The sequence below is a fragment of the Desulfonatronospira thiodismutans ASO3-1 genome, from assembly GCF_000174435.1.
GTDB classification, from domain to species: Bacteria; Desulfobacterota; Desulfovibrionia; order Desulfovibrionales; family Desulfonatronovibrionaceae; genus Desulfonatronospira; species Desulfonatronospira thiodismutans.
Genome location: NZ_ACJN02000004.1, coordinates 115,343 through 345,329, shown reverse-complemented (window position 1 = coordinate 345,329; position 229,987 = coordinate 115,343). Strand labels below are relative to the sequence as shown.

Genomic DNA, 229,987 nt, shown 5'->3' with positions numbered 1-229,987 from the left:
CGGTAAAAAGGTAGGCTGCGTTGCGCCCAACGATGTATTCGGCCAGTTTTTTCTGAGTAAGAAGCGCGTCGGCGGTGATAGTTTTCCCGGAGATTTCTATTTGTTCCAGGATGGGGATAAACATCCCGATTTCGTTTGTCTGCTTCGTTTCTTGGTCATCATCCTCTGCAGGCAGAGCACCTACTTTTTTTGGGTGTGGGTGGTCTTGGATTCATGGCCAACAACACTGGCAATATGGGTTTGCCGGGCATTTTCATCAATGGCGTTTTTCATGGTTTTGCCATCAAAAGCCAGACAAGTGTCTTCGAGGCCTTGATCTTCATTAAAGCGTTGCACAGCCAGGTCTAATTCAACTGGGTCCGCACGGACTAGAACATCACGTATGACGAACTGACTGGGGATAACATATTTTCCATTTTCCTTGCGGCACCGAAACCGTTGCCGGGCCTTTTGTCCCAGTTTGTTGGCCCAGCCATAAATGGCCTTGTAGCCTTTCATTCCGCACAGGGTGGCTGCTGCTGCAATGGACAGAACTGTAGAGATTCGATGACGGCGTCCATGTGTTCTTCGAGGGTCGGTGACAGTTTTGAAGTAATCCGGGAGTGATTCCATCTGTTTAGCATTCATGGTCATTTTGGGTTCTCCTTTTTGATATGCTGGGTTAAGAATGGCACAAGACAACAGTTTTCTGGCGTTGGCTTGAAGCGGCAAGACAAAGATGAGTTTGGGGGATGAAGGTTTGGCACTGTATCCTTGGCCGACTCTTTTAAAGCCTTTGGTCAGTCCAAGCTCTGTCCAGTTTGAGGCGCGGTATACAGTGCCTGTGTAACGTCTGGGATCTACAAAGGTTTCCAGGAGCAGCAGTGGGTGGCCAAAATGTTGTTGCCAATCAAAAGAGATGCGCTTTGCACAAAGCGATAGGATGCGAGATCCCAGGTTTGGCAGATTCCAGCCCGGCAGAATAAGAAAACGAGTGTTGTTGGCCAGAAGCTTCAAGCGGTCAAACCGATGCCGATATTCCCATCCAATCCAACGGTCCCTGGCCGCGCATTTCAAGGCTGCAGCCGAGAATGTAAGCAGGGCAACCCACTGATCAGAGTATGTGGCGACATACCAGAGTGTTTCGCTGATTTTAGGCGAGGCTCCAAGATAGTGATGCTTGGCCATCAAGGACTTGAACAGGCTTTCCTGCTCCCTTTTGATTGGTTGCAGCCTTACGCTGAGCAAATATGAAGGACGGGGCTTTGTGTGCATGGCGAGCCCCTTGTAACAAACTTTCGAGCACTTGTCCAGGATTTGGGGTTAATTCTATAAATTTTTTGAATTTTTTTGTGAGCATAAATTGGCCCTGGCCTTAGCTCAGGATCAGGATCATGCTCGTTGGCAAGAATTAAAATGGGGACAAAGACACCCGATTTCTCTTCGTCATTAAGATACTCCTGCCATTCATCCCCGCCAAGATGCATGCCCGAGAGGAAACCGGCAGCCCAGTCGTTGCCCATGGATCCGTCTTCAGATTCAAGCAGAACAGGATAGAAATACTCGTTTTTTTCCAGCTGACTGACAATGGAGTTCCAGTGCCTGAGGATCAGCCCTGCAAATTTCTGGGCCTGTTCAGACGTTTCAAATTCATGTTCCTCTCCCAGAATATACTGCATATATGTACTGGGCATGACCAGCTCAGGAGAGCAGATCAGCGCCGTCAGGAAACCGTCCATCATTTCAATGTTCATGGCGCTGGGCATACCATCAAGAAGATCTGCAAGTACGTCCAGTTCCTGATCAGAAGGTTTCTTGTAATAAGATTTCAGGGAGTTAATCATTATGAGCTCTCTATGCACATTCCAGTTTTTTATGCGCGCACCCTCTCAAGGATGCAGCAGCAATAGGTAAAAAAAAGCATGTAGCCTTTCCGAGAGTTATCCAGGGGCCTGTAAAGCTTTTCAAGTCTTCAAATGTCAATAAAGAAGTAATAGTACTCAATCAGCATCAGATCTTTTAGACAAGCTTGCTGTTCCAGTATTCAACATAGGCAAGGTAAGCTCTTTTTTCAGTCAGAAAAGGAATATGCTGGTGAACATGAAGTCTGTAGGCAGGGACAGCCTTTACCATCATTATCCTTGCTTTTTCCAGCCGATGGTGACCGTCGATTACAACGTAACGTCCCGGAGATATCTCAGCCAGAATGATGGGCTGGGTGATATCCGCAATGGACACATAATCTTCATTCAGGCTGGATGAAAACAGTGACAGATTTTCAACAGGGATTTCTTCAAGAAGATATTGACCTGGGTTTTGGTTGATATGCTCGAGCATTTTGGTGATATTAAAATGAAAGATGCCGTTTGGATAAATTTCATCTCCATCCTCCGCAGGACATGGAACAAAAGCGCTGTCGACTACCAGTTTCCTGGCCGCATCCATTCGTGATTGATGGGGGATTGTTTCTTGACCCATTGTATGTTCTCCTGATTTTTTTCGTACCCTCACAGGTCGACATCAACTATAAACGCAGCTGGTTAGATCCACAAGAGGGCCAGACATTTCCCGGGCAGTGAACAGCCGGCGCAGTGGTGCGGCTGCGTCTGCCTGGTCCCCGGCCGGCAATGAGGGATACCGCTCGAGAAAACTCTGGATGATCTGCTTTGGAGTAGGGCTGGCGGGTCATTTTAACCCCCGAAACGATAAATGGCCTTATGCATGTTCTTTTTCCAGGTTTTCAAGTTCTGCAAACCGCCGCTGGAACAGAGTTGTCCGCCCTTGCTGACTGCTTTCATCTCATCTTGCTTTGAAGTGTTTGCAGCTTCGTACTTGCTCCATTCTCAATTGCCATATAGTTGCCTGAATCGATTTCTGATATTTTGGAACTGATATATCAGTCTTATCCCAATCAAGGTCAAAAATTTTATTCCAACTTCTTACAATTTTCTGGTGAATTTTTGGGGTTGGATGTGGCTTTGCCTCGAAGTAAGTGGTGCCTTGTTTTTTTATTTCGGCATCGAACTTTTCATCATCAGCCATAGATTCAGGTAGATACCAGTAGTTCAGCACATAGTGCCAGAGTGTAAAGTCGGAAAGCAGGCCTGCATTTTTATCACAGCTAAACTCGATTCTAACGCCCTTCACGTTTTTGGGCAGGTGACCAGCACTGCGAAGGTCGGGCTTCTTTCTATTTGAACTGTCCCATTGATACCAAGCCCATACAGGAAACAAATGTTTACAGGGTGGACTGCCAATACGATCCTTCATCTGCTGCATCATCCAGTGGTAGCTTGAAAGCCAGGATGGTTCAATATAGTCCATTACACCAGTAATGCACCCTTTTTTGTTTAGCTGCTCCCATGCTTCTTCTGTCTGGATGGTCCATAAAATCATAGGACTGTATTGGTTCTCCTGGTTATGTCTTTGATTATAACCCGTCTGAGACATGCAGGCAAGAGATCCCTTTTAATGCCGGCATCGATTTTTCCGGTTCTCCAAAACCTGTTGTTGCTGACCAGGATTCCAGGATTTTCGATTTTTCAACACCGGATAACCACACCTGTTTCTTCAGCCCGGCTTGATTCAAGGCTTTGTTGAAAAGACTCTCAGCCCGGAGTGCCGGGCAATGTGGTCAAAGTCCCGGTCGTTGTGCAGCAGGCAGATATCGTACTCCATGGCAACAGAAGCAATCATGCAGTCCACTGGTTTGCGGATTGTAACCCCCTTCTTGCGAAGGGAGCGGTAGACTTCTGCCGCTCGTAAAAAAGTTGCCTGCCCCATGGGCAGGAAAACAAGCCCGCCAAGGTATTCCCTGGTCTTGATAAAATCTTTGTCAGACCGGATTCCCTGGAGTACTTCCGCCAGAATGATTCCACACAGGGATAGATCTTCTTCCTGCTCTATCAACTCCGAAAGGGTGACCACATGGGGCTGGTCAAGGTCGGCGAAAAAATCTATCCAGACGGTAGTATCCACAAAGACCATCAATCACGCCCTTTCCGCCACTCGTTAAGGTCCCCCTCCCATTGGACAGCACCTTTGAGCTCAAGCAGACGCTTCTGACGGCCACGGCGGCGCAGCTCCTGCAGGGCATAGTCAATGAGGGCACGGCGAGTCCGTATTCCGGTCAGTACTTGACATTCCCGGACCAGCTCCTCGTCAAGCACCACGTTTGTTCTTTTCATGGCCTTACCTCCCAAGTATATACACATAGTAAGCATAATTTCTGTGTATTTCAAGGGGAAACTTGCCACTGCCAGCTGGAAAGAAAGTGCTGTAATCCAGGAAACTTTCTTTATCTTGCCCCGAACTCACGGATCTTTACCCTGTATACAAGGGCCTTGGCTGCATAGTCCAGCAGCTGCCCCCTGATATCTCTGCGGACTCGGGTGTCGCTGCTCCGCTCGACTTCAACCAGGGTGGGAACGTTGTCCTGATCAAGAAAGAGATGGTCAAGAGACCATCCAGGGACTCGTACAGCTTTTCAAGTCTTCAAGTATCAATAAAGAAGTAAGAGCACTCAATCAGTATCAGATTTTTTAGACATACTCCTGAAACCCTGTCACAACAAACAAGAAAAATTTGAGCCATGACGGGGGTTCAGCGCTTGGCACTGTAAATGTTCCGCACTTATTTTTTAAGAAAAAGACTACTGCCCACAGATCACACAGATTGACACAGATATAAGATATTGAAGAGATATATATTTTTTCCTTGCGGGAATAAGAACCCGCAAGGAAAAGGTATCAGCCCTTCGGGCGGGGGAAGATTACTCCCCGGTATCTACCGCGGATGCGGTGGAGACCATGTGCATACCAGGTTCTTCATTCCTGGTATGCACATAAAAGCTCTTTCTTCCATCTGTGCCTGCCACGCGTCTCGCGTGGTACATCTGTGTGATCTGTGGGCAAAAAACTCTTTTCTTCTTTGGGTTGCGGGCATGGCCGCATTAGTCAAGCTTGCTGTTCCAGTATTCAACATAGGCAAGGTAAGCTCTTTTTTCAGTCAGAAAAGGGATATGCTGGTGAACATGAAGTCTGTAGGCAGGGACAGCCTTTACCCTCATTCTACTTGCTCTTTCCAGCCGGTGGTGACCGTCGATTACAACGTAACGTCCCGGAGATATCTCAGCCAGAATGAGGGGCTGGGTGATATCCGCAATGGACACATAATCTTCATTCAGGCTGGATGAAAACAGTGACAGATTTTCAAGAGGGATTTCTTCAAGAAGATATTGACCTGGGTTTTGGTTGATATGCTCGAGCATTTTGGTGATATTAAAATGAAAGATGCCGTTTGGATAAATTTCATCTCCATCCTCCGCAGGACATGGAACAAAAGCGCTGTCGACTACCAGTTTCCTGGCCGCATCCATTCGCGATTGATGGGGGATTGTTTCTTGACCCATTGAATGTTCTCCTGATTTTTTTCGTGCCCTTTACACATCGCGTCAAGCGCGAAATGTAAACTTGAGGGATTCTTCTGGCATATCCGTCTGGTATTTATTATTTTTCAAAAAAAGCTATATAGATCACGAACATGATTACTGCCAGGGCCAGGATCTCGACAAACATGACCTCCTCCTTGAGTACCAGACAGTCCGCAGTGGTCATTTCTGATCATGAAATTCGGATAAGATTGACTGTCCTGCCGTTTATATCAAGACCGGCCCGGATCAGCTTCAGGTCCACATAAGCCAGAAGATTAACCAGGCTCAGCCCTTCCTGAACATGCTTTTTAACCCGTCTCCCCTGAAGAACCTTCCCCTGTGCTTGTTATTTGTAGTTTCCGCTTATGCTTAGAACGATAGCCTGTTTAATACACTCTGGATATGGGCCGTAGCCTCATCAATATCTTCTTGTAAACTTGCCAAGACCAAAACGAATATAAGATAGTGCTTCGTGTATAATCAAGGATTATTTCCAGACCGACCCTGTATCGAATTTACTTTGTTTTTCGGTAAAAATATCTAGCTAAAGCATACTTAACTCTATCCAGGACAAGCATTTTATAGTTTTGATTATTCCAATAATCAACCAGATCAGCCTTCAAGATAAATTTATTTTTTTCTTTATCTAGGATGAACCAGTCATTATTGTTATTACTGAGATAATAAAGAGGCATTCTTGTGATATGTCTTTTTACCGTTTGAAGTGATAATTTTTGAGGATTATCCTGTTTGTTCAACTCATCGTAATCATAAATGTGTTCAGGATGTTGCAGGTAATAATTCAAAAATCCTGATGCAATATCATCAACTTTCCATGATGTACCCTTAAGAGATAGTAATGTCTTCAAGTGTTGCTGGTCTCAGAGACCTGGCTCTGTTTGATCCAGGCCAGCTAAAATTATGCCGGAATCCCTGACAGGTCACAATTGCTGAATCCATTGCCTGTATTCCGGGATCATGTTTACACATCGCGTCAAGCGCGAAATGTAAAGGAGAGCTTTGATCCTTTGAAGCTTAAAAATTAATCATTTTGAATGCTTATGCATAGATCCGGGCAGTACCCAAGACAAAAAATGCCTGCAAGCCTCAAAGTTGACCATTTCCTGAAGTGAAATGCAATGATAACAACATGTTGCTGGTCTCAGAGACCTGGCTCTGTTTGATCCAGGCCAGCTAAAATTATGCCGGAATCCCTGACAGGTCACAATTGCTGAATCCATTGCCTGTATTCCGGGATCATGTTTACACATCGCGTCAAGCGCGAAATGTAAAGGAGAGCTTTGATCCTTTGAAGCTTAAAAACTAATCATCCTGGATGGTTACATATAGATTTGGGCAATATCCAAGGCAAAAAATGCCTGCAAGCCTCAAAGTTGACCATTTCCTGAAGTGAAATGCAATGATAACAACATGTTGCTGGTCTCAGAGACCTGGCTCAATCGCTGTATCCTTGTCTACGACCCGCGATAAGGTCTGACGGACTGCTTCGACATAGGCCTCTGTCAAGGCGGCACCTTGGCTGGTTCCTGATCCGGAAACAGTGACTTCTACTGAGCTATTATCTGCAAAGGCGTTGCTGACATTGAAGAAGGCAAATAAAATGCAGCAAGACAGGCCTGCGCATAGGGAAAGGTATCGCATAACATTCTCCATAAGTATTAATTTGATTCCCTGTTCAGTACGGTACTTTTGCAGGGCAAGTCCATATGCTGTAACTGCTGCCTGATGGTCATTCATTTCCGAAAACAATTCTCCTGCCATTTCAAACTGGACACTGTTCATTTTGAACTTTATGTCATAACTATTTTGGTGATAAAACCCGATTGTGACGGCTTGGCACGGCTTCCTGCCCGGAGGCTTACAGCCCGGAGGGGGACTGTCCCCAATTGAATTTATGTTAAGGTTCAGGCCTACTGGGGCTGATCCAAAGCATGCTCCAGGAGCCTGTCCAGCTGACCGGCAAGGTATAAAGGTAACGACAGAAGGGTGTACTCGTGTTCTGTACTGGATTTTTTCAGGCGAACATGGGCTGTAAACCTGCCCAGAGACGGGGTGTCCATATTAAGCCTGACTCCGAAATCAGATTTTTTTTCATGCAGAAACACATGCAGGGACCTAAGTGTACCCGTCTTTCCAGCCTTGAGTTCCACTGGCAGAACTTGTGATCCGTGCGTAACAAGATAATCTACCTCGGCATTGGCGTTTTTTGCTTCCCTGGCCCAGTAGTAAAGCGCTGGCTCTTCAAAACAGGGCCTCGAGCCCAGCAGTTCCTGTCCGACAAACTGTTCTGCCAGCCCGCCTTCGTAAACGGTCATCAACTCCTCTGGCCGGATCAGCTTCAGCCCGCACATCCGGTTTACAAGCCCCACATCCAGGGCAATGGCCTTGAAAAAATTCCTGTCCTTCTCTGCCTCTAAGGGAACACCATTAGCATTTGTCTTGAATACCAGGCTGATAACCCTGGCCATGGCCAGCAAATGAAAAGCATCCTTTAAAGCTGTGGAACGGACATCCCTGTCCACATGCACATACTTTACCTTGTTGCCTATATTGCCGGGTATGAATTGAAGGATCTTTTGCAGATGATCCTGCTGGATTCGCGAGCCGTATTTTGCAAAATCATGCTGCATGGTGCTCAGGATCGCACTCTGGATGCGCTGGACTTCCACGTAGTCTCTCTGCTTGATCCATGAAGCCACTGCTTCGGGCATCCCTCCTGTGAAAATAAAAGTCCTCATCAGCTCGGTCAGCTTGCCGTGTACGACTGGGCTGAATTGGTCAGGAGGGGTCCAGTTAGTGATAAATTCATGAAGCCGGGCGTTCACGGCCAGCAGGAATTCGCTGAAAGACAAGGGATAAAGGTGCAGGAATTCAACCCTGCCCACAGGCATGGAATATTCAAAATCCCGCAGGACAAAATCAAGCAGAGAGCCAGCCGCGATAACATGCAGTCCGGATAGTTTTTCATAAAAATATCGCAGGCTGTGGATGGCCTCAGGACAGGACTGTATTTCGTCCAGGAACAAAAGCGTCTCCCCGGGGATCACGGGTAGGTCAAAGAACAAAGACAGTTCGCTGATGATTGTCTGCGGGTCTTTTTGCCGGAATACTGATTTGACCTCCTGGTCAAACTCAAAATCAATTTTCAGCAAATTTCTAAAATGATTCTTTGCAAACTGTTCAACAAGATAGGTCTTGCCGGTCTGCCTCGCGCCCCGAAGGATTAAAGGCTTGCGGCTGGACCGGTCCTTCCATTCTACAAGATAATCTTCAGCAGATCTCTTTATGCTCATTATCAGACCCCCCTGCAATCAAGAATGCCTGAAACTTTGAGAAAAGACAACCAAATAATAAACAGCTTAATAACAAAAAAAACCTTGTAAAATTACAAAATATTATTTATAATACTATTGGATTTCAACATAATGTAGGTTTGGCAAACAGAATGCCCGGACTGAAATTAGATCCAGGGGTGACATCATTAATGAGCTTTGTTTCCTGTCTGGGATCATAGCTGGAAGCACCGGATAAGGCTTCAACCTGCTCGTTCCATCATTTAACTCAACTTTCGGAGTACATGTTACATTCTAGCGTGAGTTTATTACGGTTAGTCCCAAAATTAATCGTAACACCTTGTAATATATGTAAATATTAAGGTTAAGATTTGTATACACTGAACGGTATTTTTGATTTCATCGGCAACTCGGCAATTCCCATTGCATCTGCAAGCTCCTTGACATCTGGGTCCATCTCCTCAAGCTGATATGTGGCTCTGTAGCGCCCTTTTGATTTTTGGGTCGGGGCATCGATCAGAGTGGCCAGACGAATCTCGGATAGTTTTTCCAGCAAAGTATGCGGAGACCGAGAAAAGCCGGCATTCTCCCGGGCATGCTTGAAAGCCACCATAACCAGGAGAAAGGCCACCAAACATATGAAACCGTGCACCTCTATCTTTTGATCAGTCCAGTGATATTGAGGTCGCCATGCCATGTGAAACGGGTTCTTCATATTTTTAAACACGTACTCTATATTGGCCTGACCCCAATAAGCTTTGATGATTTCCTCAGTACTCCAGTGATGCCTGTTGGTGATAAGGATGCGGCGTCCAAACCGCCACTTTTTAAGTTCTTCCAAGTGGTCGTAGTCGATCCAATACTGTAGTTCGAATGCATCTTCCTGCAAAAAAGTGAGCTCCCACTCCACGATCCCTTTGGGCACACAGGAGGAAATAAGTGAATCAATCTTTTTCTGGATTCCGGCTTCAGTTCGCTTTTTTCCTTTTTGGGTCGGCATCTTGATGGCTTCTTTTAATTGATCAAGTTCGCTGCAAAGCTTGGAGAGGCCTTGCTCCAGGCCTCTAATTTGACCATCTCGCAGCTTTTCAGAGATGTAGACCACTGCTGTCAGGTCGCTTCCCCAGATTGTTGTGCGCTCCTTGTAGCAGGGAACACTTTTATTCCCTATAAGTATTTCTTGCAGGTTCAGATTGGCTCTTTCAACCAAATGCCTGTGTTGGTGAACAGAAAGCGCTCCGACAAAATAAATGGTCTGGTCTACCTCTTTAAGCATTTTTTTTGAATTGTTCCCTTGATCCAGAACAACGGTAATGTCTTCAAGGGAGCCACTGAGCCTTTTGAGTCTGTCAGAAAACCTTGCGAAATGCTCTTTGAAAACAGTTTTGTCGTTTAAGTTCCCCTGGTATGTCCTGTGGTATATCGGGAGCTGATCCTGGCGTGAGACCAGGAGCAAAAGGCCAAACTGCCTAAGGTCAATTCGTCGCTGCTTGTTTTTTCCTCGCTTAGCCAGTGTGCACCGTTCATTGGTCGAAGCGATGTAAGTGAAGAAATTACTTGTATCATAGAGCAGGGTATCCATGGAAAGCAGGCCATGTTCATAGAGGGTGTCAACGATCTCTTCTTCAATTGCAGGAATGGTTTCTGATGGAAGGGCATCCATCTGATCCCAGAAGTGCTGGCTGTCGATCTTGGCCAAAGACATTCGTAAAAGATACGAGAGGCTGGTACGCTTGGCCCATCCCTTATACCAGTTTCTTTTACTGGTTGGCTGACAGATTCTACCCATGGACGCAAGGACAATAGAACCTCCAACAGTAAACCCATCTCTGATTTGTTTATTTGGCACATGGCGGTTGATAATTTGAACCAGGTCAAGGGATTCTATCAAATTGAGTAAGTAGGCTACCAGTCCATGCGAGTAACTTTTGACCTTGTGCGGCCCTGCCCCTTCTTGAAGCCGCTTCAGGAGGTTTTCAGCAGTGCCGAGATGCTCCAGGACAACAGGGCGTGGTTTTCCGTTGATCCGTCTGGATTCGACTATGGCCCAGTAGTCCCTGCCTCTTGAAGGTTTCTTTTGAATAGTTGCCATTTCAGTGTATACATACACATTGAAAGGCCCATATGTCAACCCCAAATTAAGCATAATTTGTTGAAAATTAAGAATTTTTTATCGAATAGAAAGAAGTCTGTTCGATACATATTTCAGTGTATACATTTTTAATTAAAGCAACATATTGAAAACATTGAAGATGTCCTCGAAAATTGCGCTAAGCGTAATAAACTCACGCTAGCCTACAGTTAAATATCTGAAAAACATAAACATTTAGTATTGAAGTATCCTCTCTCACTGTATATATTGTATTTTGTCATCAACGACTAACAACGGGAGCATTACGAGTTTTTTGAAAACAAAATATGAATAGGGTGAGTTAAGGCTATCTTTGTGTAAAAAGCTATAAATTAAGGCATGGCACGGCTTCCTGCCCGGAGGCTTACAGCCCGGAGGGGGACTGTCCCTGGCTTCGGGACTGTCCCCAATCCTTTTTCTGTCTGATATGCTCGGCTATTCCATATGGGACACTGACACAATTGAGAATATGGTTGAAGAGGGCCAGCCATGACCTTCATCAGATGGAGCTTGATTACTGGAACGATCTCTCAGATGATGAAAAAAAAGAGTGGGAGGTCGAAGAATTTTTCACACTGGAAGATGAGTTTTTCAGGATAAGAGATGAATACATGGAATTCAAAAAAGTCCCTTCCCGCATCCGCCATGCCGACATTCCTTACAGGCCGATTCTGGCATCGCTTTTCAAGAGCATTCGGGATTTTGAGGAAAGATGCAGGCTGCTGGATCTTTTCTATCGCAACTATGATGATTGTGCGAGTAAGTGATAGAAAGACATTGACTTGATTATCAGATATTATTGTCTATGTGTGGACGCTTCGCCTTATATGAACCCTCAGACATCATCCAGGATCATTTCGGACTGGATGATGCTTCCGAGTTGGTCCCGAACTACAACATAGCTCCGGGCACCGGCATCCTGGGCATTGCTTATTATGAAAACTCCCTTGTCCCCATGTTTTTAAAGTGGGGCCTGATTCCGCACTGGTCCAAGGCAAAGCAGACCCAGTACAAAATGATCAATGCCCGGGTCGAGACTGTGTGGGACAAGTCATCGTTCAGGTCAGCCATAAGGTACAGGAGATGTCTGATTCCCGCCTCAGGATTTTATGAATGGAAGAAGACAGATTCAGGCAAGCAACCCTACTTTATTTCAGTTTCCGGCACCAACATATTCGCCATGGCCGGAATCTGGGAAACCTGGGAGGATAAGTCATCAGGTGAGGTTATAGACTCATGCGCCATAGTCACCACTGAGGCTCAGGGAGCAGTCAAAGAAATTCACGACCGGATGCCGGTGACAATAGACAGATCAGGGTATAAGAACTGGCTGGACCCCATGGTCCAGACCAGGGATCAGCTCAAAATCTACCAGCTTGACCATAGCTTGATCACCGTCTGGCCGGTAAGCCCCAAGGTTAACAACCCCAGGAACAATGGGCCTGAACTTATTCAACAGGTTACCCCATAACCAAATGCGTACTCACTTTGACCCGCTTCAGTACCTGGAATACGAACTGCGCCTGGATTTATCTCTTGATTCCCGGGGCAGCATTGTTGTTAAAGGCCTGTGGTCTCTCCATCCTCATCAAAAACAGAAAGCCCAGGCAACTCTGACTACTTACAACAAGCTCCTGCGCCTGCAGCTGAATGCCCCCAGCAGGAAAATGAGGCCATCTGTCCGGAAGCTCCTGGCCCAGGGGAAGATTGAAATCAAGGGTGGGCAGTATGTGAAAAGGGGAGATTTATTGCAAAATCAGATGTGAGCGTAGGCTTCAAGAGAAGGATCTGAGGCCTATGGCAAGTAAATAATCCGCCAAATTAGATGCTCCAACGTACGTTTATATAAACCTGCGCCGCTGAAACCGGGTATTCGGCACAGACAGAGACGGGAATATGAAACACGACAAAACTTTTCGCGGAAACGCATAGAGGTCGGGCCGTCACTGTCAGGCAGGCAATGTTCACAGTCTATGCATGCAAAAGTATTGTTCATGAACTGCTCCTTAAATTTTGTGCTGTTCTTTTTCCCGTGGAACGGTGTCCACTTTGCCCATGTAATATGAACCAAACTTGATCCTCTTCATACCGGCCGTAAAAAGGACGTCCTGTTATTCCAGTCTGTTTCAAGTAAATATGGTTCATCCGGTTCAAGCGTACGTAGCTGGAAAAAGGCTCAACGCAATGCTGACTGCCTACTTAAGGCAAGGCATAAGAAATTATTGTCTCACACCCGCTCGAAGACTCGCTAGAGCCGCAGAGCCCCCAGAGAAGAGAGAAGTCATTTTTTCATTGCCCTGAGCCGGGGCAATGAAAAAGGTTCTCCGCCCCCGGCGGGGAGCTCCTATTCATATCCCCCAACTCGGGGGATATGAATATTAAGCCTCTTCCTCCTGCCTTTTCCTCCTCTGCGATCTCTGCGCCTCTAGGGCTGCTTCCCTCCGGGGCGTAGGCCCTATGGGCCGGAGGCAGCCCGGGCGTGAGATACTCTTTTTCTTTTCGAGGAAGTACGCTTTAGCCGGATGAACCGTAAACATGGCGTATGACACCACTGTAGAACAGCAGTGTCAATTATTAACCTTAATCTTTTATTCCGGGATCATGTTTACACATCGCGTCAAGCGCGAAATGTAAAGGAGAGCTTTGATCCTTTGAAGCTTAAAAATCAATCATTTTGAATGCTTATACATAGATCCGGGCGGTATCCAAGACAAAAAATGCCTGCAAGCCTCAAAGTTGACCATTTCCTGAAGTGAAATGCAATGATAACAACATGTTGCTGGTCTCAGAGACCTGGCTCTGTTTGATCCAGGCCAGCTAAAATTATGCCGGAATCCCTGACAGGTCACAGTTGCTGAATCCATTGCCTGTATTCCGGGATCATGTTTACACATCGCGTCAAGCGCGAAATGTAAAGGAGAGCTTTGATCCTTTGAAGCTTAAAAACTAATCATCCTGGATGGTTACATATAGATTTGGGCAATATCCAAGGCAAAAAATGCCTGCAAGCCTCAAAGTTGACCATTTCCTGAAGTGAAATGCAATGATAACAACATGTTGCTGGTCTCAGAGACCTGGCTCTAACCAGCCAGGCCATAATCCAGCCTTATCCCGGCACTTTATCCCGAACCAGGCCGGGATCCTGAATGTCCCAGGCGACAGAATACAAAGTGGGGTACTACAGGCCATGCAGCAGTAGTGCCTTGTTATCAATGAACTTTTTAATAAAATTTACTGTTAAGTCAGAAAGTCGAGTTTGATCCATCTTCCAGGCTCATGTTTACACATCGCGTCAAACGCGAAATGTAAACTTAAGGGGCTTGTTGAGGCATATCCGTCTGCTATTTATTATTTTTCAAAAAAAGCTATATAGATCACGAACATGATTACTGCCAGGGCCAGGATCTCGACAAACATGATATCCTCCTTGAGTGCCAGGCAGTCCGCAGTGGTCATTTCTAATCAAGAAATCCGGATAAGATTGACTGTCCTGCCGTTTATATCAAGACCGGCCCGGATCAAATTCAGGTCCACATAAGCCAGAAGACTAACCAGGCTCAGCCCTTCCTGAACAATCATGCTTTTAAACCCGTGTCCCCTGAAGAACCTTCCCCTGTGCTTGTTATTTGTAGTTTCCGCTTATGCTTAGAACGATAGCCTGTTTAATACACTCTGGATATGGGCCGTAGCCTCATCAATATCTTCTTGTAAACTTGCCAAGACCAAAACGAATATAAGATAGTGCTTCGTGTATAATCAAGGATTATTTCCAGACCGACCCTGTATCGAATTTACTTTGTTTTTCGGTAAAAATATCTAGCTAAAGCATACTTAACTCTATCCAGGACAAGCATTTTATAGTTTTGATTATTCCAATAATCAACCAGATCAACCTTCAAGATAAATTTATTTTTTTCTTTATCTAGGATGAACCAGTCATTATTGTTATTACTGAGATAATAAAGAGGCATTCTTGTGATATGTCTTTTTACCGTTTGAAGTGATAATTTTTGAGGATTATCCTGCTTGTCCAATTCATCGTAATCATAAATGTGTTCAGGATGTTGCAAGTAATAATTCAAGAATCCTGATGCAATATCATCAATTTTCCATGATGTACCCTTAAGAGATAGTAATGTCTTCAAGACAACCATTTTGTAAGACTTGACGGGGTTAAGATCTTTTTCAAGGTATTCCAAAAATGATTCACCCTGGGTGCTTAATAAGCTATTTTCAGTATTAGATAGATCATCAAAATATTTTTTTGTTTTTATCCAACTACCAAAGTGCTTGATAAATGCATGTGGATCTGCTCTTTGTGGATCAGCATAGAACTCGCATAGCCCTGGTGAAATTAGCCCCAAGTCTTGCACAACTTCGTCATAGAGATCTCGTAGTTGCTCTCCCCTCGGCATGGGTACAATTTCACGCAGTTTGCTGTCCCAGATCCTTTGCACTTCAAGATCAGGAGAAACAGAACAGCCCAGAGGAGGGTTGCTCATACCAGACTTGCTGCCTCGAGTTCTTGCGCTGTCTCGAATATATTCTTCAATTGATGTATATCCGGCTAAGGCCAGTGGAGCCACATGGGCACTTCGATAATTGCCGACAAAATCTATGACCACAAGGTGCTTGTTCACATCTTTGGTCTGCACCTTTCGTAGCCCGCGGCCAATTTGCTGGAGGAAGACTGTAAAAGACTGGGTGGGTCGCAAAAGCAGCACATGACTGAGACTGGGGATATCGACACCTTCATTGAAGATATCCACGCAACATATTACTTTGAGGGGGTCATTTTCTTTCTCAAGTCTTGCTATGACTTTTTCTCTCTGTTCCTGGGAAGAATCACCTACCAGGGCCGTAGCCTCAAAACCATGCTCTTGAGTCAAGCGATTTGCTGTATAATGAGCATGATCCACCGAACTGCAAAATGCCAGGGCCTTTATCTTGCCCTGGTATGGAAGAAATTTTTTGAGATTGTTGGCGATAAGGGCTGTCCTGGTGTCATTGGCCAGGGCCATGGTCAGTTCTTCTTGATCGTAGTCAGTTCTTTTCCAGGCGATCTGGGCATAATCTGTCGGATCATGGACAGCGAAGTACTGAAAAGGGGCCAGCAGTTCCTTATCTATGGCTTGGAACAGCCTCATTTCATATGCAATGTTGTAATCGCATAACCAGAGAACATCCCGTCCATCCATACGCTCGGGAGTGGCTGTAAGCCCTAAAAGGAAATCTGGCTGGAAATAGTCCAGAACTTTGCGATAGGTGTTGGCCATTGCATGGTGGAATTCATCCATCACAATGTAGTCAAACTCCCTGGGATGAAAACGTTTCATATTGCCCTGCCGTCCCAAGGTCTGAATCATGGCAAAAACAGCCTTTGATCCGTACGAAACATCCTTGCTCCGGCCACTGAAGATTTCCAAACCTTCTGGACCAAGCACATGGGAAAAGCTTTCCCTGGCTTTTCTAAGGATGTCTTCTCGGTGGGCAATAAAGAGGCATTTGTCTTTGCCGCTTTGAATAAAGTCAAATGCAGCCAGGTAGGTCTTGCCTACACCGGTGGCTGCAATGACTGCTCCGGACCGGGCTTTTCTTGTTCTAAGTTTCTTAAGCCCTTCCAGAGCCTCACTCTGGGCGACATTGGGCTGTATCGATTCTGGTTCAATTATGGATTGTTTGCTTGTCCCGTATACAGCAGAGCTGTCCGCCAAGACACTCCATTGAGTCGAGCTTTGCCCCTCGTATCCATATGTATCAGGCTTTTCTCTTTCTTGAAAAACATCCCTGTGCCTCTCCCTGTATCCGTCCAGAAAATCATCGGTAATATGTACACATTGATTTTCCCACAGGGAGTCAAACTCCTGAACTATCTTTTCCCATGGAGTCTGATTTTCATAAAAGGGAAGGTTGATCTCGCCGGGTGTGTAATAGTTCCATTCAATGTTATCGGAAAATCCGCCCTGAGATAAGTTTGAAGATCCAATAATTGCCGAGCCTTTGCCTGTTCTGTGCTTGAAGATGTAGGCTTTGACATGAAAATCACGCTGAGGATGTTTATCAAAAGGAATTTCCGAGGGATGAAAAACTTTGACCTTGAGCTCAGGCACATAGTCACGCAGGTGAACCAGATATTCAGGCTTGATGAATCCGTTCATGGTGGACAGGATAACTCTGGCTTCACCTCCCTTGCAGATGAAGCGTTCAAACTCACTGGTCAAAATATTGGTGATTGCTGGGGAGTAAAAGGCCGACGCAATCCAGGCCTTGTCACTTCTTTCCAGTTCTCCACGGAAAAGCTCCAATAAAGAATTTGTATCCAGATGGGTACACACAAAACCAGGACTTTGCTTCAACCTGGCACCGAGAAATTGACCATCAACGCTTTCCAGAAAAAGGCCCTGCTCAAAGCCGCCTCTTTGCTCCCGCCTTTTTTCCAGTTCAGCGAGCAAATCGTCAAAACTGTAGTTTTGCTGCTTGAGAATAGTCAGTGTAATTTCGAGGACATCAGATGACTCTTTGAGCACTGACTCTTTGTCTCCATTAGCAATCGCAGTAAACAGTTCATAAGCCTCTTCTAAAAGCTTCTGGCTTGCAGCCTGGGTCCATTGCTGGCCTGAAAGACTTGATACGGCAGGATGGTGTCCCTTTTCCCGGATGATGCTCGGGATTTTGTCCCTTACAAGCTTATAATAATATATGGGGTGAGAGTTTGAATGGTCCGTCATAAAGATTCTTGCCTTAATCTTCCTGCCTGTGGGGATTTCTTCTTTGCAGCACAAAACTCATCCAGATATCGCTGGATCTAATTTTGGACTCCTGCTCAAAATATTCTAAGCACACCAGGGAGAAGTCACTAAAAGTTTGGAATAGATCATCCTTTTGCCAGAGGTAAAACTCTCTGCCATCTGATCTGATCTCTGTTCCCTGGCCTTTTTTGAGGGTGATCAAAATCGTACCCTGGACTTTCAAGGCCTGGAGCATGTGCTTAAAAACTGTCTTGAACTTTTCATGGGGCACATGTACCAGGGCTCCAACCATCAGCAGGGCATCCTCCTTTAATCCACTGAAGTCAAAACTCTCAAAATCTGCTTCAATAACAGGAAGACCCGTATGCTGCCGGGCCAATTCTGCCAGAGCAGGGGCGCAATCCAAGCCAGTACAGTAAAATCCCTTGTTATGGAGCCATAGCATGTCCCGACCTGTTCCACATCCAATGTCAAGGATGCTTGCCCCTGGTTGAAGATATCTGGTCAAGGGTAGCAGAAAAGACGATGGGTCAATCCCAAAGGTCTGTTCACAATAGTCTTGGGCCTGATTTTGGTAAAAATTGTTTGAAGACATAACGGACACAATAATTAAACTTGAGGCATATTTTTCTTTATCCGCCCAATCTATTATTCTCAAACATCTCCACCGGCATGGGATGCTGTAATTCCCAAACCATCTTGATGGGGCGTTCTCCTTCGTAGCTTATCATCTCCCCCGGACCCAGAAAAGTAAAAGGCATGGTCACGCCAAGGCTTTTCTTCTGTTCCCGGACAAAGAATAGGACAGTGTAGCCTTTTTCCCGGTGATGGATCAGGTTCTGGCCGGTCTGGCCCTGTTGGGTGTTGGTGGATTGGGACTCCCAATGGATGCGCTGTCTGCTGATGGGATAGTCCGAATACATGGTAGTAGGGGAAAATTCGCGCTCGGTCTTTTGAAATGTGAGCAGCAGGGCATAGGTCTTAATTTTTTTTGTATGCAAAATGCCAGTGCCGGTGGGACCTGGTGAGTGCAGGTCCGCCAGGCCAAGCGCAGCATTTATATCCCTGCTGGAATACCTGGCATGAAGCTCCAAAGGGCTTTCAAAGACAAGACCTGGCTGCCTGCCTTCAATCTTTGAGTCACCAGCCGCCCAGGCCAGGATTTCGTCCATGTCAGCCAGGATTGTAGGATTCCTGGACAGCCGAGTGAATGAATCTTCCAGCGAGGACATGTCCAGGTTGCCAGCCTTGTCTGCCCAGATCCTGTAGTGCGTGGAAATGGCTGTATCTCCGGCAGTTGCCAGAGCCTGGGTGATATCATTTTCCTGCAAGTGCAGTAATATTCTTCTCAGCCTGGCTATTTCCCGGGGACCATTTATCTGGGCGATTCTGATCAGCGCATTTTTCAAGCGCTTCAGATCAGGATCACCAGGTATTGCTGACAAATTCGCCTTTGACTTCCAGCCACTCCAGGTCTCTTTGACCAGTAAACGCTCCGGCTCATAATCGTGGTGGCTGATAAAATTGCCAAAGGTCAGCTGCTGTCCGGTTTCGTTTTCAAAACTCTGCATCCTCTCCGGAACTTGCACTGCCAGGTTGCGCAGGTTTTCCCGGATATTTTCCAGGACATATTTACGGGAGACTCGGTCCAGTTGAATGCTGCAGCCAGGCGGCATATGGGGAAAATCCATTTCCACTTCATGGTCTATGGAAAAGCGGTGCCTGGGAAGAAGGGCCTTTAGTTTTGTATCAATGCGATATTTTCTGTGAGCCTGGCCTACAAAGTCCAGCACAGTCAGGCAGTCCTTTCCAGGTGCATGACGCAGACCTCGCCCCAACTGCTGCATGAAAACTGTCAGGCTCTCTGTGGGCCGTAGAAACAGGACCACGTTTAAGTCCGGAACATCCACTCCTTCGCTCAACTTATCCACAGTGAAGAGAAAAGTAAGCTCTCCAGATCTTAGCTGTTCAAGTAGGCTGGCGCATTGATTATTGTCTATTCCGGATACCAGCGCTGCTGAAGGTATGCCGTGCTGGCTGAACATATCAGCCATGTAATGTGCATGCCTGATGGATACGCAAAATCCGACTCCCTTGATCTGAGCTAGCTCTGGTTCGTATCGTTTCAGAGCCTCAAGGACTACATCCAGGCGCTGCCTGGCCTGGACGTGAGCACCGGTATAGATTTTTTCCAGTTTAGCCACGTTATATCTGCCGTGATGCCAGAAACGGTCCTCATTAAGAGAAATGGGATCAGCCACACCAAAGTAGTGAAAAGGACAAAGCAGCTTTTCTTCCAGGGCTTCAGGCAGCCGGATTTCTGAAGTAATGCGGTTGCCGAAGTCAGCCAGAACGTTTTCTCCGTCCATACGTTCCGGAGTTGCGGTCAGGCCCAGGAGAACCTCAGGCTCAAAGTTGTCGAATATTGGCCGGTAACTGGCTGCTGTGCCGTGATGGGCCTCATCAATAATGATAAAGTCATAAAAATCTCTGCCCACCTGCTCCCCAAGCCTTCTGTTGGTGATCATACTCACCGAGCAGAAAAGATGCTTTACCTGTTCAGCCTGGTGCTGACCAACAAGAAGGTCGCCAAAGTTGTGATCCTTAAGTACATTTCTGAAAGTATCCTGGGCCTGTTCCAGGATTTCCTGGCGATGGGCCACAAACAAGAGCTTGACCTGTTTTTGCTTTCTCTGAAAAAAGCGTTGAAAATCAAAGGCCGCGATTACAGTCTTTCCGGTTCCAGTAGCAGCTACGACCAGATTTTGGTGTTGATTATTGACTTTTCTGTCCTGCTCCAGTTCTTCCAGGATACGTTCCTGAAAGGGATGCGGTCTCAGGTCAAAAAACACCCGAGCCCGGGCCTTGGAGGTTCTTGCCCTGCTGATAGCCTCGCGCAGCTGCCCGGGATCATCTGGATCAAAGGGAATAAACTCACGGCTGTTCCAGTAGGTTTCAAATTCTGCAGTAAATTTTTCCAGGATATGCAGCATGTCCTGTTCAGTAACTTTCAGATTCCACTCCAGGCCGCTGGTCATGGCTGCGTGGGACATGTTGGCTGATCCGATGTAGGCCGTGGAAAATCCGGAATCTCGCTTGAAGAAATAAGCCTTGGCATGCAGCCGGGTCCGCTGCGTATCGTAAGAAACACGGGCCTGCACATTGGGCATGCGGGCCAGCCATTCAACAGCCGGGGCATCAGATGCACCCATGTAGGAAGTAGTAATAAGCCGCACAGGCACTCTACGGTCCCGCAGATCTTCAAAAGCAGGCATGAGCAAACGCAGCCCTGACCACTTTATAAAGGAAATCAGAATATCCACCGAATCTGCGGATTTCATCTCGGCCAAAAGTTCGTGGACTAACTGAGGGTCACGAGGGGAACCTGTAAAAAGACTGCTTTCAAATATTGGCGTGTGAGGCCTGGGAATGCCTGACTTTGCATAGTTAGGAGGGGTTATCTCCAAAAGAACTGGCTTTTTACCCGAAACCAGTTGACTTATGTTTACTTGCTGTTCAGTGCCAGCATACAGTTGAGCAAGAATAGCGTTGCAAATCAGAGTTCTCTTGTCTGAGTCGGTTTCTTCACGCAGAACCTGCCTGACCACTTTGGCCACAAGATCCGCATACCTGGCCGGCTGTTCCTCTGTATCTATTTTTCCAAGAACTGTTCGCAGTTCTGGATACTGGTCCAGTATGCTCTGGAGGCGGTTATCCAGCAGGGCGTCATAAATGCCATAAGCAAGCTTGTTGGCCATCAGCTCTTTCTCTCAAGCGTTGCAAGGTATGCATCAAGGACCGGCAGATCAGCCTCGGCCCAGTCCAGGCCGGTAAGCTCGCCCGGTGGAAACCAGGCAGCTTCTGCATGTTCTGCAAGCTTGAATCCGGAGGTCTTTGCCTTGCAGATGAAAGGATAAAGGGTAACAATGAAGTCCGGGTAGTGATGAGTAGCTGGGGACAATTCACCCGCAATGTCAATCTCTAGAGCCAGTTCTTCCCGGATTTCTCTTTTCAGACATTCTCCTGGATCTTCCCCGGCTCTTATCTTGCCCCCAGGAAATTCCCATTTCAGGGGCAGCTGCATTAAAGCGCTGCGCCTGGCCGCCAGGACCAGGCCGTTTCGCTCAATAATCGCGCAGGTTACGTGGATGTGGGGCATGTTTTCACCAGTGTCTTGACTGCCTGGACATCTTTTTTTGAATTTAAGGTTTAATGCAGATCATACAGCCACCCACTGCCGGCAGAGAACCTCCGCCTGTTCCAGGACGGTCTGAGTCGCTTTCTCCTGCTTATCGGGAGGATAACCGTATCTGCGCAGGATCCGTAATGTTTTTCCTGCCTGAGTCGTTCATCATCCAGCACATATCCCTTGATAATGAATTCCTTGAGTGTCTTGGTCGCCCAGACCCGGAACTGGGTGGCCTGATAGCTGTTGACCCTGTACCCCACGGCAATGATGGCGTCGAGGTTGTAATATTCCAGCTTTCGTTTGACGTTGCGGTTGCCCTCCCGACGAACTGTTTCCAAAATGGAAATAGTTGCCTCCCGCTCCAACTCTCCTGAATCGTAGATGTTGCCAAGGTGTTTGCTGATAGCCGGGACTTCAACGTCGAAAAGTTCTGCGATTGCTTTCTGCGTCATCCAGAAACTTTCATCATGGTACAAAACGCCGACTTTCTTGTTGCCTTCCGGGGTGCTGTAAAGGATTATTTCGTTGGTCATACTCCGGACTCCTCAACAAACTTCTCGGCATCCGGGACACGCAGTTTGCCGGAAATGAGTCTGGGAAGGAGGGTGTCGCGGAGGGAAGCGAGGGTGTTTGATATATTTGGCCTGAAAGGAATCAGAGATGTATTTCAAGAAAATCAACCCCAGGACCACGTATTTGTACTCCGAGGCGTCCATATGGCCCCGGAGTTTGTCAGCTGCGGCCCACATCTGGTTTTCAAAGCCGAGGTTGGCACCGTTATTATGCTTGGTAGCCACGTAGTATCTCCTTATTGTTTGGCTGTCCAACCGCTTTACATCACCGGCAACAAAAAGCAGAGCGAGGAACGAGCGGCGCTTATTGCTGTCCGAGTGCATGTGATTGTTATGTTCTTTTGTTTACCAATAAACGGGGGCATTGAATTCCTTAACGCACATGGGACGTTCATTAATAGTTGGAATCGGCTCTACCGTTAAAGATTGGCCAAGCCAGCCAAAAGGCATTGAAAGCTTTAGCGGAGCCTGAATTACATTTTCTGAAAGCGACTGAAACCCCACCTTTGAATAAAAGGATGGATCTCCATATGTGACAGCAACATTAACAGAGCGCTTTTTGAGTTCATTAAGCCCGTAATTGATTAGTGCCTGTCCGATGCCTTTTCCCTGATGTTCAGCGCTTACTGCAACCGGGGCAAGCATGAAAACCTGAATAGGCTTACTAAACTCAAGGCGAGTAAAGAAAATAGAACCGATGAGAATTTCTTTTTCATATACGCCGAAACAGATTATTTCATTATTGTCGAGGTTTGATGCCAACTGTGAAGAAAGGTTACCAAGCAGCTTTCCTTCCTTTTCACCCTCTGATGCGGTGAATACAGAAGTGAACAGCTCTTCTACCTCTTTTTGTTTTGATTTATCCAGAACTCGGTGAATCATGACTTACCTTTTAAGATTTCTGTGCCTATCGCTTTTGGAACATAACATGATAACGGACATGGTATACTTTATTTGCGTTTTTCATATTTAAAAACCGTTTGCCTTAGACCCATGGTTCCTAGCTGAACCCATCTAAAAATCCTGGAGGCTCATGTCCTGAACACCTCTCGCCTGTGCCAGCCCAGGCACTCCTGATCCGGGATGTGTCTCTCATCTGATGGCTTGAAGATCGGCCTGTGATCCAGAGTCATGATGGGGCCGGGGTTGTTGTGTTCCTGCCTGGACAGAGGAGAAATCAGAACTTCATACTCTTTGCCCACACCCATGAATCCCCTGTCGAAGCTCCAGTGACAGAGCCTGCACAGGGCCATGCCGTTGGCTGGACGGTCATCGCTTGTATCCGACCAGGGCCTTATGTGGGCTGCTTCAACTATGGTGTGGCCTTCCGGGGTGAGCATGCGGATGCCGCACAGGGCGCAGCGGTGAGCGTACAGAGTCATGACCGCCTTGCGGAAACCCTGGTCCCTGATATTGGCGGGTTTATCAGAGCCGTAGGGCAGGGTCTTTTCTGCGGCCTTGAGAAGTTTCCGGCTGTATTCATAAGCCTGCTGATTTTCAGATGCTTCCAGCAGAAGCTTTTCCCGGACTTCCGGGGCAAAATACGTATGCAGGACAACAGCCCTGAGTTCTTCCCTGCTTTTGTGTTCGGAAATCAGCTGAAACAGCTCCGGGTCAAGTTCAGCGCCCAAAACCACTGTTTTCAGCCTGGTTATGGAAGATGTGATGCCTTCGTGGACCTGGTTTTCTTTTCCAGGCCCGGGAACCAGGTGCCAGAACCCCTCGCTGCGCATATGAAAGAAGGGATAGGCCATGTTGCACTTGCCGCTGGGAGGACGCACCAGGTCCCAGTACCTGGCAAAGCGTTCAATGAGGTCAAAGCCGGGTTCAATAAATGGGGAAGTCAGTTCGCCCTGGGCGGCCAGGTCCATTACCGACAAAAGCAGAAAGGGCTTGTGCGGGGCGCGGTGGGCAGTGACCTCTGTCCAGCGGCTGCGGTTTGCATCCGTGCGCAGCCGGGCCAGCTTTTGCAGGTAGTCGCTTGTCATGCAGGGCAAAACCTTGTGATTAAGGGGGCTTTCTACAGGTCAGCAGGCCCGTTTCCGCAGAACAAAACTCATCTGGTTATCCATTGTTCTAACCTGTGAAATTAGAACAGAAAATTCAAGAATGATCAAGGGAAAAGTGGTTAAGTTTTAAGTGGTTAAGTTCTATGTGAAAAGCAGGAAACAGGCATGGGCCGAGGGTTAAGGGGCAAGGGGGCAGAGGTCGGAAGTCGGAGATCAGAGGTCTGACGTCGGCAGGCAGCGAAAAAATAACCGGGCTGGGAGCGGGAAACGAGGAAGGATCAACCTCTATAGTCTGGTTGAAGTAGTCTTGTGCGTGGGTATGGTAGAATCGGGTGCTCATAATTCCAATTTGCAATCAAGATGATCTTTATGTTCTCTATTATCAACTCTTTGGCAACGCTTTTCTTATCTGCGAAGATCTGCGCAATCAGCGGCTGATATTCTTTGTCTTCCGTTTGAATCTTATCAGATGCAAGAAGAAAGAAGATTTTCAGCCGCTGATCTCACTGATTTACGCTGATTAAAATCATTTTGAAAGCAGTCTAGAATAAGGACAGGCGAATATTAGTCTGTTTCGTATTCAGTTTGATCTTCCTTGAGGAATCCAATCTTTTTTCCGGGCTGTTGATCTTTATCCAAAAGCTCCTGTATGGCCTGAAACACAACCTGGAACTGTTCATCGTATTTTGATTCCATTTCTTCGATTTTTTGTCTCAAATCTTCATGCGAGGCCAGCATCTGCCTGAGCTGGGTAAAGGCCCGCATGATCTGGATGTTTACTTGAATCGACCGTTTGCTGTTAAGCACTGAAGAAAGCATGGCAACACCCTGCTCTGTAAAAGCCATAGGCGGATACCGTAGTCCCATCTTATCCGAATTGGAGATCACAAATTGTGACCTCCAATTTTTAAACTCTTCCTGAGACAGTTCAAACATGAAATCATCAGGAAACCTTTCGCTGTTTCTTCTTACCGCTTGTTTTAATATCCTGGTCTCAACTCCGTAAAGTTCTGCCAAATCGCGATCCAGCATGACCTTCATTCCACGCAGCATAAAGATCTTTCCGGTAATTGTCTCCATGGGTACAGTGATATCAGTCATCTTGCTGCTCCTCTTTCCTGCCTGGTCTCAAAACAAAATCCATCCAGGTTTCCATTGTTCTAACCTGTGGAATTTGAACAGAAAAATCAATACAGATCAAGCCTGAATCAGTTGTCAGTAGTCGGACATCGGAAATCTGAGGTCGGATGACAGACGTCTTTAACCAGACATCAGATATCAGATGTCAGTTTGACCACGCGAGGCGCGTGGCGGGCGCAGCCAAAGGGAAAAAGAACCCTTTCCGGATGAAAACTATTTAATGGATGCTGGACAGGACAGTCCGGAAAGGACTGGTTGAAAAACCCGAGGGACTGCAGGCCCTGAATTCAGGCCGTTTTTGCTTTGGCAAGATCAAGGATTTTTGCATGAACAGATTCAAGAACAGAGTCTCTAATGAAGGTACTTGCTCCCAGAATCTCAATACCGATAAGTTCTCCTCTGTTATTAAGCTCCGTTGTTATGTTTGGACTGACCTCCACGCTGCCGGCCTCTTCATCATCAGATACAACAAGATGAAGTACGTCATCCTCTTCAAAATATGCCAGACGTGTTTTATTCATAGTCTACGTATCGTTCAGGAGAGTATCTCAGAATATCTTCAACCATGGCAAAATCATAGCCACGGAGTTCAACTCGATATTTCATATATTCGGTCCAGAAAATTTCCAGCGGCTCCACTACCGATCCTCTCATCTGATCAACATATTGATAAATATAGAAGTAACCCTAGTGTCTGTAAATGGTCAATCTTTTTTGCAGGCTGTTAACTCACCAGGCCAACTCCAGGCCCATCAGGCCACCAGGAAGTTTTGTAAATTCGATGGCTGCTTTTCCCCACTGAAATGCCTCTGCCAGATCAGCTTCAGCTTCCGCTCTGACGATCAGTGGTTTCTTCATGATCCTGACCGGGTACGAAGCCGCTCCCTGACTTCAATCCACGGAGACCCGGCTTCAGGATCCAAGTGATACGCTTCCAGCCGGCGATCCAGTTCCTTCTTCTGATCTTCGTTGAGTGGAACAGCCTCCGGGACTGCAGCAATGCTGTCCCATATGTCTTCCACCAGTTGAAGCCGTTCAGCAACGCTGAGTTCAAGAATGTCTGCTGTTATTGTACTCATAGCACCTCCAATCATATTTGATGCTTGTGAAAGCCCTGTTCTCATTTACAGGGGAACGGCCTCAGTCATCTTGCTGCTCCTCATTACCTGTCTGGTCTCAAAACAAGACTCAAGTTATCCATTGTTCTTATCTGCGGAATTTGAACAGAAAAATCAATACAGTTCAAGGGAAAAGTGGTTAAGTTTTATGTGAAAAACAGGCTGCAGGCATGGGTCGAGGGTTAAGGGGCAGAGGTTGGAAGTCGGAGACCAGAGGTCTGACGTCGGCAGGCAGCGAAAAGCTATCCGGGCTGAGGGCGGGAAAAGATGCGTGTGTCCAGTCAAAACTTTGAAGTATTTCTAAGGAACCAGTTGAAGTTTATAAATATCCTTGCGGCAGGCAATCCGTTCACCGACGGATAATGAACCTGTCCAGGTTTACTTATAGTGATACCGGCAAGCCAATATTCTGATTTCCTCTTCTGTGACTTGATATACCAGTCGATGTTCCGTATTAATCCTTCGTGACCAGCAACCTGACAACTCATGTTTCAGCGGCTCTGGTTTGCCAATCCCCTTGAACGGAGTCCGTTTTATATCCTGAATCAGGGCTATAGTCTTTTTAGCCAGCTTTGGATCATTGGAAATAAACCAGGAAAAATCCTCAAATGCGTGGTCGTCAAATACCAAGCGCATCCTGGACCTCTTCCCAGCTTTTGCCGCCTGAGCGACTTCTGGCCTCCAAAAGTCGCTTTTTCATGGTCTCGCTTTGCAATAAATACTCAGTGTCGTCCCTCTCAGGTTCCATCTTTCGGACTTTATCCAGGAGCATTTCCCATTCCTCTATGGAAACAACTACAGCAGTTGGGACTCCTGACTCATTGACAATATATTGAATACTCATCATTAACCTCTTTGAATACTGTTTAAACTCTCACATTGTCTAACGCGGGCCATGCCCCCAACCCATTCAATCACTTTCAATATCCTCCATCAATTCCTTGAATGAACCGGATTTACACTGGCCGGATCTATAGTTTGCCTTTGCTTCGGATACCCTTTTGGCAAGATATTCTCTTCGGGACTCAATGAGCTGCTTTTGTATTAACTCAGCCACATATTCCTGGTCCTCCAGAGGAAGCCCCTGAAAGTCGTCAACAAGAGTTCTGATCACGGCGCCCATATTAAAACCTCACAATTAGTTTATGTTTTCCTCAAAGACCTCAAAACCTGAATATTACCTGCCATAATCTGCGCGGCTGGACAAGAGGGCTGAGGCAAAGGATTGAGTGATCAAGGTTTAAGTTTTAAGTAAAAAGGGTTGCTTATAAAATGGCCAGGCATTAGTCTGAATTATTATTCTGACTCCAAATCAAGGCTACCGCTCTCAAGAATCCGGATATTCATTTCAATTGGTTCCGGATTCTCTTTTTTGCTTCGGGCCAGTCTGTGAATCCGGACGATCCTTCTTTATATTCTATTTCCCTCTCCCGCAGGACATCAGCGTGCCAGGATGGATAAGGAACTGCAACACTGGAAGTCAGGGATGGGCATGAATCAACCTCGTTTGTTCGCTTAAAGCGTGCCGAGCGTCCTGCCCGGCAACAGCAGGGCTGTTGAGCCTGTTTTTGCGGCCCGTTTCCGCAGAACAAAACTCATCCAGGGAGCAGTTGTTCTAACCTTTGGAACTTCAGAAAAATCAAGAATGATCAAGCCTGAATCAGTAACCGGACGTCGGATATCGGATATCGGATATTTGCCCGGTTTCTTTGCCTGCTTCACCTGTAAACCTCCACTGTGCTTACTGCTCAAGCCAGTTTTCATGACGCAAACCATTTATTCTGGCAAAATGCGATGTGTTGTTAGTCACCAGAACAGCACCATGACTCAGGACAGTTGAAGCAATAAGAATATCCAGATCTTCAATGATCTGCCCTTTTTTGCGAAGCCCAGCCTTAATTTTGCCGAAAAAATTTGCTGCATCATCATCAAATCCGAAAACTTTGATTTTAGATGTGAACCTTTGGATATCCATGATATTTTGCTCTACACGCTGCGAGTGGTAAGCGCCGTAGAGGAGTTCAGCCAGAGAAAATATTGCAACCCCAAGCTTTTCAGGCCCAACCTGCTGAATCTTTTTCTTAAGCTGCTCACTTCCTTTCAGCCAGTATATGCAGATGTCCGTGTCCAAAATGTATCTGCTCATAGACTGATATCCCTGGAAGAAGACCTGCGGGTTTCATAGATATCCTTTATAATCTCTTCAGCTGTCCGTTCATCCTTCCAGCTGCCGAAACTGTCCCAGAATTCCAGGTAATCCTCATCTTCCGGCTTATCATGCTGAAGGACTTCCTTCTTTAAAAACTGAATCATTTTAATAATTTTTTGTATTTCAGATTCAGGGAGGTCTTTTATCTCCTGAAGCACGAGTTTTTCATATTCGCTTCTTTGGGTTATCTGCATGTTTTCCTCCTATGGCGAGTCTAAAGTTCTGTAGGTATTCAAGGGGTCATGAGTGGTAGTGCCTGCACCAGCAAAAGATTCTCAAAAACTTTTATATGCTACCAAGATGCGCTTGCAAAAAGTCAGGCAATTAAGAATTCAGGAAGGATCAAACCAATTCTATACTCTTTGCTTTTACTGTTTGTCACGCCTGCGGCGTGATGGAACAGCCAGAATGGCTCCCTATCGAAGATAGGGGGTTCCTGGGGATTCCTGTCACCTGTCTTTTGACTCCTGTCACGCGAAGAAGCCTGACAAGCAAGGACTTTTTGCAGTCGAGTTTACGTATCCAGAATTCAACCAACCTCATCCGGGAATCGGTTTTATTAACCTGCGGAATTTGAACAGAAAAGCAAACCCAGATCAAGCCTGAATCAGTTGACAGTAGTCAGTGGTCAGCGGTCAGTAGTCGGCCGTGGGCTGGCAGCGAAAAGAGATCCGGCCTGGGGCCGGGGAAAAGATGCGTGTATCCAATCAAAGTTTTGAAGCATTTTTAAGGGAACAGCTTATAAATATCCTTGCATGGGCAATTCGTTCACAGATAATGAGTCTATCATTTTTTTCAGTGAAACTCCAATCCTGTACTGGCCAATTTGGATTTTATATTTGCCTGGGTATCCTTTCATATGTTCGAGCAACTCAAGTTCAAAAGGGTTTTCTCCCGCATGAAGCTCTTCAAAGACCAGCTTTTCAGCCCTGGCTTGAACATGGAGAGGGAGCCCGGCAAGCTCTTTCAAAAAGCGTTTCCTGTATTCAACTTTCCACATGCTGCTTCAAGGATTGATAATAATCTTTGGCCTCATTGACTGAAAGCTTTTCCTCATCCGCTGCTTCCTCCATCAACCGGGCAAGTCCATGGTTTTCAATAATCTCTTCCAGGTATTCAAACTCCTGAATTGGGATCTGAATGGCCACCGGATTATGATATTCATCATAAACAATATGCTTTGTTATTTTTAGCATGACATTTTTCTATGATTATTATTTTTGTACAAAATTGTTTCAGCCTCCATGGGCTATGGGGATCTGCAAACCTAAACCGTCCTGATCTCAAAACCTGAATATTACCTGCCATAATCTGCGCGGCTGGACAAGAGGGCTGAGGCAAAGGATTGAGTGATCAAGGTTTAAGTTTTAAGTAAAAAGGGTTGCTTATAAAATGGCCAGGCATTAGTCTGAATTATTATTCTGACTCCAGATCAAGGCTCTATTGAGCAGAGTTCAGTTCCTCACGGAGCACACGGCGTAGAACATCCTCAAGGGGCTGGCCCTGTTGATCAATATATGATCTGAGGGCTTGATTCAACATGGTCTGGTAGTTGCCCCCGCCTTTTTCCTCTACCCTCGACCTGAACCAGTCTACTATATCGCTGTCAAGACGAATGGTTATCCTGACCTTATTTCCGGAGGCAGGTGTAACTGCTCCCCGTTTCCCTTTACTGAAATCATATTGGTCCTTCATAAATTTTCACCTCTTGACGCACTGCCTTTCGTGCGGAAATAATCCTTATCCTGTCTCCACGCCATGCATACACCACGATCAGCACCCGGCCAAAGGCGTCCATGCCCATAGTAACATATCTCTACTCATGGTGATGATATTCCTCAACAGTTAAAGCATTGGGGTCTTCAAAAACAGCGAACGTACCGGCAAATGAAATCCCGTGTCTGGTCTTGTTTGCCAAAGCCTTTAATTCGTCCCATTCAAACATGACGCCTGCTTCTCAATATGTACATTTGTATGCATATGTCAATCTGTTTTATGTCGAACCTGGGTTCTCTCAATGGGAGGGTTATTTCCAAGCTGTAAATCATGGTCTTTGTGTGGGACATCGGGACTACCTTCGCAAAAAAACTTATCCAGGTATCCATTGTTCTAACCTGCGGAATTTGAACAGAAAAACCACTACAGTTCAAGGGAAAAGTGTCTAAGTGTGTACGCTGTGCCTTCAATCACTGACAATACTTAATGGTACCGTCAGACATTTCTTCAACAATTCTGCCGTCCTTGAGATAAACAACCCCAATGCCGGCGGACCAGGCCCTCTCTCTGGCTCTCCTGGCTGCCCGTATTAAAGCGGCTTCAGCGTTTATCATGTCCATGTCCCTCTTTTTTTTGGGCTTCATCTTATCATGCGTTATTTCCATAAGTTATCCCTCATCTATGATTATCGGCCTGTTTCCCGAATTATCAAACAAGGCCCATTCATCTACAATTTTCTTGTATATATTCTCAAAATTTTCCCAGCCCCTGATAAATCTCCTGCGGATAATTGTTCTGGAACATCATGGCCACCCATAATAACCCTGTTTCTTACTCTGACAATTGCCAGCTCAGGTGTTGCCAGCCTGAGATAAAAAAGCTTGACCTTGTACCCGGCAGATCTCCACTCAGGAATATGCCTTGAATAAGAACTTCCGCTTAAAGTTGTTTCAAAAGAAAAACTGCGGGATTTGCGTACATTTTCAAAAATTTCTTCAAGCATCAACCTCCCGGCCTTAAATGCAGCCCTTTCAGGATTAAATGGGGCCAGCCCGGCGGCAATCAGGTCGGAGTTGATGAACGTGAGGCAATTTGCCTCACCGGGAAGAAACTCCTGGGCAAATGTGGTTTTACCTGCACCGTTTGGCCCGGCAATGATTATGATTTTCGACTGGCTCATTTGATTGCATCATTAAGTCTGACATTGGTGCTAAATTATAAACTTAAGCTATAGCTCAAGCGTACATGAACTCATCCATGTGCATGCGGATGAAATCAGAGGATTCAAAGTCAGCTGCAATTACCGGCAGGCCTGAATAGCTGCCTGGCCAGGGCGGTCAGACCGGGAGAACGTTCCAGGCCTGTGCAGTTGAAAGCCGCGCTCTCCCGGCCAGAGCATGTCCCGTTACCCCGGGACTAACGGCCGCGCCTTTCCTGCTCCCAGAATTCACGCGGGGAGATAATCCGCGCTTTCTCATAGCTGCCCGGCACCAGCAGGTCCTGGTCGCCGGTGACAATTGCCTCCACATTTCCTGGTGAAACCAGACCAGGGATCACCAGATCGTCCGGATCGCGGCAGCTTTCCGGATCAACTGCCGAAGGTGTCACGGTTTCTGTATTATTGCGCAGCAATTGCAGGTACTCGGCAACAACAGGAGCAGGGACATTGATTTTGAATCGCAGCTTTTCATCTATTTCCCGCAACAGGCCTTCGCAGATGATGAGCTGATGTTGCTCCAGGCAAAGCTCAAAAACCGCCTCGCAAACCCCGCGGGCGGCTGCAGCCGCGATAATGACGTTGGCATCAAGAACAACCCTCATGACAGGGCCTTGAATACATCCTCATCAGTCAGCAGGCCTTGTGCCTCGGCAAAAGGCAAAATCTTCCCGCGCACAGAGCGAAATTTTTCCACTGCGATATAACGTTTCAGCGATTCCCGGACAATATCGCTGACCGCCCTGTTTTCTGCACGGCTGAGCTGGTCAAGCTCGTTTTTCATGCTTTCCGGCAGGCGAACAGTAAGAGTAGTCATGGCTGGCCCTCCTGTTACCAAAATTCTGTTAATTTGTAAGACAAAGTATTACACCAGGGGGTGCCTGTCAAGGCAAAACAGCCTTGCAGGCCTGCAAAGGTATTCGGTGAGGCGATTGCCGGAGAGGAGGGGAGAGCCTGTCTGCAACCAGGCAGTATCGCTTGCCGTCAGCGGCAGTTATTTCCAAAATGGAAACAACTGGGTCTCCAGGTTCTTATCCATCATGGCCTGTCTGTTCCATTCATTTTTGCTTTTGCAAGGTCAAGGACTTTTGCATGAACAGATTCAAGAATAGAGTCTCTAAAGCGGGCCATGCCCGCAACCCAAGAAATAAAGACTCCTTAACCGCCCGTTCCCACGCCCTGGCGTGGTCACTCAAGACGCAAAGGTCGCAAAGGAAGGCAGGAAGGTTTTTTTCATTTGCCGGGCTTGCGGCAAATGAAAAGGCAGCCTTGTCCAAAACCGTGTCCCGGTTTTGGACAATAGACCTGCTTCGCGTCTATAACTTTGCGTACTTAGCGGCTTTGCGGTTCAAAGGCCTGCCACGCGAAGCGCGTGGTTATTGTTTTTTATGACAGGGTTTCAGGAGTAAGTCTAATGAAGGTGCTTGCTCCCAGAATCTCAATACCGATGAGCTCGCCTCTGTTATTAAGCTCCGCCGTTATGTTTGGAGTGACCTCCACGCTGCCGGCCTCTTCGTCATCAGATACAATCGGTTCAGGAATCTTTTCGTTGTTCTCACTCATATCAGACAAAAGATCTGTTGCAGTCCGCCAGGGATGTGACGAGCAGGCGGCTTCGCCGCACATGGCTGGGTGCTGAGCCTGCCAAATAATGTGTCTGGGCTGTTTAAGCTGAGAAGCGATGACATCTGCACCCAACCCAAACGATTTGCTTCTTCTTGATGTTTAGGGAGGCTGGCCGTCAGGGTAGTAGGATTTTTACCCAGTTTAGGCTTCAGCTTGACAAATAGTCAATCAACCTGTCGGTATGAACTGATGGATTGAATTCATTCCATTCCTTTATGCAAAAATCTATGGATAACAAGCCGCATATACCCGGAAATTCACTAAATGACCCACAAAGCGGGGTTAACTGGGATCTTTGTTCCCAGTCTGTGATTAAATAAGTATATGTCCTTTTGAATTTTGACCAGGATTTTCAATATTCTGAACTTGACTTGTATAGATTTTTCTGCTCAAAAAAATATATGCTTACCATTTGCAGAAACAAAAAAGACATCATCACCTTTCATTGTCAACCCAACCTTTTCTTTAAAATTCATTCATGATCTTTGTCTCCATAGTGCAAAAAACCAATACCTTTATTTTAAAAGGATGAAAAAATGGATAATTTTACAAAGACCGGGGCGAGCGTATCTATCCGAAAAAAGAATCCTTCCATTGATCTGGTCAGTGTAATTGACTATCTTTCGAAGGTACTTGACTATTTTGGCAATTTGACATCTGACAGCAAGGCTGAAAATTTCTTCTCCTGCAAGACCAGAAAAAACAACTCAGGCAAGCAGCAGCCGTCAAGCCTAATAATGAACACTGTTAATATTCTGTCAGGCATTGATAAAGGGAAAAACTTTGCGCAGGAGTTTACACCTTCTGAAAATTCAGGATTAATAAGAGATGTTGATTTATCTCTGAAATCCATTGATACCATTGTTGGAGGGGAGATATATTCAGACAAAGCGCAGGATTTAACAAAATCTGTACTTGGCTTGAAGGGAAAAATAGAAAAGCTCATTGAATCCTGCCTGAAAGATAATAATCTCAATGTGCAGGATTTATATTTTAAAAATGCTCAGGATTATGTAGCTCAGATAAACAGCAGCCTAAAATCACACAAGCTTGACGCAGAAAAAATGAACATGATTTTCAACAAGCTTTCCTTTGCAGATCCAGTAAAGCATAAGCAAAGCGGTCATGCAAAAAAAGTGGCTCGGGTCATTACCGGCATTGAAGAAAAGCAGGCTTCAGGATGGTTGGATGACTTCAAAACTGCTGCTAGAAGAAAGCTTGAGATTATGGAGACAGAGGAAGATGAAATCGAGGATATCATTAACAATATTGATCAGGAAGCTGCGCGGTCCGGGAGTCAAACAGAAAAGTTTTACAATTTTCTTGAAGATGAGGTTCTAGCCAGGGTCAGGCTGGAAGTCAGCTTTGCAATAATGAAAGAAATCAGGGATCACGCTAAGGGCAATAAAGATAGAGACTCAGCCCTGCTGGTCAGATATATTGATAACGCCCTTGAATTAAAAAATAAATATTTGAACACAGAAGATACATTATTGTTTGAGCTTGGCAATTCTGTCCGCATCAATCTTTTTGACAGGACAGTCAACCTATCTGACAAGTTAAGAAATGCCTTGTTTTATAAATGCCTCCCCATATGGCCGCACCCCTCATCTCATTTTTTTGAATCGAGATCATCAGATGGCAACCATCTCCTAAGGGAGGTAGGGTATAGATTTCGTGTTAACGGGATCAACCCGGAGGCCGGGAAAAAAGCCATACTTGCCCGTATAGACAGCATCAAAGATGAACTTTATTTTTCTAAAAATACTTACAATGCAAACCATAAACACAATATAATGGAGTTATTATACCTATCTCTGGTTTTTCCATCTCCCCAGAACTTTCTAAAAATTGATGATGTTATTCTCAAATGTAAATCATTTCTAAATCAAAGTGATGTTAAAATAGATCCAGTTGAAAGGTTAATTAAAAGACTTAATGACTTAGAAGAAGAAGGTACATACTCATCAATCACAAATGCCCTGATCAAAATACTGCAGCAAAAGTCCGGACAGGTACTGAAATCGGCCGAACGTCAGATTGAAGATCTATACATTTGTGTTCAGGAAGATGTAGTGGATTGGGAGAGACTTGCCACATCAGAAGGCGAGGCAACAGATTTTTTTGTCAAGCCTGCCGACTACAATGAAAATGAAAAGATAACCTGGCTGAAAAATATTGAAATTACCACCAAGCCATCGACTGTTGCTGGATTGCTGTTTTCCATTAAAATTAAAACTAGACTTAACGAATTGCTTCTTGTTCAGGATGATCCCAAGACTTATTCCATTTCCGCTCAAAGAAAGCCTGAAGGGCCAATACTGCCTGTTTCAATAATCCCTCACACTCCTACAGACGGAGGCTTATCAGGTACTCCAGTTATGGATGCAGGGGTACCTAAGTGGTGTGACACTGGAGGGATCATTATCCAGGTCGATGATGAAGTTTTTTCTTTGAAGAGCGAAAACCCATCAGAAGCACAGATGCAGTTGAGATCTGCTCTGGTCACTTTATTTGCCGTACTCATGCAGATTACCCTGTGGGTGGTTCGGGAAAAGCTTGCAATCAATTCTGCTGGCCAGCACAAAGAAATGCCCAAAATTTTTATGCTCAGGCTGCAAAAAGAGGGTAAAGGCGGCACTGATAAACCTCCCTCAGGCAGCGAAGCCATCTATGCTGTTTTTAAGGCCCTTGAACTTACACTTGGCCACGAATCAAGCGTTTTCATGCAGGGCCTGGTGCTGGATAAAATAAGTAAATACAGCAATACAGGAGCAAGTTCTGCCATTTTGTCCGGATTTCCCCTGGTCATGAAAACAGATGCAGGCAATGCACAGGTAAGCAATTTCGAGCCTATAGGAATACTCAACTATGCAACCAGACCATGCAACCAATTCGGCGATACAAGTAACTCATTGTTTTTGATGAGTTCCAAGAGTTATACAGCCTTTCTTCAGACAGATCCCTTTCAAGCCATGATACTGGAAGAAGGACCTTCGCGTTTAAATATACTGGGAGAAAGTGAGTTTGATAATCCAAAATATGTTTTTGAGGAAATATCCAGATTAGAGAGAGTTGGCTGCAAAAATATTATTTTGCTTTGGCATCACCATGGAACCTGGCGAATCGGCAGAACCGCTGAACGCCATGCTCCTCATTCCAAGCCTGATTTTATTGAAAGAGCTGCCCAAAGATTTCCTGAACTGACCTTATATCTTTTTCGTAGAGATTTTTTTCCGGCAATACGTATTTCAGGACAAAGCAAACATCCTGAAGCCTTTGAAGTCCAGAGGGCAAGTGATCACAGCAGTTTTCAGGCAAGGAATAAAATCAGCTCAGGCAGGGAAATAATACCTTTTTATACCTTTGCCACTTTGTTTGTGGTGGCAACAGAACAAGAACGCCCTCAGTCAGGATTCTGTACTTATTACTTGGAGTTTGACTCGCGTGTTTCCAGTGTTGAATGGGCTGAAAAAGCAAGGGCTACCATTATTGACTCAGATAGGTCATCAATAATGCGGCCAGCTATCATCACAGCCTTGAGGGGCCTGCACTATCTGCACGCTGAAAAGCCTGTGTCCAACAAAAGTATCCAGCCCAAGCTTTACCCGTATGACTGGATAAACCCCCAAAGCATAGGTGGGCTGGGCGAGATGCATGCCATCAAAGGACCTGGCAAACCTAACGTAATCATATCTTTTCCCGCGGTATTGTCCAGAGTGACATCTGTTTTGAGAAGCACCGCCTAACGGATCATTGAAATGAACCAGTCAATCACAGATACTTCTTCATTATGGGGTCAGGCGTTTGAGATAGCCGTCAAAAGAGGAGTGCTGGCATTTTTAATCAAAGAAGAGCTTCTTTCCCTGTCTCATCAGGAACTGTCAGACTGGCAGAACTGCAGGATCTCCAGCATTAAAAACTCTCTGCTCCAGGAGCTCGGCATTATAGATCAGACCTTGCAGGAACATACTGAACAGGCATTGGCCCATATGTTTATCAATGGCTATGGTTTGGGATGGTCATGCATAAGACAATGGCTGAATACGCTCAAATCCAGCCTGAAAGTGCGTAAAAAAGACAAGTTGACCCTTGACGCCATCTGGTGTCCCCTGGCCCTTCCTGGAAAAAACAGAGATAGCCTTACTGAACATAACGATTCTTTTCAGCAGGTTGGAGTAAATTTTCTGAAATGCTTCAATCTCGACCTGACTGATAATCCCGGAATTCTCGCATGGAAAGGAGGTCCTGCCAGGTCAGACTTTACGCTTATGGTCACAGTAAACAAAAAAGGCAGCATAACCCACAATCTTCTTGTACTTGAATTTTCTTACTTCTGTCCCCAGGCAACCTATGATTATTCTAGAGAAAACGATCATCTTGAAGAGCTTAGCCGCTATGTTGGCATGATGGACAAAAGAGGAGTTTTTTCCAGGGTAACTGCCGAGCTCAGCCAAGGTAAGTTTGACCTTTCACCCACACTTTCAAGCCACCTGGCAGCATTTACCAGCAAGGACAAACCTTTTTACAAGTTGTGCCAGGGAGCATCTTATGTTGACACCACCCTCACATTGTTGAAAAGTCAGAATATCTTTAAAGGACCAGTCAACACCAAAGTTATGGCTGTAACATCAGCAGGCATTGAATCTTTGTCCGCAGAATACCTTGGTGAAACTCATGATTCCCGAACTATGCTGATGAAGCAGCTGGGCAAGACCTACCGAAAGACATCAATAGATAAGTTTTCCACGCAGCAGCAGTCTGACCAAGCATTGAATAAAGAAATCAAAATGGCCTTTAATCAGCTTCTTGCTTCACTGCCGGCGGATTTCAAAAAGCAGTGCAAAAACTTAAACGAGCTCCCCATCCCCGGCCAGAGTATCTGCTATGATTTTCAGGAAAAGCTGGACAGGTTTTATCTGCCCAGCACAATTGTTCATTCACAAGAGGTTGAAGATCTTATTGGCAGCGATGAAAAGACAGATTCTTATTTTATCGAGAGGACGGGAAAAAATGCCAGGGAGATAATTGGCACAGAATTTTCCGGTTTAAGCACAAAAGGTAAAAGTACGCTTAGAGACCTGCATGCTGCAGCTGTAGTATCCGGGCTTAAGGCTGGTAAAAAAGGCCAGGTTAATGTGCTGGCCTTAGAGGGAAACCCAGGCATTGGAAAAACCACAGCAGTCAAAAACTTTCTTACAGACTCAGATCGGCAGGGCTACCTTTTTCTGTACCTTAGCCCAAGAGTGGTCATCAACAAGGATGTCAATGCCAAGTTCAGCAGCGCTGGGCAGGACATTCTGACCATTTCAACAAATGCCAAACTGATAAGCAATGCTGCTTCTGCATACGCCCATTATTACCAGGTTGATGGTGGAGAATCACGTATCAACAGTGTTGCCATAGTAAGAGGTGTAGATGATTTTACTATTCCGGGCAGCTCAACTATATGGATGGCCGGACCGGAAATGGAAGACTATATTGAATCTTACTCAGGGGCTTCCCGCAACAGAAAAACCAGCCTGGATGAGCGAACCGACATGGTCCAGGAAAAACCGGTTCCAGGAGTATTAAGGACAATTGCTACCAGCGCTGGATCGCTGGCCCGGGAAAACCCCGGAATAAACAGAATTGTAATGACCGCAGCCCTGCAAAGCTACAAACAGACTGTCAAAGGCTCAACCATAGACAGCCTTTCCAAAATCTTTGTCAACGACAACCCAAAAAGTGTTCCTGGAAAAGCTGAACGCTTCAAAATGGCCGAAAGATTTCCAAATATTCTGGTCATGCTGGATGAGGTGGCCGGGGATGGATCTGGATCTCTTTTTGTTCATACCATAACAAAGTGGCTGGAAAGGCATTTTATTGATCCTTTTGCCGGAGACACCGAAGGATCACCTTTCACAGTACACCTTATTATTGCGGATGCCAGCCTGGGCAATGAGCTTATCATGGAAAGTCACCTGGCCAACGAAAGCAGAGCTCCGGAAAAGGTACTCATCTCTCCATCCACGGGATCTTATCCATTCAAACCTGCAGTTTCATCCTTTAAAATCGGGGGAAGAACAAGGCAGGTTCTGCACATAATGACCAACAGTTATCCTGCAACCGAGCTTTCCGTCAGGTATCTCTGCAAGCTGCACTATATCCAGCCTGGAGAAAGACCGGATGGAACCCCCATGTCAATTCGGGAAAGAATACGGGATCAGGCGGAAGATTTGCTGCTGAACAGTGCAAAAAATGAAATCATGGCATCTGTGAGAAAAGGGGCAGGACAGACCATTTTTTTTGCTCAGCACAAAGACTTCCTCACCAGAATCAGAGACAGCCTTCTTGAGGAACGCTCGGCTGAAATTTCAGACCAGCTGGAGTTCAAGCCTTGGGAAGTGGCTATTATTGACTCCAGTGTTGAGCCCAGCAAAAGAGAACAAATAATAAAGCCGGAAAACCGGGATAAAGTAAGGGTCTTTCTGATGACCTCATCAGGAGCCCGTGGAGTTTCCTTTCCTCTGGCTACGAGAATTATTGCCGCCATACCGCGTTTTAATATCGAGTCCAGCCTGATGGAATTGGCGCAGCTGATCTACAGGGGAAGAGGGCACCGCACTGATTCTGAAACCGGAAAAGTTATTAATTGCGATGAAGTTCCAAGAGAGCTGGTCATGCTTATTGACGATTTTCTGCCCATAGAAGATATGAAGACTGACATCAGGCTCTGGCTTCGCCGAAGCAGCGATCTCCTGACCCTGATTATAATGCTCCGGGGTACAATCCATACCAGAATTACCGGTGATGCCGGTATGTCACGCAAACGCTTTGCAATAGTTCCTGTGGGGTTGATCGGTCTTTCTGAGCTTTCAACCAGCATGAGTAAGACCGTCCATGATTTCATTACTGAAGGAACCACGTTCAAGCTGCGTGAAAAAACCCTTACAGAGGAAAAAAAGGTGGTGGCAGCAGCAGTAAAAAACGCTGTTGAATTGTTTGGAGGGTATGACTTTCAGCTGAACAATCCTCTAAATGAGCAGAAAAGCTTTTCAGATATGCAGGAGATCAAAGAGTTCATCAGGCAGGCAAAATCAAGTACGGGAAAGCTTATACCAGGCAGCTCTGACAGTATCCCGGTTCTGCCTGATAATATTTATTGTATCGGGCCTTTCTGGCTTGAAAGTTGGTCAAAAGATGACGGCAAATTCATGGAAAGCCAGAGGTTTGAAACTTTTTCAGCAGATTATACCAGAAAAGAAAAAAGCTTTGCTGGCCAGCTTAAACACATCGGCAGTAATAATCGGATTAATACAGATCTCAGACGACATGCCTGGGATATTTACAGGCTGATTGCCAGGCAGAACGAAAGCATACGACTGACCTATTCAAGTCAGAAGAATATCTATTCACGCCATGTCTGGCTAAGCCTCCCCCTGAACTATCCCCAGTTCTGCAGGACCGTTATTGATGGTTCGGAAAGAGCTGTAAATTTAAAATATCCCGAAGAATGGAAAGAGGCCCTTTCCAGGACCATGCCTCATGCCGGGCATTATATCCCCATAATTGCGGAATATGAAACATTTCCATTTGCCATATCCCTTGGCAGCCCTGATCCGGCAAGGCTGGATATAATATTTGATGATCGGTACTTCATGGCCAGTACTGAGCTTAATCTGCTCAATACGCTTTTGCTGAATGATCGAGAATAGCATCTCTCAAGGAGGCAGGCAAAAGGCTTTACTCTACAACCTCCATAAGCCGCTTCATAGAAAAAACCCCATCTACCCCTTTAACCGGAGTAAATTTCCGCTCATCTTTTGACTTAAGCAGGTGCTTGACCTGGTCAAAGACCTCCTGGACAAAGTCTTTGCCGCCGATAATGCCTGAATCAGTAAAATATCTGCAACGGTAGCGAAACCGTTCTGCTCGGCTGACTTTATAGCCCTTCTTCCTGGCCTTCTCCACGATCTTTTTGTCCATGACCTTGCCTTTCCCGGCATCCACAGCACCTGTTTCGTATACGAATTGCCTGTATTTGCGGACTATCTCTGATGGATCAAACTCATTCCATTCCTTCATTCCAAAATCAATGGACAGCAGGCCGTCTTTATTCCCGGTCTGAGTATGGTAGCCAAGAGAACACCAGCGGTAGTCCTCCGGCTTTTTCACAATGCCAGCACGAATAGGATTAAGGTCCACATAAGCCAGAAGGTTAACCAAGCTCAGCCCGTCCTGAACAATCATGGACTTGAATCTATCCCCCCAGAAGAAACCCCTGCGGCCATACTTCTTGTTGAAATACCTGGTAAACCCCTGCTTGATATCCTTTACATAAGCGCCCAGATCGGTCAGTCGTTTGCGGTAGTCTGAAATAAGCAATCCCGTAACCTTAAGCCCATCACCATAATATTTCTGCAGCCTTTCCCTGATCTCATCATCAGTCGGATCAGACTCAGGATATATGCGGATTACCAGATGAAAATGATTTCCTAAAAGTGCGAACCCAAGCACATCCACAAAGTAAAATGCACTGAGCTTTTTGATCAGTCCCAGCAGGAAGTCATTGTCTTTGTCCTTGATGGGCAGGCCCTGCAAAGCTGTTCTGGAAACTATGTGGTAGATAGTGGGCTGTTTGTCTCGAATAAACCTGGCTATTCTCGGCATGGTAAACCTCCTGAAAGTCTTATGCTTGCTGAGTAGGAGATATTTTTAGCAGAGATGATGTCGTTTGTAAATATGAACCTGTCCCTTTGATTTAATGGCTGGCCCTCCTGTTAACAAAATTCTGTTAATTTGTAAGACAAAGTATTACACCAGGGGGTGCCTGTCAAGGCAAAACAGCCTTGCAGGCCTGCAAAGGTATTCGGTGAGGCGATTGCCGGAGAGGTGGGGAGAGCCTGTCTGCAACCAGGCAGTATCGCTTGCCGTCAGCGGCAGTTATTTCCAGAATGGAAACAACTGGGTCTCCAGGTTCTTATCCATCATGGCCTGTCTGTTCCATTCATTTTTGCTTTTGCAAGGTCAAGGACTTTTGCCTGAACAGATTCAAGAATAGAGTCTCTAAAGCGGGCCATGCCCGCAATCCAAGAAATAAAAGAGTTTTTTGACCACGCGCAGCGCGTGGCAGGCATGGATTAACCACGCCAAAGACGCGTGGCAGGCATAGATTAAGAGATTGATTAAGAGAAAAACATTTTTGCCCTGGCCGGAAGCCAGGCCAAAAGGTAATCACTCCAGCACTCACTTTTTTGCGGCACTCATGAATGTCGGAAGAAAGTGAGTGCTGGATGGTAAATTCAGTCAGCGGCATCAGGCCGGTGGCTGATTATCCTAACCATCCTGTTAATCCTGTCTAAGGCCTGCCACGCGAAGCGCGTGGTTATTGTTTTTTATGACAGGGCTTCAGGAGTAAGTCTAAATATCTGTATCCAACTTAAACTTCTCAGTCAATCCGGAGCAAGTCAAAGCCCGGTGGTGCCGGTTCTATTGACTCAGCTTTGAGCTGGCAATACGATTCGGGCTGATACCGGCTTCGGCAGCCTGAACAGCTGACTTTCTGTGGACATAAGGCGGAATCCTCACCATAAACTTTCCACTATACCGCCTGCACGCTATCGATTCAGGAATCTTTCCGCTGTTTTCACCCATATCAGACATAACCTCTGCCACCGTCTTCCTGATACCCTTTAAAGCTTTCTCAGGCGTATCCGCTAACCAGTTCGAGCTCGGAAATTCAGCACATAGTCCAACATATTCATTATCCTCTTCAGACCATGTAACCCTTATTTATATTTATCACTTTTTTGTGCCATGATTGCCCTCCAGTTTTTTGATAGCCCGAAGAACCGTTTAACCTGATATTTGTATTTATATGAATATGTAAAAAATTAGTTTGACATAAAAATAATTCATTAGTAGTAGGCTCTCGAGTGACTTAATACCTTTATTTTTAAAGAAAAAGCTGTCCCTTGCCGAATGCGGTTTGACAAACCATCCAAGGTTTTTGCTTGTGAACCCACTCTCCCGCCCACTGCATTTGGTCTTTCTCGATGTATTCATTTTTTGCTCCGGACTTTTTCCAGAGCTTGATGGAAAGCGCGGTCAGGATAGTCTGCAGGTCCTTGTTCAAAGCCAGCTCTTGAAAGTTCTGCCTGCAGGCTTCAGCAGAAGGTACACGATTAATGCCCATAGCGTTCATAAAGAACTGCAATTATATATAGATTTATCCGTTGTTACAAAATATGTAAATTATTATTGGAGCTTTCAAAGGTATGGAAGATAAAAAGATTAATCTTAACAAGAAAATCGGGCAATTTGTTGACTTACGTCATGCATGTTTTGCCTTAATATTATTTATTTTGTTTTATATTTTAGCTTTATTAGGTCTTATGAGAAATGATATAGTTTTTCTTGATGCAGCTTATAAGGCACTACAGATGATCGTTATGAACGCTGACCTTCATGAAGCTAGGCTTGATATGAATATACCACTGCAAATTTCAAGATTTGCTTTGCCTTTGTTTGCAGCCTTTTCTATTATAGCAGTCTTGTTTAAAATTGCAGGTCAGCAGATATGTTACTTTAGACATTCTATCAGTCCAAGAAAAAATGTTTTTTTAGGTGCTGGTAGGATGGCTTTTGGAATAATACAAAGCTTGGATGAAGATACACCAATAATAGCCATGGACATCAACATTGATAAAAAATATGCTATATCAATCAGAGAAAGGCCCAATTCTATATTGTTGCATGGTGATGCAAGGGATATCAATACTCTTAAGCGGCTAAAGCTGAATAAGGTCGATACTATTTATATATTTACAGGGGACGATAACCTTGATTTAGACATAACGTCCAAGGTTATAAGTCTCATACCAGAAAAACAAAGAGAACGACCAAGATTAATTGTTGATATTGAGGACAAATCATTACGAAGGATAGCTGGCCATATTCCTAATTTTCAAGAGTATCGAGAAAAAGACGGCGGTATAATCTGGTTTAGCGCAAAATCATTAGCAGCTCGAAAATTGCTGATTGAGTACCCGCCAATCACAATCAGTTCCCAGAAATATAAGAAAAAAGTCCACAAAAAAGTCCACATAGGAATCGTTGGACTTGGAGATTTCGCAAAAGAAACAGTTCTTCAGCTCGTGCGGCATTGTGTTTTTTTTGAGGATGCTCCTTTATTAATTAGCTTATTTGACAATGATGAATCACAGTTCCAAAAGTTTATTGCAAGACATCCAGTACTCAACTTTGACCAGGCTGATGCAGCTTACGGAGGACGTTCTCCAATTGCAGACATACTTTTCTACCATTATGATACTAATTCAACGTCACCAGGAATTATTAGAAGGGCATTGAGCGAGAGAGAAGATATCCCTTTTTCACGAATATATGTAACTGGAGACAATGACTACAGTTGTGTAGATGCAAGCTATAGAATTAGTCAATGTTTACAGGTTCTTAGGCAAAACGCTGACGTTGTTTGCTGTTTACCTGAACTGAATAATAACACAATTTTAATAAAATATCATAGCTGGGAAACATATACTAAAATCCATTTTTATCAAATTATGAAAGATATGCTTGGAAGACAAGAGAAATACCCTGGAGAGATATCAGACAACATCGGAATGATGATACATGCTGCTTACGGTGTTATTAACAATAAGAAAGACTCAGAGATTTCTGAAATCGAACTTTCTAAAAAATATAAAGAGTTGAAGAATGAAGAATGGATCAAGCTTACTGACTTTCAGCAATACTCCAGCCGACATTCAGGTGATCATATTTTTGTCAAGCTTCGGGAGATTGGATTCTCTCTGGAGCCTTGTTCAAACGCCAGTACATTACCAAGTAGTGAAGTGAAAATCATTGAGCTTGAAAAAGCGATTGATGAGAATATGGAAAATCTCAAAAAAAATGAACATAAAAGATTCTGCATGGAAAGACTGATTGATGACTGGTTGTTCGACGAAAAAAAAGATAAACCTATGCAGATCAATAATACTATCGTAAAATATGAAAAACTGGATGAGGCAGAACACGATAAAGATGTTGCGATAATTAAAGCTCTGCCACATATAGTCAAAATGTATATAGAAACGAACCAATTCAAATTAGTCCGCCAGCAATAACTCTTGAGCACAAACTAAAATATCGTGATCAGCAAATACAAACTACCCGGATCACCTCTTATTTCCATCGGAGTAACAGGACATAGAGCCCACAGGCTTAATCCAAATATCGAGAGTAAATTCTCAATATTTATAAGCCAGATTCTGGATATCGTACTCAAGAAGCTCTCAACTAGCTGTTTCAATGCTGTTCATACCCAGGATAATCCCCAGATATGCATGGTATCAGCCTTAGCAGAGGGGGCAGATCGTATTTTTGCCAGAGAGGCACTGAAAAACAAACTAAATCTATGCTGTGTCCTACCCTTTAATCGCAATGAATATAAAAAGGATTTCCAGGATCAGACGTCCCTGGATGAATATGCAAAGTTGCTGTCTGAGGCATCCAGTGTAATTGAGCTTGATTACCCAAGAAGTGGAATCCAAGGATATCAAGCTGTTGGCCGAAAGATTGTCGATATGTGCGATTTGATGATTGCACTATGGGACGGTGAACCAGCTCGAGGTCCAGGTGGAACGGCCCATGTTGTTGAAATGACCCTTACAGCAAGCAAGCCAGTACTATGGTTTCCTCTTGTTCAAGAAAGAGGAAGTCGCTTTTTAATGCCAGGCCATAATTCTAAGGAGATGCCCCTTGAAGCCTCACAGGAGGGATGGGAAAATTCTCTTGAGGAATGGCTGATGATTCAAGAGTGATAGTTTCGACTTGATCTGACATTTCCTCTTGGAAAAAAGGCGACATCCCTTTTGATGGTGAAAGTTCTGACTTGAGTTTTAATTCCAATGCGAGCGCAAGACTGAATATGTCTTAATTATGCCGGTTTAAAATTGTTTAATAACTCAACTTTCTGAGTTGCCAATTACCATGATTGTGATCTTTGACAGTACTTCCACCTTTTTCTGCCCACTTTTCGGATATAAGCAGCAATAACGACCATCTACGCCTTCAATCTTTGTGAGACCCCACCTTCTATTTTGTAGCCAAATACCCTTTGGCTTTACGTATCCCACATCTTTTTAGAAATGTTGGTACTTTAAATTCAGAGCAAAATTTCTTGAGACGATTAGAATACTGCGTTTCTTCTTGACCGCAAAAGTTCAATAAATAAATTAACAACCAATGACTTCATTTTTTAAATAATTTATCTTTATGGTATGCATATTTTATAATCTGTAATGTTTATATGCAAAAAAAGAGTTTTAGAATGTACGTATTTTAATCATAGCATTGTGCAAAACAAATTTGAGCCATCTCAACTTTTATTATAAAACAAATTTTCTTGTATTTCTCTAGCTTTTTCATGCTCTCCTAGATTGCTCAAGGTGCCCGCCAAGTTGTTCATAGCAGAAATAGTATCTGGATGTTCATGGCCTAATATTTTGGTAAACCCTTCAATCACCTTTTCCTGTATTTCTCTGGCTTCTTCATACTTGCCCAGTCCTCCCAAAGTATTTGCTAGGTTGTTCCTGGCAGTGATAGTATCTGGATGTTCATGGCCTAACTTTTTGGTAAAACATTCAACCACCCTTTCCTGCATTTCTCTGGCTTTTTCATACTCTCCTAGTTCTCTCAAAGAAGTCGCCAGGTTGTTCCTGGCAGTGATTGTAAATGGATGTTCATGGCCTAATATCCTGGTATAATCCTCAATCACCTTTTCCTGCATTTCTCTGGCTTTTATATGCTCTCCTAATTTTCCCAAAGTGCCTGCCAGGTCGTTCCTGGCAGTGATAGTGTATGGATGTTCATGGCTTAATATCCTGGTACTATCCTCAAGCACTTTTTCATATATTTCTCTAGCTTTTTCCAACTCTCCTAAGTCTACCAAGGTGCCCGCCAGGTTGCCCATGGCAGTGATAGTATCTCGATGGTCGTGGTCTAATATCCTGGTTCTATTTTCAAGCACCTTTTCCTGCATTTCTTTGGCTTTTTCATGCTTTCCTAGGTCTCCCAAGGTACTCGCCAGGAGGGCCATGGCAGTGAGAGTATCTGGATGGTCGTGTCCTAATATCCTGGTACTATCCTCAAGTACCTTTTCCAGCGTTTCTCTGGCTTTTTCATACCTACCCAGTTTCCTGAAAATAGCCGCCAGCTTACGCCTCGCATAAATTGTACCTGGATGGTCGTGGCCAAGCATCAATTTATGCAAATCTAAATTGATATCATTCCATTGTTCAGCTTCAAGCCATCTGCCACTTTCTACAAGCTTGTTTCCTATATGGACTATTAATCTTCTTTTTTCTTCATATTTAAAACTTTCATCGATAATATTTGGAAGCGAATTTTTGTTTTTACTTAGATTCTTAATCTGTACTGGCAGTTCTCTTATAACATAATCTTCAGGAATAATTGACTCACCTTCATACCTCAATACCTCTTTCCAAAGGTATTTGCAAAGCTTGTATTGCCCATCTTCAATCGGCACATAATAGTATCCAGCACGTTTGTCATCGCATATCCATTCCTTCAAGGATTTATGAAATGGGGCGATCGAGTCATTATGCCTTGGAAATAGGCTGCCTAAAGGCTCCAATACCTCCATTTTATCTCGACCTTTCAAACCAAGTATCTCACTGGCGTAGTATTCTGGCAAAGGCTGAGAAGATGCCAGAACTAGTTCAATTACTGGCAAATACTTTTTTTCAAACTCTTCAATTTTAGGAAACTGGCGTGTAAAGTATTGAGTATAAAGACCAGTCATTCCCTGAGGATATGAATCTGAACTTGCAAAATCGATCCATTCGTGGTCAACACCGCGACAAAATTCCCGCAAATAAAGAAAATTGCCTTCTGAAGCAGCAATGATTTTGTCCTCTTGTTCTTTCATCTGTATATTTTTTTTGTTATTTTCAGCCCAAACCCTGAGAAATTTTCTAAGGTCATTAATATTATGATTGTCATCTGCTTCGATCTTTACTTGTTCAATATGGGAAAACCTGCGTATTATTGACGGTTCAGGTCTGCTGGTGACCACCAACCGTATCCAGTCCGGCAGTCTTTGGGCCTGCTCTGATAAGAACTCAACCAGATTGTTTTGACCTTGAGAAACAGCTTCATCAAGAGCATCTATAAGGATGATGCAGGGTTCCCGATTTCCTGATATGGCATAATGCAAAGGATTAACTAAAAGGTTTTCAAAAAGTTCAAAGGCGTTTTGACTATCCAGTTCATCAAGAACAGGAAGCTGAACCAAAAATTTTCGGTAGTCATCCAGTCTGGTAGCTAATTGATATGCAATACTCTGAACCACCTTAGCAGGATCTTTTTTATTGGGCTTATTATGTTCAACAAATTGAGCAGCTACAACATGTACCTTGCCGTAGTGTGACATCCAGGCTGACAAGGCGCTTTTTCCAATTCCAGGCTCACCGGTAATCCAGAAGATCTGCTGGCCCTGATTATTTATACGCCAATCCTCAAGCATTTTAAACAGCCACTCTCGGCCAACAAAACCATCCTTCAACAGTCCCCATATCCGAGCATCTGATAAAACCGGCTTTAATTTTTGCTGAAGTTCTTCAATTTCTCCTGCAAATCGTTGATTGGACTCACTCTCAACTACTCTGACTATCTCATCCAGTTTGCCTTTATACCATTGTTCAAAATCCTTTGGATCACGATCCTTGATTTCTTCCCAATTGCTCATATCCAGCCATTGGACATGACTAACGCTAACAGGAGGCTTTACATCCTTTTCCTTCTCTACCAGGACTGTCTTGACTATCCCACCTTTTGATCCGAGAGCTATACCAAGCTCATCAAGGCAAACTCCAGGATCACGAGTGGAGTGTTGAGACAGAAAAGACAGCATCCAGTCACTTTCCAAAATTCCATCAGTAATACTGCATCTCCAGTCATCGCCAAATTTTATCTCTGAGGTGTCTATCCAGACATCATGCCCTCGATTTTCAAGGTCAGCTTTGATTTTTTCAACCAAAGGTGTGTTTTTATCATGACCATAACTCAAAAAAATTTTCATAAGTCCTCCTTAAAGTTGACTGTAAAGACGCAACTGCATACCTGGGGACTGTCAACAGGCCGTTTGCGGGACCCTTTGAATGGTTCCTGCTCCCCGCCCCCAACCCCCTAACAGGATTGAGCCAACGCATGAACAAGTGCCCGTCCTGAAAAAACAGTTTGATAAACGGCCTGCCGGGCTAACGTTATATGCCTTTTATCCCTTATCAAAACCAGTATCTTTTCCGTAAGCATTCAGGGGGGCTCAGTGGTGGTTCCTGGGACTATGCCTTGGAACTGTTCTCAAGCCGGTTACGACGTCCCCTGAATGCTTACATGTCTGGCACACATGGTAAAGTGCCCGTTAATGCTTGAGCCTTAAGGCAGTGATCATTTCAATTGAAGCACTCCCGGCCTCTGCCTGGTTAAGCAGGGTCCGAGCTGGGTTTTATTTACATATCAGGCTGCTGGACAGAATTAGTGCCTGATCAGGTTAAGCCTGGATTCTATCGCTTTATTCCGGGGGTAGAAATAAGGTTGAAACTCAACGGTCCATTTCATGGCCGACGCAGTTGTCCGACCATATTTTGAGGCTAAGCTTTTGTCCAATGTTTCGAAAAGCTCTGACTCTGTAACTTTGTTCGGTAGAGACTGTGTATTGACGAAGGCAAGAGTCCCACCCAGGACACATATCCAGACAGCCCAGCGGATCAAGGTGTGGATGCGTACCAGCCGGAAAGCAAAATTTGCAGTTTTAACGACGTGGAGCAGGGCTCCAGTCACTGAAAAGAAAAGGGCAAGCGGTGGGACGACCACGGCATACAAGGCCTTTCTGCCCTCTTGAGCATACTTTTTTCCGTCTGCAAAAAACTCTGCTTCGGCTCTGAGCAAGCTGCCATACTCCTCCATCTTTTTTCGTTTAACAGGCTCGTAATATTGCTGCAGAAAACCCTCGTTAGTCAGCTTGTCCGGAAAACCATACTGCTTGATTATGTCGCTTCTGGACCTCATATAACTTACTACAGCCGGCTCACGGATGAACTCATCCCAGGAAAGCCCTGGGTTAACGCTGCCGCCCACCCTTCTCCTAACTTCGCTATCGAACCGGTTTTTTACCACTGAGTCATAATTTCTCTTGAATGCGGAAATAAACCCGTTTCTATCGTAGGGTTTCCAGGAGTTGGATACAGGAACTCCCATTCCCTGTACCTTTTCTCTCACGTGGCTCTCTGCCCGTCTAGGAACATTGTTCGGCTTCCTGCCCGTCTCACTCTCCAGCCTCCTCACATATTCCTCCCATTTCTCCTGGGCTCTTTTATCGGCCATACCCGGGGCCAGGCTCTCATAATATCTTTCGGATGCGTCAGCGTACTCGTTATAAGCGTTTTCCAGATCCCCTATCTTGGGTCGCACCTCATCCAGAAACTCATTTCTTGTGCCCATCTCTTCGCGAACCCTCTGTCTCAACAGGGCGTCTATATTCTCGCTGCTTAAAATGTCCGTTCTGGACAGACCTGAACCATAAAAGGGAAGGAGGGCTATGAAAGATTTGCCCTCTGGTGTCCCCAGGTCCTCTCTGGACAGCTCAATACCGCTAAGTTCAGCCCGGTCTTCCAGCAGCGATGATTGTACTACTCTTAGATGAACCGCCTGCTTTCGCCATTCTGGGTCGGAATTTTTAACGATACTCTCCACCAGGCGTTCCTGGCCGACGTAAGCCCCCCATATTATCAGGGGACCAAAAGAAGCAAAGACAATAACCTTCCCGACAAAACCACCGATCCGCTTTTTATTCATGGTCGGTAGAAGCAGAGTGCCGTAAACAAATAAAAAAACCGCAATGCCGCACAGAATTCTCCCGACATGTTCGATACGATCCAGCTCTGTCGAAGACACACTGGTGCCCATGACATCCAGCAGACTGGCGTTGAAAGCCAGTTCAACGACCAGGTAAACTGAGGTTAGACCCAGTATAACAAGAAGATCCCTCGTAGGCATGGCTGGAGCTTTGTCTGTTCTGGACACTATACTTAATCCCCCAGGTCTATTATCACTCTGCCATCATCTTCAGGCTCTTCCACCGTCCCCTCCGGAGCCATACCTTCCACTCTTTGCATTTCAACAGCCTGGCGTGCTTGCTGCTCATGCTTACCTTTGTCAGCCTCCTGGAAGGCCCTGGCAGCTTGCACCTGGAAGTATTCAAGGTGTTCCCAGTCCATTCTATTGGGGGCAAGGTTCCGCACTCGGCGTTGCTCAATCCCCCAGAATTCACTGTCGTCCAGATCTCTGGCCATAACAGCCAGGATAAGCCTGTCACCGTCATCGTTACGGGTGATAAGCTTCCTCCTGTCTTCTCCTATCTCAACAATATTTCGATGTGCTCTATTTTCGCGGATGCGTACTATCTCTACAACCCATCGACAATCTTCACTATGCCTGCCGATCCCCTCATAAACATAAAAGTCGTCCAGTTTGTACATTTTTGCCCGGTGGATTTCATTTAATTTCAATTCGAGCAGGCCTCTGTCACGTGCTCGACCTATTCTCAGAACGTACTCATCTGAGGCGAAAAGAAATGTATTTTCGGCAAGGATAACCTCTCTGCCATCTTCCATCATCCATTGTTCATGGATTTCGTATCCAAAAAGTTTCGGATCATAATCAGGAAGGAGCTGCCCCGGCCCCGGCGCCTTATATCCAGCAGCGCAACCGGCCAATAAAAAGGCAAACAGTAGATAGACGAGAAAATGTGCTGGTTTCATAATGAGCTCCCTGACAAGTAATTTATATAGATAAACTTACATACTCACGCAGTCGTCAATGGACAGGGCAGGTTGGCTTGTGTCCGGGGAGGACAAGAAAAGAGGGCTGGGTGATGGCTGTAAACAGGCCGGCAAGACAACAGAAAGACGTTTTTCGCATTATAATTTTCCCAGATTGAAAAAATTTCAAAAACAGCCAAACACTCTTGAAGAAACAGAAGAGATACTGATATTTATTATTTCATGGTTGGTTTGTATTCTTATTGAGAGCGCCTATCGCCTCCTTTTTTAAGGCAGACTCGCCAGCCTGCCCCTTTTTTGCTAATCGGCAGACTTCTCACCATCTTTCTTCTCCAGTGAACTGTTAATGGAGAACAAAACAGCGACCATCTCGCACGTCACCCGGATCAGTACCGGCCCTAAAATCATCTGCAAAATGCCAAACAGGACCAACGGACCTGAACCATATGCGGCGTCTGCCCCTTGAACCATAAAAATTTTATTAGTAAGCTAATTAACAATGCGCCAATCACCGCTGTCAGATTCTATAAATCTTACATCTGAGGTTTCGCTGCCAGTTCCGGTAACTCCAGTAGAACCTTCAACTGTTACTGTACAGATATATCCTGTCTGATTTTCTGACTGACTGCATTCGTGTACTTCAATACTATCGACTTCTATTTGAGCATCAGGCATCATTGAAGCTTGTTGATTATACTCTTCATATTTTTCCTCTAAAAGACTTTTTACTTCGCTATCTGAAGGTCCACTTGAACAGCCTGCCAACATAAACACAAAAAATAGTGTTATCATGCTTAAAATAACCTTTGGCATCGATCTTCCTCCTTGAAACAGGTTGTAGATTAAAACAAGAAAATGCTGTAACAGTTTATCCTTTTTCATGTGGCAAGGGGATTGGTTGATCTGGTTCCACCTGTCACAAAAGTGAAAGGTCTAATCATCGGTTGATGATCATGTGGTTTTCGGAGTAGCCCTTTGCTTTCCTTTGTGTTTGCATTTTATCTTTGATAAGAGATGTGCAGAAATATCGTCAACCGAACCGGCAGGCCGGTTTTCAAGCTGATTTCTGCAGGAAGGGCATTTTTTCATGCTGGCTCAATCCTGTTAAGGGTGGGGAGGCTTGACCGGAATCAGGCTGCCCTGAAGAGGCAACCTTGCTTCCCAAGATTTCAATAAATAATAGTTGTGTTTGCTCCGGGGTTCTTAACAATGATGAATCCTGATGTCAAAACAAAATTTTAAGTATATGTAATTTTTTGGGCACGGGTGCATCTTGGCACGTATACAGATGAACTCCTGATTCGTATGGCACTGCGTGCATTTCATTTTACAGGCAGATACCTGGCGCACGTGGTGAAGTGTCTGTTACTGCTTGAGCTATAAGGTGGTGATCATTTTGAACGAACCACCCCCGGCCCCTCCTTAACCAAGGAGGGGAGCAGGCCGTGCTTAACCATTCAGGGGATGCTTCACTGGCGCACGTGGCGAAGTGTCCGTTACCGCCTGAGATTTAAGGTAGTGATCATTTTGAACGAACCACCCCCGACCCCTCCTTAACCAAGGAGGGGAGTAGAATTCTCTGGTGTCTTTGACTGTTCATTCTACTTCCCGCCTCTCCTTGACCTAAGGAGGAGGGGAGTAGACCGTGCCGTACTCATGAGATGACAGACTTGTGTATCAGCAACATGCTGAAACAGTTGATCTTTCTTTTAGTTGACTGCAATAAATGTGTTTTGGCCGGGCTGGCTTTTATTTACATGTCAGGCTGCAGAACTTCCTGCACCACGAGGGGGACGAAGTTCTCATAAAGCGACTGCTGGATTTCGCCCAGGCCGGCGCGTACTGATATGGTTACCCCGCCCTTGAATTCAATGGTTCTGGCAGTAAGAGGGTCTTTGGACAGCTCGGCTTTCACCTGCTTTGCAATTTCAGCAGGTGCCCTGTCCAGGATCTGTTCCAGGTGCTCCTGGTTGAAATCAAGGGACATGGCATGCATCTCGCCTTTGTAGGGCGTATCCGCTATGGTTGTATACCTGCCCCTGCCAAGGACGCTTAAGTGGTCCAGGCGAAAGTCATAAAAATGCTGAACCGTGTTTCTGGAAATTCCGTCATTGACCATTCTCATGCCTAAATCCGGTTTAATGCTCATATTGCCTCCTTTCCGGTTTTTCAGTCGTCTTCTGATACTTCCTGCCATATCCAGGTTATGCTGCCTTCAGGGATGGTTCTGCCGGTATGTGACGACAGGGCGTCATACAGGTTCCACTCCAGGTCGGCAAGGTCGTCGACTTCGGTCATACAGCCCGGGTACTCCTTGATTTTGGCCGCCACGCAGCCATCGCTGTGTGCATACCTTACAGTCAGTACTTCTTTGACTTTGTTGTGCATTGTGTCTTTCTCCTTTCTTGTTCAGTGTCCGGGTCTGGCAGGGCACAGTCGCGGATAACCCCGGTCCGTGGACATCCGCGCCTGTGCCCTGTCTGATGGTTAGTACGCCATTACATGCTTTGTAACTCTGGAGTAGAGCTTATCCGCATTAAAGCCTTTTTTCTTCGATGCCTTTGCCGCCGGGGGTGCAGGGGCCTTGTCCAGCATTTCCTTGCAGCTGTCATGGGCCTTTTGCAGGCAGTCAACATACATTTCGTACCTGCGCTCCGGGAGCTTGAACCTCAAGACTGCTGTCTCGGCCGGGCCAAGATCACTTAAAAGGGGGTTTGTCGCGAAGCACCTGGAGACCCATTCCTGGGTGGCCGGGTCATCGGTCTGCATGATGATCTTGGTTGAGAAGTTGGCCAGCATGGCTCTTACTCTGTACTCCACCTTTGACCTGTACAGGCTGGACATGGTCTGGGTGGCGGCGATATTGATCACCCCGAACTCCCTGGACTTGGAGATCCAGCTGAAATCGTCCATGCTGGAGTTTTCATCAAGGTTTATAATGTCCTGAAACTCATCCATTATGTTGAACACCTTTTCCTGGGTATCTTTTTTGTCCTGTTCGCCGAAGCGGCTGTAAACTGTATTGTAAAACATCTCCTTTACCAGCCTGGCCAGCCTGGTGCCGGGGCTGCCGTATCTGGGTGAAAATCTGAGCACCACAATCTTTTTCTGTTTGAAGATAAGCTCCTCCAGGTCCAGGGGGTCTCCCCTGTCTGCGGAAAGATTGTCCGCCAGGCTGCCCTCGCTGAAGCCGTCCAGGAACTTTCTTGGTACGGCCAGTCTCCATGCAATCTGTTGTTCCATATCCTTATCTTTCTTGTCGTTCTTTATGGATTTTGAAATAAGAATGTTGAATCTGTCTGACTCCACCTCCTGACTGAGTTTTGCATTTCTGTTCCCAGTATCTTGTACCTTTTCCTTCCATAGCTCCCAGATATGCCCTGACAGTTCTTCATCATTGAGCATCATGGACAGCAGGGCCAGGCTGGGGGCAAAGCCCTTTCCGGGCATCGCCCTGTCCAGGTCTCGAAGTACTCTGGCGCACTGTTTGGTAATGCGTGCTCCTTTATGTATCCACTCTGCGTTTCTGCTTTCAGAGAACTGGGTTACAATCATGCTGTCCAGGGTCTCTTCCATCTCCTTGTCTCCAAGGCCTGCAAGAATATTGACGGGAGAGGCGGAATCAAAGGAGCCTATCTCGACAACATCCTTGAGACGTCCGTGAATGTGGGCCAGTTTGCGCACATGGTGGGTAAAGTTATTTTTTATGTCGAATACGAGGCCACCCATCTTCTTTGCCATAAGATTCGACAGAGAAGGCAGAATCACTGAAGATGTCTTGCCGCAGCCGGTATTTCCGAAAACTATCTGGTTGTGTACAGCCTCATCCATGGACACCGAGTCGCCGGAGTCAAAACTCACGACATGATTTGCGACCGCTTTGTTTCCAGCGCCCTTCTTTTTGCTCTGGCCCTGGCCGTTATTGTGAGCTACGAAACCCATCCTGCAGTCATGTTTTTTCTGGCTCATAAAATTCTCCTTTGTATGGTTTCAGGTTTGAACGTATATGCAATATACAATAAACTGCTGATTTTGTCAAGAGGAAATTTGAGGTTGAGTGCCTGTACATCAGAAAGTATATCGTCTTTATTTTTATTATCTTTTTTATTTTTGCGAAATGATCAAAAAACATATTATTATATACTGCAAATCTTGTTTTGACAAAAAAAATCTATGTCTGAATGGATCAACCGAGAATCTCTCTGGAAAATGCAAATACTCCATCTGCTGAAATGCCCAGGCCAGTCACCTGTATGCCGTTTTCCAGTCCGGACCGGTAATAACGGTGGTGGTGGCCGTGAATGATCATCTTTACCCCAAGGTCTGCAGCCAGCTGATCGATTTCCTCGAACCCGTGGCGGTGAGTGGTTGGAGCCTCGTGGCACAATAGGATGTCCGCGTTGCCCTGCTGTCTGAGTGCGTCCATATCCTCCGGAAATATGGTGGTCCAGTGCTTGCGGGGCAGCCAGTGCCTGAACCTGGTCTGGGGCCTTGCGTGTTCCAGGAAGGCCTGCCTGGAGTAGAACCTGGGGGCTTTTTCCTGCCGGGGGTGCCATACTGAGGCCCGGAACACCCCGCCAAGTGCTGCGACTTTGATGCCGGCTATTTCCACTGTCCTGCAGTGCAGGTTCTGCTCCTGCATGCCTAAGTGGTTTACCAGCCACTCTTCGCGGTCTGAATCGTGATTACCCAGGATGTAGTATACAGGGCAGGTGAATCCGCTTTCGGCCACAATCTCCTCCAGGGGCCTCGGCGGGCACTGATCCCCTGCAAAGATCACCGCCCGGGCACCATGTTCTTCGGCGCTTCTGGCTGCATAGTCGAAATAGCCGTGCGGGTCTCCGCAGATAAGGATTTTTGCTTCTTGGGACATAATCTGTTCCTTTAGTGAGCGGCAGAGCCGCCTGTGTGCAACGGAGTTGCCCGTGCCAAAAAATCTTTTCTGGCACTGGAAGCCTTAAGGCTTCACACGGGTGCTCCGCACGCACGGTTTTAAAGAATAAAGAGTTCAAGAGGCGCTACTTCTCCGGCCGTGAGCGGCAGAGCCGCCTGTGTGCAACGGAGTTGCCAGCCTGCCCCGTTGAATAGCTCATGAGCTAGCCCGCAGGGCATTCAACTGGGGTGCCAGAAAGATCTTGTTTGGCACGGGAAGCCTGCAGGCTTCACACTGGTGCTGCGCACACACGGTTTTTAAGAATAAAGGGTTCAGGAGGCGTTGCCTCCTGAATTTTTACCCCAGCCTGTTGCAGATTCAGATGGAGCAGCTGCCGCAAAAGGGGATTACAATTACATAAAGAATGCAGAGCACCAGGACGGTGTTTCTCGTTGTAAAAAGTCTTGACATGCTGTCCTCCCTGCCTCATGAGGCGGCAACAGTCTGGTTCAGGCGGTCAACCTGAACCAGGTTTTAATCGTATAATATCAGGTTTTGCTTGACATTTTAAACGTTATCAAATATAATATAATATTAACTTATGCCGCTGCCGCTCTAGCACTTCTCCCCTTGTCCTGGCTCTGTCGGCCTTCCAGCCCGGCCCTTGTTGTCAATACATGATCGATGATTCCGTATTCCTTTGCTTCTGCCGGTCCCATGAAATAGTCCCTGTCCATGTCGTGTTCCACTGTGGCCATGTCTTTTCCAGTGTGATGGGCCATTATTGCGTTTATTTCCTGTTTGATCCTGATGATCTCCCGGGCATGAATGTCGATGTCAGCTGCCTGTCCCTGAAAGCCTCCAAGGGGCTGATGGATAAGTATCCGGCTGTGGGGCAGGGCATAGCGCATTCCTTTCTGTCCGGCGGCCAGCAGCAGAGCTCCCATGCTGGAGGCCTGACCCATGCACAGGGTTGCTACAGGGGCAGAAATGTACTGGATGGAGTCATATATGGCCATCCCCGCAGTGACTGAACCGCCCGGGGAATTGATGTACAGGTTGATTTCCATTTCCGAGCTTTCCGATTCCAGAAAAAGCAGCTGAGCACAGACAAGGTTGGCCAGCTGATCGTCCACCGGGACCCCGATGAATATAATCCTGTCCTTAAGAAGCCTGGAGAAGATATCGTATGATCTTTCGTTTCTGCCTTCGCTGTGGATTACCATTGGTGTGTATTTCATCTGACCTCCTTTTTGCCGGCAGACGCCTGAACCACCTGCCCGTTAAAGATATTCAAGCCCTTTTCAAAAATGCCCCTGCCAAGTGTAAGAAGTAGTATATTAAATACTGCACGTTTTGTCAAGTAGAAATTTGTTTTTGATTGATGTTTTTTTAAAGTTATTATATCTTTACAAGTGGCAATTGATGTTCATCTCAGGAGGTGATCTCTGGTTTATCGTTTAGCAAAATAATGTGTACTGCAGATTACAGCTTTTGTCAAGCCCTTTTTTAAAAGCGGGGGGTGCTTTAAAAAAGGGGCCGCAGGGAGTCTGTGGGGGCTGTTTGCCCCGGCCGTGAGCGGCAAAGCCGCCCGCTCGCCCCGTGAAACAGACTTTTGTCTCCGCGCAGCGGGTTTCACCGGGGTGTGCAACAGAGTTGCCCGAGCCGGAAAGATCTTCTCTGGCACTGGAAGCCTTCAGGCTTCACACCCGACTAAAATGCGCTTTGCTGTCCTGCAGAATTTTAGCGGGCAGGCGGGTGCTGCGCACACACGGTTTTAAAGAATAATAATTTCATGAGGCTTTATTCCTCCAGCAGTGAGCGGCACGCCCTGAGAAGGTTATGCATTCTGCCTCCTTTTTGTTTTTTGGTGGGGTCCATGAACAACTTTTTTGGCATATGGTTTTTCTTGCCGGGTTCTGTTTGTGCACCTCCTTATGGGTAACTGGAGAGTTAATAGTTATCAGTTAATTGTTAATAGTTGAAGAAAAAGACTTGTGATTTCATGCAGTTACCTGTTAAATGTAATTGGGCAGCTATGTATTATAAAAACATAACAATTCCAGCGTGTTGCGCTAGAACTTTTGACTGTCCAGATGGGTAAGATTGATTATAAGATTAATACTGCCTTTAAAATGTCCTGTGCAGTATACCATAAATTTCAAAAAAGTCAAGAGGAAATTTAATTTTTGTGCAGACTCTGATAATATGCAAAAAGTACTTGACAATGGCCGAAAAAAATGATATTGGATAAACAATGATTTTCTCGCTTTAAGGAATAATATATTGTACTGCACTTTTAAAAAATTCTGCTGTTCCCGGCAATGGGATAATGCCGATGGTCACGCTTCTGACCTTTCTGCAGGCTTACCCCCGGGGCAGTACCCGGGGCGGATACGGACCCCTGAACTGCTGAACAGCAAGACTTCATGGAAAATTAATGCCCAGCGACACAGAACAGACCAGATTGGTAAAGCTTAAGGAAGTAGCCAAGATCACGGCAGGTCTTCCGGCCAGGAAAAAGATGGAAGAAGATCCACAGGGCAACATGCGGGTGATCCGCCCCAAGGACACAGCAGCCTGGAGGCGCGTCAATCATGATGAGTTGATCAGGATCCGCTTTAAGGGAAGAAAGATTGAAAGCTACTTTCTCAAACCTGGAGATATCCTTTTTTTCGGTCGTTCCGGACAGAGCCATTCAGTTGTACTGGAAAGCCCTGTCCCGGAAAATACTGCTGCTGCCCCAAGCTTTATGGTCTTAAGGATCAAGGACGATAAAACCCTTCCTCATTACCTGAACTGGTATCTGAATTCCGACAGGGCCCAGAAATATTTCATGGCTGAGGCCGGGGGTTCTTTCCAGAGGGTTGTAACCAAATCTGTCCTGGAAAACTTAGAAGTGCCTCTTCCAGAGCAAAACGATCAGGAGAGGATTGTCAGAATCTGGTATTTGTGGCTTAAGGAAGAACGTCTTACGCGTCAAAGACTGAAGCACAGGGAAGAGATGGTACAGGTAGGGATAGACGGTATTCTTGGCGGAGGTATGAAATGAGCAGGTATGACGAAATATATAAACTGCTTTCCAATATATACTCCGAGCACGAGAGTCGCCGACTGGGAGCGTTGACCTTCCTTCAGACCCAGACCATGCTGCTCTGGAAACTGCAGGCTGAGAAAAAGAAATATCCCGGCTTTACCCGGCTCCATCAGAACATCTTTCCGCAGGAAAAAAGGAGGGAACCCCGGGAAAAAGAAAGCACTGCAAAACTCATCAACAAATACATGGCTGATTTTGCTGCTGGACCCGGACCTTCAGATTCAGACAGGGAACTTTTCAATCTTGTTTTACAGCATGCACCTTACCAGGAAGCTGATGCAGAGGTCTGGGAAAGAATAATCAAGTTTCTGAACGGTTACAGCCTAAAGGATCTTTTCGATGCTTCTGGACAGGATGCCCGGAGTGATTACTGCCGGGCCTTTAATCTGAAAGGTTACAGCATAGAGGATCTTTTCGATGCTTCTGGACAGGATACCAGGAGTGATTACTGCCGGGCCTTTCAAAAGATCATTGCCGAGTATGGCGATCCGGCCAGGGTTGCTTCATTACCAGTGGATTTAAGCCTGTTCATGTCCAGGGTGTTAAATATCCAGGATAAAGACAGGGTGTTTTTTGCCGGATGCGGGGTTGGTACAGCCCTGCTCAACTGCGTTGCAAATGAACCGGCAAACTATGTGTATGCCCAGGACAGCATTATTACCAATGCCCTGTCAGCCAGGGTTCACCTGGCCCTGTTCGGGTGTGATCATTCAAAAGTACCTGCAAAGAATCTTCTACTCGAACCGGATTTTATCGAGGAAGACAAAAATCTAAAAAAGTTTGACTGTGTAATCAGCCTGCCCCAAATGGGCTCTGTTTCTTCACGGATTGCAGCCAGGCTTAGAAAAGATCCCTTTGGCCGTTTTCCGGAGACTCTGGTTGGCAGGCGCTTTACCCTGGAGCTTGCCCACATGGCGCATACCCTGCATGCAATGAAGCCCAGTGCAGGCAGAGGGGCCATCCTGCTGCCGGCCAGGTTTCTGAGCATTGAAAGTTCTCACCTGATAAGAGCACACATAGTCTCCGTGAACTATGTGGATGCGGTCATAACAATTCCCAGGAGTTATATCCCCAGTCTTACGTTCGACATGGCCGTTCTGGTGCTTAAAATGGACAAGCAGGATGAAAATGTTTTGTTCGTAGACAACAGCAGCTTTAAGCTCGACCCCGATTACCTGATGGACATCCTCCAGAAAAGACAGGATGGGTATAAGGGGTCAATGCTTGTTACAACCACAAAAATCCATGGAAACAAATATAATCTCTATCCCGGCAGGTACAGAAAAGACACCCGAACTTCCAGGCCGGACCTGGAACAGATAAAAGAGCGGATAATCAGCATCGACACAGAACTGAAAGATGTCCAGGACAAGCTGGATAGAGAACTTGCGGAGGTCGGCATGCTATCCGGGCACACATAGCCTGAAGAAACTCTAACGAATACCTTAAGGCTGCGTTTAAAGATATGGGCGGGGCATGCCTTGCTGTGGATCTTTATTCTTCACAACCGTATGTGCGGAGCACCCGCCTGCCCGATAGAATTTCGCAGGTCAGCAAAGCGCATTTTAGCCGGGTGTACGCCTGAAGGCTTCCCGTGCTCAGGAATTTTTTCTGGCACGGGCAACTTCTTGTCTGCTCCTGTGCATTCTGGAATTAGAAGGTGCTGTGCAGCTTGTACATTCCGAATTCCCTGTGTCCCAGGGCTTCGGCCTTGGTCTGTTTGCCGTTTATGACCTCTATAAGTTCCTGAAAAAGCCTTTCACCGGCCTGGGCGATGGATTCCCGGCCGTCGATCACCGGGCTGGCATCAAATTCTATGTTGTCCTTCATGTTTTCATAGGTTGTTTTATTGCCGGTTATCTTGATGACAGGGGCAATGGGTGAGCCTGTAGGGGTGCCCCTGCCGGTGGTGAAGATGACCACCTGGGCTCCGCCGGCTATCATGCCGGTAATGGACTCTATGTCCTGTCCAGGCGTGTCCATGAAATGCAGGCCTTTTTCCCGGGGTATCTGTGCGTAATTCAGGACTCCATTTAAAGGCTGCTTTTTGCCTCCCTTGTATATGCAGCCCAGGGACTTTTCCTCAATGGTGGTCAGCCCGCCTTGAATATTTCCCGGGGTGGGCTGGCCGCCGCGCATGTCAAAGCCCAGGTCCCGGGCTTTCTGCTCACAGCCGGCCACGGTATCAAGGAGTTTTTTCTTTACCTCATCTGATTTGGCGCGCCGGGAAAAAATGTGCTCAGCACCGATGATCTCGGTGGTTTCGGAAAAAATGGTGGTCCCTCCCAGGCTGATGAGCTTGTCCGATACATATCCGGTCACGGGATTGGACACCAGCCCGGAAGTGGCGTCCGAGCCTCCGCATTCCAGGGCCAGGATTATTCTGGACAGGTCTGTCTGTTCCCGGTGCTGGGACTGGGTCTCTTGGATCATGTCCCTGACCAGGCGCAGACCCTTTTCTTCGGTCTTGAGGGTGCCGCCCTGCTCCTGGATGATCAGGTGCTCAACCCTTTTTCGGGAACCGGCAGCGATTTCATCAGCGACCTTTTTAATGGGAACGCCTTCGCAGCCCAGGCCCACCACCAGGACAGCGGCGATATTTGGATTTTTGCCGAGATTTATAAGGGTCTGGGTGGTAAGCTGCATGTCATTGCCAAGCTGGCAGCACCCGTGCTGGTTGGGAAGATAAATGGTGTTCCGGGTCCTCTCGGCGATATGTTTGGCGGTTTCCGAGGCACAGACCACTGTAGGGATGACCGCCACCATGTTTCTGATTCCCACCTGACCGTCTGGACGCATGTATCCCCAGATATTCATAGCTAACCTTCCTTTCTGTCTGTAAAAGTTCCGCGGATGCTGTCTACATTGTGCACGTGGACATGTCCGAACCTGGATATGTCTCTGGTGGCCACCCCGATTACTTCCCCGTACTTGATGATTTGTCCGCCCTGGCTTATGTCGGAAAGGGCGAACTTGTGCCCGAAGGTAACCGGTTCTTTGACTTGAATCTCAAATGTTGAATCATCGTCCTGGACCAATACCTTTTCCCCGACGTCCAGGTCCTTTGTGGCAGTGGCCACATTGTCATCTTTGTTGATCAATACAGCTGAACTCTTCATGGTGTACTCCTGTGGCTGGTGAAAAACTGGTTTATGCTGACCCTTGTCCGGCATGGACAGATGAAACAGCTGCGCCGGGTCAGTGACTTGCCGGGTTGCCGATGCCGGCCGGAAGATGGAAGAAAACCAGCAGCATGTAAAGGGTTGGTCCTGCAGCCCTGTTCCTGAAAGCCACCGGCACAGAAAACAGTTCAGGAGGCGTTATGAGCAATGTTTCCTGAGCATCCGCTCCAGGTCGTCTTTCTGTACCGGCTTGGCCAGGCAGTCATTCATGCCTGCCTCGAGAAACCGCTCCCGGTCACCATCCATGGCGTAAGCGGTTAAAGCTATTATTGGGATCTGGGAATTCGGGGATTCAGGGATTGGGGAATTGAGGGATTCTGGGATTGAAGAATTCTGGGATTCAGGGATCTGGGAATTGAGGGATTCAGGGATGGGCTCTCCTTCCTTTGATCCCAGACCACTGACCTCTGATTTGTGCTCCCTGACTTCTGACCTCTGATCTCTGATCTCTGATTCCTGTCTCCTGTCCCCTGCGGCGCGGATACGCCTTGTGGCCTCCATCCCGTCCATGCCCGGCATCTGAATATCCATGAGAATACAGTCGAAATCCTGGTGGGCAAGCATATCCAGGGCCTTTTGACCGTTCCCGGCCAGGCTTACCTGGTGTCCGGACTTCTGCAGCAGGCGCTTCATGGGCAGCTGGTTGGATGGGTCATCTTCAACCAGGAGAACTCGAAGCCCTTGATTATCCGGGGCTGATTCAGAAGCATCCAGTTGTTGTTCCTTTTCAGGCTGCTCAGGCACCTTAAGGGGCAAAAGAATATTGAAAGTGCTGCCTGCATCCGGCATGCTCTCTACGGTTACCTCTCCGTGCATGAGTTCCACAAGCCTTTTGACTATGGACAGGCCAAGGCCTGCTCCCTGGTATTTGCGGGTGTAGGCGTTCTCGGCCTGGACAAAGGGCTTGAAAAGATCCCCGGCCCTGTGGGGAGTCATGCCTATGCCAGTATCGGATACGGTAAGAAGCACCTGGATATCTCTTTCCCGACGTTTCATCAGATGCCAGTTCACCTGTACCCGGCCCTGCTCGGTGAATTTAAGGGCATTGCCCACCAGGTTGAACAGAATCTGCTGCAGCCTGGTCTCGTCTCCCAGAAGGATTTCAGGCAGTTGCGGATCCAGGCTGTATTCCAGGGCAATATTCTTTTCCCGACAGGTGACCATGAAAAGCTCTGTCACTGAAAAGCAGAGTTTTCTGACATCAAATTCTTCCTGCCTGATCTCCATCTGACCGGCCTCAATCCGGGACAGATCAAGGATATCCGAGAGAAGCCTGGTCAGCCTGCGGGCGGACGTGAGCCCCATCTGCACATACTGCGCCTGCTCCACGTCCAGGCTGGTGGCTTCCAGAAGCTGCATCATTCCCATGATGCCGTTTATGGGAGTGCGAATCTCGTGGCTCATGTTGGCCAGAAATTCAGACTTGGCCCTGTTGGCTGCTTCAGCTTCGTCCCTGGCCTTTACGATTTTCTCCTCGGCGTCTTTCTGCCTTGTAATGTCGCGGACGATACCCACCGCGTGCCACCTGTTCTGCAAAGATACAGCGGACAGGGAAAGGGAAATGGGGAATTCTCTGCCATCCCGGTCAAGGGCGGATAATTCAATTGTTTTGCCTATGGCATCTCCCCTGCCGGTCTGCTGAAAATGCTGGAAGGCTTTCAGGTGTTGCTCATGGTATCTTGCCGGGGCCAGGATATTGTGCAGGTCCTTGCCCACGATTTCTTCCGCGGTATATCCGAAAATTGATTCAGCCATGGGGTTCCAGTAGGCAATTTCACCTTCAGGCCCCATCAGGACAATGGCGTCCTGGGCCGAGTCTGTAATGGCCTGCAGCTGAGCACGGCTTTCCTGCAGGGCATTTTCGGCCTGCTTACGCTCTGTAATATCCATAAGGGACGCAATGCTCTGGGTAGTGCCTGGAATGGTATCTATGCAAAGATAGATGTGATGCTCATGTCCATGTGCATCAATGAAGCGGAATTCGTACTGGCGCGGGGCGGTATAGTCATCCTTGCGTCTGGAAAAATGAAAATGCCTCATCTGCTCCAGGTCCTGGGGGTGGACGAATTCGGTCCAGGATTTTCTGCCTTCAATATCCTGCCTGCAATAGCCGCTTAGTCCTTCAAACCTCGAGTTGGCCAGGGAAATGGTGGTGTCCTCTTCGATTATGACCTGGGCCGTGCCCGTGGTCTCGAATATAGCCCGGTAATACTGCTGAGAACGGCGCAGGGCTTCTTCCAGACGTTTCTGCTCTGTAATGTTGCGTGCATGGACGATGACGCCCTGGATTTGTCCATTTTCGTCCAGGCAGGGGTGGAAAAAGACTGAAAGGCACTCCTGAATGCCAGCCGGAGTATCGAACCATGACTCATAGTGCTCCTCTTTTCCTTCAAGACAGCGGTCCAGTCTGGGCTTGACGATGTTGTCAAACACATGAGCGCCGAGAAGGCTTTCTACGGTGTGGCCGACAATTTCTTTCCTGCTTCCGGCAAAAGTGTCTAAGTATGCCTGATTTACTGCCTGGTAAACGTAATTGCGGTCCACAAAAGACATGGGTTCTTTGACCGTGGAAACTATCGCCTGATACTTGCGCAGGGTTTCCTGGGAGGGCTCATCTTGGGTATGGGCGCTGTGCCCTGTGGAGTGCAGGCTTTTTTTCATGTTTTTCCCCTGCAAGAGGTTGAAAAAATCTAATCCCGGCTTATTCTATATTGTATCAAAATGATTTTAATCAGCGTAGATCAGTTTACCCCGTGAAATCTCTTATTATTTCACTGGGGCGAGATCAGCGGCTAACATCTTTCTTCTTCATGCAACTGATAACATCAAAGGCAAAAAGAGGCGTTGCGGCTTATCATAGCGGGGGCTCTGCAAGCGGTGATCCGCAGTGCCGGACCTGCACCTCCCTGCCTTCCACCCCGCTGAGGGCGACTACTTTCCAGGGAAAGGTCAAAGCGGTGGTAGCCGGTCCATCCGGGGGATGAAGGCTGCACTGCAACCTGATGACATCACTGTCCTGGTGGGTTATTTCCACTTCCATCCGATATCCGCCCGTGGGGCGCTGACCTGCGTAAAAGACGGCGAAAGCCCCGGTCTTTTCAGGCCATTCCGGCCTGGATTCCCGGAGCAGACTCCAGACTTCCTGCCAGTTTTCCCTGTCTCCGGCCATGGCAGCCGGGATTTTTATTTCTGCATAGTGTCCCGACCACTGGTGTGCTATCTCAGCACTAAGTGCATCCTGGCCGTCCTGGCTGCAGGAAATAAGGCCAGAAAGAAGAAAAAGGCTTACGGCCAGCAAGATGCTGCTGTGAAAACCTCCGGGGGAGCTTATTGTCTGCATCATGTGATTTCTGAGCGCTCAACAGTTATCCTTTATTCTCACCACTTAAATAAAGGCTCCAGGGGATTATGTGCAGTTCGGAACTTACTTCTCTGGTGCTGCCCAGCTTCCAGTCAGTGGCCTGCATGCCCTGGGGCAAGAGGGCGTTGATCTCTTTCATCAGGCCCGGGAGGTCGATTACAGGATGTCTGCTGAAAACCTGGGGAAGCCCATAGGTCAGGTTGCATGCCATGCACTTTCCAGATCTCTGCTTGAGCCTGAATTCCATATCCAGCCGATCCCCGGCGTTGCCAGCCAGCATCAGCTGGATGTCGAAAGTGCCCTCCCCGGGATCACCGTACAGGGCCTCAAAAAAATCATCAGCCCTGCTGGGTGGAAATATTTGCTGGAGTACTTCAGGGGTGAGGATTTCTTCCACGCTCTTATTGTTGCTCATGCCCTTCTCCTGTAGGTGTTTTCTGCCATCAGTGCGTTGGCCGCAAATTTTTACTGTTGCGGCTTAAAATATTTTTTTATCAGATGTCAGTATAGTTTAAAAGCCCTTTTTTTGTCTGACACCGGTTTGAAGCGCCTGCAGCAGGGAGAAGGGGACGGCCTCAGGTCCGGGTTCCAATGTCCAGCAAAACTCCGACATTGGCCTTTCTGGATATCACGGGTTCAATCAGTGAGCTTTCAGCAGTCATAACGGTTGTAACTCCTGGTCCATGACCTGCCCGCCTGCAATCGCTGTGGGATATGACTCCAATGGCCAGCCATCCCTGACGGTAGGTGCGTCCGAATCTGTGGTCCTGATCCATCAGGGCCACAAAGTCGCCGAAGCGCAGACTGTCCAGAGCATACTTATCCACTGAATCCCGGTCGCTGGTGATGATGTCACAGTCGCCTTTTGCCGTATGTGCCGCTCCCGTGCCCGATCCGACACAGACAGCCGGGACTATGGCGGTAACCGGCACTTTGATCCCGCTTTTGTCGTTTATTTCAATATCCATGAGCTCCAGCAGATCCGGGTCGAGGTTTTGCAGGGCAATTTCCGGGTAGTCGGTAAGTTGCAGGCCCTGTCCTCTGGCATGGATGCGGATGGTATCCTCGTAGGAAAGCTTTTCTTTAATTTCCCGGGAAAAGTCCAGTATCAGATGTTCTGATCCGCCGTGCTTGCCCATGACAAAACCAGGGGATCCCTTTGCTTCTCCGGAAATTACCGTGGCCCTGTTGCCTATGCAGGAAAACAACTGCAAGGAGTTATTGGGATGCTCTGCAGGCTTGTGGGTATTGCCGGTACAGCTCACCCCTGGTTCCACGTGGTCTCCGGCCCAGCCGAAAGCGCTGTCCCCCACCTGCACGTTCAATGTGATTCCACCGATGGAAGGCAGGATAAAGGGGGAGCCCTCATGGTCCAGTCCCCAGCCTGCCTGAGCTTTGGGTGGGCCGGGTTTGCCCTCCAGCAGAAATTCAATGATATGCTCTTTGTTGGTCGACAACTTGTTTTTTTCTTTATTCATAAAGCTTTCACTGCTCTGGAGAGGTTGGAAGATGACTTAAATCTACTATAGGAAAAGGCGTCACTTATCAAGTCAGTGCAATTGACTCAGGTGGCCGGCTCCCCTGAGGCTGAATTGCTGGAGTGGTTGCCGGGTATTACCTCCAACAGCTCCAGGCGCAGGAGGTTCAGGCAGGCCCAGGAAAGGGCGGTGATACTGGCCTGGCGGTCCGGGTAGCCGCGGGTAAATTCCCTGGCCAGGGTTCTATGTCTGCCTGCCAGGCCCATAAAGACCCTGGTCTGGTCTGCTTCTTTTGCTGCAAAATTTACCAGCCCAAAGTCGGACTCTGCATCCGTCATGATTTCACTGGCCAGTTCCCTGGCGCTGTGCAGCGGATCGACATGTGTGCGGGAAAATCCCTGAAAATCTTCATGGACCACCCTGGCCAGTAAAAGGGCCTTGCTGCCGGCTTCAGTGCCGGTTGCAAGGTGGGCCAGCATCCCTCCGCTGCAGCCTTCCAGTATGGCCAGGGTCTTATTCTGGTCCGCCAGAAGCTGCATGGTCTCCTCCTGGAGTGTGCTGTCCCGGCTGGAAAAGACCCTGTCTCCAAGTCTGTGCTTGACCCAGTTGACCGCATCTTCCATATGCTGACCATAAGTCCGGCCTGCAGGCTGTCTGCAGTAAAGCCTTGCCTGAATCGCAGGAAACTTGAAGCGAAATCCCAGATGAATATCCGGAAAGGAGGACGAAAATCCCTGCAGGGCCTGTGCTGTTTTAGATTCTGATATGCCGAAGCAGGAGATCACCCGGATGGACATGGGCTGCAGCTGTTGAGCCAGGTGTTTTTTAATCCAGGGGGTTACAGACAGATCAAACATCTGTTTCATTTCTGAAGGTACTCCGGGCAGGGCAAAAAGGCAGCAGTTGTGTATATTGAGGCGAAATCCCGGGGCAGTGCCGGCCGGGTTGGGCAGACAAACACTTCCAGCCGGAATGAGGGCCTGTTTGAGATTGGATTCAGGCATGGGCCGCTGCAGCCTGGCAAAATAGTCTTCTATGCTTTGCAGGGCCTGCCTGTTTTGCTCCAGCTCCACGCCGCAGGCCCTTGCTGCGGCCTCGGCGGTGATGTCATCGGGGGTAGGGCCAAGTCCCCCGGTGATAACTGCAATATCCGCCCTCTGGGCAATCTCCTGGATAAGACTTTGCAGTTCCCTGAGATCATCACCCGCACAGGAGATGCGGCCGACCTCAAGTCCTGACTGCAGCAGCTGCCGGGTAATCCAGGCAGCATTGGTATCCACCAGTGAGCCGCTCATGATTTCGTCCCCGGTGGATAATATTTCAGCTCTGATCATGTACGGTGTTCCTTTTAGTAAAGTATTGTCGGTTACCAGTTGTCATCTCACCCATAACCTGTACGTTGCCTTTTTCTGGCACGGGCAGCCTGGTAACCATTCAAGGGGTGCCAGCAATCGCCACCGGGAATAGGGCTGAGGCGTACTCCCCAGCCGTGAGCGGCAGGGCCGCCCGTGTGCAACGAAGTTGCCCGTGCCAAAAAAATCTTCTCTGGCACGGGAAGCCTTCAGGCTTCACACCCGACTAAAATGCGCTTTGCTGTCCTGCGGAATTTTAGCGGGCAGGCAGGTGCTCCGCACACACGGTTTTGAAGAATAAAAAATCCCCAGCAAGGCATTGCCCACATGGTAGACAGGCAAATTGGCATATCTCCCCCCTGAAGAGTTACGCAGCCTGGGCTGGATATCCCAGTGAGCCGGATGGGCTGAAATTACGTATATCCGAGTCTGGATGAATATACCAGTGAAAGCGCCTTTGTAAAGATTATATATTTTAAAATATAAATATTATAATATTTGTTGACATCCATTTTATAAACAGGCAGCCTTGCTTCCACATCGATTGTTTAAGGAAGGGATCTCATACAACCACCCCTGGCCTTAAGAAGTATGGGAGTATGGGAGTAAGGGAGTAAGGGCGTAAGGGCGTAAGGGAGTATGAAAGTATGGGAGTCAAGATATCTTTATACCCACACATGGATACTCCCATACACCCATACTTTCTTCCTAAGGGAGGGGAGCTGCACCGTGGCCTGGATTTACTTGTGTGGTGGGTTTCTGGAATGTTTATAAGGTAGGGATTTCATACAACCACCCCCGACCCCTCCTTGGCTAAGGAGGGGAGCAGCACTGTGGCCTGGATTTACTTGTGTGGTGGGTTTCTGGAATGTTTATAAGGTAGGGATCTCATACAACCACCCCCGGCCCCTCCTTGGCTAAGGAGGGGAGCTGTACCGTGGCCTGGATTTATTTGTGGGGTGGAAGTTTAGTCACGATCCAGACGGAGTGTTTATACAGATGCATGCGTCAGAGTGTTGCCACGCCTCGATCTGCTCCCCTCCTTGGCTAAGGAGGGGAGCTAATAATGAAAGGTCGGTTACAACCACCCCCGGCCTTAAGAAGTATGGGAGTAAGGGCGTATGGGAGTATGGGGGTCAAGATATCTTTACACCCACACATGGATACTCCCATACACCCATACTTTCTTCCTAAGGGAGGGGGAGCTGCACCGTGGCCTGGATTTATTTGGGGGGTGGAAGTTTAGTCACGATCCAGACGGAGTATTTATACAGATGCCTGCGTCAGAGTGTTGCCACGCCTCGATCTGCTCCCCTCCTTGGCTAAGGAGGGGTTGGGGGAGGTTCGATATTTAGCTCCCTTCCTTCCCAGCACTACCCAGGCCAAGCAGGGGAGCTGTACCGTGGCCTGGATTTACTTGGGGTGTGGAAGTTTAGTCACGATCCAGACGGAGTATTTATACAGATGCATGCGTCAGAGTGTTGCCACGCCTCGATCTGCTCCCCTCCTTGGCTAAGGAGGGGTTGGGGGTGGTTCGATATTTAGCTCCCTTCCTTTACTGAGGAGCAGGCCCGGTTGAACATTGCCAGGCACAGAGAAAAGATAGAGTTCTTCCTTTGCGATCATCGCGTCTTTGCGTGAGGAAAAATGGATTGCGGTCATAGCCGCCTTAAACATCAACCGGAAAAAATTATTAAATTAACTATGTTTCAGCATGTAACCAACGAAAAACGTTCAGTTTTTATAATCAACCAGATTCGAAGCAACATTCTTATGGGGCGACTCAAGCCCGGTGATCGGCTGCCGTCGGAACAAAAACTCATGTCCGAGTTCGGGGTCAGCCGGTTCACCTTGAGGGAGGCTTTATCCTCCCTGGAAACAATGGGACTTCTGGAAATCAAAAAAGGCTCGGGAGGCGGGCCGGTGGTCAAGGAAGTGGGCATGGATTTTACCAGGGATGCAATCAGCCATTTTCTTCATTTCCAGAATGTGTCCATAAAAGAGCTTTCCGAGGTGCGAAAGCTCATAGAGCCCTATCTGGCCTCCAAGCTGGTGGAAAAGCTCAGCGACAAGGACCTGGAATACCTGCAGTCCTTAAACGATGCCTGTTCCCGGACTCTGGAGCGGGGCGAGAACATCATCGGCGGGGAGCACGAAATAGATTTTCACGTACATCTGGCCAGGGTATCCGGTAATCCGGTCCTGGTAATGATCCTGGATTTTGTGAACAAGCTCCTTGCAGAGGTCAAGGTGGAGGTCAAGCCCGGCCCGGATTTTTCCCAGCACGTAGTAGATGCTCATCAGCGCATTCTGGACGCCTTGGTGGCCAGGGACGCGGAGAAGGCTGCTCAGGCCATGTATGACCATGTATGCGATGTGGAAAAAGAAATGCTGGGCATCATGGAGTCCCGGTCATGATGGTGCACTCTAAAAAAGTAACCATATAGTCCTGTCAGCACTTCACCGGGCAGTGAGGGATGCTGCACAACCATTTTCTGCAAGCTCAGGAGATAAGTTATGAAAAACTGTACCTTCAGGTCACCCCCGACGATTCATTGTGGAAGCGGTTTTTCCGCCAAGGCAGGACCAGAGGCCCTGCGCAGTGGAGCCACCCGGGTTTTGCTGGTCACGGACAGTACCCTTAAAGAAATGAATGTCATTGCCCCGGCCCTTGATTCTCTGAATGAAGCCGGATTGCAGGTTGTGGTCTTTGACGAGGTGGACGACGAGCCCACCCTGGAGCATGTAGAAAAGGGCCTGGAGCTTTTGCGCCGGCACGGGTGCGATTTTCTCGTGGCCTGCGGAGGCGGCAGCCCCATTGATGCAGCCAAGGCCATTGCCATTGAGGCCGTGAATGAGGGCCGGATATTGGATTATGCCGGGATAGACAAGATTCCCGGCCCCGGTCTGCCGGTCATGGCCATCCCCACTACCGCTGGAAGCGGAAGTGAAGCCACCATGGTAACCATTATCACAGATGCCCGCACTGATGTAAAAATGCTGCTCATCAGCCCCTGGCTGATGCCCCGGGTGGCGGTCATAGATCCCCTGCTTACCCTGAAATGCCCCAGGCACATTACCGCCAGCACCGGCCTGGACGCCCTGACCCACGCCATTGAAGCCTATGTTTCTGTCAAATCCCAGCCCATGAGCGATATGCTGGCCCTGTCCGCAGTGAGGCTCATCAATACATATCTGCCCAGGGCCTGGGCCAATCCGGACGATCTGGAGGCCAGGAGCCAGACTCAACTGGGCTCTCTGCAGGCCGGCATGGCCTTTACCAATTCTTCAGTAGCCCTGGTGCACGGCATGTCCAGGCCCATCGGGGCCAATTTCCACATAGCTCACGGCGTTTCCAATGCCGCCCTGCTGGGTGTGATTACAGATTTTTCACTGCTGGGTGCTCCCCAGCGTTACGCCGCGATCGCTGAGGCCATGGACCAGCCTGTAGCAGGCCTTCCTGTGCACCAGGCGGCCAGGCTTTGTGCAGACAGGACCAAGGAGCTGATAGAACAGCTGAAAATCCCCTCCCTGAGTCAGCTCGGGGTGACCCGGGAGAAACTTGATCCTCTGGTGCACAAGATGACTGATGACGCACTGGCCAGCGGCAGTCCGGGAAACAACCCCAGGAAGGCAACCAGAGATGAGATTGTGGAGCTCTATTATCAGGTGCTTTAGCGGAAGGTAGCGGGAATCTGGATAAGGAAGTGGTTATTTAGAACGAACCACCCCCGGCCCCTCCTTAACCAAGGAGGGGAGTGGTCCGTGCTGCAGGCATAAAATGACAATTTTTTGTGACAGCGACATAGCCGAACCTGCGGGAAACTGGATAAGGAAGTGGTTATTTAGAACGAACCACCCCCGGCCCCTCCTTAACCAAGGAGGGGAGCAGTCCGTGCTGCAGGCATATAATGACAAGTTTTTGTGACAACGACATAGCCGAACCTGCGGGAATCTGGATAAGGAAGTGGTTAATCAGAACGAACCACCCCCGGCCCCTCCTTAACCAAGGAGGGGAGTGGTCCGTGCTGCAGGCATAAAATGACAATTTTTTGTGACAGCGACATAGCCGAACCTGCGGGAAACTGGATAAGGAAGTGGTTATTTAGAACGAACCACCCCCGGCCCCTCCTTAACCAAGGAGGGGAGCAGTCCGTGCTGCAGGCATATAATGACAAGTTTTTGTGACAACGACATAGCCGAACCTGCGGGAATCTGGATAAGGAAGTGGTTATTTAGAACGAACCACCCCCGGCCCCTCCTTAACCAAGGAGGGGAGCAGTCCGTGCTGCAGGCATATAATGACAAGTTTTTGTGACAACGACATAGCCGAACCTGCGGGAATCTGGATAAGGAAGTGGTTAATCAGAACGAACCACCCCCGGCCCCTCCTTAACCAAGGAGGGGAGCAGTCCGTGCCGCAGGCATAAAATGACAAGTCTTTGTGACAGCATGTTTAAAACAACAGATAAAAAATATTGGAGGATTTGATTATGAGTTTGCCGCTTTTGAAAAATTACATCAATGGTGAATGGGAGCAGTCCGGCACCACTGAAACTGGAACAGTATGGAACCCAGCCACAGGAGAGAAGCTGGCCCAGGTGCCATACAGCACTGCTTCCGAGGTGGACAGGGCTGTGCAGGCCGCCAGGGAAGCGTTTCAGGAATGGCGCACCGTGCCTCCCATCAAAAGGGCCAGGTATATGTTTGCCCTGAAAGAGGTGTTTGAGGAAAACTTTGAAGACATTTCAAAGACCCTGGTCCGGGAAATGGGCAAGACCCTGGATGAATCCCGGGGCGAGGTCCGCCGCATGATTGAAAATGTAGAGCACAGCACCGGTGTGACAAGCCTTGCCATGGGGTCCACCCTGGAAGACATCGCCCGGGGCATTGACTGCAGCAGCGAGCGCCAGCCCGTGGGGGTATTCGGGTGCATCCCGCCATTTAATTTTCCAGCCATGGTCCCATGGTGGTTCATGCCTTACGCCCTGGTCACCGGCAACACCTTTGTTCTCAAGCCTTCGGAGCAGGTGCCCATGACCCAGGGACTGATTTTTGAGCTCATGGAGGAAATCGATCTGCCTGAAGGGGTGGTGAACATGGTGAACGGATCTAAAGAAGTGGTCAACGCCATGCTGGACCACCCGGACATCCAGGGGATTTCCTTTGTGGGCTCCACACCCACGGCCAGATACATTTACAAGCGTTGCGGAGAAACCGGCAAAAGAGTGCAGTCCCTGGGCGGGGCCAAGAATGTAATCACTGTGATGCCTGACACCAATATAGACAAGGCCATGCCCTCCATCATCACCTCGTTTTTCGGATGTGCTGGACAGAGGTGCCTCTCTGGTGCGGTTCTGGCCCCTGTGGGAGACATAGCCGATGAATTCCTGGAAAAGTTTGTGGAGCAGGCCCGCAACCTGAAGGTGGGGGACGGCCTTGATTCGGGTACCCAGATGGGCCCCCTGGTATCAGCGGCCCACAAGGAAAGGGTGCTTGGGTATATTGAAAAGGGAATATCAGAAGGGGCGGAGCTGGTCCTGGACGGCAGAAACCCGGCAGTGGAGAACCCCGAAGGGTTTTATGTCGGCCCGACCATTTTCGATAACGTGAGCAAGGACATGACCATTGCCAGGGAGGAGATCTTCGGGCCGGTGGTGTCGGTTCTGCGGGCCGGGTCCCTGCAGGAGACCATTGATTACGCCAACAGTACAGGTCTGGCCAATGCCGCCTGCATATACACCTCCAGCGGTGGGGCTGCAAGGGAATTCAAGTATAAAGTCAAGCCCAGCATGGTGGGCGTCAATGTCGGTATAGCCGCCCCCATGAGCTTTTTTCCTTTCGGCGGCGCAGGCGATTCCATGTTCGGGACCCACAAAGGCCAGGGCCAGGATGTATTCCAGTTCTTTACTGATGCCAAGGTGGTAATCAGCCGCTGGTTCTAAGCAGGCCGCAAGAATCAGGTCATGGCAAAACACGCGTACAAACCCTGAGTCAAGGTGTTATGCGTATTTCAACAGGAGTTTAAAAATGTCCCTGAAAAACTTCGGAGGTGTCCTGGACTATGCCATTGCAATGGAAAAGCAGGACGGCGGATTTATACAGCAGGCCATGAACAATCCGGACATGCAGGATTGTTCCGAGCTGCTGCAGGCCCTGGCAAAAGAAAACCTCAAAAATGCCAAAAACCTGGCCAGGGCAAGACAGGAAAATATCTCCGAGATGATCCTGGAACCTGTCCAGGGTCTGGAAGAAAAGAGTTATCAACTGTCTCAGCCCGATGCAGAAGGTATCAGCAGGCCGGAAATAATGCAGCTTCTGCAGCGGATGGAAGAGCGGGCTCAGCAGTTTTACACGGATGCCGCGGAAAAAATCAGGCCTGTTTCAGATGTGTTCAGTACATTCCAGAAATTGGCCAAAAAAAGAAAGGCCCGGATTGAAAAGCTCAATCCTGTTTTGGAAAACTAAAACCAAGGGGGAGTAAAATGGCAGACTTTTTGTGTCCCGCAGTGAATTTTATCGGCAGGGGTACTGTAAGTGAAATCGGTTCCAGGGCGAAAATGTTCGGAACCAAAGCCCTGATGGTGTGTGATCCGGACCTGGTCAAGATTGCCGGGGGACCGGTGGATACAGTCAAGGCCTCTCTTGAGAGCTTCGGCATCAAGTTTGCTGTATTTGACGGGTTCGAGCCCAACCCCAAGGATACCAATATCGCAGACGGGCTCAAGGTGTACAACTCCGAGTCCTGCGACATGATCGTCACCGTCGGGGGAGGCAGCACCCATGACTGCGGCAAGGGAATCGGCATCGCCGCAACCCATGAAGGGGATCTGTTCGACAACTATGCCGGTATTGAAACCCTGAACAATGAACTGCCTCCAGTTCTGTCTGTGAATACCACTGCCGGCACCGGCAGCGAGGTGACCAGGCACTGCGTAATCACCAACACGGCAAAGAAGGTCAAATTCGTTATTGTCAGCTGGAGGAACCTGCCCAAGGTGTCCATCAACGATCCGGATCTGATGGTGGGCAAGCCGCCGGCACTGACCGCAGCCACAGGAATGGACGCTCTGACCCATGCTGTAGAGTGTTATGTGACCAAGGATCCCAACGAAAACGCCGATGCCCTGGCCCTGCACTCCATAAAGCTCATTGGCAAGTATCTGCGCCGGGCCGTAGCCAACGGACAGGACATGCAGGCCAGGGAAGGTATGGCCTATGCCTCATTGCAGGCGGGCATGGCCTTTAACAATGCCGGGCTGGGCTACGTGCATGCCATGGCCCATCAGCTGGGCGGCCTGCTGGATCTGCCCCACGGCATCGCCAATGCTGTTTTGTTGCCCCATGTGGAAAGGTACAACCTCATGGTCAATCCGGAGAAATTTGCGGAGATTGCTGCAGCCCTTGGCGAAAATACCTGTGGACTGGGACAGATAGAGGCTGCTGAAAAGGCCATTGACGCCATCCAGCGTCTTTCCAGAGACGTGGGAATACCTCAGGGACTGTCGGAACTGGGTGTGAAGGAGTCAGATATCGAGCCCATGGCCAGACAGGCCATGCAGGACGGCAACGCAGGCACCAACCCCCGTGTTGGAACGGTTGAGGATATTATACAGCTGTTTAAAAACGCCATGTAACAGCCGGTCTCCATCCCAAACTGATTTGCGGCAGGGAGAGGATTCCCTGTCCCTGCCGCCTTATCGGAACCATTCAGGGGGGGGTGCCGGATTCACGCCTCTGGCGGGACAGTCCCCGGGCCTTGTGCCAGTAATCAGCACCGAGGACCCCTTGAATGGTTACGCCCCCTGAATGGCTCTCCCGTACTGCCTGCAGCTTTGAGCTGCAATATTCAAGGCCCTGTCAGCGTGTCAATCTTTTCGGGCTGGAAGCTGCCGGAAAGTCTAAAGCTTGTGACCCCGGCCGCGCTCGGAGAATTTTCTTGTCAGATCAACTCTGCGTATGCCTTTCCTGTCTGCGCATTCTCTGCATCTGCCCTGGGTGTAGGCAAGAGCGTCAAAACGGGGGTCATACGAATACTCTTTTTTGCATTCCTTACACACGGTTGTCAGCAGCATAGGTCATTCCTCCTTTTTCACCTGTATGTTGCTCGCCTGCAGGAAGACAAAATTTTGCAGGCGTAGACTTCTGCTTAAAAATCAAATAAAAACAAATGGTTATCTTTTTGTGCATTGTAAAGCATAGCAACAGGAAATTGCAGGCAAGGTGCCGGTAAAGACTGTCATGGTAATTTAACATGCATGTTGTACTGGATGTCAGATGCCACTACTCAATTTTTTGTTTTTATTTGTTTCCATACAGAAAGAAAATAGACATGTTTATCCAAAGTCAAAACTTATGTCTTCTGCTTGTGCTTTCATCAGGATACTGCATTCCAAGGCATGAAAGCCATGAAGATATTTTACAGCGGAAATTTATTATTGAGTTGAAAAAAGATTTAAATACATGCATTTTGCTCACCTTTTCCTGTGCTATAATTTAAACACAAAAGCCGAACTATCCTTAAAGGACAATCCGGCTTAAACCAAATTTTAAACAGCCTGCACTTGTTAATTTTTATAATTTGTGCCTTGTTGAGTTTATGTATAATGAATAAGTTTAAATCAGTCAAGAGAATTTTTTAAAAAAATGTCTGGATTTTAAAAAAAGAGTCAGCATCTAATGTAAAATTAAAATAAAAAGTATATCTGTTGTTTATTCATTTTTAATCTTTGTTTATAATAAACAGTTTTACAGTTTAAGTATAACATGGGACAGTACTCTACAAAATATTGTTTTTCTGATTATATTTTATTATGTCATTATAATACAATGACTGGAATGCCCGTCCGATAATCTTTTTAAAAATATGGTTGAACTTTAATAATCAGTCTATAACAGTTTGTTCTTATAATATATAGTAGTGTGCATTCGTATTGGTAGAAAATATGAATTTTTTTATATGGTCGATTCGACCAAGCTTGCATTGATGTATGCTCAAAGGTTGCTCACCTTATTGCCTGGAGTGAAGGAACTTATGAGTTCAGTGATGACAGGCAGTTATCATAAACTTTGCCATGTCTTATCTGCTTGACCCTTTGCACGATCAGGTTTAAATCGAGATTAGAAAGGATGAGACCTGGTCTGGCATGCAGTACATGATGCAAAAAAAATACAAAATACTTGTGGTGGATGATTCTCCGCTGAACATCCGTATCCTTAGCTCCATTCTAAAGGATGACTACAGGGTCCAGACAGCCCTGCACGGAGACAAAGCCCTGCAGATAATCTTTGGAGACGATCCTCCGGACCTGATACTTCTGGATATCATGATGCCGGGTATTGACGGGTATGAAGTGTGCAGAAGGATCAAGGCCGATCCGGGCACGGCAGGTATCCCGGTGATATTCGTAACCGGCAGATCCGATGTTGAAGATGAAGCTTACGGCCTTTCCCTGGGGGCTGTGGACTACATTACCAAGCCTTTTCATTTTCCCATAATCAAGGCCAGGGTCAAAAATCACCTGGAGCTTTTGCAGGCCAAGCGCTCGGCTCAAGAGGCCCACAGCAGACTGTCCAAAGAACTGCAGGCCATGAGCGACCTGCAGACAAGCATTCTGCCCTCCACGGAATACCACTCTCAAGGTCTTTACGCACGCGGATTTTATCAGCCCTCTGGTCTGGCCGGTGGTGATTATTTTGACTATCTGCCCTTGGGCCATGACGGCCTTCGGTGCGTCATAGCCGATGTTTCCGGGCACGGGGCCAGGGCGGCTTTTCTTATGTCCATGGTCCGCACAGTTTTTCATTTTGATGAGGCTGTCCTCCCCCTGCCGCACCTTCTTGAGGCCCTCAACAGTCAGCTCATGCAGACAGTGGGAGATATGGGCGACTTTGTAACCCTCATGGCCGTGGATATTGATCCCCTGAAGAACAGGCTGGAATATATAAACGCCGGGCACTGTCCGGCATTTCTGCGCGATGGTCAAAGTCTGCATGAGATTGAGCCCACTGCGGCCCTGCTTGGTTTTCACCAGGAAAAGTACAAGAGTCGATTTCTTGAATGCGGCCGGGACTGGGAGCTTTTCATGTATACCGATGGGTTTTACGAGTGCCGGGTGAACGGAAAGGATATTTTCGGGTACGAGGCCTTCAGGGAACTCTGCTTCGGGCTTTTGTCCAGGGATGATTTCCAGGTGCAGGATCTTGCAGGCAGGGTCTCAGCCGCCTCAAAAGGCGTGGTAGGCTTCGAGGATGACTTGACCGGGATATATGTTCAGAGTAAGGGTAAATAAGATTAAACTGAATGACAGCAGCAACAGGATGGCCTGAATGTTTTTTGAGTCCAGAAATATTAATGATATTTTGGTTATAAGGCCAATGGTAGAACGAATTGATGCAGAAAACTCCTCGAGCTTCAAGGGCTGGATGGTAGATTATATTCTGCAGGGCAAAGAGAAAGTAGCCCTGGATTTATCTGAAGTTGAATTTATGGACAGCTCCGGTCTTTCGGCTCTGCTTTCCACTGTGAAGACCATGAAGAACCGAGGCAGGCTGGTGTTTTTCGGTGTAAGACCCAACGTTGGCAAACTGTTTTCCATAACCAGGCTGGACAGGGGGGTCTTTGAGATTCATCCGGATGAGCAAAGCGCGGTAGAGGCATTGAGAAAAGATGAAAATTCATAAAGTTTAGGGCCGGCTATTTCAGGGTAAGGCATGAACCTTGACTTGTTTTCCGCAAAAACCAAGCAGTATACAGGCTTTGCCCTTATGCTGCTTTTTTTGATGCTTGTAACACCCTGGGCCTATATGCACTTCAACCAGGAAGAGGTGTTGTGGCGTAAGGGTCAGCAGTCCTTTGCACAGGGAGATTATGAACAGGCCGCCGCTTATTACAGCCGGGCTCTGGAAAAGGGTAAGATCAGCTACATGCTCTTAGACCGCCTGGGTGATTCCAGCCTTGCAACAGGCAGACCGGACCAGGCCAGGGATGCTTTTGAAGTCTTGCGTCAGAGATATCCTGATGATGCCAGGGTTTTACTCAAGCTGGCCCGGGCCTACTGGTCCATAAACGATTCCGGGCAGGCCCTGGAATTAGTGGACCAGGCCCTGGAACTCAGGTCAGACTGGGAATACGCCCTTTTTTTGAGGGCGCAGATACTCACCAGCCAGGGACGGTTTGAGGAAGCCATCAATATTTATTACCGGATTCTGGGAGAAGAATGATGAAGATATTTATTTTATTTATTTTCAGTGCAGCTGTGTTCTTTTTTGCAGGTTCTGTGCAGGCAGAGGATTCCCCGGGCGATTTTCTCATGCAGCAGGAGAGGGTGTCACCTGAGTTCAAGGATGAGATAGAGGACTGGCAGGCCAGGCTGGAGCTGGCCAGGCTGCTTAGCTACGTGCAGCGCTACGATGAAGCCATAGACCAGTACCACAGGGTGCTGGATGAAAAGCCTGATCTTGTCCAGGCCAGGCTGGAACTGGCCAGAGTCTACTACTGGACGGATGAGATTGACAAAGCCCGGGAAATGTTTGCCTCTGTTCCAGAAGACAAGATAACCGGGGAAGCCCGCCTGGAGCTGGGTGAGATTTATGCCATGCTGGAACAGTATGACCGGGCGGCAGACATTTACCGGGATTACCTGCAGGACAACCCCGGGCAGGACGAGGCGCGGTTCAAGCTGGCCCGGGTGCTCAGCTGGAAGGGTGATTACGAGGCTTCCATCCAGGAGTATGAGCGGGTTCTGGAATCCAGGCCCGGGGACAACCAGGTCAGGCGGCATTACGCCCAGGTACTCATGTGGGCGGAGCGGTATGATGAGGCAATAGAGCAGATGGAGAAGACCCTTGAATCCCGGTAGCCAGGGGATGAAGATCCAGCTGATGCCTGAGCGCTTGCCGGGTGCCGCCTGGAACCCTCCCCTGATCCTTCCCTTTCGCCTGAAAGACGGGCGGCAAGGAAGGGGAACAGGAGAAAAACAGGTCTTTCAAGCCACAGGACAATGTATATTTGACAGATGGCTGGCGCTTGCCGTCTTTGTCATTTTGCTGCTGGGCCTTGTCGGGGCCAAGCCGGCCGAGTCACTGGGATCTTCTAAAGTGGTTCCCGGGGATGCAAGGATATCCCATGAAGAGGCCGGAGAAATGCTCCTGGAGCTCTTGCTGCAAAGCGGTAAAGAAGAGCACCTGTCTAAGGCAGGGCAGGTTCTGGAAAGAATTGAGTCCACTCATCCCGACGGTTCCCTTATGGCCCTTTACCGTATCCGGCTGGAAGCAGCCCTGGGCAACCGCAGCAAAGCCGTGTCACTAACTGAAGAGTTTGTACGTTCTCAAGAATTTGATGCGGACAGATTCATCCAGGTTGCCGATGTCCTGGCTTCCTTAGGCAGGTACAGGATGTGCCGGGAAATATACACCAAGACCCTGGACAGGCTGAAAGGGGAAGAAAAGAGGCGGATCAGGCTTGTCTATTCTGAGCGTTTGCTGCTGTGGGGGGATTATTATTCCGGGGAAGAGATAATCCGGGAGGAGCTGGCGGATAAAAAGCATGATCCGGAGCTGAACCTCAGGCTGGCCAGAAACCTGGTTGCCCAGCAAAGGTTTGAACAGGCCCGCAAGCATCTGCAGAGGATAGTCCACCAGGGACCGGAGAAAAGTCCGGCAGTCTATTTTGAGGCCTGGAGCGAGGCAGTGAATGTCGCTCTGCTGCAGAAGGATTTTGCAGCGGCTGCGCAAGCGGCTGATGATTTTCAGGACTGGTACGCAGGTAGAGAAGATATTCTTCTGCCCGGGGCCAGGGCCTACCTGCAAAAGGGCCGCCTGGAAGATGCCCAGAAGCTCTTTGAAAAAGCCTCCGGGCATGAGAATCTCAAGGTTCAGGCCCTGCCCGGACTGGCCCGGGTGGAGATGAAAAGGGGCAATCCGGACAAGGCGGTTTATTTCCTTGAGAAGGCGGCAGCCCTGGATGAAAACAACCCAGAGCCCTTTATTCTGCTGTCTCAGACCAGGGGGAAACCGCTGCAGGAGCATGTGGAGAAGGTGCTAAAGGAGGAAACCGATCCGGCAGTGCTAACGCACCTGGCCCAGGCACTGGCCGGGCAGGGGGAGTTTGAGCTGGCTGCGGAAGTCTATGACAGCGCACTTGCTCACGATCCTGGATTTTTTGAAGCCGGAGCAGGACTGGCCGAAGTTTACGGGTCCAAGGGCAGATACTCTGCCAGCCTGGAGATCCTGGACATGATGCTGGAGGAATTTCCGGAAAGCTACAAACTGCTGCTGACCCGGGCCAGGGTGCTGGCCTGGTCCAGACAATATGCAGAAAGCCTTGAGGCCTATGATCAGCTTTACACAAAAAACCAGGACAATCATGTCGTGATCCGGGAGGCGGCGCGCACTGCTTACTGGGGCAAAAAAGCTGACACAGGGGACAGGTATTACCAGCTTATAAGCACTCCTGCTGTGGATGAGATGCTTTTACAGAGACTGCAGGATCTGGACACATCACAGAGACAAATCCTGGAGCAGGCAATAGCCGGCTTAGAGCGGGAAGTAAGCGCAGGCTCTGTCTATGCCGGTTTTGAAGGCTTTTTCGACTGGTTCGGACGGCACGGCCGGGATCTCGGCCGGGAGAGCCGCCGGGAGATGGATGAGCTAAGACGCAGCCTGGGCTACAGGTACGTGATTCAGAAACAGGCGGAACTGGAGCGCCAGTCCAAGAAGCTTTTGTGGAATGAGCGCTTTGCCCCGGCCAGGCGGCATCTGCAGAAACTGGTGGAGCATGAACCGGGCAACCAGGAGGCCCGGTTTGACCTGGCCCAGGCCTGCTGCGTCCTTGGCCTGGGGGACGAGGAAGAAAAAGCTTACCAGGAACTGCTGGCAATAGATCCCCTGCACGGACAGGCCTCCAGGGCTCTTGAGAGGCGAAAAAAGCGTTCCAGGCCAGGTTTTTCGGGCAATTACAGTTTCTGGAGCGAAAGGGGCAGGGGGGAGCTGGCCCGCATGGACAGGCACAGGCTGGATATGGGCCTGGATGTACCTTTAAGATCAAGGCACAGCTTTAGAGTAACCGGGCACAGGTATTTCGAGTCGCCCCAAAAACACGCCGGAACAGTCCAGGCCTCGGGAGTCAGCCTGACCGGGGAGATGGTAACCGGACCTCATTTTACCCTGGCCGGAGGGTTGACCTATAAGTCTTACGCGAATGATCTTCAGACCCGGGGCTCTAAGATGGAAAGGGAAAGCATCGACCTGGATGATCTTTTTCTGGGGCATCTGGACATGATGTTCAACCTGGACGATTATGCCCGGCTGACCCTGGGCTACGAAAAAAGGGAGACTGTGGCCAATGCCATAGCCCTGGCCCAGGGGGTATACACCGAGAACTGGGAGGCCGGTCTGGATATTTATCCCCTGCGAAGGCTGGAACTGGGCCTCAGTGCCGGATACCTGGACTACAGCGACGACAACCACGGGGTCGTGTACGGGGTAAGTGCAGGCTACTCCTTTACCGACCACCCCAGGCGCTTCAGGACCATTCTGTCCGGGGAGTACAGGGACACCTCCAGGACATACCAGGGTTGCTCCAATGGGCAGGGTTGCAATATTCAGGCGGATTTCAAACACCCCTACTGGACTCCGGAAGATCACTGGGGCAGTTCTGTTACTTTTGAGTTTACCCATGACCTGGCCAGAGACTTCTTCTGCGGGGCCAGGGATCATTTTTACCAGCTTGAGCTTAGCCTGGGCACGGAAAAGGACAAAAATCATTCCGTTGAGGTCCGGGGAACATGGAGCCGTGAGTTTGAAAACGGGCTGGGCATCAACACCCAGGCCATGTGGCACAATTCCAGGGAGTGGGATGCGGCCTCGCTGGACCTGGGCCTTTTCTACAGGTTTTAAACCCCGGCTTAGCGCCGAAATACCGGGATCATCATGAGCCAGAACAAGACAGCCTTTAAAAACAACCTGCTTCTGGGCGGGATAGTCCTGACCCTGATGTTTATCATTTTATACCTCATGGCCAGGACCTTTACCTTTATAATTGCCGATTATGCCTGGTATGAAAAGTTTTTCGGGCTGCTTCTTCTTCTGGCCCAGGCCTTTATCCTGACCCACGGTTTCGGATATTTCCTGAACCTGTTCAGAGTGATCAATTCAGAGGGAAAAACAGGGTCGGAAAACCACCTTGTTCAGGCCAGCCTGATAGATTATCCACCAGTGGCCATAATTGTTTCCTCTTACCGCGAGCCTCTGCATGTGGTGGAGGATACATTGATCAGCTTTTACAATCTAACTTACCCCAATAAAAAGATCTACTTTCTGGACGACACCCGCTATGACCTGCCGGACTGGAAGCCGGGGGAGGCGGAAAAATACAGGCTTGAGATCGACGATCTGTGCCGCAGGATCGGGGTAAATCTTTTCCGGCGCAGGTGGAGGGGAGCCAAGGCGGGTATGATCAACGACTTCAATGATTTTCTGGACAAAAATCCGCCTGAGGGCTTCGAATTTGTTTCCTATGTCCAGGGGGAGACCATAAAACCTGGAGATGAGAAATACATAATCGTCTTTGATGCGGATCAAAAACCCCTGCCTGATTTCGTTGAGGCCTTAGTTTCCAGGATGGAGGCCAATCCAGCAGTGGCCTTTATTCAGACACCGCAGTACTACAGCAATTTTGAGCACAACCGGGTGTCCAGGGGGGCCGGCCTGCAGCAGGCTGTTTTTTACGAATACATCTGCGAGGGCAAAAGCCAGCAGGACGCCATGTTCTGCTGCGGGACCAATGTCATTTTCAGACGCGAGGCCTTAAGGGACGTGGGCGGCTTTGATGAATCCTCGGTCACTGAGGACTTTGCCACCTCCCTTAAGTTTCACCTGCGGGGCTGGAAATCGGCATATCTGAACAAGGTCAGCGCCTTTGGAGACGGCCCGGAGGACCTGGGAGGGTATTTCAAGCAGCAGTTCCGCTGGGCTTTGGGCACGGTAGGCCTTTTCAGAACCATCCTGTCCAGGCTCTGGAAAAATCCCAGCGAGCTTCCCATATACAAGTGGTGGGAGTACATGCTTTCCGGGACACACTATTTCGTAGGCTGGGTCCTGTTTGTCCTGGTTATTTCACCTATCCTGTTTATCCTGTTCAATATTCCTACCTATTTTGCCCGTCCGGAACTGTACTTCATGTTTTACGTGCCCTATATTCTCATGACATTTACTATGTTTATATGGTCCCTGCGCCAGAGGCACTACAAGGCTTCAGAGATCGTCAGCGGAGTTCTGCTGCAGGCCATCTGCTTTCCGGTGTACATGAAGGCCTCTTTGCTGGCTGTCCTGGGTTACCGGGGCACATTTAAGACTACGCCCAAGGGGCAGAGCCTGTCATTGCCCATGCATGCCCTGTGGCCCCAGGTGGGACTTGCAGCTTTGTGTTTCGTGGCCATTATCTGGGCGGGGATGAGAATATATTACGAACGTGAACTGATTATGGCCCTGTCTGTAACCAGCTTCTGGTGCCTGTATCATTTTCTTATTCTTTCAGCGGCGGTGTACTTTAATCATCCTTTGGAGGAAGGCCTGGAGGAAAGTGTTGAGAACAAGTAAAAAGCTTTTAGCGGTAGTGGTGTTCGCCATGTTCCTGTCTGCCGGGTTTTATGGCTGCAGGGAAGTAAACAACGGGCAACAGTCTGAAAAAGAGCATAAGAGGCAGCTTTATTTCGGCCTGGCTGTAGAGGGCCTGCCTGAACAGCCGCAAGTGTTTCAAGACAAGGAAAACAAGACCGGTCTGCCGGTGAGCATGGTCAATTTCTTTCTGCAATGGCCGCAGGACCCTGAAGAGATGAATTTCCCCGGCAAGACACTGGAGGCGGTGCACAGCTTCGGGGCCATGGCAGTGGTCACCTGGGAACCCATGTATTACGACAGTCATGGACAGGAGCACATGATTGCGGCCGGTGATATCCTGCAGGGAAGATACGACGACTATATCCAGGGCTTTGCCTCCCGCATAAAGGATCTGGAATATCCGGTGATCATCCGCTTTGCCCATGAGATGAATCTGGATCGCTATCACTGGGGAGGAAGCAGGGAAGAATACGGCCCTGAAAGTCCGGAACGCTACCAGGAGATGTTTCAATACGTAGTGAAGCGGTTCAGAGATGAAGATGCTGGAAACGCTCTTTTCGCCTTCTGTCCAAATGCCGGTTCAGTGCCTTCTCCTGAGCAGGGGGCCCACTGGAACAAGGCCAGGAATTATTATCCAGGGGATGACTATGTGGATGTCCTGGGTATGGACGGCTACAACTGGGCCTATACCCGGACCATGGAAGAGCATGGCTGGCAGAGCAGCTGGCGAAGCTTTGAGGAGATATTTGAGCACATATATTCTGAACTTACGTCCATAAGCCCGGAAAAGCCTCTGTTTGTATTTGAGACAGCCTCTCCGGCAGAGGGTGGAGACAGGGATGTATGGGTGCAAAATGCCTTTGAGACCGCCTCCAGGTGGGGCCTGGACGGGATAATATGGTTCCAGGTGGACAAGGAGGAAGACTGGAGGCTTGCAGCCGGTGAAGAATGCAGGTACCCGGGGGAAGTGCGCAGGAAGCTGTTTTCGCCCCTGCCTGACTTTCAGCGCAGGCAGCCTTAGAGGCTGTTCAGGTAGAGCATGACTAAGGTGTTGTAGTTGTTGTAGCTTTTTTTCTCCAGGGTTTTCAGGGCCATGAGGTACATGTTTATGGTTTCGATGCTAAGTACCGAACTGAAAAGGTCCACATAGATTTCCGACTGTACGCTCTGGCGCAACTCGTCAATGTCCAGAATTTCCATGATGTCCTGGTTCCGGCTGTGCAGGGACAGGGCCTTTGAGTAAAGGCTGCTCAGGTAGTCGTGGTTTTTCTGCATGCCGGTTTTGATGTCGTTTATGATCATGCGTCGAAAAAGGGCGTATTCCTCCCTGGAGAATTCGGAGACCCTGGTGAAGTAAGTGGCCAGGTGTTCCAGGTAAATGAGCATGCCTCTTTTGAGCATGGCGATGTCTTTTAAGACCAGAAGCAAGAGACTGGCTTCATCCTCAAAATTTTCCAGCCCGATGACCAGTTCCCTGGTCTCCAGAGAGATGAACACCGGATATGTTTCGGGAAAGCTTTTGTCCAGGGCCACACCACAGACCTGGGCTGCGGCCTGGTCTTCCCAGGTCTCCCAGGCCACGCTGCCCTGGTTTCTGCTCTGTCCCTGGAACTTGTACGGCAGATGCAGGTTTACCCTGTCTCCCCGGTACAGTTTTTCCCGGCTCTGAAGCCAGGAAGGGATGGCGATGCGTACGCCGTTCTGACTGAAATCCTGGATAATATACTGAAAAGGCTGATAGTCCTCTTCCCTGGAACCCAGAAAAGGCAGAATGGCCATCTCCAGGGGCAGTCGTTCCTCGGTGCGCTGTTCAATAGTGCTCATGGGTATCACGTCTTCAAATACAGTATCCGCAAAAACTACATGTGCCGCCGGGCTTCATCCCACAGGGCGCGGGAGCGGGATTCGTCTCCCAGGACGCCCACCCGGATATTTATCTGGGAGCTGTTTGCGGTCAGGTGCTTGACAGTGATCCAGACATTGGTTCCGTCCATGTATTTGCCCTGAATTCTGAATCTGTCGGTGTATTCAGTTTCTTCCTCCAGGCTTATGTTTTTGACTTCCATGGCCTTGAGAGTGGCTTCATGCACGGTGTACATGTCTCTGGCCACTTTTTCCCGTAGCCAGCCTTTGTAGTAGATGGCTGCTCCCCCGCCGGCGGCTCCTCCCAGGGCGAAGAGGCACCCGGAAAGGTTCAGACAGAGAAAAAGGATAAGCAGAAAGTGGATTTTTTGTTTAATGGCGGGCATGGCTCTCTCCGGTTTAAGGTTGACTAAATGTAGCCCCATTCCTTGAGCCTGTTGTAGGCGTGCTGGGCTTTATCCCCCTGATTTACCTGCTGCAGAAAGGCATAGTATTTTTCCGCCGCCTGATTCCTGCGGCCCATGCCTTCATAGCTGTAACCCTGAAAAAACAGGGTGTTGGGATTACCAGGCAGACGCTCCTGATATCTACTGAACTCGGCCAGGGACTGCTCGAATTTCTCCTGCCTGAGCCAGGCCATACCCAGGATATGCATGGCCTGGGGTTCTTCAGGGTAGATCTCCCTGGCTTCCGAGGCATATTTGCGGGCCTGGGAATTGTTGTCCCTGGACAAAAGGTACTTGGACATTTTCAGGTTGGCCACGTAGTCTTCCGGAGCCGCCTGCAGAGCGGATGAATACTTTTCCCCGGCTTCCCCGGGTTTTTTGGCCCGCATGAGGTCGTCGCCTTCCTGCATGTCCTGAACGGCTTGTTTAATCTGTCTAAGCCGGGCCGTATTGTCCATGTAGCGCTCACGATACAGGGGTTTGCTGTTTTTTTGGTAGTCCGTGCGCACACGGTTGACCGCGGTCTGATAACGCTCGCTGCTCATGGGATGAGTGGAAAAAAGCATTTCCAGAGAGCCTCTGTCTTCTCCGGACATGTCCTTGAGCATTTCCATAAGTCCTACAAATCCTTCCGGATTGTAGTCCGCCCGGGCCATGTATTCCAGGCCCAGCTCGTCGGCCTCTCTTTCCTGGTTGCGGCTGTAGCTGGCCAGAAGTGCCCCTGTTCCGATGCCGCCCAGTCCGGCCACTACGTTTTCCCATTGTGGGCCTGCTGCCGCTGCGGCCCCGGTAAAGACCACCTGGGCCAGCATGCCCCTGGTCATTCGCTGGGCGGTATGTCTGGCATTGACATGCCCAAGTTCATGACCGATGAGAGAAGCCAGTTCCGCCTCGTCCTGGAGTTCCAGCAGGATCCCCCTGCTGACCCCGATGGTACCTCCGGGAAAAGCGTAGGCATTGATGTAGGTGGCGTTCAGCGTGTTGAAGGAGTAGGGCATGTCCGGCCTGTGGCTTCTGGATGCCATGTCCCGGCCCACCCCGGAAACGTAGTCCTGAAGATTTTTGTCCTGAACCACCCCGTAGTCGGCTGAAATCTGGTGCGGAGAATTCTCTTTGTCCAGTTCTATCTCCTGGCTTTCGCTCATGAGCATGAACTGGCGCTGTCCGGTAACCGGATGAGTGGCGCAGCCGGTTGCCAGGGACAAAGATCCTATGCCGGCCAGATAGAGAAAGTGCCTGCGGCTCAGGCGCGGGGTTTTGTTTTGAATCCGGCTTATGTTCATGGTTTTTCTGGTCTTTGAGGTTAGAGGTTGTCTGCTGCATGGTCTGCCTGAATTTAACTGGTACACTGTTCAGGTTAAAGTTATATTATTGCGAAATGATTGGCAAGGCAAGGCAAATTTATCAGAAAATGTGATTTGTGTTATAAGCTTCTCAACCTGGCGGGCCCTGAAAAGAGCCTGCGAGAGACTGAAGGGAAATGATCATTTGTAACGAACCACCCCCGGCCCCTCCTTAACCAAGGAGGGGAGTGGTCCGTGCCGCAGGCATAAAATGACAGGTTTTCGTGACAGCGACATAGCCGAACCTGCGGGAATCTGGATAAGGAAGTGGTTAATCAGAACGAACCACCCCCGGCCCCTCCTTAACCAAGGAGGGGAGTGGTCCGTGCCGCAGGCATAAAATGACAGGTTTTCGTGACAGCGACATAGCCGAACCTGCGGGAATCTGGATAAGGAAGTGGTTAATCAGAACGAACCACCCCCGGCCCCTCCTTAACCAAGGAGGGGAGTGGTCCGTGCCGCAGGCATAAAATGACAGGTTTTCGTGACAGCGACATAGCCGAACCTGCGGGAATCTGGATAAGGAAGTGGTTAATCAGAACGAACCACCCCCGGCCCCTCCTTAACCAAGGAGGGGAGTGGTCCGTGCCGCAGGCATAAAATGACAGGTTTTCGTGACAGCGACATAGCCGAACCTGCGGGAATCTGGATAAGGAAGTGGTTAATCAGAACGAACCACCCCCGGCCCCTCCTTAACCAAGGAGGGGAGTGGTCCGTGCCGCAGGCATAAAATGACAAGTTTTCGTGACAGCGACATAGCCGAACCTGCGGGAATCTGGATAAGGAAGTGGTTAATCAGAACGAACCACCCCCGGCCCCTCCTTAACCAAGGAGGGGAGTGGTCCGTGCCGCAGGCATAAAATGACAAGTTTTCGTGACAGCGACATAGCCGAACCTGCGGGAATCTGGATAAGGAAGTGGTTAATCAGAACGAACCACCCCCGGCCCCTCCTTAACCAAGGAGGGGAGTGGTCCGTGCTGCACTCATAAACTGACAACCTTGTGTGACATCAACGTACTTAAATGACTGAGCTGAAATGGTAGTTATCTGTAATATGATTGCCTGTCATGATTTAGGGGGATGTGAGGCGCGGGACAGGGCGGAAGTGTTGCTGACGAAAAATCTTGACATGTGCTGTAGATGGCCGTAATTAGGAAAGATTAATGCACGAAAGGAGAAAGTATGGCCAAAGAGGAATCCATAGAAGTCGAGGGCGTAGTGGAAGAGGCCCTGCCCAATGCCATGTTCAGGATAAAGCTGGACAACGGGCATGAGGTCCTGGGACATATTTCCGGAAAGATGCGCAAATTTTACATCCGTATTCTGCCCGGAGACAGGGTCAAGGTAGAACTGTCCCCGTACGATCTTACCCGCGGCCGCATCACCTACCGTTTCAAATAACCCGCATATGTGCCTGCCGCAGCCCCTGCTTTCTCTATAGCTTAATTGCCAGTAAACATGTCCGAAATTGACCTGCACACACACTCCACGGCTTCTGACGGGACCATGACCCCGTATGAGCTTGTGAGCCACGCCAGGAACATAGGCCTTAAAGCCCTGGCCCTTACTGACCATGATACCACCAAAGGACTTATGCAGGCACTGCAGGCCGGGAATGACCTGGGCCTGGAGGTGGTCCCCGGTTGTGAACTGAGCGTTGAATATCCAGGGCTCATGCATATCCTGGGGCTGTGGCTCAGGTCCGATGCCCCGGCCCTGAACAAGGCCATGCAGGAACTGCGGGACAAAAGGAACATGCGAAACGAGGTCATCATTGAAAAACTGCAGAAGCTGGGGATAGATATAAGCTATGCCGAGGTGCAGACCCTGGCCGGAGATGCCTCGGTAGGCAGGCCGCATATTTCGCGTGTTCTCATGGATAAAGGCGTGGTGACCTCGGTTCAGGAGTGTTTTGACCGCTACCTGGGGTCTACAGGTAAAGCCTACGTGCCCAAAGAGAAATTCGACCCGGAAAAGGCCATATCGGTTTTAAAGGATGAAAACGCCCTGGTGATCCTGGCCCATCCTTTCTCCTTGCAGCTGGATACTGATGCCTTGCGCCGGGAGCTTGTACGCCTCAAGGATCTGGGTCTGGACGGAGTGGAGGTGTTTTATTCCGAACATACCATTGAACAGACAGAGATTTATGCCTCTCTGTGCCGTGAGCTTGACCTGCTGCCCACAGGAGGCTCGGATTTTCACGGTTCAGTCAAACCGGAAATAGGACTTGGTTCCGGCCGGGGCAATCTCAATCTTTCCTATGCTCTTCTAAAGGCCCTGAAGGAGAAAAGACTTGAGAACGGGCTCTGGGTTTAGGACCCGGTCATAAGGCCACAGGAGTCCCCGGTGAAAGATCCCGCAATCCTCCCGGAACTTTTATGTCCGGCCGGTGACCTGAAGCGTCTGCAGACAGTTCTTTTCTACGGTGCTGACGCGGTCTACCTGGGCGGAACACATCTGAACCTGCGCAGCAAAGCCGCTGGATTTGACTTTGAAAGCCTGCCCCAGGCCCTGGACCTGGCCCGCAGATCAAAGGCCAGGGTATATTTCTGCCTCAACGCCATCCTGCCTCAGAAACACCTGCAAAAAGTCCGCAAATACCTCGAACTTCTGGCCGAAATAAAGCCGGACGGGATAATTGCAGCCGACCCCGGGGTTATTTCCATGGCCCGGGAGCATGCCCCTCATATCCCTTTGCACCTGAGCACCCAGGCCGGAACATACAATGCCCCCTCGGCGCGATTCTGGAAAGAGCATGGAGTGGACAGGGTCAACCTGGCCAGGGAGCTTTCCCTGACGGATATCCGGGAGATGTCCCGCCAGACCGGCCTGCCGCAGCTGGAAATGTTTGTGCACGGGGCCATGTGCATGGCCCTGTCCGGACATTGTCTGCTCAGTGCTCATCTGAATAAAAGATCCGCCAATCAGGGTCTTTGCACCCATCCCTGCCGTTTTGACTACAGGGCCAGGGCCCTGGCCCTGGAGGAAAGGACAAGACCCGGGGAGATCACCTGGCAGGTCTGGGAGGAGGAAGGCTATTCCAGGATTTTCAGTTCCCAGGATCTTTGCCTGGTCAGGTTTCTGGGATGGCTTCGGCGTCAGGGGATTTCTTCTATAAAGATCGAGGGGCGTATGAAGAGTGTGTCCTACCTGGGGGTGACTACAGACGTATACAGGACAGCCCTGGACGATCTTGCCCGTGGTGATTTCAGGCCCGGGCTGTACCTTGAAGAGCTGGCCAGCGTAAGCAGCAGGCCCCTGGGGTCCGGGTTCTTCCTGCCTGCAAACAAAATCTTCAGCAAACCTGCCCTGGAATCAGGGCGTAAAAAGATCCTGGCCAGCGTGGAAAAGAAGCTGGGAGGGCAGAGGTGGTTAGTACAGGTCAAGTCCAGGTGGTCCCGGGACATGGACCTGGAGCTGGTGCTGCCGGGGCTTGAAAGGCCAGGACTGCGGCAGGGAGATTACCTCCTGGAGGGAATAAACCAGGAAGAGCTGCAAACCGCGCATTCAGGTCAGCAGGTGGTTTTGACCACCGGCAATGAGCTTGTCACAGAGCACCTGCTCCTGCGCCGGGCCTGATTTTCGGTTGAAATCAGGTAACTGTTCACCTTAATGATATGACTCCCAGTGGTCCGGAAATTCGGCAAACAGGACGTAAAAACTCGCTCCAAGGAAGCGTAAATCAAAACCTCTTCAAGTTTTTCAACCAGAAAAGCTTCAATTTATGTTATGCTTTGAATCAAGTTGAGTGTTTAACGGTTTTGATTAACGCTTCCTACGTCGCTCAGACAGTTTACGCCCAGTTTGCCGAACCCCCGGCCCCTGGCTTTTCGTTCAAGGGTGCTGAATAGTTACGAAATCAGTATCTTTCCAGTTCCTGCCGGTAGCAGTCCTGGATGAGTCTGAAGGACTGCTGCATGATATCTTTGCGGGATTTATCAGCTGCGTTTATGGGGCTGAAGATCTCCACATCGGCCTGGACCCGGGAGTGGGTGAAGAGTTTTAATATGTGGGTGATAAAAAGTGTGCGGTGCCAGACCACTCGCCTGCGCCGGGCGGAATTGACCGGCCTTCCGTCCAGGGCGCAGTAGCGGATACATACCGGCTGAACCCTGGTGCCGGCCTGTATGGCGGACTGAAAAAGGGCCGGCTTGAAGGGAAAAAGCCCCTCTCCGTCGGAGGTCCCGGCTTCGGGAAAGAGGGTCAGAACAAAGTCCTGCCTCAAAAGATCCGAGATCTGCCTTATTTCCCGGCGAAGCCCTGCTGGACTGCGTCTCTCCACGAATACTGTGCCGCCGAACCTGGCCATGCGCCCCAGAAAAAAGGTCCTGGAAAGCTCCACTGAAGATATAAACAACATAGGCCTTAATGAGGACAGGATAAAAATATCCTTGTAGGAAAGATGGTTGCAGACCAAAAGGGTACCGGGTCTGATGCCCTGGCCCCCGGTATGATCCACAATGTTCACCCTGACTCCCATGATTTTCAGGAGCAGTGGGCTGAAAAAGCCTGTGTTCCTGGAATACCAGTGCAGCCTCTGATTGAAATCGCGCACCAGTATGGCCACGGTGCAGGAGGCCAGGGCATAGCAGGCTGCCAGGGCCAGGGAAGCTGCAATGCGAAATACACACCTTATCCACTTCATATGTTCAGAGTCCTGTGAGTTCCAAGTCGAAAATAAAAGTGCAGAGATGAAAGCTCAAAACCAATTATCATGGTGAACAGTTACAAGCAAAAAAAGGTTTTTTCCGGTTTTCAAAATATCCGGCCGGGGATTGTCCATGCTACATCCAACTGCTTATGCAAACCTGTGCCGAAATGCAAGGAGATCAAGCCGGAAGCCCCTGCTTGAAAAAGATCCCGGGCTATAGTAGATGTCCAGGACTAAGCACGAATTCCAGTTCACCTACAAGGAGAAAGCAGCATGCAGCAGACCAAGATTTTACTTGAAGAAAAGGATATGCCCACCAGCTGGTACAATGTTATGCCGGATCTTCCAGAACCCATGGCCCCGCCTCTGGATCCGGAGACCAAAAAGCCCATAGCACCGGAAAAGCTCTCGGCGATATTTCCCATGTCTCTTATCGAGCAGGAGATGTCCGGGGAGCGCTGGATTGACATACCTGAGCCTATTCAGGAGATATACAGACTTTACAGGCCTTCACCTCTGGTAAGGGCCAGGCGGCTGGAGCAGGCCATAGGGAGCAAAGCCAGGATCTACTACAAGGATGAATCCGTGTCCCCGGCGGGCTCGCACAAGCCCAACACCGCAGTGGCCCAGGCATACTACAATAAGATGGAAGGGGTGCGCCGTCTGGCCACAGAGACAGGTGCCGGCCAGTGGGGCACGGCCCTTTCATTTGCCTGCAAAATGCTGGACATGAAATGCACTGTGTACATGGTCCGCTGCAGCTATGACCAGAAGCCCTACCGTGGGATAATTATCCGGGCCTACGGGGGTGAAGTTTTCCCTTCGCCCTCCAGGCATACAAGTGTGGGCCGTAAAGTATTGGAACAGGATCCCAATTCCGGGGGCAGCCTGGGGCTGGCCATTTCCGAGGCCGTGGAAGATGCGGCACAGAATAATGACACCAAGTACGCCCTGGGCAGTGTTTTGAACCATGTTATCCATCATCAGACCATAACCGGGCTGGAAGTCAAGAAACAGCTTGAGATTGCAGGCGAAACCCCGGATGTACTCATTGGCTGCGTTGGAGGGGGCAGCAACTTTGGTGGTCTGGTCCTGCCGTACATGCCGGAAAAGCTCGAGGGTCAAAAGATCCGGTTCATGGCCGTGGAGCCGCAGGCCTGCCCCACTCTGACCAAGGGCAGATTTGCTTATGATTACGGGGACATGGCCAGGCAGACTCCGCTTATCAAGATGTATACCCTGGGGCATGGGTATTTCCCGCCGCCCATTCACTCCGGGGGCTTAAGATACCACGGTGAGGCGCCCATAGTGTCCCACGCGGCCAAGCTGGGGCTTCTGGAGGCCAGGGCATATTTTCAAAACGAAGTTTTTGACGCAGCCAGGCTGTTTATGCAGACTGAAGGGTTTTTGCCCGCCCCGGAAACGGCGCATGCCATCAAAGCCGCCATTGATGCGGCAAAAGAGGCTGATCCAGGCCAGGTGGTAGTTTTTCTTTATTCCGGCCATGGGTTGCTGGACCTGGGATCCTATGATGCTTATCTCAAGGGTGAACTCAAGGATCAGGCCTTTTCCGACGACGAGATCGAAAAGTCTCTGTCGGAATGCCCGGAAATTTAGCAAAAAAAGGAGAAAAAATTATGCTGGATGTATTTAAAAAAGGGGTTCTTACCGGTCTTGGGCTGGTGGTGGTGACAGCAGAAGAACTGGAAAAGAAGGTCAACCAGATGGTGGAAAAGGGAAAGATTTCCGCCGAGGAAGGAGAGAGTCTGGTCCGGGAATTTATTCAGAAGAGCGAAAATCAGCAGTCGGAAGTCCAGGAGTGGCTGTTGAACACGGTCAAGACTGGACGTGAAAGGCTGGAACTGGCTGGACGCGAAGAAGTTCAGGACCTGGAGGCCAGAGTATCCAGCCTGGAAGACAGGGTGTCCGCGCTGGAAAGCCTGAAAATGCAGGCGGAAAAGAAGGAATAGCCCTGTTTTTGCTGCCTGGGCAGTTTTTTAACGGGAAATGCCGGGCAGAGGCTGGACCATATAAAATCCTGTTCCCTTCAAGACGCACCTGCAAAAAGGCAGTCTACACTTTTTGCAGGTGCATCCTTAATATGGGGTAAACTGAATGGATATACGAGCTATAGCCCACCTGGGGCGCTTCCGGGAAATAGTAACCACCCTGGTCAAATACGGGTTTGACGACGTGGTGGACCGCTTAGATGTTCCTGGACGCAAATACCTGGAAAAGATCAGGGTGCATACCATGCATCTTACCAGGTGGGAGCGTATGCGCATGGTGCTGGAAGAACTGGGGCCGACCTTTATAAAATGCGGCCAGATTCTTTCCCAGCGTGCTGACCTGCTACCCAGGGAACTTCTGGAGGAGTTGCGCAAACTGCAGGATGACGTGCCGGCTGAAGAGTTTTCCGAGATTAGAAAAGTCCTGCAGGATAATTTTGCTCAGCCCCTGGAAGATATATTTTCCGAAATCGAGGAGACCCCCATTGCAGCAGCTTCACTGGCCCAGGTGCACAAGGCGTGGCTCAAGGGCAGCAACCAGGAAGTAGCCCTGAAAATTCAGCGTCCGGATATCGCTGAAACCATCAAAAGCGATATGGACATACTGGAAAGGATAGCCATCCGCCTGGACGGGCGTATGGAGTCCTTCAAGGTATACAACCTTCCTCAACTGGTACAGCGTATCAGGAAGCTCATGCTTCAGGAACTCAATTTCGCCCAGGAAATGCGCAACATGCAGGTGGTACGCACACACACCCTGCCCGAGGAAAAGATTCTGATACCGGAAGTGTATCCCGAACTTTGCGGAGAACTGGTCATAACCATGGAGCTGTCCCGTGGCAGCAAGATGAAAGACGTCAGGGTCAGTGAACTCAAGAACAGGGCCAGCCTGGCCAAGAGGGGGCTTAATTTCTCCATCCGCCAGGTCCTGGAGCAGGGTTTTTTCCATGCCGATCCCCATCCGGGAAATATCCTCATAGACGAGGATGAGAATATGATTCTCCTGGACTGGGGCATGGTGGGCCGTCTTACCAACAAGGTGCGCTACGAGCTCATAGACCTCATAGGCGCGGTGGTGGACAATGACGTCGAGGAGGTAACGGAAATACTTATTTCCTTTACCACCGGCCGGGAAAATGTAAACCGGGGCATGCTTCAAAACGAGGTCCTGGAGGTGGTCAGCCATTTCACCCGGCTGCCTTTAAAAGAGGTAAACCTGGGCCAGCTGCTCATGGAGCTGACCACTTTGCTTAGAAATCACGGCAGGATACTGACCACGGATCTGTCCATAATGATCAAGGCCCTGGTTACTGCCGAGGGGACAGCCAGGATGCTCTACCCGGATTTAGACGTTATCAAGGAAGCAGAGCCCATGGTCCGCAGGATGAGCAAAAACCGGTTCAGTCCATCCAATCTTTTGAAGGGCCTGCAGAAAAATATCAGATACCTGATGAGATTTCAGTATGAGCTGCCGCGTCAGACCATGGATATCATCAGCAAGCTGGACCGGGGGGAACTGGCCATACGCTTTCAGCACCAGAACCTGGAGGGACTGCAGTCCACACTGGAAAGAGTGGTCAACCGGCTGGTGGTGGGTATTGTCACCGGGGCCCTGTTTCTGGGCTCTGGCATGATCATAATGGCGGACACGGGACCCAGGCTGTGGGGTTATCCCGCTCTCGGGGTAGTGGGCTACATCATCGCTGTTTTCCTGAGTCTCAGGTTAGTTATGGCCATGGTACGTTCCAGGAAAAGGTGACGATTTACTTTTACTGAGATTCAGGGATTCAGGGATTTAGGTATTTGGGGATTTGGGGATTCAGGGATTTAGGGATTCAGGGATTTAGGGATTTGGGGATTTGGGGATTAGGGGATTTGGGGATTCAGGGATTCTGGGGTGTTGGGTTTGAGTCTTTCAGGAGCGGGTGTTTTCCTTTTGTAGTTCCTGGGCCAGATTTCTGGCGTAATCAAGTATCAGGTTTTGATCCTGTATACCGTTGTCCCTGGCCCAGGCTGTGGTTTCCCGGATAATCCTTCCCACCATGGGCCCCGGGGGGATCCCGGCGGCCTGCATGACCTGGTTGCCGGTTATAACCGGCCTGGTTTTCCCGGTGGCTTCATTCAGCAAGGGCCTGATTTTTTTCAGGGCAAGCGCAATTTTTTTCTGCTGTAACTTCCCGTGCTCTTTCCCCCGGGCTGCATGATCGCAGACGGAGGCCCTGGCCAGAAGGGCCCAGTGGGGGTGCTCAACCATCTCCAGGATTTTCGATGGCCGCATTTCATCAAGACCATGCATGCGCATGTGGTTAGCAGCCACTGCCTGCATGGCCCTGGTTATCCTCCCTGGAAGCCTCAGCCTTTGGCCCATTTGCCGGATTATATATTCCGCGGCGCGGTCATGACCGCGGTAGAAGCCCGTGCCGGGGTGCCGGGCGGCAATGTCCGTCTTGCCCAGGTCATGGGCCAGCAAAGCCATATTCAGGGAGTCATGAGCAAGGTCATTGCACTGGATGGCTCTTAGTGTGTGTATGAATACATCACCTTCCGGATGATGCCTGGGGTCATGGTAGAGTCCCTTGAGGGCGTCAACCTCGGGCAGCACGACCGGCAGCAGCCCCAGCCGGTCCAGGAGCCTGATGCCTCTTGCGAACCGCGGTCCGCTCAGGGAGGCCATTTTCAGTATTTCCCGCCCCAGCCTTTCCGGGGCCACGTCGGATATATCCCGGGCCAACCCGGATATGCTCAGAGCTGTTTTCTCCTCTATTTCAAAATCCAGTTCACAGGCAAGGCGAGCCGCCCTGAGCATGCGCAGGGGGTCTTCGGTTATACGTTCCCGGGGATTTTCCACCGCCCGGATCAGTCCCCGGTCCAGATCCTTTTTGCCGTGGAAGGGATCCAGCAGGTCCAGCTGTTCATCCAGGGCCATGGCGTTTATGGTGAAATCCCGGTGCCGGGCGTCCTGTAAAAACAGGCTGTGCTTTGTATCTTCCTGGTCTGGTCTTTCAGCGGGCAGAGAATGTTTTGTTCTGAAAAGAGTGGTTTCCAGATGCTGCCCCTGATGGACTATGCACAGGGTATGAAAAAGGCGGCTCCTGCCTGTCTCAAAGGCCCTGAAATGTTTACGCAGGCTCTCTAAAGGCATATCCGAGGCCAGGTCCACGTCCCTGACCGGGCGTTCAAGGAGAATGTCCCGGACTGCTCCGCCAACCATGAGAGCAGTGAAGCCCAGAGTTTTCATGATGCGTATTACATCTAAGGCCGCGGCTATTTCCGGATGGTCAGGAAGGCTGGAAAGGCTGTGGGCGGCAGGGCTGCACGGGGCATGGGAGCCTGAAAATGGATGATGAAGATTGTGAGGGGACATGAAAATGTATTGCCTTTTATTACACTAAGGCAGGCTTTGCCCGCATCCCAGTTATCTGTTATTTGTTAATTGTTAATGGGGTAAGTCAGTTAATTTTGGCTTTTGTTCTTCAGCAATTAACTATTAACTGATAACTATTTCTTGTTTTTTATGACCCCACTTAAACCCTGCTCCACAGGAACGCTTTCAGCGTTGCTTAAGGGGGCAGGCAGGGTTTCAGGAGTAAGCCTAAAGAGGGCAGTCAGTTGCTCTATAGATAAGACCTGGCTCCCAGGTAACGGTTGCGGAAATAGGGAGAAGAAAGGCTGGCCCTGGTGACGTCGCGCCCGCTGGAAGGGGCGTGAATGAATCGGCCGTTACCGATATAGATGCCAACATGGGTCACCTTGCCCTTGTCCCGGGTGTCGAAGAATATCAGGTCTCCCTTTTGCAGGGAGTCCCGGGGTACAGGGGTGCCTGCCTGGTACTGCCTGGCTGCCACCCTGGGAAGATCCAGGCCGTTGTGGCGGTAAACCACCATGGTCAGTCCGCTGCAGTCAAACCCGGAATCCGGGGACGACCCTCCCCACTTGTAAGGCACACCGATGAACTCCCGGGCTGTCTCCACCAGCCGGCTGCGGACGTAGTCGGTGCCTTTTTCAACTGCCCGGGCTGAAGGATAGCTTTGTGGATCCACAACAAAGTATTCCTGCAATACACCCTGTCTCCTGAGGTCCTGGGCCTTTTGTCCTGCCTGCTGGAAGTCTGAAAAATTGCCCACACGGACTTTATACAGACCGTCTTCGTCCTTAAAGTAATAGGCTTCCAGACCCTGCTGCTTCAGGTTTTCCATAAGGGATACAGCATTGTCCAGAACAGAAAACGCTCCGGCCTGGATGCTGTACTGCATACTGTCCAGCTTTTTTTTCGGTGGAGGATGATCCGGTGCAGGTTCCCTCGGCGCGCAGGCGCAAAGCAGGACAAATATCAGCAGCAGGTTGAGAATACCAGGAAGCTGTTTCAGCATGCTGGATTTTTTTCCGATTTTACAGTCAGTGTCAAGAGGCATCTGCAAAAAGGAAGTGTTTCCAGTCCTGCGCGTTTTTGCTTTTTGCAGCTATATTTCCTATGTTTCCACCCTGTCAGGCATTGACTAAACAGGCAGGTTGCGCTTATGTATGGACTAATTTACTTTTAAAAATTCTGTAGCCGGGTTTGTTCAGCAGGCCTGCCCTTACGTGCCGGTTAATAATCTATGAGCAGGGTGATTTCCTTTTCCAACTACAAAGGGGGCGTAGGAAAGACCACCAGCGTGGTCAATACGGCCCATATCCTTGTTCTGCAGGGATACAAAGTGCTGGTTGTCGACCTCGACCCGCAGGGCAACTCCACCTTGACCCTGAGCCGCAGCAATCCATTTGAACACGAATATTCCGTGGGCAACCTTCTGGCTGACCGGGATCTTGCCACTGAAAAGTGCCTGGTGCACACCCCTTACAATGTTGACCTCATCCCGGCCAACCTGAATACCTACTCCCTTGTGGCAGGGCTGCCTGCCAACTCCGCCAAGCGCATTTTCGGCCTGAAAAACAGGCTTGCAGAGCTTGCAGAAACGGGCCGCAAACACGATTATATCCTTGTGGACTGCCCCCCGCAGATAGAAGGAGCCCTTATAACCAACGCCATTGCCGCTTCCGACTATTACATACTTCCCATAGAAGGTGAATCAGTATATGCCCTGCAGGGCGTGGGACATCTCATGCAGGCCATGGAGGCCATCCGGGAGGACAGCAACTCCGGCATCCGACTGCTGGGTGCCCTGATTACCATGTTCGACGGGCGGACTACAGCAGGCAAAACCGTACGCGAAGCCATTGAGCAATATTTTCAGGACCTGCTTTTCAAAAGTGTTGTCCGGAGGAATACAGCCATCAACAAGGCCAATCTGAGCAACAGGTGCGTGTGTGATATGGAGCCAAGGTCAGCAGGATGCCTGGATTATATGGCCTTTGCCCGGGAAATGGTGGCCAGGCTGGATCAGATGCAAAAGCATTAAAGCCAGGGCTTTTGCCACAGTCAGATAAAAATAAAAGACAGGATCAACCTACTCCAAGGAAGTGTTATGGCCAAGCAGAAGCAAAGCAAGCAGAACAGACAGAGTAAGAAAAAAAGGTTTCAGAATGAAAGCGGACAGGCACTGAAAAGTCTCTTGAGTGACCAGGTGGAAAGCAGTCTGAAAAGAGAGATCGGCATCTCCCAGGGAGAGAGTGTTCCTTTAAGCAAAGAAGAACAGGAAGAAAAAAAGTCCCGGCAGGATCAAAGCGAAGATTCTCAGGACGAGGCTTTGGCAGAAGGGTATGATCCCAAAAAAATGCCCGGCTCTAAGGAAACCAAAGCCCAGATCATGGAGCGCATGCAGAATCTTGTGCAGGAGATGGAGCGTCTGGAGCGGGACTACTTTTATATCCAGGCCCGGCTTGACCAGGCCTTGCAGGACAAGAAGGAAAAAGACAATGAGCTGGAACAGCTCCGCTCTCAGAAGGAAGGACTGGAAGACGATCTGTCCAGCAAAGTCATGCTTTTGTCCCAGCACCAGAACAGGGAAAAGGAGCTGAAGGCAGAACTGGACAGAAACATTCAGGCCCGGGAAGAGCTGGAAGAGAAACTAAGAGCCAGAGATAAAGACCTGGAGCAGGCAATAAAGGACAAGGATCAGCAGATACAGGAGCTTAAGTCTGAGGTTGACAGTAATGCCCAGGCCCGGAAAGAACTGGAAGAAAAGCTCAAAGCCAGAGATGAAATCCTGGATCAGGAAATAAAAGACAAGGATCAGCAGTTGCTGGAACTCAAGTCAGAGGTTGACAGTAACGCCCGGATCCAAAAAGAACTGGAAGAGAAGCTGCAGGAAAAAGAAAAGAGATTGGAGCAGGAGGCCGGAGAAAAAGGCAAACTGACCGAGGAAGTGCAGTCCCTGAAAGAGAATGCAGTGGAGCTGCAGGAAAAGATTTCGCGCCTGGAGCAGCATAACAAAGGCCTTGAAGGCGAAAAAAAGGAACTTCTGGACAAGGTTGAGAAGATGAACAAGATAGGCGAGGATAAAAGTATACAAGAGGAAAGCGGAGGGAAAATGTCTGCAAACGACTGGAGAAACAAAGCTGACAAATTGTGGAACGGGGTAAGCTACGTTGCGCCGCAGCAGGCCATAGAGTTTTTGACAGCAGCCATTGAAAAAGACCCGGAGCGGGCCGAACTGCACAATGACCGGGGTCTTGCCAACATGGACGAATACAGGATGCAGGAATCCCTGAACGATTTCAGCACAGCAGTCAATCTAAAGCCAGATTTCGGCGAAGCCTATCACAATCGCGGAGTGGTGCTGCTGAAGCAGGGCAAGGAATTTGCAGCCAGAAAAGATTTTCAGATGGCGGCTTCTCACGGCGTATGGATGGGGCTTAATTATCTGCAGCAGCCAAGGCACAACCCGGGCGTATGGGAAAAGATACTCGCATCCCTGGGATTTAAAAAAGGTGAAAAGAAATGATTATAAAAGTTGTTTTTTATTCCATGTACGGCCATGTTCTGGCTATGGCCCGGGCCGCGGCCCAGGGGGCATCCAGGGTTGCCGGAGCCCGGGTTGATCTTAGAAGGGTGCCTGAAACCTTGAGCAGCGACATCCTGGAAAAAATGGGAGCCCTCGAAGCCGCAAAAGAGATGCAGGATATACCGGTATGTACGGTGGAGGAGCTGGAAGAAGCCCAGGGCATCATATTCGGGACGCCCACTCGATTTGGAAATATGTGCGGGCAGATGCGCCAGTTTCTGGACGGTACCGGGAGTCTGTGGGCCAGGGGTGCTCTGGTGGGCAAGGCTGGAAGTGTTTTCACCAGCAGCGCCACTCAGCATGGCGGGCAGGAGTCCACCCTGCTCAGTTTTCACACTACCCTTCTGCATCACGGCATGGTTGTGGTTGGACTGCCGTATACCTTCCAGGGGCAGATGGGCACTCAGGAAGTCACCGGCGGATCACCTTACGGAGCATCTACTATCGCAGACAGCGATGGTTCGCGGATGCCCAGTCAAAACGAACTGGACGCAGCCATGTTTCAGGGCGGGCATGTAGCCGGCATTGCGGCCAGGCTGGCCTGATCCTTTCCCGGCATGCCCGGGCTGATTTCAGGGCAGCTCATGATCCTCGCCCAGGGCGTCCATGAGGCTTATGGTCAGGCTCAGGAAGTCTGCCTCAGTGAGGATACCCACCAGTTTATCATCCATCACCACCGGCAGGCAGCCGTACTTGTGCTCCAGGAGCAAGCTTGCGGCATCCCTGAGGTTGTCATCGGGGTGAATGGTCTTGACCCTGGTGTTCATGATTTCCTGAACCGGAATACCCATATCCAGCTCTTCCTGGGTCTGAGAGTCCACTCCTGCCAGTTTGGAAACAGTGGCTGAAAGTATATCACGGTGGGTGATCAGACCTGTAAAACACATGTCATGATCCACAATGGGTATATGCCTGATGCGCGCCAGGTCCATGAGAGACCTGGCCAGGGCCAGGTTGTCCGTTGCCTGCAGAGTAAAAATGTCCCGGGTCATGAGATCCTTTACAGTAAGCATAAATTCCTGCCTTGACTCTTTATTTTGCAGCCGTTTATCCTCGAGGTCACTTTGCCTTTTCCCGGAAATATCATTACCTTTGCCCCGTGCGATAGTCAAACAATCTCTCGGGCCTGGGACAGTCCTCTTGAACCGTATGAATCAGTTGTTTCAGGCGGTTGTTTCAGGGGACACGCATCTGCCTGCCAGGTATCCAGAAATTATAAATGGACAGAGGTTGAAAAACTTTTTATGAAGACAGACCTGGTTCCCGCGGTTTTCTGGTTGCAGGTAGTGCGAAACTGATTAATCGTAACCATTCAGGGGGACCTCGTTGGTGGCTGATGGCACAAGGCCAGGGGACTGCCCCCGCTAAGTTATGATTATGAAGCTTCACAAAATTTTGCGTCTGTACTTTTCATATTGGCAGTAAAAGTGTCGCGGGGACTGTCCCCCTGGCCGGTCTCTGCCCCCTGAATGGTTACGATTAAACTGCTGTCCGGTGGTGTAGAAATTGAGCGTTGATCCTAAAAGAGTCCGGGAAAAGATGGTCCGGGAACAGATAGAGGCCCGTGGAATCAAGGATGAAGAAGTGCTGCGGGCCATGCGCAGGGTTCCCAGGCATATGTTTGTGGACGAGGCCCTGCAGGCGCAGGCATATGCGGACCATCCCCTGCCCATCGGCCATGGGCAGACTATATCCCAGCCCTACGTGGTGGCCATGATGAGCGCCATGCTCGAGGTGAAGCCGGGAATGAAGGTGCTGGAAATCGGCACCGGATCGGGCTACCAGGCTGCAGTCCTTGCGGAGATGGGAGCAGATGTCTATACTGTGGAAAGGATCAAGGCCCTTTATCAGGCAGCCAGACAGCGTTTCAACCAGCTGAAATATTTATATGTGAAAACCAAGCTGGATGACGGGACAGCAGGATGGCCCGAACAGGCCCCTTTCGACCGTATCCTGGTGACCGCAGGAGGGCCTGAGGTGCCCGCCCCTTTGATGGAACAGCTTGATGATCCCGGAATACTGGTCATACCGGTGGGTGAAAGCAAGAGGCACCAGCAGTTGCTGCGTGTTATTAAAGACAGGGGGGAAATAAAAAGGGAAAATATGGGCAGTGTGGCCTTTGTAGACCTGGTGGGCAAGTTCGGCTGGTAGGCGGGAAATAAGGATGTTGCAGAAAAATGCATAATTTCAGGAGTCGGCGGATATGATCCAGGAGGGCAGACAAGGTTGTAACCCGGGCGAGGCCGGGCACAGTGCAGATTCCCGCCAGAGCAGATCACAGGAAGAGCTCTTAAGTTCCGTTCTTTCCAGGATCAGGTACAAGATTTTTATTATGAGCGGCAAAGGCGGGGTGGGCAAGAGTTCTGTAGCGGTCAATCTGGCAGCTGCACTGGCCGCTGAAGGCAACAGGACCGGGCTTCTTGATGTGGATATTCATGGTCCAAGCGTGCCCCGCCTCCTTGGAATCACCGGACTTCTTGAGGTGGGCAATCAAAGCCTTATAGAGCCCAAAAGATACAATGAGCGTCTATCGGTGATGTCCATGGAATCTCTTCTGAAGGACCCAGACCAGGCCATACTCTGGAAGGGCCCCATGAAGACGTCCGCTATCAGGCAGTTTATCTCCAATGTGCGGTGGGGAGATCTGGACTACCTGGTGGTTGACTCGCCTCCGGGAACCGGCGATGAGCCCATGACGGTTCTCAAGACCATTCCCGACGCCCTGTGCATTGTGGTCACCACGCCCCAGGAAGTGTCCCTGGCGGATGTGCGCAAGGCGGTCAACTTTCTGCAGTACGCCAAAGCCAATATCCTGGGCCTGGTGGAAAACATGAGCGGCATGGTCTGCCCACACTGCAGCAAAGACATCGCCCTGTTCAAGGCCGGAGGAGGCAGGGCGCTGGCGACGAGGTACGGAATTGATTTTCTTGGCTCTATTCCCCTTGACCCGGCCAGCATCGATGCTGCTGAAAAGGGCACGCCCGTGGTTTTGAGCAGCAAACCATCCCCGGCAAAAGATGCTCATGCCCGGCTGGCCGCTAAAGTGGACAAGGCGGCCAAAGACAGCCTGGAGGCGGTGTCCACTTCGCACAAGTTTTAAGTATTGGGATGTAATTTGGGGATTTGAGGGATTGGGGGATTTGGGGATTCAAAATCAGAGGTCAAGATTTTCCCGGTGGATTGTGCGGCTCAAGCCGCGTTTGGTGCCTTTTGAAAAAGGCTTTGGAAAAAAAATTAAAAAATTAAGATAAAAGGGTTGCATTTTAACAAGCAAGATTATATGTTTCATTTCTTAAGCGGCTGGCGTAGCTCAATTGGTAGAGCAGCTGACTTGTAATCAGCAGGTTGCGGGTTCAAGTCCCATCGCCAGCTCCACACGGAGGGATACCCAAGTGGCCAAAGGGAACAGACTGTAAATCTGTCGGCGTAAGCCTTCGGAGGTTCGAATCCTCCTCCCTCCACCACTTAAACAAAAGATCAGATTTAAATATACGCCCGGACTGTGCCGGGAGTCAACTGAATCGGGCCTTTTTATTGTAGGAGACAGGACAGACCTGTTGCTGGACTACAAGACTGGCGGGAATAGCTCAATTGGCTAGAGCATCAGCCTTCCAAGCTGAGGGTTGCGGGTTCGAGTCCCGTTTCCCGCTCCACTTGTGTGCATGTCATATACAGGCCCACGTAGCTCAGTCGGTAGAGCACTTCCTTGGTAAGGAAGAGGTCACCGGTTCAAGTCCGGTCGTGGGCTCCATCCCAGCAGCAAATTTCTGTCTTCCGGCTTTTTTGCTGACAGATGTCCCAGAGGCGCAACAAAATTTAAAAGACAGGTATCTGTCAGCGCTATGAATGTGATATCGGGGCTGCCCCCTGCTTTGCATGAAGTGCTGAACAGATATAAAGACGGTTAAGAAAGCCGTGAAAATCAGCAGTCGGTCTGCAGATTTTCCACAGGCTCTCCGTCAGTTACGGTAAAGGCTGTATCCGGGCTCAATCTGCCGGGTGTTTCAGACGTCAAGCACAGGCTGTCTGTTTTACAGGCTGATGGTTTATAAGGTTACAACCGCTCTGCAAAATACTAAAAATCAAGTAAGGGGAGTAAGAGATGGGAAAGTCTAAGTTTGACCGCAAGAAGCCGCACGTTAATATAGGTACCATAGGCCATATTGACCATGGCAAGACCACATTGACCGCAGCTATTACCAAAGTGCTTAGCTTGAAGGGCAGTGGTCAGTTTGTGGCGTTTGACAAGATAGACAAGGCTCCTGAGGAGAAGGAGCGCGGCATTACCATTGCAACCGCTCACGTGGAGTATGAGACGCCCAATCGTCACTATGCCCATGTGGATTGTCCCGGTCACGCTGACTATATCAAGAACATGATCACTGGTGCGGCTCAGATGGATGGAGCTGTTCTGGTTGTGGCAGCTACGGACGGACCCATGCCCCAGACTCGTGAGCATATTTTGCTGGCCCGCCAGGTGGGAGTGCCCAGTTTAGTTGTTTATCTGAACAAGGTGGATCTGGTTGATGATCCCGAGCTTCTGGAGCTGGTGGAGCTGGAGGTTCGCGAGCTTTTAAGCAAGTATGATTTTCCCGGTGATGATGTTCCGGTGGTTCGCGGCAGTGCCTTGAAGGCCCTGGAGACTGATGATCCGGACTCCGAGGATGCCAAGAGCATCTGGGAGATAGTGCAGGCCTGCGATGACTTTATTCCTGAGCCCAAGCGCGACATTGACAAGCCATTTCTTATGCCCATTGAGGACGTGTTTTCCATATCCGGTCGGGGTACAGTTGTTACCGGCCGAGTTGAGCGCGGCATCATCAAGGTTGGCGACGAGGTGGAGATAGTCGGAATGACTGATACCCGCAAGACTGTCTGCACTGGTGTGGAGATGTTTCGCAAGGTACTGGATCAGGGTCAGGCCGGTGATAACGTTGGGGTGCTTCTGCGTGGTATCAAGCGTGATGATGTTGAGCGTGGTCAGGTTCTGGCAGCGCCCAAGTCCATCAAGCCTCACCGTCGTTTCAAGGCTGAGGTGTATATATTGAACAAGGAAGAGGGTGGTCGTCATACCCCGTTTTTTTCCGGATACCGTCCGCAGTTTTATTTCCGGACCACTGATGTGACCGGTGTAGTGACATTGCCGGACGGAGTGGAGATGGTCATGCCCGGGGACAACACGACTTTTGATGTGGATCTGATAGTTCCGATAGCCATGGATCCGGGCCTGAGGTTCGCCATCCGCGAGGGCGGACGCACCGTGGGCGCAGGCGTGGTCTCGGAAATCGTGGAGTAAAGATATGCGTGTAAATATCCTGCTTTCATGCAGCGGGTGCAAGCGAAGGAATTATGCTACCTGCAAAAACAAAAAGAACACAACCTCCAAGCTGGAGTTGAAAAAGTTCTGCGCGTTCTGCGGCAAACACCTGCCGCACAAGGAAAGCAAGTAGCTTAATATAATGCAGGCCAGTAGCTCGAATTGGCAGAGCATCGGACTCCAAATCCGAGGGCTGGGGGTTCGAGTCCCTCCTGGCCTGCCACAACTCATTGAGTGATACCGGATGACCAAAAAAAAGAAAAAAGAAACAACAGAGCCGCAAGGAAATCTCCAAGCCAAGTATGAGCACACCAAAGAGTACCTGGAAGAGGTCAAGGGAGAACTGAAAAAAGTCACCTGGCCCACCCGCAAGGAGACTTTGAGTACAGCTCTGGCAGTTGTTGCCTTGGTTATTATCGTGTCCATATATCTGGGGATTGCGGATTTTATATTTTCCAGACTGGTAGCGCTCATTCTTCCATAACGCTGTCCAATCACCTGCTGCGGCCATCAAACACCGCCAGGACAATTCACAGGCCCGACACTTATCATTTATTTACAGTTCCCGGAAGTAAAGATTCAGCAGTCAAAATAATGCTGCTGTGCAAGAGGGACAATATCAGCAGGCTGGTAATCAATTTTATGGAAGAAACAGCTCAAAAACCCAGATGGTATATCATACATACCTATTCCGGCTATGAACAGCGGGTGGAGCGTACCATCAAAGAAATGATGCGCACCGGCCAGGACAAGGGGCTCATTGAAGAAATCGTGGTTCCCACTGAGCAGGTCGTGGAACTGGTAAAGGGCCAGAAAAAGACCTCAACCCGCAAGTTTTTTCCCGGGTATGTGCTGGTAAAGATGGTCTTCAACGACGAATCCTGGCATCTTATTCAATCCATTCCCAAAGTCACCGGGTTTATCGGCAGCAAAAACAAGCCTTCTCCCATTACGGATGCAGAGGCGGATAAAATCCTGTCCACTGTGCAGTCCAGAAAAGAGCAGCCGAGACCCAAGTTTCACTTTGCCCGGGGCGACGAGATCAGGGTTGTCGATGGTCCCTTCGCCAACTTCAACGGCGTGGTAGAAGATGTAAATTACGACAAAGGAAAACTCAAGGTTTCTGTGTCCATATTCGGCAGACAGACTCCGGTTGAGCTGGATTTTGTACAGGTATCCAAAAGCTGACAAAAGAGGTAGGATTTAAATGGCCAAAAAAGTAAAGGCGAAAATCAAATTGCAGATTCCTGGTGGAGCAGCGAATCCATCACCTCCGGTTGGACCGGCTCTGGGACAGCACGGCGTAAATATCATGGAATTCTGTAAGGCGTTCAACGCCAAGACCCAGGAAGACAAAGGAATGATAATTCCTGTGGTCATAACCGTGTACCAGGACAGGTCTTTCACATTCATCACCAAGACCCCCCCGGCTCCGGTGCTGCTCAAGAAGGCGGCAAAGCTGGACAAGGGGACTGGAGAGGCTAAAAAGGTAAAAGTGGGTAAAGTAACCCAGGATCAGGTGGACGAGATAGCCAGGGTCAAGATGCCTGATCTTACTGCCAGTGATATGAAAGCCGCCAGGAAAACCATTGTTGGTACTGCAAAAAGCATGGGCATTGAAGTAGAAAAGTAACTTCCAAGGGGATAGAGGCTATGCCAAAACGCGGAAAAAGATATATTGAATCCAGAAAGAATGTTGATACCACCGAGAGGCTTCCTGTGGACGATGCTGTGCGCATGGCCATTGAGGCTTCCTTTGCCAGATTTGACGAGACTGTGGACGTAGCGGTCAGGCTCGGCGTAAACCCCAAGCATGCAGACCAGATGGTTCGTGGAGCATGCAGCCTGCCCCACGGCCTGGGCAAGGATGTACGCGTGGTTGCTTTCTGCAAGGGTGAAAAGGAAAATGAAGCCCTTGAAGCCGGTGCTGATGCTGCCGGCGGAGAAGAGCTGGTGGAAAAAATCAGGGGCGGCTGGCTGGAATTTGACAAGGCAGTGGCTACGCCGGACATGATGGCCCAGGTGGGCAAGATCGGCAGGGTGCTGGGCCCCAGAGGACTTATGCCCAACGCCAAGACAGGCACGGTAACCTTTGACCTGGCCAATACCATCAAAGAGCTCAAAGCGGGCAAGGTAGACTTCAAGGTCGACCGTACAGGCATCATTCATGCTCCGCTGGGCAAAGTGTCTTTCGGCCCGGACAAGATCAGAGACAATCTGAAGGCCCTGGTGGAAACCCTGCAAAAACTCAAGCCCGCAACTGCCAAGGGCACTTATTTCAGAGGACTGGCCCTGTCCACAACAATGGGGCCTGGGGTGAAGGTTGACTCAACCAGTCTCAGAGGCCTGCTGAAATAACTTTTTTCAGCACGACATATTTTAGAGAGTCAGAGACAACAGGCGGGCAGCAGCCCTTAATTTCCTGTCGAGACAGCTTTGGCTCTTATACTATAGTATAAAGAGAGGTGATAAAGTGCTGCACAGAGACGACAAGGGCAAAATCATTCAGGATCTGCATCAGCAGGCAAACAAGGCGGTCATAGCCGTGGTCACCGACTTTCAGGGCATGAAGGTCGAAGAAATGACCCAGCTTCGCCGTACCTTGAGGGACAAAAACATAGAGTTCAGGGTGGTGAAAAACACCTTGGCCAGGATAGCTTTTGAAGAGACCCCTCATGCTGATGTTAAAGACAGGTTCAAGGACTGCTGCGCCATAGCCTTCGGCTATGACGATCCGGTGACAGCGGCCAAGGTCCTGGTTGATTTTGAAAAAAAGAGCAAGAAGTTCAAAACCCGCTTTGCCAGCCTGGAGGGCAGGTACCTGGAAGCAGACTCCATGAAGGAGCTTTCAGAACTTCCCAGCCGTGAAGAGCTGCTGGGCAAAATGCTGGGGACAATGAACGCGGTGCCTACCAATTTTGTTTCCCTGTTCGCCAATCTCATTCGCAATATGATGAATGCACTTGAGGCAATAAAAGAACAGAAGGAAACCAGTTAAGACGAGCCAAAGCAAAAAACTTTTCAGGAGGAATCAATGTCTGATATTACCAAGGAACAAGTGATCGATTTTATTTCCAATATGACCGTTCTGGAGCTCTCGGAGTTCATTAAAGAGCTTGAAGACAAGTTCGGCGTGTCTGCTGCAGCTCCCGTGGCCGCCATGGCCGCCGCCCCGGCAGCCGGTGGAGGCGAGGCCGCAGCGGAAGAGGAAGAGCAGACAGAATTCGACGTAGTTCTCAAGGATGTAGGGTCCAACAAGATTGGAGTGATCAAGGCTGTCAGGGCCCTTACAAACCTTGGACTCAAGGAAGCCAAGGCAAAGGTTGACGAACTGCCCTCCCCCATTAAAGAGGCCGTGTCCAAGGATGATGCAGCAGAAGCAAAGAAACAACTGGAAGAAGCCGGCGCAACTGTTGAAGTTAAATAAAAACAGCCTGCAGCCCTCAGGGGCCGCAGCACCGTAAGTTTAATTCAGAGGGCACAGCACCAAATGGATAACTGTGTCCTCTGAATTCTTTTATTTTCTGGGAACAGTTCTTATGAGCAGCTGTCTGGCTGATATAAGCACCTGCCAAAGAGGGCAGCTACATAAATATTTTCACATCGATAAATTGTATAAGCCCTTCCTTTAATACATGTTAAAGAAAGGTCTTATGCGGTTTACAAGGATTTTTAACCGGGCATTTGTCCCTGTCCAGCTGTGGTGATACAAGTCGGACAGGATCTAATGTATCTGTTTAGCGCTGCTAAGGAAAGCAGAGGACAGGCGCTCCGGGATCTACTTGAGCTTCATTTTGTGCTCAAAATGACTCGATTTCCAGGACAAGTGGGTCCCGGAAGAGCCAGTCTCCCTGCCACATGATAAAGCGCTGAACAGATACGATTTAATCAATTCTGCGAGGAGAAAATGGGACTATTTACCAAGAACTTTGGTCAAATTGAATACGGGTTGGATGTTCCGCATCTTTTAAAGCTCCAGCTGGATTCTTATATGAATTTCCTGCAGGAGGAAGCAGATCCCATGAACCGCCAGGACCAGGGTCTGGAGGCGGTGTTTCGATCTGTTTTTCCCATTGAGGATTTCAACAAATCCGCCACTCTGGAGTATGTAAGCTATGAAATCAATCAGCCCAAGTACGACGTGGCCGAGTGTCTCTCCAAAGGATTGACCTATGAGGCCCCTATTCGTATCAAGGTCAGGCTCATAGTCTACGATGTGGATGATGAAAGCGGTAATCGCACAGTCCGCGATATCAAGGAGCAGGATATCTATTTCGGGACCCTGCCTTTGATGACGGAGAAGGGCACTTTTATAATAAACGGTACAGAGCGGATAATTGTAAATCAGCTGCAGAGGTCCCCGGGGATAATCTTCGAGCATGACTCCGGCAAGACGCATACCAGCCGCAAGGTCCTGTACAGTTCCAGAATCATCCCCATGCGCGGTTCATGGCTGGATTTTGAGTTCGATCCCAAGGATATTTTATACGTGCGCATAGACCGACGCCGCAAAATGTATGTGACCATCCTGCTCAAGGCCCTGGGCATGAGCGAGGAGGACATCCTGAACTACTTCTATGACCGTGAGCAGCTGAAATTCAAGGACCAGAAAGTCTATCGCAAAGTCAGGTCCTCGCATTTCAGGAAAGAGATAGCCTACAAGGACATCCTGGACAGTGAGGGCAATGTCCTTGTAAGGGCCGGTCGCCCCGTGACCAAGAGAGTCTGGAGGCAGATGGCCAAGGCCAAGGAACATATGGAGATCGATCCAGGGATCCTGCCCAAGCAGTTTGTGGCCCACGACCTGGTACACCCTGAAACAGGGGAAGTCCTGGCAGAGGTGGGGGATGCGCTGGAACAGGACGTCGTGGACAAAATCTTTGCGTCGGGTATCGAGGATGTTGAAATCCTCTACACAGGGGGTCAGGATGTTTCATCCTCCCTGCGGGATACCCTGAAGCTTGACAAGACACAGGATCAACTCGAAGCTCAGGTGGAAATATACAAAAGGCTTCGTCCCAGTTCTCCTCCCACACCTGAAATTGCATCCAGCTTTTTTGACAACCTGTTTCGCAATTCGGACTATTACGATCTTTCCCCTGTGGGGAGATACAAACTCAATGCCAGACTGGGGCTCAATCTGCCCACGGATTACAGGACCCTTTCCAACGAGGATATTTTGAGGGTGGTGAAGCACCTGATAAAGCTCAAGGACTCTCACGGTCCTGCAGATGATATAGATCATCTGGGCAACAGAAGGGTACGCCCGGTGGGAGAACTGGTTGAAAACCAGTACCGCATCGGACTGGTGCGCATGGAAAGAGCGGTGAAGGAGCGTATGAGCCTGCAGGAAGTAGCCACTCTCATGCCCCACGATCTTATTAATCCCAAGCCGGTGACAGCTGTGCTCAAGGAGTTTTTCGGCACTTCGCAGCTTTCGCAGTTTATGGATCAGACCAACCCGCTGTCCGAGGTGACTCATAAGCGCAGGCTTTCAGCCCTGGGACCGGGCGGTCTGACCCGGGAAAGGGCCGGTTTCGAGGTGCGCGACGTACATCCCAGCCACTATGGCCGCATCTGCCCCATTGAGACACCAGAAGGCCCCAATATTGGACTGATCGTATCCCTTACCACTCATGCCCAGGTCAATGACTTCGGCTTCATTGAAACACCTTACCGCATTGTAAAGGACGGCATGGTGACCAATGAGGTCAAATACCTGGATGCATCCAAGGAAGCAGACGAAGTCATTGCCCAGGCCAATGCACCCGTGGATGAGGAGGGCAGATTCACCTCGGAACTGATTACTTCGCGTATACACGGCGAACTCAATCTCATGCCCCGGGACGAGGTTACCCTGATGGATGTTTCTCCCACCCAGATCGTGTCCATTTCTTCGGCCCTGATACCTTTCCTGGAGCATGATGACGCCAACAGGGCACTGATGGGCTCCAACATGCAGCGCCAGGCCGTGCCTCTTTTAAAGCCGGAACGTCCACTGGTGGGAACAGGAATGGAGGGACTGGTGGCCAGGGATTCGGGCAGTTGCGAGATTGCCAGGGCTGACGGCATCGTGCGTTATGTGGATGCCAATAAGGTCATAGTCAGCTATGATGAACCCCCGGACAAGTCTTCCCAGGACACTGTTTGCTATGATCTGCAGAAATACCACAAGTCCAACCAGAACAGCTGCTTCGGCCAGAGGCCCAGGGTGCTGCCCGATCAAAGGTTCAAGGCCGGGGATGTTCTGGCGGACGGGCCCAGCATCGTAGACGGCGAACTGGCCCTGGGCAAAAATCTTTCCGTGGCCTTCATGCCCTGGTGTGGATACAACTTTGAGGACTCCATTCTCATTTCCGAGCGCATGGTCAAGGATGACGTATTCTCTTCTGTACACATAGAGGAGTTTGAAGTCATTGCCAGGGATACCAAGCTGGGACCCGAGGAGATTACCAGGGATATACCCAACGTGGGCGAAGACATGCTCAAGTACCTGGATGACAGCGGGATCATCATGATCGGGGCCAAGATACAGCAGGATGATATCCTGGTGGGCAAAATCACCCCCAAAGGGGAGACCCAGCTTACCCCGGAAGAGCGTCTGCTCAGGGCCATATTCGGAGACAAGGCCAGGGACGTCAAGAACACCTCCCTCAAGGTTCCGCCCGGGATCGAGGGTACGGTTATAGATATAAAGGTCTTCAACAGGCGCTCAGGCGAAAAGGATGAGCGTACCAGGATAATCGAGGACAGAGAGCTGGACAGGCTTGCCCAGAGCGAGGAAAAGCATGTCCAGGGCCTCACCGCCCAAACCAGGGACAGGATCTGGGAAGTGGTTTCCGGAAAGAGGCTGGCCCAGACCATCATGGGCCGCAAGAAGGGACAGGTCCTGGCAGAGGCCAACAGCACCCTGCAAAGAGAAGACCTGGACAGGATCCCTCTGAAAAAACTTGCCGGATCATTTGCCAGCAAGGAAGTGAACGAGGCCATCGAGCACCTGATTAAGCTTTACGAAGAACAGCTCAAATTCATCCAGAACGTCTATTCTCAGAAGAGGGACAAGGTAGTGGAGGGGGACGACCTGCCTCCCGGCGTCACCAAAATGGTCAAGGTCTACGTAGCGGTCAAAAGAAAGCTCAACGTGGGCGATAAAATGGCCGGCAGGCACGGCAACAAGGGAGTTGTGTCCTGCATTCTGCCTGAAGAGGACATGCCCTTTTTTGATGACGGAACACCCATTGACATAGTCCTTAGTCCCCTGGGGGTGCCCTCCCGGATGAACATCGGCCAGATAATGGAGACCCACCTGGGCTGGGCGGCCCGGGAACTGGGAAGGCAGCTGGGCAGGATGCTTGAGCAGGGTGTAGATGTCGGGGTCCTTAGAAAGGAAGTGGACGATATATTCAACTCTCCTGAGATAAGCAGGCTGGCCGCAGAAATGGATGATGAAAGTTTCGTCAGGGCTGTACGGGAGCTGGAGCCCGGGATTCTTACCAAGACCCCGGTATTCGACGGGGCAAAGGAAGAAGAGATCTGGCCCTGGCTCAAGAAAGCAGGCCTGAGCGATGACGGCAAGGCCGTGCTGTACGACGGACGTACCGGGGATGCTTTTCACAACAGGATAACAGTGGGCAACATGTATATGCTCAAGCTGCATCACTTAGTTGATGAGAAAATCCATGCCAGATCCACTGGGCCGTATTCCCTGGTCACCCAGCAGCCCCTTGGCGGTAAAGCCCAGTTCGGCGGTCAGCGTCTGGGCGAGATGGAGGTGTGGGCCATCGAGGCCTACGGAGCTTCCTATCTTCTGCAGGAGTTCCTCACCGTGAAGTCCGACGATGTTGCCGGACGGGTGAATATGTACGAGAAAATCGTCAAGGGCAACAATTTTCTGGAATCGGCAATGCCGGAGTCCTTCAACGTACTTATTAAGGAACTTATGGCCCTGGGGCTGGACGTGGATCTGCTGCTGGATGAAAAAAAGAAGTCCAGGAAATAGATGCCGCGCAGACGCCGAGCAGAGCAGACAAGAATAAAGACAACACTTTTTTACATATAAGAGGGCAGGATTATGAGCCTAGATGATCTTTTTTCTCAAAGGTCTTCGAGCACTTCCACCATTTCCGGCAAGGAATTAAAAGGAATCAAAATCAGGGTGGCATCGCCGGAAAAGGTCAGAGAGTGGTCTTTCGGGGAAGTCAAAAAGCCGGAGACAATAAACTACCGTACTTTCAAGCCGGAGCGCGACGGTCTTTTCTGCGCCAAGATCTTCGGGCCGGTCAAGGACTACGAGTGCAATTGCGGCAAGTACAAGCGGATGAAACACCGCGGCATAGTCTGCGAGAAATGCGGGGTGGAAGTCATAGCTTCCAAGGTCCGCCGGGATCGCATGGGACATATAGAGTTGGCCGCCCCGGTAGCTCATATATGGTTTCTCAAAAGTCTTCCCTCCAAGATCGGCACTCTTCTGGACATGACCATGGCGGACCTGGAAAAGGTTTTGTATTTTGATGCCTACATGGTTCTGGATCCCGGAGAGACATCCCTGAACCTCAAGCAGGTGATTTCCGAGGAGCAATATCTACAGGTCCTGGAGACTTACGGGGAAAATGCAGTCCGCGTGGGCATGGGAGCAGAAGTGGTCCGGGAATTTCTCATGAACCTGGACCTGGAGAAGCTAAGGGCCGAACTGCGGGAAGAATCAGAAGGCACACGTTCCCAGACCAAGAAGAAAAAGCTGGCCAAACGCCTGAGGATTGTAGAAGCATTCTTAGAGTCCGGCAACAGGTGCGAGTGGATGGTCCTGGAGACCATCCCGGTTATTCCCCCGGAACTAAGACCCCTGGTCCCCCTGGACGGCGGGCGGTTCGCCACTTCGGACTTAAACGATCTGTACCGCAGGGTGATCAACCGCAACAACCGTCTCAAAAGGCTTCTGGAGCTCGGGGCCCCGGATATAATCATCCGCAACGAAAAGCGCATGCTGCAGGAGGCCGTGGACGCCCTACTGGACAACGGACGTCGGGGCAAGGCCATATCCGGTACCAATGGAAGGCCCCTGAAATCCCTTTCAGACATGATCAAGGGCAAGCAGGGCCGCTTCAGGCAGAATCTGCTGGGCAAGCGCGTTGATTATTCCGGGCGCTCTGTTATTGTGGTGGGGCCCAATCTTAAGCTGCACCAGTGCGGCCTGCCCAAGAAGATGGCCCTGGAGCTGTTCAAGCCTTTTCTATATTCCAGGCTGGAGGAAAAGGGCTACGCCAGCACCATAAAAAGCGCCAAAAAGATGGTGGAGCGCGGCGACGTCGTGGTCTGGGACATCCTGGACGAGGTGGTCAAGGAATACCCGGTCCTTCTGAACCGGGCACCCACTCTGCACCGCCTGGGCATACAGGCCTTCGAGCCAATACTGGTGGAGGGCAAGGCCATCAGGCTGCACCCCTTAGTATGTTCAGCTTTCAATGCTGACTTCGACGGCGACCAGATGGCGGTGCATGTCCCCTTGTCCATAGAGGCCAACGTGGAGTGCCGTGTACTGATCATGTCCACCAACAACATACTCTCCCCGGCCAACGGAGAACCCGTTATCGTTCCTTCACAGGATATTGTGCTGGGGCTTTACTACCTGACGGTGGACCGTTCCATGCAGAAGGGCGAGGGCAAGATATTCTGCGACCCCGGAGAGGTTATCTGCGCTTATGATGCGGGCCATCTGGACCTGCATGCCAGGATAAAGGTGCGCATTGACGGAGAACTCCACGACACCACTACAGGCAGAATCATCGTAAACGACCTTCTGCCGGATAATGTACCCTTCTCCCTGGTGAACTGCATTTTAAACAAAAAGAACATCGGCAGGCTGGTGGGCAACACCTACCGCTGGGCCGGGACCAAGGCCACGGTCATACTCTGCGACAGAATTAAGGACCTGGGATATGAGTATTCCACTCTGGCCGGGATCACCATCGGGGTTAAGGACCTGACTATTCCCGAGAAAAAGAAGACTATAATTGATACGTCCCAGGAAACAATCAACGAAATAGAGCGCCAGTACAACGAGGGCATCATTACCAGGACGGAGAAATACAATAAAGTGGTGGATGTATGGACCAAGGCCACCAACGATGTGTCCAACGAGATGATGAAGAAGCTCTCCACCGATATTGTCAGGGATCCCGAGACAGGCCGGGAAGAAAGCAATGTAAGCCTGAATCCCATATTCATGATGGCCAATTCCGGGGCCAGGGGCAACAAGGACCAGATGCGCCAGCTGGCAGGCATGAGGGGGCTTATGGCCAAGCCTTCGGGAGAGATCATCGAAACCCCGATTATCTCCTGCTTTCGCGAAGGACTGACTGTTCTGCAGTACTTCACCTCCACGCACGGTGCCAGAAAAGGCCTGGCTGACACGGCCCTTAAGACGGCCAACTCCGGCTACCTGACCAGACGGCTGGTGGACGTGGTTCAGGACGTAGTGGTCTCGGAGTTTGACTGCGGCACTGTGGACGGAATAGAGCTTACCCATCTCATGAAGGCAGGAGAAGTGCAGGCCAGGCTCAGCGAACGGATTCTGGGAAGAATAGCCATGTATGACATCCTGGATCCTGAAACCGGCGAGGTTATTGTAGCCGGCAACTCCATGATCACCGAAGACGATGCTGAAAAAATAGACGCAGCCGGCATCAATGCTGTTTCCATCCGGTCCGCTCTGACCTGCAAGACAAAAAGAGGAGTCTGCTCTCTTTGCTACGGTCGGGATCTGGCCAGGGGACACCTGGTGAACGTCGGGGAGACGGTGGGCATCATCGCCGCCCAGTCCATAGGTGAGCCCGGTACGCAGCTGACCATGCGCACATTCCACATTGGAGGAACCGCATCCAAGGAGATCGAACGCTCCAATATCAAGGCCAGTAATGTTGGTCATGTTGTGTTTTCCAGGATACGTACCGTGGAAAATACAAAGGGCGAGTTCATGGTCATGGGCAAGAGCGGACAGCTCAAGATAGTTGATGATCAGGGCCGGGAACGGGAAAAATACTTCCTGCCCACCGGGGCCAAGCTGTTTGTCCGGGCTGATGAAAAAGTCAGCAAGGGACAGATGCTGGCGGAGTGGGATCCCTTCAACGAGCCCTTTGTCACTGATATTGAAGGCAGGATCAAGTTCTCGGATATAATAGAGGGCCGCACATACCAGGAAAAGGTGGACGAGACCACCGGAAGGGCCACCATGACCATTACCGAGTACCGCTCCACCAATTTCAGACCCAGTGTTTCCATCTGCGACGACAAGGGCAGGGTCAAGATGCGACCCGAAACATCATCTGAAGCCATATTCCAGCTGCCTGTGGGGGCCATTTTGATGGTCCAGGACGGAGACAAGGTGCAGGCAGGGGATATTATTGCCAGAAAACCCAGGGAGTCTTCCAAGACCAAGGACATCGTCGGCGGTCTGCCCAGGGTGGCGGAACTCTTCGAAGTGAGAAAGCCCAAGGACCAGGCAGTGGTCACGGAAATTGACGGAATAGTTTCCTTCGGGCCGGAATCCAAGGGCAAGCGCAAGATCATAATAGGACCTGAGGTCGGCGAGCCCAAGGAATACCTCATACCCAAGGGCAAGCATATTACGGTGCAGGAAGGTGATTTTGTGGAGTCCGGGGAGCTGATTACCGAGGGCAACCCGGATCTGCACGATATGCTCAAGATCAAGGGTGAAAAATATCTGGCCAACTATCTGGTTGAAGAGGTGCAGGACGTTTATCGCTTCCAGGGTGTCCAGATAAATGACAAGCATATTGAGGTCATCGTCCGCCAGATGCTCAAGAAGGTAAATATTATTGATCCTGGAGATACAGGTTTTCTGGTTGGACAGCAGGTGGAAAAGACTGTTTTCATGAAAGAAAACGAAAAAAGCCTGCGCAAGGGCAAAAATCCTGCCATGGCTGAGCCGGTGGTCCTGGGCATCACCCAGGCCTCCCTCACTACTGAATCCTTTATTTCTGCGGCCTCCTTTCAGGAAACCACCAAGGTTCTCACGGAAGCCGCGCTCATGGGCAAGGTGGACCAGTTAAGAGGGCTCAAGGAAAATGTCATTGTGGGCAGGCTCATCCCTGCCGGCACCGGTTACAGGCCATACGTCAACTGCGGCATAACCGTGCCGGATCAGCCCGAGGATCCGGAGGAATTCATGGAGGACCTGGACGACCAGGTGTACATAGGAAGGCAGACCCGCTGATGCAGTTACACAGGGCAGATGGCAGGGGGTTACGCTTATATGAGCAGGCGGGCAGAAAAAGCCAGGGCTGCAAAGAAAGCTGTAAAGGCTGGATTTTACAGATGCCCGGCTATGTTCAATAATTAGTATCTGTTTAGCGCTTTGCATGTGGCATGGGGACTGGCTCTTCCGGGACCCACTTGTCCCAAAAAATGAGATATTTTAAGCACAAAATGATGCTCAAGTGGGTCCCGGAGTGCCTGTCCCCTGCTTTCCTTAAAAGCGCTAAACAGATACAATAATTATAAGTCAGTTACATATTTTGCTTGACACAGACCAACAGATCAATTAACTACAGCGGGTTTGAGCCAGCAGAATTATTCGGAGGAAATATGCCTACCATAAATCAATTGGTAAGAAGGTCCAGGGACCAGGTGGTGAAGCGCAAAAAAAGGGCCGCGCTTCAGGAGTGTCCCCAGAAGCGGGGTGTCTGTGTCCGCGTTTACACCACTACACCCAAAAAGCCCAACTCAGCATTGCGCAAGGTTGCCAGGGTCCGCCTCACAAACGGAATCGAGGTTACTTCCTATATACCCGGAGAAGGACACAACCTGCAGGAGCACTCCGTGGTCATGATCAGGGGCGGGCGTGTCAAGGACCTGCCGGGTGTCAGATATTCCATTATCAGGGGCACCCTGGATACATCCGGTGTTCGGGACCGCAGAAAAAGCAGGTCCAAGTACGGCACCAAAAGACCAAAATAGCTTTTGCGCAAGGGAGAGAAAATAATGCCACGCAAAGGTCCCATACCTAAAAGAGCAGTGCTGCCTGATCCGGTATATCACAGCCGGATGGTAAGCAAGTTTGTCAACCGCCTCATGGTGGACGGCAAGAAAAGCATAGCAGAAAACCTGCTGTACAAAGCCATTGAAGAGCTGGGAGAAAAGACCAGCGAAGAGCCTCTCAAGGCATTCAATCAGGTAGTGGAAAACGTCAAGCCGCATATGGAGGTCAAGTCCAGGCGTGTAGGCGGCGCAACCTACCAGGTTCCCATGGAAGTAAGGCCCAGCAGGCAGGAAGCCCTGGCCATCCGGTGGCTGGTACTTTATGCCCGCAACCGGGGGGAAAAGGGAATGGACCGCAAGCTGTCCTCGGAACTGCTTGATGCCTACAACAATCGCGGGGGCGCAATAAAGAAGAAGGAAGACACGCATCGCATGGCCGAAGCCAACAAGGCCTTTGCTCACTATCGCTGGTAATTGCGCCGGCAGGTGAGAAGCTTTTATCTGATCAGTGCACGCCATGATCAGATAAAGTTCAGGAGGCTGGTCAGGCTGGATAACCCTAAACACCAATCATGCCTGGGTGTGATTATACCCAGGTTTTTTGTATCTGGTTTAACACTAAAGAGAGATCATCAGTGTCACGGCTCGTACCCATAGACAAGCAGCGAAACATTGGCATCATGGCCCACATAGACGCGGGCAAGACAACTACCACCGAGCGTATACTCTACTATACAGGTGTATCGCATCGTCTTGGGGAGGTGCATGATGGACAGGCGGTAATGGACTGGATGGAGCAGGAGCAGGAACGCGGCATCACCATCACTTCGGCTTCCACCACCTGTTTCTGGAAGGATCACAGGATCAATATTATCGACACCCCGGGCCATGTGGACTTCACTGTCGAGGTGGAACGCTCTCTCAGGGTTCTGGACGGCTGTGTGGCTGTTTTCTGTGCCGTCGGCGGAGTGGAGCCCCAGAGTGAGACGGTCTGGAGGCAGGCTGACAAGTATCATGTCCCCAGAATGGCCTTCGTAAACAAGATGGACAGGACAGGAGCGGATTTTTTCAGGGTTGTGGATATGATCCGCGACCGGCTCAAGGCCAAGCCCGTGCCCCTTCAGATACCCATCGGTTCCGAGGAGAATTTCAGGGGGCTTATAGACCTGGTATACGGCAAGGCCTACATCTTTGATGACCAGTCCTTGGGCAAGAAGTTCGATTATATAGACATACCCGAGGAATACCAGGAGGAAGCCCAGAAATGGCGTCATCACTTAGTGGAGTCCATTGCCGAAGAGGAGGAAGCCCTGCTGGACAAGTACCTCTCCGGCGAAGAGCTGACCTCAGAGGAGATCATGGGCGGGGTGCGCAAGGCCGCAATCTCTTTGAGTATATGCCCGGTGCTGTGCGGATCGGCATTCAAGAACAAGGGTGTCCAGCCTCTTCTGGATGCAGTGGTAAGCTTTATGCCTTCGCCGGTGGATATACCTCCCATTCAGGGAGTAGATCCCAGTACAGAAGAGACCATAATCTGTCCTCCAAATGATGACGATCCTTTCAGTGCCCTGGCTTTTAAGCTTACATCAGATCCATATGTCGGCCATCTTTCTTTTCTCAGGATTTACTCCGGCAAAATTGAGAGCGGTATGAGTGTAATAAATGCCGCCACCGGAAAAAAGGAACGCATCGGCCGGCTTTTGAAGATGCACTCCAACAAGCGCGAAGAGATCAAATCCGCCTATGCAGGCGATATAGTTGCCGCAGTGGGCCTTAAATACACGGCCACAGGGGAGACCCTGTGCACACCGGAGCGCCCTGTGCTCCTGGAATCCATAGAATTTCCCGATCCGGTCATTGAGATAGCCATAGAGCCCAAGACCAAGAATGACCAGAACTCCCTGAGTAATGCCCTGCAGAAACTGTCCAAAGAGGACCCGTCCTTCAGGGTGAACACCGACGAAGAGAGCGGACAGACACTGATCGCCGGCATGGGGGAACTGCACCTGGATATTATCGTGGACAGGCTTACGCGGGAATTCGGAGTGGACGCCAACGTGGGCAAGCCCAGGGTTTCATACCGAGAGACCATCACCAAGAAAATCAAGCAGGACACCAGGTATGTCAAACAGACCGGAGGGCGCGGTCAGTACGGCCACGTTGTACTGGAGGTGGAGCCTGCAGAAACCGGCCAGGGCTACGAATTCGTCAACTCCATTGTGGGCGGGGTGATTCCCAAGGAATATATACCCGCAGTAGACAGGGGGATCCAGGACGCCATGAAAAGCGGAGTGGCAGCCGGTTATCCCATGGTGGACATAAAGGTCAACTTAGTCTTTGGTTCGTACCATGATGTGGATTCATCCGAGCAGGCTTTTTATATTGCAGGTTCCATGGCTTTCAAGGAGGCCTGCAACAAAGCAGAGCCGATAATTCTTGAGCCCATCATGTATGTGGAGGCGCTCACACCGGAAGAGTACATGGGAGATGTAATGAGCGATCTCAACGGCAGGAGGGGCAAGGTTCTGGGGATGGAGCCCAGGATGGGCACCCAGATAATCAAGGCCTATGTGCCCCTGAACAATATGTTCGGTTATGCCACGGACCTGCGCTCCAATTCGCAGGGCAGGGCAACCTATACCATGCAGTTCGACCACTATGACAAGGTTCCTTCCAGCCTGGCCGACGAAATTTTGAAAATCAAGTAAGGGGAGTAAGAGATGGGAAAGTCTAAGTTTGACCGCAAGAAGCCGCACGTTAATATAGGTACCATAGGCCATATTGACCATGGCAAGACCACGTTGACAGCAGCCATTACCAAGGTATTGAGCATGAAGGGCAGTGGTCAGTTTGTGGCGTTTGACCAGATAGACAAGGCTCCTGAGGAGAAGGAGCGCGGCATTACCATAGCAACTGCCCACGTGGAGTACGAGACACCCAATCGTCATTATGCTCACGTGGATTGTCCCGGTCACGCTGACTATATCAAGAACATGATTACTGGTGCTGCCCAGATGGATGGAGCGGTTCTGGTTGTGGCGGCAACTGACGGTCCCATGCCCCAGACCCGTGAGCATATACTTCTGGCCCGCCAGGTTGGAGTTCCAAGTTTAGTTGTTTACCTGAACAAGGTGGATCTGGTTGATGATCCCGAGCTTCTGGAGCTGGTGGAGCTGGAGGTTCGCGAGCTTTTAAGCAAGTATGATTTTCCCGGAGACGATGTTCCCGTTGTGCGCGGCAGTGCCCTGAAGGCCCTGGAGACTGAGGACTCTGAATCCGAGGATGCCAAGAGCATCTGGGAGATAGTGCAGGCCTGCGATGATTTCATTCCTGAGCCGCAGCGAGACATTGACAAGCCTTATCTTATGCCCATAGAGGACGTGTTTTCCATATCCGGCCGGGGTACAGTTGTCACCGGCCGTGTTGAGCGCGGCATCATCAAGGTTGGCGACGAGGTGGAGATAGTGGGCATAAACGAGACCCGCAAGACTGTCTGCACTGGTGTGGAGATGTTTCGCAAGGTACTGGACCAGGGTCAGGCTGGCGACAACGTAGGAGTTCTACTGCGCGGCATCAAGCGAGATGATGTTGAGCGTGGTCAGGTTCTGGCAGCGCCCAAGTCCATCAAGCCTCACCGTCGTTTCAAGGCTGAGGTGTATATATTGAACAAGGAAGAGGGTGGTCGTCATACCCCGTTTTTTTCCGGATACCGTCCGCAGTTTTATTTCCGGACCACTGATGTGACCGGTGTGGTGACATTGCCGGACGGAGTTGAGATGGTCATGCCCGGGGATAATACGACCTTTGATGTTGAGCTTATAGTACCGATAGCCATGGATCCGGGCCTGAGGTTCGCCATCCGCGAGGGCGGCCGCACCGTTGGCGCAGGCGTGGTCTCGGAAATCGTGGAGTAAAAAAATGGCAACCATGAACAGCGACAGAATCAGAATCAAACTAAGGGCATATGACAACCGCATCCTGGACAAGGCGGTTGTGGAGATAGTCGATTCCGCCAAAAATACCGGGGCAGGTGTAGCCGGACCCATTCCTCTGCCCACCAGGATTCACAAATACACGGTGAACCGCTCGGTGCATGTGGACAAGAAGTCCAGGGAACAATTCGAAATGAGAGTGCATAAACGTTTGCTGGACATCATGGAGCCCACACAACAGACAGTTGATGCCCTGGGCAAGCTCAATCTTCCAGCAGGCGTTGATGTCGAGATAAAGCTGTAGGTGAAAAAATGAAACACACAATCGGATTAATAGGTAAAAAACTGGGCATGACCAGTGTTTTCAGCGACGACGGCAAGTTTATACCGGTGACTGTGATTCAGGCAGGCCCATGTCCCGTGATCCAGAAAAAAGACCAGGATAAGGACGGTTATTCCGCGATACAGATAGGTTATGATTCCATGCCCGGACACAAGCTGAACAAGCCGGTCAGGGGCCACCAGGCCAAAGCCGGGAAAGGCTTTTTCCGAAAGCTTACCGAGTTCAGTCCGGAAAACGTGGAAGAATTTGAACCAGGACAGGAACTAAACGTGGAAATATTCAAGCCCGGGGACAGGATCAAGCTGACAGGGACCTCCAAGGGAAAAGGCTTTGCCGGAGTCATGAAGCGCTGGAATTTCCGAGGTCTGCCCAGGACACATGGCCACGAAAAGGTGCACAGGTCTCCCGGTGCGATAGGACAATGCGCTGACCCAGGCAAGGTGTTCAAGGGCAAGAAGATGCCCGGCCGAATGGGCAACAAGACGGTTTCCTACAAAAACGCCGAGATAATTTCAGTTCGAACACAGGACAATGTGATACTGGTCAAGGGCCAGGTTCCCGGACCCAGAAATGGGTACGTCGTTCTTCACAAGCAGGATTAAGAGGTTTTCATGCTAAGTGCCAAAGTATATTCACAAGATAACCAGGAAGTGGGTGAAATCGACCTCCAGGAAAATGTTTTTTCCGTGAGCGTCAAGCCCGAACTGATGCACCAGGCTGTCCGGGCTCACCGCGCAGCGGTCCGCTCGGGCACTGTCGGAGTCAAGAACAGGGCACTGATATCCGGTGGAGGGCGCAAACCCTGGAGACAGAAAGGCACCGGAAGGGCAAGGGCCGGGACTGGGCGCTCTCCCCTGTGGCGGGGAGGCGCTGTAATACACGGTCCGAAAGCAAGGGATTATTCCATAAAGCTGAACAAGAAGGTCCGCAGGCTGGCCCTGAAGATGGCGCTAAGCACCAAGTACGCTCAGGACAAGCTGCAGATTTTGGATAATCTGGACTTAAGCCGTATCAGGACAAAGGACTTCGTCAGCATAAAAAATAATCTCGGTTTGAAAAAACCCTTGATTGTTACCGCAGAAAAGAGTAATAATCTTGAGCTTTCGGCCAGAAACGTTCCCGGTGTCGAGGTTATAACCCAGGACAGCATCAATGTTTATGAAGTCCTTAAACACCAGGAACTGGTAATGGACAAACAGGCAGTGGAAAAACTGCAGGAAAGGTTGGGCTAAAAATGCACAGCACCCAGGTACTCATACGCCCTATGGTTTCTGAAAAATCCAACGATCTCAAGGAAGTTCAGAACAAGGTGGTCTTTGCGGTCCATCCCGGGGCCAACAAGTTTCAGGTCAAGAACGCAGTTGAAAGCATATTCAACGTCAAGGTGGACAAGGTCAATATTATCCGCCGGCAGCCTCTGCAGCGAAAGAGGTTCGGCCGGGTCAGCGGCAAGATTCCGGGTTACAAAAAGGCCTTTATCACCCTGGCCGCAGGCGACAAGATAGAATTTTTCGAAGGGGTATAGTCAGATGGCCATCAAAAAGTTAAAGCCGACCTCACCGGGTAGAAGATTTCAGACTGTTTCCAGCTTTGAGGGAATAAATAGAGTGGAGCCTGAAAAGTCCCTTCTGGAAGGCCTGACCAAAAAAAGCGGACGCAACAATTACGGGCGTATCACGTCCAGGAGACGCGGTGGCGGGACCAAGCGCAAATACAGGATTATCGATTTCAAGCGCAATAAGTTCAATGTCCCGGCCAGAGTGGTGTCCATAGAATATGATCCAAACCGAAGCGCCCGCATTGCACTTCTGTCATACCGGGACGGTGAAAAGCGCTATATTCTCGCTCCGGCAGGACTTAAGACCGGAGCCTGGGTTCAGGCAGGTGAAGGGGTGGATATCCAGCCAGGAAATGCCATGCCCATGTCCCAGATTCCTGTAGGCACAATAATTCACAATATTGAGCTTACTCCGGGACGGGGAGGCCAGATGGCCAGATCGGCAGGAACATATGCCCAGTTAGTGGCCAAGGAACACAAGTACGCCCTTATCAAACTGCCTTCCGGAGAAGTGCGCAAGGTGCTGGCTGCAAATACGGCAAGCATCGGTCAGGTAGGCAATGTGGAGCATGAAAATATCTCCATCGGCAAGGCCGGCCGCAACAGGTGGCGGGGCAAAAGGCCCAGCGTAAGGGGTGTGGCCATGAACCCCGTTGATCATCCTCTGGGCGGCGGAGAAGGAAGAAGTTCCGGCGGAAGGCATCCGGTATCACCCTGGGGCTGGCCTACCAAGGGATATAAGACCAGGCGCAAGAACAAGCCCTCAGATAAACTGATCGTGAACAAGCGTAAGAAATAACAGGAGAGATCATGCCCAGATCAATTAAAAAAGGTCCTTTTGTGGATGATCACCTGCTGAAAAAGGTGGAAAAAGCCAAGGAGACTAGGGACAAGAAGGTCATAAAGACCTGGTCCAGAAGATCCACCATCACCCCGGAGATGGTTGGACTTACCTTTGCTGTACACAACGGGAAAAAATTCATCCCCGTATTCGCCACCGAAAACATGGTGGGGCACAAGATGGGTGAATTCGCTCCCACCAGGACATTCTACAGTCACGCAGCAGATCGCAAAAGCAAGGCCAAACGCAAATAACGGGTAGCAGGTACAAGATGGAAACCAGAGCAATAGCCAGATATATCAGGATTTCACCTCAAAAAGCCCGCCTGGTAGGGGACAATGTTCGCGGACTTCCTGTAGAGGATGCCGTAAACATTCTGAACTTTACCCCCAAAAAGGCTGCTAGGCTTTTAAAGAAGGTGCTCGACTCGGCCCTGGCCAATGCGGAGCAGAACTACAGCCTGGATTTAGATAATCTATATGTAAAGCAGGTCCGCGTAGATGAAGGCCCCACACTCAAGAGGATACAGCCCAGAGCCATGGGCAGGGCAAACCGTATCCTGAAGAGAACAAGCCATATTACAGTAATAGTTGAAGAGTTATAGGAGGGAGTTGTCTTGGGTCAAAAGGTACATCCTTATGGGTTCAGAGTCGGCTATAATAAGAACTGGTTATCCAGATGGTACAGCAAAACCAGCTATCCGGAATTTATCATAGAAGACAGAAAGCTGCGCAATTATCTGAAGTCAAAGCTTTATCATGCAGGCATATCCAGAATCGAGCTGGAGCGGGCGGCCGACAAGGTCAGGATTATTATATACACATCCAGACCGGGCATAGTCATAGGTCGTAAGGGTGCAGAAATTGAAAACCTGCGAAGCGATCTCAAGAAAAAATTCCAGAACGAATTTTCCATAGAGGTCAACGAAGTCAGAAGGCCAGAAACCGATGCGCAACTGGTGGCAGAAAATATCGCTTTACAGCTGGAACGAAGAGTTGCCTTCAGAAGAGCCATGAAAAGGTCTGTAAGCCTGGCCCAGAAATTTGGAGCCCAGGGAATAAAGATTTCCTGTGCAGGACGTCTGGGAGGGGCGGAAATCGCAAGAACGGAATGGCTAAGAGAAGGCAGAGTTCCATTGCATACATTAAGAGCTGATATTGACTATGGCTTTGCCCAGGCCAGGACCACTTACGGAATAATCGGCGTCAAAGTATGGATATACAAGGGCGATATACTAAACGAGGTTAGATAGTCATGCTCAGTCCCAAAAAAGTCAGGTTCAGAAAGAGGCAGAAGGGAAAGATCAAGGGAAAGGCCTCCAGGGGAACCAACGTCAACTTCGGCGAGATAGGTCTCAAGGCTGTTGAATCAGGAAAGATCACCAATCAGCAGATAGAATCCGCCCGTATAGCCATGATGAGACATATCAAACGCGGCGGAAAAGTGTTTATCCGCATCTTTCCGGATAAACCCATTACGGCCAAGCCTGCTGAAACCAGGCAAGGCAAGGGCAAGGGATCTCCCATCGGCTGGTGTGCTCCTGTCAAACCGGGCAGGATACTCTACGAGCTGCGCGGTGTAGCCAACACTGAACTGGCCAGAGAAGCCCTGCGCCGTGCTTCCTACAAGCTGCCTGTAAAGACCGTAATAGTTGAGAAGGAGTGGTAGAAGTTATGAAGCCAGAGGAAATTCGCAAACTATCCAGGGCGGACATGCAGGAGCAGCTCGGCGGGTTCAGGCAGGAGCTTTTCAATTTGAGGTTTCAGCACTCCACCGGACAGCTTGAGAACACCCAGAGACTTTCTCAGGTTCGCAAAAATATTGCCAGGATACTAACAATTCTCAGGGAAAAAGAGGCAGGAAAAGCCCATGACAAGTAAAACCAAAGCCTCCGGAAGCAAGCGCAGGATGGTGGGGTTTGTAATAAGCGATAAAAACGACAAGACTATTGTCGTCCGTGTAGAGACCCTCATCAAGCATCCACTGCTCAAGAAATACATACGCAGAAGAAAAAAGTTCATGGCGCATGACCCGGAAAATGATTCCAAGATCGGAGACAAGGTTCAGATCATTGAGCACCGTCCATTGAGTGCCAGAAAAAAATGGCACCTGAACAAAGTTCTGGAAAGATCAGTATAGCAGGCAAAACCGGAGGTCATACTCAAAGGGATAAGACAGCCCAGCGGTTATTAAAAAATTGCATGGCAGATGATACTTTGAGTCAATGTACCTGCTGCTTTATAAATAACGAGACATAAGGTGGAAGAAAATGATTCAAGTCCAGACCAAACTGGATGTAGCCGACAATTCAGGCGCAAAAAGCGTGGCCTGCATAAAAGTGCTGGGCGGCAGCAAGCGCAGGTATGCATCCATAGGTGATATAGTAGTTGTGTCGGTCAAGGACGCCATGCCCAGAGCCAAAGTCAAAAAGGGTGATATTTACAAGGCCGTGGTTGTCCGGACCAAGAAGGAAGTCGGGCGTAACGACGGCTCGCACATCCGTTTTGACAATAATTCAGCAGTTCTGCTCAACAAGAATATGGAGCCCATCGGGACCCGGATATTCGGGCCTGTGGCCAGGGAGCTGCGCGGCAGAAATTTCATGAAGATTGTTTCTCTTGCGCCAGAGGTTTTGTAAAATGAACAAGACGAAGATCAAGCAGAACGACAAGGTAATGATCATATCCGGCAAGGATAAGACCAAGATAGGCAAGGTGCTCAAGATATATCACAATAAGGGCAAGGTGCTTGTAGAGGGCCTGAACAAGATAAAGAAGCACGTCAAGCCCAATCCGTACAAGCAGGAACAGGGAGGCATCAAGGACGCCGAGGCTCCAGTGCATATATCTAACGTAAGAGTGGTCTGCGACGCTTGTGCCAATCCCACCAAACCGGCCTTTAGACTGACCGGTGACGGTGAAAAAGTTCGTTTCTGTAAAAAATGTGACGAGAATTTTTAGGAGTTATGATGCTCAGGCTGGAAAAGTACTTTAAAGATGAAATAAGCCCCAAGCTGCACAAAGAGTTCAACTACAAGTCGCCAATGCAGATTCCCAGTGTAAAGAAAGTCACACTGAACATGGGGCTTGGAGAAGGCAGCCAGAACAACAAGCTTATCCAGGACGCTGTGGAAGAGCTCTCCAGGATTGCCGGGCAAAAGGCCGTTGTTACCAGGGCCAAAAAATCCATTGCCGCCTTCAAGCTCAGGGAAGGCATGCCTGTTGGATGTACAGTGACACTAAGACGCGCCCGCATGTGGGCCTTTCTGGATAAGCTGCTGAACATCGCACTGCCCAGGGTGCGCGATTTCCGCGGCCTTCCTGACAGAGGCATGGATGGACGTGGCAACTACACCCTGGGAATAAAGGAACATACCATTTTTCCGGAAATCAATCTGGATAAGGTGGACCGGAACAAGGGTATGAACATTACTGTGGTAACTTCAGCTAATACCGACAAGGAAGGCAAGTCTCTGCTGACCCTGCTTGGTATGCCTTTTAAAAAATAAGGAGGGCTGGTTTTGACAAGGAAAGCTCTGATGGTAAAAGCGCACAGGAAGACCAAGTTTTCCTCCAGACGCTATAACCGCTGTCCCCTTTGCGGTAGAGCCCGTGCTTATATGCGGCATTTCGGGATCTGCCGCATATGTTTCAGAAACATGTCCCTGGCAGGAGAGCTGCCAGGCGTCAGAAAATCAAGCTGGTAGATGGAGAGAGGAGCAATCATGTCCGTTGACCCCATTGCAGATATGCTGACCCGCATAAGAAATGCTCATACAGCACTGCATCGAGAAGTAAAGATGCCATCAAGCAAGGCCAAAAAAGCAATTCTTGAGATCATGGCAGATAAGGGCTTTATCCAGGATTTCAAATCTGATGGCAGAACCATCCAGGTAAGGCTTAAATATTACGGCAGCAGGCCTGTGATCAAGGGACTGAACAAGATAAGCAAACCGGGACGCAAAGTGTATTCACAGGCTGCAGAGATACCCTTAGTGAGAAACGGGCTTGGAATCTGCATAGTGTCCACCTCACGGGGGGTAATGGACGGTATGGAGGCCCGGAAACAAAATGTCGGCGGAGAGCTTATCTGCGAGGTATGGTAAGCCCGATCAGTCCAGCAAAATCAGCCGGCACGGCACTGCTTGCAGTACCCGGACTCACGGGACAGATTTATAGAACTCAATCCGGAATGTTATTAGCAGATAAGCAGTCAAAGGTCCGGTTAACTCCATATTCAAACTGAATAAATCAGCAAAAGAACCTGCTTGTAGAATTTATACAGTCAAATTCCGGTAGGAAAGGTAATCATGTCAAGAATAGGAATAGAGCCCATTAAAATACCACAGGGCGTCGAGATTACACAACATTCTTCTATGATTGATGTCAAGGGCCCCAAAGGTCAGCTCAGTGTAGATCTTGACCCCAGGATCAGCATCAATATCGAGGGACAGACACTGCAGGTACAAAAGGCCGATGACAGCATCAAGGCCAGGGAGCAGTGGGGACTTAGGAGGACGCTGATCAACAATGCTGTCCAGGGAGTGCATCAGGGCTTCAAAAAGTCCCTGGACGTCATAGGAGTAGGTTACAAGGTTGATCTGCAGGGTAATACCCTGGTGCTGAACGTCGGGTATTCGCATCCTGTACACATTGAACTTCCCGGGGGAGTCGAGGGCAGTGTAGAGAAAAACAGGATTACACTGTCAGGTATTGATAAGCAGCTTGTAGGAGAGACAGCGGCTAAGATAAGACGCGTCAGACCCCCGGAACCTTATAAGGGCAAGGGGATCAGGTACGAAAACGAAGAAGTGAAACAAAAAGCCGGCAAGTCCGGTAAAAAATAGCGGGTAGACACATGAAGCTGTCCAAAAATCAAAGACGCATCAAGCGCAAATACCGTATACGCAAAAAAATCAGGGGCACTGCAGAAAAGCCGAGGCTTGTGGTTTTCAGATCCAACAAACACATTTATGCCCAGATTGTAGACGATGCAGATGCGCGTACACTGGCTGCATGTTCCACTCACAACCTTGATGAGCATTCAGGCCTGAATGCCACTGCAGCCCAGAGCGTTGGAAGCAAGCTGGCGGAACAGGCAACCAGCAAAAATATATCAACTGTAGTTTTCGATCGCAACGGCTATTATTATCACGGAAGGATAAAAGCTCTGGCTGACGCAGCACGTGCTGGCGGCCTCAAGTTCTAAGGGGAACGATTTCATGCAGCAAAACGATTTGGAACTCATAGAAAAGATAGTCTATCTGAACCGTGTGGCCAAGGTGGTCAAGGGCGGACGCAGGTTCAGGTTCAGTGCCTTAGTTGTAGTGGGCGATGGACAGGGAACTGTAGGCTACGGCCTGGGTAAAGCCAATCAGGTACCCGAAGCCATTAGAAAGGCCACGGAAAAGGCCAAGAAGTCCATGGTCAGAATGGTTTTGAGCGGATCAACAATACCCTTTCAGGTCACCGGCCGGTACGGTGCGGCCAGGGTCCTGCTCAAGCCGGCCAGCGAAGGTACCGGGATAATTGCCGGCGGTCCAGTGAGAGCCGCCATGGAAGCCGCTGGAGTCAAAAACATACTTACAAAGGCCATTGGCACCAACAACCCGCATAACGTGGTCAAGGCTACCGTGGAAGGGCTCAGTCAGATGACCAGCCCTGAACATGTGTCAGGCCTGCGCGGACAGAGTGTGGAGTATGCAAGTGTAAGGTAGGGCCCTTACGGGCTTTTTGGGAGAGAAAAGAATGAAGATCAAGCTGAAGAGAAGTTTTATCGGGATGAAGCCGGTACAGAGAAGAACCCTGCAGGCCCTTGGGTTCAAGCGGCCCAATCAGGTGCTGGAAGTACAGGACAATCCGAGTATCAAGGGCATGATTAAACATGTGCAAAGCTTTGTCGAGGTAATTAAATAATGAACCTGCATGAAATTTACCCCTTTCCTGAAGATCAGAAAGCCCCCAAGCGCCTTGGACGGGGCAATTCCAGCGGAAAGGGAAAGACCAGCGGCAAAGGACACAAGGGACAGAAGTGCCGGGCAGGCGCAAGTATACCCGCTCATTTCGAAGGCGGGCAGATGCCTTTGTCCAGGAGACTGCCCAAAAGAGGTTTTAAGAACAGGTTCCGTCAGGAGTACTGCTCAGTTAATCTCAAGCAGCTTGCTGATCATTTTCCCAGTACTTCAGAAATTAACTTGGAAGACATATACAGCAAAAAACTTGCTCGAAAGAACTACCCGGTAAAAATTCTGGGCGATGGAGAAATAAACTTTGCAGCACAAGTTACCGCCCACAAGTTCAGCAAAACAGCAGCAGAAAAAATAGTAAATGCCGGTGGGCAGGTAAAATCCCTGGAAGGATAACAGCTTGAAACAGCCAGCATCTACTGGAGGATCAGGATTAAAGGACCTGCGCAACAAGGTCCTTTTTACCTTTTTTATACTGGGAGTGTACCGCATAGGTGTTCACGTGCCTCTGCCCGGAATTGACGGACAGGCTTTGTCTGAATTTTTCGCCGGTGCAGAGCATACACTTTTCGGACTCTTTGACATGTTCGCCGGTGGCGGGCTGAAGAATTTTTCCATCTTCGCCCTGGGCATAATGCCCTATATATCTGCATCGATCATCATGCAGCTACTTACAGTCGTAAGTCCTACGCTGTCCAGATGGAAAAAAGACGAGGGTGAAGCAGGCAGAAAAAAGATCACCCAGTGGACCAGGTACGGGACAGTGATGATTACCCTGGTTCAGGGGATGGGCATATCAGTCGGCCTGGAACAGATGACCAGTCCTGACGGCGCTTCGGTAGTTATAGAGGGTGGCTGGGCCTTCAGGCTGACAACAGTTTTTACGCTTACCGCAGGAACCATATTTATCATGTGGCTGGGAGAGCGCATAACTGCAAGAGGTCTTGGCAACGGAATATCACTGATTATATTTGCAGGTATCGTAGCCGGCTTTCCAGGGGCCCTGGCCAATGTATACCAGCTCTTCACCGCAGGTGAACTGACTTTGTTCATGGGAATTTTTGTCCTGGCCATTGTTGTTGGAGTTCTGCTCTTTATAGTCTTCGTAGAAAGGGGACAGCGCCGGTTGCCCATTCATTACGCCAAGCGCATGATGGGAAGGAAGATGTATGGAGGACAGACCAGTCACCTGCCCTTGAAGTTGAATACATCAGGAGTCATCCCGGCAATTTTTGCTTCCTCCATCCTGATGTTTCCGGCAACTATCGCCAGTTTTTCCCAGGCAGGTTTTTTAGAAGCTGTAGCCAATCATCTTCAGCCTGAATCTCTGGTATACAACCTGATTTTTGTTGCGCTGATAATATTCTTCTGCTTTTTCTATACCGCGATCATCTTCGATCCCAAGGATATTGCAGAAAACCTGAAGAAACAGGGAGGATTCATCCCTGGAATCAGACCGGGACTCAGAACCAAGGAATACATTGATGCTGTACTGTCCAGACTGACATTCAGCGGGTCCATATATCTTTCACTGGTATGCGTTCTGCCTGTATTCATGATCAGGGAATTCAACGTACCATTTTACTATGGAGGTACAGCCCTGCTGATTGTGGTAGTAGTGGCCATGGACACCATGTCCCAGTTTCAATCGCATCTTATATCCAGGCATTACGAAGGGCTTATGACCAAAACCAGGATCAAGGGAAGGCGCTAGGATTGAAAAAATTTCGAGGCATTTTTCTGAAAAATGACCATGAAATATCACTTTTAAGAGAAGCCAATCAGATAGTAGCCCGAATCCTTGATGATATCGAATCCCGCATCAGGCCTGGAATTACAACCATGGATCTGGAGGAAAGGGCCAACGAACTGTGTGCTCAATACCAGGTAAAGCCAGCTTTCAAGGGATATCAGGGATTTCCATACACTCTTTGCTGCTCGCTCAACGATGTGATAGTACATGGATTCCCGACACTTGATGAACTTAAATCTGGTGATATCCTGAGTATTGACATGGGAGTTCAATACCGGGGTTTTTTCGGTGATTCCGCGAGGACTTTCGCTGTAGGGGATATAAGCAGTGAAGCAGGCAGGCTCATGCAGGTCACTATGGATGCCCTGTACAAAGGTATTCAGCAGGCCCGTGCAGGCAACGATCTGTATGATATTTCCGCTGCCATTGAAATGCATGCAAAAAAAAACGCCTGTTCCATAATCAAAAGATTTGTCGGCCATGGAATAGGGGCAAGCCTGCATGAAAAACCTGAACTGCCCAATTTTGTACCTTCGAGAATGCTTGGAGTGCCTTTGAAGAAAGGTATGGTGCTGGCCATAGAACCCATGTTTTCACTGGGCTCGGAACAGGTGGAAATCATGCCGGACAATTGGACCGCCAGGACAGCGGACAGAAGTTTAGCGGCTCATTTTGAGCATACCGTGGCCATAACCAAGGATGGCCCGGAGATACTAAGCACCTTGGATAATTAGTCGGGGAGTAATACAATGAAAGTCAGACCATCTGTCAAAAAGATGTGTGCCAGGTGTAAAGTGGTCAGACGCAAGCGGGTCCTCAGGATTTTGTGCAGCAACCCACGTCACAAACAAAGACAAGGATAGAAGCGGGGGAAAAATGGCTCGTATAGCAGGGGTGGATTTGCCCAAAAGAAAAAAAATCGGTATTTCGCTGACCTATATCTATGGGATAGGCCGGACTACTGCCCTGAAGATTCTTGATGCTTCAGGGGTGGACTGGACCAGAAAGACCGAGGAGCTGACTTCTGATGAAGTCAACGTAATCCGCGGTGAACTGGAAAATAATTACAAAGTCGAAGGTGACCTGAGAAGGGAAAAAAGCGCTGATATCAAACGTCTCATGGATATCGGGTGCTACCGAGGCCTCAGACATCGCCGATCCATGCCCGTACGCGGTCAGCGTACCCATACCAATGCACGCATTCGTAAGGGCCCCAAGAAAACCACTATAAAGAAAAAGAAATAACCGGAGACTTGTAGATGGCAAAGCCCAGGAAAACAAAAAAGAGAAAAGAGAAAAAGAACATACCTACGGGGATTGTTCATATCAATGCCTCATTCAATAATACTACGGTAACTATAACTGATCAGACCGGCAACGTAGTTTCCTGGTCCAGTTCAGGGATGGTGGGCTTCAAGGGTTCCAGAAAGGGTACCCCCTTTGCTTCACAAAAAGCTGCGGAAACTGCTGCCAGGCTCGCCCATGAAAACGGCATGCGTACCGTGGGGATACTGGTCAAGGGTCCCGGAGCGGGGCGAGAGTCCGCCATGCGGGCCATCAACACATCGGGCTTCAAGGTTACGTATATTCGAGATATTACCCCCATACCACATAATGGATGCCGCCCACCCAAAAGGCGTCGAGTATAATCAGGAGGTTTTAAGAGTTGGCCAGGTATACAGATTCCAAGTGCAGGTTGTGCCGCAGGGAAGGCACCAAGCTCCTGCTCAAAGGCGACAGGTGCTATACAGACAAGTGCGCTTATGAACGTCGCGCGTACCCCCCGGGAGAACATGGCAGGGCCAGGAAAAAGTCCAGCGACTACGCTCTGCAGCTTCGTGAAAAGCAGAAGGTACGCCGCATGTACGGCCTTCTGGAAGGCCAGTTCAAGAGATATTTTGAAATCGCCGACTCCAGAAAAGGCGCTACAGGCACCAACCTGCTGGTGATGCTGGAGAGAAGGCTGGACAATGTCGTATACCGCATGGGCTTTGCCAACTCCAGGTCCCAGGCCAGGCAGCTGGTGAGGCATGGCCACTTTCACATAAACGGCACGAGGGTGAATGTCCCTTCAATTCTTCTGAAAGAAGGAGACGTCATCGGGGTAATCGAAAAGAGCAGGAAAATGCCTGTCATTCAGGACGCAAGGGATGTCCTGGCCCGCAGAGGTTCACCGGACTGGCTGGAAATCAACGACCAGGAGTTCAAGGGAACAGTAAAGACCCTGCCGGCAAGGGAAGATATCACCTTCCCCATTAATGAACAGCTTATAGTAGAGCTCTATTCAAAATAAACATGTTATACAGGATTCGGACCGCAATGCGGCCTGAATTTCCAATAGTTCGAGCACAGGGGCTGCAATGATAATTCAGACTAATGACAAGCTCATCAATACCAGGAACTGGTCCAGCTTAGTTAAGCCGGATCAGGTTCAACGGGATGAAAAGTCTACAGAACAGTACGGGAAGTTCTCCTGCGAACCCCTGGAAAGAGGCTTCGGCAATACTTTCGGCAATGCTCTGCGCAGGATACTTCTTTCATCTCTGCAGGGAGCAGCCATTGTCGCCATCAAGATAGACAACGCACCGCATGAATTCGCCACCATCACGGGTGTGGTGGAGGATGTCACTGATATAGTTTTGAACCTGAAGCAGGTGCGCTTCAAGATGAGCAGGGATGAACCCCAGAAGCTGAAGCTGGTGGCCAACGAAAAAGGTCAGGTCACGGCAAAAGCTATACAGACCAACCAGAACATAGCGGTACTCAACCCGGATCAGCACATAGCGACCCTTTCTCAGGACATCGACCTGGTGATCAACATAGAGGTGCGTATGGGCAAAGGGTATGTACCCTCGGAACAGCATGAGGACCTTGATGAGGAAATCGGGCTTATACCCATGGACGCCACCTTTTCCCCCATCCGCAAGGTCTCATACACTGTAGAACAGGCCAGGGTAGGACAGATGACCAACTATGACAAGCTGATTCTGGAGATACACACCGACGGATCTGTACTGCCAGAAGACGCCCTTGCCTACAGTGCCAAGATTCTAAAAGATCAACTGTCTGTTTTTATCAATTTCGATGAGAGCCAGACGGATATAAATGTCATAGATACCAACTCGGATGAAGGCCTTGATCCCAAGCTGTTCAAGACCATAGAGGAACTTGAACTGCCTGTCCGGGCAGGCAACTGCCTGCGAAACGCCGGCATACGTCTTGTTGGAGAACTAATTCAGCAGTCAGAAAATGATCTGTTGAGGACAAAGAACTTCGGGCGCAAATCTCTCGAAGATATCCGGCGCGTAATTGAGCAGATGGGCTACGATTTCAACACCCAGATAGACAACTTCGATCAAAAATACCAGGAATGGCTTAAAAGGAAAGAAGACGATGAGGCATAGAAAATCCGGAAGATCCCTGAGCAGAAACTGGGAGCATCGCAAGGCCATGTTCAGAAACATGGCCAAATCGCTGGTAACCCATGAAAAGATCAAGACTACACTGCCCAAGGCCAAGGAGCTGTCCAGAGTGGCGGATCGTCTGGTAACCCTGGCTCTGCGGGGAGATCTGAGCGCCAAAAGGCAGGCGTACAAGGTGCTGGGCAACCATAAGCTGGTCAAGAGGCTGTTTGACGAAATCGCACCCAGGTTTGAAAAGCACAGCGGCGGCTATACCCGTGTGGTCAAATATGCAAAGCCCCGGGTGGGGGACAGCGCATCTCTGGCACTAATCGAATTCACCTATAAGACTTCCGAGGGTCCTGAGGTCACAAAAGCCGGACTCCCCAAAGACAAAGCACAGACTAAAGGTGCACCTGCAGCAGCACCTGCCGGACCAGCAGCTTCTGAGCCTGTGCCTGAAAAAGACTCTTCTATTACGCCCGAAGACCAAAAGCAGGTTGAGCCGGAAGCTCAATTTCCCGAGGCTGAAGACTCCACTGCAGCAGATAGAGAGGCAGATGAGCAGTCTCAGGAAGATAAGTCAGAAGAGTCCAGGCCCCATGATGATCCAGGGGAAGATCCAGAACAAAAAAAATAAATTGCAGGCAAAAAAGGGTCAGTTCATGACCCTTTTTTTTGGACAGTCAGTATAGGTTTGCGCAATATGGTTTGTTTGCATTGTGAATACAGGCTCCTTTCATGGAATTCAGAAAATTGCAGGCCTTTGTTAGAGTCTACGAACTGCAGAGTTTTTCCCTGGCAGCCAGGGATCTCTTTTTGTCCCAGCCAACTATAAGCACCCATATCATCAGCCTGGAGCAGGATCTGCGGGTTTCTCTTTTCGACCGCATCGGCAGAAAGGTAATTCCCACTCAGGCAGGCGAGATACTTTACCAGGCAGTTCAGGATATGTTCAGAATTCTGGATGAAGCCAGGTCCAATATACAGGAACTGACCAGCCAGGTTTCCGGCATGGTCATCATGGGGGGCAGTACCATACCGGCCAACTACCTTCTGCCGGGGGTGCTTTCCTCTTTCAGGCGGATTTACTCCGACGTATGCGTAGACCTGCGCACTGCAGACTCCATCAAGATAAGCCATGACGTACTCGAGGGCAGACTTGATTTCGGCCTTGTGGGAGGTTATGCTGAGCACTTAGACTTGGAGAATCACCTGCTTTTCACCGACGAGCTCATGGTGGTTGCAGCGCCGGATATTGCCTCTAAGTATCCGCAGGTTATTACACCGCAGCAGTTACCGGATCTTCCCTGGGTGATGCGTGAGAAGGGCTCAGGGACCCGGCAGGCCATGGAAGAAGCACTGCATAAACACAAAATGGATATAAGCTCTCTGCCGGCAAAAGCACTGGTGCAATCTACTGAAGCCATGGTGCGCTGCGTTCTCTCGGGCCTTGGAGCAGGTGTAACATCCAGGCTGGCGGTGGATGAATTTCTAAGCTCCGGTCAACTGGCAAGACTGGAAGTATCCGACTTGAATATACGCAGGAGGTTTTATCTCATCAAGCACAGAAGGCGCACTCTTTATCTCTGTGCATCAATGCTTATGCAGCATATTCTCAGCCAACTGAGCCACAACGCAGGTAGTTAACCCAGGAATCTGCAAAGGTTTTTTTATGGATTTACAGCTCAAGCCCAAAGAGCCTCAAGAGCTTCTACCCACGGACATACTTTTCCAGACCCTTTACTGGGCCAGGGTTAAATCCAGACTGGGATGCCGGGTAATGGCTTTCGACATCCAGCCGGACCTTTTTTCTCCCGCCGGGGATGTGCTGGTGCTTCTGCAGAGGTATGGTCCGGAGATGAAGTCAGCTCTGGTTCCCCAGGGACCTGAGTTTTTACCGCCCAAGGAAGAATACGGCCCTTTTCTGGAATCCCTGTCCTATGAACTCATGCATCACCTGGGACCGGATACGGCATTTATAAGGTATGATCTGCCCTGGGAGTCCCAGTACGCCCGGGAGATGCAGCAGGGCCACTGGTACGGCTTTCCTGAGCCCAGGCTTAGGGAAATGCGCATGAACATGGGAACAGAGTCCTGGAATCTTAGAAAATCATCAATGGATATGACCGTGGCCAGCACCCTGGTAGTGGACCTTGATCCGGCGGAAAAGGACATCCTGGGCCGTATGAAATCCAAGACCAGGTACAACATCGGCCTGGCAGGCCGCAGGGGTGTGGAGGTGCAGACCGGTTCCATGGAGCATTTGCCTGCCTTTTATGATCTGTACCTGCAGACTGCTGCGCGAAACGGATTTGCCACGTGCGCATATGAACACTTTTCAGCCATTTTCAACGCGCATATATTCGACCCCTGCAACTCCGAGGTGCTTTTTCTTCTAGCCGCCTGCGACCAGGAGCTGCTGGCCGGGGGAATAGTGGCCATATCCGGGCAGACCGCGCATTTTCTGTATGGGGCTTCCTCCAATACCAGGAGGCACCTCATGGGATCCTATGCTGTACACTGGGAGGCCATGCGACAGTCCAGGCTGCGCGGGTGCCTGAGATACGACATGGGGGCTGTCTCACCGGGTGCTGACCCGGATCATCCATTTTACGGTCTTTACCGGTTCAAGAGCGGATTCGGCGGCAGGCTGGAAATGCGCAGCGGATCCTGGGATTTTCCCATTGACGAGGAGAAATACCAGGCCTTTATCAATACGGACAACCTGGTCCGGGGTTAAAAGCAGTAGTTTTTTTCAGAAAGAAAAAGGCCGGGCATCATCCGCCCGGCCTTTTTTTTATTTTTTTACGTTGTTTTGTCTTTTTTTATCAGGCTGTACTGCCGAAGCGGTCCAGGAAGTTCTGGGGGTGGACATTACCGGTGAAGCTCCATATCAGCGCCCCTATCCAGCCCACAACAATAATTCCCAGAAAAACATTCAAAGCGGCTATCTGGGGCAGCTTGTTGTGGCTTCTTATCATGGCGATGATTGTTGGAGCAAGGTAGATTGCAGCCCCGATTCCGAACAGGACCATGTTTTGGACGAACCACATGGCACTGCTTATGACGTGGGACAGATCTCCTTCAATGCCTACAATGGGGTCTGGCCGGCCATCAGCGTAAGCAAGAGACACCGACAAAAGAACCAGGATCACGCCCAGTCCGGCAATTTTTATTGGTTTCATATCTTTTCTCCTGTTTTGAAGTCTTATGCAGATCCCAGGAATAGGCCGCGTTTTGATCCGCTGCCTAAGGGACACTAATCTTCATCCTTGCCGGTTAAAAACAGCCACCAACCAAGCATGGTGACCACTGCAACACCCATAAAGATATAAGCCCAGTTCTTGGTGAATATATCAAATTCAAGCATTGTATAGAATTCCATGGTTCCTCCCAGTTTGATAGCCCTTAAGTCAGGGCGTTTTTTTTAGTGAGAGCCCTTGAACTCCGGATGCTCGTAAAAGATGGGCATCCTTGTGGAGATGAACTTGAACAGAATCAGTCCCACGGTAACCACGAATATGGTTACACCGATTTCCGCCAGAGCGGGAAAGTACTTCAGTTCTGAGGGCAGGTGATAGTTGTAGGCCACCAGGGAAACATTGAACCGGTTGAAGATGATTCCGAAGACAGCCACCACAGCGGTCCATTTAATGAGCCTGACATTTTTGTCCCGGACCCCTTTGGCGTACAGAAAGGCAGGCAGGGCAACGAAGCCGAGCATTTCCAGGCTGAACATGAAGCCGTAGAATGTGGGCAGGTAGCTCCAGTTGTCATTGAGGACCACGCCGAAGAGCTTGATGAAAAAGTATCCGGCCATGATCCAGGCTGCAGCCTTGGCAAATCCGAAAGTCACATGGGGGGTACCCTCCAGGTGCTCCTTGTCCATCTTGTTGTGGTAATAGCGATGCGACAGGGTGCTTTCAAAAATGACCATTGAGAGACCTGCAAACATGCTGGATACAAAGAAGTAGATGGGCAGATGTGATGAATACCACAAGGGGTGCATCTTGCTTGGCAGAATCAGGTACAGAGCGCCCAGGGAAGACTGGTGCATAGTGGAGAGAATGACTCCGAAGATTGTCAGTACCAGGGTGAGCTTGATCACAATATTTCTGACTCTTTTGAGCCTCAGCCATTCCAGGGGGGCCGGCAGCCATTCCAGGAAAAGGACTGTCAGATATAAGAAGACGCACAGACCTACTTCAAACAGCACCGAGGTCGTTCCCTGCTGCACGAAAATCGGATAAGCAAGCCTCCAGGGCTGTCCGACGTCGTAATGCAGGGCAAAGACCACAAGGGCATAGCCAAGAAATGCAGTGAGCACTGCAGGCCTGACAGCTGCGTGGTATTTTTTGATTCCAAATATATAACAGGCCGCAGCTGTTGTATATCCGCCGGCGGCCAGAGCCACTCCGCAGAGCAGGTCAAAACTGATCCAGATTCCCCAGGGATAGTAATCATCCAGATTGGTGACCGCAGCCAGTCCTCCAGTGAACCGCAGATAGGTCAGATAGATACCCACGAGGACGATCAGCCCGGCTATTACATTAAAGGGGGTGAACCAGGATGACTGGCCAGTATCAGGGTGGTGTTGGGTACTCATGATTAATGATCCTCCCTCTCGGTTTTGGCAGCGGCCTCATTCAAAGCCTTTTTTACTTCCTCCTCGATGGCGGCCTTGTCCAGGGTTTCGGATCTGGAAAGTCTTTCCGCCAGTCTTCGACCGGCTTCGGGTCCTGCCTCGGCAATAACCTGGGAGACAAAACTGTCCCTTTCTTCCTTGGCTACCTTTTCTCTGCGTTTGGATATGGCGTAGGCACCCACCAGAAGAACCGGCCAGAATGAAGCAATGAGAGGGACACCGCCCAGAGCACCTGAGGTATATTCTCCAGCGGCTTTGTTTCCGAGGTCCATGCGCATTCCGACGTCTTCAAAGGGTTCACCGGATATGTAGATCCAGTTGGTGCCGCCCATTTCGTGTTCCCCGTAGATATGCGACTGGTACTTGTCGGGGTTGTTGACTATTCTTTTGCGGGCTTCCTTGAGTACCTCCTCGCGGGTGCTGAAATACATGGCCCTGGTGGGACAGATCTCCACACAGGCAGGCTCTCTGTCTTCCTTGAGCCGGTGTTCGCAGAAAGTGCACTTGGTCACCAGGGGATCAAGGGCTATGTGGTACTCATATGCCGGAATATTGAAGGGGCAGGCCATCATGCAGTACCGGCAGCCGACACAGACCTTGGGGTCGTATGTAACAGCCCCGTCCGGGCGCTTGGCAAATGCCTTGACAAAGCAGGAATGAGCGCAGGCCGGTTCCAGGCAGTGCATGCACTGGATTTTGCGGTAAAGATCCCCGGCTCCCGGGGGCTTATCGTCGTACTGGTTGACCACTGTGTAGGTTTTCCAGTCCGTCCTGCGGGTTTCCTCAAAGACCTGAGTATCATGAAATTCTGCATCAGGTTCCGGCAGTCTCTGTTCATAATTGCAGGCATCTTCACACTGCCTGCAGCCGATGCACCGGGTGACATCGAAAAGGACTGCATAGCTGTCCGGTAAGCCTTCGACGTCCTTGACCGCGGCACCTGTGACACCATCATCCGCGGCCAGGACCTTTCCGGCCCCTGCCACGCCTAAACCGGCGACACCCATGGCACCTAAAAATTTTCTCCGGTTCATAAAATACGCACCTCCTTTAAAAAACAATGTTGGCAGCAATCAGCTCTGTTTCAAGCTCCCAAGTCCCCTGAAAAGCCATCAAAGCAAGGCAGACGGAGGTATGCCTGTGTGCTGAGCATAACTAAGGCACTGGGCATAAACTTTCACAAACTGTACGCTTTTTATCACCTCCGGGAGTTTTCTGGTAACCATTCAGGGGATGCCTCAATCGGCCTGGTGCAAGCAATCATCACCGCGGAACCCCCTGAATGGTCACCTTTCCTGCATCAAATGGCTGTCAAGGGACAGTCCCACCAAGGCAGCAATAAGCTGTTTCCATAAAGAGCATTCCTGGCTTGATCTGTCAAGACATTCGTGCAAAAACTCACAAGAAAGTTTTCAGCATGTGAGCCTGCTTGTTCCATAACCGTTTTGCAGCTGCTGATGATCTCCATGTCCTTCATGGTTAAATGTTTTTTTGCTGAAAACAGATCATCTGGGCTGCAGGCAAAGTTTTGCTGCAGTACTGGTTTTTTTGTCTGGACCCAAAGAGACAAAAAGATGAATATCAGGTTTCATGACCCGGCAGGGTGAAAAAAAACGTGGTTCCTTTGCCGGGTGCACTCCTGGCCCATATTTCACCCTGGTGCCGGTGAATCATTTCCCGGCACAGCAAAAGTCCAAGCCCGGTCCCGGATTCCCCGCGGGTCCCGGGCTGGGTGGCCTTGCTGTTCATCTGAAAAAGGCCCTGCAGGGTTTTTTGATCCATGCCTGAGCCGGAGTCCTGGATGTACACAGTGATGCCGCCGTTTTTTTTCTCTGCCCCGGCTACGACCCGTCCCTTGTCATGTGTATATTTTCCGGCGTTGGACAGCAGATTTCTAAGCACTGTACCTATCATGTTGGAGTCTGCATAAATCTGCAGTTCCGGGGATATCCTGGATTCGAAGATGATCTCCTTGTGCTGGAAAACGGACCTGGACAGTTCCATGTTTTGCCTGACCAGGTCATGAAGGTTTATAACATCCGGTTCAAAGTCTGTGTCGCCTTTCTGCATTCTGGCCCAGGTCAAAAGGTTTTCCAGCAGGCTGTAAAGGTTTTCCGCAGATCTTTGCATGTTGGCGGAAACATTCTGTAATTCGGCCAGGCTGAAGCTGTTGATATCTTCCGCCATGATTCTGGTGGAGCTGAGGAAACCGGATAAGGGAGATTTGAGATCATGGGCCAGTATGGAAAAAAAGCGGTCTTTCTCTGCAAGGGTCTTTTCAAGCTGCTCTTTTTTTCGCTGAATTTCTTCCCTGGCCTGCTTTTGTTCGGTTATATCGCTTACAATGAGCAAGAGATAACGATCCTGATCTTTACCATCCCCCTGCAGGTCATGTTCTTCTATACGACCGGCAAGTCTAACGGGCAGGTATTTTCTGCTGGGGGTGCGAAGATTGACTTCCATGTTTTTATTCCGGGGATCTTTGAATAAAGCCCTGTAGCGGGCCAGAAAGGTCTCCCGGCCTGTGTGGTCCATCAGGTCGGCCAGTGGAACGCCGTTTATCTCGGTTTCTGTAAAACCGGTCATGTCCATAAAGGTCTGGTTGAATTGCCGGATGAGGCCGTGCTTGTCTAAGCTCAGGTATCCCACCGGGGCCTGATTGTACAGGCGTACGAACTTGTCTCTGGCAGTCTGCAGTTCCAGCTGGGTGCTTCGAAGTTCTTCATTCTGCATTTCCAGCTCCAGCTGATGCACCCGCAGATCGTGCAGCATGTTCCGGATTTTCTCCGGGGGCAGACCAGCCTCGTCTATATCCGGGGGGTTGTCCTGCAGCTGTTCCTCGGCCTTTCTGCGCAGGGGATCCTTGTGCGGCCCGTCTGAATTATCCAAGATCATTTACCTCCAGGAGATGAATTTTCCTGCAGTTTTTTCAGCTTTTCTTCGCAGTCCCTGAGGGCCCGGCTTATATCAGAGGTATCTCTTATTTCATCGAAAATTACTGCGAATTTTTTGTATTCCGGTGAAAAGACCCGGACCTTGAAGTATTTCTGAAGTTCCAGGCTGTAGTCCTGGATATCCTCAGGGGGTCCGCCCAGAGCTACACGTGCGTAGCGCTGTATCCAGGACTCCTCGGTCTCCGGCAGGACTTCCAGGACCCTTCTGCCCAGGATGTCTCTGGCCTTTAATCCGGTCATCTCTTCAAAGGCGGGATTTACTTCCAGAAAAGTGTAGTCGCAGGGCTGTTCATCATGGTCCAGGACGATTTCGTGCAGGGCAAAGGCATTAGGCATCTGGCTGAAAAGATTGCGGTAGTATTTTTCGCTTTCCCGCAGGGCCTGCTGGATTTCCTTCATCTGGGTGATGTCCATGATATTGCCCAGGATCCGCACGACTTTACCATCTTTTTTCTCAGGCAATCCCGATGTGCGAACCCAGATCCTGGTGCCGTCGGCTTTGGTAAAGGGCAGTTCCAGGTCATAGGGAATGCCCCGCTCCAGGGCGAGTTTGAAAGCCTCCTGCAGGCGGTCCCTGCCTTCAGGTGTATAGAACTGCATGTCCTTTTCCACATCGCTTGGGTTGTAATCCTTTGATACCCCGTAGATATTGTAGACCTCGTCGGTCCAGGTGATGCTGCCTGTGGCCGCGTCCATTTCCCATCCGCCCACTCTGGACAGCCTCTGGGTCTGCTCCAGGAGGGCCTCCTTGGTTTTGAGGGCCGCCTCGGTTTCTTTGATCCTGGTAATATCCACAAAAGATGTGACTGTTCCGGAAAATACCTCCGGAGCTACTTCATAGGGGACCACCCGCATAAGGTACCAGCGTCCCTCCCTGGTCCGGGCCTCTTTTTCACTCATTTCCCCGCTTTTATGCACGTTTTCAATGACCTCGATGGGGTCCAGGCCCTGCAGGTAGTGGGCGATATGAGAAATGGGCCGGCCCACATCGCTGTCCAGGAGCTTGAATATATTGGTCACCTTGGGGGAAAAGCGCCGGATTTCCATGTTTTCGTCCAGCAGGAGTTTGCCGATCTGGGTGGCGCTCAGGAGGTTGTCCACGTCGTTGTGCAGTTCGGTAAGCTCTATGATCTTGTTCTGGTATTCGGAGTTGACCGAATACAGCTCCTGGTTGGTGGACTGCAGTTCTTCATTTGTGGACTGCAGTTCTTCGTTGCTGGCCAGAAGTTCCTCGTTGGTGGCCTGCAGTTCCTCGTTGGCTGTTTCAAGCTCCTCAATGGTGGCCTGCAGATTTTCCCTGGTGAACTGCAGTTCCTGCTCCAGGTCGTGGATGCGCTGTTCTGCCTCCCGGGAGATGTCGTAGGTTTGATCGACATCCTGACAGGCGAGCTTGTCCTGCTGCTTTTTTGATTCGTCCAGAAATACAGCCACAAGGGGATCCTGTCCCTTTTTCTGGGGCAGGGGCTTGATGCGCATGTCCACCATCCTGTGATCGCCCTGGTAGCGAACCCGGATATTGGAGAAGTGCAGGGGTTCATTCTGGCGCAGTACCTTCTGGATGCCGGTGGAAATGGGTATGGCCAGGTCATTGGCGGCCATTTTGGAAATATCCATGGACTGCTTTCCCGAAGGCAGTTTGAAATAGCCTTCACTGTTGCCGATGACATGCAGCACTTCCATGTGATCATTGACAATGACAGCGAGATGGATGTGCTCTTCCTCCAGGACATTCAGGAAACGCTCCAGAATAAGATCCTCCCGGCCGCGCAGGTTCCTGCCGGGCAGGGCATTTCTTTCCCTGTTCATGTGGTACACATTATCAGAGCTTCTAAGAGTCTCCCTCGCGCCCAGGGTGTTCTTGACTCTGCCCCTGGTGCGGTAAATCTTGTGCTTGTGGTCCAGGCTCTCGAAGTAGTCCCCCATTTCCCCGGTGGTTTCGCTGGTGCCAAGAAAGAGTATACCCCGCATGTTTAAGGAAAAGTTGAAAAATTCCAGAACCTTGCGCTGCAAATCCGTCTGCAGGTAGATAAGGAGGTTGCGGCAGCTTATTAGATCAATATTGGTAAAGGGTGGATCCTTAATCAGGTTGTGCTGGGCGAAAACAACCATTTCCCGGATGTTGCGGGCTATCTGGAAACTGTCCTTCTTTTTGTAGAAATACTTGGCCAGCAGGTCCGGGGGCACGTCTGCAGCGATACTCTCGGGATAACTGCCGGCTCCGGCCACCTGCAGGGCATTGCGGTCGATATCCGTGGCAAATATCTTTATGTCGCGCATTCTGCCTGTCTGCTCCATGCACTCCCTGGCCAGAATGGCCAGGGTATACGCCTCTTCCCCGGTAGAGCATCCTGGAATCCAGAATCTCATCTCGTTATTTTGCCTGGTTGACAAAACTTCCTGGAGCCAGTTGTCCTTGAGGGCTTCAAAAGCCTCCCGGTCTCTGAAAAACCGGGTCACCCCTATGAGAAACTCCCTGAACAGGGTGGCGGCTTCGTTGGGATAGCTCTGCATGTAGGAGACATAATCGTGTATATCCGAGATATGGTTTATGGTCATGCGTCTCTGGATACGCCTGGTAAGGGTGCTTGGCTTGTAGTGGGTGAAATCCACCTTGTACTTGTCCCTCAAGATGGCGAATATCTTGGTCATGGCGTCATCATCGCTGATGACCCGGTCGCTTTTCTCGGCCTTGGCCACGTAAGGGTGTTTGGCATACGAAACGAGCTGTCCGGGCATCTCCTCAGGGGGCAGCACAAAATCCACCAGTCCCGTGGAAATTGCCGACCTGGGCATGCTGTCGAACTTTGCCGAGTCTTCGCTCTGGACCATGACCATGCCGCCATGCTCTTTTATGGCTCTTACTCCGCGCATGCCGTCGCTTCCGGAACCGGACAGGATGATGGAAACCGCCTTTTCACCCTGGTCTTCGGCCAGGGAGCGCAGAAAAATGTCTATGGGCAGGTTTATGAGGCCCTTGGTGTGCTCCTGTTCGCTTAAAAAGAGCCGGCCGTGGAAAATAGTCAAATTTTTCTTGGGGGGAATGAGGTAGATGTTGTCCGGAAGCACTTCCATGCCTTCTTCTATCCTGTGCACGTGCATGCTGGTCTTCTTGGACAGGATCTCCTTCATGAGGCTTTTGTAATCCGGGGAGAGGTGCTGGATGACGATGAAGGCCAGGCCGCTGCTGGAACTCATGTCGGCAAAAAAGGCCTCAATGGCCTCCAGGCCTCCTGCAGAGGCACCAACAGCAACATACAGCCCGGGGGTGCCGGGGGATTTTTCCTGGGTATTCTGGTTTTGAGTATCGTGAAGTTCCTGGGGCATTGCAGCTCCTGCTGTATATTGTCGGGATTAAAATTACCGGTGAATTAATCGCGGATAAGCGCGCAAGCAGCCGGTTCAAAGCCTGCATTCAGGGGGATTAAGGCTTCCTGGATTGCTGGAGGCGGCCTGGTGCCTCGAACAAAAATGGTTGTTGTCAAAAATCCTGAAAAAATAGTCCTAAAGGAAAACTTTTCTTTCCTTAAAAGCGCAGATACTTACCATGAAGGGCATGAAGATCATGAAGTTAAAGCGCTGAACAGATACTGAGTCTTACAGTTTCAGTCATCCAGGAAAGGTAACCATTCAGGGGGGTGCCGGAATCGGCCTGGGGACAGTCCCCGCGACACCTTGCCTTCACGATCACCAAAATTACAAGCGCAAAATTCCGTGATCCTGCACAGACCTACACAGCGAGGGACAGTCCCCAGGCCTTGTGCCAGTAATCAACACCGAGGACCCCCTGAATGGTTACCAGGAGAGGCGCTCTCCTTTGAACAAACTTAAACTTTTCCTGTAGTGACAATACCTTGCTGAATTATTTACTATTGTAGTACGGTTAAGTATTGAATGCAACCCTGGATTGAATTTCAGGGCTGTACAATCCTGGTATTTTTCTGGGACCTGCGGGGCATCCAGATGAGTTGCGCCCCAGGATCACGGTTTTGCGGCTTCCAGCTGTGTTATCTGCTGTTCCAGTTCCTCCAGGCGGTGCATAAGACTGTCGTTTTGGGCGCATACCTCCCGGTACTCCCTGCTTAATTCTCTGATCCTGTCTGGATCCTGGCAGGTCTCGGGCAGAGACATGGCATTTTCCAGTTCTTCCTGGCGCAGCAGAGACTGCTCCAGGCTGTGTTCCTTTTCAGAGTATTCTTTTTTAAGGGGCTGAAGTTCCCGGTAAATCCGGTTTCGAAGGCTTGCTTCCTGTCTTTTTTTCTCTTTGTGCGGGCTGTTGTTTCTGCCTGAACCGCCGGGCCCGGTTTCCCGGGAAAGCTCAGGGCCGGTCTGGTCCTTCAGGACAACTCTCTGGTAATACTCGTCAAAGCCCATGCCGTGTTCCACAGTGTGTCCGTTTTCTAAGGTCCACACTTCACCGGCTACCCGGGAAAGCAGAAAACGGTCGTGGGCGATCATGAAAACTGCCCCCGGGAAATCTTGCAGGGCGGCTATAAGCGCCTCGCGGCTTTCCATGTCCAGGTGGTTGGTGGGCTCGTCCAGCAACAAAAGGTTGGCCCGGGTGAGAAACAGGGAGGAAAGGATAAGCCTGGATTTTTCACCGCCGCTTAAGCTTTGTACTTTTCTGTCCCAGAAGGTTTCGTCCAGAAGAAAGAGCCCCAGCACGGAGCGGACTTCCTCCTCGGTTAGATCCCGGGATGAAAGCCTTTTGATCTCTGCCAGGACCGTATTTTCAGCTGCCAGGGTCTCGGTCTGGTGCTGGGTGAAATAGGCCGGCCTGGTGTTGTGTCCAAGTTTTATAGTTCCGGAGTCGGGGGCAGCCCGGCCGGTTATGAGCTTGAACAGGGTGGACTTTCCGCTGCCGTTTTGTCCCATGAGGGCGATTTTGTGGCCGTCAAAGAGTTGAAAGTTTACATTGTTTAAAAGTTCAGGGCCTTGAGGATGCCTGAAGAAAAGCTCGGAACAGGTAACAGCCACCCGGCTGGCTCTGGCCGGGGCAGGCCAGGAGAAATTCAGGCGCTTGCCGGCTCTGTCTGACTGCAGTTCCTTTTTCCTGGATTCCAGGCTGTCCATCCTGGCCAGCCTGGCCTGGGCCTGCCTGGCCTTGGAGGCCTTGTAGCGGAAACGGTCCACAAAGCTTTTGAGATGTTTTATCTCACTGGATATCTTTTCTCTTTCCTTTTCCCGCAGAATCTGAGTTTCCTGGTGCCATTTCTCAAAAGAGGAGTAGTTGCCGGGGCGGAAATAGGGCCTGTCAAAACCCAGGTGCAGAACATGCGTAGCCACCCGGTCCAGGAAAAAACGGTCATGGGCCACCAGTACCAGTATGCCGGAAAAATCCAGCAGGTAGTTCTCCAGCCACAGCACAGCTTCCATGTCCAGATGGTTGGTAGGTTCGTCCAGGATGAGAAGATCGGCTCCCTGCAAAAGGACCCTGGAAAGCCTGGCCCGCTCTCTCCAGCCTCCGGAGAAATGCTCTAAGGGCAGGTGGAACCTGGACTTTTCAAAGCCAAGCCCGGTGAGGATCTTTTCAGCCCTGTACTCGGGGTTGTATCCGCAGGATTGCTCCATCTCGGCCTGTCTACGGGAGAGTTTTTCCAGGCCCTGTCTGTCGTCTTCAGCCACGGCTTTTTTCCACTGCCTCCAGAACTGGCTCCAGTCAGGCAAAACACTGAGCACAAACTCCAGCAGGGGGATCTTTAGGTCGGAATCATCCAGGTCCTGGGCCACAAATCCGGTTCTCAGGCCCTGGGGACGGTTTATGCTTCCGCTGTCAGGGTGGGTCAACCCGGCCAGCATGCTTAGAAGGGTGGACTTGCCGCAGCCGTTGGGACCGGTCACTGCCAGACGTCTGCCGGGTTCCAGCTCAAAAGAGACCCTGCTGAAGAGTTCCTGGCCGCTGTAACTTCTGGATATATTGTTGGCGGTTATTTTCATGACCGGGAAAGCAGAATAATGCAGCTGCAATATTTTCTGTCAAGTAACATTTTCCGGGACACAGTCTAACTCTGAGTGATACGCTCTTTAAGCACTGTAATAAGGTTTTCCAGTTCTCTTTCCATTTCCGGCAGCAGTCTGTGCATTTCTTCCATGTCTTCTGCACCTGCGGCCTTTTCCATGGCCCAGGCTTTTTCACTCAGGTTTCTGGCTGATATATTGGCCGAAATACCCTTGAGGGCGTGGGCATAACTTCTGGCCTGTTCAGGGTTTTTACTGTGCAGGCTTTTTTCAAGGTTCTGCATGCGTTTAGGGGCCTCTTGGATGAACTGCTGCAGGATTTCCTGCAGCAGTTCCTCATCATGCATGACCCTTTCTGCAAGTTCAGCCTCCACAAAATGTCCCTGGTCATGCACAGATGAAGCATCCAGGCCGGGAGTGTCTTCTTGCCGGGCGTTTTTTAAGCCGCCTTGTGCAGGGCGGAGTTGCCTGTTGATAATTTCTTCCAGTTCCTGGGGCTGTACCGGCTTGGAAAGGTAGTCGCTCATCCCGGCCTGGATGCATTTTTCCCTGTCTCCTTTCATGGCATGGGCGGTCATGGCCACTATGGGCACCTGTGGATTCTGCACGCTATTTTTTCCTTCGCGTATGCGCCGGGTGGCCTCAAATCCGTCCATTTCCGGCATGCGGCAGTCCATGAGCACCAGGTCAAAGTTTTCCCGGGCCAGGATGTCCAGGGCCTCCCTGCCGTTGTTGGCCACTGTCGAGTTCGTAAGGCCCAGTTTTTTCAGTACGGCCCGGGCAACCATCTGGTTGGTGGGGTTGTCCTCAACTATGAGTATGCGGCTGTCCAGGTGCGGTCTGCAAGACGCCTGCCCCGGATCAGAAATTTTTTCCTGTGCTTCCTTATCAAGGGGTGCAGGGTCCTTTTCAAAGCCTGCGGTAAACCAGAAGGTCGATCCCCGGCCCTTGGAACTTTTCACTCCTATTTCTCCACCCATCATCTGCACCAGGCTTTTGCAGATGGCCAGCCCCAGCCCGGTACCTCCAAAACTGCGGGTTACCGAGGTGTTTAACTGATGAAAGGGGGTAAAAAGCTGGTCCTGCTTTTCCTCAGGGATGCCTATGCCGGTGTCGTGCACCTCAAAAAGCAGGCGGACATGGTCTGCTTCTTCCTGAACCGGGGACACCTCCAGATCAACCTGTCCCTGGGAGGTAAACTTGATGGCATTGCCCAGGAGGTTGACCAGAACCTGGCTCAGACGTCCTTCATCGCCCAGCAGACAGTGATGTACTCCTGGATGGATGACATAACCGAGCTTCAGACCTTTTTCCATGGCCTGGTAATTGAGTATGCCGGCGCTGTCTTTTACTGTTGTTTCCAGGTTAAAGCCCTTGGTTTCCAGTTGCAGCCTGTCAGCCTCTATTTTGGAAAGATCCAGGATGTCATTTATCAGGTTGAGCAGGGTCTGGGCGCTTGTTTTTAATGTTTCGGCAAAGCTTCGCTGCTGGGAGTCCAGTTCCGTGTCCAGGAGGAGCCCGCTCATGCCGATGACTCCGTTCAGGGGGGTGCGTATCTCGTGGCTCATATTGGCCAGAAACTCGCTTTTAGCCCGGGTGGCATGTTCAGCCTGCAGCCTGGCCTGATTCAGCTCCTCTTCGCGGCTTTTTCTGTGCCTGGCATTGACCAGAAGCTCGGCCAGGAGCACGAACAGGTCTATCTCAGCCCGGGTCCATTCCCTGGTTTCCCGGACGCAGTCCACACCCAGGAACCCGTAGCAGTGAAAATGATCTTTCAGGGGCACGCTAAGCAGCGCCTTAGTGTCCTGCTTTTGCAGATGGGTTTTCAAGGGATCCCAGTCAGGCATTTCCTCAATATCCCCAATGTAATACGGACTGCCCTGACTGTGCAGCCTCACGGGTTCCCAGGCCATATCAAAGGGAACATTCTGCAGCCTGTGCTGCTGGGGATCGACTCCTGCGGCGCACCATTCATGGGTGTTAGTCATGGTCTGGTTGTGGAAGTCATAGGCGAAAACGTAGGTCCGGTCGGTCCTGGTAAACCTGGCTACCTGCATAAGCGCTTCACTTACTGCCTTTTCCAGGTAATCTATGGGTGCGGTAAGAAAGACCATGGACATATCCACCAGAAGCCTGTGCATCTTCATGCGATACCTCAGGGCGTCTTCTGCCTTCTTGAATTCGGTGATGTCCCTGGCCACGGCTATAATCAGATCCCTTTCTCTCTGCCTGAAGGTCCTGAGGCTTACTTCAACAGGAAAATCCCGGCCGTCTTTAGTCCGGTGTAGAGTCTTTATCAACCCTGCCTGTTCTCTGTCCTCGTTGACTGAGTCACAGATCTCCTGCATATCCTGAAATGTGAATTCAGGCTTGAGGTCGTGGGGACCCATGTTCAGTAGTTCTTCCCGGGAGTAGCCCAGTGACTGGCAGGCCATGAGATTGACGTCCAGAAATTTCATGCTTTCGCAGTCGATGATGAAAAAGCTGTCTGCACTGCTGTCCAGAGCGGCCTTGAATCTCTCCTGTTTTTCCCGGTCTTTTTTTTCCTGGGTGATGTCCGTGGCTATCTGCAGGCGCACCAGGCGGCCGTCTTTCCAGGGGATGGCTTTATCCCGCAGGATATACCACCTGTCTTCGCCGGAGTTGTAATGTTCCCGGACACGCGTACCTGTGGGCCTGCCCTGTCCATCCAGGAGCAGGTGGTTGCCGCAGTCCGGACATGGCCCGGAAGCGCCTTTCTGCATTATTTCCCAGCATTTCATGCCGGTTACGTATCCCAGGTTCTTCCGGCCGTAATCATTTATAAAAAGGATCTCGTGGGTCTGCATATCCGCAACGTAAACCAGGCTGTCCATGCTGTTCATAACCGCCTGCATACGCTCGGTTCTGTCCTGCAGTTCCTCCTGTATTTTTTTGTGATGGGATATGTCCCTGGCTATGTGCACGCAGCCCCTGAGGCGGCCTGTACTGTCATGCAGGGGATTGGTGCTGACATGGAAATGTCCGTTTAGATTGTCAATCCAGGATTCCGCCTGCTCTGCATTTCCGCTGCAGAGCAATTTCGCGTGGGGGCAGAAATCCGGGGGCCGGCTCATGCCGTGAACCAGTTCATAGCATTTGCGGCCCTGGGCCTGCCAGGGCTCAACTCCCAGGGCGTCAGCCATGGATCGGTTAATCCTGACCACATTGTGCCCGGCGTCCAGTATGGCGATGAGATCTGGAACTGCATCAAAGGTAAACTGCCATAACCGGCCTTCTGAATCTGCTTCTTTCAAGAACTCCAAAATATCCTCCTCGTTCAGCTGTGCCCGGCACTAATGCCTGCAGATGTCTCCCAGCTTTTCCAGCCGGGACCAGAACTCCTGGCCGGGGGTTACGCAGTAGTTGGGGCCCAGCATGAGCCTGCAGCGTGTATGGTCTTCCAGGCGCAGGTTCAGGCATACCGGGATGCGTCCCGGGTATCGGGCCAGAAGGTTTTTCAGGTCCTTGATCCATTGATCCCCGGGCACGCCCTGAAGGTCTGCTTCTATTTCCACCGGCTGATCCCCGCTGTCTATGGCCTGACTCAGATAGGAGATGCTTTCGGCTGTAAATTTAACCTGTCTTGGGGTCTCGCTGTCTTCTTCTCCGGAAGAACCGCCGCTCCCCTGATAACTGCTTATCCTGGCCTTTAAAAGCAGGGGCTGTTCGCTTTGAACCACTTCCCTGCAGGTGGAATAAAGATCCCCGAATATGGTGACTTCAGCGGTTCCAGTCAGGTCCTCTATCTGGCAGAAGGCCATCTTGTCTCCCTTTTTGCTGACGTGTTCTTTTTTGCCTACTATGATTACAGGAAGTTCCACCTGGGTGCCGGGTCTTAGTTCCAGGCATTCCTGGATGGTACTCAGCTTCAGGCGCTGAATATCGCGCCTGAAGGGCAGCAGGGGGTGCCCGCTCAGGTAAAAGCCCAGGGCCTCTTTTTCCAGCTTGAGCTTTTCGTCCTCCTGGAATTCTTCCAGCTCATTCTCGGGACAATCCAGACCCAGGCCCTTGACCTGGCAGGTTTCCTCCCCCAGGAGGCTGAGCATGGACAGCTGTCCCTTGACCTTGTTTTTGGCTGATCTCTGAGCCCTGGCCGCAACCATGTCCATCCCGTCCAGAAGAGCCCGGCGGGAGCAGCCCAGAGTGTCCATGGCCCCGCTTTTGATGAGCATTTCCAGGACCCGTTTGCCCGCCTTGCGCGAACCTACTCTTTCGCAGAAATCCAGGAGGTTTTCAAAGGGGCCGTTCTTTTTTCTCTCCCGGATGATGGCCTCTATGGCGCTTCTGCCTACGTTTTTTATGCCCGAGAGCCCGAAGCGCACCTGGTTGTTCTCCACGCTGAACTCGTTCAGGCTGGAATTGATGCAGGGGGGCAGTACGGTGATTTCCATATCCCTGCAGGCGTTGACATGGGCTATGACCTTGTCTGTGTTGTTTACCTCGGAGGTGATGAGCGCGGCCATGAATTCGCTGGGAAAATGGGCCTTGAGGTAGGCGGTCTGATAGGAAATCAGGGCGTAAGCCGCACTGTGGGATTTGTTGAAGCCGTATCCGGCGAATTTTTCCACCAGGTCGAAAATATATTCCGCTGTCTCCTGTTTGACCCCATGTTCTTTGGCACCCTGCAAAAATTTGCTTCTCTGCCTGGCCATGACCGAGGCTTCCTTCTTGCCCATGGCCCGGCGCAGGATATCGCCGTCCCCCAGGGAATACCCGGCCAGGACCTGGGCGATTTTCATGACCTGTTCCTGGTACAGGATAACCCCGTAGGTTTCCTTTAGTACCGGTTCCAGTTCCGGGTGGGGGTATTCAACAGGGACCAGGCCGTGCTTGCGCTTGATGAAGTCCGTGACCATGCCGCTTTCCAGGGGCCCTGGACGGTAAAGGGCCAGAAGGGCGATGATGTCTTCAAAGCAGGTGGGCTTTAAGTCCACCAGGACATTGCGCATTCCAGAGCTTTCCAGCTGGAATACCCCGTCGGTGAGCCCCCGGCCCAGGAGCTTGAAGGTTTCCGGGTCCTCCAGGGGCAGGCTGTCCAGGTCCGGGGTTTCCTGGCCGTTTCTGGAGGCCATGGCCAGGGTGTCCTTGAGTACGGTAAGGGTCTTGAGACCCAGAAAATCAAACTTGATGAGCCCTACTTTTTCCACCCTCTTCATGTCGAACTGGGTGACCACTTCGTCTTTTTTTCCGCGGTAAAGGGGCAGATGCTCCTGCATGGCCCTGTCGGAGATGACGATGCCTGCGGCGTGGGTGGAGGCGTGGCGCACCATGCCTTCCAGGCGGCGGCAGATATCCATTAGTCTGGCCACGTCTTCATCTTCGTCCACCATTTTGCGCAGGTCGGGCTCCTGCTGCATGGCTTTGTCAATGGTCATCTTGAGTTCTTCAGGAATGAGTTTGGCTATCTTGTCCGTCAAAGACAGCTTCATGCCCAGGGCCCGGCCCACGTCCCGGACCACGGCCCGGGCCTTCATGGTCCCGAAGGTGGTGATCTGGGCCACGCTGTCCCGGCCGTACTTTTCCGCCACGTAGCGGATTACCTTTTCGCGCTGATCGTAGCAGAAATCCACGTCAATATCCGGCATGCTGGCCCGTTCCTTGTTCAGGAAGCGCTCGAACAGCAGATTGTATCGGATGGGGTCCAGGTTGGTGATACGCAGGGCATAGGCCACAAGACTGCCTGCGGCAGAACCCCGTCCGGGACCTACTGGTATGCCCTGAGACTTGGCCCAGTTGATGAAGTCCTGGACAATGAGAAAATAACCGGGAAAACCCATGGAGCAGATTATCTCCAGTTCTTCCTCCAGGCGCTCCCGGTAATGTTTTTGGTCTACGCTGTAGGGCAGTTCCTGGAATCTTTGCTGGAGTCCTTCCCTGGAAAGGCTTATGAATTCTTCGTCCAGGGTGTTTTCCCTGGATGGAGTGTACCGGGGGAAATGAAAGGTGTCCGTTTCTATTTCCAGGTTGCAGCGCTTGATTATCTCCTGGACGTTTTCCAGGGCCTGGGGGCAGTGGGAGAATTCCTTCTCCATCTCCTCCACTGATTTGTAGTAGAGCTGGTCTGTGTCAAAGCGCATCCTGGAGCTGTCCTGGACCTTGGAATTGGTCTGGATGCACAAAAGTATATCGTGGGCCTGGACGTCGTCCGGACCCAGATAGTGGCAGTCGTTGGTGGCCACTACAGGCAGCTGAGTCTCCCTGGACATTTCCAGCAGTTGATCATTGACCTCCATTTGCTCCGGGATGCCGTTGGCCTCCATTTCCAGGTAAAAGCGTCCGGGAAATATATCCGCGTACTGCAGGGCGGTCTCCCTGGCCTGCTTAAAGCCCTGACGGCGCAGGACGTGCTGCACCTCGCCCTGCAGGCAGGCGGACAGGCAGATAATCCCCTGGTTGTGGGCCTTTAATATGTCCTTGTCCACCCGGGGCTTGTAGTAGAAGCCGTCCAGCCAGCCCCTGGTAACTATTTTCACTAAGTTGTGATAACCCTCCTTGTCCATGGCCAGCAGAACCAGGTGGTAGCGCAGCTGATCCTTGACCTGGTGATTCTGAGCCAAATACACCTCACAGCCGATGATGGGCTTGATGCCGTATTTTTTGGCTTCCAGATAGAAGTTCAGCGACCCGAACATGTTGCCGTGATCAGTGATGGCCGCGGCAGGCATACCCAGGTCCACGGCCCGGGCGCACAGATCAGTTATCCTGATGGCCCCGTCCAGAAGGCTGTATTCGGTATGACAGTGTAAATGGGTAAAGTCGGACATTGATCTCTCGGGTTATGGTGATTATTGTCAGTTTATGGTCAAAGCTCAAAGTTCTAAGCTGAAAGCTCAAAACACCATGCCTTTGTCGCTCTCTCGCCCCATCTTCTCCATGCTCCATGCTCCGCGCCCCAAGCCATCAAAGACCCATATCTTCGTTAATCAGTATAACGCAGATGCGATTCTTGGGGAAAGACTTCTCGGTGATGCTCCACACGTTGCAGATGCGCTCCGGGCTTTCGCAGTCGTGACAGCAGGCGGTCTTTATGCATGGTGTTTTTTTCTGCAGTCGCAGGGCATTGGCCGGTGCGCTGTAGGACTTTATGCGCTCCATGGCCTGGTCTGTATCACCGACTATTTTGTTGCGTCCGCACAGGATGATTACTTTTCTGGGGCCGAAGACCAGGGCACCCACACGGTTGCCGATCATGTCCAGGTTGACCAGGTATCCCTGCTCGGTGACTGCATTGGTCCCGGTAATGAACATGTCCGCCAGCAGAGCCTGACGCCTCAGCTCCAGGTTTGCTTCAGGGCCGCGGCTCTTGTCAAAGGTATCCATGACCTGCATGTCGGTTCTGTCTTTCAGCGTGTCATAAAGTCCGGTTTCCTTGAAGGTGGCGGAGCCGCCCCAGGATATGGATGCAGGCCGGGCTTCAGGGATTATTTCTTCCAGGACCAGGCTTTTTGCCCGGCCCGGGTTTTCAGCCAGGCGGCAGTCGAAATTGTTGGCCCGCAGGTTTTCCTGGACCCGCAAAAGCCTCATGTCCCAGTAGTCTTTTATTTCGTTGCCCATATATACTTCCTTTTCTGCTCATTTATCTGTTTTGGGTGGTTTGGCCGCTGTCCCGGAGGAGTTTTTTTCCGCGCTGCCCTGGGTCTTGGGCACCAGCTTCATCTGCGGAACCAGTATCTTGCTGATCACCAGCACTTCCTCCACCTCCTGCATGCTGTTCCAGTCCGGTTCCTTGGGATCGAAGTCTTCCGGAGCCTCCACGAGGCTGCCGTCATTTTTTTTGAAAAGGTACATCTTTGTCCTCCTGATTTTGAATCCTGTGAATTCACGGGCTATAAGCTCCCGGGATATATATCCTTCTATATCGTCCTGGGTAAAAAAAGAACAGGGAAAATACCGGCAGTAACGTACGCACCTGATGGGAGTGGTGTAGTAGCTGCCGCTTATCTTTTTCTGAGTGGCACAGTATATATTTCTATAAAGCATGTTTGAAGAGTATATTGTTCCTTGACCGAAGCATCAGCCAGGCGGGTTTCAGGCGAGTCCTTTTAAAACAACCAGAGTATCCTAATAGACAGCCGCACTCAAATCAATCCCCTGAAAGGGGGCAACCTGACCTTTCTCAGGGACAGCCGGGATATTTCGAGGGACAAAAAAAGGGCGAATTGTGCAATTCGCCCTTTGGTTTTTTTAGATGACAGGGTGAAGAAATCAGCCCTGCTTGAGCTGGTTTACCAGGTTCTGCAGCTCCTGGGCCTGCTGGGAGAGTTCTCCAATGGCCTGGGCTGACTGGGTCATGACCTCGCTGGTCTCTTTGGATATGCGGCTTACTTCCTCGATGTTTTTGTTTATTTCCTCGCTGGCGGTGGACTGTTCCTCTGTGGCCGTGGCAATGGCCTGGACCTGGTCAGCAGCTGACTGCACCAGCCTGACGATTTCCTGGAGCACATCCCCGGACCGGTTTACCAGGGTAGTGGCCTCATCAATAAGCCCGGCAGCCTGGTCCATGCTCTGGATATTGTTCTCTGTTCCCTGCTGGATGGAGGTTATGGCCTGGCCGACCTCCTTGGTTGCGTTCATGGTCTTTTCCGCCAGCTTGCGCACCTCATCGGCCACCACGGCGAAGCCGCGTCCGGCATCCCCGGCCCTGGCCGCCTCTATGGCCGCGTTCAGGGCGAGTAGGTTGGTCTGGTCGGCAATGTCTTCAATGACATTCATGATTTTGCCTATCTGTTCAGCCTGTTGTCCAAGCTGGCTCATGTTGGACTTGAGCTGGGAAGACTGCTCCTGGACCCGGTTGATGGCGGTCACGGATCTGCTGACCACATCCGAGCCTTCCTGGGCCTTGCTTCGGGCCTGGTCCGATCCTTCAGCTGCTTTGGAGGCATTCTGGGCCACCTCCAGTACTGTGGCGTTCATCTCTTCCATGGATGTGGCAGCTTCACCGGCCCGGGAGCTTTGCTCGTCAGCGCCACGGCTGGCCTGTTCCACCTGGGCTGAAAGCTCTTCTGAAGCCGAGGTCATGCGCTCCACCACGCCTTCGATGCTGGAGGCCGCCTGGAGCATACCTTGGCTTTTGGCCTGCTCGGCCTGCTCCTTGGCCTGGTTGGCTTCCTGCATGGCCTGCCGGGCCTTCTGGGCCTGCTCTTCGGCCTCGGCACTCTTGGTTTCGGCTTCCCTGATTTTGGTCTTGAGGTTGCTGACCATGTTGCGCAGGGAGCCGGCCAGGATGCCCAGTTCATTTTTGCCGGTCACTTCAAGTTCTTCGTCCAGGCTGCCTTGAGCCACTTTTTCGGCGAAATCCACGGTTTTCCTGAGGGGCCTGGTAATGACCGCAGTGAGAAACAGCCCCAGGCCCAGGGCCAGAATGACTCCGATGGCCAGCCCGGCCAGGGAGATGGTTACTCCCCGGGCTGCATCGCGTTCTGCAAGACCCACAGCCCTGTCAGCCTGACGTTCATTGAGCTCGATGAGTTCCTGCAGCAGACCCTGTCCCCGGTCCTGCATCTCCACTGAGTCCACCATTATGAGCCGGTTCATTTCCGTATACAGGTCATTGGCCTCCCTGGCGAAGTCGATGAGTTCATCAAAGAGCATGAATACGTGGTCGGCATATCTGCCCATATCATCGCGCAGCATTTCCCGGGCCTGCTGTTCCTGTCCGGCGTCAGCCAGTTCTCTTATGGGCTCTACCACGCCGTGGAAGTTGTCATGAGGTCCCTGCAGACGTCTTAAGATATCCAGCAGTTCCTGGTTGTCCGTATCAAAATCCTGCAGCCAGACTCCAAAATTGCAGGCTTCCGGATCATCGCCGCCTTCAAAGTCGATTCCGAAATCCACATACCCCCGCACATCTTCCATGACCTGGTAATGATCCCCGCGGAACTGCTGCAGATGGCCCAGAAATTCCTCGGTGTTCAAAATGCCGATTTCCTCCAGTTCCCTGGAAAGTTCAAGAAACTGGTTGTTGACCTCGGCCCAGTCCTGTATGGCGTCTTCAAAACTGGCCCAGAGCCGGGTTTCATCTTCGGTCCGGGGCAGGGCCTCGTAGTTTTCCCATGCTTTTTCGTAGTTCTCCCGGGCGGACTCAATCTCCTGGTACTGCTCCTGCCTTGCTTCCATGCCCAGGGCCGGGTTGACCAGGGCGCGCAGGGAGCGCACAACGGTTTCAAACTCGGCCTCTATGATGCGCAGGTTGTTCACTGCCGGCATATTCACCCGCCCCACCTCGTCGATGTGCCCGGATAGATTGTTTGCGCTGCGCCAGCCCACCAGGCCGACGACAACGACAATGAGGGCCACAGCGACAAAACCGGCTACAAGTTTGACTCCAATTGCAATATTGTTCATAAATGCTCTCCTGTGGGATTTAAAAAGCAATGCAGAAGCAGACTGTATATAACCAGCGATTCTGGAGTTTTTGATACCGGAGATCGTCTTTTTTGGGACACAATACATTTAAGTGCTGTTAGAAGCAAATGAAAAAACAGCAGATTGAAGTCGTTTTACCTTGTGTGTGAAGGAACAGCCCCGGGGTGCAGGTTGCTTATCCGGGGATTTTCCTGACTCGGGCGCCAAAAGTTTTTGTTTTTTGCCAGGCAGCAGTTGACGCAGCAAAAATCTCAAGGCAAACACCCTGTATTAAGTATCGGTTGTCCGGGGAATATTCTTTACTGGCAAAAAGCTGCAATCTTTTTTAGAAGAGGAAAACAATGAAAAAATGCTTTTTCTTGATCTTCTGTCTGCTGTTTATCCCTGCTTCCGCATCCTTTGCCGGGGACCAGGGCATGTACTACGGGGGCCTGGAGTCCGGGGCCGGGGTGGAGCATACCTTCAAATCCGGGGTAAAGGGCTCGGATACGGAAGTATCCCGGACCACATATGGTGTAGAGGCATCCTGGTCTTTTCTGACCCTGGGCTATGACCACAGCAGATACTCCTGGGACAAACCGGGTGATTCAGATATTACAGATGACGGCAAAGAACCCTTTGAATCGCTGCACAATGTATATCTGACTGCTGACGTTATATTTCCCGTGAAGGATGACTGGTACCTGAATCTGGCCGCGGGCGTGAACACTTCCTTTGAAAAAGAGATGTCCCGGTCCCTGGGAACTTCGGCCAGGGCTGTTCTTCTCAGGGTCTTTGACAGCGGCTGGATGGTTGGAGTCGGGGCCGTGGGAGGATATCACCCGGTGCGCAGTATCTGGATTCCTGCTGCAGGGTTTGCTTACGGACTGCCCGGCCAGGAGGGATGGACCGCCAGGATAGGCATGCCCAGGACAATGGTCAGATACGGGTTCAGCGAGGATTTTGCCATGCAGGCAGGAGCGGATTATTCTTCCAGGATATATCGCCTCGAGAACAACAGTTCAGCAGTTGAAAGAGGGTATTTCCGCAAGCGCGATATCAGGCTGAGCATGCAGGCGGAGTGGAGTCCCCTTGAAGAGATGACTCTTGAGTTCGGCCCGTATTATGTGCTGTCCAGAAAGTGGCAGTTCTACGACCGCCATGACAGCCGTATCGGCACATGGGACCTCGACAGTGCCCCGGGACTCCAGGCAGGCCTTACATGGAGGTTCTGATGCAGATCGGGCATTTTAAATTCAGCAGTTATTAAAGTTTTAAGCACAGACAGGAGGTTAAAAATGTATACTACCCTGTTCTCACCACTGGAAATCGCAGGCAAAACGCTTAAGAACCGTATAACCATGGCTCCGTTATACCTGGGCTATGCCGGGGAGGGAGGCACTGTGTCGCCTCTTTTGCTGGAGCATTACCGCTTGATGGCCTCCGGCGGGGTGTCCATGATAACCGTGGAGAACGCAACTGTGGATCATCCTGCAGGCAGTGGTTCCAACCGGACCATCAGGGCGGATACCGACGAAAATCTGCCCGGCCTGGAAAAACTGGCCGCAACGATAAAGAATGAAGGGGCCCTGGCCTGCCTGCAGATCAATCATGCCGGAAGATTTGCAGGTGCGCAGGAAGCGGTGGCTCCATCGGAGGTAAATACTTTCGGCAGGACTCCCAGGGCCTTGACCCTGGAGGAGATTGAAGAGATCAGGAACAGCTTTGTCCGGGCCGCCCAAAGGGCCTTCAAGGCCGGTTTCGACATGGTGGAACTTCATGGCGGCACCGGTTATCTCCTGGCCCAGTTCGCATCCCCGAGAACCAACAAGAGAAAAGACTATTACGGCGGTTCCCTGGAAAAGAGGATGCGCTTTCCCCTGGAAGTAATGCAGGCGGTCAGGGAAGCTGCGGGCAATAAGCCTGTGGGGTACCGCTTTCTGGCCGATGAATGGCTCCCTGACGGGCTGACCCTGGAAGAGTCCGGACCTTTGGCGTCAAGGCTGTCGGATGCCGGCGCTGCATACCTCTCGGTTATGGGCGGGACTTATGAGTCTTTTTCCATGCCCGAGGTGATCAAGGCCACCAAGAAGCCTGGGTACATGGCCGACCTGGCGGGTGAAATCCGGGATCAGGTCAGGGTGCCGGTCATTGCTGCAGGCCGTATTGCCCTGGGGCATGTTGCCGAGGAGGTTCTTTCCTCGGGCAGGGCCGACCTGGTGGGCCTGGCCCGGGTACTCTGGGCAGATCCCGAGTGGCCTGAGAAGGTGCGACAGGACAGGGAGGATGACCTGGTGATATGCGATCCCGGCTGCAGGGACGTGTGCATGCAGCTGGTTATGCAGGGAAAACCGGCCTTCTGTCCGAATTGGAGTCCGCAAAAATCCAGGCGGCTCAAAGACCTGTACGAGTAATAAGATACCTGTCCGGGGGTTATGTTACGGGTCAGGCCAGGTATTACGAAGGTTTGCGGGCGATAAGGCCGGCCAGGTATTCCTGGGGAGCTTCGGTTTTGCCCTCAAAATAATGCAGGATTTCCCAGTCCTGAAACCAGGAGTATAGTTCCCGGTCCCGGAGAAGAAAATCCGGGTTGGTGGGCCGTCCCAGCAGGGCCTGGCTGGATGTAAAGGTTTCATAGACGATTATGCCGCCGGGTTTCAGGGTGTTTTTTATGTCCGGCAGCAGGGGGCGGTGCAGGTACCTGAAAACAAGCACCGCCCCGAAGAAGCTTGGGGGCAGGGTGCTCTCAGACTCTGCCTCCAGGTCAACTTCCTTAGTGTGTACCTTCAGCTTTTTTTCCAGGGCCAGGTCATGGATCTTCTGCAGTCCTGATTGATCCCTGTCCCAGAAATAAACCTCCAGCCCCTGTTCCGCCAGAAAAAGGCCGTTTCTCCCGGAGCCGCAGGCCAGGTCCAGTACCGGCCCCGGCAGAGGTGAAGCAGTAAAAAGATGCAGATGCTTTTTTAAAATTCCTGCTGGTTCAGAGGCGTTGTGTTGCTGCATAATAATTTAGTCCAGCCTGGCCATTGTGTCCTCATCCTTCAACGAGGCAAACAGGGTTTCCAGGTCTTCCCTGGCCGCCTTGAAACGCTGCAGTTCTTCTCCTTCCAGGGTGCGTCCCGGAGGAGTATCCACCGTGGAGGGATTGACGTGACTGCCCCGGTGATGGACTTCGTAGTGCAGGTGCGGTCCCGTGGACATACCTGTTGAGCCCACGTAACCGATGGTCTGCCCCTGCTCGACCCTGGCTCCGCGACGTACTCCGGATCCGAAGCGGCTTAAATGGGCATAGACGGTGTGGTATTCATTGGGGTGCCTGATACGGATGTAGTTGCCGTAGTTGCCCTTACGCCCGGCGTACTCCACCACCCCGTCCCCGGCGGCCATGATGGGGGTGCCGGTGGGGGCTGCAAAGTCCAGGCCCTGATGCATCCGGCTGTAGCCAAGTATGGGATGACGACGTTTGCCGTATCCGGAAGTCAGCCTGGCCCCGTCAATGGGGGTGACCATGAGGGTCTTGCGCACAGATTCTCCGTCCGGGTTGAAGAAGTCCACTTCCCCGTCGGTTGTTTCGTAGCGGTAAATAGGAAGATCACGGCCCCTGGTTTTCAGTGTGGCGTATAGGACTGATCCTCCCCGGACAAAATTTCCGTCCTGGTCCAGTTTTTCTTTGAACATGACTTCAAAGGAGTCCCCGGGGCGGATATCGCGCTGAAAGTCTACATCGAAGGAATAGGCGCGGATCATCTGCATAAGTACCCGCAGGGGCATATCCGAGGCTACTGCAGCGTTGTACAGGCTGGAAGTTATCTCGGCCTGGGCCACGACCGTCCTGGTATCCAGTTCACGCTTTTCTTCAGTGGCCACCAGACCGTTTTCAGGGCATTTTTCCACCCTCACGTCCCGGTCCACATCCAGCTTCAGGTTCATGGCCTCAAAGATGGGCTCCTGATCATCCTCTTCCCGGAAGACCAGGGTGATTTCCTGTCCCTGCCGGATACGCCGGGGATTATATACTTCTGAAAGTTCTTCAATGATTTCATGGGCCTGTGTCCTGGGCAGCCCCTCCCCGTTTAAAAGTCCCATAAGGGTGTCTCCGGAAGAGACCCTGATGTTTTTTTCTGATAATTTGGCCCGGACCTCTTTTTGGTCCCCGGCATCCAAAATATCGCCTGTGCCGGGGGCCTGGGCTTCTTGTGCAAGGGCGTCACCGGTGTTGCCGGGAACAATTTCAGGAGATGCTGTATCAGCTGAAGAGCTGCTGTCGCCTGCAGTCTGCAAGCCGGAAGCTTCAGGGATGGATTGTTCAATGGTCAGGCCTTTGAAATTTTCCTGGCCGGACTGTTCGTGTTTTCTGGTTTCGATGAAATCAAAGCCAGAAAACACGAACGTCAGGGCAAGGACAACGCAGGCAGCAGCCAGGAAAAGATATTTTCTGTTTCTTCTGCGTTTGTACCTGATGCGCGACTTGCCGTAGGATGGTATATAATAATCCATGCTTTTACCTCCTGTGAACCGGGCGTCTGTTTTAAATGTCTCCGTGTTCACGGATTTTTTCGTCCTCGTATGGGGCCAGGACTTTGCGGTACCATTCGAGCTTGGCGTGTTCCATGGCACTGGAACACATGCTCAGATTGTCGTAACTGTCACCCATGCGCTGGGCTATCAGCCTGGAAAGCTTGTAAATGCAGTAGTTGAGCTCCCCCTGGGTATGGACTTCCCGGGACAGCTCTTCCAGGAGGGGGTCAAAGACTTGTCTGCGTTTTTCAGGAATATAAGGCATAAAAGCTCCCTTTAAGCGACTTAAGCGATCCAGCACTCCACCTGAGCTGCCAATCTTGCCAAGCTCGGCCTCCGGCCCAGAGGGGCCTACGCCCCGTAGGGCAAAATCATTCACTCAAGTTTCTTATTGTTCCCACGCTCTGCTTGGGAACAATCCCCGGACGCTCCGCGTCCACAATGACCGCAGGAGCGGTCAGGCTACGCTCCCACGCAGAGCGTGGGAGCGATAAAGAAGCCGGGGACTGTCCCCGGGTTCCTCTGACCTCTGATCTCTAAATTCTGTCCTCTATGCCTGCATTCCGCATCTAAGGCAGTTGCTGCATTCTGTATCAGGGCAGGGCGAGGTGAGCCTTCCCTGCCAGTATTTCCGCCATTCGCGCTTGAGGTATTCCTTTTTCACCCCGATGTCCAGCCTGTCCCATGGAAGGTTTTCCTCCAGGGGGATCTGCCTGTCAGTGTAACGCTCCATGTCCCTGGACCAGTTCGCCAGGGCTTTTTTCCAGCTGCCCTGGTGCTCAGCCGCCAGGAGCAATAGTTCGTGCACTTTTTCGTCCCCCCGGGCCAGAAGTCCTTGAATACGGGCCTGAAAAGGGTTTTCAGAGGTGAACTTAACTGCCTTGTGCCTGGAACAGAGTTTTTTAAACCGCCTGCATCCGGATTCAAACTCCTGCCTGGAGATCATGGCTGCCCACTGCAGCGGGGTCCAGGGCTTGGGCACAAACATGGAGGCGCTTATCTGTATCAGTCCGATGCCTTTTTTCCTGTTGCCCATCCCTTTGAACCGGGCCTGCTGCATTTCTTCCAGAAAGTTCTCCAGTTCCTGAAAATCTTTGCCGGATTCCCCGGGCAGTCCAAGGATGAAATAGAGTTTCAGGGTGTTGAACTGCAGCCTGCTTATCTCTTCCACGGCCTGGAAAAATTTTTTGTGGTCAAAGCGCTTGTTTACAGCCGTACGCAGATCCCGGCTAATACCTTCCACAGCCAGGGTTATACTCCGGGTGCCGCTGCGGCGCAGAAATTCAAGAAAACTGCTGGTCAGGCCATCAGAGCGCATTGAGGACAGGGAAAATTTAATTTTTTGTGCTTTAAGCCACTGAAGAAATTCCTGCAGGTCAGGCCAGTCCGTCAGGGCAGTGCCCACTAAGCCCACCTTCCTGGGACGTATCCCGGATATCAGCTCCTTGAGCTTATTTATGTCAGCTGTACGCGGGGGCCTGTACACGAAGCCTGCTGCACAGAAGCGGCATCCGTGGGGGCATCCCCGGTTTATCTCCACCAGAAAACTGTCCCTGAACACGCTTTGCCCCGAGACAAAGGCCGAGTGCGCCGGAGTTTCAAGCCGGCGTGAGTCTGACTCAGCCACCTGCCTGTGTGCCCTGCTTGTCCGCCCGGATACATAAATTCCGGGTAATCCGGCGATGGTCTCCAGGGTCTTGTGTCTGTCTTTTCCCTGTAAAAAGCAGTTTTTAAGTGCACCGGCTATACAAATAAAAGTGTCTTCCGACTCCCCCACATAGATAAAGTCCAGGCTGGGCATGACCGGAAAGGGATTTATAAAGGTGACCGGCCCTCCGGCCATGACCAGGGGCCACTTTTCCCTGTTGCCGGAGTAAACCTCAATTCCTTCAGCCTGCAGGCTCTGCACCAGGTTCAGGTAATCACCCTCAAAGTTCAGGCTGAAGCAGATAAGGGGAAAATCGGACAATGTTTTATCCGAGTCCTGGTTTACAGCCCTGCCTTGCCTGCGATCCCAGAAAAAGCGCTGGACATGAAAGGTCCCTTCCTCTTCCAGCTGCATATACACTGCCTGCCACCCCAGGGTGGACAGGGCCAGAGACCTTTCTTCAGGAAATACCAGGGCAACGGGAAGCCTGCCTCCCCATTCCCGGCTTTTGGACCTGGAAGGCCCTGAGATTGAATCTTCCCTTGGAACCTGAAGCAAATTCTGATCCGGTTTGCAGGTATTTCCCGCCCTGGTGTTAATCCGCCTGTCTGCGTATAAAGGAGGGGATTTCGAATTCATCTTCGTCGAATATGAATTCCTCTCCCTTTTTCTGCCTGGTCTTGTTCTGCTTTACACTTTCAATGGGTGCCTGGTCCTGATTGTTCCTGCTGCGCCGGATGTAGGCCGGGATATTCAGGTTGTCCTTGCCATCGGGATCCACAGACATGTTCCTGGGCCTTTGCCTGGCATTGTTTTGACCCTTCTGCACCTTGGAGAGATCAGTGACCTTGGACGAGGTGCGCTCAGATGAGGAATGTTCATCCTCGATTCCGGTGGCTATGACTGTAATGCGGATCTCGTCCTCGATGTTTTCGTCGAACACCGTTCCAAAATAGATCTGGGCGTCTTCGTCAGCGGACTCATGTATGATTTCCGCTGCTTCGCTGACCTCGTCAATGGCCAGGTCCATGCCGCAGGTGACATTCATCAGTACGCCCTTGGCCCCGTCAATGGAAACATCTTCCAGAAGCGGGCTGGTTATGGCCTTCATGGCCGCTTCCCTGGCCCGGCCTTCTCCAGTGGCTATGCCTGTGCCCATCATGGCCAGACCCATCTCGGACATGACCGCCTTGACGTCGGCAAAGTCCAGGTTGATGAGCCCCGGGACCATGATCAGGTCGGATATGCCTTTTACGCCGTAGTAAAGGACCTCGTCGGCCTTCTTGAGCATCTCCAGAAAGGAGGCCTTCTTGGAAGCCAGGGAAAGCAGGCGGTCATTGGGGATGGTGATGATGCTGTCCACCACGTCCTTGAGTTCTGAGATCCCGCTTTCTCCCTGTCCGCGCCTGCGCTTGCCCTCAAAATAGAAGGGCTTGGTCACTACTGCGACGGTCAAAGCGCCCATTTCCTTGGCCACCCTGGCGATGACCGGGGCGGCTCCGGTTCCGGTTCCACCTCCCATTCCGGCGGTTACAAAGACCATGTCGCAGCCGTCCAGGACCTCCCGGATGTGATCGATACTTTCTTCAGCCGCCTCTTTGCCCACCTGTGGGTCTGCGCCGGCGCCGAGGCCCTTGGTCAGGTTTTCCCCCAGCTGGACCTTATATTCCGCCTGGGAGTGCTTCAGGGCCTGCAGGTCTGTGTTGGCCACAATGAAGGTAACCCCCTTCATGGCCGAGCAGATCATGTTGTTGACGGCGTTGCTTCCGCCGCCGCCGACGCCGACCACCTTTATCCTGGCGTTGCCGTCCATCTGGATTTCCTGGTATTCCATAGCTTCCTCCTTACCCGTTTAGCTGAGAAAATATTTTGCCTGCATCTAGTTAGTTGTTTTGTAGTTTGTAATTGTTGTTACGTATCTGTTTAGCGCTTTGCATGTGGCATGGGGACTGGCTCTTCCGGGACCCACTTGTCCCAAAAAATGAGATATTTTAAGCACAAAATGATGCTCAAGTGGGTCCCGGAGTGCCTGTCCCCTGCTTTCCTTAAAAGCGCAAAACAGATGCGTTGTTACCATTTTGTAAGAAGTCCTGCGGCTTGCTTATCAGGCCGGACAAAAGTGATGTCCGGGGCTATTTTATATCAACAAACCACTTGCGCATTTTGCTAAGTATACGGTTGAACATGTTTTTGTCCCGGATGCGGAACTGTTTTTCCGAGCTTTCCTTTTCCGCCCCGTAAATAAGTACTCCCACTGCAGTGGCGTACATGGGGTTGTTGACCACGTCCTTGAGTCCGCCCACCTTGCGGGGATACCCGATGCGGGTGGGCATGTTGAATATCTGTTCCGCCAGTTCCTGGGCACCCTCTATCAGGGCCGCGCCCCCGGTGAGCACCACCCCGGCCCCGGTGGAATTCTTGAACCCCGAGCGGTTTATTTCCTGGTCCACCAGGAGGAAAAGTTCCTCCATCCTGGGTTCGCAAATTTCAGCCAGCACGTGCCTGGAGAGTTTCCTGGGGGATCTTCCCCCTACACTGGGGACCTCGATTATTTCTTCCTCCTCCAGCATGTCCGCCATGGAGCAGCCGTACCTGACCTTGATCTTTTCCGCAGACACCATGGGGGTGCGCAGGCCGAAAGCTATGTCGTTGGTCAGGTTGGCCCCGCCGATGGCAATGCCCCCGGTGTATTTGATGGAGTCTTCCCCGAAAATGGCCACATCAGTGGTCCCGCCGCCTATATCCACCAGGGCCACCCCGATTTCCTTTTCTTCCTCGGTAAGCACCGCCTTGGACGAGGCCAAAGATTCCAGGACAATGTCCGAGACATCCAGGCCGCTTCTATGGCAGGAACGGACTATGTTCTGAGCGCTGCTGACGGCCCCGGTGACGATATGCACCTTGACCTCGAGGCGTACCCCGGCCATGCCCAGGGGGTCGGCTATGCCGTTTTGATCATCCACTATGTATTCCTGGGGCAGGATATGGATAACCTCCCGGTCCAGAGGGATGGCCACTGCCTTGGCCGCGTCCAGGACCCTTTCCACGTCGCGGTTGCTGACCTCCCCGCCTTTTACGGCTATAACACCATGACTGTTGAAGCCCTTGATATGGCTGCCGGCTATGCCTGCATACACAGACTGGATTTCACATCCGGCCATGAGCTCGGCTTCTTCCAGGGCCTTTTTTATGGACTGCACGGTCTGCTCGATATTGACCACCACCCCTTTGCGCAGCCCGGTTGAAGGGCTGGTGCCTATACCTACGATATCCACCCCTTCAGGGGTCATCTCCCCTACAACTGATGTGATTTTGGTGGTCCCGAGATCCAGCCCAACGATTAAGTCTGATTTGGCCATACTACTTTCCTTGATTTTCTGGTTTAGCCTGCCGGCGATAAGCCACCCAGGCATTTTCTCCGGCCACGGTTATCCTCTTTACAGCGTCAATATCCTGCCTGCGGCGCAGGTCGTTCCATACCAGATTGAGTTTATCCGTCTGCGGCTCAAGTTCACGGCAATCAAGAGACAGTTCCAGGTCCAGTCCATGGATGTACATGTGCGCCCTGCCGGTCTCGGTGATGCGGATCCAGGATATGTCCTGGATGGAAAAGGGAAATCTTCTTCTTTCCAGCGTGGTTACAATTTCGGCCACATGCCTGGACCCGGCCCCATCATGCAGGTGCAGAACCGGCAGTGAAACAAGTCTCTCGGGACTCAAGCGGTCTATGGTCCGGCCCTTTTTATCTGCGTAATAAAGGTTGTGGTCGTTCTGGACCCAGAAATAAGCCTGCTTCTCCTGGATATCCACGTGCAGCTGATCAGGAAAGTCACGCCTGACCCTGGCCTGCTTGATCCAGGGGCTGTCAGCCAGGTTTTTCTGCATTCGGGATATATTCAGCTTAAGCATGTTTTCGCCTGTATCCACCTGCATGAGCCTCAGGACTTCAGCGTAAGTCAGGCGCTGATTGCCCTTGATTTCAATCTCCTGCAGAGCCAGGTACTCACTGCTGGTGGCGTAGCGATAGCCGTGGATAAGGGCCGCGCTCACCAGGACAAGTATTCCCAGGCTCAGGCAAAGGACCAGTACCAGCCCCAGAAGTCCTGTCACGGCTGAAAAAAATCTGCGCAGCACACCAACAGGCCTTGGACTGTGCTGGCTGCCGGTATTGCGCCTTGTCCGGGTTCGCCTTGCGGTCAAGATGGATTCCTCAGACTGTCTTTATTTCCAGTTGCAGTTCATGTCCTGACATTTCAAATACCTTTTCCCTGGCTTCTGCGATTAGATCCAGGGCCTGGGAACTGCTTCCGTGTCCCAGGTTCACCAGAAAGTTGGCATGTTTGCTGGAGAAAGCCACGCCTTTATTCTGTCTGCCCCTGAATCCGGCCTGCTCCAGCAGTTTTCCGGCCGGCTCCAGACCCGGGGGGTTTTTGAACACGCATCCAGCGGTGGCGGCCAGCACCGGCTGAGCACTTTTCTTGCGCAGGTAGAACCTTTTTATGCTGTCCTGCACGTCCCGGGTCCTGGATGGTGTCAAGGATATTTCAGCGGCGGTCACCAGAAAATTTTCCGGATCACCCTCCGGCTTGAACCACCTGTACCCGAAGCTGAACTGTCCGGCCCTAAGCTTTTTTGTTCCGTCTTCCGGGGTCCAGATCCAGATCCTGGTCAGCAGGCTGCATATCTCCACCCCGTGGGAACCGGCGTTCATAGCCATCGCCCCGCCCACGCTTCCGGGGATGCCGGCCAGTCCCTCCAGTCCTGAAAGTCCCCGTGACGCGCACCATCCAAGGAGGCGGGGCAGGGGATATCCTGCATCCACCAGGACCAGCACCCGGTCTTTGTCCTGGACGCGGCTCTCAGGCATAGTGCGCCCCTGCCATCTGACCAGCACCAGGTCTTTATTATTCTCAGTGAAAAGAACGTTGCTGCCTTTGCCCAGGTACATGCAGCGCAGGCCTTTGCCGGCCCAGTTGCGGTTTATTTCTTCCAGATCCTGTTCATCTTCCGGGTAAAGTGCCGCCAGGGCCACTCCCCCGAGTTTCAGGGTAGACATTTTCTTCAAGTCCGGCTGGTGTACGGTTTTCATTCCTGGATAAACCTTTCTCCCACCTGCCATACATTACCTGCTCCCAGGGTCATGAACAGGTCTCCCTGTTTAAGGACGCTGTCCAGGTCGCGGCCTGCCTCATCCAGGCTCTGGTAAAAGCGTACCGGGGTCCGGGCCACCTGCATGACTCCCTGGGCCAGGCTCCACCCGTTTACACCTGGTATGGGATCCTCTGAAGCCGGATATATTTCCGTGAGCAAAAGCAGGTCCGCACCAGCCAGGACCCGGCAGAACTCCCCGAAGAAATCCCTGGTCCGGGTAAAGCGGTGGGGCTGGAAAAGCACCACCAGTCTGCGATCTGGATGGCACTGCCTGGCTGTTTCCAGCGTGGCCGCGATTTCCGTGGGGTGGTGGCCGTAGTCGTCCACCACTATGACGTCATCCTTTATTCCCTTGCGCTCGAAACGCCTGCCTACTCCGCCGAAGTCGGCCAGGGAACGCAGGATGTCCTGTTTGTCTATCCCGGCCTGTATGGCTACTCCGATGGCGGCCAGGCAGTTGAGTACGTTGTGCCGGCCGGGGTGGTTGAGCTTTACCCGGCCCCAGAAGTTCTGGTCATGGAAAACATTGAACTGCGATCCCGGGCTGGTGGAAAGGATCTCCGCACGCAGCCGGCTTTGTTCCTGGAAGCCGTAGGTCAGAACCGGTCGCTTGACCCGGTCCAGGACTTGGCGGATTTCCGGGTCGTCGCCGCAGACGACATTTAGTCCGTAAAAGGGGACATTGTTCATAAAACGCACAAAGCTTTCCCGGATTTCATCCAGGTCGCGGTAATAATCCAGGTGATCAGCGCCGATATTGGTTACAATATTGATGATGGGCAAAAGGGTCAGAAATGATCCATCCGACTCATCAGCCTCGGCTATGAGGTATTCCCCTGTGCCGGGCAGGGCGTTGCTGCCGTACTTGTTCAGCCTGCCCCCGATGATCACCGTGGGGTCCAGTCCGGCCTCTTTGAAAATGGTTCCCAGAAAAGACGTGGTGGTGGTCTTGCCGTGGGTTCCGGCCACGGCCACCCCGGTTTTGAGCCGCATGAGCTCGGCCAGCATCTCCGCCCTGGGGATGACCGGTATCCCTGCGGATCTGGCCTGCAGTATCTCGGGGTTGTCCTCGCGCACTGCGGTGGATTTCACCACCACCTGGGCCGGGCCCACGTTGTCCTGGTGATGACCCTGGAACACTTTTGCTCCCTGCTCCTGAAGTATTTTTACAGTGGGACCTCTGGACAGGTCCGAGCCGCTTACCTGGTAGCCAAGGTTTAATAGGACCTCGGCAATGCCGCTCATGCCGGAGCCCCCGATGCCCACCATATGTATGCGATTGATGTAGTTGTGCACTTTATTTTCCTGTTTTAAGACTTACCAGTTCCTGGACTATGTTTTGTGCTGCCTCGGGGTGGCTTATTTTTTTTGCGGCCCTGCCCATGTCTCTTATTTTTTCCGGCATAGCCAGAAGATCGGTGATGACCCGGGCCAGGTTGACCTGGTCCAGGTAGCTCTGGTCCAGAACCATGGCTGCGCCGGCATCTTCCAGGTATCTGGCGTTGATCATCTGGTGATCATGCGTGGCATGGGGAAAAGGTATGAGCACACAGGCCTTTCCGGCCACGCAAAGCTCGGAGATGGTGGAAGCCCCGGCCCGGCTGAGCACCAGGTCCGCAAAATCATAGGCCCCGGCCATATCCTGTATGTATGCATCAACTCTGGCTTCCGGATACTTTTCCTGGTAAGCCTCTTTCACCATTTCATAGTCTCTTTCCCCGGTCTGATGCCATATCCTGACCTCCATGGCCTTTAATTCATCAAGGCGTTCCAGGACCGCGGAGTTTATGGCGCTGGCCCCCTGGCTGCCTCCCAGGACCAGGAGCCTTTTTCCGGGCTGGTGCATTCCGTGTGAAGCATACTGGTGCTCCAAAAGCTCGGTACGCACTGGGTTTCCTGTCTGAACCACCTTTTCCGGTGGAAAAAAGTTCTTTATGTCCTCATAGCTGAGCATGACTTTTTTTACCTTGCGTCCCAGGACCCGGTTGGTCATCCCGGGCAGGCTGTTCTGCTCATGTATGGCCGTGGGTATTTTCATCATTCTGGCGGTAAGTACCGGGATGAACCCGGCATATCCACCGAAGCCCACCACCACGTCCGGTCTCAGGGAGCGCAGCAGGAAATAGCTTTTGGCCAGACTTCTGCTTACCCACCATACGGAACCCAGGGACTTTATGCCCCTGCCCAGTACTCCTTTGGCTGGAAATGCCTTGAATTCGAATCCAGCCTGCGGGATGATATCCTTTTCAGAACCGTATAGCCCGCCTGCGAACACCACCCTGCAGGAGGGATAAAGTTCCTTTATTTTTCTGGCCACGGACAGGGCCGGGTAAATATGTCCTCCTGTACCCCCGGTGGCAATAAGCACTTTGTTCAGCATCACCTGCTCCTGGATAGGTTGAGCAGAAAGCCCGCGCAGAAGAAAGACACAAGCAGACTGCTGCCTCCGTAACTGATAAAGGGCATGGGCAGTCCCTTGGGAGGGATGACCCCCAGAACAACCGCCAGGTTTAAAAGGGCCCCCAGGATAATGATCATTCCCATGCCCAGCCCTGCAAACCTGTCCACCAGGTCACTCTGGGACATGCAGATGACCAGCACCCTCCAAAGAAGGATCCCCAGAACGATAAAGACCAGTGATACCCCGATAAAGCCCAGTTCCTCGCCCACCACGGCCATAATAAAGTCGTTGTGCGCTTCCGGCAGAAAAAAGAGCTTCTGTCTACCTTCGCCAAGCCCCATGCCCCAGATTCCCCCGGAACCAAAGGCGTACAGGGATTGTACCAGTTGATATCCTGCATCCTGGGCGTCCTGAAAAGGATCCAGAAAGGAAAACCATCTCCTGAACCTGTAGGGCGACTGCAGCACCAGGACAACGGCGGTTATCCCGGCCAGCACCGAAGAGGAGAACAGGTAAATGATCCTGGTTCCTCCCACCAGGCTCAAAAGAAATAAAAGCCCGGCCATGTATACCGCCCCTCCGAAGTCGGGCTGCAGCAGCAAAAGAGCGCAGAATAAGCCGGTAATCACAGTAGGCGGCAAAAAGCCCACGCTGAAGGTCTTGACCTTGTCCTGCTTGAAGGCAAAAAAGCAGGCCAGGTAAATGACCAGGGCCACCTTGGCCAGTTCCAGGGGCTGAATGTTGAAAAAACCAAGGCTTACCCATCTGGTGGCGCCTCCGGCTGCATAGCCCCAGGGTGTGAAAACCGTCACCGCCAGCAGGGCAAGAGCTGCGGCCACCCAGAGATAGCGAAGCCGGTACAGCACTTCTCTGTTGATCCTGCAACCCAGGTACATGACCAACATTCCAGCCAGGCCGAAAAGGAGCTGGCGTTTGAAAAAGAAGTATTTGTCCGCATAATACCGTTCAGCCATGACCGCACTGGTGCTCAGGATCATCATAAGCCCGAGCCCGGCCAGAATGAGCACCGAGAAAAGGAGCCACAGATCCGGCCCCTGTTTTTTGGCGGCGTTTTTATTGCTGGTCATGTTTTTTTGCTCTGGTTTGTCCGGCGTATCTGACCGGTCTGACGTGTCCGACGTGTCTGACCAGTCCGACAAGTCCAACGTGTCCGACAGGTCGGACCAGTCAGACGGGTCCGACTCACTGCAGTGTTATGCCGGTTGCCTTTCTCACGGCTACCTTGAAGGCCTCCCCTCGCTCCTGGTAATTATTGAAAAGATCAAAGCTCGAGGTGCCGGGGGACAAAAGTACATTGTCTCCGGGACCTGCTTCCTGCACCGCCCTGGCTGCGGCCTGCTCCAGGTCCGCGAAGTGCTCCATGTCAGCGCTGTTTTTCCAGGCGTCTTCAAATATCTCCCGGCTGTCGCCGAAGAGGTAAACCTTGGCCGCCTTTTCCTGCAGGGTGCCGGCCAGCAGGGAAAAGTCCCCGCCCTTGTATCTTCCCCCGGCCAGCAGCCTGATGGGTGAGTCAAAGGCCTTGAGGGCGGCTGTCATGGCTTCCAGAGTGGTAGCCTTGGAGTCATTGATGTAGCGCACCCCTTTGTCCTGTAGAAACACCTCCTGCCGGTGCGGCGGGGGGACAAATTCAAGCAGGGCCTGGTCAAAGATATTTCTGCTTACGTCCACAAAGCCGCAGGCCAGCATGGCCGCCTCCATATTGGCCTGGTTGTGTGCCCCGGGCAGGCCGGGGCAATGAAATCTTCCCGTGGGGGCAAAGTAGGTGATATTGCTTTTGATTCTGAAATCAGACTCCACCCTTGCTCTCAGGTCCAGGGGCAGTACAGCCAGGTCCATGGGGCCCTGGCGGGCAAAGAGCTGCATCTTGGCTCTGAAATACTCGTCTTCGCTTTCATGGTGATCCAGGTGGTTGGCGGAGAAGTTGAGCAGCACACCCACGTGCGGGGTAAACCCGCTGCAGCCTTGTAGCTGAAAGCTGCTTACCTCCAGGACCAGTATGTCGGCTCTTTTTCCCGAAAGCACATGATCGCTCAACGGGGTTCCTATGTTGCCGCCGGTGAACACCCTGCGTCCGGCTTTTTCCAGGACTTTTTGAATGAGCATGCAGGTGGTGGTCTTGCCGTTGGTGCCGGTGACGGCGATGACAGGTTCGGAAATGAACCAGGAAGCCAGCTCAAGCTCCGAGATCACGGTCTGGCCTGCCGGGCAAAGACCCCTGACCATGGCCAGGGAGATGCCGGGACTGACCACCACCAGGTCCGCGCCCTGGAAATGCTCCGGTCTGTGCTCTCCCAGGACAGGCTCCACGTTGAACAACCCTCTGGAATCCAGCTGGGAGACATCAAAGTCGGTTCGCTTCTCCAGAAGTCGTACCCCGGCTCCCAGGGACTCAAGCAGGGCAGCGGCGGACAGGCCTGAACGGCCAGCGCCCACTACCACCGCCTTGTGGCCTTTCAACTGATCTTTGTGCACCATCTCCTGCATGATTTATCCTACCTGAGCTTAAGTGTGCTCAATGCCGCCAAAGCGAAGAGTATGGACAGAATCCAGAACCGGATAATTATCTTGGATTCCGGGACCCCTTTTAGTTCAAAATGATGATGCAGCGGGGCCATGCGAAAAATGCGCTTGCCTCCGCTCATCTTGTAATAGCCTACCTGAAGGATCACCGAGAGGGTTTCGATAACGAAAAGCCCCCCTACGATGATGAGCAAAAGTTCCTGTTTGCAAAGAACTGCAATAAAACCCAGGGTACCCCCCAGGCTGATGCTGCCGGTATCGCCCATAAAAATCTGGGCCGGGTAGGCGTTGTACCATAGAAATCCCAGTCCCGCCCCCACCAGGGCCCCGCAGAATACTGTCACCTCGCCCAGTCCGGGTATGTAGGGCACCTGCAGATAGTCCGCCAGGTGATAATGCCCGGATACATATACAAATATGGACAGGCACCCGGCGCTGACTATGTACGGCCCGATGGCCAGGCCGTCCAGGCCGTCGGTGAGGTTCACCCCGTTGGAGGCCCCGATCATGACCACCGCGGCAAAGGGAACATAAAAAAGAAACAGGTCCGGCCGGAGATCCTTAAAAAAGGGAATAAGCAGCTCAGTGTTGTAACCCGGCATGGTCAGGAGCATGGAGACCGCACCCAGGGCAATTATGCCCTGGCCAAGAAGCTTGCTTTTGACGCTTAAGCCCTGGTTGTGTTTCTTGATTACTTTCAGGTAGTCATCAAAAAAGCCCACTAAGAAAAATCCTCCGAATACAAAAAGGCACATCCAGACGAGCTTGTTGGTCAGATCCCCCCACAAAAGAACGCTTACCGCCAGAGAAAAGGCCACGAGAACACCGCCCATGGTGGGGGTACCCTGTTTTACCTGGTGATCCGGCCCGTCTTCCTGAACATACTGTCCGCATTTGATGCGCTGCAGCCACTTTATAAACTTGGGGCCCAGCCACAGGCTCAAAAGCAGGGCAGTAAGCAGGGCGTATATGCTCCTGAAGGTAATGTAGCGAAAGACGTTAAAGAAACTTATGTCTTCGCTTAAGGGGTAAAGCAGATGATAAAGCATTTATGTGCCTGCTTCCCGGTTTTTTTCCACGCGGGCCTTGAAGGCCTGCACAAAGTTTTCCATTCCGGCCCTCCTGGAACCCTTAAAAAGTATCACGCCGTGCCGGCAGCCAAGTTTGTCATGCGCTGAGAGAAATGAGGAAACATCCTTGATTTTATGGGCCTTTCGGCTGCCCTCTCCATTCATCCCCGAGAGGACATGCTCCAGGTTGTCCCCGTTATAGAAAAGGGCGGTAAAGGCACCGGCACAAAGACTGCGCCCCAGGTCTCTATGGGCCCTGGCCTCGTCCCGGCCCAGTTCGGCCATATCCCCCAGGACCAAAACGAGATCGCCCCCGGAGGCCAGGCTACGGGCGGTCTCCAGGGCGGCCTGCATGGACATGGGGTTGGCATTGTATGAGTCGTCTATGATTGTCCAGTCTCCTGAGCGACTTATGCACATTCTCTGTTCCGGAAGAGATGACTTTTCAAGGCCGGCCTGGATTTCGTCAGGCTGCATGCCGTATTCCAGGGCCACGGCCCAGATTGCGGCCAGGTTCTCGCAGAAGTGCGCTCCCTGCACAGGTGCATGAAAGGGGATTTCTTCTTCGTTTAAATTCAGGACAAACAGGTTGTCCCTGCTGTGGCTTACGCGGCAGTCGGCTTCAGGGTCGCGGCTGGAGAACCAGGTGGTGTTGAGGTCTGGCCTGGCCCCGGCCTCGCGCTTAAGATCCGGATAGTCCAGGTTGATAAAGGCCCTGTGTTCTGCACGGAGATAATCCAGAAGACGTGCCTTGGCCCGGGCCACCCCGGAAACATCCCCCAGGCCTTCCAGATGGCAGGGGCCGACATTGAGGATCAAAGCCGCGTCGGGAAGCAGGATCTCTCCCAGTTCATCCATGTCCGTGGTGTTGTTGATGCCCAGTTCCATTATCCAGAAATCCTCGTCACCTTTCTGCATAAGCAGGGAAAGGGGCAGGCCCAGCTGGTTGTTCCAGTTTTTATGATTTTTGCCTACAGTGAAGCGGGTTTTAAGCACCTCTGCCAGGATTTCCTTGGTTGTGGTCTTGCCAGCCGAGCCGGTAATGCCCAGAACCCTGGGCCCGGCTTTGAGCCTCCAGTGCCGGCCCAGTCTGCCCAGGGCCTTCAGGGTGTCGTCCACTGCAAGTACCGGTGTATTCTGGATAGAGCCAAGGTCCCTGTGGGCCACAATGGCCAGAGCCCCTCTGTCTGCGGCCTGCCCGGCAAAGCTGTGCCCGTCGGATCTGGTTCCCTGCAGGCAGAAAAAGAGATCCCCCGGGCCTGTCTGACGGCTGTCGGTTCTGACAGCGTTTACAGGCGCGTTTTCAAGCCCCTGGAGGTCTGCTGTGCCTTGCATGGCCCGGGCTGCTTCCCCAAGTCCAATGTTCATGCGCTACCTCACCTCTGTATGGCAAGGGCCGGTGACCTTGCGCTGCAGCTTGCTTACAGCCATCTGGATTTCTCCGGTGTCGCTGAAATCGTGTCGGACTCCCCGGATCTCCTGGTAGTCCTCGTGTCCTTTGCCGGCCACCAGCAGGGCCTCGCCCGGTGCCAGCAGGGATACAGCCTTTTGTATAGCCTGTCTGCGGTCCGGTTCCACCTCCACGCAGGGGTGTCCTGCAAGCCCGGGCAGAATATCCTTTATAATTTCGCCGGGTTCTTCGAATCTGGGATTATCCGAGGTGAGAAAGACTGCGTCTGCATGTGCGGCAACCGCCCGGGCCATTTCCGGGCGTTTGCCCCGGTCCCGGTCCCCGCCGCACCCGAAAAGCACGGCCAGTCTGCTGAAAGACAGCTCTTTCAGGGCAAGGCATACGTTTTCCAGAGCGTCCGGAGTATGGGCATAATCAACGTAAATATTTATTCCTTCAGGGGCCGGCACCTTTTCCAGACGCCCCGGTATGGGGCCCAGGTCCTTTAAGCAGTCAAAATGTTCCGGTTCCAGGCCCAGGCAAATCCCGGCCCCCTGGGCGGCTAGAAGGTTCTGGGCGTTGTGGATTCCCGGCAGGCTGCAGGAGATGGTCCATGACCGGCCCTGGTGGCTGCATTCCATGACCAGCCCGCTGGCAGTGCTTTGAACCAGATGCCCCTGAAGCTCAGGGGAAAAATTTTTCTGCAGTCCATAGCCCATGACCCGGGGGGCTTCCCCGGCCAGGTCCCGGCCATGGGGATCATCCATGTTTATTACGCTGCCAAGGAAATTTTGGGGGTTGGATGGCCAAAAGAGTTTTTTCTTGGCCTGGAAGTAGTCCTCTATGTCGTTGTGGTAGTCCAGATGATCCCTGGAAAGACCGGTAAAGACAGCCACATGGATATCAATGCCTGCCAGGCGCTTCTGGTCCAGGGCATGGGAGGATGCTTCCAGGCAGACCACCTCTACTCCATGGGCCTGCATCCGGGCCAGCATGCGGTGCAGGTCCAGGCAGTCCGGCGTGGTGGTGCCGGCTTTGAGCACAGTCCCGGGCCAGCGGTAATTGACTGTGCCCAGCACCCCGGTTTTATATCCGATGCTGGTAAAAATATGTTCCAGTATATAGCTGGTGGTGGTCTTGCCGTTGGTTCCGGTAACTCCCACCACCTTCATGCTCAGTCTGTCGGTTCCAAAGTGAGCCCTGGCCAGTTCTCCCAGGGCCATAGCGGGATTTTCATGGTGGAGCACCCGGTCCTGCCCGGCAGGTTCGCTGGCAACGACAAAGGCGGCTCCCCTGTCTAAGGCTTCGGGGATAAAGCTGTTGCCGTGGACTTTGGTTCCGGGCATGGCCACAAATATGTCCCCTGGACACACCTGGCGCGAGTCGCTTCGTACCTGCCTGCCCTGCCTGGCTTCGTTTATGATTTCTTTCCAGCTTTTCATTTTAGTGACTTACTCCTGAAACCCTGCCTGCCCCGTGAAATTTCCTTCATTTCACTGGGGTCATAAAAAACAAGAAAAATTTGTGCTATGGCGCTGGAATTTTCCGCATTTGTCGGGGTCGGTGTCGGTATCGGAATCGGTATCAAAAATACCGGGCAGCTTTTTACATGGCTTTGCCTACCGGATTTGATTCAGACTTCGACCCCGATCCCGATACCGATCCCGACCCCGATGATAAGCGTAAGCATAGACAGTTAAGTGGCCAGGGGTAAATTTTTCGCTTGGGTTGCGGGCAAAGCCCGCCTTAGCCTTTATCATGACCCAGGGCAAAGCTTGAGAGTGATATGTTTCTCTTCGCTGTCCCAGCTGCTGCCGGGAGAGGGGTTCTGCTCCCGGACTTTGACTCCGGTGCCTTTAAGCCTGGGTTCTATGCCGGCCTGGATGAGGCTTTCCACGGCCAGGCGCAGCGGGGTTCCACGCAGGTCGGGCACGCTGGAAGTGTCCACTTTCCTGGTCTGCCTGGGTGCTACGCTGAACCTGTCATTTTCCCTGTCAAATGACTCCCTGTCTGCACTGGATTCGTCCAGGGCCAGACTGCGCAGTCCCAGGCCCTTTTGCGATGAAAGCAGTCTGCCCCCGATGCGCTGAAACGCCGGGGCAGCCACCAGTCCGCCATAGTAGGGACTTTCAGGTTCATCCACCAGCACCATTATCATGTATTCCGGATCCATGGCCGGAAGGAAACCCACGAAAGAGGCTACATATTCATCGCTGTAGCCTCCCTGGGGAGATGCCTTCTGGGCGGTTCCGGTCTTGCCTCCCACTTCGATGCCGCTGATTCTGGCCCTGGTCCCGGTGCCGTCTCGTTCCACCGAGTCACGCATCATGGCCAGGACATCCCGGCTGACCCCCCTGGAAAAGACCCTTTGCTGCGAAGAAACAGGGCTGCTTTGTTCCTGCAGGATGTTCAGGTCCGTGTAAACCCCGTGGTTGCCCAGGGTTGCATAGGCCCTGGCCAGCTGCAGGAACGAGGTGGCCATGCCCTGCCCGAAGGAAATGGTGGCCAGGTCCATATTGCTCCAGGTATTGGGGGGGCGCAGCAGCCCCCGGCTCTGACCGGGAACCTGGGCCCCGGTGGCCTGATCCAGGCCCAGCCTGGTTAAATAGCTGTGAAGGGTGCCTGCTCCCAGGTCCATGCCCACCTTGGCCGCGCCTATGTTGCTGGAATAGCGGAGGATTCTGTTCACGGTGAGCCATCCGTACTCCCTGACGTCCTTGATCTGGTTGTTGCCCAGCCTCCACTGGCCCTGTTCACAGTAGTACAGGGAATCACCACGGGCCACATTTTCTTCAAGGGCGGCGGCCACAAGAAAAGGCTTCAGGGTGGAGCCCGGCTCAATGAGATCGGTTGCGCCCCGGTTGCGCCAGATATCCGGGCTTGAGGCGCGGTAATTATTGGGGTTGAAAAAGGGGTAGTTGGCCCAGGACAGAATATCCCCGGTGGGTACGTGCACCACCATGGCTACACCGCTTTGGCCATTGTTTTCTTCCACGGCATCGGCCAGGGCCTGCTCCACGTGGAACTGCATCCTGGAATCAATGGTCAGGTGCACGTCTTCACCGTCCACCTGCTGGTCGGGTTGCCTGGGCATCAGGCTGAACCTCTGCCCTGAGGCGTCTCTTTGCCTGACCAAGACCATTTCTGCTCCGCTGAGTCTTTTATCCAGGGATCTTTCCAATCCTTCCAGCCCGGTGTTGTCTATGCCCACAAACCCCAGTACCTGTCCCAGCATATGTTTCTGGGGATAAACGCGGCTGTGCTCATCAACTATAAAAACTCCGGGAAGATCTGCAGAGACAACTTCATGGGCCACCCGGTCGCTTACCTTCCTGTCCAGCCAGACAAAACTGCTTTTGCGGCCAAGCCTGACCCGGATGGAATCGGGGTCTACATCAAGTATCCGGCCCAGCTCAGCTGCCTGAGCGTGAATATCGTCCATCAGAAAAGGATTGGCATATACGGATTTGCTGCGCACACTCTGAGCCAGGACCCGACCCTGGCGATCGAATATTTCTCCCCTTTTGCCCATGATCTTTTCCTGGCTGAAATACTGCCTTTGGGCCTGCTCAGCCAGTTCTTCACCCTGGAGGACCTGCACTTGCAGGGCCCGGGCCCACAGGGCTCCCCAGAATATAAAACAGAAAGCCAGCACCAGGCCTATCTTGATTCTGCTGTATTCCTTGGTCTTCTTTCTTGGGGGCTGCCTGGTCATAACCCTGACTTACTTCCTGATTTTGCGAACCTGTTCATCCCCGGGCCTGGAGAGGCCGTGTTCCCGGCCGAACTCTCTGAGCCTGTAGGGAGACAGGAGGTTGTTTTTCTCTATGGACAACTTGGTGCGCAGTTCCCTGTTGTCCCGGTATTCTTCCTGGAGCCTTTCCATACGGTAGGCCAGATCCACCCTTTCTACTGTAACCCAGACCTTGGCCATGCCCAGAACAAATGTCGCCAGCAGCATAACTGCCAGCCACTTATAGCTCCCGGTTTTTTTTTCTTTCTTCTTTTCAGGCATGTTCAAGGTCCAAAGCCAGCCAGATAAATATATTTAACGTTCTTTCAAGTTTATGTTCTGCGCCTCTCTTGCTCCCCTGCCTTTCTTCCCCATGCACCATGCCCTATGCACCATGCCCTATGCTCCATGCCCTATGCTCCATGCCCTATGCCCTTAAACCCTTTGAGCCGCCCTTAGTTTAGCGCTTCTGCTTCTGGGGTTGCGGCTTATTTCCCTTTCCGAAGCGGTCAGGGGCTTTCTGGTTAAAATTTCCAGAGTTTTTCTATGGCTGCAGCTGCATACAGGAGACCTTGGCGGACAGATGCAGTCAGATGCCTGCCTGCGCAGATACTGTTTTACCATCCTGTCTTCCAGGGAATGAAAGGAGATTACCACCAGCCTTGCCCCGGGCCTGAGCCAGGGGGCGATTTTTTCCAGAAAATCCTGCAGGCTCTCCAGTTCTTTGTTTGTGGCCATGCGCAGGGCCTGGAATGTTTTGGTGGCCGGATGATTCCTGGCCGCCCGCCGTCTCTGGGCCGGGTAGGCCTGCTCCACTATGCGGGCCAGTTCCAGGGTGGTATTTATGGGGCTTTTTTCCCTGGCCTGGATTATGGCCCTGGCTATCCTGGGGGCCATGGGCTCCTCGCCCAGCTCATAGATTATCTGTTTCAGCCTGGAAAAGGACGCGTTCTGCACCAGGCTGGATGCCGGGGGGAAGCCCTGGGCCAGGCCCATGCGCATATCCAGAGGTCCATCATGGATAAAGCTGAATCCTTTTTCCTTTTTATCCAGCTGCAGCGAGGACATGCCCAGATCAAGAAGGGCTCCGTCCAGTCCAGGCCACTGCAGCTCCTGGAGATATTCCTGAAAATTATGGAAAGCATCCTGGACCATGTGCAACCCGCCCTGCTGTTCTTCCAGGTTTTCTGCAACCAGTTCCAGGGCCTCCTGGTCCATGTCCATGCCCAGAATGCTGCATTCACCTTTGCAGGCCTTGAGTATTGCCAGTGAATGTCCGCCCAAGCCCAGGGTGCCGTCCAGGTAGCGCCCTCCAGGGGCAGGGGCCAGAAGCTCAAGGACTTTTTCAAGCATCACCGGCTGATGGGTATAGTCTGCCAACTCCTGAGCCTGCACGGATATTACCTGTCCTTCTGGTTTTTGTCCGTCTCGGTGGTAACCGGGGACAATTTTAAAACCTCAGCTCGAATCCGTTTTCCGCCAGGGAATCCATTATACCGTCAAAGTCCTGCTCCATCATTCTGCGCTGCGCCTCGAAGCGCTCCATGTCCCAGATCTCGAATTTTCTTCCCACTCCGGCCAGAACGACCTCCCTGTTCATGCCTGCGTATGAGCGCAGATAGGGCGGCACAAGGATACGGCCCTGTTTGTCCAGGCTGATCTCAGTGGCCCCGGAAATAAAAAAGCGGTGGAAATCCCTGAATTTGCGGTTAGCCATATTTAACTGGTTAAAACTCTGTTCAATCCGTTCCCATTCAGGTAAAGGATAGCCTACGGCACAGCCGTCGAAATTGGTGAGCATGACCCGGCCTTCGGGAGAGTGCTCCAGGATTGTTTCCCTGAATTCGGGGGGCAGCATGAGCCGTCCCTTGGGGTCTATGCTTCTTTGGCTGTGTCCTCTGAACATAATTATCTAACCACTATTTACCACCATTTACCACTTTGTTTTTTTTCAGGCAAGGAAAAGTCAACTGTAGAATGAAATTTTTTGGCCTGTTTAGCTTGATTTTAAGTCTTTTTTTAGTTAAGCATTCATTATATTTGAATTTAAAAATTTAAAATTTTTTCTGCACGACTGCAGATTAAGTCCCGTGGCCTGTAGAGGGCCTGCAACCATTAAGTAAGACTCCCGCAGTTAATGTTGCGGGTAAAAAAGGAATGAACATATGCACACCAAGATAATAGCCACCATCGGACCAGCCTGTAACGAGAGGTTTATGATCAAAAGGCTGGTGGAGCAGGGGGTGCGGATTTTCCGGCTCAACTTTTCCCATGGAAGCGCCGGTGATTTTGAGCATATAGTCAGGAACCTGCGCAGCGTGGAGAATGAGCTGCAGCATGGAATAACCATAATGCAGGACCTGTCCGGACCCAAGATAAGGGCCGGGGAACTCAAGGAATCCCCCCTGAGCATAAATGTCGGGGATGAGCTGTTCATGGGCCCTTCGGATCAAATGGACAGGCATGACCCGTATCTGCCTTTTGACCACAGGGAGATCATCAAGGACCTTAAAGTGGGGGACGAGGTCAGGGTCAGCGACGGCGGCCTGAGTTTCGAGATCCTGGAAAAAAGTGGACAGGTGCTCAAGCTCAGGTCGGAAAACAGCGGAATCATCACCTCGCGCAAGGGCATCAATTTTCCCGGCCTCAAGGCCTCCATTGCCGCCCTGACCACCAAGGACCGCGAAGACCTGGCCGCCGGCCTGGACATGGGCATAGACGCGGTGGCCATGTCCTTTGTGCAGTGCCCGGAAGATGTCTCCAGCGCCAAGCACGTCATAGAGAAAAAAGGCCGCTGGATTCCGGTAATCGCCAAACTGGAAAGGCAGGTGGCGGTAAACCGCCTGGAGGAGATTCTAAGGATCGCCGACGGGATCATGGTGGCCCGGGGGGACCTTGGCCTGGAATGCCCTCTGTCTTCCCTGCCCACCCTGCAGAAGAGAATCATTGCCGCGTGCAACCAGGCGGCCAAGCCGGTGATTGTGGCCACCCAGATGCTTCTGTCCATGGTCAGCAATCCCATGCCCACCAGGGCTGAGACTACGGACGTGGCCAATGCCGTCCTGGACGGCACCGACTGCCTCATGCTCTCGGAAGAAACCGCCATCGGGGAGTACCCGGTTCAGGCTGTGGGTTACATGCGCGAGATAGCTGAGGAGGCGGAAAAGTTTTTCTTCGAGCTGGGCACAAGCCCCCTGGAGCCCAAAAAACAGGTTTCCGAAAATTTCATCGGCTACAACGCCTGTCTTCTGGCGGACAAGATCGGGAGCAAGGCCCTTGTGGCCCATACCGATTCCGGAGCAACGGTCAGGCTCATCAGTTCCTGCAGACCCAGACAGACCATCTTCGGTCTGAGTCCCAGGTGGGACACCCAGAAATTCATGAATTTCTCCTGGGGGGTGGTGCCTGTGCACATATCAGAAGAGCCCCAGGATCACCTGCAGCGCACGGAAAAATTTGTAGAGAATTTTTCCGGGTTTTTGAGCGGTGAAGACCTGGTGATAACCTCTGGACACCCCAAGCCAGGAGTGGAAAGTTCTCCCACCAATCTGTTAAAGATTTACCGCAAATAAAACCGATCGTTGTATAAACTTGCCGGATATTCAGGGGAGGGTTTACATGAGTTCAAAGCAGATTGACGCTGAAAGCTTAAACGAGGAATTCTACCAGGTCACGCCGGATATACTGGAGAGCTTCCCCAAGTTTCGACTGCCCCTTAACCTGTACAGATTCAAGGAGGATATCGGGCAACTGCAGCCCTATTATTATGCAGACAGACGCCTGGATCAGAACATGCAGAAAGATCTGCACAACTATTCCAGGAAGGGTCAGATCTTTGTGGCCCGTTCAGATCACAAGATTTACGCCAAACACATCAGCAAACAGCTGGACCTGGTCCTGCAGGACAGGAACCTGACCACTGAAGAAGTAGTTTACATTATCAGGTTCGCCCTTACCGAGAAAGCTTCCGATTTTTTCGAGCAGCCGGTTCCTGCGGCCATGGAGAAGCTGAAAAAAGACAGCTTAGTTTTGACTCAGTACCTGTGGGAGGACAGATCCAGGCTGGAAAATCTGCTCAAAATGCTGCACCAGGAATATTCCTGGGCCAGGCTCTGCTACAACAGCACCATTCTGGGGCTGGCCCTGTTCATGAAGATGCAGGAGGACAGCCTCAAGCGCCGGGCCATGGATAATCTGGCGTTGGGGCTGTTGACGCATATGCTGGGCATGACCAAGGTCCCGGCTTTTATCCTGGAAAAAAAGACCAGGCTTTCCAGAGAAGAGCAGGACAAGATAACAAATTATCCCATGACCGGGGCCAATATTATGCGCAAGCTGGATGTGCTGGAGGATGTGGCGCTTAATTGCCACCTGGAGCACAAAGAACTGCTGGACGGTTCCGGGGTTCCCAGGGGGCTGAAGGGAGCCGAAATCAGCTTGCATGGACGGTTGGCAGCGCTGGTGCATGCCTTCTGTGAGTACTCCCTGCGCCCGGATGCTAAGGGGCAGGACCTGTCCAGAGTGGCTGAATGCCTGGCCCAGGCCCAGAACAAGTACGATGCCAAGCTGAGCAGCAGTCTGCAGGAGCTGGTTCCCCAGGTGCAGGTCGCCCCGGACTGATCAGGATTCGCTGTAATAGGCCCTGGAGCTGTCTTTTTCCGCCACCATGACCCAGTCCAGGTATACGCCCCGGTTTCCCAGGCTTTTTTTCAGGCCCTGGTAAACGAAGCAGGCCAGATTTTCCGATGAGGGGTTGGTCTCTTTGAAGTGGGGCAGGTCGTTTAAATGTTTGTGGTCGAGTTCTTCCAGTACTGCCAGCAGAGTGTTCTTGAGTTCCTTGAAATCCATGAGCATGCCTGTGTCCGGATCGACCTCTTTTCCGCACACCTGGACCTGCACCTGAAAATTGTGCCCGTGCAGGCTTTCGCACTTCCCCCCGTAGTTGCGCAGTTGATGCGATGAACTAAAATCCGAGCTTACCCGGAGGCAATACCTGGGTGCGGCCATGTCTACTCCTTTATATCTTTAAAAAAGGTGTATAACTGATTCCGGTTTGATTATTGCTTTTTGCTTGTGCTGTCAATTTTGAAGGATGACCAGGGTCTGGGGGCATTGCAGGGGAACCTTTCTGGTGGATTTCTAAAGTAAATTACACTAAAGTTCAGCCATGAGCATTTCTGAAGATTTTGATCTTGAAAATTATGATTACGAGCTGGATCCGGCCAGGATAGCTTCTTGGCCCACCCCGGACAGAAGCGAATCCAGGCTTCTGATGCTGGACAGGCAGGGAGGTGAGCTGCAGGAGGACAGGTTTGAAAACATTGACCAGCATCTGGAGCCGGGGTCGCTTCTGGTGGTGAACAATTCAAAGGTGCTGCCGGCAAGGCTCATGGGACACAAAGAAAGTTCCGGGTCAGTGGAATTTTTGCTTTTGACCCCGCTGCCTCTTATCAGCCCGGCCATGGAAAACAGGGAAAAAAAGGCCCGGGTAGAGTGCCTTGTGCGGGCTTCCAGACGCCCCAGGCCCGGGGACTGGGTTTATTTCGCGGAAAACGTGCGTTTCAGGCTTGTGCAGGACCTGGACCAGGGCAGGGCCAAGGGTGATCTTTTCTGGACCGGGGACCTGGGGGATTTTTTCGTGCGCTACGGTCATGTACCCCTTCCTCCCTACATCAAAAGACAGGATGAGCCCCAGGATGTCAACCGCTATCAGACCGTATATGCCCATCCGGACAAGCAGGGCTCTGTGGCAGCACCCACCGCTGGCATGCATTTCACGCCGAAGCTATGCCACAGGCTTGAGGATCTGGGGTGCATGTGGGCGGAGGTCTGCCTGTACGTGGGATACGGCACTTTCAGCCCGGTGAAGTCCGCGGATATAAGGCAGCATGTGATGCACCCGGAGTACATCGAGGTGGGATCCCAGGCTGCAGAGAGCATCCGGGCGGCCAGGGCACAGGGACGCAAGGTGGTGGCCGTAGGAACCACCACGGTGCGTACCTTGGAGAGTGTCTGCAGGATGAAGGGCCGGGTGGAGCCTTTTACAGGCTGGAGCGATCTGTATATCTATCCTGGGTTTAAATTTGAAGCTGTGGACCAGCTCATCACCAACTTTCATTTGCCCAAATCATCTCTTTTAATTATGGTATCCGCTTTTGCAGGCAGGCGAAAAATACTGCACAGCTACCAATACGCCAGGGAGAAGGGTTTTCGTTTTTTTTCCTACGGCGATGCCATGTTTATAAAATAAATTTATTTGATCGGGGGGAGGATAGATGTCCAGGGTGATAATTCGCGAGGAAAGGTGCAAAGGGTGCCTTCTGTGTACCCTTGTTTGCCCGGTGGATATGCTGGAGCAGGCGGACAGGCCCAACAGGCAGGGGTACAAGGTGATCCGGGTGAAGAACCAGGATATGAGCGTGTGCAAAGGATGCGGGTTCTGTGCCGAGATATGTCCCGACGAGGTGTTTGTGGTCTACCGCAGTAAAAAGGACAGGGCCGGCGCTGAAAACCTGGAGGAAGAGCATGTCTAGGATATTCGTCAAGGGCAACGAGGCCATCGCCAGGGGGGCTGTGGACGCCGGCTGCAGGTGCTATTTCGGCTACCCCATAACTCCCCAGAACGACATACCCGAGTATCTGTCCAGGGTCCTGCCCGCATCAGGAGGGGAGTTCATCCAGGCCGAAAGCGAGATCGCAGCGGCCAACATGCTTCTGGGGGCAGGGGCCTGCGGGGTGCGGGCCATGACTTCATCCTCAAGCCCGGGCATATCCCTGAAGCAGGAGGCCATATCCTACATGGCCGGCAGCGATCTGCCCGGGGTCATCGTAAATATCAGCCGGGGCGGGCCGGGACTCGGGGATATTGGTCCTTCCCAGGGGGATTATTTCCAGGCGGTCAAGGGCGGGGGCCACGGGGACTACCGCCAGATTGTGCTGGCCCCGGGCAGTGTGCAGGAGGCTTATGATCTGACTTTTGAGGCCTTTGACCTGGCTTTTGAATACCGCAATCCGGTAATGATCCTTGGGGACGCCATCCTGGGTCAGATGATGGAGCCCATTGACACCCGGGAGCCAGCCGGTCCGGATCCCCAGGAGGCGGCCTCCTGGAGGCTTGAAGGCTCGGGGGAGCGCAGTCCCCGTATCATCCGGTCCCTGCGCCTGGCCGAGGGTACTCTGGGCAGGCACAACCAGGACCTGCAGGAAAAGTATATAAAGGCCCGCAAAGAATGCCGGCATGAAGAGTTTTTAACCTCTGACGCCCGGCTTGTGGTGGTGGCTTTCGGTTCCATTGGGCGCATTGTCAAGTCTACAGTGCGTAAGCTGCGTAAAGAGGGCCATATGGTGGGGCTTCTGCGTCCCATAACCCTTTTTCCTTTTCCTGCGCCTGCTCTGCAGGATCTGGCCCGCCAGGGCAAACGCTTTATGACCATTGAGCACAATATGGGCCAGATGGTGGAGGATGTGCGTCTGTCCATCTGCGGGCTTGCTGAAAGCGGTTTTTATGGACACCTGCCGGGCAACCTGCCTACCCCTGAGGATTTCGAGGAGCCCATACTCAAGGAACTTACAGGATAAACGTGCTGGTGTGCCGGGGTATTAAAACCCGGCAGGTGATATTTTTATGCCCGCAAAGTGGAACCTGGTTTAGGATATTCAAGGAGCAAACAACATGCAGGAAGTACTGGCCTACAAATCCCCGGATATTCTGGCGGATGTGCCCACACATTTCTGTCCGGGCTGCCATCACGGCATTGTACACAAGATGCTGGCCTCCGGACTGGAAGACGCCGGGCTGGCTCAGAAAAGCATATGCGTGGCTGCAATCGGCTGCGGAGCCTTTATCTACAACTACGTACTGGTGGATACCCTGGAAGCTCCCCATGGAAGGGCTCCGGCAGTGGCCACCGGGGTCAAGAGAAGCTCACCGGACAGCCTGGTGCTGGTCTATCAGGGAGACGGGGACCTGGCCTCCATCGGCCTGGCCGAGATCATGCACGCCGCCAACCGGGGGGAAAAGATCACCGTGGTCTACGTGAACAACACCGTCTACGGTATGACCGGGGGGCAGATGGCCCCCACAACCATGCTGGGTCAGAAAACCACCACCACCCCTCTGGGCAGACAGTCCGGGTCTGATGGTTATCCCATGCAGATGACCGAGATAATGTCCAGGCTGCAGGGGGTGAGTTTTGCAGCAAGGGTGGCGGTAAACAACATTAAGAATCTGAAAAAGGCCAAAAAAGCCCTGCGCAGAGCCTTTGAGGTCCAGGAGCAGGGTCTTGGCTTCGGTTTTGTAGAGTTTCTGGCCGCCTGTCCCACCAACTGGCGCATGAATGCCCTGGATGCCAATGCCCGGGTGGACAATGAGATGATACCCTGCTTTCCCCTGGGGATACACAAGGATGTTGCAGGAGAAGCACAATGAGCGTGTACCAGGACGTAATAATCGCAGGTTTCGGGGGCCAGGGGGTGATGCTCATGGGCAACCTGCTGGCGGTTTCAGCCATGCATTCCGGACTGCATGTGACTTACATACCCGTATACGGTCCAGAAATGCGCGGCGGCACAGCCAACTGCACGGTGGTCATCTCGGATCAGGAAGTGGGTTCACCTATTGTCAAAAGCCCCGGCACCCTCATTGCCATGAACCGGCCTTCCATGGAAAAGTTTCAGCCCAGGGTGAAAAAGGGGGGCACAGTAGTGTTCAATGCTTCCCAGGTGGAGCCCGGACTTGCGGACTCAAGCCGCCTTCAGGCCAGGGGGGTAAAGGCCAACGACATCGCCAACGATCTGGGCAATCCCAGGCTGGCCAATATGGTGGCCCTGGGGGCATATGTCGAGACCACCGGTATAGTTTCTCTGCAGACAGTCAAGGACAGTCTTGCCCAGGTAATTCCCGAGAGGTACCACAACCTCCTGCCCCAGAATGCACAGGCCCTGGAGGCCGGGGCAGGGGGGATTGAATGATTGAGGGATTGAGGGATTGAATGATTGAGGGATTGAATGATTGAGGGATTGAGGGATTGAGGGATTGAGGGATTGAGGGATTGGGGATTTAGGCAGGATGATATGGAGTGATTTCTGGAGGCTGTCTGACAGGTCAGACGGGTCTGACGGGTCGGACAGGTCCGACAGGTCAGACAGGTCAGACCAGTCCGACAAGTCCGACAGCCTCTCGGTACTCCTCATATCTCCCCGGTGATTTTTCGTTGCAGTAGATCCTCTGCCCATCCAGGATCAAAGCCTTGGCCGGTCCATATCTTGAACTGCTTCAAGGCCTGGTGCACGAACATGCTCAGCCCTGATACCGTATGGGCTCCATGCGCCCTGGCCTGCTGCAGAAGCCTTGTCTGCAGCGGGTTGTACACCAGGTCATAGACTATCTTGAAGGGGAAGATGCTGCTTTCCCAGGGGGAGAGGTCCTGCAGATCCCCGGCGGTACCCAGGGGGGTGGTGTTCACCAGCAGGTCCGCCTTGAGACGGTAGCGTTCATCCCAGGGTATGCTTTTTACGTTGAATTCCCCGGCCATTGCCAGGGCTTTTTTTTTGCTGCGGTTGGTCAGGTATATGTTTGATATGCCCATGCGCTTCAGGCCGTAGAGTACAGCCCGCGAGGCTCCTCCTGCTCCCAGGATCAGAGCTGAATCCAGCTGCAGGTCTTCTATGGGGGCCATAAAACCCCTGCAGTCGGTGTTGGTCCCGCAAAGGCTTTTTCTGTGCCAGTACAGGGTATTTACAGCACCCATGTCGGATGCTTCCGGGCTTATATAGTCCAGGTACTCCATGACATCCTCCTTGTAGGGGATGGTGACGCTGGCCCCGGACAGGGGCAGAATGCGCACCGCTCGTATAAAGTCACCCAGATTTTCCGGTTCAATCTCCCATTTGAGATACACCCGCTTCATGCCTGCGGCCTGAAAGGCACAGTTGTGCAGATAGGGGCTCAGGGAATGTCCCAGTGTCCGTCCCAGTACGCCGTAAGCCTGATACATTCAGCTTCTCCTGTTGTGTTTTTTTATCTCCAGGACAGCATTCTTCCCAGGATCAGTGCGCCGGCATGGGCCACGTTCAGGGAATCCATGCCGCCCGCCATGGGAATATGGATTTTACCGGGGCACCTTTTAAGGACATTTGGCCGGATGCCCTTTTCCTCCCCGCCCAATACCAGAACTGCCGGAAAGACAAAAGTCTGCTCCAGAACGCTTTGTCCCTGGTCCATGGTTGCGGCATAGATATTAAATCCAGCCTGGTCTATATGATCCAGGGTGCGGGCCAGGTTGGTAACCTGGGCAACCCCGATCCTGTTCAGGGCTCCTGCCGAGGCCTTCATGGCCCCGGGCCCCAGGGGTGCGCTTCTGTCACGGGGAATAATGATGCCCGCCCCGCCCAGGGCGGCCAGGGTGCGGGCCAGGGTGCCCAGGTTGCCCGGGTCCTGGACCTGGTCTAAGAGCAGCAGCACCGGAAAAACGGCCCGGGTGGTGTTATTTAGAAGCAGATCCAGGTCCACAAGGGTCTGCATCCGCAGTCTGGCGGCAATCCCCTGTCTTGCTGCACCCATTTGCTGCAGTTCCTGGTCCGGGACCAGCTTGAAGCGCACATGCAGCTGTCTGCACCTGGATATCACCGGGTCCAGTCCCCGGGGGACCGGTTTTTTTACCAGAACCAGATCAATATGCTCCGGGTTTTCCTCCAGGGCCTCCATTACCGGTTTTTTGCCCAGTACAAGATTTTCGTGCATGAAATTGGAAGTAGCAGTCTTGATTGTCCTTGTAAATCTGTAAAGTGCTGCAAGTTTACTATTGCCAAACCCCAAGGAATTTAATAACCAAACGTGGTTTGCTTGAAGCGTTCCCGAGACTTACAACCGGCAGGTGCTCTGTTTGGCATTTTTATGATTCATGAATGCGTCAACCAGAAGAATTGTTATATCAAGGAGTTCTGAATATGCCTTTACGTTTTTTATGGATTTTTCCGGCTGTTTTTCTGCTTTTATCCTGCGCTTCAACACCCCGGGATGATTCTGCAGACCTTAAGCCCAGGACCCTTGAGCAGTCCCGGATTTTGTCCCACCCGGAACTCGAGGTGGACGCTGACGGCATATCCAAGGAGGCCGAAGCAGCCGAAAGCATGTTCAGGGACGAAATGGATGATCTAAGCCCCGAAGAAAAGGCTGAGCTCCAGCGGACACCGCTTACTGAGGCCGAAAAAGAGGCCCTGGAAACCGAGATAGAGTTCGATTTTGTTCTGGATGCCAGGGAAACTCAGGCCATGGAAAACTACTTCAAGCTCTACACACACAGATACCGCAACAATTTTCAGGCATGGCTGGATCGTTCGGAAAAATATCTGCCCTACATAAAAGAAGTCTTTCAGGAAAGGGGGCTTCCAGAAGATCTTATCTACCTGCCTTTTGCCGAAAGCGGGTTTAACCCCAGGGCGTATTCCAGGGCCGGGGCCGCCGGAATATGGCAGTTCATGCCCGGCACCGGCAGAATGTACGACCTCAGGGTGGACTGGTGGTTAGATGAACGCCGCAACCCTTTTCTCTCCACTTATGCCGCGGCAGATTACTTAGCCAAGCTATATGACGAATTCGAGTGCTGGTATCTGGCTCTGGCCGCCTACAACGCCGGGGAGGGCAGGGTCGGCCGGGCCATGCAGAGAAGCGGGCATGATAATTACTTCGATCTGATAAACGGCCCTTACCTGGCTATGGAAACCAGGAACTATGTGCCTAAGTTTCTGGCTATCCTGAAGATACTGCGAAACCTGGAAGAGCTGGATTTTGATCCCATAGATTGGGATAGGGCACCGGATTACAGGGAGTTGGAGATTCCGCCGGGAACAGATTTGATAGCCCTTTCCAGAGCAGCCGGCATGGAGTTTGATGAATTCAAGGAATACAACCCGGCCTTTCGCAGGGAAGTAAGTCCTTCTGATACCAGGACACAGGTTATGCTGCCGGACACAAAGGCTCAGGCGGCAGCCGAATTTCTGGACAGCCCCGAGGCAGAGCAGCATGCTGGATATCATAGATACCAGGTGAGCAGCGGAGATTCCTGGTGGCGTATTTCCAACCGTTTCGGGGTGCCGGTATCGGTACTTCAAGAGATGAACAATACTACATCTGATATGCTCCGTCCCGGGCAGTATGTATTTGTACCGGCCAGCGGTTCCACCCATGCCGGGTCTTCCACCCAGGATTACGCTCAGCGCAGGGGGAACTACGAAGTTCAAAGTGGAGATACCCTCTGGGATATTTCACGCAAATTCAATGTGGAAATGCAGACACTCATAGCGGCCAATGGTCTAAGCGGCAACACAATCCGTCCCGGCCAGAAGCTCTATATTCCGGGGCATACCCAGGCCGGTGGTGGAGATGAAGGCTCCAGGGTGCAGACCACCTACAGCGTCAGCAGCGGGGATACCCTCTGGGAAATTGCCCGAAAATTCAACGTCGGCATGGATGATCTGAGAAATGCCAATGGGTTGAGTGGCAACACCATCCGTCCCGGACAGGAGCTGGATATTCCCGGCGGCGGCAGCGGCGACAGCGGCGGCAGTGTTACCACTTACCAGGTGCGCAGGGGAGACACCCTTTCGGAAATCGCCAGCAGGTTCGGAGTAAGCACCAGGGACCTGCAGAACTGGAACAATCTCTCCAGTGGCCAGGTCATCCGGCCCGGAGACAGTCTGGAAGTAAGAGTGGATTAAGAAGGACCGGCTTAAAGCTCATCTGGAAGCGATTGGCCATAGCCCTCCCATCCGGGGGGCTGCTTCTCATTTGGATCTGCGTATCTGTCAGCGCTTTTAAGGAAAGCAGGGGACAGGCACTCCGGGACCCACTTGAGCCTCATTTTGTGCTAAAATGACTCTATTTCCGGGACAATCACGCTTCAGGCGTGACGGAAGAGCCAGTCCCCATGCCACATGCAAAGCGCTAAACAGATACTGGATCTGCCATGCTTCAAGACTTTGCCGGAAATGACGCACGAAGTCACGGTCCGTGTTTAGTCTGATGCAAAAGACCTGTGTTGTCTGGAGTGCGTGGATGAACCTGGTTTGATTTTGAAGGCATAAGTCCCTACAGGCGCGAATAACCAGGCGGTGTTAATGCTGCTGATTGCGGTGTATTTTACAGCCAGTCCAGCCAGTCCCTCCAGGAACCTTCTTCTGTGGCTCTTTTGTGGCTGGAGACATGTTCCTGGTGTTTGTAGTAGCTTCTTTTGGCCCTTTCACCGGCGTATTCCACGTATTCAGGCAGATCTTCAAAATTGTCCATAACGTACCTGTAGCGCTCATAGGCCGATCCATAGCGCTTGGTTCGCCAGTAAAAATCGGCTATGTACAGTTCGTGTTCGGCTATTTTTTTGCGGCATTGTACCTTGTAGTACCGGGAATACTCAGCATATTCAGTCTCAGGATAAACCTGGGCCACCCGCCTGAAGTACTCCAGAGCCTCCTGCATGTTGCGCTGCGGACGGTCTATGGAAGTGAATTTGTTGAAGTGGGCCAGTCCTGTCCTGAAAAGTACATAGGGCATGTATTCGTGACGGGGGTTCATCTCGGCGAACTCGGTGAATACGGTGATGGCCGCATCATAGTTGCCGGACTTCATGTAAGCATCTCCCAGGGCCACTTCGGCTGTCGGGGTATGGGGGCTGAAGGGAAAACGGTCCCTCAGGTCTGAAAAATATTCAATGGCTTTATTGTAGCGCTCCTGCTCCATGGCATCCACCCCGGCCTGGGCCAGTTCCTGCGGGGTGTCCTCCAGTGGTTCGGGACCTCTTTGAAACCAGGCGCAGCCTGACAGCGCCGCCAGTGCGGCGGCAAGAATAATTGATAAAAGCAGGTTTTTGATTCTCATGTCGGCCTATTTAGTGAAAACGGAAGAATGTCAGAGTGTTTTGGGGACTAACCTGTTTTTTCCAGGTAAACCTGTACATTGTGGGCTGCTGAGGCTCCTTCGCCCACCGCAGTAGTAATCTGGCGGCACAGTTTGGAGCGGATGTCCCCGGCTGCATAAAGGCCTGGAATGCTGGTGCTCATCTCGGTATCCGTCTTGATGAACCCCAGTTCATCAGTCTCTACTTCCTGAGGCAGAGAGGGCGCTGCCGGGATCAGGCCTATGAAAACGAATGCACCCTGTACCTCGAGATCCGATTCTTCACCGGTCTGGACATTCTCAAGTTTTACGCTTTCCAGTTCCTTGTCCCCTGCAAATTCCCGGACCACGGTATTGTAGAGGATATCTATCTTGGGGTTGTTTACCACCTTGTCCTGATAGATCCTGGACCCCCTGAAAGCGTCTCTGCGGTGAATGAGGTATACTTTTTTCACCAGTTTGGTCAGGTACAGGGATTCTTCCAGGGCTGTATCTCCTCCGCCTATGCAGGCCACTTCCTGATCTTTGAAGAAGTTGCCGTCACACAGGGCGCAGTAGGATATGCCACGGCCGTTGAACTTGCCTTCTCCGGGCACTCCGAGCTTTTTCCAGTTGGCACCTGTACTTATTATAACGCTTCTGGAAATGATGCTCTCCTGGGAAAGCACTGTTTCGAACTTTCCGTCCGAGGCTTTGATCTCAGTTGCTTCATCACCTATCTTGTCGTACTCGAAGCCTTCAAGGTGTGCTGTGAAGAGATCCACCAGCTCAAAGCCCTTTATTCCCTGGGGGAAGCCGGGATAATTTTCTATGGTTTCGGTGAGAAGGACCTGGCCTCCCGGGGAGAGCTTTTCCACCCAGGCCACCTGTATACCCGCCCTCAACAGGTAGAGGGCTGCTGTAACACCGGCAGGCCCTCCACCTATGACTACGCTTTCGTATTCTTTCATAAAACTACACAGCTTTATCGATCATCTGCTTCAGGTTGGCCTTGGATACAGCACCGGTTACCTGCTCCATGACGTCTCCGCCCTTGTACAGGATCAGGGTGGGGATGGCCCGGATGCCGTATTTGCCTGGAGTACCGGGGTTTTCGTCCACGTTCATCTTGAGTACCTTGAGGCGGCCTGTATATTCCTGGGCCAGTTCTTCAACCACGGGGCCGATAGCCCTGCATGGTCCGCACCAAGGGGCCCAGAAATCAACCAGAACCGGCAGTTCGCATTTCAGGACCTCTTCCTCAAAGTTGTTGTCTGTTACTGGGTTTGGCATCTTCGTCTCCTTGTTTATGCTGGAAGTTGTTGAGCTTTATTTTATCTGGAGCGGATATTAAGAGAAGTATGAAAAGACTGTCAACCATAATTAGTTATCATCTCTGCTTTTATACCTGGTGGATCTCGATTTTTCGCCGGGCACCGGGCGTACTTCAGCTCTACCACAGGCGGGCAGTGTGCAATCCGGTTCAGAGCTTACCCGGGCAGAGGGCTTATTTGTCCTTGTGCCGGGGCCAGCGCCAGTGGGTGATACCCAGCTTCTTGATCTTGTAGTTGAGGCTGCGCGGAGAGATGCCCAGCTGAGCAGCGGCATGTTTCTGGACCCACAGGTTGTCTTCCAGGGCCTGGATGATGGATCTGTATTCCGTGTTTTCAAGCCGGGATGCTGACGGGGAATTCTGGTAAGAATTCTCCTGGAGGTGAAGGCCGGAATTGAGGTGGATGCTTTCTGCGGTGATGACGTCTGAATGTTCCAGGAGGATGGCTCTTTCCAGGACGTTGGACAGTTCTCTGATGTTGCCCGGCCAGTGATATGCGCCCAGGATTTCCAGGGCCTCGGGAGAGATGTCCATCATTTTTTTGCGCAACTGGCGGCAGATCCTTTCCAGAAGCATGCGTGTGAGTGGTTCGATGCACTGCTTGCGTTCACGCAGGGGAGGCAGGTGCAGTTTTAATATGTTCAGTCTGTAATAAAGGTCGCTTCTGAAATCAGAAGCCTCCATCATCTGTTCTAAGTTCCGGTTGGTGGCCACTATAATGCGTATATCGCTGTATATGGTTCTGTTGCCGCCCAGGCGCTGAAAGTTCTTTTCCTCCACCACCTGTAGAAATTTGGCCTGCAGAGCCGGGGTCATTTCTCCTATCTCATCCAGAAATACCGTGCCGCCGGCGGCCTGCTCCAGCCTGCCCACCCTGGTCTGGGTTGCATCGGTGAAGGCTCCCTTTTCGTGGCCGAAGAGTTCGCTTTCCAGGAGATTTTCCGGGAGATTGGCACAGTTTATCTTGATAAAAGGCCTTTTTTTTCTGGGGCTGTTGAAGTGCACTGCTCCGGCCAGAAAGCTCTTGCCGGTGCCTGTTTCTCCGGTAAGCAGCAGGTTGGATTCAGTCTGGGCATATTTCCGGGTCCAGCTGAGAATATCCTGCATAGCCGGGGTGCTGGCCACTATCCTGTCCAGGTCGTAGATGACGTCCTGCTGGCGGCGCAGGTAGTCGATTTCATTTTTCATGCTTCTTTTTTCCAGGGCGCTGTCCACGGCCAGGCGGATTTTTTCCCCGGAATAGGGCTTGGCGATGAAGTCATGCGCCCCGGCCCGGATTACCCGGACTATCCAGTCCGAGTCGTCCTTTTCGCTGGTAACGATAACGGGAGCCTGTCCAAGCTGTTCCTGAATTTTTTGAATGGGTTCCAGGTCTTCGGCCCCGTTGCCGTTGACATCAAGGCTCAATACTGCCACATCGTAGGCTGTTTTCCCGGTTTTCTGTCCCAAACTGGACATGGAGGAGCAAAGGGTCAGCAAGTGCTCTGCCCCCAGTGCTCTGCTCAGTATATTGTGGTAGGCGTGGTTTTCTTCGACACCCAGAACTCTGGCCATATTAATTCCTGTTGCTCATTGCGCTTATCCCTGCAACGACACTTGTTTGTGCCTGATTTTTACAAGTCACCCGTTTTTTAATTGTTGCTGCAGGGTTATGTAGTTTCCATCCGGAAATTCTTTATTTCCGGATGCTGAAGCTGATGGTTTTCTTTCCGGAAACGAGGAGTTTTTTCTTTTGGCAAGGAAATCAAGCAATTATGAGGAGGCGTATCTTAATACGTTGACGAATAATTGTGCTGATTGACACCGCCAAAAGGAAAAAGAACCGTTTCCGGATGAAAACTATGTAACCATTGAAAGACCTTCAGGCCGGCTGCAATAGTAAGAGCCCTGTCAACCATTTTTTTCCGTGGGCAGTAAGATTTGGATTGCAGGTTCGGCTGATACAAATTAACATTTTTATTTATGACATTGCAAGAAAACAATTTCAAGTCCCGTATCTGCCTGGGCTATACTTCATATCGACTGGAAACCCTGCCCTTTGTCCAGAGCAAAATGCAGCATTATGACTGCATTGTGCTGGAAGAGCCACCAACGCCTGGTTTTGATGAGATGCTAAAAGGTGAAATGCAGGTACACGACTACCTGATGCTGACAGAGTTCGGGTTTCCAGGCTTTGCAGAAAAACAGTGCCTTCTTTTGCAGCAGATGTACGGTATGGGCAAGACCATCCTGCAGGTGGAGCCCTTTGTGGAGGAACTCATCGGCCTGCACGAGTTTTTCGCGGCAGAGGGCAGACCGGATCAGATCAGGCCTGAGACCAGGGCAGGGATGGTTTATGACTGCGAACGCAGGTGGAGCGACAAGCTCATGAAGTTTTACCAGGTTTCCGGTGCAAACCGGGATTTTTCCTACCTGGTAAAGGCGGTGAAGAATTTCGCCCGGGCCGATGCCGAAAAGGGCAGGCTGCGCGATAAGATGCGGGCCAGGGCCCTGGAGGATATTTTGCCGGGTTACCAGAGCGTATACGTTGAAGCCGGATATATCCATTTCTTTCTGGCCGCTTTGTTGTTTGCCAGAAAACCTCCCTTTTCCAGGCTGGAGACATTCTACAGTCTGCAGGACTTTTTCAGGGAAAGACTGGGAAGAAGACAGGTTCTGGGTCCCGGGGACGTCCTGACCCTTCTTTATACCTGGATGCCGGAATACGGCGGTCCCAGGGCAGACCTGCTGGCGGCCCGCAGCCTTATTTACAACAAGATAGTGCGCAAGGACGAGATCCTGGAGGAAACAGACAGGTTTCCCCATTCCAGAAACGAGCTAAAAGCGGTACAGCTGGCCGGAAGTCTGGACTATGAGGAGTGCAAAGATGTATACAGGGAGATCCGCGGGCTGGAAACCCGGGAGGCCATGGAAAGTGTAGAGGTGTGGGTAGAGCGGAAGAGGCAGTAGCAGGTGCTGTGATTTTCTTGATCACCATGGACTGAGTATTTTGGTTGCTTTTAAGCGTTATTCCCAGGTTGAACCTGAGAGCAGCTGGATAAGGAAGTGGTCATTAATAACGAACCACCCCCAGCCCCTCCTTAACCAAGGAGGGGAGCAGGCCGTGCTGAAATTTTTGGACATATGCACATGAGTTTAACCTGTTGTAGTTATTGGTTGAACAGGTGGTTGCTTGTAAGAGTTATCAACCATGAAGGGAAGGAAGTGGTCATTAATAACGAACCACCCCCAGCCCCTCCTTAACCAAGGAGGGGAGCAGGCCGTGCTGAAAATCTAATTTTTGGTAACCATTCAGGGGGTGCCTCAATTGACCTGTAATCACTACCGAGGACCCCCTGAATGGTTTCAGCTGATTTCAGCAGCTATGGCATCGCCCACCTCGCTGGTGCTCATGCCCATGCGTCCTGCGGACTGGGTCTGCATGCGGGGCAGCACCCTGGAAACGGCTTCTTCCAGGCCCTGGGCGGCCTGTGCCTGGCCCAGGTCGGTGAGCATAAGCTGACCGGCCAGGATGGCGGCAACCGGGTTGGCCTTGTTCTGGCCGGCGTACTTGGGAGCCGAGCCTCCGATGGGCTCGAACATGGACACGCCCCGGGGATTGATATTGCCTCCGGCGGCAATGCCCAGTCCACCCTGGGTGATGGCCCCCAGGTCGGTGATGATGTCCCCGAACATGTTGTCCGTGACCACCACGTCGAACCATTCCGGGCTTTTGATCATCCACATGCAGGTGGCATCCACGTGGGTGTAGTCGATTTCCACCGAAGGGTATTCTTTGGCCATTTCCCGGAAGACCCTCTCCCATAGGCCGAAGGCATAGGTCAGGACATTGGTCTTGCCGCACAGGGTGAGTTTGCGGCGCTTGCGGGTGGCGGCCAGCTCAAAGGCGTAGCGCAGGCATCGTTCCACGCCCATATAGGTGTTCACCGATTCCTGCACAGCAACTTCATGTTCTGTGCCCTGGCGCAGAAAGCCGCCGCTTCCGGCGTAAAGACCTTCGGTATTTTCCCGGACCACTATGTAGTCTATGTCTTCCGGGCCTTTTTCCTTTAATGGGCATTCCACCCCGGGATAGAGCTTGATGGGGCGCAGGTTGACGTAAAGGTCCAGGACGAAGCGGGTGCGCAGCAGAATGCCCTGTTCCAGGATGCCCGGCTTTACATCGGGATGCCCTATGGCCCCCAGGTATATGGCGTGAAAACCCTTGAGCTCTTCCAGGACCGAGTCCGGTAAGATTTCGCCGGTCTTGAGGTAGCGCTCCCCGCCCAGATCGTAGCTGTGCCAGTCCAGCCTGAAGCCGTATTTTTTTCCGGCGGCCTCGAGAACTTTCTGTCCTTCCCGGACCACTTCCGGGCCTATGCCGTCTCCGGGGATGACGGCCACTTTATACTCCTGCATGTATTTCTCCTTTGTCATGGTGTTGTTTGTAACTCTTCAAGACGCTGTGCGTACATAGTTTGTGGCCGCAGAGCGGTCGGATGATGCTCCCATGCTGAGCGTGGAAGCGATAAGCTAACGGGTAAGACCCTACTTTTTTCTGCTATCTTCAGAGTCTTTTTCTTCAGGGCCTTTATTTTCTTTTTGTTCCTGCTCCTGCCTGCGCCTTTCTTCCTCTTCCTTTCCCTCCTCGGCCTCTTCCTTATCCTTTACCACTTCCTTGGAGGCGTCGGATTCGGTAACGTACTCGATTTTCCTTTCAGGGAGCTGGTCGGGTTCCGGCTGGTATGCCTCTGTTTTTTCCGGCAGCGATTTTCTGGCCTCGTGCACCACCCGCATGGGCCTGGAATCTCCCTGTTTGTCCTCACCGAACCAGATGGTGTGATGCTTAAAGGGTATCTCGATGCCGCGCTCCTCGAATACCCGCTTCATACGTTCCAGGAAGGCGCGGCGGATGGCAAAATGACAAAGGGGCCTGGTCTTGATGCGCACGCGTACTTCCACGGCTGAATCGGTGATCTTGTTCAGCCCGAATATCTCCAGGTCTCCAATGATGTCCGGTCCCCATGTTTCATCCTCTTTGAGTTCCGCTGCCACATCCTGCAGGGCATGCACCACTTCGCCGTAATTCTCCCGGAAGGCCACCCCGGCATCGATCATGGCGTAGCCGTAGTCCCGGTTGTAGTTCTGAACCGTAGTTACCTCCCCAAAGGGAATGACCTGCAGCGTGCCGGCCAGGTCGCGCAGGGAAACCGTGCGCACTGTCAGGTGTTCCACTGTACCGGCGTGTCCTCCTGCCTCCACCCAGTCCCCCACGGCCATGGAGTCTTCCAGGAGGATAAAGGCCCCGGTTATGACGTCGCGTACCAGGGTCTGGGCCCCGAAGCCGATGGCCAGGCCGATGACACCGGCACCAGCCAGAAGAGGCGCAATATTGATGCCCAGGTGGGCCATGACGCTCATTCCGGCCACCAGGATAACAGCTATCATTATTACATTTTTTAGAAGCGGCAGCAGGGTAAGCTTGCGCGAGGTGGCCCTTTTGTCCTCGGATTCGCTCTCCAGGGCCATGGACTTTTCAATCCTGATTGCGGCGAACTCCCAGATCAGGGATGCAATCATGAGTATAACCAGGATGGTCACTACCTGAGAGATGATTGCAAAGCCCTGCGGAGACATGAGCCATCCCAGGGTGCCCAGTCCCCAGGCATTGAGGATGGAAAAAACAGCCAGAACATAGATGACTGCCCTTATGGTCTTTTTCAGCAGAGGCAGGTAGCGGTTGGCCCTGGCTTCAAGCTCGGGGTGACCGGCTTTGAGGTCGTCGCTTATCCTGAACAGGTAGTCCTGACCCCGGTCGTTCAAGCGCAGGATAAAGGTGGTGATGAGTATGATGATCCCGGTGAGGACCAGGGCCCTGGCCAGAAAAAAAAGCCCTCCTTCAATCTGCAGGGCCCAGGTGCCGAAGAGTCCCAGGATAATGACGATGGCCAGGACATGCCAGAAACTGGCCAGCCTGCGGCGAAAAGCAGCCAGGGCCTGCATCCTGCGGCGCATGGCCTCGGTCAGCTGGGATTGCGCAGACTGGTCCTGATCCTCCTGGACGGGGTCCCCGCGAAGCCACTCGGCCACGCAGGAGCGGTTCTGCAGGACCAGGATTATGGCCATAAGCGTGATTATAAGGCCCAGGAGCTTCTGCAGGGAAACGTAAAGGCTGGCAGGCAGGCCCAGCAGCAGGGAAGCCTCCAGTATGAAATAACCGTATATTGCCAGGCTTACGATGCGGCGTACCCAGATATACAGATACTTTGCGGTTTCATTTTCTATGTCAAAAAGTCGCAGAGCCGGGGCTCCCGGAACCAGGATCAGCCTGGCCAGGGCCAGGACCAGCTTGGCAAAGGCTATGGCGTTTACAGCGGTCAGGGCCACCACCTGGGTGCCGTCGGCAGGATCCAGAAGGGGCAGAACAGCGTAGGCCACAGCAGCGAAGGCGATTATGGGGACTATTTCCAGCAGGGTGCTGCCCAGCAGAAACGCGGCCCTTGTGGCCCTGGAATAGGCCTCCTGGTCTTCCAGGGATTTGAGCGGTCTTCTCAGGAGGCGCTTTGCCAGCCAGAAGGCCAGGAATCCGGCCACCAGGACCAGGGCGACCTTGCCTCCCATCTCCCCCCAGGTCCTGAGTGTTTCCGGGTCCCGGGACTGCTGGACCAGGTCTCTGGCGATCTCAGGCAACTCCAGGGTGCTCTGGCCGGCATCAGTGAGGACCCTGTTTATTTCCTGCATATGCCCGGACATGAGGATCAAAAGCTGGCCCAGAAGTCCTTCGGCATCGGCCAGGGGTTCATAGGGCTTGTCTTCTTCCCTGGTTTCCTGTGCTGCAAGAAGAATCTTCAGGTCCTCTTTCAGTTCTTCAAGCTTTTGGGGATCCTCCAGGTCCTGCAGCAGTCTTTCGACGCCGGCCCTGGAGACGTCCCCTGAAGGAGATGCTGCAGTATTGCTCTGGGCACAGGCGGAAAAAGGCTGCAGGAACAGAAAAAATACTGCCAGCACAATAGAAAATATCAGTCCTGAAAGCTTTGTGCAGCGTTGCATAATCTCTCCTTGGAAGCGTTCTGCATGGACGGTTCGGGATAACCTGATACGGACCCTTTTTAGACTTACTCTTGAAATTCTGCCTGCCCTGAAATTTCCTTCATTTCACTGGGGTCATAAAAACAAGAAAATTCTCACGCAAAGACGCTAAGTACGCAAAGTCAAGGCTGCCTTCCTTAGCGATCTTAGCGCCTTTGCGTGAAAAATATGGGTTGCGGGCACCGCCCGCGTTATAAGGACAGCCGGATCAAAAAATCGAAACTTACAGGAATGCAGGCTGGTTGTAAATTGAATATTGCAGGCTGCCCGGAACCGGGCTATCAAGGGTCAACTGCTCAACTCTTCAAACATAGAAGAAAGTATATGCATCGACGCGATTTTATCCGGCTTCTGATTCTGCCCTGCATATTTTCGGGCTTCGGCTGTCAGCCCTCCCAGATCCGTCAGGGAATCAGCGCCGGTTCACAACTGGCCCGCGGATCTGTATCCGGGGCTGTGACCTCAATGCTTCCCGGCACAGGGGTGCCGGAACTGGACAGCCTGGTTCGCCGGGGAGTACAGGAGATGGTCCAAAGGCTCATGGAGGAGTGGGGCGATGAAAAAGTTCCCACCCAGACAGAATACGTCAAGTATACAGACGATTATCAGACCAGGGCGGTGATCAATTTTGAAACCGGCAATATCAGGGTGGAAACCGTGGAAGAGGATAACCCCCGGCAAAAGCTGAAAACAGCCATTGTCCACACCCTGCTTACCCCTGAGGACCCTGCCCGGGTGGATCTTCTCTCGGATGAGCAGGTAAGTCTTGGGCCGGAACCCTTTTTACACAACGTGGTGCTGGATCACGAGGATACCCCCATCCGCTGGGAGTGGAGGGCGAACAGGTACGCTGAGTATCTCATGCGCACAGCCTACCAGACAGATGTTTACAACCAGCGAAAAAGGCATTTTGTAACCTTGAGCATGGTTGAGGAGCACGGTTTTCAGCAGCAGAAACGCTACCAGGGGCTTGTTTACCGGCATTCCCGCAGGTTCGGGGTGGACCCGGCCCTGGTTTACGCCATCATGGAAGTGGAAAGCAGCTTCAATCCGTATGCCATGAGCCATGTCCCGGCGTACGGCCTGATGCAGATTGTACCGGAAACCGCCGGAAGGGACGCGCACCTTTTTATTTACAACCGCAAAGGCACGCCCACCCGGGATTATCTTTTTGTGCCGGACAATAATATACGCATGGGGTCTGCCTATCTGCACATACTGTTCAACCGTTACCTGAACCGGGTAACAAATGCCCGGTCCAGGGAGTACTGCGTCATAGCCGGGTACAATACCGGCAGCGGAAACGTGCTCCGGGCATTTCATTCCAACAGGGACCGCGCCTTTGAGCGCATCAATTCCATGAACAGCAGGCAGGTGTATGAACACATGGTACGAAACCTTCCCTATCAGGAGACCAGGGATTACCTGCCCAAGGTGGTCCGGGCCAGGACCAGGTATGCCTGAATATCGGGGTTGAAAGCAGGACGGGAAAGGAGCATTACCCGGGTTTTGTCAGCACAGCCCCGGACTCGAAGGTCACTGCCGGCAGAACCGCACTGCTTTTTCGCGGCATGGATGCGGACAACCTGGGATAATGCCCCCGGGAGATCATGATGCAAGGACCATCTGCTTAAAGCTGTCCACCCCGATACGGTCCATCATCTTGCCCATGCGCTCATGCTTTTTGGCCTGGGCAGTGTAGACTTCAATTACTTTTTCCACCATCTGCATGATTTGATCAGTTTCCAGCTCCGAGGCGATTTCATCGGCCAGTCTCGGCTTGCCGGCTCCTGATCCGCCGGTGAGAAGGGTCCATCCCTTCTTTTTGCCTACCAGGGCGATATCCTTGATGCAGGTCTCGGCGCACTGATGGGGGCATCCGCTGACTCCAAACTTGAGTTTGCCGGGGAGTTCGCGTCCATGATATTTTTTGTCCAGTTCAAGGCCCACATTAAGGCTGTCCTGCTGTCCCAGCCTGCAGAAAGTGGTGCCCGGGCAGGCCTTGACGCTGCGGACACATACTCCCACGGCAGCACCCGGCGGTATCCCCAGGTCCTCCCAGGCAGCGTCTATGTCTTCTTCTTTAAGGCCCACCATGGCAATCCTGGCGGCGCTGGTTACTTTGAGCGCGGCGCAGTTGTATTTCTCGGCGACATCGGCTATTCTGCGCAGGGTGTCAGGGGATACAACACCGCAGGGCAGGTGAGGTGCTATGGCGTAGGTCTTTTTGTCATTCTGCAGGATGGCCCCTTTCTCTCCGTCTTTGAGCATTTTTTCTCCTTTTATGTTGTTATTACTGATTGCCGGTTGAACAGGTCCTGTTCTAAGGCGGTCATGTCTAATGTTTATAGTTATCGAAGCTGTTATTAACTGTCAACAACTGGATGTCTGTATGCGTGCTTGTGAAATAGAGCTGGCTGTATTCGATTACGGTGGAGTCCTGGCTGAGGAAGGTTTTATGGCCGGGCTGAACGCAATGGCTGACAGAGCGGGGCTGGACAGGGATTTTGTTTTCCAGTCCGCAAGGGAAGTGATTTTATCCACCGGCTATCTTACCGGGCAGGGCAGTGAGGAGGTCTTCTGGGATCAATTCAAGGCGGCCACGGGAATAAAGGGCAGTCCCAACGGTCTCAGACAGGACATTCTATCCAGGTTCCAGCTCAGGCCCTGGATGCTGGAGCTTATGCAAAAACTGCAGACTCTGGGTGTGGGAAGGATAATCTTGAGCGATCAGGTGAACTGGCTGGATGAACTGGAGGCCAGAGACAGTTTTTTCAGGTATTTTGACCAAGTGTTCAACAGCTACCACCTGGGCAAGAGCAAGAACGACGCATCACTTTTCGACGATCTGCTGAAATGGACCGGGGTTCAAGCGCACAGGGCAGTTTTTGTGGATGATCACCTGCCGCATGTTGAGCGGGCCATCTCCCGGGGAATCAACGGAATTTACTACACCGGCCGGGATGACTTTTTGAAAAGATTTGCCGGGTTTTGTCCAGGCATTGAGGATTAGGGGGTGCAGCAGGTGAATACAACCAGGATTCAGGTGGAAGAAATCAGTGCGCAGGTTGATTTCAAGGCTGTGAAAAATCTGAACCTGAGAATAAAGGCTCCTGGCGCGCATGTTTATATTACAGCCCCGAGGGGCGCAGACATCAGGCAGGTGCGTGATTTTCTGATCTCCAGGCTGGAATGGGTCAGGAGAACACGAAGCAGGATCCTGAATGCAGCCTCAGATAGCCCTGCCTTCCCCCAGAGTGGTGCGGTTTACAGTATATGGGGCTGGCAGTATACCCTTTTGCTGGTTGAGCGGGAGAGACCGGCCTCGGTAAAGCTCAGGCGCAGAAGCATGATCATGTCCGTTCGTCCAGGCACCGGCCCGGAAAAGAGGCAGGCTCTGCTGGAGAAATGGTTTCGGGAGCAGGTTAAACATGCTGCCCGGGAGCTTGTGGACAAGTGGTCTCGAATAATGCGGGTGCAGGTGAACAAAATCTTTGTTCAGAGTATGAAAACCAAGTGGGGCAGCTGCAACATGGTCCACGGCAATATACGCCTGAATACAGACCTGGTTCACCATCAACCTGAGTGCCTGGAATACCTGGTGATCCATGAACTGGTTCACCTGCTGGAATCAAATCACAATGAACGTTTTTATGCCATAATGGACAAGTTTTATCCCCATTGGCGCAAGTACCGCACTATGCTAAACGGCTAAAGCGGGCTATGCACGATCCCATTTTTTCTCACGCAAAGGCGCTAAGATGGCAAAGAAAAAAAATGCTATGTGTATGGCAATGTTCAACCGGGCCTGCTCCTAAGTATGGGATTGCGGGCACGGCGTAAACTTCCCTCTTTAGCCAAGGAGGGGCTGGGGGTGGTTGTATGGGATCCCTTCCTTATTTCACAGGGCAAGCCGGAAGCCGCAGATTGCATTAACCATCCAGCACTCACTTTCTTCTGGGATTCATGAGTGCCGGAAAAAAGTGAGTGCTGGAGTGATAACCTTTTGGCCTGGCTTCCGCCTGTCCCGTTTAATTGCTCGCAGAGCAAGCCCGAAGGGCATTAAACTGGGAGCCAGGACAAAATGTTTTTTCTCTTTATCCATCTCTTAATCTATGCCTGCCACGCGTCTTTGGCGTGGTTAATCCTGCCTGCCCCGTGTATATTCTTCCAATACACTGGGGTCAAAAACTCTTTTCTTTATTGGGTTGCGGACAAAGCCCGCCTTAAAGTATTTTTAACCAAATGACCTTTTGAAAAGATCATCCAGGGCCTGCCTGCCGTTGTCTTCCAGGAACCTGGTCCCTGTGCCGGTGAAGTGCTGCCTGGAGATTACCGGGGCCTGTATCTGCCTCCACTCGCCTTCGTCCCAGGTAAACCAGGCGTTTTTTACCTGGTCGAAAACAAATAATGGTTTATTGCAGATTTTGGCGTACTCAGCACCCCATCCAGTGCCGCCCTTGACCGTGTTGTCATCCTGGATCTGGCCCACCACGAACACTTCCATGCCGCTGGATACCTGCCAGCATATGGTCTGCAGGACCTTGCGGAAGATGGGTGCCCGGGAATAATTCCTGTGCATGAGGTTGGACACATAAGTTATGCTCACATCTTTTTTGGCCAGTTCTTCGTTAGTCAGGTACCTGACCCCCCTGGTTCTTTCAATGGGATGACCCTCGAAACTGTAGTTGACCTCATCCAGGCCGTACTTTTCCGCCAGTTCCCCGAAGTATGCCTCGGCGCCCCGGGCGCCTCCGCTGAACAATGTAAAAGCGCTTGGCTGCATCATATCCTCCCTGAATATTTAATATCGTATAAAAATCTGGCCCTGTGCAAAAAAGTGAGTGGTAGTTTATTCTCAGTGCCCGGTCAATATAATTTGTCCCGGTGCAAAGTCCACAGGTCTTTTGGTTTTTTAAAGGACCGGCCGGATAATGGTTTCAAAATTGTTGTTTAAATTGACAAAACTATCCTGAGCTGCAGCTGAAAAAAACAAAAGCAGGTTTCAGCCTTTAAAGCTGGCTTTGCAACGCTTTGATTTTTCTATCCGTTACCTGCCCCTCCCGCCTGCCTCGCTTTCCTGCCATACATTCCTTGTCACGTTTCCTGAGCGTGGTTAGCATGATCAGTGGTTTACTGGTGAAACCATGTCATAAAAAATAATATTGTTAACAGATAACTGGGCTGCGGCCAAAGCATGTGCTGGCCTGATCAGCCTGGACTTCTGGCATCTGTTTTTTTTCACGCGCCTGGCGGGGCAAAATGACTTTTTGCAGGCACATCGGAGCTGTCTTAATGGATAAGAAACGCGGAATAATCATTATCACCATATGCATCTTTCTGGCCGCAGGATTGCTTGTTTCCGGAGTTTACTATGGTATCCAGCTGGAATCATTGCATCATGAAGTTTCGTCTTTTTTGAAAAGCATATCGCCGTTTTTATTTATTGTCTTGATGATCACTCTCCCGGCGGCAGGATTCCCTATAAGCGTATTTCTAATAATGGCCGGGATCAAGTTTGGAATATTTTATGCTACAATAGTGTGGATACTTATCCTGCCCCTGCATGCCATGATCGGATACTTTCTATCCAGCAGGCTCAGGCAGACCATCAAAAGATTAATCGAAAAGAGAAATTATCATGTTCCGAAAATACCTGAAAACAGTACAGCCATGTACAGCTTCCTGTTTTATGCCATTCCTGGAATACCATATTCCGGAAAGAACTATATTCTGCCCCTGGCCGGCGTTCCCTTCAGCTATTGTGTTTTGATGAACAGTATTGTTCAGGCGCCTCAGGGGATACCGTTTATTGTTCTTGGAAGATCGGCTACTGCAATGGATCCGACGCTTTTATATATCGCTCTGGCCATGTTCATGGTTATTTTTGTCCTTTTGCGATGGGTAAAAAGAAAATACTGGGATGTATCTATTTAGCTTTACATGGGCACTGCCAGATCCAGTCCTCATGCCGCATGCAACTGGCTAAGCTGTTACGATTTTTCTGGGAAGGTGTGGATGAAAGGACTAATTTTTCCGTAAGGGAAGCAAAAAAAGGTGTGGAAAAAGAGTTTTCTTTGAGAAGTATTTTTTACTGGTTCAACAGGTGGGGTATGCTTGCCTGATTTATGTATAACCATCTGAAATATTTTATGATTGGCGGAGAGGGTGGGATTCGAACCCACGTGCCCCGGTTAAGGGACAACCCGGTTTCGAGCCGGGCGCGTTACAGCCGGACTTCGCTACCTCTCCGCTATAGCAGGGCAGACGTCAGAGATCAGAGGTCAGGGAACAGTGAATCACGGTTGCCGTGTGACCGGCAGAAAAATAACATAACCATTCAGCTGTTTGTCACTTCTTGCACCGGCAATCTGTGTGCGTTATTTTGCTGAAACTACCAGACCAGCCAGCAGAGCTCAAGGGCTTCTTTTGTCGCGGAAAAAATTCTGCAGAAGCTCAAGGCACTCGTCTTTCAGGATATTTTCAACTATCCAGAATTTATGACTAAGCCAGACAAAGTCAAGGATGTCTGGTCTGGAAAAAAGTGCACCGGCTCCAGGATCGCGCGGTCCATAGACCAGGCCGTCTATTCTGGCCTGGGCTATTGCCCCCAGGCACATGAGGCATGGCTCCAGGGTTACCGCCAGGACGGTCCCGGGCAGGCGGTAGTTGCCCCTGGCCTGCCCTGCCCGGCGCAGGGCGATAATTTCTGCGTGGGCTGTGGGGTCGTTTAGTTCTATGCACCGGTTGCTTCCCCCGGCCAGGATCTCGCCGGTGCCGGCATCCGCCAGTACAGCCCCCACCGGTACTTCTCCCCGGCTCCTGGCTTTCCCGGCTTCTTTCAGGGCCTCTTGCATGAGAACACGCCACTGTTCCTGAGAGCCGGCAGCAGATGTTGAAGAGCAGGAGTTCAAGGCATTATTTGCAGCCATACCATGAAAATTGCAAAATGCTGGGTCAGCAAGAGTGCAGGTATTCGATGCCCCTGGCCAGGATCTCGGTTCCCAGGATGTCCTGTTCTCCTCTGGTCCAGCCGGGGTGGTTGGTGGGGTGGTTGTACGCCTCGGGATGAGGCATAAGGCCCAGGATGCGGCCCTGGGGGTCGGTAAGTCCGGCAATGGCCGAGGGCGACCCGTTGGGATTGTATGGGTACTCCTGAGTGGGACCTCTGGTATCTGGATGGATGTACTTAAGGGCTACCAGGTTGTTTTCTTCCAGGCTGTTCAGCATGGTTTCATCCCTGCATACCAGCTTGCCTTCTCCGTGTCGTACGGGAAGATACAGCCTGTCCAGGCCCCGGGTGAAAACGCATGGAGAACCGGGGTTGCACCCCAGATGTACCCAGCGGTCCTCAAACCTGGAGGAATCGTTGTGGGTCAGGCTGACCTGGCGTTGAAAATAGGCCCGGTCCATGGCCGGCAAAAGTCCCAGCTTGACCAGCAGCTGAAACCCGTTGCAGATGCCCAGGATCAGTCCTCCATCGGTGTAAAACTCTTCCAGGTCCCTGATGATCTGACGACCGCTTTCAGTGCTGGAATACATCCATCGCAGGGCCGCGGCCTGGGCCGCTCCCAGGTCGTCCCCGTCCAGGAACCCTCCTGGAAATATCAGGAGATTGTAGTCCCGGATATTTTCCTTTTCAGATGTCAGATCGGAAAAGAAGCATATGCTCACCCGGTCTGCTCCGGCCTGCCTGGCTGCATAGGCGGTTTCACCGTGGCAGTTGGTTCCATGACCTGTGACCACCAGCACTTTTGCCTGACTCATGATGGTTCCTTTTCCTGCATGGCTGGTGAGTCCGTGTTATGTTCTTGCAGCAAGGCGTCTGCGCTCTCCTCGTCCAGGGGCTTGGAGAAATGGTAGCCCTGTCCCAGGTTGCAGTTGAGTTCCTGAAGAAGCTTCACCTGTTCCCAGGTTTCGATTCCCTCGGCCACGGCCTTGATGCCCAGGCTCTGGGTCATGGCCAGAATGGCCCGCACCAGTTCCTGTCCGCTCTGAGTCTCCATGGTGTTTATAAAGGAGCGGTCAATCTTGAGGTTGTCTATGGGAAACTTCTGCAGATAGTTGAGGGAGGAATACCCGGTACCAAAATCGTCTATGGACAGCCTGGCTCCCAGTTTTTTGATTTTGTTCAGGGTGTTGATGGATTCTTCGGCATCGCCCATGACCACGCTTTCGGTAAGTTCCAGGTTGATGTGCAGAGGGGATATGCTGTTTTTTCTGAAAGTATTTTCCAGGACATTGATCAGGTTCTTGTCCTTGAACTGCACTCCGGACAGATTGATGTTCATGGTCAGCTCCCGGCCGCCTTTGTTCCACTTCCGGGCCTGCCTGCAGGCGGTATCCAGTATCCATTCCCCCAGGGGATTTATAAGTTCTGTTTCTTCTGCAATGGGAATGAATACATTGGGGGGGACCATCCCCTTTTCGGGGTGAATCCAGCGGATAAGGGCCTCAAACCCGGTGATCCTGAGGTCGGCCAGATTGTATATGGGCTGGTAGTAAAGGACGAATTCCTTCTGCTGTATGGCTTTACGCAGCTCCGTCTCCAGTTGCAGAAGGTCGGAAACCTGGGCATGCATTTGAGGGTCAAACACGACATAGTTGCCAGGTCCTGTGGATTTGGCCCGGTGCAGGGCCGTGTCCGCGTCCCTGAATATTTCTTCAGGCTCGCTGTAATCCTGGGATGAGACCACGATGCCCATGGAGCAGGTGGTGTAGATCTCGTTGCCGGCTATTTCAAAAGGTTCGACGAACTGGTCCTTGATTTTTTCAGCCCTGAGGGCGGCTTCGGGCAGATCCTCGGCCTCAATGAGCAGGCCGAAGTCGTCTCCGCCGAAGTGGGCCACAGTGTCTCTTTTCTTTACTCCCCGCTCCAGCCTTTTGGCCATAAGGGAAATAAGTTCGTCGCCTTTCTGGTGCCCCAGACTGTCGTTGACCAGTTTGAAGCGGTCCAGGTCGATAAAGATCACCGCGAAAAAATATCCCTGGTCTTCCTGCCTGGTCTGGATGGATTTTTTCAGCCTGTTTTTGAAAAGCTCGCTGTTGGGAAGGCCGGTCAAGGAATTGTAAAAGGTGCGTTGTCTGAGCTCCTCCTCCACCCGGCGTTTGTCCGTGAGGTCAAAAATGGATATCACCAGAGAGTTCCATTCGGGAATGGCTGCTACCTTGTAGTAAAGATGAAGTTTTTTTTCTTCCCTGGTCAGCCCTTTGATTTCGAATTCGGCTGGAGCAGTGCCGGCATCCTGGCGGCTTGTGTCGAAGTATTTCCTGGCTCTTTCATGGTCATCGGGGTGAACAAAATTGAGGAAGTGCAGGCTGTTTTCCACCTCCTGTCTGGTATAGCCGATGAGATCGCAAAATTCTTTGTTGGCCATGGTCAACAGGCCGCTTTCGGTATCTACCAGCAGCATGGCGCTTTTGGAGGTTTCAAAAAGAGTTCTGTACTTCTTTTCAGATTCCTGGAGCTGCCGGGTACGTTTTTCCACCAGCTCTTCCAGTTCCTGGGTGTATTTTTTGATTTCTATGGCCTGATTGCGCAGGGTCAGGTGGATATTTATCCTGGAGAGCAGTTCGTTGCGGTCAAAGGGTTTGTCCACAAAGTCCATCCCCCCGGCTTCCAGACCCTGGGCCTTGACCTTGGGGTCATTAACCGCGGAGATGAAAATTACCGGTACTTCCTTAGTGTCCGGGCGCTCTTTGAGACGTCTGCATACTTCTATTCCGTCTATGCCCTCCATCATTAGATCCAGAAGCACCAGGTCGGTCTCGGAGGAGGCAAGCTCCAAGGCCTGATAACCGTCTTCAGCTTCCAGGATCTCGGCCCGGGAGGCAAGAAACTTGCGCAACATGGACCTGTTGATGAGCTCGTCATCAACTACGAGTATCTTGGGTGTGTTTTCCTGCATTTGTGTATCGTCATTCGACATGATTACTTGCGAGCTATCCGTTGCTTGGAGATTAGTTACCTCTGAAATTTAAATTTTTCAACCATATTTTGCAGCTCCTCGGCCATCTCCGAAAGGGACTGCGAACTCTGCTTCAGAGTGGAACTGCTCTGGCTGATGGAATTGGATGATTCACTGAGCCTGGATATGTCCCGGGTCATATCCTGGGATACACTGGAAGCCTGGGCCACGTTTTCGTTGACCTCCTGAATTCCGCTGGAGGCCTGGCCGACGTTTTCGGCAATATCCCGGGTGGTCTGGGTTTGCTCCTGAACCGCCGCAGCCACGCTGTCCACGAACTCGTTTACTTCCCGGATCACCTGCATCACCATATCGATCTCCTGGGTAGTGTCGCTCGTGGAAGCCTGGATATGCTCGACCTTCTGCTTGATTTCTTCAGTGGCCTTTCCGGTCTGGTCGGCCAGTTCCTTTATTTCGTTGGCCACCACGGCAAAGCCCTTGCCGGCCTCGCCGGCCCGGGCCGCCTCAATGGTGGCGTTTAAAGCCAGAAGGTTGGTCTGGGAGGATATCTGGGTGATGGTTTCTGAGACCTTGCCGATTTCCTGGGCGGCGTCCTTGAGAAGCTTTACCCTGTCCGAGGCGCTCTGGGCCTGGTCCACGGCTTTGCCGGTTATGTTTCTGGCCTGGTCTGCATTTCCGGAAATTTCCGACAGGGTGGAGCTCATTTCCTCGGCAGCGGTAGCCACTGTGGATACATTGGTGGAGGCCTGCTCCATGGCCGCAGCTACAGAGTTCATGTTGGTGCTGGTTTCCTCGGAAGCAGAAGCGACTGTGTTGGAGCGTGCGGACATTTCCCCGGACTCATCGGACAGCTTGCCGGAAACCTGGTCCAGGCTCCGGGCCGATTCCAGCAGGGACTGGGCCTTCTGGGCTATGCCCATGAGCATCTGGCGCAGGTTGGCGCTCATTTGGCCCAGGTCGTTTATCATGTTGCCGAATTCATCGCGTTTAGAGCTGTCTATGTCCCGGCTCAGGTCCCCGGAGGAGATCTTGCGCAGGAAATCCCCGGCCATGGACAGGGGTCGAACGATACTGAATTTTATCATGATATATATGATTGTGCCAAGCACCGCCAGGATGGCCGCTGTCCAGAGGGCCATGTTCATCTGGGCCCTCTGGATGGCCTGATTGGTTTCGTCCAGGGAGGTGGTTATGACAAAGGCACCGTGAACCTCGCCAACCTGCCAGCCTTCCTTGGTGCCGCCCACAGGGTCTTCTTCGCCCGCAGGGTCCCCGTGACAGGCCATACAGTCCTGGGTCAGCTGGATGGCCCGGAAATAGCGAATTTCATCCCGGGTTATGAGCACTTTTTCTTCCTGGTATTCTTCCTGGAAACCTTCAAGAACTTCGCGCTCAATCTCATTGGGCTCGTTGTCCGGATTGCGCGGGTTGATCTTGGGCACCCGGAAATTGTACCCTGCTTCATCAGCGTTTTCCCTGGCCACGTTCATGGCGGTGACAATGGGCACAGCCTCCAGGATTTCTTCTCTGGTTTCCAGTTCGTCAAAGGGCCTGATTATGCCCATGGTCAGCTTGTTGGCCATGTCTTGGCGGGTGGCTTCGGCCATGACAGTGATGGCCCGGCTGGTGTCCACGATGGATTCATGGGCATTCTGCCGCACCTGTGAAATCTGCATATAGGCGAATATCAGCGCCACCACTATGGGCGCGGACAGGGAAATTGCCAGTATTTTCCACTTGATGCTCAGGTTTTTCCAGGACATTTTTTTCTCCCTGATGAGAGTTGGAGATGTTTGTTTTAATTTTAGCTAAAACTAGATCTTTTTCCAGAAACAAGCATACAGGTTCCGGTGAATGGTAGAAATTCCTCTCTGACAGGAAGATGGGCAATATGCAAATAATATTTTATCGGGAATTATGTTGTTATACAAAAAAAATGTTCTGTTTATAAGGGGGGCTATTGTTTTTGCTGGTTCTGGTCGATAAGTTAAGTATTGATGAAAAATCAATATTGGAGTATAGCGTTTTTCAAGCAGGTCGACTATGCAGGCGATGTCAGCTCAGCACTGCTCGTCTGGTCAGGCAGAGACTGCGGAAACACGCTTATTGCCGGGAGGTGCTTTATATGCAGGGGGAAGAAAACCAGTTGGTTCTCAAGATTGACCAAAATATTGTTTCAGCCAACGCCAAGGAGATCAAGGAAAAGCTAAAGGAGTCCATCCCGCAGGAGTCCGGGACCCTGGTGGTTGACCTGGGGCAGGTGGACCAGGTGGATTCCATCGGCGTTGGCGTACTTATCGCCACATTTAATTCTCTCAAGAAGGAAGGCAAGGGGTTTAAGCTGGTGAACGTCGACGACAACCTCTACAACCTTTTTCAGGTCATGCGTCTGAATAAACATTTCGAGATTGAGGGTAAAAATTGATTTGGGGATTTAGGGATTTAGGGATTTAGGAATTCAGGGATTGGGGGATTTAGGGATTGGGAATTTAGGGATTGGGGAATTTAGGGATTGGGGATTGGAAGGGATTTCGGATCATTAAAAAATAGGCCGGCCCGGACAGAAATATCAATGGCGGACAATTGCACAGGCCGGGGAAAATATTTCACTGATAATCCGTATACGTCAACGGTAAAATCAGAACAACTGCCGAAAGCACATTCCGGCAGAATATCAGGCAGCAGAATGCCGCAAGAGGTGAAGATCAATGGATGATGAAACCCTGCAAATGTATGTGGAGGAATCCAGGGAACACCTGGAGGACATTGAAAGCGATCTTTTAAAGATCGAGGAGGCCGGAGAAGATGTCGACCTGGACCTGGTGAACAAGGTTTTCCGGGCGGCGCACTCCATGAAGGGCGGAGCGGGTTTTCTGGGCCTGATCAACCTTAAGGAACTGGCCCACAAGATAGAAAATGTCCTGGACATGATCCGCAACATGGAGCTCACCCCCAACCCGGAAATTGTCAACATAATTCTGCTGGCCTTTGATCGTCTGCGGGAGATGGTGGAAAATATCCATGAAAGTGAAGATATGGATATTGCCGAACATGTAACCGCTCTCACCGGCATAACTACTTCCGCCCTGGACGACGACGAGAAGGATACAGTTATCAGGGAAGTATCCATCAATGATCATTCCGGCCGCGAGATATTCAGAATACCGGAGTACGATTTCAACCAGGCCCGCAAAGGGGGCAAGTTCGTCTATCTTCTGGAGTTCGACCTGATTCACGATGTGCATCAGAAAGACAAAAAGCCTCTGGATCTGGTCAAGGATATGCAGTCCACAGGAGCTATCCTGGACCTCAAGGTGGACCTGGAAGCTGTAGGCAGCCTGGACGATGACAGCTTCAGCAACAAGATCCCGCTTTTTATACTTTTTTCCTCCATAATCGAACCGGACATCATCAACAGCCTTTTTGAGGTGCCTTCAGAGCGGATAATCCAGGTCCAGGCCCAGGAAATCCAGGAAAAACCCCCGGCTGCTGAACAGCCTCAAGATCAGGAGCAGATCCCCGAGGAAACCGTAGAAGAGGAGCCGGACTCCTCCTATGATCTGAACCTGGAAGGCCTGGAAGCAGAACCCGGACAGGATGAGGATCAACAGGAGGAAGATAAGGAGGAAGACAAGGCCCGGGAGACGGAAGTTGAGCCGGAGCCAGAGGCTCCGCCACCTCCAGATCCTCAGGGGGAAAAGCCAGCACCACCCCAAGCTGAACAAAAAGAAAAAAGCCAGGCCAGGCCGCAAAAGACCCAGCCGGACAAGGATAAAAAGCCACAGGACAAGCAGGCTGCTCAGGCTCAGACCTCGTCCATGCCTGATTCCCTGCGGGTCAACGTAGGCCTTCTGGAAAACCTCATGAACCTGGCTGGAGAGCTGGTTTTAAGCCGCAATCAGCTCATGCAGGCCATTTCCACCCAGGATGATCAGACTATAAACCTGGCCGGGCAGCGCATCGACCTGGTGACCTCGGAGCTGCAGGAGGCCATCATGCTCACCCGCATGCAGCCGGTGAGCAACGTCTTCAACAAGTTTCCCAGGGTGGTGCGGGACATGTCCCAGAGCCTGGGCAAGGACATTGAGCTCTACCTGGAAGGCAAGGAGGTGGAGCTGGACAAGACCATTATCGAGGGTCTGTCCGACCCCCTGACCCACTTAGTGCGCAATTCCGCGGACCACGCCATAGAAAAGCCCGACGAGCGGGTGGCCAAGGGCAAGAAGCCCCAGGGCAAGATAGTACTCAAGGCCTTTCACGCTGCAGGCCAGGTCAATATTGAGATTATCGACGACGGCAAGGGCATACCGGTGGAGAGGATCGTGGAAAAGGCCCTGGACAAGGGGCTCATTACCGAAGAGCAGGTCCGGACCATGTCCGACAAGGACAAGGCCCAGCTCATATTTTTGCCCGGCCTGTCCACCGCGGATCAGATCACCGATGTCTCCGGCCGCGGTGTGGGCATGGACGTGGTCAAGAGCAACCTGGACCGCCTGGGCGGCCAGGTGGACATCGACACTGAGGAGGGCAAGGGGACATCCATCCGGATCAAGCTGCCCCTGACCCTGGCCATTATTCCCAGCCTGCTTATTTCCGTGAGCCAGGAGCGTTTTGCCATCCCCCAGATCAACGTGGACGAGCTTATCCAGATCCCGGCCCAGCAGGTGCAGGAAAAGATCGAGGTGGTGGGGGATGCCCAGGTGCTCATATTAAGGGGAGAGCTTATCCCCCTGGTGGGACTCAATGAAATTCTCAGGCTGGACCAGAAAAACACCCGGTCCAAAGCCAGGGTGACCTCAATAGAAGAGGCCAGGTCCAGAAAGGACAGGCAGGATAAAAAGGCCGAAACCAGCGCTCAGACATCTGAGAAGAGCCGGTCAGAGGACGCCGGCCTGGAAAAAGAGGTCATCGAAGCCAGTAAATGGTCCATTTCCGGCGAGGAAGATATAAATATTGTTGTGGTCTATTCCGGGACCTTCAAGTACGGCCTGGTGGTGGATGAGCTGCACGACTCCGTGGAAATCGTGGTCAAGCCCCTGGGCCGCCATCTCAAGGCCTGCGACGGATATGCCGGGGCCACCATCATGGGCGACGGTCATGTGGCCCTGATCCTGGATGTGGTGGGCATGGCCAGGCTGGCCGAGCTTTCCTCCATGGCCGGCACGGAAAAGGCCCAGGAAATGGCCCGGGAGCAGGAGACCGAAAAGGAGAAGGATCTGCACAGCCTGTTTCTGTTCAATAACGGACCCAGAGAACACTGCGCCGTACCCCTGGACCTGGTGGCCCGGGTGGAGCTTATCAAGGCCGAGGACATAGAAATCACCGGGGGCAAAAAGGTCATCCAGTACCGCGGCGGGGTTTTACCGGTCTTTGCCCTGCACGAGGCCGCCAGCGTGGAACACCTGGAACTGGAAGGCGAACTGGTGGTGATTGTCTTTTATATGGCCGGGCACGAGGTGGGTCTTCTGGCCTCTCCGCCTGTGGATGCCAGGGAAGTGCGCGTGGAGATAGACGATTTCACCCTGAAGCAAAACGGTATCTCCGGTTCTGCAGTGCTGGAGGGCTATACCACTCTGATCGTTGATATCTACGAATTCATGGAGACCCTGAACCCGCAGTGGTTTGAAAGCCGCGAAAAGGTCCAGTCCCTGGAACAGGAAGGTGGCACCCAGATACTCCTGGTGGAGGACTCGGACTTTTTCCGCAATCAGGTCAAAAAGTTTATCCAGGATGAAGGCTATGAAGTAGTCGCTGCCGAGGACGGGGCTGTGGCCTGGCAGTACATGCAGGACAACCCGGGCGAGGTACAGCTTGTGGTCACGGACCTGGAGATGCCCAACATGGACGGCTTTGAACTTACTGAACATATAAAAAGTGATGACCGCTTTAATCACCTGCCGGTCCTGGCCCTGACCTCCCTGGCCGGGGAAGAGGACGTGGCCCGGGGCAAGAAGGTAGGCATAGACGACTACCAGATCAAGCTGGACAAGGAAAAGCTTCTGCAGAGCATATTCGATTTTTTAAATAAAAAAGCAGCCTAATTTCTGGAGGATGGAATGAAGAACATCAAGCTCAGCGTAAAACTTATCGGAGGGTTTCTCATTGTAGCCCTGATCACACTGGTTGTCGGCCTCATCGGATGGAGAGGGGCCACCAATCTGGGAGGACACATTGAAGAGGTGGGCGAGGTGCGCCTGCCCAGTGTGCAGAGTCTTCTGCAGGCGGAAAGTGCCTTGAAGGATCTGGTGGTTGCCCAGCGCACTCTCATGTCCCCGGATCTGGACATGAATGAACGCCAGGACAGGATGAACAACTTTGACAGGGCCAGAGAGAATTTTTATGAGAGGTGGGAGTTTTTCCTTACCCTGCCGGCCACTGCCGAGGAGGAAAGGCTCTCTGACGAGTTTGAGCAGGAAGTAGCTGACTGGGCTGAGCTCAATGATGAATGGCTGGACATGACCCAGGAATTCGAATCCATTGAGATACTCAATCCTACCCAGCTTGTTTCTGATTTCCGGCTGTTCCGTGGGGACCATTACAATGCCATGGTGGATGTAAACAATTATATAGCAGCCGGGGAGACATTCGAAGGCCGGGATGACCCGGAGGCCTGCAATTTCGGGCAGTGGCTGCAGGACATGGATTATGACAATCCTGAACTGCTGGAGATGCTCCGGGCCATGACCAATCCCCACAATGAGTTTCATGCTACTGTCATAAGCATTCAGGATGCCCTGGAACAGGGGGATACGGATGAGGCTGAAAGGCTGTACCAGGAGGAAATGCAGTACTACGCAGAGCAGGTGTTCGGGCATTTCGATGATATTCTCGAGTTTGCCGCAGATGCCGACCAACTCAGAGAAGATATGAATGACCTGGTTCTGGGTCCCATTGATGTGGAATCCCAGGAGGCTCTGGATGTTCTGGAAGAACTTGTAGAGATGAATGTCGGACTTTCCGATGCGGCGGTGCAGGATGCCGATGCTGATGTCGGTCAGGCCCAGTGGCTCATCATACTTGGTATGGGTCTGGGCACTATTATTGCGGTAGGTCTGGGCTTGTTCCTGACCATCAGCATTACCAGGCCCATCTTCAAGGGTGTTGAATTTGCCAAGTCAATGGCCCAGGGAGATCTTTCCCAGACGCTGGATATAAATCAGAAGGACGAAGTGGGAATACTGGCCAAGGCTTTGAACGATATGGCAGAAAGCCTGCGCAAGATGTTCGGAGACATAAGCAGCGGGGTGGAGACCCTGGCCTCCTCGTCCACAGAGCTCAACTCCATCTCCGATGACATGGCCAAACGCTCTGAAACCACGGCTTCCAAGGCCAGCGGAGTGGCCACTGCAGCTGAAGAGATGAGCTCCAACATGAGCTCCGTGGCTGCAGCCATGGAGCAGGCGGCCACCAACGTAAACACAGTGGCCACGTCTTCTGAGGAAATGAGCGCCACCATCTCGGAAATCGCCCAGAACACCGAGAAGGCCAAGGAGATCACCGGCAACGCCGTAGACAAGTCCAAGACCAGCTCCCAGCGGGTGGACGAGCTGGGCAGCGCGGCTCAGGAGATCAGCAAGGTCACCGAGACCATCATGGCCATCTCTTCCCAGACCAACCTGCTGGCCCTCAATGCCACCATCGAGGCGGCCCGGGCCGGTGAGGCAGGCAAGGGATTCGCCGTTGTGGCCAACGAGATCAAGGAACTGGCCCAGCAGACTGCCAAGGCCACGGACGAAATCAAGGAGAAGATCGACGGCATCCAGAACGCCACAGGACTGACTGTAAGCGAGATTCAGGAGATCAGCCGCATCATCGATGACATCGACTCCATAATCGGCACCATTGCCGCTTCAGTGGAAGAGCAGAACGCAGCCACCCGCGATATAGCCGAAAACGTGGGACAGGCCTCCCAGGGCATCCAGGAGGTCAATGAGAATGTGGCCCAGACCTCGACAGTGGCCGGGGACGTGGCCAAGGACATTACAGAGGTGAACACAGACGCCGGTGAGATGAGCAATTCCAGCGCCCAGGTAAGGCAGAGCTCGGATGAGCTTTCCCAGCTGGCGGAAAAGCTCAAGGAACTGGTTTCCAGGTTCAAGATCTAACTGCCGGGAGAGCTTGAAAGCAAAAAGGGGAAGGTCCAAAGACCTTCCCCTTTTTTGTGGCCTGAAGCCTGAAAAGATGTGACTGCAAAAAGTCACTTTTGTCACGCGAACCACGGGACACAGCTGCATTCAACCCTGTCAAAAAACAAGAAAAAATTTGAGATATGAGTTAAAATCTTAGAAGGTCATGCTCCCCAGACAATGATCTCTCTGTTGTTGAAGGTTTCTTCCCGTCGAAATATTTTTTCATCCCAGGAGACTCTTCTGTCCCGGTTAAAGATAAAAAGATATGCTTCATCTGCTCCTGATCGTTCAGCATAGTCAGCAGTCTGCTCCAGGCCGGTCTGGATGGTCTTTTCAAGGTTTCCTCGCAGGATCTTGAGCTCAATCACCGCTCGCTGCAGCGGTCCATACATGCCCATTTGTGGGTCCAAGGGCCACTCAATGATCAGGTCAGTCCGCTTGCGGCCAAGGCCGTATTCACACAAAAGTCTTCCCCCGCCGTTGAGGATTCTTTGCAGAAAGGCCTGCAGCAGAAGCTGGGGGGCAGCTTCCTTGTAATCAAATCCATCTTCCCATATCTCGCTGTGCTCCCGGAAAAACTGCTGGAAAGCCTCTAAGAGCCTGGGGATATCCAGACTGTGGTCATCTTTTACATACCAGGCGGTTTCCTGATTGCTGATGCTGTCCTGCGCAACTGATGTCAGCTCTCTTGGAATGACCTCTTTATATATTCTGTTGCTGATCCTGATTTCGCGCTTTCTTTCTATCAGACCAAGATCAGTCACGTACTGCAGGTCATCTTCAGGTACCTGGAGAACCGACTCCTCACCGGCCAGCAAGGCGGATATTACTCTGTGCACTCGAGGCTCACGCAGCTTGTCCGCCAGTTGATCCAGATGGGTGGCTCTGGATAAGATCAGATTTTCCCGGGCCTGCAGATAATCTGTCAAGCTGATCTTTCTGCTTCTGTCCCTGGAGGCCCTGGCTTTCCAGGTTACCTCATAGCCAAGAGCGTTTACCAACCAGGGCTGACCTCTGGTATCCTCCCATAGCTCTGGGAAAATAGCATCTTCAAATTCCTGGCCAGTTTCCTCTGTGTGCTGCAGCCACAGGATCTTGACCTCTTCCCGGCTGAAATTGCCCATGCGCAAAGACTCGGCCTTAATATGAAAAGCACTGCCCCCGGTGATGATTTCGCCGTCCGTCTGGTGAATGCGGTAATCGCGCACATCCCTGACTCCACACAGAACAATACTCTGGGGGAAAGCCTCAGGACGCTGAGCATAGCCGGAGCGAATCTGACGCAAAAGCGATATGAGCGTATCCCCTACCAGGGCATCTACTTCGTCCAGAAAAAGAATTACAGGTCTACGGCTGGACTGGGACCAGTGGGCAAGCATTTCGCTCAGGATGTCCTGGGAGGGTATGAGGTTGATATTTTGATAAAGCCATTCCCGCATTTTGCTGTTTTTCAGGTAGTAATCGATGGAGCGTGCTACAGCATTGCAGGCCGCAGGAATACCCTGGGTCTCATCACCTCTCGCTGCCTGGGCTCCTTCAATATTGGCATAGGCGCAGTGATAGCGGCCCTTTTCGTTGATGGCCTTCATCATGGCCAGAAGGGTTGTGGTCTTGCCGGTCTGACGCGGTGCATGCAGAACAAAATAGCGCTTGTTGTCAATGAGGTGCTGAACTTCTGCCCAGTCCAAGCGATGCAAGGGATCAATATGATAATGATCCTTGGGAACAGTGGGCCCGGCATTGTTGAAAAAACGCTCCATGGTAAAAGTCTCCTAAATATTTATGGTCAAGAACTCTACCATATCTGAGTTTTTAACTTAAGTCTAAAGCCATGACTTTGCAAGGCCGGGTGGAGAGCGCATAACATGATTTCAACGTAAAATCATTGCCGGCCGGGGAGCCGGCAATGTGGGATTAGAAGCTGTTCATCATGGACTGGTAGGCCTGGATGGCGGCCTTCATTGTGGGGGGCGGGGGAGGTGCAGATGAATTGTCTGCTTCAGGCTGCCGGGATTCTGATGCGTCCTGCTGTTCTTCACGTTCTTCCTGGCGCTGCTCGGTCCGGGCTTCAGCCTCCATTCTGGCGGCGTCTGCAGCTACTCTTTGATCCTGGGGGGAGGGGTTTGCCGGGGCCAGGGCCGCCCGGCGCACGGTACGGGCCTTTTCCTCGGTCTTTTCAGCGTCTCCGGGTACAGGTGAGGAGTCTATGGAGACCTCTCCTTCAACCGCGTACTGCCTGCCATCCGGCCCTGTCTCATAGGAATAGCTGGCCCCGCCGGTTACATACTGGCCCCCGGCTGCGATGTGGGCCTGTTCATGGGCGCGCACTTCGGCGTCACGCTGTCTTAGTTCCTGCAGTTCCTGTCGTTCTTCAGCCGAAAGTTCTGTTTCACCTCGCAGACTGTATTCTTCTTCACCCTGCTTATAGTCTTCACTGTGATGGTCAATGTCGCCCCGGGGAGAGGACTGCACTTCTTCCTGGGTGCCGGGTGAATCTTTTTGGGGTTTGTCTTCCAGGCCATGTTCCTGGTTTCCCCGGGAATGCCTGTCCCGGTGATCAGTTTCAGGTAATGGCCGGGCGTCAGGGCCATATCCAGCGCCTTGTTCCGGCCCGGCAGAGATATTTATCCCGGAGGCTGACTTGCGGGTCTGCTGATTTTCCGGAGCATGGGAAAAAACAGCCCTGTCTCCCTGCAGTATGTGACCGGCTGTCATATCAGCGCCAAAGGAGCTTTTGCCGGCTTGCATATCTGTTTGTGATGCAGTCTCGGAGCCGCAGGTAGAACATGGAGATTCGCAGCAGGTATGCGACTGTCCCTGTTCAGCTGACTGAAAGCCGCTTATGCCCGCATGGTCGAATGTCGGGGAATTTTCCGTTGAAACCTGCATTCCATACCCCTCCCTGAAAAGGTCTGGTTATATCTGGTCAGAATCGTCGGAACTCATCTGCCTGACAGCAGAACAAACTAATGCTGATAACTCTATCGGCTGTTCGTGAGAAAACTTTAGGCTTAATGCTGAAATTTTGCCTGTCATGCCTCCGGCGTGATTAAATTTCTTCCTTTGCGATCTTCGCGCCTTTGCGTGAGAAAATGTTTTTGGGTTGCGGGAGTAGCCAGCAGCTTAATTTTTTTTATAAATTCTGACACAAAGCACAGGATGGTTATATAAAAATTCTTGAAGCTTGTTTTTTGCCGGCTGGTTTAATAAGGAATTGTCCAGCCCGGGAATAAAAAGAGACGTAACCAGAGAGTGAAAATATAATGCAAATAAAAGATGGGTTGGAAGCACACAGTATGGTCGCAGTAGAGACATACAGGGGCTATGAGGACACTGTCAGGGCATGTCTGGACCGTATCGGGGCCGGCAGTGCCATGCGGCGGCGCAGGCTCATCTGGATAAAGCCCAACCTGGTCAATGACTCGCCTTTTCCGGTGACCAGTGATCCGGAAATGATCCGGGCGGTGGTTGAGTATGTCCGGGAAAATTCCAGGGCCAGGATAATTATTGCCGAAGGCTGCGGGGACTCTGGAATGGAAACCCGTGAAGTTTTTGAATCCCTGGGGTACGACAGGCTTGCAGCAGAGCTTGGAGTGGAGCTTCTGGACCTGAATCATGAACCCCTGAAAAGGCTTAGTAATCCCGGGTTGGAGTTTCTGCCGGAAATATATCTGCCCAAAAGGATTTTTTCCGGGA

211 protein-coding genes, 6 tRNA genes and 2 pseudogenes (1 of these 219 only partly in view) are annotated in these 229,987 nt (G+C 51.2%); 103 read left to right on the top strand and 116 right to left on the bottom strand.

The features are described from left to right. Positions 1–180: 180 nt before the first annotated feature. The 12 genes from DTHIO_RS20180 to DTHIO_RS18715 all read right to left on the bottom strand — a co-directional run bounded on the left by DTHIO_RS20180 (position 181) and on the right by DTHIO_RS18715 (position 10,816). Positions 181–1,254 (bottom strand): Druantia anti-phage system protein DruA, encoded by a 1,074-nt coding sequence (locus DTHIO_RS20180; protein ID WP_050775192.1) that lies wholly within the window; start codon positions 1,252–1,254, stop codon positions 181–183. Further along, positions 1,215–1,823 carry a UPF0149 family protein gene (locus tag DTHIO_RS18760; RefSeq protein ID WP_008871820.1) on the bottom strand — a complete coding sequence of 203 codons (609 nt, stop codon included), beginning with the start codon at positions 1,821–1,823 and terminating at the stop codon, positions 1,215–1,217. Before DTHIO_RS18760 ends, DTHIO_RS20180 begins: the two co-directional genes overlap by 40 nt. A 175-nt stretch (positions 1,824–1,998) precedes the next feature. Then, the gene (locus DTHIO_RS18755; protein WP_008871819.1) at positions 1,999–2,457 is read right to left on the bottom strand and encodes a ParB N-terminal domain-containing protein; all 459 of its coding nucleotides are present in this window, start codon (positions 2,455–2,457) and stop codon (positions 1,999–2,001) included. 321 nt (positions 2,458–2,778) lie between these two features. Further along, positions 2,779–3,375: a DUF3841 domain-containing protein gene (locus DTHIO_RS18750; RefSeq protein WP_008871818.1), complete on the bottom strand. Its 597-nt coding sequence runs from the start codon at positions 3,373–3,375 to the stop codon at positions 2,779–2,781. Positions 3,376–3,409: 34 nt separating this feature from the next. Next, entirely contained in the window at positions 3,410–3,568 is a 159-nt protein-coding gene (locus DTHIO_RS21755; RefSeq protein ID WP_161598707.1) for a hypothetical protein, read from the bottom strand. Next, the gene (gene vapC, locus DTHIO_RS18745; RefSeq protein WP_008871817.1) at positions 3,565–3,966 is read right to left on the bottom strand and encodes a type II toxin-antitoxin system VapC family toxin; all 402 of its coding nucleotides are present in this window, start codon (positions 3,964–3,966) and stop codon (positions 3,565–3,567) included. Before vapC ends, DTHIO_RS21755 begins: the two co-directional genes overlap by 4 nt. Next, positions 3,966–4,166, bottom strand: a complete 201-nt coding sequence (locus tag DTHIO_RS18740) for a type II toxin-antitoxin system VapB family antitoxin (RefSeq protein WP_008871816.1) — start codon at positions 4,164–4,166, stop codon at positions 3,966–3,968. Before DTHIO_RS18740 ends, vapC begins: the two co-directional genes overlap by 1 nt. Before the next feature lie 764 nt (positions 4,167–4,930). Beyond that, positions 4,931–5,389: a ParB N-terminal domain-containing protein gene (locus tag DTHIO_RS18735; protein WP_008871815.1), complete on the bottom strand. Its 459-nt coding sequence runs from the start codon at positions 5,387–5,389 to the stop codon at positions 4,931–4,933. Between the two features lie 536 nt (positions 5,390–5,925). Beyond that, positions 5,926–6,279: a hypothetical protein gene (locus tag DTHIO_RS18730; protein ID WP_040419368.1), complete on the bottom strand. Its 354-nt coding sequence runs from the start codon at positions 6,277–6,279 to the stop codon at positions 5,926–5,928. Between the two features lie 574 nt (positions 6,280–6,853). Beyond that, on the bottom strand, positions 6,854–7,213 hold the full coding sequence (locus DTHIO_RS18725; protein WP_008871813.1) for a hypothetical protein: 360 nt from the start codon (positions 7,211–7,213) through the stop codon (positions 6,854–6,856). A 128-nt stretch (positions 7,214–7,341) separates the two neighbouring features. Further along, entirely contained in the window at positions 7,342–8,724 is a 1,383-nt protein-coding gene (locus tag DTHIO_RS18720; protein WP_008871812.1) for an ATP-binding protein, read from the bottom strand. Between the two features lie 364 nt (positions 8,725–9,088). Then, entirely contained in the window at positions 9,089–10,816 is a 1,728-nt protein-coding gene (locus tag DTHIO_RS18715; protein WP_208596366.1) for an IS1634 family transposase, read from the bottom strand. Between the two features lie 500 nt (positions 10,817–11,316). Here DTHIO_RS18715 and DTHIO_RS18710 point away from each other — a divergent pair, with 500 nt between their 5' ends. The 3 genes from DTHIO_RS18710 to DTHIO_RS18700 are packed head-to-tail and all read left to right on the top strand — an operon-like array spanning position 11,317 to position 12,621. Further along, complete coding sequence (locus DTHIO_RS18710) at positions 11,317–11,622, top strand: hypothetical protein (RefSeq protein ID WP_008871811.1); 306 nt, start codon at positions 11,317–11,319, stop codon at positions 11,620–11,622. Between the two features lie 38 nt (positions 11,623–11,660). After that, positions 11,661–12,326, top strand: a complete 666-nt coding sequence (locus DTHIO_RS18705; RefSeq protein ID WP_008871810.1) for an SOS response-associated peptidase — start codon at positions 11,661–11,663, stop codon at positions 12,324–12,326. 4 nt (positions 12,327–12,330) lie between these two features. After that, the gene (locus DTHIO_RS18700) at positions 12,331–12,621 is read left to right on the top strand and encodes a hypothetical protein (RefSeq protein ID WP_008871809.1); all 291 of its coding nucleotides are present in this window, start codon (positions 12,331–12,333) and stop codon (positions 12,619–12,621) included. Between the two features lie 2,025 nt (positions 12,622–14,646). On the opposite strand, the gene DTHIO_RS18695 is transcribed toward DTHIO_RS18700, so the two are convergent. From DTHIO_RS18695 to DTHIO_RS18575, 27 genes are all read right to left on the bottom strand, one after another. After that, positions 14,647–17,583, bottom strand: coding sequence for a DEAD/DEAH box helicase family protein (locus tag DTHIO_RS18695; protein WP_008871807.1), 2,937 nt, complete (start codon positions 17,581–17,583; stop codon positions 14,647–14,649). Between the two features lie 13 nt (positions 17,584–17,596). Next, positions 17,597–18,199, bottom strand: a complete 603-nt coding sequence (locus DTHIO_RS18690; protein ID WP_008871806.1) for a class I SAM-dependent methyltransferase — start codon at positions 18,197–18,199, stop codon at positions 17,597–17,599. 37 nt (positions 18,200–18,236) lie between these two features. Continuing rightward, the gene (locus DTHIO_RS18685; RefSeq protein WP_008871805.1) at positions 18,237–21,362 is read right to left on the bottom strand and encodes a DEAD/DEAH box helicase; all 3,126 of its coding nucleotides are present in this window, start codon (positions 21,360–21,362) and stop codon (positions 18,237–18,239) included. After that, positions 21,362–21,763, bottom strand: coding sequence for a (deoxy)nucleoside triphosphate pyrophosphohydrolase (locus DTHIO_RS18680; RefSeq protein ID WP_008871804.1), 402 nt, complete (start codon positions 21,761–21,763; stop codon positions 21,362–21,364). The genes DTHIO_RS18685 and DTHIO_RS18680 overlap by 1 nt, the downstream gene beginning before the upstream one ends. 50 nt (positions 21,764–21,813) lie before the next feature. Next, positions 21,814–22,326 (bottom strand): virulence RhuM family protein, encoded by a 513-nt coding sequence (locus tag DTHIO_RS23095; protein WP_008871803.1) that lies wholly within the window; start codon positions 22,324–22,326, stop codon positions 21,814–21,816. Positions 22,327–22,338: 12 nt separating this feature from the next. Beyond that, positions 22,339–22,542, bottom strand: a complete 204-nt coding sequence (locus DTHIO_RS22175) for a type I restriction-modification system subunit M N-terminal domain-containing protein (RefSeq protein ID WP_208596449.1) — start codon at positions 22,540–22,542, stop codon at positions 22,339–22,341. A 168-nt stretch (positions 22,543–22,710) separates the two neighbouring features. After that, entirely contained in the window at positions 22,711–23,247 is a 537-nt protein-coding gene (locus DTHIO_RS18665) for a GNAT family N-acetyltransferase (protein ID WP_008871801.1), read from the bottom strand. Positions 23,248–23,396: 149 nt separating this feature from the next. Then, entirely contained in the window at positions 23,397–24,353 is a 957-nt protein-coding gene (locus DTHIO_RS18660; RefSeq protein WP_008871800.1) for an HNH endonuclease, read from the bottom strand. A 585-nt stretch (positions 24,354–24,938) separates the two neighbouring features. Then, entirely contained in the window at positions 24,939–25,427 is a 489-nt protein-coding gene (locus tag DTHIO_RS18650) for an ORF6N domain-containing protein (protein WP_279614636.1), read from the bottom strand. 374 nt (positions 25,428–25,801) lie between these two features. Further along, the gene (locus tag DTHIO_RS18645) at positions 25,802–26,035 is read right to left on the bottom strand and encodes a DUF2283 domain-containing protein (RefSeq protein ID WP_008871798.1); all 234 of its coding nucleotides are present in this window, start codon (positions 26,033–26,035) and stop codon (positions 25,802–25,804) included. A gap of 208 nt (positions 26,036–26,243) precedes the next feature. Further along, a complete protein-coding gene (locus DTHIO_RS22770; protein ID WP_008871796.1) occupies positions 26,244–26,372 on the bottom strand; it encodes a hypothetical protein in 129 nt (42 codons plus the stop codon). Beyond that, positions 26,369–26,593, bottom strand: a complete 225-nt coding sequence (locus tag DTHIO_RS18640) for an addiction module protein (protein ID WP_008871795.1) — start codon at positions 26,591–26,593, stop codon at positions 26,369–26,371. The genes DTHIO_RS22770 and DTHIO_RS18640 overlap by 4 nt, the downstream gene beginning before the upstream one ends. A gap of 417 nt (positions 26,594–27,010) precedes the next feature. Continuing rightward, positions 27,011–27,268 carry a Txe/YoeB family addiction module toxin gene (locus DTHIO_RS18635; RefSeq protein WP_008871794.1) on the bottom strand — a complete coding sequence of 86 codons (258 nt, stop codon included), beginning with the start codon at positions 27,266–27,268 and terminating at the stop codon, positions 27,011–27,013. After that, positions 27,252–27,476 carry a hypothetical protein gene (locus DTHIO_RS18630; RefSeq protein WP_008871793.1) on the bottom strand — a complete coding sequence of 75 codons (225 nt, stop codon included), beginning with the start codon at positions 27,474–27,476 and terminating at the stop codon, positions 27,252–27,254. Before DTHIO_RS18630 ends, DTHIO_RS18635 begins: the two co-directional genes overlap by 17 nt. 66 nt (positions 27,477–27,542) lie before the next feature. Further along, entirely contained in the window at positions 27,543–27,755 is a 213-nt protein-coding gene (locus DTHIO_RS18625; protein WP_008871792.1) for a hypothetical protein, read from the bottom strand. A 392-nt stretch (positions 27,756–28,147) separates the two neighbouring features. Further along, a complete protein-coding gene (locus DTHIO_RS21235) occupies positions 28,148–28,354 on the bottom strand; it encodes a hypothetical protein (RefSeq protein WP_144311576.1) in 207 nt (68 codons plus the stop codon). Positions 28,355–28,373: 19 nt separating this feature from the next. Continuing rightward, the gene (locus DTHIO_RS18620) at positions 28,374–28,763 is read right to left on the bottom strand and encodes a type II toxin-antitoxin system VapC family toxin (protein ID WP_161598705.1); all 390 of its coding nucleotides are present in this window, start codon (positions 28,761–28,763) and stop codon (positions 28,374–28,376) included. A gap of 11 nt (positions 28,764–28,774) precedes the next feature. Continuing rightward, the gene (locus DTHIO_RS18615) at positions 28,775–29,035 is read right to left on the bottom strand and encodes a hypothetical protein (RefSeq protein ID WP_008871789.1); all 261 of its coding nucleotides are present in this window, start codon (positions 29,033–29,035) and stop codon (positions 28,775–28,777) included. A gap of 545 nt (positions 29,036–29,580) precedes the next feature. Beyond that, positions 29,581–29,841 carry a type II toxin-antitoxin system RelE family toxin gene (locus DTHIO_RS18610; RefSeq protein WP_008871788.1) on the bottom strand — a complete coding sequence of 87 codons (261 nt, stop codon included), beginning with the start codon at positions 29,839–29,841 and terminating at the stop codon, positions 29,581–29,583. Further along, a complete protein-coding gene (locus tag DTHIO_RS18605; protein WP_008871787.1) occupies positions 29,828–30,037 on the bottom strand; it encodes a RelB antitoxin-like protein in 210 nt (69 codons plus the stop codon). Before DTHIO_RS18605 ends, DTHIO_RS18610 begins: the two co-directional genes overlap by 14 nt. 244 nt (positions 30,038–30,281) lie before the next feature. After that, entirely contained in the window at positions 30,282–30,536 is a 255-nt protein-coding gene (locus DTHIO_RS18600; RefSeq protein WP_008871786.1) for a BrnA antitoxin family protein, read from the bottom strand. Then, positions 30,520–30,645, bottom strand: coding sequence for a BrnT family toxin (locus tag DTHIO_RS23040; protein WP_008871785.1), 126 nt, complete (start codon positions 30,643–30,645; stop codon positions 30,520–30,522). The genes DTHIO_RS18600 and DTHIO_RS23040 overlap by 17 nt, the downstream gene beginning before the upstream one ends. A 12-nt stretch (positions 30,646–30,657) precedes the next feature. Beyond that, positions 30,658–30,786, bottom strand: a complete 129-nt coding sequence (locus tag DTHIO_RS22165) for a BrnT family toxin (RefSeq protein WP_008871784.1) — start codon at positions 30,784–30,786, stop codon at positions 30,658–30,660. A 241-nt stretch (positions 30,787–31,027) separates the two neighbouring features. Next, on the bottom strand, positions 31,028–31,222 hold the full coding sequence (locus tag DTHIO_RS18590; protein WP_008871782.1) for a hypothetical protein: 195 nt from the start codon (positions 31,220–31,222) through the stop codon (positions 31,028–31,030). Between the two features lie 62 nt (positions 31,223–31,284). Continuing rightward, positions 31,285–31,560, bottom strand: coding sequence for a hypothetical protein (locus DTHIO_RS22160; protein ID WP_208596447.1), 276 nt, complete (start codon positions 31,558–31,560; stop codon positions 31,285–31,287). 413 nt (positions 31,561–31,973) lie between these two features. After that, entirely contained in the window at positions 31,974–32,378 is a 405-nt protein-coding gene (locus tag DTHIO_RS18580) for a putative toxin-antitoxin system toxin component, PIN family (protein ID WP_008871780.1), read from the bottom strand. Beyond that, positions 32,375–32,590, bottom strand: coding sequence for a ribbon-helix-helix protein, CopG family (locus DTHIO_RS18575; RefSeq protein WP_008870489.1), 216 nt, complete (start codon positions 32,588–32,590; stop codon positions 32,375–32,377). Before DTHIO_RS18575 ends, DTHIO_RS18580 begins: the two co-directional genes overlap by 4 nt. Positions 32,591–32,865: 275 nt before the next feature. On the opposite strand from DTHIO_RS18575, the gene DTHIO_RS18565 reads away from it, so the two are divergent. Further along, positions 32,866–33,165: a hypothetical protein gene (locus tag DTHIO_RS18565; RefSeq protein ID WP_008871779.1), complete on the top strand. Its 300-nt coding sequence runs from the start codon at positions 32,866–32,868 to the stop codon at positions 33,163–33,165. Here the strand turns inward: DTHIO_RS18565 and DTHIO_RS20725 are convergent. After that, positions 33,160–33,336: a DUF2283 domain-containing protein gene (locus tag DTHIO_RS20725; RefSeq protein WP_083804055.1), complete on the bottom strand. Its 177-nt coding sequence runs from the start codon at positions 33,334–33,336 to the stop codon at positions 33,160–33,162. The two genes, DTHIO_RS18565 and DTHIO_RS20725, sit on opposite strands and share 6 nt — an antisense overlap. A 599-nt stretch (positions 33,337–33,935) precedes the next feature. Between DTHIO_RS20725 and DTHIO_RS18555 the strand changes: the two genes are divergently transcribed. Together DTHIO_RS18555 and DTHIO_RS18550 are read left to right on the top strand one after the other, a co-directional pair. Next, the gene (locus DTHIO_RS18555) at positions 33,936–37,148 is read left to right on the top strand and encodes a hypothetical protein (protein WP_008871777.1); all 3,213 of its coding nucleotides are present in this window, start codon (positions 33,936–33,938) and stop codon (positions 37,146–37,148) included. A 12-nt stretch (positions 37,149–37,160) separates the two neighbouring features. Further along, positions 37,161–41,096 carry a C-terminal helicase domain-containing protein gene (locus DTHIO_RS18550; RefSeq protein WP_008871776.1) on the top strand — a complete coding sequence of 1,312 codons (3,936 nt, stop codon included), beginning with the start codon at positions 37,161–37,163 and terminating at the stop codon, positions 41,094–41,096. A 28-nt stretch (positions 41,097–41,124) separates the two neighbouring features. Here the strand turns inward: DTHIO_RS18550 and DTHIO_RS18545 are convergent, their stop codons facing one another. The 3 genes and pseudogenes from DTHIO_RS18545 to DTHIO_RS18535 all read right to left on the bottom strand — a co-directional run. Further along, on the bottom strand, positions 41,125–42,051 hold the full coding sequence (locus DTHIO_RS18545; protein ID WP_008871775.1) for a transposase: 927 nt from the start codon (positions 42,049–42,051) through the stop codon (positions 41,125–41,127). Between the two features lie 819 nt (positions 42,052–42,870). Next, positions 42,871–42,972, bottom strand: coding sequence for a toxin-antitoxin system HicB family antitoxin (locus DTHIO_RS22570; protein WP_244156411.1), 102 nt, complete (start codon positions 42,970–42,972; stop codon positions 42,871–42,873). Between the two features lie 442 nt (positions 42,973–43,414). Beyond that, positions 43,415–43,594, bottom strand: a pseudogene (locus DTHIO_RS18535) (IS1380-like element ISDth1 family transposase); the annotation flags it as partial. A 64-nt stretch (positions 43,595–43,658) separates the two neighbouring features. Between DTHIO_RS18535 and DTHIO_RS18530 the strand changes: the two are divergent. Next, positions 43,659–45,527, top strand: a complete 1,869-nt coding sequence (locus tag DTHIO_RS18530; protein ID WP_008871773.1) for an NAD-binding protein — start codon at positions 43,659–43,661, stop codon at positions 45,525–45,527. A gap of 24 nt (positions 45,528–45,551) precedes the next feature. Beyond that, positions 45,552–46,223, top strand: coding sequence for a hypothetical protein (locus DTHIO_RS18525; protein ID WP_008871772.1), 672 nt, complete (start codon positions 45,552–45,554; stop codon positions 46,221–46,223). Between the two features lie 557 nt (positions 46,224–46,780). Here the strand turns inward: DTHIO_RS18525 and DTHIO_RS20175 are convergent. The 9 genes from DTHIO_RS20175 to DTHIO_RS18475 form a co-directional block, all read right to left on the bottom strand. Next, the gene (locus DTHIO_RS20175; protein WP_008871771.1) at positions 46,781–49,504 is read right to left on the bottom strand and encodes a tetratricopeptide repeat protein; all 2,724 of its coding nucleotides are present in this window, start codon (positions 49,502–49,504) and stop codon (positions 46,781–46,783) included. 455 nt (positions 49,505–49,959) lie between these two features. Continuing rightward, the gene (locus DTHIO_RS18515; RefSeq protein WP_144311575.1) at positions 49,960–51,390 is read right to left on the bottom strand and encodes a hypothetical protein; all 1,431 of its coding nucleotides are present in this window, start codon (positions 51,388–51,390) and stop codon (positions 49,960–49,962) included. Positions 51,391–51,512: 122 nt separating this feature from the next. Then, a complete protein-coding gene (locus tag DTHIO_RS18510; RefSeq protein WP_008871769.1) occupies positions 51,513–52,244 on the bottom strand; it encodes a hypothetical protein in 732 nt (243 codons plus the stop codon). A 510-nt stretch (positions 52,245–52,754) separates the two neighbouring features. Then, positions 52,755–53,147: a hypothetical protein gene (locus DTHIO_RS18500; RefSeq protein WP_161598704.1), complete on the bottom strand. Its 393-nt coding sequence runs from the start codon at positions 53,145–53,147 to the stop codon at positions 52,755–52,757. Between the two features lie 871 nt (positions 53,148–54,018). After that, positions 54,019–54,414, bottom strand: coding sequence for a hypothetical protein (locus tag DTHIO_RS18495; RefSeq protein ID WP_008871766.1), 396 nt, complete (start codon positions 54,412–54,414; stop codon positions 54,019–54,021). Between the two features lie 20 nt (positions 54,415–54,434). Beyond that, the gene (locus DTHIO_RS18490) at positions 54,435–54,653 is read right to left on the bottom strand and encodes a hypothetical protein (RefSeq protein WP_008871765.1); all 219 of its coding nucleotides are present in this window, start codon (positions 54,651–54,653) and stop codon (positions 54,435–54,437) included. Between the two features lie 99 nt (positions 54,654–54,752). Beyond that, positions 54,753–56,234 carry a type IV secretory system conjugative DNA transfer family protein gene (locus tag DTHIO_RS18485; protein WP_008871764.1) on the bottom strand — a complete coding sequence of 494 codons (1,482 nt, stop codon included), beginning with the start codon at positions 56,232–56,234 and terminating at the stop codon, positions 54,753–54,755. Positions 56,235–56,451: 217 nt separating this feature from the next. Further along, positions 56,452–57,138, bottom strand: a complete 687-nt coding sequence (locus DTHIO_RS18480) for a metallophosphoesterase family protein (protein ID WP_008871763.1) — start codon at positions 57,136–57,138, stop codon at positions 56,452–56,454. 599 nt (positions 57,139–57,737) lie between these two features. Continuing rightward, entirely contained in the window at positions 57,738–58,379 is a 642-nt protein-coding gene (locus DTHIO_RS18475) for an ATP-dependent Clp protease proteolytic subunit (RefSeq protein ID WP_008871762.1), read from the bottom strand. Positions 58,380–59,578: 1,199 nt separating this feature from the next. Between DTHIO_RS18475 and DTHIO_RS18470 the strand changes: the two genes are divergently transcribed. After that, the gene (locus tag DTHIO_RS18470) at positions 59,579–60,190 is read left to right on the top strand and encodes a restriction endonuclease subunit S (protein ID WP_008871761.1); all 612 of its coding nucleotides are present in this window, start codon (positions 59,579–59,581) and stop codon (positions 60,188–60,190) included. Continuing rightward, a complete protein-coding gene (locus tag DTHIO_RS18465) occupies positions 60,187–61,656 on the top strand; it encodes an N-6 DNA methylase (RefSeq protein ID WP_008871760.1) in 1,470 nt (489 codons plus the stop codon). Before DTHIO_RS18470 ends, DTHIO_RS18465 begins: the two co-directional genes overlap by 4 nt. Positions 61,657–61,888: 232 nt before the next feature. On the opposite strand, the gene DTHIO_RS18460 is transcribed toward DTHIO_RS18465, so the two are convergent. The 7 genes from DTHIO_RS18460 to DTHIO_RS18430 all read right to left on the bottom strand — a co-directional run bounded on the left by DTHIO_RS18460 (position 61,889) and on the right by DTHIO_RS18430 (position 69,590). Further along, on the bottom strand, positions 61,889–63,052 hold the full coding sequence (locus tag DTHIO_RS18460; protein WP_008871759.1) for a UxaA family hydrolase: 1,164 nt from the start codon (positions 63,050–63,052) through the stop codon (positions 61,889–61,891). 2 nt (positions 63,053–63,054) lie between these two features. Then, positions 63,055–63,354, bottom strand: coding sequence for a UxaA family hydrolase (locus DTHIO_RS18455; RefSeq protein WP_008871758.1), 300 nt, complete (start codon positions 63,352–63,354; stop codon positions 63,055–63,057). Between the two features lie 201 nt (positions 63,355–63,555). Beyond that, a complete protein-coding gene (locus DTHIO_RS20170) occupies positions 63,556–66,078 on the bottom strand; it encodes a PAS domain S-box protein (protein ID WP_008871757.1) in 2,523 nt (840 codons plus the stop codon). 193 nt (positions 66,079–66,271) lie between these two features. Then, complete coding sequence (locus tag DTHIO_RS18445) at positions 66,272–66,760, bottom strand: protease complex subunit PrcB family protein (protein ID WP_008871756.1); 489 nt, start codon at positions 66,758–66,760, stop codon at positions 66,272–66,274. Positions 66,761–66,782: 22 nt separating this feature from the next. Then, positions 66,783–67,193: a hypothetical protein gene (locus DTHIO_RS18440; protein WP_008871755.1), complete on the bottom strand. Its 411-nt coding sequence runs from the start codon at positions 67,191–67,193 to the stop codon at positions 66,783–66,785. A gap of 160 nt (positions 67,194–67,353) precedes the next feature. After that, positions 67,354–68,256 carry a DUF4438 domain-containing protein gene (locus DTHIO_RS18435; RefSeq protein ID WP_008871754.1) on the bottom strand — a complete coding sequence of 301 codons (903 nt, stop codon included), beginning with the start codon at positions 68,254–68,256 and terminating at the stop codon, positions 67,354–67,356. Between the two features lie 86 nt (positions 68,257–68,342). Continuing rightward, positions 68,343–69,590: a competence/damage-inducible protein A gene (locus tag DTHIO_RS18430; RefSeq protein ID WP_008871753.1), complete on the bottom strand. Its 1,248-nt coding sequence runs from the start codon at positions 69,588–69,590 to the stop codon at positions 68,343–68,345. 1,722 nt (positions 69,591–71,312) lie between these two features. Here DTHIO_RS18430 and DTHIO_RS18425 point away from each other — a divergent pair. The 5 genes from DTHIO_RS18425 to DTHIO_RS18405 all read left to right on the top strand — a co-directional run bounded on the left by DTHIO_RS18425 (position 71,313) and on the right by DTHIO_RS18405 (position 77,245). Continuing rightward, positions 71,313–72,026 (top strand): FadR/GntR family transcriptional regulator, encoded by a 714-nt coding sequence (locus tag DTHIO_RS18425; protein WP_008871752.1) that lies wholly within the window; start codon positions 71,313–71,315, stop codon positions 72,024–72,026. A gap of 99 nt (positions 72,027–72,125) precedes the next feature. Next, positions 72,126–73,286, top strand: coding sequence for an iron-containing alcohol dehydrogenase (locus DTHIO_RS18420; RefSeq protein ID WP_008871751.1), 1,161 nt, complete (start codon positions 72,126–72,128; stop codon positions 73,284–73,286). 815 nt (positions 73,287–74,101) lie between these two features. After that, complete coding sequence (locus DTHIO_RS18415) at positions 74,102–75,553, top strand: CoA-acylating methylmalonate-semialdehyde dehydrogenase (protein ID WP_008871750.1); 1,452 nt, start codon at positions 74,102–74,104, stop codon at positions 75,551–75,553. A gap of 85 nt (positions 75,554–75,638) precedes the next feature. Continuing rightward, positions 75,639–76,076 (top strand): ferritin family protein, encoded by a 438-nt coding sequence (locus tag DTHIO_RS18410; RefSeq protein ID WP_008871749.1) that lies wholly within the window; start codon positions 75,639–75,641, stop codon positions 76,074–76,076. A gap of 17 nt (positions 76,077–76,093) precedes the next feature. Continuing rightward, positions 76,094–77,245 (top strand): iron-containing alcohol dehydrogenase, encoded by a 1,152-nt coding sequence (locus DTHIO_RS18405; protein ID WP_008871748.1) that lies wholly within the window; start codon positions 76,094–76,096, stop codon positions 77,243–77,245. Positions 77,246–77,509: 264 nt separating this feature from the next. Here the strand turns inward: DTHIO_RS18405 and DTHIO_RS21520 are convergent, their stop codons facing one another. Then, positions 77,510–77,683: a hypothetical protein gene (locus tag DTHIO_RS21520; RefSeq protein WP_008871747.1), complete on the bottom strand. Its 174-nt coding sequence runs from the start codon at positions 77,681–77,683 to the stop codon at positions 77,510–77,512. 1,080 nt (positions 77,684–78,763) lie between these two features. Here DTHIO_RS21520 and DTHIO_RS20165 point away from each other — a divergent pair. The 7 genes from DTHIO_RS20165 to DTHIO_RS18365 are packed head-to-tail and all read left to right on the top strand — an operon-like array spanning position 78,764 to position 87,249. Next, positions 78,764–79,900, top strand: coding sequence for a PP2C family protein-serine/threonine phosphatase (locus DTHIO_RS20165; RefSeq protein ID WP_161598703.1), 1,137 nt, complete (start codon positions 78,764–78,766; stop codon positions 79,898–79,900). A 37-nt stretch (positions 79,901–79,937) separates the two neighbouring features. Continuing rightward, positions 79,938–80,291: an STAS domain-containing protein gene (locus DTHIO_RS18390; protein WP_008871745.1), complete on the top strand. Its 354-nt coding sequence runs from the start codon at positions 79,938–79,940 to the stop codon at positions 80,289–80,291. A gap of 30 nt (positions 80,292–80,321) precedes the next feature. Further along, positions 80,322–80,831 carry a tetratricopeptide repeat protein gene (locus DTHIO_RS18385; RefSeq protein WP_008871744.1) on the top strand — a complete coding sequence of 170 codons (510 nt, stop codon included), beginning with the start codon at positions 80,322–80,324 and terminating at the stop codon, positions 80,829–80,831. After that, a complete protein-coding gene (locus tag DTHIO_RS18380) occupies positions 80,831–81,469 on the top strand; it encodes a tetratricopeptide repeat protein (protein ID WP_008871743.1) in 639 nt (212 codons plus the stop codon). The genes DTHIO_RS18385 and DTHIO_RS18380 overlap by 1 nt, the downstream gene beginning before the upstream one ends. A 7-nt stretch (positions 81,470–81,476) precedes the next feature. After that, complete coding sequence (locus DTHIO_RS18375; RefSeq protein ID WP_040419340.1) at positions 81,477–84,506, top strand: tetratricopeptide repeat protein; 3,030 nt, start codon at positions 81,477–81,479, stop codon at positions 84,504–84,506. Between the two features lie 33 nt (positions 84,507–84,539). Continuing rightward, on the top strand, positions 84,540–86,207 hold the full coding sequence (locus DTHIO_RS18370) for a glycosyltransferase family 2 protein (RefSeq protein ID WP_008871741.1): 1,668 nt from the start codon (positions 84,540–84,542) through the stop codon (positions 86,205–86,207). Then, positions 86,194–87,249, top strand: a complete 1,056-nt coding sequence (locus DTHIO_RS18365) for a glycoside hydrolase family 26 protein (RefSeq protein WP_008871740.1) — start codon at positions 86,194–86,196, stop codon at positions 87,247–87,249. The genes DTHIO_RS18370 and DTHIO_RS18365 overlap by 14 nt, the downstream gene beginning before the upstream one ends. On the opposite strand, the gene DTHIO_RS18360 is transcribed toward DTHIO_RS18365, so the two are convergent. From DTHIO_RS18360 to DTHIO_RS18350, 3 genes are read right to left on the bottom strand one after another with little or no spacing between them, the layout of a single operon-like run. Continuing rightward, complete coding sequence (locus tag DTHIO_RS18360) at positions 87,246–88,052, bottom strand: PilZ domain-containing protein (protein ID WP_008871739.1); 807 nt, start codon at positions 88,050–88,052, stop codon at positions 87,246–87,248. The genes DTHIO_RS18365 and DTHIO_RS18360 overlap by 4 nt on opposite strands. A gap of 35 nt (positions 88,053–88,087) precedes the next feature. Beyond that, entirely contained in the window at positions 88,088–88,477 is a 390-nt protein-coding gene (locus DTHIO_RS18355) for a DUF3568 family protein (RefSeq protein ID WP_008871738.1), read from the bottom strand. Positions 88,478–88,500: 23 nt separating this feature from the next. Further along, on the bottom strand, positions 88,501–89,820 hold the full coding sequence (locus DTHIO_RS18350; RefSeq protein WP_008871737.1) for a M48 family metalloprotease: 1,320 nt from the start codon (positions 89,818–89,820) through the stop codon (positions 88,501–88,503). Between the two features lie 1,243 nt (positions 89,821–91,063). Between DTHIO_RS18350 and infA the strand changes: the two genes are divergently transcribed. The 3 genes from infA to DTHIO_RS18330 are packed head-to-tail and all read left to right on the top strand — an operon-like array spanning position 91,064 to position 93,460. Then, on the top strand, positions 91,064–91,282 hold the full coding sequence (gene infA / locus DTHIO_RS18340) for a translation initiation factor IF-1 (protein ID WP_008871736.1): 219 nt from the start codon (positions 91,064–91,066) through the stop codon (positions 91,280–91,282). 57 nt (positions 91,283–91,339) lie between these two features. Then, on the top strand, positions 91,340–92,197 hold the full coding sequence (locus DTHIO_RS18335; RefSeq protein WP_008871735.1) for a PHP domain-containing protein: 858 nt from the start codon (positions 91,340–91,342) through the stop codon (positions 92,195–92,197). Between the two features lie 30 nt (positions 92,198–92,227). Next, a complete protein-coding gene (locus DTHIO_RS18330) occupies positions 92,228–93,460 on the top strand; it encodes a peptidase U32 family protein (RefSeq protein ID WP_008871734.1) in 1,233 nt (410 codons plus the stop codon). A 280-nt stretch (positions 93,461–93,740) separates the two neighbouring features. On the opposite strand, the gene DTHIO_RS20160 is transcribed toward DTHIO_RS18330, so the two are convergent. Further along, positions 93,741–94,526 (bottom strand): lysophospholipid acyltransferase family protein, encoded by a 786-nt coding sequence (locus DTHIO_RS20160; RefSeq protein WP_008871733.1) that lies wholly within the window; start codon positions 94,524–94,526, stop codon positions 93,741–93,743. 279 nt (positions 94,527–94,805) lie between these two features. On the opposite strand from DTHIO_RS20160, the gene DTHIO_RS18320 reads away from it, so the two are divergent. The 3 genes from DTHIO_RS18320 to DTHIO_RS18310 all read left to right on the top strand — a co-directional run bounded on the left by DTHIO_RS18320 (position 94,806) and on the right by DTHIO_RS18310 (position 98,300). Then, positions 94,806–96,149: a TrpB-like pyridoxal phosphate-dependent enzyme gene (locus DTHIO_RS18320; protein ID WP_008871732.1), complete on the top strand. Its 1,344-nt coding sequence runs from the start codon at positions 94,806–94,808 to the stop codon at positions 96,147–96,149. Between the two features lie 20 nt (positions 96,150–96,169). After that, positions 96,170–96,502 (top strand): phasin family protein, encoded by a 333-nt coding sequence (locus tag DTHIO_RS18315; RefSeq protein ID WP_008871731.1) that lies wholly within the window; start codon positions 96,170–96,172, stop codon positions 96,500–96,502. 145 nt (positions 96,503–96,647) lie between these two features. Beyond that, positions 96,648–98,300: an ABC1 kinase family protein gene (locus DTHIO_RS18310; RefSeq protein WP_008871730.1), complete on the top strand. Its 1,653-nt coding sequence runs from the start codon at positions 96,648–96,650 to the stop codon at positions 98,298–98,300. Between the two features lie 156 nt (positions 98,301–98,456). Here DTHIO_RS18310 and DTHIO_RS18305 read toward each other — a convergent pair whose 3' ends face one another. Then, entirely contained in the window at positions 98,457–99,905 is a 1,449-nt protein-coding gene (locus DTHIO_RS18305) for a CCA tRNA nucleotidyltransferase (RefSeq protein ID WP_008871729.1), read from the bottom strand. A 250-nt stretch (positions 99,906–100,155) separates the two neighbouring features. Next, positions 100,156–100,911, bottom strand: a complete 756-nt coding sequence (locus tag DTHIO_RS18300) for an NlpC/P60 family protein (RefSeq protein WP_208596446.1) — start codon at positions 100,909–100,911, stop codon at positions 100,156–100,158. Positions 100,912–101,139: 228 nt separating this feature from the next. Here DTHIO_RS18300 and DTHIO_RS18295 point away from each other — a divergent pair, with 228 nt between their 5' ends. The 3 genes from DTHIO_RS18295 to wrbA all read left to right on the top strand — a co-directional run bounded on the left by DTHIO_RS18295 (position 101,140) and on the right by wrbA (position 104,030). Continuing rightward, a complete protein-coding gene (locus DTHIO_RS18295) occupies positions 101,140–101,940 on the top strand; it encodes a ParA family protein (protein WP_008871727.1) in 801 nt (266 codons plus the stop codon). Positions 101,941–102,006: 66 nt separating this feature from the next. Beyond that, positions 102,007–103,425, top strand: a complete 1,419-nt coding sequence (locus tag DTHIO_RS18290; RefSeq protein WP_008871726.1) for a hypothetical protein — start codon at positions 102,007–102,009, stop codon at positions 103,423–103,425. After that, positions 103,422–104,030, top strand: coding sequence for an NAD(P)H:quinone oxidoreductase (gene wrbA / locus DTHIO_RS18285; RefSeq protein ID WP_008871725.1), 609 nt, complete (start codon positions 103,422–103,424; stop codon positions 104,028–104,030). Before DTHIO_RS18290 ends, wrbA begins: the two co-directional genes overlap by 4 nt. Positions 104,031–104,057: 27 nt before the next feature. Here the strand turns inward: wrbA and DTHIO_RS18280 are convergent, their stop codons facing one another. Beyond that, the gene (locus DTHIO_RS18280) at positions 104,058–104,498 is read right to left on the bottom strand and encodes a CBS domain-containing protein (protein ID WP_008871724.1); all 441 of its coding nucleotides are present in this window, start codon (positions 104,496–104,498) and stop codon (positions 104,058–104,060) included. 526 nt (positions 104,499–105,024) lie between these two features. Between DTHIO_RS18280 and DTHIO_RS18275 the strand changes: the two genes are divergently transcribed. From DTHIO_RS18275 to DTHIO_RS18025, 52 genes and pseudogenes are all read left to right on the top strand, one after another. After that, positions 105,025–105,636 (top strand): protein-L-isoaspartate(D-aspartate) O-methyltransferase, encoded by a 612-nt coding sequence (locus DTHIO_RS18275; RefSeq protein ID WP_050775248.1) that lies wholly within the window; start codon positions 105,025–105,027, stop codon positions 105,634–105,636. A 52-nt stretch (positions 105,637–105,688) separates the two neighbouring features. Beyond that, a complete protein-coding gene (locus DTHIO_RS18270) occupies positions 105,689–106,585 on the top strand; it encodes an Mrp/NBP35 family ATP-binding protein (RefSeq protein WP_008871722.1) in 897 nt (298 codons plus the stop codon). A 199-nt stretch (positions 106,586–106,784) separates the two neighbouring features. Continuing rightward, positions 106,785–106,860 (top strand) — tRNA-Thr (locus DTHIO_RS18265). Positions 106,861–106,863: 3 nt separating this feature from the next. Then, positions 106,864–106,949: transfer RNA gene (locus DTHIO_RS18260), tRNA-Tyr, on the top strand. Between the two features lie 112 nt (positions 106,950–107,061). Further along, positions 107,062–107,138: transfer RNA gene (locus DTHIO_RS18255), tRNA-Gly, on the top strand. A gap of 22 nt (positions 107,139–107,160) precedes the next feature. Beyond that, a tRNA-Thr gene (locus DTHIO_RS18250) sits at positions 107,161–107,236 on the top strand. Between the two features lie 351 nt (positions 107,237–107,587). Beyond that, the gene (tuf, locus tag DTHIO_RS18245; RefSeq protein WP_008871721.1) at positions 107,588–108,781 is read left to right on the top strand and encodes an elongation factor Tu; all 1,194 of its coding nucleotides are present in this window, start codon (positions 107,588–107,590) and stop codon (positions 108,779–108,781) included. A gap of 4 nt (positions 108,782–108,785) precedes the next feature. Further along, positions 108,786–108,935, top strand: coding sequence for a 50S ribosomal protein L33 (rpmG, locus tag DTHIO_RS18240; protein ID WP_008871720.1), 150 nt, complete (start codon positions 108,786–108,788; stop codon positions 108,933–108,935). A 13-nt stretch (positions 108,936–108,948) separates the two neighbouring features. Then, a tRNA-Trp gene (locus tag DTHIO_RS18235) sits at positions 108,949–109,025 on the top strand. 21 nt (positions 109,026–109,046) lie between these two features. Further along, positions 109,047–109,286, top strand: a complete 240-nt coding sequence (gene secE / locus DTHIO_RS18230; RefSeq protein WP_008871719.1) for a preprotein translocase subunit SecE — start codon at positions 109,047–109,049, stop codon at positions 109,284–109,286. Positions 109,287–109,444: 158 nt separating this feature from the next. After that, positions 109,445–109,990 carry a transcription termination/antitermination protein NusG gene (gene nusG, locus DTHIO_RS18225; protein WP_040419446.1) on the top strand — a complete coding sequence of 182 codons (546 nt, stop codon included), beginning with the start codon at positions 109,445–109,447 and terminating at the stop codon, positions 109,988–109,990. A gap of 19 nt (positions 109,991–110,009) precedes the next feature. Beyond that, the gene (gene rplK, locus DTHIO_RS18220) at positions 110,010–110,435 is read left to right on the top strand and encodes a 50S ribosomal protein L11 (RefSeq protein WP_008871717.1); all 426 of its coding nucleotides are present in this window, start codon (positions 110,010–110,012) and stop codon (positions 110,433–110,435) included. Positions 110,436–110,455: 20 nt separating this feature from the next. Further along, positions 110,456–111,160, top strand: coding sequence for a 50S ribosomal protein L1 (gene rplA, locus DTHIO_RS18215; protein WP_008871716.1), 705 nt, complete (start codon positions 110,456–110,458; stop codon positions 111,158–111,160). A 118-nt stretch (positions 111,161–111,278) separates the two neighbouring features. Further along, a complete protein-coding gene (rplJ, locus tag DTHIO_RS18210) occupies positions 111,279–111,800 on the top strand; it encodes a 50S ribosomal protein L10 (RefSeq protein ID WP_040419444.1) in 522 nt (173 codons plus the stop codon). Positions 111,801–111,836: 36 nt separating this feature from the next. Further along, positions 111,837–112,229 carry a 50S ribosomal protein L7/L12 gene (gene rplL, locus DTHIO_RS18205; RefSeq protein WP_008871714.1) on the top strand — a complete coding sequence of 131 codons (393 nt, stop codon included), beginning with the start codon at positions 111,837–111,839 and terminating at the stop codon, positions 112,227–112,229. A 480-nt stretch (positions 112,230–112,709) separates the two neighbouring features. Continuing rightward, complete coding sequence (gene rpoB, locus DTHIO_RS18200) at positions 112,710–116,801, top strand: DNA-directed RNA polymerase subunit beta (RefSeq protein WP_008871713.1); 4,092 nt, start codon at positions 112,710–112,712, stop codon at positions 116,799–116,801. A gap of 72 nt (positions 116,802–116,873) precedes the next feature. Further along, positions 116,874–121,034, top strand: coding sequence for a DNA-directed RNA polymerase subunit beta' (gene rpoC / locus DTHIO_RS18195; RefSeq protein WP_008871712.1), 4,161 nt, complete (start codon positions 116,874–116,876; stop codon positions 121,032–121,034). A gap of 371 nt (positions 121,035–121,405) precedes the next feature. Then, positions 121,406–121,777 carry a 30S ribosomal protein S12 gene (gene rpsL / locus DTHIO_RS18190; protein WP_008871711.1) on the top strand — a complete coding sequence of 124 codons (372 nt, stop codon included), beginning with the start codon at positions 121,406–121,408 and terminating at the stop codon, positions 121,775–121,777. Between the two features lie 24 nt (positions 121,778–121,801). Continuing rightward, positions 121,802–122,272, top strand: a complete 471-nt coding sequence (rpsG, locus tag DTHIO_RS18185) for a 30S ribosomal protein S7 (RefSeq protein WP_008871710.1) — start codon at positions 121,802–121,804, stop codon at positions 122,270–122,272. A gap of 161 nt (positions 122,273–122,433) precedes the next feature. Next, complete coding sequence (gene fusA, locus DTHIO_RS18180; RefSeq protein WP_008871709.1) at positions 122,434–124,506, top strand: elongation factor G; 2,073 nt, start codon at positions 122,434–122,436, stop codon at positions 124,504–124,506. A 12-nt stretch (positions 124,507–124,518) separates the two neighbouring features. Next, entirely contained in the window at positions 124,519–125,712 is a 1,194-nt protein-coding gene (gene tuf / locus DTHIO_RS18175) for an elongation factor Tu (protein WP_008871708.1), read from the top strand. Positions 125,713–125,716: 4 nt separating this feature from the next. After that, positions 125,717–126,034 (top strand): 30S ribosomal protein S10, encoded by a 318-nt coding sequence (gene rpsJ, locus DTHIO_RS18170; RefSeq protein WP_008871707.1) that lies wholly within the window; start codon positions 125,717–125,719, stop codon positions 126,032–126,034. Positions 126,035–126,042: 8 nt separating this feature from the next. Further along, a complete protein-coding gene (gene rplC, locus DTHIO_RS18165; protein WP_008871706.1) occupies positions 126,043–126,675 on the top strand; it encodes a 50S ribosomal protein L3 in 633 nt (210 codons plus the stop codon). A gap of 9 nt (positions 126,676–126,684) precedes the next feature. Next, positions 126,685–127,305, top strand: coding sequence for a 50S ribosomal protein L4 (gene rplD / locus DTHIO_RS18160; protein ID WP_008871705.1), 621 nt, complete (start codon positions 126,685–126,687; stop codon positions 127,303–127,305). Positions 127,306–127,307: 2 nt separating this feature from the next. Next, on the top strand, positions 127,308–127,598 hold the full coding sequence (gene rplW / locus DTHIO_RS18155) for a 50S ribosomal protein L23 (protein ID WP_008871704.1): 291 nt from the start codon (positions 127,308–127,310) through the stop codon (positions 127,596–127,598). A 4-nt stretch (positions 127,599–127,602) separates the two neighbouring features. After that, complete coding sequence (gene rplB, locus DTHIO_RS18150) at positions 127,603–128,430, top strand: 50S ribosomal protein L2 (protein WP_008871703.1); 828 nt, start codon at positions 127,603–127,605, stop codon at positions 128,428–128,430. Between the two features lie 11 nt (positions 128,431–128,441). Further along, positions 128,442–128,726, top strand: a complete 285-nt coding sequence (gene rpsS / locus DTHIO_RS18145) for a 30S ribosomal protein S19 (protein WP_008871702.1) — start codon at positions 128,442–128,444, stop codon at positions 128,724–128,726. 17 nt (positions 128,727–128,743) lie between these two features. After that, entirely contained in the window at positions 128,744–129,076 is a 333-nt protein-coding gene (rplV, locus tag DTHIO_RS18140) for a 50S ribosomal protein L22 (RefSeq protein WP_008871701.1), read from the top strand. A gap of 12 nt (positions 129,077–129,088) precedes the next feature. After that, positions 129,089–129,724, top strand: coding sequence for a 30S ribosomal protein S3 (gene rpsC, locus DTHIO_RS18135; protein WP_008871700.1), 636 nt, complete (start codon positions 129,089–129,091; stop codon positions 129,722–129,724). Positions 129,725–129,726: 2 nt separating this feature from the next. Then, positions 129,727–130,140 carry a 50S ribosomal protein L16 gene (rplP, locus tag DTHIO_RS18130; RefSeq protein ID WP_008871699.1) on the top strand — a complete coding sequence of 138 codons (414 nt, stop codon included), beginning with the start codon at positions 129,727–129,729 and terminating at the stop codon, positions 130,138–130,140. A 5-nt stretch (positions 130,141–130,145) separates the two neighbouring features. After that, positions 130,146–130,352: a 50S ribosomal protein L29 gene (gene rpmC, locus DTHIO_RS18125; protein ID WP_008871698.1), complete on the top strand. Its 207-nt coding sequence runs from the start codon at positions 130,146–130,148 to the stop codon at positions 130,350–130,352. Then, positions 130,342–130,611, top strand: coding sequence for a 30S ribosomal protein S17 (gene rpsQ, locus DTHIO_RS18120; RefSeq protein WP_008871697.1), 270 nt, complete (start codon positions 130,342–130,344; stop codon positions 130,609–130,611). Before rpmC ends, rpsQ begins: the two co-directional genes overlap by 11 nt. Positions 130,612–130,741: 130 nt before the next feature. Beyond that, positions 130,742–131,110 (top strand): 50S ribosomal protein L14, encoded by a 369-nt coding sequence (gene rplN / locus DTHIO_RS18115; RefSeq protein ID WP_008871696.1) that lies wholly within the window; start codon positions 130,742–130,744, stop codon positions 131,108–131,110. A gap of 1 nt (position 131,111) precedes the next feature. Then, on the top strand, positions 131,112–131,432 hold the full coding sequence (gene rplX, locus DTHIO_RS18110) for a 50S ribosomal protein L24 (protein ID WP_008871695.1): 321 nt from the start codon (positions 131,112–131,114) through the stop codon (positions 131,430–131,432). Positions 131,433–131,440: 8 nt separating this feature from the next. Then, entirely contained in the window at positions 131,441–131,980 is a 540-nt protein-coding gene (gene rplE, locus DTHIO_RS18105; protein WP_008871694.1) for a 50S ribosomal protein L5, read from the top strand. Positions 131,981–131,992: 12 nt separating this feature from the next. Next, positions 131,993–132,178 (top strand): type Z 30S ribosomal protein S14, encoded by a 186-nt coding sequence (locus tag DTHIO_RS18100; protein ID WP_008871693.1) that lies wholly within the window; start codon positions 131,993–131,995, stop codon positions 132,176–132,178. Positions 132,179–132,196: 18 nt separating this feature from the next. Continuing rightward, positions 132,197–132,577: a 30S ribosomal protein S8 gene (gene rpsH / locus DTHIO_RS18095; RefSeq protein WP_008871692.1), complete on the top strand. Its 381-nt coding sequence runs from the start codon at positions 132,197–132,199 to the stop codon at positions 132,575–132,577. A gap of 204 nt (positions 132,578–132,781) precedes the next feature. Beyond that, positions 132,782–133,318, top strand: a complete 537-nt coding sequence (gene rplF / locus DTHIO_RS18090; protein WP_008871691.1) for a 50S ribosomal protein L6 — start codon at positions 132,782–132,784, stop codon at positions 133,316–133,318. A gap of 11 nt (positions 133,319–133,329) precedes the next feature. Beyond that, on the top strand, positions 133,330–133,680 hold the full coding sequence (gene rplR, locus DTHIO_RS18085; RefSeq protein WP_008871690.1) for a 50S ribosomal protein L18: 351 nt from the start codon (positions 133,330–133,332) through the stop codon (positions 133,678–133,680). 13 nt (positions 133,681–133,693) lie between these two features. Next, on the top strand, positions 133,694–134,188 hold the full coding sequence (gene rpsE / locus DTHIO_RS18080; protein ID WP_008871689.1) for a 30S ribosomal protein S5: 495 nt from the start codon (positions 133,694–133,696) through the stop codon (positions 134,186–134,188). 31 nt (positions 134,189–134,219) lie between these two features. Then, positions 134,220–134,387, top strand: coding sequence for a 50S ribosomal protein L30 (gene rpmD, locus DTHIO_RS18075; protein ID WP_008871688.1), 168 nt, complete (start codon positions 134,220–134,222; stop codon positions 134,385–134,387). Then, positions 134,387–134,833: a 50S ribosomal protein L15 gene (rplO, locus tag DTHIO_RS18070; RefSeq protein ID WP_008871687.1), complete on the top strand. Its 447-nt coding sequence runs from the start codon at positions 134,387–134,389 to the stop codon at positions 134,831–134,833. Before rpmD ends, rplO begins: the two co-directional genes overlap by 1 nt. A 4-nt stretch (positions 134,834–134,837) precedes the next feature. After that, entirely contained in the window at positions 134,838–136,151 is a 1,314-nt protein-coding gene (gene secY, locus DTHIO_RS18065; protein ID WP_008871686.1) for a preprotein translocase subunit SecY, read from the top strand. A gap of 2 nt (positions 136,152–136,153) precedes the next feature. Further along, the gene (gene map, locus DTHIO_RS18060) at positions 136,154–136,924 is read left to right on the top strand and encodes a type I methionyl aminopeptidase (RefSeq protein WP_008871685.1); all 771 of its coding nucleotides are present in this window, start codon (positions 136,154–136,156) and stop codon (positions 136,922–136,924) included. A 15-nt stretch (positions 136,925–136,939) separates the two neighbouring features. Continuing rightward, positions 136,940–137,053 (top strand): 50S ribosomal protein L36, encoded by a 114-nt coding sequence (gene rpmJ / locus DTHIO_RS20715; protein ID WP_083804051.1) that lies wholly within the window; start codon positions 136,940–136,942, stop codon positions 137,051–137,053. Between the two features lie 13 nt (positions 137,054–137,066). Next, positions 137,067–137,435 (top strand): 30S ribosomal protein S13, encoded by a 369-nt coding sequence (gene rpsM, locus DTHIO_RS18055; protein WP_008871684.1) that lies wholly within the window; start codon positions 137,067–137,069, stop codon positions 137,433–137,435. A gap of 14 nt (positions 137,436–137,449) precedes the next feature. Beyond that, complete coding sequence (gene rpsK, locus DTHIO_RS18050) at positions 137,450–137,839, top strand: 30S ribosomal protein S11 (protein WP_008871683.1); 390 nt, start codon at positions 137,450–137,452, stop codon at positions 137,837–137,839. Positions 137,840–137,856: 17 nt separating this feature from the next. Then, positions 137,857–138,483 (top strand): 30S ribosomal protein S4, encoded by a 627-nt coding sequence (gene rpsD, locus DTHIO_RS18045; protein WP_008871682.1) that lies wholly within the window; start codon positions 137,857–137,859, stop codon positions 138,481–138,483. 67 nt (positions 138,484–138,550) lie between these two features. Beyond that, positions 138,551–139,594: a DNA-directed RNA polymerase subunit alpha gene (locus DTHIO_RS18040; RefSeq protein ID WP_008871681.1), complete on the top strand. Its 1,044-nt coding sequence runs from the start codon at positions 138,551–138,553 to the stop codon at positions 139,592–139,594. After that, positions 139,584–139,934, top strand: a pseudogene (rplQ, locus tag DTHIO_RS22565) (50S ribosomal protein L17); the annotation flags it as partial. The gene DTHIO_RS18040 and the pseudogene rplQ, both read left to right, overlap by 11 nt. Positions 139,935–140,332: 398 nt before the next feature. Then, positions 140,333–141,241 (top strand): selenium metabolism-associated LysR family transcriptional regulator, encoded by a 909-nt coding sequence (locus DTHIO_RS18030; RefSeq protein ID WP_008871679.1) that lies wholly within the window; start codon positions 140,333–140,335, stop codon positions 141,239–141,241. Positions 141,242–141,266: 25 nt separating this feature from the next. Further along, positions 141,267–142,334: a lipid II:glycine glycyltransferase FemX gene (locus DTHIO_RS18025; RefSeq protein WP_008871678.1), complete on the top strand. Its 1,068-nt coding sequence runs from the start codon at positions 141,267–141,269 to the stop codon at positions 142,332–142,334. A gap of 88 nt (positions 142,335–142,422) precedes the next feature. Here DTHIO_RS18025 and DTHIO_RS22155 read toward each other — a convergent pair whose 3' ends face one another. The 12 genes from DTHIO_RS22155 to DTHIO_RS20145 form a co-directional block, all read right to left on the bottom strand. Continuing rightward, positions 142,423–142,779 (bottom strand): superinfection immunity protein, encoded by a 357-nt coding sequence (locus DTHIO_RS22155; protein WP_008871677.1) that lies wholly within the window; start codon positions 142,777–142,779, stop codon positions 142,423–142,425. Positions 142,780–142,853: 74 nt separating this feature from the next. Then, on the bottom strand, positions 142,854–142,979 hold the full coding sequence (hmcD, locus tag DTHIO_RS18015; protein WP_008871676.1) for a sulfate respiration complex protein HmcD: 126 nt from the start codon (positions 142,977–142,979) through the stop codon (positions 142,854–142,856). 42 nt (positions 142,980–143,021) lie between these two features. Then, the gene (hmcC, locus tag DTHIO_RS18010) at positions 143,022–144,200 is read right to left on the bottom strand and encodes a sulfate respiration complex protein HmcC (RefSeq protein ID WP_008871675.1); all 1,179 of its coding nucleotides are present in this window, start codon (positions 144,198–144,200) and stop codon (positions 143,022–143,024) included. A gap of 2 nt (positions 144,201–144,202) precedes the next feature. Continuing rightward, the gene (gene hmcB, locus DTHIO_RS18005) at positions 144,203–145,273 is read right to left on the bottom strand and encodes a sulfate respiration complex iron-sulfur protein HmcB (protein ID WP_008871674.1); all 1,071 of its coding nucleotides are present in this window, start codon (positions 145,271–145,273) and stop codon (positions 144,203–144,205) included. Between the two features lie 547 nt (positions 145,274–145,820). After that, positions 145,821–147,134 carry a PAS domain-containing sensor histidine kinase gene (locus tag DTHIO_RS17995; protein WP_008871673.1) on the bottom strand — a complete coding sequence of 438 codons (1,314 nt, stop codon included), beginning with the start codon at positions 147,132–147,134 and terminating at the stop codon, positions 145,821–145,823. Continuing rightward, positions 147,131–150,517, bottom strand: a complete 3,387-nt coding sequence (locus DTHIO_RS17990) for a chemotaxis protein CheB (RefSeq protein ID WP_008871672.1) — start codon at positions 150,515–150,517, stop codon at positions 147,131–147,133. Before DTHIO_RS17990 ends, DTHIO_RS17995 begins: the two co-directional genes overlap by 4 nt. A 654-nt stretch (positions 150,518–151,171) precedes the next feature. Continuing rightward, positions 151,172–153,157 (bottom strand): ABC-F family ATP-binding cassette domain-containing protein, encoded by a 1,986-nt coding sequence (locus tag DTHIO_RS17985; protein WP_050775247.1) that lies wholly within the window; start codon positions 153,155–153,157, stop codon positions 151,172–151,174. Between the two features lie 35 nt (positions 153,158–153,192). Continuing rightward, complete coding sequence (locus DTHIO_RS20150; protein WP_008871670.1) at positions 153,193–156,432, bottom strand: PAS domain-containing hybrid sensor histidine kinase/response regulator; 3,240 nt, start codon at positions 156,430–156,432, stop codon at positions 153,193–153,195. A 30-nt stretch (positions 156,433–156,462) separates the two neighbouring features. After that, entirely contained in the window at positions 156,463–159,933 is a 3,471-nt protein-coding gene (gene dnaE, locus DTHIO_RS17975; RefSeq protein WP_008871669.1) for a DNA polymerase III subunit alpha, read from the bottom strand. A gap of 136 nt (positions 159,934–160,069) precedes the next feature. Further along, on the bottom strand, positions 160,070–160,723 hold the full coding sequence (locus DTHIO_RS17970) for a lactate utilization protein (protein ID WP_008871668.1): 654 nt from the start codon (positions 160,721–160,723) through the stop codon (positions 160,070–160,072). Positions 160,724–160,741: 18 nt separating this feature from the next. Then, positions 160,742–161,149 carry a hypothetical protein gene (locus tag DTHIO_RS17965; RefSeq protein ID WP_008871667.1) on the bottom strand — a complete coding sequence of 136 codons (408 nt, stop codon included), beginning with the start codon at positions 161,147–161,149 and terminating at the stop codon, positions 160,742–160,744. A gap of 225 nt (positions 161,150–161,374) precedes the next feature. Then, entirely contained in the window at positions 161,375–163,513 is a 2,139-nt protein-coding gene (locus DTHIO_RS20145; protein ID WP_008871666.1) for a methyl-accepting chemotaxis protein, read from the bottom strand. A 362-nt stretch (positions 163,514–163,875) separates the two neighbouring features. On the opposite strand from DTHIO_RS20145, the gene DTHIO_RS17955 reads away from it, so the two are divergent. Both DTHIO_RS17955 and DTHIO_RS17950 read left to right on the top strand, forming a co-directional pair. After that, positions 163,876–164,748, top strand: a complete 873-nt coding sequence (locus DTHIO_RS17955) for a DUF6268 family outer membrane beta-barrel protein (protein ID WP_008871665.1) — start codon at positions 163,876–163,878, stop codon at positions 164,746–164,748. A gap of 63 nt (positions 164,749–164,811) precedes the next feature. Next, a complete protein-coding gene (locus DTHIO_RS17950; RefSeq protein WP_008871664.1) occupies positions 164,812–165,927 on the top strand; it encodes an oxidoreductase in 1,116 nt (371 codons plus the stop codon). Between the two features lie 43 nt (positions 165,928–165,970). On the opposite strand, the gene DTHIO_RS17945 is transcribed toward DTHIO_RS17950, so the two are convergent. From DTHIO_RS17945 to mraZ, 19 genes are all read right to left on the bottom strand, one after another. After that, a complete protein-coding gene (locus DTHIO_RS17945; RefSeq protein WP_008871663.1) occupies positions 165,971–166,516 on the bottom strand; it encodes a methyltransferase domain-containing protein in 546 nt (181 codons plus the stop codon). Positions 166,517–166,522: 6 nt separating this feature from the next. Next, a complete protein-coding gene (locus tag DTHIO_RS17940; RefSeq protein ID WP_008871662.1) occupies positions 166,523–168,010 on the bottom strand; it encodes a M23 family metallopeptidase in 1,488 nt (495 codons plus the stop codon). 31 nt (positions 168,011–168,041) lie between these two features. After that, entirely contained in the window at positions 168,042–168,296 is a 255-nt protein-coding gene (locus DTHIO_RS17935; protein WP_008871661.1) for a DUF6899 family protein, read from the bottom strand. A gap of 285 nt (positions 168,297–168,581) precedes the next feature. Further along, positions 168,582–170,318 carry a radical SAM protein gene (locus DTHIO_RS17930; protein ID WP_008871660.1) on the bottom strand — a complete coding sequence of 579 codons (1,737 nt, stop codon included), beginning with the start codon at positions 170,316–170,318 and terminating at the stop codon, positions 168,582–168,584. Further along, complete coding sequence (gene ftsZ, locus DTHIO_RS17925) at positions 170,275–171,513, bottom strand: cell division protein FtsZ (protein ID WP_008871659.1); 1,239 nt, start codon at positions 171,511–171,513, stop codon at positions 170,275–170,277. Before ftsZ ends, DTHIO_RS17930 begins: the two co-directional genes overlap by 44 nt. A 298-nt stretch (positions 171,514–171,811) precedes the next feature. Then, positions 171,812–173,038 carry a cell division protein FtsA gene (gene ftsA / locus DTHIO_RS17920; protein WP_008871658.1) on the bottom strand — a complete coding sequence of 409 codons (1,227 nt, stop codon included), beginning with the start codon at positions 173,036–173,038 and terminating at the stop codon, positions 171,812–171,814. A gap of 1 nt (position 173,039) precedes the next feature. After that, complete coding sequence (locus DTHIO_RS17915) at positions 173,040–173,879, bottom strand: cell division protein FtsQ/DivIB (protein ID WP_008871657.1); 840 nt, start codon at positions 173,877–173,879, stop codon at positions 173,040–173,042. Positions 173,880–173,889: 10 nt separating this feature from the next. Further along, the gene (gene murB, locus DTHIO_RS17910) at positions 173,890–174,735 is read right to left on the bottom strand and encodes a UDP-N-acetylmuramate dehydrogenase (RefSeq protein WP_161598702.1); all 846 of its coding nucleotides are present in this window, start codon (positions 174,733–174,735) and stop codon (positions 173,890–173,892) included. Between the two features lie 29 nt (positions 174,736–174,764). Next, complete coding sequence (murC, locus tag DTHIO_RS17905; protein WP_008871655.1) at positions 174,765–176,126, bottom strand: UDP-N-acetylmuramate--L-alanine ligase; 1,362 nt, start codon at positions 176,124–176,126, stop codon at positions 174,765–174,767. Position 176,127: 1 nt separating this feature from the next. Then, complete coding sequence (murG, locus tag DTHIO_RS17900) at positions 176,128–177,210, bottom strand: undecaprenyldiphospho-muramoylpentapeptide beta-N-acetylglucosaminyltransferase (protein ID WP_008871654.1); 1,083 nt, start codon at positions 177,208–177,210, stop codon at positions 176,128–176,130. After that, entirely contained in the window at positions 177,210–178,319 is a 1,110-nt protein-coding gene (gene ftsW, locus DTHIO_RS17895; RefSeq protein WP_008871653.1) for a putative lipid II flippase FtsW, read from the bottom strand. The genes murG and ftsW overlap by 1 nt, the downstream gene beginning before the upstream one ends. A 115-nt stretch (positions 178,320–178,434) precedes the next feature. Further along, a complete protein-coding gene (murD, locus tag DTHIO_RS17890; RefSeq protein ID WP_008871652.1) occupies positions 178,435–179,736 on the bottom strand; it encodes a UDP-N-acetylmuramoyl-L-alanine--D-glutamate ligase in 1,302 nt (433 codons plus the stop codon). Between the two features lie 8 nt (positions 179,737–179,744). Then, positions 179,745–180,821 (bottom strand): phospho-N-acetylmuramoyl-pentapeptide-transferase, encoded by a 1,077-nt coding sequence (mraY, locus tag DTHIO_RS17885; protein ID WP_008871651.1) that lies wholly within the window; start codon positions 180,819–180,821, stop codon positions 179,745–179,747. Then, complete coding sequence (locus DTHIO_RS17880; protein ID WP_008871650.1) at positions 180,822–182,210, bottom strand: UDP-N-acetylmuramoyl-tripeptide--D-alanyl-D-alanine ligase; 1,389 nt, start codon at positions 182,208–182,210, stop codon at positions 180,822–180,824. It abuts the gene before it with no gap. Between the two features lie 3 nt (positions 182,211–182,213). Then, positions 182,214–183,674 carry a UDP-N-acetylmuramoyl-L-alanyl-D-glutamate--2,6-diaminopimelate ligase gene (locus tag DTHIO_RS17875; RefSeq protein WP_008871649.1) on the bottom strand — a complete coding sequence of 487 codons (1,461 nt, stop codon included), beginning with the start codon at positions 183,672–183,674 and terminating at the stop codon, positions 182,214–182,216. A 314-nt stretch (positions 183,675–183,988) separates the two neighbouring features. Continuing rightward, entirely contained in the window at positions 183,989–185,947 is a 1,959-nt protein-coding gene (locus tag DTHIO_RS17870) for a penicillin-binding transpeptidase domain-containing protein (protein WP_008871648.1), read from the bottom strand. Between the two features lie 9 nt (positions 185,948–185,956). Further along, complete coding sequence (locus DTHIO_RS17865) at positions 185,957–186,247, bottom strand: hypothetical protein (protein ID WP_008871647.1); 291 nt, start codon at positions 186,245–186,247, stop codon at positions 185,957–185,959. A 153-nt stretch (positions 186,248–186,400) separates the two neighbouring features. After that, positions 186,401–187,360: a 16S rRNA (cytosine(1402)-N(4))-methyltransferase RsmH gene (gene rsmH, locus DTHIO_RS17860; protein WP_008871646.1), complete on the bottom strand. Its 960-nt coding sequence runs from the start codon at positions 187,358–187,360 to the stop codon at positions 186,401–186,403. Between the two features lie 55 nt (positions 187,361–187,415). Continuing rightward, positions 187,416–187,874: a division/cell wall cluster transcriptional repressor MraZ gene (gene mraZ / locus DTHIO_RS17855; protein ID WP_040419321.1), complete on the bottom strand. Its 459-nt coding sequence runs from the start codon at positions 187,872–187,874 to the stop codon at positions 187,416–187,418. 256 nt (positions 187,875–188,130) lie between these two features. On the opposite strand from mraZ, the gene pyk reads away from it, so the two are divergent. Together pyk and DTHIO_RS17845 are read left to right on the top strand one after the other, a co-directional pair. Further along, complete coding sequence (pyk, locus tag DTHIO_RS17850; RefSeq protein ID WP_008871644.1) at positions 188,131–189,537, top strand: pyruvate kinase; 1,407 nt, start codon at positions 188,131–188,133, stop codon at positions 189,535–189,537. A 46-nt stretch (positions 189,538–189,583) separates the two neighbouring features. Then, complete coding sequence (locus tag DTHIO_RS17845) at positions 189,584–190,585, top strand: HD-GYP domain-containing protein (RefSeq protein WP_008871643.1); 1,002 nt, start codon at positions 189,584–189,586, stop codon at positions 190,583–190,585. Here the strand turns inward: DTHIO_RS17845 and queD are convergent, their stop codons facing one another. Beyond that, the gene (gene queD, locus DTHIO_RS17840) at positions 190,586–190,972 is read right to left on the bottom strand and encodes a 6-carboxytetrahydropterin synthase QueD (protein ID WP_008871642.1); all 387 of its coding nucleotides are present in this window, start codon (positions 190,970–190,972) and stop codon (positions 190,586–190,588) included. Between the two features lie 160 nt (positions 190,973–191,132). On the opposite strand from queD, the gene queA reads away from it, so the two are divergent. From queA to DTHIO_RS17815, 5 genes are all read left to right on the top strand, one after another. Next, positions 191,133–192,215: a tRNA preQ1(34) S-adenosylmethionine ribosyltransferase-isomerase QueA gene (gene queA, locus DTHIO_RS17835; RefSeq protein ID WP_008871641.1), complete on the top strand. Its 1,083-nt coding sequence runs from the start codon at positions 191,133–191,135 to the stop codon at positions 192,213–192,215. Positions 192,216–192,240: 25 nt separating this feature from the next. Next, entirely contained in the window at positions 192,241–192,498 is a 258-nt protein-coding gene (locus DTHIO_RS17830; protein WP_008871640.1) for a 4Fe-4S dicluster domain-containing protein, read from the top strand. Further along, a complete protein-coding gene (locus tag DTHIO_RS17825) occupies positions 192,491–193,543 on the top strand; it encodes a 3-methyl-2-oxobutanoate dehydrogenase subunit VorB (protein WP_008871639.1) in 1,053 nt (350 codons plus the stop codon). Before DTHIO_RS17830 ends, DTHIO_RS17825 begins: the two co-directional genes overlap by 8 nt. 94 nt (positions 193,544–193,637) lie before the next feature. Then, positions 193,638–194,393, top strand: coding sequence for a thiamine pyrophosphate-dependent enzyme (locus DTHIO_RS17820; RefSeq protein WP_008871638.1), 756 nt, complete (start codon positions 193,638–193,640; stop codon positions 194,391–194,393). Continuing rightward, entirely contained in the window at positions 194,390–194,935 is a 546-nt protein-coding gene (locus DTHIO_RS17815) for a 2-oxoacid:ferredoxin oxidoreductase subunit gamma family protein (protein ID WP_008871637.1), read from the top strand. Before DTHIO_RS17820 ends, DTHIO_RS17815 begins: the two co-directional genes overlap by 4 nt. A gap of 218 nt (positions 194,936–195,153) precedes the next feature. Here the strand turns inward: DTHIO_RS17815 and aroE are convergent, their stop codons facing one another. Beyond that, positions 195,154–195,960 (bottom strand): shikimate dehydrogenase, encoded by an 807-nt coding sequence (aroE, locus tag DTHIO_RS17810; protein WP_008871636.1) that lies wholly within the window; start codon positions 195,958–195,960, stop codon positions 195,154–195,156. A gap of 23 nt (positions 195,961–195,983) precedes the next feature. After that, positions 195,984–196,706 (bottom strand): 23S rRNA (guanosine(2251)-2'-O)-methyltransferase RlmB, encoded by a 723-nt coding sequence (gene rlmB, locus DTHIO_RS17805; protein WP_008871635.1) that lies wholly within the window; start codon positions 196,704–196,706, stop codon positions 195,984–195,986. 206 nt (positions 196,707–196,912) lie between these two features. Here rlmB and DTHIO_RS17800 point away from each other — a divergent pair, with 206 nt between their 5' ends. After that, complete coding sequence (locus tag DTHIO_RS17800; RefSeq protein WP_008871634.1) at positions 196,913–198,682, top strand: LysM peptidoglycan-binding domain-containing protein; 1,770 nt, start codon at positions 196,913–196,915, stop codon at positions 198,680–198,682. 421 nt (positions 198,683–199,103) lie between these two features. Here DTHIO_RS17800 and bamD read toward each other — a convergent pair whose 3' ends face one another. The 4 genes from bamD to DTHIO_RS17780 all read right to left on the bottom strand — a co-directional run bounded on the left by bamD (position 199,104) and on the right by DTHIO_RS17780 (position 202,719). Continuing rightward, on the bottom strand, positions 199,104–199,835 hold the full coding sequence (gene bamD / locus DTHIO_RS17795; protein WP_008871633.1) for an outer membrane protein assembly factor BamD: 732 nt from the start codon (positions 199,833–199,835) through the stop codon (positions 199,104–199,106). A 47-nt stretch (positions 199,836–199,882) separates the two neighbouring features. Next, positions 199,883–200,803 (bottom strand): thioredoxin-disulfide reductase, encoded by a 921-nt coding sequence (gene trxB, locus DTHIO_RS17790; RefSeq protein ID WP_008871632.1) that lies wholly within the window; start codon positions 200,801–200,803, stop codon positions 199,883–199,885. 4 nt (positions 200,804–200,807) lie between these two features. Continuing rightward, a complete protein-coding gene (trxA, locus tag DTHIO_RS17785; protein WP_008871631.1) occupies positions 200,808–201,125 on the bottom strand; it encodes a thioredoxin in 318 nt (105 codons plus the stop codon). A 214-nt stretch (positions 201,126–201,339) separates the two neighbouring features. Then, positions 201,340–202,719 (bottom strand): sigma-54-dependent transcriptional regulator, encoded by a 1,380-nt coding sequence (locus tag DTHIO_RS17780; protein WP_008871630.1) that lies wholly within the window; start codon positions 202,717–202,719, stop codon positions 201,340–201,342. 408 nt (positions 202,720–203,127) lie between these two features. Between DTHIO_RS17780 and DTHIO_RS17775 the strand changes: the two genes are divergently transcribed. After that, positions 203,128–204,114, top strand: a complete 987-nt coding sequence (locus tag DTHIO_RS17775) for a hypothetical protein (protein WP_008871629.1) — start codon at positions 203,128–203,130, stop codon at positions 204,112–204,114. Positions 204,115–204,510: 396 nt separating this feature from the next. Here DTHIO_RS17775 and DTHIO_RS17770 read toward each other — a convergent pair whose 3' ends face one another. Both DTHIO_RS17770 and DTHIO_RS17765 read right to left on the bottom strand, forming a co-directional pair. Continuing rightward, complete coding sequence (locus DTHIO_RS17770) at positions 204,511–205,563, bottom strand: 3-isopropylmalate dehydrogenase (RefSeq protein ID WP_008871628.1); 1,053 nt, start codon at positions 205,561–205,563, stop codon at positions 204,511–204,513. Between the two features lie 129 nt (positions 205,564–205,692). Further along, positions 205,693–208,194: a mechanosensitive ion channel family protein gene (locus DTHIO_RS17765; RefSeq protein WP_008871627.1), complete on the bottom strand. Its 2,502-nt coding sequence runs from the start codon at positions 208,192–208,194 to the stop codon at positions 205,693–205,695. Between the two features lie 363 nt (positions 208,195–208,557). Between DTHIO_RS17765 and DTHIO_RS17760 the strand changes: the two genes are divergently transcribed. Then, a complete protein-coding gene (locus tag DTHIO_RS17760) occupies positions 208,558–209,697 on the top strand; it encodes a murein transglycosylase domain-containing protein (protein WP_008871626.1) in 1,140 nt (379 codons plus the stop codon). 144 nt (positions 209,698–209,841) lie between these two features. Here the strand turns inward: DTHIO_RS17760 and DTHIO_RS17750 are convergent, their stop codons facing one another. Next, positions 209,842–210,504: a ferredoxin-like domain-containing protein gene (locus DTHIO_RS17750; protein ID WP_008871625.1), complete on the bottom strand. Its 663-nt coding sequence runs from the start codon at positions 210,502–210,504 to the stop codon at positions 209,842–209,844. 121 nt (positions 210,505–210,625) lie between these two features. Between DTHIO_RS17750 and DTHIO_RS17745 the strand changes: the two genes are divergently transcribed. Both DTHIO_RS17745 and DTHIO_RS17740 read left to right on the top strand, forming a co-directional pair. Next, positions 210,626–211,246 carry an HAD family hydrolase gene (locus DTHIO_RS17745; RefSeq protein WP_040419317.1) on the top strand — a complete coding sequence of 207 codons (621 nt, stop codon included), beginning with the start codon at positions 210,626–210,628 and terminating at the stop codon, positions 211,244–211,246. Between the two features lie 12 nt (positions 211,247–211,258). Continuing rightward, positions 211,259–211,948, top strand: coding sequence for a M48 family metallopeptidase (locus DTHIO_RS17740; RefSeq protein ID WP_040419427.1), 690 nt, complete (start codon positions 211,259–211,261; stop codon positions 211,946–211,948). Positions 211,949–212,470: 522 nt separating this feature from the next. On the opposite strand, the gene DTHIO_RS17735 is transcribed toward DTHIO_RS17740, so the two are convergent. Next, entirely contained in the window at positions 212,471–213,022 is a 552-nt protein-coding gene (locus tag DTHIO_RS17735) for a hypothetical protein (protein WP_040419315.1), read from the bottom strand. Between the two features lie 506 nt (positions 213,023–213,528). Between DTHIO_RS17735 and DTHIO_RS17730 the strand changes: the two genes are divergently transcribed. Both DTHIO_RS17730 and DTHIO_RS21750 read left to right on the top strand, forming a co-directional pair. Further along, a complete protein-coding gene (locus DTHIO_RS17730; protein ID WP_008871621.1) occupies positions 213,529–214,170 on the top strand; it encodes a TVP38/TMEM64 family protein in 642 nt (213 codons plus the stop codon). Positions 214,171–214,208: 38 nt separating this feature from the next. Next, entirely contained in the window at positions 214,209–214,358 is a 150-nt protein-coding gene (locus DTHIO_RS21750) for a hypothetical protein (protein WP_161598701.1), read from the top strand. A 32-nt stretch (positions 214,359–214,390) separates the two neighbouring features. Here the strand turns inward: DTHIO_RS21750 and DTHIO_RS17725 are convergent. The 5 genes from DTHIO_RS17725 to DTHIO_RS17705 form a co-directional block, all read right to left on the bottom strand. Continuing rightward, positions 214,391–214,485: transfer RNA gene (locus DTHIO_RS17725), tRNA-Ser, on the bottom strand. Positions 214,486–214,649: 164 nt separating this feature from the next. After that, a complete protein-coding gene (locus DTHIO_RS17720; RefSeq protein ID WP_008871620.1) occupies positions 214,650–215,165 on the bottom strand; it encodes a nucleoside deaminase in 516 nt (171 codons plus the stop codon). 25 nt (positions 215,166–215,190) lie between these two features. Continuing rightward, positions 215,191–216,000, bottom strand: coding sequence for a phosphoribosylformylglycinamidine synthase subunit PurQ (locus DTHIO_RS17715; protein ID WP_008871619.1), 810 nt, complete (start codon positions 215,998–216,000; stop codon positions 215,191–215,193). Further along, complete coding sequence (locus DTHIO_RS17710; protein WP_040419307.1) at positions 215,997–218,141, bottom strand: two-component system response regulator; 2,145 nt, start codon at positions 218,139–218,141, stop codon at positions 215,997–215,999. The genes DTHIO_RS17715 and DTHIO_RS17710 overlap by 4 nt, the downstream gene beginning before the upstream one ends. A 56-nt stretch (positions 218,142–218,197) precedes the next feature. Beyond that, positions 218,198–219,925, bottom strand: coding sequence for a methyl-accepting chemotaxis protein (locus DTHIO_RS17705; RefSeq protein ID WP_008871617.1), 1,728 nt, complete (start codon positions 219,923–219,925; stop codon positions 218,198–218,200). A gap of 362 nt (positions 219,926–220,287) precedes the next feature. Between DTHIO_RS17705 and DTHIO_RS17700 the strand changes: the two genes are divergently transcribed. The 3 genes from DTHIO_RS17700 to DTHIO_RS20140 all read left to right on the top strand — a co-directional run bounded on the left by DTHIO_RS17700 (position 220,288) and on the right by DTHIO_RS20140 (position 226,267). Next, positions 220,288–220,587, top strand: coding sequence for an STAS domain-containing protein (locus DTHIO_RS17700; RefSeq protein ID WP_008871616.1), 300 nt, complete (start codon positions 220,288–220,290; stop codon positions 220,585–220,587). 283 nt (positions 220,588–220,870) lie between these two features. Next, a complete protein-coding gene (locus DTHIO_RS17690) occupies positions 220,871–224,203 on the top strand; it encodes a hybrid sensor histidine kinase/response regulator (RefSeq protein ID WP_008871615.1) in 3,333 nt (1,110 codons plus the stop codon). Between the two features lie 15 nt (positions 224,204–224,218). Next, positions 224,219–226,267, top strand: coding sequence for a HAMP domain-containing methyl-accepting chemotaxis protein (locus DTHIO_RS20140; RefSeq protein ID WP_008871614.1), 2,049 nt, complete (start codon positions 224,219–224,221; stop codon positions 226,265–226,267). A 185-nt stretch (positions 226,268–226,452) separates the two neighbouring features. Here the strand turns inward: DTHIO_RS20140 and DTHIO_RS17680 are convergent, their stop codons facing one another. Both DTHIO_RS17680 and DTHIO_RS20135 read right to left on the bottom strand, forming a co-directional pair. After that, positions 226,453–228,051: a hypothetical protein gene (locus DTHIO_RS17680; protein ID WP_008871613.1), complete on the bottom strand. Its 1,599-nt coding sequence runs from the start codon at positions 228,049–228,051 to the stop codon at positions 226,453–226,455. Positions 228,052–228,205: 154 nt separating this feature from the next. Beyond that, positions 228,206–229,180: a putative metalloprotease CJM1_0395 family protein gene (locus tag DTHIO_RS20135; RefSeq protein ID WP_008871612.1), complete on the bottom strand. Its 975-nt coding sequence runs from the start codon at positions 229,178–229,180 to the stop codon at positions 228,206–228,208. A 407-nt stretch (positions 229,181–229,587) separates the two neighbouring features. On the opposite strand from DTHIO_RS20135, the gene DTHIO_RS17670 reads away from it, so the two are divergent. Further along, a protein-coding gene (locus DTHIO_RS17670; protein ID WP_144311572.1) for a DUF362 domain-containing protein crosses the window boundary here: on the top strand, positions 229,588–229,987 show its 5' portion. It continues 383 nt past the right edge of the window; only the first 400 of its 783 coding nucleotides appear in the window; its start codon is at positions 229,588–229,590; its stop codon lies off the right edge, out of view.

What these genes read in the sequence shown, in the direction of transcription:
- DTHIO_RS20180 (WP_050775192.1), bottom strand. Translation starts at nt 1,254, where the DNA reads ATGCACACAAAGCCCCGTCCTTCATATTTGCTCAGCGTAAGGCTGCAA.
- DTHIO_RS18760 (WP_008871820.1), bottom strand. Translation starts at nt 1,823, where the DNA reads ATGATTAACTCCCTGAAATCTTATTACAAGAAACCTTCTGATCAGGAA.
- DTHIO_RS18755 (WP_008871819.1), bottom strand. Translation starts at nt 2,457, where the DNA reads ATGGGTCAAGAAACAATCCCCCATCAATCACGAATGGATGCGGCCAGG.
- DTHIO_RS18750 (WP_008871818.1), bottom strand. Translation starts at nt 3,375, where the DNA reads ATGATTTTATGGACCATCCAGACAGAAGAAGCATGGGAGCAGCTAAAC.
- vapC (WP_008871817.1), bottom strand. Translation starts at nt 3,966, where the DNA reads ATGGTCTTTGTGGATACTACCGTCTGGATAGATTTTTTCGCCGACCTT.
- DTHIO_RS18740 (WP_008871816.1), bottom strand. Translation starts at nt 4,166, where the DNA reads ATGAAAAGAACAAACGTGGTGCTTGACGAGGAGCTGGTCCGGGAATGT.
- DTHIO_RS18735 (WP_008871815.1), bottom strand. Translation starts at nt 5,389, where the DNA reads ATGGGTCAAGAAACAATCCCCCATCAATCGCGAATGGATGCGGCCAGG.
- DTHIO_RS18725 (WP_008871813.1), bottom strand. Translation starts at nt 7,213, where the DNA reads ATGAACAGTGTCCAGTTTGAAATGGCAGGAGAATTGTTTTCGGAAATG.
- DTHIO_RS18720 (WP_008871812.1), bottom strand. Translation starts at nt 8,724, where the DNA reads ATGAGCATAAAGAGATCTGCTGAAGATTATCTTGTAGAATGGAAGGAC.
- DTHIO_RS18715 (WP_208596366.1), bottom strand. Translation starts at nt 10,816, where the DNA reads ATGGCAACTATTCAAAAGAAACCTTCAAGAGGCAGGGACTACTGGGCC.
- DTHIO_RS18705 (WP_008871810.1), top strand. Translation starts at nt 11,661, where the DNA reads ATGTGTGGACGCTTCGCCTTATATGAACCCTCAGACATCATCCAGGAT.
- DTHIO_RS18700 (WP_008871809.1), top strand. Translation starts at nt 12,331, where the DNA reads ATGCGTACTCACTTTGACCCGCTTCAGTACCTGGAATACGAACTGCGC.
- DTHIO_RS18695 (WP_008871807.1), bottom strand. Translation starts at nt 17,583, where the DNA reads ATGACGGACCATTCAAACTCTCACCCCATATATTATTATAAGCTTGTA.
- DTHIO_RS18690 (WP_008871806.1), bottom strand. Translation starts at nt 18,199, where the DNA reads ATGTCTTCAAACAATTTTTACCAAAATCAGGCCCAAGACTATTGTGAA.
- DTHIO_RS18685 (WP_008871805.1), bottom strand. Translation starts at nt 21,362, where the DNA reads ATGGCCAACAAGCTTGCTTATGGCATTTATGACGCCCTGCTGGATAAC.
- DTHIO_RS18680 (WP_008871804.1), bottom strand. Translation starts at nt 21,763, where the DNA reads ATGCCCCACATCCACGTAACCTGCGCGATTATTGAGCGAAACGGCCTG.
- DTHIO_RS23095 (WP_008871803.1), bottom strand. Translation starts at nt 22,326, where the DNA reads ATGACCAACGAAATAATCCTTTACAGCACCCCGGAAGGCAACAAGAAA.
- DTHIO_RS22175 (WP_208596449.1), bottom strand. Translation starts at nt 22,542, where the DNA reads ATGTGGGCCGCAGCTGACAAACTCCGGGGCCATATGGACGCCTCGGAG.
- DTHIO_RS18665 (WP_008871801.1), bottom strand. Translation starts at nt 23,247, where the DNA reads ATGATTCACCGAGTTCTGGATAAATCAAAACAAAAAGAGGTAGAAGAG.
- DTHIO_RS18660 (WP_008871800.1), bottom strand. Translation starts at nt 24,353, where the DNA reads ATGACAAGCGACTACCTGCAAAAGCTGGCCCGGCTGCGCACGGATGCA.
- DTHIO_RS18650 (WP_279614636.1), bottom strand. Translation starts at nt 25,427, where the DNA reads ATGCTGCGTGGAATGAAGGTCATGCTGGATCGCGATTTGGCAGAACTT.
- DTHIO_RS18645 (WP_008871798.1), bottom strand. Translation starts at nt 26,035, where the DNA reads ATGAATAAAACACGTCTGGCATATTTTGAAGAGGATGACGTACTTCAT.
- DTHIO_RS22770 (WP_008871796.1), bottom strand. Translation starts at nt 26,372, where the DNA reads ATGAAGAAACCACTGATCGTCAGAGCGGAAGCTGAAGCTGATCTGGCA.
- DTHIO_RS18640 (WP_008871795.1), bottom strand. Translation starts at nt 26,593, where the DNA reads ATGAGTACAATAACAGCAGACATTCTTGAACTCAGCGTTGCTGAACGG.
- DTHIO_RS18635 (WP_008871794.1), bottom strand. Translation starts at nt 27,268, where the DNA reads ATGCGCTTGGTATTTGACGACCACGCATTTGAGGATTTTTCCTGGTTT.
- DTHIO_RS18630 (WP_008871793.1), bottom strand. Translation starts at nt 27,476, where the DNA reads ATGAGTATTCAATATATTGTCAATGAGTCAGGAGTCCCAACTGCTGTA.
- DTHIO_RS18625 (WP_008871792.1), bottom strand. Translation starts at nt 27,755, where the DNA reads ATGGGCGCCGTGATCAGAACTCTTGTTGACGACTTTCAGGGGCTTCCT.
- DTHIO_RS18615 (WP_008871789.1), bottom strand. Translation starts at nt 29,035, where the DNA reads ATGCAGATAACCCAAAGAAGCGAATATGAAAAACTCGTGCTTCAGGAG.
- DTHIO_RS18610 (WP_008871788.1), bottom strand. Translation starts at nt 29,841, where the DNA reads ATGTGGAAAGTTGAATACAGGAAACGCTTTTTGAAAGAGCTTGCCGGG.
- DTHIO_RS18605 (WP_008871787.1), bottom strand. Translation starts at nt 30,037, where the DNA reads ATGCTAAAAATAACAAAGCATATTGTTTATGATGAATATCATAATCCG.
- DTHIO_RS18600 (WP_008871786.1), bottom strand. Translation starts at nt 30,536, where the DNA reads ATGAAGGACCAATATGATTTCAGTAAAGGGAAACGGGGAGCAGTTACA.
- DTHIO_RS23040 (WP_008871785.1), bottom strand. Translation starts at nt 30,645, where the DNA reads ATGGGCATGGACGCCTTTGGCCGGGTGCTGATCGTGGTGTATGCATGG.
- DTHIO_RS22165 (WP_008871784.1), bottom strand. Translation starts at nt 30,786, where the DNA reads ATGTTTGAATGGGACGAATTAAAGGCTTTGGCAAACAAGACCAGACAC.
- DTHIO_RS18590 (WP_008871782.1), bottom strand. Translation starts at nt 31,222, where the DNA reads ATGGAAATAACGCATGATAAGATGAAGCCCAAAAAAAAGAGGGACATG.
- DTHIO_RS22160 (WP_208596447.1), bottom strand. Translation starts at nt 31,560, where the DNA reads ATGCTTGAAGAAATTTTTGAAAATGTACGCAAATCCCGCAGTTTTTCT.
- DTHIO_RS18580 (WP_008871780.1), bottom strand. Translation starts at nt 32,378, where the DNA reads ATGAGGGTTGTTCTTGATGCCAACGTCATTATCGCGGCTGCAGCCGCC.
- DTHIO_RS18575 (WP_008870489.1), bottom strand. Translation starts at nt 32,590, where the DNA reads ATGACTACTCTTACTGTTCGCCTGCCGGAAAGCATGAAAAACGAGCTT.
- DTHIO_RS18565 (WP_008871779.1), top strand. Translation starts at nt 32,866, where the DNA reads ATGAACAGATTCAAGAATAGAGTCTCTAAAGCGGGCCATGCCCGCAAC.
- DTHIO_RS20725 (WP_083804055.1), bottom strand. Translation starts at nt 33,336, where the DNA reads ATGAGTGAGAACAACGAAAAGATTCCTGAACCGATTGTATCTGATGAC.
- DTHIO_RS18555 (WP_008871777.1), top strand. Translation starts at nt 33,936, where the DNA reads ATGGATAATTTTACAAAGACCGGGGCGAGCGTATCTATCCGAAAAAAG.
- DTHIO_RS18550 (WP_008871776.1), top strand. Translation starts at nt 37,161, where the DNA reads ATGAACCAGTCAATCACAGATACTTCTTCATTATGGGGTCAGGCGTTT.
- DTHIO_RS18545 (WP_008871775.1), bottom strand. Translation starts at nt 42,051, where the DNA reads ATGCCGAGAATAGCCAGGTTTATTCGAGACAAACAGCCCACTATCTAC.
- DTHIO_RS22570 (WP_244156411.1), bottom strand. Translation starts at nt 42,972, where the DNA reads ATGGTGAGGATTCCGCCTTATGTCCACAGAAAGTCAGCTGTTCAGGCT.
- DTHIO_RS18530 (WP_008871773.1), top strand. Translation starts at nt 43,659, where the DNA reads ATGGAAGATAAAAAGATTAATCTTAACAAGAAAATCGGGCAATTTGTT.
- DTHIO_RS20175 (WP_008871771.1), bottom strand. Translation starts at nt 49,504, where the DNA reads ATGAAAATTTTTTTGAGTTATGGTCATGATAAAAACACACCTTTGGTT.
- DTHIO_RS18515 (WP_144311575.1), bottom strand. Translation starts at nt 51,390, where the DNA reads ATGGGCACCAGTGTGTCTTCGACAGAGCTGGATCGTATCGAACATGTC.
- DTHIO_RS18510 (WP_008871769.1), bottom strand. Translation starts at nt 52,244, where the DNA reads ATGAAACCAGCACATTTTCTCGTCTATCTACTGTTTGCCTTTTTATTG.
- DTHIO_RS18500 (WP_161598704.1), bottom strand. Translation starts at nt 53,147, where the DNA reads ATGAAAAAGGATAAACTGTTACAGCATTTTCTTGTTTTAATCTACAAC.
- DTHIO_RS18495 (WP_008871766.1), bottom strand. Translation starts at nt 54,414, where the DNA reads ATGAGCATTAAACCGGATTTAGGCATGAGAATGGTCAATGACGGAATT.
- DTHIO_RS18490 (WP_008871765.1), bottom strand. Translation starts at nt 54,653, where the DNA reads ATGCACAACAAAGTCAAAGAAGTACTGACTGTAAGGTATGCACACAGC.
- DTHIO_RS18485 (WP_008871764.1), bottom strand. Translation starts at nt 56,234, where the DNA reads ATGAGCCAGAAAAAACATGACTGCAGGATGGGTTTCGTAGCTCACAAT.
- DTHIO_RS18480 (WP_008871763.1), bottom strand. Translation starts at nt 57,138, where the DNA reads ATGTCCCAAGAAGCAAAAATCCTTATCTGCGGAGACCCGCACGGCTAT.
- DTHIO_RS18475 (WP_008871762.1), bottom strand. Translation starts at nt 58,379, where the DNA reads ATGAAATACACACCAATGGTAATCCACAGCGAAGGCAGAAACGAAAGA.
- DTHIO_RS18470 (WP_008871761.1), top strand. Translation starts at nt 59,579, where the DNA reads ATGCCCAGCGACACAGAACAGACCAGATTGGTAAAGCTTAAGGAAGTA.
- DTHIO_RS18465 (WP_008871760.1), top strand. Translation starts at nt 60,187, where the DNA reads ATGAGCAGGTATGACGAAATATATAAACTGCTTTCCAATATATACTCC.
- DTHIO_RS18460 (WP_008871759.1), bottom strand. Translation starts at nt 63,052, where the DNA reads ATGAATATCTGGGGATACATGCGTCCAGACGGTCAGGTGGGAATCAGA.
- DTHIO_RS18455 (WP_008871758.1), bottom strand. Translation starts at nt 63,354, where the DNA reads ATGAAGAGTTCAGCTGTATTGATCAACAAAGATGACAATGTGGCCACT.
- DTHIO_RS20170 (WP_008871757.1), bottom strand. Translation starts at nt 66,078, where the DNA reads ATGAAAAAAAGCCTGCACTCCACAGGGCACAGCGCCCATACCCAAGAT.
- DTHIO_RS18445 (WP_008871756.1), bottom strand. Translation starts at nt 66,760, where the DNA reads ATGATGCAGACAATAAGCTCCCCCGGAGGTTTTCACAGCAGCATCTTG.
- DTHIO_RS18440 (WP_008871755.1), bottom strand. Translation starts at nt 67,193, where the DNA reads ATGAGCAACAATAAGAGCGTGGAAGAAATCCTCACCCCTGAAGTACTC.
- DTHIO_RS18435 (WP_008871754.1), bottom strand. Translation starts at nt 68,256, where the DNA reads ATGAATAAAGAAAAAAACAAGTTGTCGACCAACAAAGAGCATATCATT.
- DTHIO_RS18430 (WP_008871753.1), bottom strand. Translation starts at nt 69,590, where the DNA reads ATGATCAGAGCTGAAATATTATCCACCGGGGACGAAATCATGAGCGGC.
- DTHIO_RS18425 (WP_008871752.1), top strand. Translation starts at nt 71,313, where the DNA reads ATGTTTCAGCATGTAACCAACGAAAAACGTTCAGTTTTTATAATCAAC.
- DTHIO_RS18420 (WP_008871751.1), top strand. Translation starts at nt 72,126, where the DNA reads ATGAAAAACTGTACCTTCAGGTCACCCCCGACGATTCATTGTGGAAGC.
- DTHIO_RS18415 (WP_008871750.1), top strand. Translation starts at nt 74,102, where the DNA reads ATGAGTTTGCCGCTTTTGAAAAATTACATCAATGGTGAATGGGAGCAG.
- DTHIO_RS18410 (WP_008871749.1), top strand. Translation starts at nt 75,639, where the DNA reads ATGTCCCTGAAAAACTTCGGAGGTGTCCTGGACTATGCCATTGCAATG.
- DTHIO_RS18405 (WP_008871748.1), top strand. Translation starts at nt 76,094, where the DNA reads ATGGCAGACTTTTTGTGTCCCGCAGTGAATTTTATCGGCAGGGGTACT.
- DTHIO_RS21520 (WP_008871747.1), bottom strand. Translation starts at nt 77,683, where the DNA reads ATGCTGCTGACAACCGTGTGTAAGGAATGCAAAAAAGAGTATTCGTAT.
- DTHIO_RS20165 (WP_161598703.1), top strand. Translation starts at nt 78,764, where the DNA reads ATGATGCAAAAAAAATACAAAATACTTGTGGTGGATGATTCTCCGCTG.
- DTHIO_RS18390 (WP_008871745.1), top strand. Translation starts at nt 79,938, where the DNA reads ATGTTTTTTGAGTCCAGAAATATTAATGATATTTTGGTTATAAGGCCA.
- DTHIO_RS18385 (WP_008871744.1), top strand. Translation starts at nt 80,322, where the DNA reads ATGAACCTTGACTTGTTTTCCGCAAAAACCAAGCAGTATACAGGCTTT.
- DTHIO_RS18380 (WP_008871743.1), top strand. Translation starts at nt 80,831, where the DNA reads ATGAAGATATTTATTTTATTTATTTTCAGTGCAGCTGTGTTCTTTTTT.
- DTHIO_RS18375 (WP_040419340.1), top strand. Translation starts at nt 81,477, where the DNA reads ATGAAGATCCAGCTGATGCCTGAGCGCTTGCCGGGTGCCGCCTGGAAC.
- DTHIO_RS18370 (WP_008871741.1), top strand. Translation starts at nt 84,540, where the DNA reads ATGAGCCAGAACAAGACAGCCTTTAAAAACAACCTGCTTCTGGGCGGG.
- DTHIO_RS18360 (WP_008871739.1), bottom strand. Translation starts at nt 88,052, where the DNA reads ATGAGCACTATTGAACAGCGCACCGAGGAACGACTGCCCCTGGAGATG.
- DTHIO_RS18355 (WP_008871738.1), bottom strand. Translation starts at nt 88,477, where the DNA reads ATGCCCGCCATTAAACAAAAAATCCACTTTCTGCTTATCCTTTTTCTC.
- DTHIO_RS18350 (WP_008871737.1), bottom strand. Translation starts at nt 89,820, where the DNA reads ATGAACATAAGCCGGATTCAAAACAAAACCCCGCGCCTGAGCCGCAGG.
- infA (WP_008871736.1), top strand. Translation starts at nt 91,064, where the DNA reads ATGGCCAAAGAGGAATCCATAGAAGTCGAGGGCGTAGTGGAAGAGGCC.
- DTHIO_RS18335 (WP_008871735.1), top strand. Translation starts at nt 91,340, where the DNA reads ATGTCCGAAATTGACCTGCACACACACTCCACGGCTTCTGACGGGACC.
- DTHIO_RS20160 (WP_008871733.1), bottom strand. Translation starts at nt 94,526, where the DNA reads ATGAAGTGGATAAGGTGTGTATTTCGCATTGCAGCTTCCCTGGCCCTG.
- DTHIO_RS18320 (WP_008871732.1), top strand. Translation starts at nt 94,806, where the DNA reads ATGCAGCAGACCAAGATTTTACTTGAAGAAAAGGATATGCCCACCAGC.
- DTHIO_RS18315 (WP_008871731.1), top strand. Translation starts at nt 96,170, where the DNA reads ATGCTGGATGTATTTAAAAAAGGGGTTCTTACCGGTCTTGGGCTGGTG.
- DTHIO_RS18310 (WP_008871730.1), top strand. Translation starts at nt 96,648, where the DNA reads ATGGATATACGAGCTATAGCCCACCTGGGGCGCTTCCGGGAAATAGTA.
- DTHIO_RS18305 (WP_008871729.1), bottom strand. Translation starts at nt 99,905, where the DNA reads ATGTCCCCTCACAATCTTCATCATCCATTTTCAGGCTCCCATGCCCCG.
- DTHIO_RS18300 (WP_208596446.1), bottom strand. Translation starts at nt 100,911, where the DNA reads ATGCTGAAACAGCTTCCTGGTATTCTCAACCTGCTGCTGATATTTGTC.
- DTHIO_RS18295 (WP_008871727.1), top strand. Translation starts at nt 101,140, where the DNA reads ATGAGCAGGGTGATTTCCTTTTCCAACTACAAAGGGGGCGTAGGAAAG.
- DTHIO_RS18290 (WP_008871726.1), top strand. Translation starts at nt 102,007, where the DNA reads ATGGCCAAGCAGAAGCAAAGCAAGCAGAACAGACAGAGTAAGAAAAAA.
- wrbA (WP_008871725.1), top strand. Translation starts at nt 103,422, where the DNA reads ATGATTATAAAAGTTGTTTTTTATTCCATGTACGGCCATGTTCTGGCT.
- DTHIO_RS18280 (WP_008871724.1), bottom strand. Translation starts at nt 104,498, where the DNA reads ATGCTTACTGTAAAGGATCTCATGACCCGGGACATTTTTACTCTGCAG.
- DTHIO_RS18275 (WP_050775248.1), top strand. Translation starts at nt 105,025, where the DNA reads ATGGTCCGGGAACAGATAGAGGCCCGTGGAATCAAGGATGAAGAAGTG.
- DTHIO_RS18270 (WP_008871722.1), top strand. Translation starts at nt 105,689, where the DNA reads ATGATCCAGGAGGGCAGACAAGGTTGTAACCCGGGCGAGGCCGGGCAC.
- tuf (WP_008871721.1), top strand. Translation starts at nt 107,588, where the DNA reads ATGGGAAAGTCTAAGTTTGACCGCAAGAAGCCGCACGTTAATATAGGT.
- rpmG (WP_008871720.1), top strand. Translation starts at nt 108,786, where the DNA reads ATGCGTGTAAATATCCTGCTTTCATGCAGCGGGTGCAAGCGAAGGAAT.
- secE (WP_008871719.1), top strand. Translation starts at nt 109,047, where the DNA reads ATGACCAAAAAAAAGAAAAAAGAAACAACAGAGCCGCAAGGAAATCTC.
- nusG (WP_040419446.1), top strand. Translation starts at nt 109,445, where the DNA reads ATGGAAGAAACAGCTCAAAAACCCAGATGGTATATCATACATACCTAT.
- rplK (WP_008871717.1), top strand. Translation starts at nt 110,010, where the DNA reads ATGGCCAAAAAAGTAAAGGCGAAAATCAAATTGCAGATTCCTGGTGGA.
- rplA (WP_008871716.1), top strand. Translation starts at nt 110,456, where the DNA reads ATGCCAAAACGCGGAAAAAGATATATTGAATCCAGAAAGAATGTTGAT.
- rplL (WP_008871714.1), top strand. Translation starts at nt 111,837, where the DNA reads ATGTCTGATATTACCAAGGAACAAGTGATCGATTTTATTTCCAATATG.
- rpoB (WP_008871713.1), top strand. Translation starts at nt 112,710, where the DNA reads ATGGGACTATTTACCAAGAACTTTGGTCAAATTGAATACGGGTTGGAT.
- rpoC (WP_008871712.1), top strand. Translation starts at nt 116,874, where the DNA reads ATGAGCCTAGATGATCTTTTTTCTCAAAGGTCTTCGAGCACTTCCACC.
- rpsL (WP_008871711.1), top strand. Translation starts at nt 121,406, where the DNA reads ATGCCTACCATAAATCAATTGGTAAGAAGGTCCAGGGACCAGGTGGTG.
- rpsG (WP_008871710.1), top strand. Translation starts at nt 121,802, where the DNA reads ATGCCACGCAAAGGTCCCATACCTAAAAGAGCAGTGCTGCCTGATCCG.
- tuf (WP_008871708.1), top strand. Translation starts at nt 124,519, where the DNA reads ATGGGAAAGTCTAAGTTTGACCGCAAGAAGCCGCACGTTAATATAGGT.
- rpsJ (WP_008871707.1), top strand. Translation starts at nt 125,717, where the DNA reads ATGGCAACCATGAACAGCGACAGAATCAGAATCAAACTAAGGGCATAT.
- rplC (WP_008871706.1), top strand. Translation starts at nt 126,043, where the DNA reads ATGAAACACACAATCGGATTAATAGGTAAAAAACTGGGCATGACCAGT.
- rplD (WP_008871705.1), top strand. Translation starts at nt 126,685, where the DNA reads ATGCTAAGTGCCAAAGTATATTCACAAGATAACCAGGAAGTGGGTGAA.
- rplW (WP_008871704.1), top strand. Translation starts at nt 127,308, where the DNA reads ATGCACAGCACCCAGGTACTCATACGCCCTATGGTTTCTGAAAAATCC.
- rplB (WP_008871703.1), top strand. Translation starts at nt 127,603, where the DNA reads ATGGCCATCAAAAAGTTAAAGCCGACCTCACCGGGTAGAAGATTTCAG.
- rpsS (WP_008871702.1), top strand. Translation starts at nt 128,442, where the DNA reads ATGCCCAGATCAATTAAAAAAGGTCCTTTTGTGGATGATCACCTGCTG.
- rplV (WP_008871701.1), top strand. Translation starts at nt 128,744, where the DNA reads ATGGAAACCAGAGCAATAGCCAGATATATCAGGATTTCACCTCAAAAA.
- rplP (WP_008871699.1), top strand. Translation starts at nt 129,727, where the DNA reads ATGCTCAGTCCCAAAAAAGTCAGGTTCAGAAAGAGGCAGAAGGGAAAG.
- rpmC (WP_008871698.1), top strand. Translation starts at nt 130,146, where the DNA reads ATGAAGCCAGAGGAAATTCGCAAACTATCCAGGGCGGACATGCAGGAG.
- rpsQ (WP_008871697.1), top strand. Translation starts at nt 130,342, where the DNA reads ATGACAAGTAAAACCAAAGCCTCCGGAAGCAAGCGCAGGATGGTGGGG.
- rplN (WP_008871696.1), top strand. Translation starts at nt 130,742, where the DNA reads ATGATTCAAGTCCAGACCAAACTGGATGTAGCCGACAATTCAGGCGCA.
- rplX (WP_008871695.1), top strand. Translation starts at nt 131,112, where the DNA reads ATGAACAAGACGAAGATCAAGCAGAACGACAAGGTAATGATCATATCC.
- rplE (WP_008871694.1), top strand. Translation starts at nt 131,441, where the DNA reads ATGCTCAGGCTGGAAAAGTACTTTAAAGATGAAATAAGCCCCAAGCTG.
- rpsH (WP_008871692.1), top strand. Translation starts at nt 132,197, where the DNA reads ATGTCCGTTGACCCCATTGCAGATATGCTGACCCGCATAAGAAATGCT.
- rplF (WP_008871691.1), top strand. Translation starts at nt 132,782, where the DNA reads ATGTCAAGAATAGGAATAGAGCCCATTAAAATACCACAGGGCGTCGAG.
- rplR (WP_008871690.1), top strand. Translation starts at nt 133,330, where the DNA reads ATGAAGCTGTCCAAAAATCAAAGACGCATCAAGCGCAAATACCGTATA.
- rpsE (WP_008871689.1), top strand. Translation starts at nt 133,694, where the DNA reads ATGCAGCAAAACGATTTGGAACTCATAGAAAAGATAGTCTATCTGAAC.
- rpmD (WP_008871688.1), top strand. Translation starts at nt 134,220, where the DNA reads ATGAAGATCAAGCTGAAGAGAAGTTTTATCGGGATGAAGCCGGTACAG.
- rplO (WP_008871687.1), top strand. Translation starts at nt 134,387, where the DNA reads ATGAACCTGCATGAAATTTACCCCTTTCCTGAAGATCAGAAAGCCCCC.
- rpmJ (WP_083804051.1), top strand. Translation starts at nt 136,940, where the DNA reads ATGAAAGTCAGACCATCTGTCAAAAAGATGTGTGCCAGGTGTAAAGTG.
- rpsM (WP_008871684.1), top strand. Translation starts at nt 137,067, where the DNA reads ATGGCTCGTATAGCAGGGGTGGATTTGCCCAAAAGAAAAAAAATCGGT.
- rpsK (WP_008871683.1), top strand. Translation starts at nt 137,450, where the DNA reads ATGGCAAAGCCCAGGAAAACAAAAAAGAGAAAAGAGAAAAAGAACATA.
- DTHIO_RS18040 (WP_008871681.1), top strand. Translation starts at nt 138,551, where the DNA reads ATGATAATTCAGACTAATGACAAGCTCATCAATACCAGGAACTGGTCC.
- DTHIO_RS18030 (WP_008871679.1), top strand. Translation starts at nt 140,333, where the DNA reads ATGGAATTCAGAAAATTGCAGGCCTTTGTTAGAGTCTACGAACTGCAG.
- DTHIO_RS18025 (WP_008871678.1), top strand. Translation starts at nt 141,267, where the DNA reads ATGGATTTACAGCTCAAGCCCAAAGAGCCTCAAGAGCTTCTACCCACG.
- DTHIO_RS22155 (WP_008871677.1), bottom strand. Translation starts at nt 142,779, where the DNA reads ATGAAACCAATAAAAATTGCCGGACTGGGCGTGATCCTGGTTCTTTTG.
- hmcD (WP_008871676.1), bottom strand. Translation starts at nt 142,979, where the DNA reads ATGGAATTCTATACAATGCTTGAATTTGATATATTCACCAAGAACTGG.
- hmcC (WP_008871675.1), bottom strand. Translation starts at nt 144,200, where the DNA reads ATGAGTACCCAACACCACCCTGATACTGGCCAGTCATCCTGGTTCACC.
- hmcB (WP_008871674.1), bottom strand. Translation starts at nt 145,273, where the DNA reads ATGAACCGGAGAAAATTTTTAGGTGCCATGGGTGTCGCCGGTTTAGGC.
- DTHIO_RS17995 (WP_008871673.1), bottom strand. Translation starts at nt 147,134, where the DNA reads ATGATCTTGGATAATTCAGACGGGCCGCACAAGGATCCCCTGCGCAGA.
- DTHIO_RS17990 (WP_008871672.1), bottom strand. Translation starts at nt 150,517, where the DNA reads ATGCCCCAGGAACTTCACGATACTCAAAACCAGAATACCCAGGAAAAA.
- dnaE (WP_008871669.1), bottom strand. Translation starts at nt 159,933, where the DNA reads ATGTCCGACTTTACCCATTTACACTGTCATACCGAATACAGCCTTCTG.
- DTHIO_RS17970 (WP_008871668.1), bottom strand. Translation starts at nt 160,723, where the DNA reads ATGGGCAACGAAATAAAAGACTACTGGGACATGAGGCTTTTGCGGGTC.
- DTHIO_RS17965 (WP_008871667.1), bottom strand. Translation starts at nt 161,149, where the DNA reads ATGCTTTATAGAAATATATACTGTGCCACTCAGAAAAAGATAAGCGGC.
- DTHIO_RS20145 (WP_008871666.1), bottom strand. Translation starts at nt 163,513, where the DNA reads ATGAACAATATTGCAATTGGAGTCAAACTTGTAGCCGGTTTTGTCGCT.
- DTHIO_RS17955 (WP_008871665.1), top strand. Translation starts at nt 163,876, where the DNA reads ATGAAAAAATGCTTTTTCTTGATCTTCTGTCTGCTGTTTATCCCTGCT.
- DTHIO_RS17950 (WP_008871664.1), top strand. Translation starts at nt 164,812, where the DNA reads ATGTATACTACCCTGTTCTCACCACTGGAAATCGCAGGCAAAACGCTT.
- DTHIO_RS17945 (WP_008871663.1), bottom strand. Translation starts at nt 166,516, where the DNA reads ATGCAGCAACACAACGCCTCTGAACCAGCAGGAATTTTAAAAAAGCAT.
- DTHIO_RS17940 (WP_008871662.1), bottom strand. Translation starts at nt 168,010, where the DNA reads ATGGATTATTATATACCATCCTACGGCAAGTCGCGCATCAGGTACAAA.
- DTHIO_RS17935 (WP_008871661.1), bottom strand. Translation starts at nt 168,296, where the DNA reads ATGCCTTATATTCCTGAAAAACGCAGACAAGTCTTTGACCCCCTCCTG.
- DTHIO_RS17930 (WP_008871660.1), bottom strand. Translation starts at nt 170,318, where the DNA reads ATGAATTCGAAATCCCCTCCTTTATACGCAGACAGGCGGATTAACACC.
- ftsZ (WP_008871659.1), bottom strand. Translation starts at nt 171,513, where the DNA reads ATGGAATACCAGGAAATCCAGATGGACGGCAACGCCAGGATAAAGGTG.
- ftsA (WP_008871658.1), bottom strand. Translation starts at nt 173,038, where the DNA reads ATGGCCAAATCAGACTTAATCGTTGGGCTGGATCTCGGGACCACCAAA.
- murB (WP_161598702.1), bottom strand. Translation starts at nt 174,735, where the DNA reads ATGTCTACCCTGAAACTCGGGGGAGTGGCCCTGGCGGCACTTTACCCG.
- murG (WP_008871654.1), bottom strand. Translation starts at nt 177,210, where the DNA reads ATGCTGAACAAAGTGCTTATTGCCACCGGGGGTACAGGAGGACATATT.
- ftsW (WP_008871653.1), bottom strand. Translation starts at nt 178,319, where the DNA reads ATGACCAGCAATAAAAACGCCGCCAAAAAACAGGGGCCGGATCTGTGG.
- murD (WP_008871652.1), bottom strand. Translation starts at nt 179,736, where the DNA reads ATGCAGGAGATGGTGCACAAAGATCAGTTGAAAGGCCACAAGGCGGTG.
- mraY (WP_008871651.1), bottom strand. Translation starts at nt 180,821, where the DNA reads ATGCTTTATCATCTGCTTTACCCCTTAAGCGAAGACATAAGTTTCTTT.
- DTHIO_RS17880 (WP_008871650.1), bottom strand. Translation starts at nt 182,210, where the DNA reads ATGAACATTGGACTTGGGGAAGCAGCCCGGGCCATGCAAGGCACAGCA.
- DTHIO_RS17875 (WP_008871649.1), bottom strand. Translation starts at nt 183,674, where the DNA reads ATGAAAAGCTGGAAAGAAATCATAAACGAAGCCAGGCAGGGCAGGCAG.
- DTHIO_RS17870 (WP_008871648.1), bottom strand. Translation starts at nt 185,947, where the DNA reads ATGACCAGGCAGCCCCCAAGAAAGAAGACCAAGGAATACAGCAGAATC.
- DTHIO_RS17865 (WP_008871647.1), bottom strand. Translation starts at nt 186,247, where the DNA reads ATGCCTGAAAAGAAGAAAGAAAAAAAAACCGGGAGCTATAAGTGGCTG.
- pyk (WP_008871644.1), top strand. Translation starts at nt 188,131, where the DNA reads ATGCACACCAAGATAATAGCCACCATCGGACCAGCCTGTAACGAGAGG.
- DTHIO_RS17845 (WP_008871643.1), top strand. Translation starts at nt 189,584, where the DNA reads ATGAGTTCAAAGCAGATTGACGCTGAAAGCTTAAACGAGGAATTCTAC.
- queD (WP_008871642.1), bottom strand. Translation starts at nt 190,972, where the DNA reads ATGGCCGCACCCAGGTATTGCCTCCGGGTAAGCTCGGATTTTAGTTCA.
- queA (WP_008871641.1), top strand. Translation starts at nt 191,133, where the DNA reads ATGAGCATTTCTGAAGATTTTGATCTTGAAAATTATGATTACGAGCTG.
- DTHIO_RS17830 (WP_008871640.1), top strand. Translation starts at nt 192,241, where the DNA reads ATGTCCAGGGTGATAATTCGCGAGGAAAGGTGCAAAGGGTGCCTTCTG.
- DTHIO_RS17825 (WP_008871639.1), top strand. Translation starts at nt 192,491, where the DNA reads ATGTCTAGGATATTCGTCAAGGGCAACGAGGCCATCGCCAGGGGGGCT.
- DTHIO_RS17820 (WP_008871638.1), top strand. Translation starts at nt 193,638, where the DNA reads ATGCAGGAAGTACTGGCCTACAAATCCCCGGATATTCTGGCGGATGTG.
- DTHIO_RS17815 (WP_008871637.1), top strand. Translation starts at nt 194,390, where the DNA reads ATGAGCGTGTACCAGGACGTAATAATCGCAGGTTTCGGGGGCCAGGGG.
- aroE (WP_008871636.1), bottom strand. Translation starts at nt 195,960, where the DNA reads ATGTATCAGGCTTACGGCGTACTGGGACGGACACTGGGACATTCCCTG.
- rlmB (WP_008871635.1), bottom strand. Translation starts at nt 196,706, where the DNA reads ATGCACGAAAATCTTGTACTGGGCAAAAAACCGGTAATGGAGGCCCTG.
- DTHIO_RS17800 (WP_008871634.1), top strand. Translation starts at nt 196,913, where the DNA reads ATGCCTTTACGTTTTTTATGGATTTTTCCGGCTGTTTTTCTGCTTTTA.
- bamD (WP_008871633.1), bottom strand. Translation starts at nt 199,835, where the DNA reads ATGAGAATCAAAAACCTGCTTTTATCAATTATTCTTGCCGCCGCACTG.
- trxB (WP_008871632.1), bottom strand. Translation starts at nt 200,803, where the DNA reads ATGAAAGAATACGAAAGCGTAGTCATAGGTGGAGGGCCTGCCGGTGTT.
- trxA (WP_008871631.1), bottom strand. Translation starts at nt 201,125, where the DNA reads ATGCCAAACCCAGTAACAGACAACAACTTTGAGGAAGAGGTCCTGAAA.
- DTHIO_RS17780 (WP_008871630.1), bottom strand. Translation starts at nt 202,719, where the DNA reads ATGGCCAGAGTTCTGGGTGTCGAAGAAAACCACGCCTACCACAATATA.
- DTHIO_RS17775 (WP_008871629.1), top strand. Translation starts at nt 203,128, where the DNA reads ATGACATTGCAAGAAAACAATTTCAAGTCCCGTATCTGCCTGGGCTAT.
- DTHIO_RS17770 (WP_008871628.1), bottom strand. Translation starts at nt 205,563, where the DNA reads ATGCAGGAGTATAAAGTGGCCGTCATCCCCGGAGACGGCATAGGCCCG.
- DTHIO_RS17765 (WP_008871627.1), bottom strand. Translation starts at nt 208,194, where the DNA reads ATGCAACGCTGCACAAAGCTTTCAGGACTGATATTTTCTATTGTGCTG.
- DTHIO_RS17760 (WP_008871626.1), top strand. Translation starts at nt 208,558, where the DNA reads ATGCATCGACGCGATTTTATCCGGCTTCTGATTCTGCCCTGCATATTT.
- DTHIO_RS17750 (WP_008871625.1), bottom strand. Translation starts at nt 210,504, where the DNA reads ATGCTCAAAGACGGAGAGAAAGGGGCCATCCTGCAGAATGACAAAAAG.
- DTHIO_RS17745 (WP_040419317.1), top strand. Translation starts at nt 210,626, where the DNA reads ATGCGTGCTTGTGAAATAGAGCTGGCTGTATTCGATTACGGTGGAGTC.
- DTHIO_RS17735 (WP_040419315.1), bottom strand. Translation starts at nt 213,022, where the DNA reads ATGATGCAGCCAAGCGCTTTTACATTGTTCAGCGGAGGCGCCCGGGGC.
- DTHIO_RS17730 (WP_008871621.1), top strand. Translation starts at nt 213,529, where the DNA reads ATGGATAAGAAACGCGGAATAATCATTATCACCATATGCATCTTTCTG.
- DTHIO_RS21750 (WP_161598701.1), top strand. Translation starts at nt 214,209, where the DNA reads ATGCAACTGGCTAAGCTGTTACGATTTTTCTGGGAAGGTGTGGATGAA.
- DTHIO_RS17720 (WP_008871620.1), bottom strand. Translation starts at nt 215,165, where the DNA reads ATGGCTGCAAATAATGCCTTGAACTCCTGCTCTTCAACATCTGCTGCC.
- DTHIO_RS17715 (WP_008871619.1), bottom strand. Translation starts at nt 216,000, where the DNA reads ATGAGTCAGGCAAAAGTGCTGGTGGTCACAGGTCATGGAACCAACTGC.
- DTHIO_RS17710 (WP_040419307.1), bottom strand. Translation starts at nt 218,141, where the DNA reads ATGCAGGAAAACACACCCAAGATACTCGTAGTTGATGACGAGCTCATC.
- DTHIO_RS17705 (WP_008871617.1), bottom strand. Translation starts at nt 219,925, where the DNA reads ATGTCCTGGAAAAACCTGAGCATCAAGTGGAAAATACTGGCAATTTCC.
- DTHIO_RS17700 (WP_008871616.1), top strand. Translation starts at nt 220,288, where the DNA reads ATGCAGGGGGAAGAAAACCAGTTGGTTCTCAAGATTGACCAAAATATT.
- DTHIO_RS17690 (WP_008871615.1), top strand. Translation starts at nt 220,871, where the DNA reads ATGGATGATGAAACCCTGCAAATGTATGTGGAGGAATCCAGGGAACAC.
- DTHIO_RS20140 (WP_008871614.1), top strand. Translation starts at nt 224,219, where the DNA reads ATGAAGAACATCAAGCTCAGCGTAAAACTTATCGGAGGGTTTCTCATT.
- DTHIO_RS17680 (WP_008871613.1), bottom strand. Translation starts at nt 228,051, where the DNA reads ATGGAGCGTTTTTTCAACAATGCCGGGCCCACTGTTCCCAAGGATCAT.
- DTHIO_RS20135 (WP_008871612.1), bottom strand. Translation starts at nt 229,180, where the DNA reads ATGCAGGTTTCAACGGAAAATTCCCCGACATTCGACCATGCGGGCATA.